Source organism: Streptomyces coerulescens (assembly GCF_042657965.1).
GTDB lineage: Bacteria > Actinomycetota > Actinomycetes > Streptomycetales > Streptomycetaceae > Streptomyces > Streptomyces coerulescens.
Genome location: NZ_JBHSKM010000019.1, coordinates 341,246 through 571,931, shown reverse-complemented (window position 1 = coordinate 571,931; position 230,686 = coordinate 341,246). Strand labels below are relative to the sequence as shown.

Sequence of the window (230,686 nt, the reverse complement as noted above, 5' to 3'; positions counted from 1 at the left end):
GCGCCGGCGGCCGCAAGCACGACCGCGCCTGGTGGCAGCAGTACTACTTCTTCGGCACGATCAAGAACAAGAGCTACACCTGGTCCGGTGCCGAGAACTTCCGCCGCCACATGACCAAGTACCGCAAGGCCCCGTCGGTGTCGAAGAAGAACGCCAGGCCCGGCGACATCGTGATGTTCAAGTGGAAGAAGGAGAGGGTGTACAACCACGCCGCGGTCGTGGTGGGCAACACCGGCCGCGATCTCCAGCTCCGCCAGCACGGAGGCGTCAGCAAGACCACCCTGAGCGCGGCCATCGCCCGCTACAAGCACAAGGCCAACTACATCGAGCGCGTGATCATCCTGCGCCCCAAGTCGAGGAGCTGACGATGATCCGCAGCCTCCACCGGTCGGCCGCCCTGGCCCTCGCCCTCGGCGTGTGTCTGACGGCATGCGGCGACGACGACGGCCCGGCCGAGTACCAGACCGCCTACACCAGCCACGAGCCCCTCCAGGTCACCGGCCACCCCTCCACCGGCAGCCTCGGCACGGTCCAGCAGATCGTCTGGCACCTCGCCGACGAGGACGCCGAGGCACTGGCCGCCCTGCACACCGAGGGCGGTGACGCGGGCGCCGAGGCACGTGCCTGGATCAAGGCCTACGGCGCCGACGCCCAGGGCAAGGTGACCGCGGACTTCCTCGACGAGGGGTCGGTACGCCAGGACGTGGTGCTGCACTTCGCCGAGTCCCGCCGCACTCAGGAACTCACCGTCCGCATCGGGGACGACGACACCTGGGGCGTGGTCCTCGACGACCCGCATCCGACGCCCGAGCCCCGCTAGAGCGGTCCGGTAGAAATTTCTCCGGAAAACCGTGCAACCCTCCCCCCACCTCGCGGGTCGTATTGGGCATCAGGACTCTTGGAGGGGGATCTGGGGGGATCGCGGGGGTTCTGATGGGGGAGGGGAAAACCCCGAGGGGCCCGGTCTGCGGACCGGGCCCCTCGAAATGTTCAGAAGAACACGCCGCAGCGCAGCAGCACATTCGCGTACGGCCGTGCCTCACCGGTCCGTACGATCAGCCGGGCCCCCGCCGACAACTGCTTGAGCCGCTCATGCGGGACCAGCTCCAGGCCGGGGAACTCGCCCGCCAGCAGCGCGGCCGCCGCCGGATTGGCGTCGTGGATCTCCTTGGCCGCCGTCGCGCCCTCGACCACCAGCTCGGCCAGCAGACCGTCCAGGACGACGGCGAACGACGGCACCCCGGCGCGGAACGCCAGGTCCACCACGCGGGGACCGTCGGGTATCGGCATCCCCGCGTCGCACACCAGCACACCGTCGCCGTGGCCCAGTTCGGCGAGGGCGCCGGAGAGATGGCGGTTCAGGATTCCGGCACGCTTCACTGGGCCCCACCTCGCGAGGTCACGCCGGGCGAGCTGTCCGACCCTCGGCCGGGGGTCCGGGGGTTGGCCCCCGGATCGGCACAGCACAGTGCCTCGACCTCCGCCGCGGTCGGGAAGGACACCTGCGCGCCCTCCCGTGTGACGGCCACCGCGCCGACCCGGGCCGCGTACGCCGCCGCCTCGGCCAGGGACGCACCCGTCCCGAGCCGCCACGCCAGCGCCGCCGTGAACGCGTCGCCCGCGCCCGTGGTGTCCACCGCGACCACCTTCACGGCCGCCACGCGCGTGACACCCTGCGCCGACGCCACCAGCGCGCCCTCGGCGCCGAGGGTCACGACCACCGAACGGGGGCCCTTGGCCAGCAGGATCCGCGCCCAGTCCTCGGGGGTCTCGCCCACCGCGGAGTCGCCGAGGATCACCTTCGCCTCGTGCTCGTTCACGATCAGCGGGTCGCAGGCCGTCAGCACCTCGGTGGGCAGCGGGCGCGGCGGCGAGGGGTTCAGGACGAACCGGCCGTCCTCCGCCAGGTTCCGGACCACCTCGACGACCGTCTCCAGCGGGATCTCCAGCTGGGCCGACACCACGCGTGACGCCTGGAAGAGGCTTGCGGCGGCGCGCACGTCACCCGGGGTGAGCCGGCCGTTCGCGCCCGGTGAGACCACGATGCTGTTGTCGCCGGACGGGTCCACCGTGATCAGCGCGACGCCGGTCGGCGCGCCGCCGACGAGGACGCCCACCGTGTCGACGCCGGAGGCCCGCTGCGAGTCGAGCAGCAGCCGGCCGTGCGCGTCGTCGCCGACCCGGGCCAGCAGGGCCGTGCGGGCGCCGAGCCGGGCGGCCGCGACCGCCTGGTTCGCGCCCTTGCCGCCCGGGTGGACGGCCAGATCGGAGCCGAGCACGGTCTCGCCGGCACCCGGCCGACGCTCGACACCGATCACCAGGTCGGCGTTGGCCGACCCTACGACCAGAAGGTCGTAGTCGTACATGAGATCGCTCCCCTGATAGTCCCCGTAGTGGCGGCCAGGCGGGCGGCCGCCACCTGGTTCATGCACCCAGGTCCATGCTCCTGCAACGACCGCCCGCCCGTGCGCCGTTCACCGATGTGGAGCCGGATGGCGCGGGCGTGCGTCAGCCGCTGAAGCCCGCCACGTTCTCCTTCGTGACCACCTTCACCGGCACCTTCACCGTCTGCTGGACCTTCTCGCCGTCCAGGGCCTTGAGGGCGTTGTCCACGGCGATCCGGCCGAGCTGGGTCGGCTGCTGGGCGACGGACGCGTACAGCGAGCCGCCCTCGACCGCCTTCAGGCCGTCCGGTGTGCCGTCGAAGCCGACCACCGAGACCGACGTGCCGGCCTTGGAGCCCAGCGCCTTGATCGCACCGAGCGCCATCTCGTCGTTGGCGGCGATGACGCCCTGCACGTCCGGGTGCGCCTGGAGCAGGTTCGACATCACGTCCAGGCCCTTGGTGCGGTCGAAGTCGGCGGGCTGCTGGGCCACGACCTGGATGCCGGGGAACGCCTCGAGGCCGTTCGCGAAGCCCTGGGCGCGCTCACGGGCGGCGGAGGTGCCTGCCTGGCCCTGGAGGATCACGATCTTGCCCTTGCCGCCGAGCTTCTCGGCGATCGATTTGGCGGCGAGCTCACCGCCGGCGACGTTGTCGGAAGCCACCAGGGCGTCCGTCTTCGCGTTGTTGACGCCGCGGTCGACGGCGATCACCGGGATGTCCGCCTTGTCGGCGGCCTTCACGGAGTTGCTCGCCGCGTCCGAGTCCACCGGGTTGACGATGATCGCGCCGACGCCGGAACTGGTGAAGTTCTGCAGCTGGTTGGCCTGCTGCGAGGCGTCGTTCTGCGCGTCGGTGACGGTCAGGTCCACGCCCCGCTTCTTCGCCTCGGCCTGGGCGCCCGCCCGGATCTGCACGAAGAAGGGGTTGTTGAGGGTCGACAGCGACAGGCCCATCTTCCGGTCGGCCGGCGAGGAGGAGCCGCTGTGCAGGAAGGAGGTCGCGCCGACGATCGCCACGGTGACGACCGCCGCGAGCGCGTACGTCCCCGCCTGCTTGCCCTTGCCTCCCGGAGAAGCGCCGGCCGCCGCCGGGGTCGCGCCGGCCTTGCGGCGCAGCGTGTCGAAGAGCACGGCCAGCGCGATCACGACGCCGATGACGACCTGCTGCCAGAAGGCGGACACGTTCAGCAGGTTCAGGCCGTTGCGCAGCACCGCCAGGATCAGAGCGCCGATGAGGGTGCCGGACGCCTTGCCGGTGCCGCCGGCCAGGGACGCTCCCCCGATGACGACCGCGGCGATCGCGTCCAGCTCGTAGCCGTCGGCGGCCTGGGGCTGCGCGGAGGACAGCCGGGAGGCGAGCACGATGCCCGCGACGGCGGCGAACACACCGGACAGCGCGTAGATGGCGAGCTTCTGCTTCTTCACCCGCAGGCCGGAAAGCCGCGCGGCCTCCTCGTTGCCGCCGATCGCGTACATCGAGCGGCCGATGTAGGTCCGGCCGAGTACGAAGGCGGCGATCAGACCCATCACGATCATCACCAGGACCGGCACCGGCAGCCAGCCGCCGAGCGTGTCACCGAGGTGTGAGACGGAGTCGGGGAAGGGGATCGGGGAGCCCTCGGAGATCACCAGCGACAGACCGCGCGCCACCGAGAGCATGGCGAGCGTCGCGATGAACGGCGGGAGTTTGCCGTAGGCGATGAGGAAGCCGTTGACGAGTCCGGCCGCGATGCCGGTCGCGACGGCCAGCAGCACCGCTATGACGACCGGCACACCGTGCGAGGTGGCCGTCCAGGCGAGGACGGTGGCCGACAGGGCCGCCACCGAACCGACCGACAGGTCGATGCCCGCCGAGACGATGACGAAGGTGACACCGAAGGCGAGAACGGCGGTCACGGCCGCCTGGACGCCGACGTTGAGCAGGTTGTCGGTGGTCAGGAAGTCGCCCGACAGCGCCGACATGGCGATGACGAGGACGATCAGCGCGGTGAGCGCGCCGTTTTCGAGGAGCAGGCGGCGCAGACCGCTGGTGGCGCCGCCGGCGCCCGACGTGCTCTTGAGCGTGTCAGTGGCCACGAGCGGCCTCCTTGCCGGTCTTGAGGTCAGTGGTGGGGTTGCTGACGGCGAGTGCCATCACGGAGTCCTGGGTCGCCTCGTCGGCGGAGAGTTCGCCCGCGATACGGCCCTGGGCCATCACCAGGACGCGGTCGCTCATACCGAGCACCTCCGGCAGATCGCTGGAGATCATCAGTACGGCCGCGCCGGCGGCGGTGAGTTCATTGATCAGCTCGTAGATCTCGACCTTGGCGCCGACGTCGATGCCGCGCGTCGGCTCGTCGAGGATCAGCACCTTGGTGTCCGCGAGCAGCCACTTGCCGATGACGACCTTCTGCTGGTTGCCGCCGGACAGGGTGCGCACCTGCTGGCCGAGCCCGGCCATCCGCACGCCCAGCCGGTCCGCGATCCTCGCGGCTGCCTCCCGCTGTCCCCTGAGGTCGACGAGCCCCGCGCGCGTGGCGGCCCGCATGGTCACCAGGCCGAGGTTCTCCTCGACGGACTGGTCGAGCACCAGGCCCTGGCCCTTGCGGTCCTCCGGGATCAGTCCGATGCCGGCCGCCATGGCGGCGCCCACGTCATGCCCCTTCAGGGCCCCACCGGCGACCTTGACGGCGCCCTTGTCGTACGGGTCCGCCCCGAACACCGCGCGCACCACCTCGGTGCGTCCGGCGCCGACGAGCCCGGCGATGCCGACGACCTCACCGGCGTGCACCTCGAAGCCGACGTCGTGGAAGACGCCGTCGCGGGTGAGGCCCTCGACCGTGAGCAACGCGGCGCCCCTGTCCGCCCGTTCGCGCGGGTACTGCTGCTCGATCGAGCGGCCCACCATGAGCCGTACGAGCTCGTCCTCGGGCGTGGCGGCGGGCACCTGCCCGACGGACCGGCCGTCCCGGATGACCGTGACCCGGTCACCGAGGGCGGCGATCTCCTCCAGGTGGTGCGTGATGAAGACGATCCCGACGCCGTCCTCGCGCAGCGTGCGCACGATCGCGAAGAGCTTCTCCACCTCCTCGGAGGTGAGCACGGCGGTCGGCTCGTCCATGATCAGCACACGCGCGTTCAGACTGAGCGCCTTGGCGATCTCGACCATCTGCAGGCGCGCGATGCCGAGTTCACGCACACGCGCGCGTGGCGACACGTTCACGCCGACCCGCTTCAACAGGACCTCGGCGTCGGCCTCCATCCGCTTCCGGTCGATCATCCCGAAGCGGCGCGGCTGGCGGCCCAGGAAGATGTTCTCGGCGACCGTGAGGTCGGGGACGAGATTGAACTCCTGGTAGATGGTGGCGATCCCGAGGCGCTCGGAGTCCTGCGCACCGTGGATGCGCCGCTCCTCGCCGCCGACCAGGATCCGTCCGGCGTCGGGCGTATGGGCACCGGAGAGCATTTTGATGAGCGTGCTCTTGCCGGCGCCGTTCTCACCGAGGAGGACGTGCACCTCCCCGCGGCGCAGATCGAAGTCGACGCCGTCCAGCGCGACCACGCCCGGGAAGGTCTTCCGGATGCCCTCGATGCGCAGCAACTCGTCCGGGTTGCTCACGACGTGCTCCTTTGCACTGCAGTGGGGTTCGCGCCGCAGGAGCGGCGTACGACGAGACGGGCGGGCAGGGTGACGGACTCACCGGGCCGGCCCTCGATCCGGTCCACCAGGGCCCGTACGGCGGCCCGGCCGAGCTCGCCCGTCGGCTGGGCGATGGCGGTGATCGGCGGATCGGTGTGCACGAACCAGCGGATGTCGTCGAAGGCCGCCAGTGCGATGTCGTCGGGGATGCGCAGGCCACGCGCGCGTACCGCGTCCAGGGCGCCGAGCGCCATCAGGTTGTCGGCCGCGAAGACGACCTCGGGCGGCTCGGGCAGGTCGAGGAAGCCCTCGGTGACCCGTCGGCCGCTCTCGGCCTGGAAGTCGCCCTGCCCTATGTAGACGTCGGGGAGTTCGAGCCCGTAGGCGGCGAGCGCCTCCCGGAACGCCTGGACACGTTCCCGTCCGGTCGTGGTCGCCGCCGGTCCCGCGATGATCGCCAGCCGACGGTGCCCGAGCCCGTACAGATGCGCCACGAGGTCCTGGACGGCGGTCCGTCCGTCCGCCCGCACGACCGGCACGTCCACGCCCGGGATCCACCGGTCGACGAACACCATCGGCGTCCCCGCGCGGGCCGCGTCCAGCATCAGCGGGGAGCCGCCGTCGGTGGGGGAGACGAGGAGTCCGTCGATGCGCCGGTCCAGCAGGTTCCGTACGTGATGTTCCTGCAGGTCCGGCCGCTCGTCGGCGTTGCCGATGATGACGCTGTAGCCGAGCGCGCGGGCCTCCTCCTCGACGGAGCGGGCCAGTTCGGTGAAGTAGGGGTTCATCACGTCGCTGATGACCAGGCCGAGGGTGTGGGTCTGGTCGGTGCGCAGGGAGCGGGCGACGGCGTTCGGGCGGTAGCCCAGGGTCTGGACGGCGGCCAGCACGCGTGCGCGTGCCTCGGCACTGACCGACGGATGGTCGTTCAGGACCCGCGACACCGTGGCGACGGAAACCTCCGCCTCGGCAGCGACGTCCTTGATGCTCGCCATCGCCGCTCCACCTCCTCGTGGAACTCGTGGAAACGATTACATCGACCTGCACGAAGGATTGGAATCGATTACATTCCGATTAATCAAGCCCTCAACCAGATCTCGAGACCGGATCGTGATGTCGCGAGGTACTCCGGAGCGGTCCACGCTGAAGAGGCAGGGGTCGTCACCAGGGGCCCCTACGGGGCCCGGAGCGGAGGAGCCATGACGGCGATGACACGCGACGAGGTACCCGTCACCCTCGGCGGCGACGGCGTGGAGGTCCGATCCCGGACCATCGGCGGCGGTATGTCCGTCGGCTACATCAGCCTGCCGGAGGGCACGGACATGGGTCCCGCCCTCAAGGGCCTGGAGGGCGATGCCTGTCCCTGCCCGCACTGGGGCTATCTGCTGAAGGGCCGGCTGCGGATGCTGACGCCGCGGGGCGAGGAGTACTACGAAGCGGGCCAGGCCTACTACTGGGGTCCGGGCCATGTTCCGGTGGCCCTGGAGGACTGCGAGTTCGTGGAGTTCTCACCGTCCGACGACTTCCAGGCGGTGATCGACCACGTGAAGTCGCAGGCGGGGTGACGGCCGCCGGCACCGCCTTTCCCACAGGCCGCCCGCGTTGTCGGACCCGGGCGGTAGCGTCGGATCATGTCCAATCAGGCGGGGTCCACGGGCGAACGGCGACTCGCCGTGCTCGAAGGCGTCCTGGAGCGCATCACATACGCCAACGAGGAGAACGGCTACACGGTCGCCCGGGTCGACACCGGAAGAGGCGGCGGTGATCTGCTCACGGTCGTCGGTGCGCTGCTCGGGGCCCAGGTCGGTGAGTCCCTGCGGATGGAGGGGCGTTGGGGATCCCACCCGCAGTACGGCAAACAGTTCACCGTCGAGAACTACACGACCGTCCTGCCGGCCACCGTCCAGGGCATCCGGCGCTATCTCGGCTCCGGGCTGGTCAAGGGCATCGGCCCGGTCTTCGCCGACCGGATCACCCAGCACTTCGGGCTGGACACCCTGACGATCATCGAGGAGGAGCCCAAGCGGCTCATCGAGGTCCCCGGCCTCGGCCCCAAGCGCACGAAGAAGATCGCCGACGCCTGGGAGGAGCAGAAGGCGATCAAGGAGGTCATGCTCTTCCTCCAGACCGTCGAGGTGTCCACCTCCATCGCCGTACGGATCTACAAGAAGTACGGCGACGCCTCCATCTCCGTCGTGAAGAACCAGCCCTACCGGCTCGCCGCCGACGTCTGGGGCATCGGCTTCCTCACCGCCGACAAGATCGCCCAGTCCGTCGGCATCCCGCACGACAGCCCGGAGCGGGTGAAGGCGGGCCTCCAGTACGCCCTGTCGCAGGCCACCGACCAGGGCAACTGCTACCTCCCCGAGGAACAGCTGATCTCGGACGCGGTCAAGCTCCTCCAGGTCGACACCGGGCTCGTCATCGAGTGCCTCGCCGAGCTCGCCCAGGTCCCGGAAGACGGCTCCGACCCGGGGGTCGTACGGGAGAAGGTGCCCGGTGAACACGGCGAACCCGTCACCGCCGTCTATCTCGTCCCCTTCCACCGGGCCGAACTCTCCCTCTCCGCCCAGCTGTTGCGGCTGCTGCGCACCGGCGAGGACCGGATGCCGGGGTTCCGTGACGTCGCCTGGGACAAGGCGCTGGGCTGGCTGAAGGGCCGTACGGGCGCGGAGCTGGCCCCCGAGCAGGAGGCCGCCGTCAAGCTAGCCCTGACCGAGAAGGTCGCCGTGCTGACCGGCGGTCCCGGCTGCGGCAAGTCCTTCACGGTCCGGTCCATCGTGGAGCTGGCGCGGGCCAAGAAGGCGCGCGTCGTCCTCGCCGCCCCCACCGGCCGCGCAGCCAAGCGGCTCGCCGAACTGACCGGCGCCGAGGCCTCCACCGTCCACCGCCTGCTGGAGCTCAAGCCCGGCGGCGACGCGGCCTACGACAAGGACCGCCCGCTCCAGGCGGACCTGGTGGTGGTCGACGAGGCGTCCATGCTGGACCTGCTGCTCGCCAACAAGCTGGTGAAGGCGGTGCCGCCGGGCGCGCATCTGCTCTTCGTCGGGGACGTGGACCAGCTGCCGAGCGTCGGCGCGGGCGAGGTGCTCAGGGATCTCCTCGCCGACGGCGGCCCGATCCCCGCCGTGCGCCTCACGCGCGTGTTCCGGCAGGCCCAGCAGTCCGGCGTGGTGACCAACGCGCACCGGATCAACGCCGGACAGCACCCCGTCACCGACGGGATGAAGGACTTCTTCCTCTTCGTCGAGGACGACACGGAGGAGGCCGGCCGGCTCACCGTGGATGTGGCGGCCCGTCGGATTCCGGCCAAGTTCGGGCTCGACCCGCGCCGGGACGTCCAGGTGCTGGCCCCCATGCACCGCGGCCCGGCCGGCGCGGGCACGCTGAACGGCCTGCTCCAGCAGGCCATCACGCCCGGCCGCCCCGATCTGCCGGAGAAGCGGTTCGGCGGCCGGGTCTTCCGCGTCGGCGACAAGGTCACCCAGATTCGCAACAATTACGAGAAGGGGGAGAACGGTGTCTTCAACGGCACCGTGGGCGTGGTCACCTCGCTCGACCCGGTCGACCAGCGCCTGACGGTGCTGACGGACGAGGACGAGGAGGTTCCGTACGAATTCGACGAACTGGATGAACTGGCGCACGCGTACGCGGTGACGATCCACCGTTCACAGGGAAGTGAATATCCCGCGGTCGTGATCCCCGTCACGACCGGAGCATGGATGATGCTTCAGCGGAACCTGCTGTACACGGCGGTCACCCGGGCCAAGCGGCTGGTCGTGCTCGTCGGTTCGCGCAAGGCCATCGGCCAGGCGGTGCGCACGGTGTCGGCCGGGCGCCGCTGCACAGCGCTCGACTTCCGGCTCGCGGGCTCCTGAAACCCATTTTTCGGCCCCCGCCGGACCCCCTTCTGACCTGCCGGTTCGTGAGGCAGCGAAAAAAATGATCGATCAAACGAGTCGTGAAGGTCACAGACCACTTCCAGATGAGGAAAACAGGGGGCAGGATGGCAGGTTGGCGGCACTCAGTGCCGCCAATAGGCCCAATGGTCGACCCCGAGTGCACTCTCCTGAGCCGAATGGGGGAGGGTAGAGACAGTCAGGGCAACCTCGAAGATGAGGCACAACGTCGGTGAGGGAAGACGTGAGCGACAACTCTGTAGTACTGCGGTACGGCGACGGCGAGTACACCTACCCGGTGATTGACAGCACCGTCGGCGACAAGGGCTTTGACATCGGCAAACTCCGCGCCCAGACCGGTCTGGTGACGCTGGACAGCGGATATGGCAACACGGCCGCCTATAAATCCGCCATCACCTACCTCGACGGCGAGCAGGGGATCCTCCGGTACCGCGGCTACCCGATCGAGCAGCTGGCCGAGCGCTCCACCTTCCTGGAGGTGGCCTACCTGCTGATCAACGGTGAGCTGCCGACCGTCGACGAGCTCTCGACGTTCAAGAACGAGATCACCCAGCACACGCTGCTGCACGAGGACGTCAAGAACTTCTACAAGGGCTTCCCGCGCGACGCCCACCCGATGGCCATGCTGTCGTCGGTCGTCTCGGCGCTGTCCACGTTCTACCAGGACAGCCACAACCCGTTCGACGAGCGGCAGCGCAACCTCTCCACGATCCGCCTGCTCGCCAAGCTTCCGACGATCGCGGCGTACGCGTACAAGAAGTCGATCGGCCACCCGTTCGTCTACCCGCGCAACGACCTCGGTTACGTCGAGAACTTCCTGCGCATGACGTTCTCGGTTCCGGCGCAGGAGTTCGAGCTGGACCCGGTCGTGGTCTCCGCCCTCGACAAGCTGCTGATCCTGCACGCGGACCACGAGCAGAATTGTTCGACGTCGACGGTTCGCCTGGTGGGCTCGTCGCAGGCGAACATGTTCGCGTCGATCTCGGCCGGCATCTCCGCCCTCTGGGGCCCGCTGCACGGCGGCGCCAACCAGTCCGTCCTGGAGATGCTCGAGGGCATCCAGGCGGGCGGCGGCGATGTCGACTCCTTCATCCGCAAGGTGAAGAACAAGGAGGACGGCGTCCGCCTGATGGGCTTCGGCCACCGGGTGTACAAGTCCTTCGACCCGCGCGCGAAGATCATCAAGGCGGCGGCGCACGACGTCCTCTCCGCCCTCGGCAAGTCCGACGAGCTGCTGGACATCGCCCTGAAGCTGGAGGAGCACGCGCTCTCCGACGAGTACTTCGTCTCGCGCAACCTCTACCCGAACGTCGACTTCTACACGGGTCTGATCTACCGGGCCATGGGCTTCCCGACCGAGATGTTCACGGTCCTGTTCGCCCTCGGCCGGCTGCCGGGCTGGATCGCCCAGTGGCACGAGATGATCAAGGAGCCGGGTTCCCGCATCGGCCGCCCGCGCCAGATCTACATGGGTGTGGTGGAGCGCGACTTCATCCCGGTCGAACAGCGCTGATAGTTGCCGGTGGCTGGGCCGACCTGTTTTTTGAGGGGCGCGGGGAACTGCGCGAACGGCCCCCACCGGCCCGCAGCCGCCAATGACCCCTATTTTCCCGGCTGATCCGCGAAGCGAAAGGCGCCCTGGCGCCGGTCCCCCCACGGGCCGACGTCCAGGGCGCCTTCCCATGTCCCGGTGCGGATTCCCCCCACGGGATCCGGCCGGGCGTCTGAGAGAGCAGCGCCTGAATCGCTGTCTTTCGGTATTGCCATTGAGTGGAACGAGCAGAACTCGTCGTACTCATGTATGCGGTTGTGCTCTGTCTGCGATCTGCCGGGACAGCGCACGGTCGGGAGGGCCGCTCAAAGCTTCCCGACGTACGTGCCCCGGCAACGCAACTCTGAGGAAGTCCCCCAAGACATCCCCAGATGCCAGTAAGCGCCCCCCAAGACGCTGCCTGACATCGTCAACTTAGACCTTCGAACCCCTTCGATGGTTACGTTCACATCACTGTGATCTGCGTCTCTTGCATATGTCCGTTAGATACGCAAGAGCCCCGATATGGCGATCGAGACCCAAGCGTAAGGATGATGCGCGAGCCTTGTGAAGAGCTTATGTGAGCCGGGCGTCGGACTCCAGAGGGACCCAGCGGGGTTCTTACTACGAATTCACCGGAACGTCCGCAGTCGAAGGCTGTTCGACACCACGAACACCGAGGAGAACGCCATCGCGGCCCCCGCGATCATCGGGTTCAGCAACCCCATCGCGGCCAGCGGCAACGCGGCGACGTTGTATCCGAAGGCCCACACGAGGTTGCCCCTGATCGTGGCCAGCGTCCGCCGGGACAGCCGGATGGCGTCCGCCGCCACCCGCAGATCACCGCGCACCAGCGTCAGATCGCTCGCCTCGATCGCCGCGTCCGTCCCCGTGCCCAGGGCGAGACCCAGATCGGCGGTGGCGAGCGCGGCCGCGTCGTTGACGCCGTCACCCACCATGGCCACACAGCGCCCCTCGCGCCGCAGCCGCCGTACCGCCTCGACCTTCTCCTCGGGCAGGACCTCCGCGATCACCTGATCGATACCGACCGCGTCCGCCACCGCCTCGGCGACCGCCCGGTTGTCCCCGGTGAGCAGCACCGGGGTGAGTCCCAGCGCGCGCAGCTCGCGCACCGCCTCCGCGCTGGTCTCCTTCACCGCGTCCGCCACGGCGAGCACACCGCGCGCCGCTCCGTCCCACCCGACGACGACGGCCGTACGACCGTCCCTCTCGGCCTCTTCCCGGGCGCGGACCAGCTCGGTGGGCAGCGTGTCGAAAAGGCGCCCCACGGCCACGTCACGGGCCTCCACGCGGCCGCGCACGCCCCGCCCGGGGACGTTGCGGAACTCCTCGACCTGCGGCAGCCGTCCGACCCGCTCTTCCGCGCCGGTCGCGACCGCGCGGGCCACGGGATGCTCGGAGGCGTGCTCCACGGCCCCCGCGAGCCGCAGCAATTCCTGCTCGTCGGTGCCGTCGGCGACGTACACCTTCTGGAGGGTCATCCGGCCGGTGGTGACCGTGCCGGTCTTGTCCAGGACGACGGTGTCGACCCGGCGCGTGGACTCCAGCACCTCGGGGCCCTTGATCAGGATGCCGAGCTGCGCCCCGCGTCCGGTGCCCACCATGAGGGCCGTGGGGGTGGCCAGACCCAGCGCGCACGGACAGGCGATGATCAGGACCGCGACCGCCGCGGTGAAGGCGGCGACCGAGTCGTCGGTGAGCCCGAGCCAGGCCCCGAAGGCGGCGACCGCGAGGACGATCACCGCCGGCACGAACACCGCGGAGATCCGGTCGGCGAGCCGCTGCACCTCGGCCTTGCCGTTCTGCGCGTCCTCGACGAGTTTCGCCATCCGGGCGAGCTGGGTGTCCGCGCCGACCCGGGTCGCCGCCACGACGAGTCGCCCGCCGGCATTGACGGTCGCACCGGTGACGGCGTCCCCGACCGTCACGTCCACCGGCACCGACTCGCCGGTCAGCATGGCGGCGTCCACGGCGGAGGTGCCCTCGACCACCGTGCCGTCGGTGGCGATCTTCTCGCCGGGACGTACGACGAACCGGTCGCCGACGGCCAGTCGAGCGACGGGGACACGGTGCTCGCGGCCGTCCCTGAGTACGGCGACGTCCTTGGCGCCGAGCTCCAGCAGGGCACGCAGCGCCGCACCCGCGCGGCGTTTGGAACGGGCCTCCAGATAGCGGCCGAGGAGGATGAACGTGACGACGCCGGAGGCCACTTCGAGGTAGATCTGCGAGGCGCCGTCCACGCGCGCGACGGTGAACTCGAAGGTGTCGTGCATACCGGGCATGCCCGCGTCGCCGAGGAACAGCGCCCACAGCGACCAGCCGAACGCCGCCAGCGTGCCCATCGAGATCAGCGTGTCCATGGTCGCCGCGCCGTGCCGTGCGTTGGTGAACGCCGCCCGGTGGAAGGGCAGTCCGCCCCAGACGACGACCGGCGAGGCGAGGGTGAGCGCGAGCCACTGCCAGTTGTCGAACTGGAGGGCCGGGATCATCGACAGCGCGATGACCGGGACGGCGAGCAGGGCGGAGACGGTGAGGCGTTGGCGATAGGAGGCCAGTTCCGGGTCCTCCGGGGCCTGGGCCCGGGCCTGCTCCGGCGCGTCGGGCGGGGGAGCAGGCTCCTCGGCGGTGTACCCCGTCTTCTCCACCACCGCGATCAGGTCGGCGACCTCGATGCCCGCGGGGTAGCTGACCTTGGCCTTCTCCGTCGCGTAGTTCACCGTGGCGGTCACGCCGTCCATGCGGTTGAGCTTCTTCTCGACCCGCGCCGCACAGGAGGCGCAGGTCATCCCGCCGATGAGCAGCTCGACGTCCGAGGCGGCGGCGCGGACGGCCGTGTCGGTCGCGGGCGATGTCGCGGCCTGGCCGGTCGCAGGCGTCGTCCCGGCCGTGGCGGTCGTGCCGGCCGGCTCGGCTATCGGCGGTTCGTCGGTGGTGCGGGTCATGGCTGGACTCAGGCCTTGCCGACCAGTTCGAAGCCGGCCTCGTCGACGGCCGCGCGCACGGCCTCCTCCTCCAGAGCCGCCGCCGAGACGACGGTGACCTCGCCGGTCGAGGCGACAGCCTTCACCGAGCTGACGCCGGGGATCTCGGAGATCTCGCCGGAGACGGCCCCCTCGCAGTGTCCGCAGCTCATGCCGCTCACCTTGTAGACGGCGGTGACGGAGCCGGAGGTGTCGGTCTGGGCGGTCATGTGGTTCTCCTCGTCGAGGCATGTGGGGCTGCGGGGACCCACGGGGTCCCTATCCCTCCACGGTATACCCCTACGGGGTACTGCTCAAAGAGGGGTGGCCCCTGTCGGTACGGCACGCGTGTTCGGCGTGTACCGCGTTCTCGCTCCGGGATGCGGGTGGGTCCGGGGTGGGAGAGAGTGGGTCGCGGGGTCCCCCCGAATCCGGGAGCTGATCCATGCACACCTATCGGTACCGGCCCATCACGTCGCGGTACGGGCCTCCTCGGCATGACCGAGCCGGTCGCCCACCAGCGGGTCGAGGTAGCGGATCAGGGCGTGCTTCAGCTCCTGGACGTAGGCGTCGCGCTCGGCGCCCGTGTGGGCGAGCACCAGCTCCAGTCCTGCCTTGTACATGCCCAGGCACATATGGGCGGTGCGGGCGAGGTCGGCAGGGGCGGCGTCCGGCAGGAACGAGGAGAGCAGGCCCTCGATCCGGGACAGCAGGGTCGCGTGCAGGGCGTCGTGCTCCTCGGCCATGCGGCCGGGGATGTCGGGGCCGTGCATCAGCGCGAAGAACACCGGATGGGCGCAGTTGAAGGCGATGAACCGGTCGACGGCCGAGCCGACGGCCACCTCCAGCGGCGTGGCGGGATCGACCGGGGCCAGCGCCTCGCCGTACATCTCGCGCAACTCGTGCATCAGCCGGTCGCCGAGTTCGATGGCGATCGCTTCCTTGTTCGGGAAGAACTGGTACAGCGTGCCCGGTGAGACGCCGGCCTCGCGGGCGATGGCGTTGGTGCTGGCGGCCGTGTAACCGGTGGTGGTGAAGACGGTGGCCGCCGCTTCCAGCAGCTGGGCGATGCGGCGCTCGCCGCGGGCCTGACGGCGGCGCGGCTGCTCCTTCTCCTGGTGGACCTGGTCGTCCTTGTCCCGGTTGGCGGACACGCGTTATCCCCAGCTCTCCGAACGCGATTGACAAACGCGAGTGGTCGCTCGCATTCTTGAGAAACGCGAGCGATGTCTCGTGTTTGCCAGTCTATGGCAGTGACAGCTCCATGCTGCCTGCCGTGCACAGCATGGATCAGGGTGAAGGGGACACCGCACAATGACCGAAGTCAACAGGCCACCCCGAGTCGGAGGCTGGACCCGCTTCGTGACGGCACGGCCCCGGTTGTCGCTGCTCGTGGCCCTGGTGATCACCGCGCTCGCCGTGCTGGCCGGCAGCGGCGTCGCCGACCGGCTGGGCAGCGGCGGCTGGGAGGACCCGGACGCCGAGTCGACCTACGCGACCAAGGCGCTGGAGCGTGAGTTCCCCGCCTCCCAGCCCAACCTCCTGCTCCTCGTGGACGCGGGCGACGCCTCGGTGGACGACCCCGCGGTCGCCGCGCAGGCGCAGCGCCTCGTGACCCGCCTGAGCGGCGAGAAGGGCGTCATAGGCGTCGGCTCCTACTGGCAGACCAAGTCACCAGCCCTGCGCGCCGAGGACGGCCACGAGGCGCTGATCGCCGCCCGGATCACCGGCGAAGAGAAGCAGATGGGGGAGACCCTGGACCGCATCGCGCCCGAGTTCCGGGGCGCGCACGGCCCGGTGGAGGTGAGCGTCGGCGGCCCGGTCGCGGTGCGGCACGAGATGCAGACGACCATTCAGGAGGACCTGCTGCGCGCCGAGGTGATCGCCCTGCCGGTCACGCTGGTGCTGCTGGTGATGGTCTTCGGCAGCGCGGTCGCGGCCCTGCTGCCGCTCGGCATCGGCATCGTCGCCATCCTCGGCACGAACGCGGTGCTGCGCGGCCTGACCGAGTTCACCGATGTGTCGGTCTTCGCGATGAACCTCACCACGGCCCTCGGCCTGGGCCTCGCCGTCGACTACGCCCTGTTCATCGTCCGCCGCTTCCGCGAGGAACTCGCCAAGGGCGCCGAACCACTGGGAGCCGTCGGTACCGCCTTGCGCACCGCCGGACGCACGGTCCTCTTCTCGGCCCTCACGGTCGCGGTGTCCCTGGCGGCGATGCTGCTCTTCCCGCAGTACTTCCTGCGGTCCTTCGCCTACGCCGGCATCGCGGTGGTGCTGCTGGCCGCCGCGGCCGCTCTGATCCTGCTCCCGGCGGCACTGGTCCTGCTCGGCCACCGGGTCAACGCCCTGGACCTGCGCAAGGTGCTGCGGCGCGGGCGGGCGAAGGAATCCGATCAGGCGGCCGGAGCGTCCGAGGGCAAGGGCTGGGCCCGTACGGCGAACCTCGTCATGCGCCGCGCCCCCTTCTTCGCCCTCGGCACCACCGCCGTCCTGGTCCTGCTCGGACTGCCGTTCCTGGGCGTGAAGTTCGGCACCGCGGACGACCGCCAGCTGCCGGCGAGCGCCGAGTCCCATGTCGTGCAGCAGCACATCCGCGACGACTTCCCCGGCAGCCCCGGCGGCGGCCTGGAGGTGCTCGCAGAGGGGCGGGCGACCGAGGCGCAGTACGCCGACTACAAGGAGCGCATCGGCGCGCTCCCCGAGGTGCTGCGGGTCGACGGGCCGCTGGTGAAGGGCGAGTCGGCATACTTCACGGTGCTGCCGAAGGGCGAGGCGGTGGACGACCCGGCCCAGGGCCTGGTCCACGACCTGCGCGCCACCGAGGCGCCGTTCGACACCAAGGTGACCGGCGCGGCGGCGGTCCTGGTCGACTCCAAGGACGCGATAGGCGAACGCCTGCCGCTGGCAGCCGCCTTCATCGCGATCGTCACCCTGCTGCTGGTGTTCCTGCTGACGGGCAGCGTGCTGATCCCGATCCAGGCGGTGGTGCTCAACGCGCTCAGCCTGACGGCGATGTTCGGCGCCGTGGTCTGGGTCTTCCAGGACGGCCATCTGTCCGGCCTGCTCGGCTTCACCAGCCCCGGCTCGATCGAGACGACCCTTCCGGTGCTGATGTTCTGCGTCGCCTTCGGACTGTCGATGGACTACGGCGTGTTCCTGCTCTCCCGCATCAAGGAGGAGTACGACACGACGGGCGACCACGACGAGGCGGTGCGGCACGGTCTGCAACGCACCGGCGGTCTGATCACCGCGGCCGCCGTGATCCTCGCGGTGGTGATGGTCGCGATCGGCACCTCCCGGGTGACCAACACCAAGATGCTCGGCCTCGGCATCGCGCTGGCCGTGCTCATGGACGCGATGATCGTCCGCAGCCTGCTGGTCCCGGCGGTCATGCGACTGACGGGCCGGGCGACCTGGTGGGCGCCGGGACCGCTCAGGCGGCTCCACGACAGGTTCGGGCTGAGCGAGTCGGACGGGGAGCCCGAGCAGGCCGACGCCGAGGAGCGGGACAAGGTGGCGGTGCCCGGCTAGCGTTCCGCCGGACGGGGTGATCTCCGCGCCGGGCCGTTCGGGGAGTCGGTCCCAGACGGTGCGGGGGTCACCGGGCAGGGACGGAAGGCGAGGTGACGGGGATGCGTGCCGTGGTGTTCGAGCGGTTCGGGGAGCCGGCCGAGGTGCGGGACGTGGCCGTTCCGGAGCCGAAGGAGCACGGGGTCGTGGTCCGGGTCGAGGCGACGGGACTGTGCCGCAGCGACTGGCACGGCTGGCAGGGGCACGACCCGGACATCACACTGCCGCATGTGCCCGGTCATGAACTCGCCGGGGTCGTCGAGGCGGTGGGCGACCGGGTGACCGGCCGGCGGCCCGGCGACCGGGTCACCGTGCCCTTCGTGAGCGCCTGCGGCAGCTGCCCGGCATGTGCCGCGGGCGACCAGCAGGTGTGCGAGCGCCAGACCCAGCCGGGCTTCACCCACTGGGGTTCCTTCGCCCAGTACGTCGCGCTGGACCACGCCGACGTCAACCTCGTCGCGGTGCCGGAGGAGATGTCCTTCGCGACTGCAGCCTCGCTGGGCTGCCGTTTCGCCACCGCGTTCCGGGCGGTGGTGCAGCAGGGCCGGGTGGCCGCGGGGGAGTGGGTCGCGGTGCACGGCTGCGGCGGGGTGGGCCTGTCGGCGGTGATGATCGCGGCGGCCTCGGGCGCCCGGGTCGTCGCGGTGGATGTCTCACCGCCGGCCCTGGAGCTGGCGCGGAAGTTCGGGGCGGCCCATTGCGTGGACGCATCCGAGGTGCCCGACACGGCGGCGGCGATCCATGCCGTGACCGGTGGCGGCGCCCATCTCTCCCTGGACGCCCTCGGCTCGCCCGCCACCTGCGCCGCCTCCGTCAACGGCCTGCGTCGCCGGGGCCGGCACATCCAGGTCGGCCTGCTGCCCTCGGAGTCCGGCACCACCCCGGTGCCCATGGCCCGCGCGATCGCCCTGGAGCTGGAACTCATCGGCAGCCACGGCATGGCGGCGCACACCTACCCGCAAATGCTGGAGCTCGTCCGGGCCGGGGTGCTGCGGCCGGATCTGCTGGTGACGTCGACGATCCCGCTGGACGCGGTGCCGGCGGCGCTGGCGGCGATGGGGACGGCGCCGGGTGCGGGAGTGACCGTCATCGAGCCGTGGAGTTGAGGGCGGCGGTGAGGTCGGGGTGCCCGCGGTGGGCCGCCCACTCGCGGTCGAGGATCGCCATCATCACCCAGTCCCGCCACTCACCGTCCCGAAGATCGGCCTCCCGCCGGACACCCTCCACCACGAAGCCGACCTTCTCGTAGACGCGCAGGGCACGGGGGTTGTGGCCATAGGCCTCCAACTGGATGCGGTGCAGCCCGAGTTGCTCGAAACCATGGCCGACGATGAGCCGGGTGGCCTCGGTGCCGATACCCCGGCCGCGTCCCCGGGGGCCGACGAGCGTGCGGAACGTACAGCCGCGTGCCGTGGCATCCCACTCGTACAGGACGACCTCGCCGACGAGTTCGCCGGTGGCGCGGTCGGTGACGGCGAGGTCGAGGCGGTCGCTCTGCTCGGAGCGTGAGCCGTACCAGGAACGCAGCCGCTCCAGCGGGAACTCCTCGCCGGGATCGCCGGTGAAACGAAGGACCTCGGGGTCCTCGATGATCTCCGCCATGACAGCGGCGTCGTCCTCGGTGAAGGGGCGCAACACGGTCAGGTCGCCGGTCAGTACGGGCTTGACGGAGAAGTCGCTCATGGCCCCACTGTGCCCCACGCGCCGGGTGGGGCACAGGTGGTTTTCCGGGAGGTCAGTCAGGCCTTCGGCCGCGGTTGCCGGGGCGGGAGGCCACCCAGAGCCGCACGGTGTCCGCGTACCAGAAGGGCTTGCCGCCCTCCACATGGTCCGGCGGCGGCAGCAGCCCGTGCTTGCGGTAGGACCGTACGGTGTCCGGCTGCACCTTGATGTGCGCGGCGATCTCCTTGTACGACCAGAGCATTCGGTCGGTCATCAGTTGCACCTCCCCGCGCGCGCCGCGGTGGCGACCGGGGGCCGGTCGTCGGGGGGACCGTGCGCTGCGCTGGCGATCACAAAGCCTGTGTCCGGTCAACGACGCAGAGTGAGGACGGGACGGGGTCCGTGCGCGGGTGTGACGCAGGGTTCGCGTAGACGGGACATGTGTGACAGGAAAGGGTCCTTTGTGACACAGGTGACGCAAAGGAGCGTAGGCGCGGCGCATTGACAAGGAGGCCGGTGGCACCCGCTAAGGGGCGCGGGGAACTGCGCGACCAGCCCCCCGCCACCCGCACCCGCCCGCGCTCAGCACCCGGCACACACCTGGGCGCCCGCCCAACCCCCGGAGGGCCCTGGTTCGAATGTCTGGACAAAACATTGACAGGCCTCCCCGACCAGGGCTACAAAGCCGGAGAGACCCGACGCACCCGCGAGCGAGCGCGCGCGTCGGTGTCGGCACGCGTGCCGCGACACAGGGAGACCGAGGGAAGCCGATGGCGTACGACCTGATCACCATGGGGCGGATCGGAGTGGACCTCTACCCCTTGCAGACCGGCGTCCCGCTGCCGCAGGTCACCTCTTTCGGCAAGTTCCTCGGCGGCTCGGCGACGAACGTCGCGGTCGCCGCCGCCCGCCTCGGCCGCCGCACCGCGGTGATCACCCGCACCGGGGACGACCCCTTCGGCACCTATCTCCACGAGGCCCTGCGGGGCTTCGGCGTCGACGACCGCTGGGTCACCCCGGTACCCGGCCTGCCCACCCCGGTCACCTTCTGCGAGGTCTTCCCGCCGGACGACTTCCCGCTGTACTTCTACCGCCGGCCCAAGGCGCCCGACCTGGATATCGACGCCCACGAGCTCGACCTCGACGCCATCCGGGAGGCCCGTATCTTCTGGGTCACCGGCACCGGCCTGAGCGAGGAGCCCAGCCGGACGGCGACGCTCGCGGCCCTCGCCCACCGCGCGAAGGCCGGGGCGACGGTCTTCGACCTGGACTGGCGGCCCATGTTCTGGAGCGACCCGGCCGCCGCCCGCCCCTTCTACAAGGAGGCGCTGCGCCACACCACCGTCGCCGTCGGCAACCTCGACGAGGTCGAGGTCGCGACCGGCGTACGCGAACCGCACGCCGCCGCACGCGCCCTGCTGGACGCGGGCGTACAGATCGCGGTCGTCAAGCAGGGCCCCAAGGGCGTCCTCGCCGTCAACAGCAACGGCGACCGGGCCGAGGTCCCGCCGCTGCCCGTGAACGTCCTCAACGGCCTCGGCGCCGGCGACGCCTTCGGCGGCTCCCTCTGCCACGGCCTCCTCGAAGGCTGGGACCTGGAGAAGACCATGCGGCACGCCAACGCCGCCGGTGCCATCGTCGCCTCCCGCCTGGAGTGTTCCTCCGCGATGCCGACACGGGACGAGATCGAGACCGCGATCGCAGCGGGGGCCGTCAAGTGAACGTCGACATCTCCGAGCTGGTCCGGTTGCGCACCCGGCGGCCGGAAGCCGTCGCCGAGGCCGCCGCTCGGCGTACGCGTCGGCCGCTGCTCAGTGACAACGGCCGTCTGATGATCGTCGCCGCCGATCACCCGGCCCGCGGCGCCCTCGGTGTCGGCGACCGCAAGCTGGCCATGGCCAACCGTGCCGACCTGCTCGAACGCCTCTGCCTTGCGCTGGAGCGGCCCGGTGTCGACGGTGTGCTCGCCACCGCCGACATCCTGGACGACCTGCTGCTGCTCGGCGCCCTCGACGGCAAGGTCGTCATGGGGTCGATGAACCGCGGCGGCCTCCAGGGCGCGAGCTTCGAGCTGGACGACCGTTTCACCGGCCATCGCGCCGAGGACATCGAGCGGCTGCGCTTCGACGCCGGCAAGCTGCTGCTGCGCGTCGACTACGACGACCCCGGTTCCCTCACCACCCTGGAGTCCACCGCCCGCGCCATCGACGACATGGCCGCCCGCCGGCTCCCCGTCTTCGTCGAGCCGTTCCTCAGCAGCCGCACCCCCGAGGGCAAGGTCAGGAACGACCTGTCCGCCGAGGCCGTCACCAAGTCCATCGCCATCGCCTCCGGACTCGGCGGCACCTCCGCCTACACCTGGCTGAAGCTCCCGGTCACCGAGAACCCCGACGACATGGCCGAGGTCATGCAGACCTCCACCCTCCCGGCCGTCCTCCTCGGCGGTGAGGTCGGGGACGACCAGGACGGGGCATATGAGAAGTGGCGGGGTGCCCTCCAGCTGCCCACCGTGCGGGGTCTGGTGGTGGGACGGTCGTTGCTCTATCCGGTGGACGGGGATGTCGCCGCCGCCGTCGACACCGCCGTAGGACTGCTGTGAGGTTCCCATGACCATGAGCCGGACGTTCCGTCCCGGGGTGCAACGAGGCGCTGCCGTCTCGGGGTTCAGCGGTGCGGATGCGGCCGGCCCGGCACGATGCGCAGTTGCCCGTCGGCTCTCCCAGCGGAGCGCCGGCGCACAGATCGCCTCCGGCGCGGGAGACCGCTTTGCTTTGGCAGGAGCGAAGTGCGAGCGAAGACTCCCCGCCCGCTACGGCCCCGCGCCGGAGGTTCTCGTCGAGCAGCGAGGCAGCGGCGGCCGCCCGCGCCGGGAGGAGATCCACCACTTCGGGATCGACGGCCCGAACGGGTTCGGCCATCGGCGCGTATCTCCCTCGCGTGAGGGCGGATCGGACGCCCTCGCCGAGGTCCGCACCGGCGACGCCGTCACCGTCCCGCAGTGCCGGATCTGCTTCCATCCGGCACCTACGGAGGGTTACCGATGACCTCAACGACGAGGCTCACGGTCGCACAGGCGCTTGTCCGCTTCCTGTCCGCCCAGTACACCGAGCGCGACGGGGCGCGCCACCGCCTGATCGGCGCCACCTGGGGCATCTTCGGCCACGGCAACGTCGCCGGGATCGGCCAGGCGCTGATCGAGTACGGCGATGTCATGCCGTACCACCAGGGCCGCAACGAGCAGGCGATGGTGCACGCGGCCGTCGGCCACGCCCGGCAGTCGAACCGCCTCTCCACCCACGCCGTGACCACCTCCATCGGACCCGGCGCGACCAACCTCGTCACCGGCGCCGCCCTCGCCACCGTCAACCACCTCCCCGTCCTGCTCCTCCCCGGCGACATCTTCGCCACCCGCCCCGCCGACCCCGTCCTCCAGCAGCTCGAAGTCCCGTACGCGGGCGATGTGTCGGTCAATGACTGTCTGCGCCCGGTGTCCAGGTACTTCGACCGGATCACCCGCCCCGAAGCCCTGATTCCGTCCGCCCTCGCCGCCATGCGCGTCCTCACCGACCCCGTCGAGACCGGCGCCGTCACACTCGCGCTGCCGCAGGACGTGCAGGCCGAGGCGTACGACTGGCCGGACGAGTTCTTCGCCGAGCGCACCTGGGTGGTCCGCCGGCCGGGCGCCGACCCGACCGAACTCGCCGAGGCCGTACGCGCGATCCGCGCCGCCCGCCGCCCCCTCGTCGTCGCGGGCGGCGGCGTCCACCACAGCCGCGCCGAGGCGGCCCTCGCCGAGTTCGCCGCGGTCACCCGCATCCCCGTCGCCTCCACCCAGGCCGGCAAGGGCTCCCTGCGCTTCGACCACCCCCAGGACGTCGGCGGCGTCGGCCACACCGGTACCGCCACCGCCGACGAACTCGCCCGCACCGCCGACCTGGTGATCGGCGTGGGCACGAGGTACACCGACTTCACCACCGCCTCCGGCACCCTCTTCGCCCACCCGGAGGTCCGCTTCCTCAACCTCAACATCGCGCCCTACGACGGCCACAAGCTCGCCGGGATGCCGCTGGTCGCGGACGCCCGCAGCGGTCTGATGGAGCTGACCGCGGCCCTGGACATGCACGCCTACCGGGTCGCCGCCTCCTACATCGCCGAGTACACCGAGGACAAGGAGCGCTGGGAGCAGCGCGTCGACGCCTGCTACGAGGCCGACGAGCCCGACGTACGGCCGACGCAGCCGCAGGTGCTCGGCGTCCTGGACGCGCTCGTCGACGAGTCGGACGTGATCATCAACGCGGCCGGCTCCCTCCCCGGCGACCTGCACAAGCTGTGGCGGGCCCGCTCGCGGGACCAGTACCACCTGGAGTACGGCTACTCCTGCATGGGCTACGAGATCCCGGCCGCGATCGGCGTGAAGCTGGCCGCTCCCGAGCGTCACGTCTGGGCACTGGTCGGCGACGGCACGTATCTGATGATGCCGACGGAGATCGTGACCGCCGTGCAGGAGGGCGTCGCGATCAAGGTGTTGCTCGTGCAGAACCACGGGTACGCGTCCATCGGCGGGCTGTCGGAGGAGACGGGTGCGGAGCGCTTCGGCACGGCGTACCGCCATCGCGCGGACGACGGCACCTTCACGGGTGCCCCGCTCCCCGTCGACCTGGCCGCCAACGCCGCGAGCCTGGGCATGCGGGTATTGCGCGCGAAGACCGTCAGCGATCTCCGTGAGGCGCTCGCCGAGGCCCGCGACGCCGACACTCCCACATGTGTCTACGTCGAGACCCAAACGGCAGACACAGTGTCGGGCCCGCCGCCCGCACAGGCCTGGTGGGATGTTCCCGTGGCCGAGACCGCGACCCGACCGTCGGCGGTCAAGGCACGTGAGCTGTACGAACGGCACGTCTCCACCCGACGCCGCCACATGTGAAGGAGCAACTGGGCATGACGAAGATCGTCAACCACTGGATCGGCGGCAAGTCCGCCGAAGGCGCGTCGGGCAACTACGGGCCGGTCACCGACCCGGCCACCGGCGCGGTCACCACGAAGGTCGCCTTCGCCTCGGTCGACGAGGTCGACGCGGCGGTCGCGGCCGCCAAGGAGGCGTATCCGACCTGGGGCCAGTCCTCGCTGGCCCAGCGGACGTCCATCCTGTTCAAGTTCCGCGCGCTGCTGGACGCCAACCGGGACGCCATCGCCGAGCTGATCACCGCCGAGCACGGCAAGGTGCACTCCGACGCCCTCGGCGAGGTCGCGCGCGGCCTGGAGATCGTCGACCTCGCGTGCGGCATCAGCGTGCAGCTGAAGGGCGAGCTGTCCACGCAGGTCGCCAGCCGCGTCGACGTCTCCTCCATCCGGCAGCCGCTGGGTGTCGTCGCGGGCATCACGCCGTTCAACTTCCCGGCGATGGTGCCGATGTGGATGTTTCCGATCGCCATCGCGTGCGGCAACACCTTCGTGCTCAAGCCGAGCGAGAAGGACCCGTCGGCGTCCATCAAGATCGCCGAGCTGCTGGCCGAGGCCGGGCTGCCGGACGGCGTCTTCAACGTCGTGCACGGCGACAAGGTGGCCGTCGACCGCCTCCTGGAGCACCCCGACGTCAAGGCGGTGTCGTTCGTCGGCTCGACCCCGATCGCCCGCTACATCCACACCACCGCCTCCGCCAACCACAAGCGCGTGCAGGCGCTCGGCGGCGCCAAGAACCACATGCTGGTCCTGCCGGACGCCGACCTGGACGCGGCCGCCGACGCCGCAGTGTCGGCCGCCTACGGCTCCGCGGGCGAGCGCTGCATGGCCATCTCCGCGGTCGTCGCGGTCGGTTCGATCGGCGACGAACTGGTGGAGAAGATCCGCGAGCGCGCCGAGAAGATCAAGATCGGCCCCGGCGACGACCCGACGAGCGAGATGGGCCCGCTGATCACGGCCGTACACCGCGACAAGGTGGCGTCGTACGTGGCGGGCGCGGCGGCCGAGGGCTGCGAGGTCGTCCTCGACGGCACCGGCTACACCGTCGACGGCTACGAGGACGGCCACTGGATCGGGATCTCCCTCCTCGACAAGGTGCCCACGTCCGCGAAGGCGTACCAGGACGAGATCTTCGGCCCGGTCCTGTGCGTGCTGCGTGCGGAGACGTACGAGGAGGGCGTGGCCCTCATCAACGCCTCGCCGTTCGGCAACGGCACCGCGATCTTCACCCGGGACGGCGGCGCCGCCCGCCGCTTCCAGCTGGAGATCGAGGCCGGCATGGTCGGCGTGAACGTCCCGATCCCGGTCCCCGTCGGCTACCACAGCTTCGGCGGCTGGAAGGACTCCCTCTTCGGCGACCACCACATCTACGGCAACGACGGCACGCACTTCTACACCCGCGGCAAGGTCGTCACCACCCGCTGGCCCGACCCGGCCGACGCCCCCACCGGTGTCGACCTGGGCTTCCCGCGCAACCACTGACACCCGGTGTCAGGGGCCGTCCGCATCGCGGACGGCCCCTTTTTTCTGTGCCCCCGCGCTGCGGTTCCCGCACCCGTCGAAGCTGCCCTGTATGCGGCCTTGACGCGACGTTAACGCGTGAAAGTCGGTCTCTTGGCAACGGATTCCGTAGGTGAGCACCCATTGACGCGATGGTTTCCGTCGATGTTGCATCCCCCTCGTGACCGACACCCTCACCCCCGTCGAGGGCGCCGCAGTCGAGGCGTCAAACGGCCCCCAGCAGCTCAAGCGCTCCATCGGCGTGGTCGGCGGCACCCTGCTCACGCTCTCCTGCGTGACCCCCGCCTCCACCCTCTTCGTGGTCGTCCCCGACCTGTTCGGCTCGCTCGGCACCGCCACCGCCCTGACGATCGCCATCGGCTCCCTCCTCTGCGTCGCCGTGGCGTTCTGCTACTCGGAGCTGGGCACCCTCATCCCCAGCGCGGGCGGCGAGTACGCGATGGTCTCCACGCTGGCCGGACGGCTCGCGGGCTGGCTCGTGTTCGTGCTGTCGCTGCTGGTCGTGATGGTCGTCCCGCCGGTGATCGCGATGGGCACCGCCGACTACCTCGCCCCGATCGTCCACCTCGACCCCGCCATGACCGGCGCCGGCGTCATGCTGCTCGCCACCCTCGCCGGCCTGCTGGACCTGCGCGCCAACGCCTGGATCACCGGCGTCTTCCTGGTCCTGGAGGTCATCGCCGCGGCCGTCGTGGCGGTGCTGGGCTTCGCCCACGCCGAGCGCGGCCCCGCCGACCTGGTCTCGATGAAGGTGGCCGGCGCGGACGGCGGCACGGACACCGTGACGGCGCTGCTGGTCGTCTCCGGGCTCGCCATCGCGCTCTTCGTCACCCAGGGCTTCTCCACCGCCGTCTACCTCTCCGAGGAGCTGGAGAACCCGCGCCGCAACGTCGCCCGCACGGTGCTCGCCACCCTCGGTATCTCCGCCGTGATCATCCTGGTCCCGGTCGTCGCCATCACCCTCGGCGCCTCCGACCTCCAGGAGCTGACCGGCGGCGACCTCTCCGCCATGGTCACCGCCTGGTCCAACACTGCGGTCGGCACCTTCGTCAGCCTCTGCGTGGCCCTCGCGATCATCAACGCCGGCATCGTCATGGTCATCCAGAACTCCCGCGTGCTGTTCGCCTCCGCCCGCGACAAGGCCTGGCCCCGGCCGGTCAACGACGTCCTCGCCAAGCTCGGCCGCTTCGGCTCCCCGTGGGTCGCCACCCTCGCCGTCGGCGTGCCCGGCGCGGCCCTGTGCTTCGTCAACCTCGACACCCTGTACGGCGTCACGGGCGTCTCGGTGACCGGCATGTACCTGCTCGTCGCGGTCGCCGCCCTGCTCGCCCGGCGCGGCGCGCACCGGCACACCCGCGCCTGGCGGATGCCGCTGTGGCCCGCGATGCCCGTCCTGCTGATCGCGGTCCTCGGCTACATCCTGACCCAGCAGGAGACCGCGCATCTGCTGTGGACCGGCGGCATCACGGCCGTCGCCACCCTCTACTGGGCCCTGTACCTGCGCCCGCGCCGTGAGAGCCGCTGGCTGGTGACGCTCCCGGAGGACGCGCGCACCTGACCGTCAGCGGAAGTCCCACGTGATGACCGAGCACGCCCCGTCGCCCTTGCCACCCGCACTCCGGTAGGTGGCGAGGGCGACCTCGTCCCCGGCCTCGATCAGCACCCACATCCCGTAGCACCCGAGCCCCCGGCCCAGCGCGTCGAGCCGCCGCACCAGCGCCCGCCCGATGCCCCGCCGCCGGTAGGGCTCGCCCACCCCCAGCTCGTACAGGAACATCTCGGCGCCCTTGTCGGGGTGCACGGTCTCGACGCCGCTGACGAAGCCCACCGGCTCGCCGTCGACATAGGCCACGAGGAGGTGGTGACCGGCGGTCCGCAGGAAACGCTCGGCCCACTCGGTGCGCACCGGATGATCGAAAAGGTGCTCTGCGGCGGCGACTTCTGCGGGGGTCGTGGCCCGGCGGATGTCCATGTGCCTTCGTACCACGGCTGGTGTACGCGGGAGGCGGCTCGTACTTCCGTGGGAGGGGCCGCGGTTCGCCCTCCGGTAGATAACTTGCCGACAGGTTCGCCCCGTACCGTTGAACCATGGATCTTCGATTGCCCGGGCTCCGCGCACTACGGGGGCCGCGGCGGCTGCTGGCCGCCGCGGCCGCTGTCGTCGTCATAGCCGGTGCCGGTACGTGGACTGTCGCGTCGGCCGACGACGACGCGCCCGCGGTGCGCCGCGCCGACCGGGTCATGGACATGGGCGACGGGGTGCGCGTCGACACCTCGTACTTCACGGCCGCCGAGGGCGGCCGCCGCCCCGCCGTCCTCCTGGCGCACGGCTTCGGCGGCAGCAAGGACGACGTACGGCAGCAGGCCCAGGACCTCGCCCGGGACGGGTACGCGGTGCTGACCTGGTCGGCCCGCGGCTTCGGGAAGTCCACCGGCGCGGTCGGGCTGAACGACCCGAAGGGCGAGGTCGCCGACGTCTCCCGGCTGCTGGACTGGCTGGCGAAGCAGCCCCAGGTCGAACTCGACAAGGCCGGCGACCCGCGCGTAGGCATGGCGGGCGGCTCCTACGGCGGCGCGATCTCCCTGCTGGCCGCCGGCCACGACGACCGCGTGGACGCCATCGCCCCGGCGATCACCTACTGGAACCTCGCCGACGCGCTCTTCCCGAACGGCGTCTTCAAGAAGCTCTGGGCGGGCATCTTCGTCAACTCGGCGGGCGGCTGCGAGAAGTTCGAGAAGCAGATCTGCGCGATGTACGACCGGGTCGCCGAGTCCGGCGTCCCGGACGCACAGGCGCGCGAGATGCTGGAGGAACGTTCGCCGTCGGCCGTGGGCGACCGCATCAAGGTCCCCACCCTCCTCATGCAGGGCCAGTCCGACTCCCTCTTCCCGCTCGGCCAGGCCGATCAGGCGGCCAAGGCGATCAAGGCAAACGGCGCCCCCGTCGACGTCGACTGGATCTCCGGCGGCCACGACGGCGGCGACATGGAGACGGGCCGTATCCAGGCCCGCGTGAAGTCCTGGTTCGATCGGTACCTCAGGGACGACAAGGGCGTCGACACCGGCCCCGCCTTCCGGGTCACCCGCACCGGAGGCGTCGACTCCACCGACGGCCAGGCCCTGCTGCGTGGCGCGAGCGCCGACTCCTACCCCGGCCTGGAGAGCGGCCCCGAGTCCTTCCGCCTCACCGGCGGCGAGCAGAGCTTCGCCAACCCGGCCGGCGCCAGCCCGCCCGCCGTCTCCGCCCTGCCCGGACTCGGCGGCTCCGGCGGCCTCTCCCAGTTGTCCTCGCTCGGCGTCGGGGTGTCCCTGGACTTCCCCGGCCAGTTCGCCGCCTTCGAGTCGGCGCCGGTCACCGGCGACCTGCGCATCACCGGCTCCCCGAAGGCGACCGTGCACGTGAAGTCGACCGGCGAGGACGCGGTGCTCTTCGCCAAGGTCTACGACGTCGGCCCCGACGGCAGGCAGCAGGTGCTGCCCTCGCAGCTCGTCACGCCCCTGCGCGTCGAGGACGCCAAGGCCGGCAAGGACGTGACGCTCACGCTCCCGGCCGTCGACCACGACATCGAGAGCGGCCACCGGCTGCGCCTGGTCGTCTCCTCCACGGACCTCGGCTACGCCTCACCGGTCGCCCCGGCGACGTACACCGTCGCCCTGAAGGGCGATCTGACGGTCCCGACGGCGCCCGGCGTGGGCACCGCCGCCGCCCCGCTCCCGGCCTGGGTGTGGTGGCTGCCGCTGGCCGGCGCGGGCGTCGCCCTGGCCCTGCTGCTGACGGCCCGCCGCCGCACCGCCACCTCGGCGCCCGACCCCGCGCTGGCCGAGGTGCCGCTCCAGATCACCGACCTGAGCAAGCGGTACGCGGGCTCGCAGGACCGGTACGCCGTACGGGACCTGTCGTACCGCGTGGAGAAGGGCCAGGTCCTCGGGCTGCTCGGGCCGAACGGCGCGGGCAAGACGACGACCCTGCGCATGCTGATGGGCCTGATCAAGCCGGACGCAGGTGAGATCCGGGTCTTCGGCCACGCCATCCGCCCCGGCGCGCCCGTCCTGTCCCGGGTCGGCGCCTTCGTCGAGGGCGCGGGCTTCCTGCCGCACCTGTCGGGCCGGGAGAACCTGGAACTGTACTGGCAGGCCACCGGCCGCCCGGCCGAGGACGCCCACCTGGAGGAGGCCCTGGAGATCGCCGGCCTCGGCGACGCACTGGCCCGCGCGGTACGCACGTACTCCCAGGGCATGCGCCAGCGTCTGGCCATCGCCCAGGCCATGCTCGGCCTGCCGGACCTGCTGATCCTGGACGAGCCGACCAACGGCCTCGACCCGCCGCAGATCCGCGAGATGCGCCAGGTGATGATCCGCTACGCGGCGGCCGGCCGTACGGTCATCGTCTCCAGCCATCTCCTGGCGGAGGTCGAGCAGTCCTGCACCCACCTCGTGGTGATGGACCGCGGCCGGCTCGTGCAGGCGGGCCCGGTCGGCGAGATCATCGGCTCCGGCGACACGCTGCTCGTGGGCACGGCCGAACCCGTCGAGGAGCCGGTCGTGGAGAAGGTGGCGGCGCTGCCCGGCATCGCCTCCGCGATCCGCACCGACGAGGGCCTGCTGGTCCGCCTGGCCGCCGACGGCCGTGCGACGCGCCTGGTCGCCGAACTCGTCCGCCTCGAAGTGCCCGTCCAGTCCGTCGGCCCGCACCGCCGGCTGGAAGACGCCTTCCTCACCCTGATCGGAGGCTCCGCATGAGCACGCTCACCGAGCGCACCGAGGTCGCCTCCGGCTACCGGGCGGGCCGCACGCTGCCGCTGCGGGTCGAGCTGATCCGGCAGCTGAAGCGGCGCCGCACGCTGGTCATGTTCGGCATCCTGGCCGTGCTGCCGTTCGTGCTGGTCGCCGCGTTCGCGATCGGCGGTGAGCCGGACGGCGGCGGCAACCGGATCACCCTGATGGACACGGCCACGGCGTCCGGCGCCAACTTCGCCGCCGTGAACCTGTTCGTCTCCGCGGGCTTCCTGCTGGTCATCCCCGTCGCGCTGTTCTGCGGGGACACGGTGGCCTCGGAGGCCGGCTGGTCCTCCCTGCGCTATCTGCTCGCGGCGCCCGTGCCCCGGGCCCGGCTGCTGTGGTCCAAGCTGGTGGTGGGCCTCGGGCTCAGCCTGGCGGCGATGATCCTGCTGCCCGTGGTCGCGCTGGCCGTCGGCACCGCGGCCTACGGCTGGGGACCCCTGCAGATCCCCACCGGCGGCTCGATCGGCACCGGCACCGCCGCGCAGCGCCTGGTGGTGATAGTGGCGTTCATCTTCGTGTCCCAACTGGTCACCGCGGGTCTCGCGTTCTGGCTGTCGACCAAGACGGACGCCGCGCTCGGCGCGGTCGGCGGCGCGGTCGGCCTGACCATCGTCGGCAACGTCCTGGACGCGGTGACCGCGCTCGGCGACTGGCGGCACTTCCTGCCCGCACACTGGCAGTTCGCCTGGGCGGACGCCGTACAGCCCACTCCCGAGTGGTCCGGCATGATCCAGGGCGCGGCGATTTCCATAACGTACGCCCTGGTCCTGTTCGCGCTGGCCTTCCGCGGTTTCGCCCGCAAGGACATCGTGTCCTAGGTCAACGGAAGATCACCCACCGGTCTCGACAGGCGCCTCCCGTGCCTCATTCGAGACTCATCCGCAACGCTTCGTAGCGCACGTTCCGGCCCCCTGGCCCGTCACAGTCACAGAAAGTCGACGTCAACGGACCAAGGGGGCACGGAAGATGGACCCACATCGCATACGAGGGGTGCTGGCGCTGACCGCGGCGGCCGGGCTGCTGCTCACCGGCTGCGGCGCGGGCGACAGCGGCAACTCGGCCGCGGACAACAGCAGCTACCCCACCGGCCGCCCGGCCCCCGCTCCCGGCTACGGCAACGGCGGCGGCACCGGTGGCACGGGCGAGCAGAAGAACGGCGACGACTCCGACTCCGAGTCCCGGGAGTTCGCGCCGGCCCCCGACTACCTCTCCACCTTCGCCCTGGACGTCGACACCGCCTCCTACGGCTACGCCCGTCGCACCCTCGCCGAGGGCCGGCTGCCCGACCCCTCGACGGTCCGCCCCGAGGAGTTCGTCAACAGCTTCCGCCAGGACTACGACCGTCCCGACGGCAACGGCTTCTCGGTGAGCGTCGACGGCGCCCGCACCGAGCGCGAGGACTGGTCCCTGGTCCGCGTGGGGCTCGCCACCCGGTCGGCCGCCGACACCGGTGAACGCCCGCCCGCCGCCCTGACCTTCGTCATCGACATCTCCGGCTCCATGGCCGAGCCCGGCCGCCTCGACCTCGCCAAGAAGTCCCTCGGCGTGATGACGGACCGGCTGCGCGACGACGACTCGGTCGCGATCGTCACCTTCAGCGACGAGGCGGAGCGGGTGCTGCCGATGACGCGCCTGGGCGACCACCGGGACGAGGTCCACGACGCGATCGACAGCCTGGAACCCACCGACTCCACCAACCTCGGCGCGGGCGTGGAGACGGGCTACGAGACGGCGGAGGACGGCCTGCGCGAAGGCGCCACCAACCGGGTCGTCCTGGTCTCCGACGCCCTGGCCAACACGGGCGACACCGACGCGGACACCATCCTCGAACGCATCGCGTCCGAACGCCGCGAACACGGCATCACCCTCTTCGGCGTGGGCGTCGGCAGCGACTACGGCGACGCCCTGATGGAACGCCTGGCGGACAAGGGCGACGGCCACACGGCCTACGTATCCACCGACGAAGAGGCCCGGGAGGTCTTCTGCGAGGACCTCCCGCGCAACATCGACCTCACCGCCCGCGACGCCAAGGCCCAGATCGCCTTCGACCCGGCGACGGTCTCCGAGTTCCGGCTCATCGGCTACGACGACCGGCAGGTCGCCGACGAGGACTTCCGCGACGACAGCGTCGACGGCGGCGAGGTCGGCCCCGGCCACACGGTGACGGCCCTGTACGCCGTGCGCACCAAGCCCGGCACCGAGGGGCACCTCGCCACGGCGAGCGTGCGCTGGCTGGACCCGAGGACGCGGGCTCCGCACGAGGAGTCCGGGCGGCTGGAGAGCGGATCCCTCCAGGACTCCGTCTGGAGTGCGAGCACCCGCTTCCAGGTCACGGCCACGGCCGCGTACTTCGCCGACGCGCTGCGGCTCGGGGACGATCGCTGGAGCGCACTGCCCGGCTCCTCGCACCTCGGCGAACTGGCCGAGCACGCGGACGAACTGGCGAGCACGACCGAGGACAAGGACGTGCGCGACCTGGCCGACGCCATCCACCGGGCCGGCGACCTCACGGGTCGGGACCGAGCGGTGTCATAAGCATTGACCTTCGACTACGCGTGAGTAAGTTGACTCCCCGGTAAGTCCGACTGGCACGGGAGCCGACATGGGCGTACGCAAGGATCTGAAGCGGGCGAAGCGGCGGAGCGATCTGATGGCGCGGGCCGGCGTCGAGATCGTCAAGGACGAGCAGGGGGTCGTCCGGGAGGCCCGGACACCGCCGCTCGCCCCGCCCTCGGCCTCCGGCACCACCGCCGATCTCCCGTACGTCAACGCCGCCGAGGCGCCCGATGCCGTGGTTCTGCGGCGCAGGCAGGGCGGTGACCCGACCTGGCACCCCGTCACCGCCACCGCCTTCGCCGGGGAGGTCACCGCCGTGGCCAAGGGACTGATCGCCGCCGGGCTCGAACCCGGCGGCCGGGTGGCCGTGATGTCACGCACCCGCTACGAGTGGACGGTCCTGGACTTCGCCATCTGGGCCGCCGGCGGCCAGACCGTCCCGATCTACGCCACCTCCTCCGCGGACCAGGTCGAGTGGATCGTCCGCGACTCGGGCGTACGCCATGTCGTCACGGAGACGAAGGAGAACACCGAGACGGTCGCGGCCGGCACGGCAGGGCACGGACAGCGGCCGAGGGTATGGCAGTTGGATGAGGAGGACGCCCTCGGCGCCCTCACCGCACTCGGCCGGCACCTGCCCGACGACGAGGTCACCAAGCGCCGTGGCGCCCTCACCCCGGACACCATCGCGACCGTCTGCTACACCTCCGGCACCACCGGCAGACCCAAGGGCTGCGTCCTCACCCACGCCAACCTCCACGCCGAGGCGGCCAACACGGTCGAGCTGCTCCACCCGATCTTCAAGGAGGTCACCCGGCAGACCGCCTCGACCCTCCTGTTCCTCCCCCTCGCCCACATCCTCGGCCGCAGCCTGCAGATCGCCTGTCTGATGGCCCGGATCGAGATCGGCCACTGCCCGAGCATCAAGCCCGACGAACTGCGCCCGGCGCTCAGGGAGTTCCGCCCCACCTTCCTCGTCGGCGTCCGTATCTCTTCGAGAAGATCCACGACACCGGTCGCGCCACCGCCGAGAAGATGGGCCGCGCCGCCTCCTTCGACCGCGCCGACCGCGTCGCCGTCCGCTTCGGCGAGGCGTACCTGCACAAGTTCCTCGGCACGGGCAAAGGCCCCGGACTCGGCCTCTACGCCGCCTGGGCCCTGTACGACCTGCTGGTCTACCGCCGCGTCCGCAAGGAACTCGGCGGCCGCATGAGCTACGCCATCAGCGGCGGCTCACCCCTGGACCGCAACCTCAACCTGTTCTTCTACGCCGCCGGCATCATCGTCTACGAGGGCTACGGCCTGACCGAGACGACGGCCGCCGCCACCATCGTCCCGCCGCTGAAGCCCCGCCCGGGCACGGTCGGCCGCCCCGTCCCCGGCACCGCCGTCCGCATCGCCGACGACGGCGAGGTCCTCATCAAGGGCGGCATCGTCTTCGGCTCGTACTGGAACAACCCGGCCGCCACCGACGCCGTCCTGCGGGACGACTGGTTCGCCACCGGCGACCTCGGCTCCCTCGACGAGGACGGCTACCTCACCATCACCGGCCGCAAGAAGGACATCCTCGTCACCTCCGGCGGCAAGAACGTCTCCCCGGCCGTCCTGGAGGACCGCCTGCGCAGCCGCTCACCGATCGGCCAGTGCCTGGTCGTCGGCGACAACCGCCCCTTCATCGGCGCCCTCATCACCCTCGACCCGGAGGCCGTGACCCACTGGCTCGCCGTACGCAAGCTGCCCGCCGACACGGCCCTGTCGGAGGTGATCCGCGACCCCCGGATGCGCGCCGACGTCCAGAAGGCCGTCGACTACGCCAACGAGGCCGTCTCCCGGGCCGAGTCGATCCGTGCGTTCGTCCTGGTCGAGGGCGAGTTCAGCGAGGACAACGGCATGCTCACCCCGTCCCTGAAGGTCAAGCGGCACGCGGTGACCAGGGTGTACGCCGACGAGATCGCGACGCTGTACGGCAGCTGACGGCCCGTTCGGCCGCACTGGGATGGTGCGGCCGGGGCGGATATGACTACCTATCACTAAGGGAGAGGAGCGCACCGGAGCGCACCACAGCGCCAAGGAGGACGTATGGCCCGTGACCGACGCAGGTCCGCCCCCGCAGGACCGGCGTTCCTCACCGCCGTCGTCGTCGCCTCGGCGGCCCTCGCGTCCGGCACGGCCCTCGCGGACGACATCACGTCCCGGCCCGATCCGCGTCGCCCCGCGCCGACCGCGTCCCCGCCACCTCCCGGCGGTGCCCACTCACCCCAGGGCGCGCCCGCGTTCGGCGCGTACCTGCACTACGGAGCCGCCGGGGTGCAGCGCATGCAGGAGCTCAGCCGCTGGCTGGGCGGCCAGGAGCCGCGCGTCGGGCACACCTATCTGCCGGGGGACCGGTGGGACAACATCGAGGGCGCGCACGGCTTCCTCGACAGCTGGGCCGAGTGGCGGCGCGCCAAGGCCGACCGGATGCTCGTGCTCAACGTGCCGATGATGGAACACAACGAGGAGAACGTCCCCGACCCGGCCGTGCGCGGACTGCTGCGGCACGCGGCGGCCGGCGCCTTCGACGAGCACTTCGCGGTGCTGGCCGAGCGGCTGGTCGATCTGGGGGTGCCGGACACGGTCATCGTGCTCGGCTGGGAGATGAACGGCACCACCTACACCCACCGCTGCGGCCCCGACCCGGACAGCTGGAAGCAGTACTGGCGGCGCATCGTCGAGGTCATGCGCTCGGTCGAGGGACAGCGGTTCAGGTTCGACTTCGCGCCGAGCCGGGGCACGGACGCGATTCCCTGGCCCGAGTGCTACCCCGGCGACGACGTCGTCGACATCATCGGCATGGACGCCTACGACCAGCCGCACGGGGTCGGGTTCGACGAGCAGGTCTCCGAGCCCTACGGCCTGCGGCACCACGTGGAGTTCGCGCGATGGCACGGCAAGCCGATCTCGTATCCCGAGTGGGGCCTGTTCCGCAACGGCGACAACGTCACGTACATGCTGCGCATGCTCGCCTGGATGGACGAGCACAAGCCGCTGTACAACACCATCACCGACTACTGCCCGCACGGCGTGTGGCTGTGCTCCGAGAACCCCCGGGCCTCCGCCCTGTACCGCGCGCTGCTGTCCACCCCCTACCTGCCGCGGCCGCAGCCGGGGCCGTCGGTGACCGCCCCGACCGCCCCGCCCGCCTCGACCACCTCGAACACGCCGACCGAGCCCTCCGCTCCCGCCGATCCGGAACCGGACCCGAAGCCGGCTACCCCGACCGCGATGCCCTCCGAGCTGCCGCAGTGCACGGCCGTGGACCTGGAGAAGGGGCCGGCGCACCCGGTCGGCGACTCGCTCACCTTGTGTCTTCAGCCGGCGCAGCACCATCGGTGACCGCGTCGGCGGAGTCCCGGCGCAACACCTTCTTGGCCCGGCGCCGGGCGGCGTCCTCGGCGGCGGCCGCCGCCAGCAGCGGCAGGGTGCGGCGCCGCGCCAGCAGAAAGCGCTGGTTGAAGACCGTCTCGGGACACCAGCGGTGCTTGTAGGGCTCGTCGCCGCGCAGCAGACTCAGCGCCCGGCGTCCGTCGGCGGCCGCGTGGTCGGCGCACGCCCGCAGCAGCATCGTCGCCACGTCCACCCGGCGACCCCGCAGCTGCGGATCGAAGCCGTACAGATACATCCCCGCCAACGCCCCGGACAGCAGCATGGTGTTGACCGCCACCACCGAGCCGTCGAGCCGGAACTCCGTCACCGCGGCCTCACCGGTCCGCGTCAACGAAGCCGCCGCCCGCACCAGATGCTCCTGGAACCGCGGCCGCAGATGCTCGGCCGACACCTGCCGGCCCGCCCACTGGAGCCCGTGCAGTTCGAGGAGCCGGTTCAGCGCGGCCCCGGTCTCCTCGTGCTCCACGAAACGCCACTCGACGCCGATCCGGCCGAGCAGGTTGATCTTGCTGCGGATCCGTCGGGCACGCGGCGTCGGCAACCGTCCGACCAGCTCCGCCATGGGCAGCGCGGGCAGCTCCAGGCACACGGAGTCACGCACCCGGCGCCGCGGACCGCGCCAGCACAGGTAGACCCGTTCCATGGCGCCGCCCGGCCGCACCTCACGGAAGTCGATCAGCGCCGTGCGGGCCAGCTCGCCCAGCGCGTCCGCGAGCGCACCGGCGGCCGGCGCGGCCACCGCGTCGTCGATGAGCACATCGCACAGGTCGGTGATGGTGCCGCCGATCGGCACCAGCGCCGGCAGCGGATGGTGCACCCGCATCATCGGGGCCGCCGCCACCAACTCGTCGCCCCTGCGCACCAGGACGAGCCGCAGCCGGCCCGGGACGCCGTACGACAGCCACCACGAGTGCAGCCAGGCGTGGCTCTGGAACGGCGTCGCCGACGGACACGCCCGGTACAGCCGCGCCCACTGGCCGGCCAGCTCCGCGAACGCGCGCTCCTCGGTGCACACCTCGACCGAGAGCGCCGGGCCGGGCGCCGTCACCCGAGCGTTCCGTGGGCGTCGGCGGCATTCGCCGGACTGGGGACCGACGCCCGGCCCGTGTCGTCGTCGTCCTGGATCCGCCGCGGCCGGGCCAGCAGGGAGAGACCGCCCAGCAGACCGCCGGCGCTCCCGCCCACGAGCGCGGCGAGCGCCGGGGACGCGGACGACGGCTCGGTGGGCCGCGCGGCACGGGACAGACGCTCCAGCTTGATGCCGGTGTCCGCCTTGGTGTGGTCCGCGTGCGTCAGCAGTGCGCGGGACACGGCGTTGGCGATGTCCACCGCCTGACCGGGATTCGCCGACGTCGCCGAGATCGCGACCATCGGCGCGTCCGGGGAGGTCGCGACGTCGACGCTCTCGCGCAGCTTGGAGGCGGGCACACCCGCCCACACCTGCGCGTCGCCGAGCACCGCGAGCTGCTTGGCCACCCGGCCGTACGCCTGCGCGAAACCGAGCGCGTCGGTGCAGTCCGCGTCGGTCCTGCCGTTGGGCACGGCGACGACGGAACTGGTCGCCGTGTACTGCGGGGGCCGCAGCTGGCCGTAGGCACCACCGGCCACGACTCCGATCAGCGCGCCGGCCGGCAGCCACCACCACGAGGGCAGACGCCTGGCCCGCGCACCGTCGAACAGCTGGTCACGCCCAGCGGGATTGTCTGTCATGAGGAACTCGCTTCCAGGTTCGAGCCGGACAGAGCGGCCGTGTACAGATCCATCAGCTGCCGTGCGGTGGCCGCGATGTCATAGCGGCGCACGGCGTCCGGGGCACTGCGCTCGCCGGGGCCCGCGGCCCGCAGCCGCAGCAGTTCGCGCGCGTACGCCCCGGCGCCGCCCGTGATCCGCCGGGCACCGGGCGCCGCACCCGGCGGCAGGTCCTCGACGGCCGGACAGCTCGCGTACAGCACGGGCAGCCCGGCCGCCAGCGCCTCCACCACGGCCAGCCCGAACGACTCCTCCGGGGAGGGCGAGCCGAGCACGTCCATCGCGGACAGCAGGTCGATGAGGTCGGGCGCATGGTCGTTGGGGTCCGGCAGACAGGGCCGCTCGCCCGTCAGCAGCACCCGGTTCGAGACGCCCAGATCGCGTGCGGTGCGCCGCAGCACGTCCTCCTCCGGCCCACCGCCCACCAGCAACAGCCATACGTCGCCGGGCAGCAGCGCCAGCGCCCGCACCAGCAGGTCGAAACGCTTGCCCGGCGTCATACGCCCCACCCCGCCGACGACGAACGCGTCCTCGGGCAGCCCGAGGAACGTCCGGGCCCGACTGCGGCGCGCGGCGTCGTAGCGGAAGCGCGGCGCGTCGATGCCGTTGGGGATGACGCGGATGCGCTGCCCGGGCACGCCCCAGTGCCGCAGCCGTTCGGCCACCGTCGGGGAGACGGCGACCGTGGTGTGGCCGAGGCGCTCACCGGCCAGATACAGCCCGCGCACGCCCGCGGTGCGCGGCCGGCCCTCCAGCCGGGTCGCGCCGATCGAGTGCTCGGTGGCGACGACGGCCCGGACCTTCGCGAGCCGCGCCGCGATCCGGCCGTAGAGACAGGCCCGGTACAGATGGGTGTGCACCAGGTCGTATCCGCCGTCGCGGATCAGCCGGGTCAGCCGGGGGAGGACCGCCACGTCGCGGTTGCCGGTCATGCCGAGGTGGGTGACGCTCACCCCGTCGGCGGTCAGGCCCTCGGCGACCGCGCCCGGGTTGGTCAGGGTCACCACGTCGCACTGCGTGGGCAGGTGCCGCAGCAGCAGCCGCAGTTGCTGCTCGGCTCCGCCGACGCCGAGGCCGGTGATGACGTGCAGGGCTTTCACACGGACTCCAGTGCGCGTCCGTAGACCCAGGCCAGCCGGCGCTTCAGCTCCAGCCGGATCGAGGAGTCCGCCTCGCCGATGTGGATGCGCGGCAGCGCGAAGTCGCCGGAGCCGGCTGGGCCGGGGGTGATCGCACAGCCGTAGCGGTACCCGGCGCTGCGTACGGCGTCGATGGCCCGCTCGTCGACATGACCGTACGGGTAGCAGAAGCCCTCGACGTCCTCGTCGGTGAGCTCGGCGAGCCGGTACCTGCTCTCGGCGACCTCGGCGTGCAGTTCGTCGTCGAGGGCCTTGGTCAGGTCGATGTGGGACAGCCCGTGGGAGCCGATCTCCATGCCCGCGTCCGCGGCGAAGCGGATGCCGTCCGTGTCGAGCAGGGCCTTGCGCGGGCCGCTCTGCTCCCAGGAGTTCTCGCCGCCGAGCAGCCCCGGCAGCACGAACACGGTCGCCGTGAAGCCCCAGCGTTGCAGCACGGGCAGGGCGGTGGTGACGAAGTCGGTGTACCCGTCGTCGAAGGTGAGCCCCACCAGGCCGCGCTCCAGGCCGAGGGCGCGCGCGTCGAGCAGCTCGCGCACGCTCACCCCGCGCAGGCCGCGGGCGGCCATCCAGGCGAACTGCCTCTCCAGCCGTCCGGGGGTGACGGTGATGTCGTACGGGTCCTCCGGGCAGTTCGAGACGGAGTGGTACATGGCCACCCAGGCGGAGGGCCGCCGCTTCGGGCGGCCCTCCGTGTCCGGGGCGGGGAGCGGTTCGGCCGCGGGGGGCGCGGCGGTGATGTCAGCGACCATGGCGAAGCCTTCGTGTGACGGAGCTACGGACGGATTGCGTGACAGGAAGCAGGAGGGAGCGGGCGCCGGCCGCGTCGAGGAACCGGGCCAGCAGCAGGAAGACGATGGTCACGCTCAGACAGCAGACGGCGACGGAGGCCGCGGGGGAGTCGAACTGCCGCGCGCACAGCAGCCCGGCGCCGGTGGCGCAGACGGCCGCGCGCACCGGCCGGGACAGTTCGGCGACGACCCGGCGGACGCTCACGGGCACGGCGCGCGGCCCCAGCCCGAGCAGCAGGAGCAGGGCGGTGAGGGTGATGCCGGCCGCGTTGGCCGCGGCGATGCCGCGCGCGCCCCAGGGGTCCACGGCCCACAGACTGAGGCCGGCGGTCGCGAGCGCGCCCGCGCCCATCGCGCCCAGCGGGAACCAGGTGGTGCGGCCCGTGGAGAAGTACGACCGCACGAGCGCCCCCACCAGCGTCTGCCCGAGCAGCCCGAGCGCGTACACCCGCATCACAGCGGCGGTGGCCGCGGTGTCCTCGGCGGTGAACGCCCCGCGCTCGAACAGCAGTCGGACGATCTGCGGCGCCCCGGCGACCACCACGGCGGCACCGACCAGCACCAGACAGGCCATCAGCGCCAGATCCCGCTCGACCCGCTCCGTCGCCCGCCGGGTGTCGCCCTCGGCGATGGCCCGCGCCACCACCGGGAAGGTGACGACGCACACCATCATCGACAGCGACATCGGCAACTGCGCGACCTTCTGGGCGTAGTTGAGATGCGAGATCGACCCGGCGGGCAGCCCGGAGGCGAAGTACCGCTCGATGAGGACCTGCGACTGCCGGCACAGCGCGAACAGCAGCACCGCGCAGACCAGCCCGAACGCCACGGTCCTGCCACCGTCCCCCTCGTCGTGCGGGGGTGCCTGGACCTGCGCCGACCGGCCGGGGTGCCGGGCGATGCGCCGCCACAGCGGCGGTGCCTGGACCACGGCCATGAGACATCCGCCGAGCGCGACCCCGAACGCGGCGGCCTGTACGCCCCAGCGCGCGCCGAGGGCGAACATCGCGGTGATGATCGCGAGGTTGTACGCGATGTAGATGGCGCCCGGCGCGAGATAGGTGCGGTGAGCGCGCAGGGCCGCGCTGAAGTAGCCGGCCAGGCCGAAGCTCAGTACGCAGGTCGCGGTGAGCCGGGTGCAGGAGACGGCCAGGGACGGGTCGGAGAGGCCGGGCGCGAGGAGCGAGACCAGCAGCGGCGCGCCCGCGGCGAGCAGGGCCGCGGTACCGGCGAGCGCGAGGCACAGTCGCGGCAGCGAGGCGGCGATCAGGGCCCGCACGGGGTCGGGGGAGTCGGGCTCCCGGGCCGCCCGACGCGCCAGCGCCACACTGAACGCCGGCACCAGCACGAACGCCATGCCGTCCTCGATCAGCAGCGTCGACGCCATCTCCGGCACCGTCCAGGCCACCAGGAAGGCATCACTCTCCGCCCCCGCCCCGAACAGCTGCGCCAGCGCCTGATCCCGCCCCAGCCCGAGCAGGGCACCCGCCATCGACAGCGCGGCGGACAGCAGGGTCGCCCGCGCGAGAAAGCGCCGGGTGGGGGCGCTGGGGCGGTGGGCGGCCGGAGGGTTCTGGGGGACGGCGGCCGACGCGGGGCGCACCCCGTACCCCGGGTCGGCCGCGCCACCCGGGGTGACCGCGGTGCCGGGGTCGGCTGCGTCACTCGGGGTGGCCGCGTCACCCGGGGCGACCGCGGTGCCGGGGTCGGCCGCGCCACCCGGGTCGGCCGCGTCACCCGGGTCGGCCGCGCCACCCGGGGTGACCGCGGTGCCGGGGGCGGCTGCGTCACTCGGGGTGGCCGCAGCGGGAGGCGCGGTCGGGTTGCTCGGGTTGCTCGGGTTGCTCGGGTTGCTCGGGTTGCTCGGGTTGCTCGGGGCGGAAGGCGCGGTTGGGGCGCTCGGGGTGGGAGGCGTGATCTGGGCGGTCTGGGCGGGAGGCGTGGTCCGGGTGGGCGCGTGCGCGTCCTCGGTCGTCGCCGGGCCGGGGCTCATCGCGCTCCCGACGTGGCGGTCGGCGCCGGTTCCGGGGCCGTGGCCGGGGCCCGCGTCGTGACCGGGGCCGGCGGCTCGTCGTGGGCCAGCCCCCACCAGGCGGCCAGGCCGAAGCAGATGGCCGTGAGGATCGTGGAGGGGCCGCCGATGTCGGCGTAGAGGAAGTTGACGAGCTGCCACAGCAGCAGTCCGCAGACCGGCAGCGCGCAGTCCCGGGCGCGTCCGCCGCGGCGCCGCAGCCGGCGCAGCACGCACACCAGCAGCGCCAGCCAGCTGCCCGCGAGCGTGACCAGGCCCAGCATGCCCTGCTCGCTGAGAACCAGCAGATACATGTTGTGCGGGGAGAGGAGCGGCTGGCGGCGGTAGGCCTGGCCCGGCCCTTCCGTGTCGCTGCCCGACGACAGCGCGAGCGAGGCATGGCCGTCCCGGTACGCCGGGAAGGCTTTCAGCCCCACGCCGCTCACCGGGTGCTCGCGCCACATCCCGGCCGCCGCCGCCCACATGGTGTAGCGGTCGATCACCGACTGGTCGGGCGCGTCGGTGACCTGTGTGATGCTGGTCAGCCGTTCCTGCAGCGCCGTCATACCCACGCCGAGCCCGCCGACCAGCAGCACCGAGACCGCGACGACCGCGGCGAGCACCTTCGCCGCCCGCCGCACCCCGGCCATCACCAGCTGCGCCCCGCAGGCCAGCGCCGTCGCGATCCAGGCGCCCCGGCTGAAGGACAGCGCGAGCGGCACCAGCAGGACCAGCGCACACCCGGCCGCCACGAGCTGCTGCCGCCACTCCCGCGCCGCGAGCGCGAGCCCGGTCGCGGCCACCATGCCGAGCGCGACGACGGTGGCCATGCCCATCACGTCGGACGGCCCGAACGTGCCCACCGCCCGGATGAAGGCACCCTGATACGACGCCCCGGTCCCGGTGAGGTACTGCTTCACCCCGATCGCCCCCTGCCACAGGGCGAGTCCGATCAGGGCCCACAACAGCAGCCGGGCCTGGCGCCGGTCGCGCACCAGCAGCATCACGGCGACCGGGACGATCACGAACACCTGGAGATACCGGCCCAGTCCGCTGACCGCGTCGGCGGCGGTGGCCGCACCCGCCGCGGCGACCGCGATACCCACCACCGGCAGCCCGAACACGACCGCGGCGGTCCGCGACAGCGGTCGCCGCGCCCGCAGCACGGTGTCCACGACGGCCCACAGCACGACCAGCGCGGAGGCCGCGTCGGCGGGAGTCACGGCGCCGCCCGGTGCCACCGGCAGCCCCAGCAGGACTACGACGGCCATGACGGGCAGCACGGACAGGACGGGCCGCAGCGAGCGGACCGCGCGCAGCGCGGGCGACGGCAGCGCGAGTGCGGGCCGGGCCGGGGCCGTCGTGGAAGTGCTCACCGGTGCTCAGCTCCCTGTCGGCCGTACGAACTGGGCCGCCGTGCGCAGCAGGATGCAGATGTCCTGCCACAGCGACCAGTTGTCGATGTAGGCGTTGTCGTAGCGGCACCGGTCCTCGATCGAGGTGTCACCGCGCAGCCCGTGGATCTGGGCCAGCCCGGTGATCCCGGTCCGCATCCGGTGCCGGGCCGGGTAGCCGGGGTGGGCCTGGCTGAACTCGGCGACGAAGAAGGGCCGTTCGGGCCGGGGGCCGACCAGGCTCATGTCGCCGCGGAAGACGTTCCACAGCTGCAGCAGCTCGTCCAGCGAGGTGCGGCGCAGGAAGTGGCAGAAGCGGCTCATGTCCTGCTCGTTCGCCACGCTCCAGCGGGTCGCCGCCTCGTGCGCGCTGGCGGGCCGGTGGGTACGCAGCTTCAGCATCGTGAACGGCCGCCCGTCCTTGCCGATCCGCTCCTGCCGGAACACCACGCCCGGCCCGTCCATGATCCGCAGCACCAGCGCACAGGTCAGCAGGACCGGCGCGGCCAGCACCAGCAGCGCGCCGGAGAGCAGTACGTCGAGCACCCGCTTGCCCCCGCTGCCGTGCCGCCGCCCGCCCTGCGGCCGCAGCAACCTGCGGGAGAACCCGGCCAGATGACCGGCCCCCGGACGGTGCCCGCTCGTGCCGTACGACGGCGTGTCCGCGTCCAGCTCCCACAGCGCGCAGCCGTGCGTGGCCAGCGCCCGCAGGACGGCCGCCTTCTCCACCCGGGTCGCGGCCCCCACCACGAGGACCGTGCGCACCCCGTCCCGGACGACCGCCCGCCGTGCCTCCAGCGCGGTGGTCAGCACCGGCAGCCCGAGCTCGTCGTCCCCCTCGCCGAGGACCTCCGGGTCGTCGGCGACCAGGCCCACCGGCCGTACCCCGCAGGCCGGTTGGCGCAGCAGCGCCGCCGACACCCGCCGGGTCGCCGCGAGCGGACCGACCACCAGGGCCCGACCGGGCCGGCGCCGCAACGCCCGGCGCCGCAGCCCGTGCACCGCCGCGCGCCCGGCGCAGGCCGCCGCGCAGTGCACGGCGACCACGGCGACCAGCACGGCCACCGGGACCGACCCCAGCGGGGACAGCGCCGCGACGGCGGCCCAGCCGACGGCGATCCGGCCGCAGACGGCGGGCAGTTCGTCGAGTACGCCGATCACGGCGGAGGTGTCGTAGAGGGCGGCCCTCCGGTTCAGCCACAGCACACCGAGCGCGAGCAGCGCGACGACCGGCGGATACCTGTGCGGCGCCGGCAGGGCCAGTGCCCCCAGCAGGGCCGCGCCGCCGTCGACGAGCCACAGCGAGGTCCTGAAGCTGCGGGCTGCCGGGCGCGGACGGCGGGCTCCCCGCCCGGCGCCGCCCCGGCGCCCCGCGACCTGGCCGCGCGGCGCGAGGACGGACACGGCGCCCCGAGGGGCCTGCGGCCCCGCAGGCGAGGCGACAGTACTTTCCGCGGTCATGTGGCGCTGCACTTTCTGCCCTCGTCGGAACCGGAGATCTGCGCGGTGGTGAGGCCGAGCAGCTCGCGGTACACGTCGGTCACCGCGTCCGTGGTCTGCCGCAGGTCGTGCGCGTGGAGTACATGCGCACGGCCCTGTGCGCCGAGCGCCGTGCGCAGCGGCTCGTCCCGCAGCAGTGCCGTGAGCGCCCGCGCGAGTGCCCCGGGGTCCTCCGCGGGCACCAGGCAGTCCGGCCGAAGGGCGGGCGGCAGGCTCTCGGCGGCCCCGTCCACGTCCGTGACGACGACCGGCCGGCCGCACGCCATGGCCTCCAGCGGGGCGAGCGCCATGCCCTCCCAGCGGGACGGCAGGACCACGACATCGGCGGCCCGGTACCAGACGGCGACGTCCGGTGTCCCGCCGGCGAACCGCACCGACGCGGGCGCCGACGCGCGCAGCCGCCCGTGGTCCGGCCCGTCACCGACGAGCACCAGCCGTGCCCCGGCCACCTGCCGCTCCACCTCGGGCCAGGCCCGCAGGAGCACGTCCTGGCCCTTCTGCCGGCACAGCCGTCCCACGCACACCACCAGCGGCCCCGGCCCGGACCGTGCGCTGTCCCCTTCCGGGCGGAACCGGTCGGTGTCGACACCGTTGGGGACCACATGCCAGCGGGCGGAGATGCCGGCCCGGTATCCGGTACGCCGTTCGGCCTCGCTCACACACAGCACCCGCTTCGCCCAGCGCGTCCCGAACCGCTCCCAGGCGAGCGCCAGCCGGGCGACGGATCCGTCGGCGGCCTCGAACGACCAGGCGTGCGGCTGGAAGACGGTGGGGAGGGTGCCGCGCACCGCGAGCCGGGCCGCGAGTCCGGCCTTCGCGCTGTGCGCGTGCACCAGGTCCGGCCGCACGTTGCGCACCAGCTGCGACAGCCGCCGTACTTCACCCGGGAGCCGGAACCCCGGCGAGCGGGTCGCGTCCCAGCGCACGACCCGGCAGCCCAGCGCGCGTACGTCGTACGCCAGCGTGCCGCCTCTCGGACAGGCCACGGTCACCCGCAGCCCCGCGGCGAGTTGTGCCGCGGCCAGATCCGTCACGACCCGCGCTACACCCCCCTCGACGGGCTGGGCGACATGCAGGATGTGCGGCGCGATGCGCATGACCGAAGCTGCCCTTCCGAAGAAATGAGTCCGAACCAGTAACACGATGTGTGGCTCGCGTTCCCGAGATAAGATCCCGCGCCTGTTCGAGAGGGTCTGCGCTTCAACCGGCTTCGTGGGTTCAGCAGATAAGCAGTACCAGCCACTTATCCATATTTATCTTCTATCCGGTCAACAGTGTTGGAGCGGCAGCGTTTCCCGGGTTGTTTCCCGCGAGGGACCACCCGTTCGGAGTCGCCGTCCGGTGTGGTTTTCAGAATGGTCCGTTCGGAGTGGTGAGCGGTTGCGGGCGAGCCGTGCCGGTTTAACGGTGATCGCACGATCCGAAAACTCGATCCGAGGGGAACTCCATGCCTTCAACGACCACCCGTCACCTCGCCACCTCCGTCCTGGGCGCGGCACTCCTGCTGGGCACGGCGGCCGCACCCGCGCTCGCCGCCGCGCCCGACGCCGGGCGCACCGCGATCGAGCACCGGGCCCAGGCCGGTCAGGGCACCGCAATGACCCCGGTGGCGCACCTGTTGGACAGAGCGCTCAAGGCCGACGACGACCCGCTCAGCGCGGAGGAGGCGAGGGAACTCGCCGACGCCGTCGCCGAGGCCAAGAAGGAGATCGAAGAAGTTCTGAAGGAGGCCGAGCAGGACCGCAAGGACGCCCTCGCCGAGACCCGGATGGAGATCGACGAGGCCCTGAAGGAGATCGAGACCGCCAGACAGGAGATCGAGGCGGCCAAGAAGGAGGCGCTCGCCGCCGCGGCGGTGACAAACGCTGAGGATGCGGCCGAGGACGCGGCCGAGACAACGGCCGAGACGACCGGGACGGAGGCAGCGGAGACCAAGCCGGCGTCCATCCTGCCGGTGAACCTCCTCGGGGACGCTCTCGGCACCCTCGGCGAGACGCTCGGTGCCCTGCTGACCGCGCTCACCTCCACCGTGTCCGCGGAGGAGGTGAACGCCACCGCGGACGACGTTCTCAAGTCCCTCGTGAACGTCGCGGTCGCCTCCCAGGCCGACAGCGGTCAGCCCGCCGCCTGACCGCCGCAGGCGAAGCCGTCGCCCGATCCTCCCGACCCGTTGTGCCGGCCCCGTTGCCGGCACAACGGGTCTTTTCGTATGAGTTCCTGGAACTTGACGGCCGCGGAGTTTCCCCGGTGGTCCCGTTCTCGTTGGTCCCGGAGAACGAAGACCGGATTTACCTGGAAGGAATACGATGAAGAACCTGAAGGCTGCTGCCGTTGTCGCCGGCTCGCTCGCCATCGCCGGCGCCGCTGTTCCCGCCTCCGCGGTGGACATGCCGGGGCGCGGCCTCGTGGAGAACGGTAAGACGGTCGCCCGTAGCCTTCCCAATGCCACCAAGGCGCCGACCGGATACGTGGGCAACAATGTCAAGCACACGGCGGACAAGGTGAAGAAGGGCGTCCAGGATCAGGGTGTTGTCAAGACCCCGGTCTTCGGCGGCACCCTGCCGAACCCCACGGACGGCCGGCTGCTCGGTGGGCTTCCGCTCAACAGGTGACTTCGTCGCCCATCGGCTCGACGACCGGGGCCGGCTCCGCATTCGAGGAGCCGGCCCCTCGGTTTGTGTGACCAAGTCTGATTTTCCACGCCGTTGGCCCGAACGGACGATTCGAGGTGACCGGGGACGCGCCGCCGCCGTTGATCCGTGTGAATGGGCGCTCTTTCCTCCGTGCTGGCGCTTCATGAAGCCGTGGGCCCTGTCCGCTCCCCGATGCGGACAGGGCCCACGGCTTTTGCGCGGGGGGCGTGGAAACACTGATGGCGGTCCACCGGGTATCCGGCGGACCGCCATCGGCGAAGTACGTTCAGGACACAATGCCGCCGAGGTACGTGCCGTCGTGCGACTGGTCGACCTTGTCGGCGGCGCAGGCGGAGTAGCGCGAGTTCGCCGGGATGGTGGCGGCGAGTACGGCTCCGTTGTGCCACGGCACGGCGCAGGGAGCGTAGATGAGGTTGCCGTTGATGTTGATGAGGCCGGGCGAGTCCTTCATGATGTGCGGACCCGTCGAGAAGTCCTTGCCGCCCTTGACGTTGATGGGGTCGTCGGCCGCGGCGGTGCCGCCGGTGGCGAGGACGATGCCCGCGGCGAGGGCAGAGAGGGCCGTAACCTTCTTGCGCATGAGTTGAGCCTTTCCGGGCTGCGTTTGGGGTTTGTCTGTTCCGAATCGCTCGGTGCGGAGATCAGAGCAGACCGCTGTAGTACCCGCCGTCGTGCGACTGGTCGACCTTGTCGGCGTTGCACGCGACATAGCGCGGGTTCTTCGCCAGGGTGAGGCCGAGGACGGCTCCGTTGTGCCACGGCACGGCGCAGGGAGCGTAAACGAGGTTGCCGTTCACGTTGACGAGGCCGGGCGAGTCCGTCATGACGTGCGGACCCGTCGAGAAGTCCTTGCCGCCCTTGGCCGTGATGGGGTCGTCGGCCGCGGCGGTGCCGCCGGTGGCGAGGACGAGGCCCGCGGCGAGGGCGGAGAGGGCCGTAACCTTCTTGCGCATGAGTTGAGCCTTTCCGGGCTGCGTTTGGGGTTTGTCTGTTCCGAATTGCTCGGTGCAGGGGTCAGAGCAGACCGCTGATGTACTCGCCGTCGTGCGACTGGTCGACCTTGTCGGCGTTGCACGCGACATAGCGCGGGTTCTTCGCGAGGACGCCCGCGATACCGGCGGCTCCGTTGGCCCACGGCAGGACACAGGCAGCGTCGACGACATTGCCGTTGACGTTGACGACTGCTGGCGAGTCCGTCATGACGTGCGGGCCCGACGAGAAGTCTTCACCACCCTTGACGGTCGTGGGGCTGCCGTTCCCGCCGTTGCCGCCGCCGTTACCGCCGGCGGAGGCGATGCCGGCTCCGGCGACGACGGTGCTGAGGGCGAGGGCTGTGATGACCGCGAACTTCTTGGGCAACTCGGTTCCTTCCTGAATTCACGGTTGCGCACGCTTACGAAAAGGAAACCCGTATATGCAGGCATAAGTCACGGTGCGGACATTCAAACGCGGGCAGGTTCCATCGGATGGCGCAATCAAATTGATTCCGGACGGCTGGACGACGACATGCGTCTGGCCCACCGGCGAGGGGAGGGCCGGTGGGCCAGACGATGGTTCACGGGGTCGGTGTGCTCGTACGGCTGCCGTGTGCGGAGCTGGAACTGCGGGTCTGGATCCAGCGTCCGGGCCTGCCGACGGTATCCGGCCGTCGAGAACCGGATCAGAGTCTCAAAATTCCATGACCGGCTTTCACCGGTACGGCCGACTCGTAAGGCTGCCAGGTCGTCACTTGTTGGGGAGCATGGTGCCGAGTCCGGCGGCGGTCGGCGCCTTCAGCGGGCGGACCTGTACGGAGCCGGTGCCGACCGGGTTCTCCACCGGAATCGTGGGCTTCCGGGCGGCGCTCGGGTCCATGCCGTCCAGGTAGACGCCGGACATCAGCTCTCCCGGCTTCCGCTTTTCGAATCCGCTGCCATTGGCGAGCCGTCCGTCTCGGGCCAGCCCCGTCACCACATCCGCAGCCGGGCCGACCGCCGGGCTCACCTTGGCCGGCGACACGAGGCCGAGCGGGCTGGTGGAGATCCCCGAACCCTCCGTCGCGGCCGACGCCGCAGCCGCTGACCCACCCACAAGACCCGCACCGATCGCCAACGCCGCAGTGGTGAAAACTGCCTTCTTCATGCTTCACCTCGCTTGAAAGTACCTCTGATCCAACGGTTGGAGAACATAGCAGTAAATCGGCACTGTAAAAGCGACGCGCTACTCCATACGCATGAAAGTCGCAGGGGTGAAGAATGCAATGCGCAGAGGCATTCGGAGGGATTGGCAGCTGGTCCGGATGATGGGAAATATGAAATTCAGTTCCCTCATCGACAGGCTCACGGCCGGTGCCGCGCCGCCCCCGCCCCCCGCCGGATCACCGGTCTGGGCGGAGGAGTTCGACGCGCCCCTCGCCTGGGGCGCCCGCTGGGTCGGCGACCGCACCAGCGCCTTCCGCTACGGCGACCACAACCCGGACGACAACAAGCTCGACCGGCTCGACCCCGGCTGTGTGACCGTCTCGGACGGCGTGGCCACCTTCACCGCCACCCCCGACGGACGCACCCTGGAGAACGGCCGGCCGGCCTGGCGCACCGGGCTGCTCACCACCGAGTACTCCGACGAGGGCTTCCGGGTGCGGACCGGCGACCTCGTCGAGACCCGCGTCCGGCTGCCCTCGGGAACGGGGGCCTGGCCGGCGCTGTGGACCTGGAAGGACGGCGCGAACGAGGTCGACAGCTTCGAGTACCACCCGGACAACCCGCACCTGCTGGAGCTGTCCAACCACGTCAACCGTGCGGCGACCTGCTTCACCGACGCGGGCGCGGTCGCCCCGGGCCGCTGGGTGACCATCGGCACCCGCTACGGCGCCCGGTGCGTGGAGTGGTTCGTCAACGGCGAGCGCGTCTTCGCCGACGGCACCGGCGTGGGTGAGGACTGGTCGGCGTATCTGATCCTGAACCTGTCGCTGAGCGCGGGTGAGCACCACCCGGCGCCCTGCGGCCCGGACCCGATCACCTTCGACGTCGAGCATCTGCGCGTCTACCGCTGAGAGCGCCGTCCGGATCCTCCGTTCGGGCGGAGGGTCCGTGAGCCGTCGGCCGGTCGGGTGAGCGCTGGCCGGAGCGAGCTTCGGGCCGCCGATAAGGTCGCGCGGTGGTCCCTAACTCACGTGCCGGTGGCAGCCGGGCGTTCGCCCTGCTCCTGGTGGTCTGCGGGGCGGCCGGACTGGTGGCCTCCTGGGTCATCACCCTCGACAAGTTCAAGCTCCTCGAGGACCCCGACTTCACCCCGGGCTGCAGTCTGAACCCGGTGGTGTCCTGCGGCAGCGTGATGGAGAGCGACCAGGCCGAGGCCTTCGGGTTCCCCAACCCGATGCTCGGCCTGGTGGCCTACGGCATCGTGATCTGCGTCGGGGTGAGCCTGCTGACCGGGGTCACCTTCCCGCGCTGGTACTGGCTGACGTTCGCGGCCGGCTGTCTGTTCGGGGTCGGGTTCGTCTCCTGGCTCCAGTTCGAGTCGCTGTACCGGATCAACGCGCTGTGCCTGTGGTGCTGTCTGGCCTGGCTCGGCACGATCCCGCTGTTCTGGTACGTGACGTCCCTCGTCGTACGGGCCGGCTTCCTGCCCGCGCCGCGTCCGGTGCGGTCCTTCTTCGACGAGTTCACCTGGGTGCTGCCGGTGCTGCACATCGGCATCGTCGGCATGCTGATCCTGACCCGCTGGTGGGACTTCTGGACAAGCTGACCATTGCTGCACCCGGGGCGACACGGCCGTACGGATGGCTCGGTGCTGACGGCTCGGCGCCTTGAACTGCTACTCGTACGAACACCGAACCGTACGAGGAGTGAGCGATGGCCGTCAGCGCAGGTGGGGTCTCGGTGGGCGGGGTCCCGGGCCCGGACGCCCCCGCGGGCAGCGGGTCACGGGCGTGGACGCGGCGGGAGGCGGCGCGGCTGATCCTGGGTTCGACCGCTCTGGCGATCGCCCCCGTGATCACCGCGTCCCGGCCCTCGCGGTCCGCCGACCGGCCGCCCGGCGGAAGCGGCGGAAGCGGCGGTCCCTTCGACGAGACCTATCGCGGCCGCCGTATCCAGGGCACTCCGGTCTCCCACAGCGGCCTCAGCGCCCTCGACGTCGCCTGGCACGTCACCGTGGACGGCCGGCCGCTGCATCTGATGCGCCGGGCCGACGGCACCTGGCTGAGCATGGTCGACCACTACAGCTGGTACGGGACTCCGCTGGAGGCGACCCGTGCGGCCGTCGACGAACTAGGGCCTCGCGAGCGGCTGCGCCGACTGGCTCCCGGGCCGTTCGGCGGCGGACATCCGCACGAGGAGGCACAGCATGGTGTACGTGCGTAAGAACGTGAGCAGGCTGACGCGCACCGAGCGTCGGCGGTTCATCGACGCACTGCTCGTGATCAAACGGCGGGGCGAGTACGACGAGTTCGTACGGCTGCACATCGCGCACTTCGTCGGGGACGGCGACCGGGGCCTGCGCGCCGCCCATATGACGCCCTCTTTCCTGCCCTGGCACCGCAGGTTCCTGCTGGACCTGGAGGAGGCGCTGCGCCGCGTCGACGACTCGGTGACGGTGCCGTACTGGGACTGGACTACGGATCGCGGGACCAACTCGACGCCGTGGACCGGCGATCTGCTCGGCGGCAACGGGCGGCCCGGCGACCGGCGGGTGATGACCGGGCCGTTCGCCCACGCGACGGGCAACTGGACCATCAGGGCGGGCGTCACCGCGGGCGACTTCCTCACCCGGGACCTGGGCCGCTCGCGCAGACCGATCGGCCTGCCGACCAAGGCCGATCTGGAACAGGCGCTGGACGACCCCGTGTACGACGTCGCGCCCTGGAACTCCACGGTCGGCAAGGGCTTCCGCAACAAGCTGGAGGGGTGGGGCCGCGGCCCGGAGTCCTGGCGCAACCACAACCGGGTGCACCGCTGGGTCGGGGGCGCCATGCTCGGCGGCGCCTCCGTCAACGACCCCGTCTTCTGGCTGCACCACGCTTTCGTGGACATGCAGTGGACCCAGTGGCAGCGACGCCATCGCGACCACCGCTATCTGCCGGCCATGCCGCCCGGCCGCGGCAGCGGCCAGTACCGGCGGATCGTCGCCCGGCACGAGCGGCTGCCGCCGTGGACCGTGACACCGGACGACCTGGAGGACGTGTCCCACATCTACCGGTACGCGTAGGAAAAAATCGTTCCGCGACTGCCCCGAGGTCGACTAGCCTCCGCGCATGGCAACCGATCCCACGGAACAACTGGTCCGACTGTTCGCCGAGGAGAGCCGGGTGCGCGCCTTCGCCGCGGTGGCCCTCGGCGCGGGCAGCGCGGACGACGTCGCCCGGGCGGCGGGGCTGTCCCCGAAGGAGACGGCACTGGCGTTGCTGCGGCTGCGCGAGCAGGGCGTGGTGAGCGCGGGGGACGACGGGGAACTGGGCGTCGCCTACGACCTGTTCAGGCAGTACGCACGGCGCGAGGCCGACTCCCGTCCCGCCGACGGCCCGGACTCGGGGGACCCGCGGACGGACATCGTGCTGCGTACCTTCGTCCGGGACGGGCGACTGGTCCGGCTCCCGGCGCGGTGGACCCGTAAGAAGCTGGTCCTCAGGTACATCGCCGAGCAGACCTTCGAGCCGGGCGTCGAGTATCCCGAGCGCACCGTCGACGAGCGGCTGCGCGGCTGGTGCGAGGACAGCGACGAGATCGACCATGTGACGCTCCGGCGCTACCTGGTGGACCTGCACCATCTGAGCCGGAGCGAGGGCATCTACCGTCGGCCGGCCGGCTCCGCGCGGACCGAGAGCGCCTGACCGGGGCGTCAGGGCAGCCGGCGTACCGGTGAACCCGCCAGATAGGCCCGGATGTCCTCCACCGCGTGGCCGTAGTACGTCGCGTAGTTGGCCTGCGAGACATAGCCCAGGTGGGGGGTGGCCAGCAGGCGGGGGGCCGTGCGCATCGGGTGGTCGGCGGGCAGCGGCTCGACGTCGAAGACGTCCACGCCGGCGCCCGCGATCCGGCCCTCGTGCAGGGCCGCCAGCAGCGCGTCCTGGTCGACGATCGCCGCGCGTGAGGTGTTGATCAGATACGCCGTCGGCTTGAGCAGGGCCAGTTCGGGTGCGCCGAGCAGGCCGCGGGTGCGGTCGCTCAGGGCGAGGTGGACGGAGACGAAGTCGCTGTCGGTGAGCAACTCCTCCTTGGAGGCGGCCAGATGGACGCCCACCTCGTCGGCGTACTCCTTGGTGAGGTTCTGGCTCCAGGCGCTGACGTGCATGCCGAAGGCCAGGCCGACGTGCGCGACACGGCTGCCGATCTTGCCGAGGCCCAGCAGGCCGAGGCGGCGGCCGTGCAGGTCGGCGCCGACCGTGCTCTGCCAGGGTCCGCCCGAGCGCAGCGCGTCGTTCTCCTGGACGAGGCCGCGGGCCAGGCCCAGCAGCAGGGCCCAGGTGAGTTCGACGGGCGGTGTGGAGGAGCTGGCCGTGCCGCAGACCGTGACGCCGTGCGCCTCGGCGGCGGCGTAGTCGATGACCGAGTTGCGCATGCCGGAGGCGATCAGCAGCCGCAGCTTGGGGAGCCGGGCGATCAGCGAGGCGGGGAAGGGGACGCGTTCGCGCAGGGTGACGACGATGTCGAAGTCGGCGAGGGCGGCGGCCAGGGCGTCCTCGTCGGGGAAGTGAGTGGCGAAGGGGACGACCTCCACGTCGTCCGCGAGCGGTGACCAGTCGGCGGACCGGGTCGCCGCGTTCTGGAAGTCGTCGAGCACAGCACAGCGCAGCCGCACGGTGGGTTCCTTTCGTGGCCGGGGCGGACGACCGAACCGATCGGTCTGGTTACCGGGAGGCGACTGCTAACGCTGCGTCACGGGTGTGGCGGGCGCGGCGGGTTCCGGGGAGTTCGCCTCGTACTCCTCGAAGACGCGCTCGCCCCGGTCCGGCGAGAGGTCGAGGGCGGCCAGCAGTGCCGGTGTGGAGATGCTCGGCAGGACGTGCCGGAGCAGGACGGAGACACGGCGGCCGAGGTCGGCGCGGTTGCAGCTGGCCTGGCTCATCGCCTGGACGCCGGCGAAGGCGCCGGTGAGGAACTCGGCGGTGTCGGTCACATCGATGTGCGGCAGGAGTTCGCCCTGCGCCCGCGCCTCGATGAGGATCTGCTCCAGCTGATCGGTCCAGGCACGGAAGGCGGCGTCGCGGTCGAGCTCGCGTGCGCCCTGGTCAAGGGCGAGGGAGACACCGGCCTGCACCAGCGGATCGTGCCGCAACCGGTAGGCCATGACCATGCCGTGGTCGACGAGCTTCTGGAGCTTGCTGGACCGCTCGGGAAGCCGGTCGAGAGGCAGTTGGGCCTCCAGCACGCCGAGAGCGACCTCCTCCTTGGAGGAGAAGTGGAAGTACAGGGCGCCCCTGGTGACCCCGGCGCGGTTGAGGATCTCCTCCACCGTGGCCGAGGCGTAGCCGCGCTCGCCGAACACCCTCGCGGCCGCTTCGAGGATCGAACGCCGCGTCCTGATCGCGCGGTCCTGCTGGGCCATCTGGGTCCCCTCCACGGTGTGCATGCAGCACATGACGACGCGCATTGAAAAGAAAACCGAATCGCACGTAGGTTACTCGGCGGGCGGGGGTGCCTCGCTCTGGCGAATGACTCGGGGGGAGCCATGGACCGGGTGCGATCTCTCGACGCGGCCGCACGGGACGAGCACACCACTCAGGCCGTGGGACCCGTCCCCGCAACGGTCGCATGGCACACCGAGGTCAGTGGCGAGCAGGTGCACCGGCCGGACCCGCGGGACGCCTTCCCCGTGGCCTGGCGCCGCCTGGACGACACGCACTTCCAGGTCAGGGCCCGCTGGCCGCGCCGGCACCGGTTCTTCACCGAGGTGGCCGGCCGCTTCCAGGACCCGCTGCTGATACCGGAGACCCTGCGGCAGGGCTCGATGCTGCTGGCCCACGCCGCGTTCGCCGTGCCCGTCGAGGACCGGTTCGTGATGCAGCGCGTCAGATACTCGACGTCGCCGGCCAGAATACGGCTCGACCACGCCTCCGAGGACGTCATAGCCGACATCACCTGCGGTGACGTACGGCGTCGGGGCCGGCGGCTGGCGGGCATGCGGTGCGCCATGGTGCTGCGCAGGCGGGGCCGGGTCGTCGCCACCGCCGACGGGCGGCTCGACTGTGTGTCGGACCGGGTCTATCGCCGACTGCGCGGTGAGCGGGTGTCCCTGACCGGCCGTCCGGTGCCGCTGCTGCCCGGGCTGCCGCCCCAGGCCGTCGGCCGGACCGACGCCGCGGCCGTCGTCCTGGCACCGTCCCCGCGCCCCGGATCCTGGCAGCTACGGGTCAACACCGCGCACCCCACGCTGTTCCGGCGGCAGGACGACCATGTGCCGGGCTTCGTGCTGCTGGAGGCGGCCCGGCAGGCCGCGACGGCGTTCTCGCTCTTCCCCGGCCTGATGGTCGTCACCGACATGGACATGGTCTTCACCCGGTACGCCGAACTCGACAGGCCCTGCTGGATCGAGGCCGACCCCCTGACGCAGGGCGACCCCGACCCGGGCACGGTCCGGGTGCGCGGCATCCAGGACGACGCCGAGGTCTTCCGCTGCACGGTGACGGTCGCGGCGTCGGAGCCCACCGCACCGCCGCTCGCCCCCGACGGCCCCCGCAACGGGCCCGGTACCGAGCGCTGACCGTGACGCACGGCAAGTCGGCCGAGAGGGAGGACCCCACCTTGTCATCACGCATCCTCGTCACCGGGGGAAGCGGCTTCATCGGCGGTCATGTCCTGGCCGCCCTGCGGGAGTCGGGGGATGTCGCACCGTCCCGGGTCCGGCTGCTGCTGCGCGATCCCGCGCGCCTGCCGGCCGGCGCCGCCCCGGAGGCGGACGTCGTGCGAGGAGACCTCGCCGACCCGGAGTCGCTGCGCGGGCTCTGCGACGGCGTCGACGTCGTCCTGCACTGCGCCTCCCACATCGGCGACGACGAGCGACGCAACGAGACCGTCAACGACCACGGCACCCGGGCCCTGGCCGAGGAGGCGACGCGCGCCGGCGTGGGGCGGGTCGTGTACGTCAGTACGGCCGCGGTGTACGGCCGCGGCCCCTTCGTCGCCGCGCTGCCGGGGGAGTTGCCGCTCGCGCCGGGCTCGCCGACCAGCCGTTCCCGGGCCGCCGCCGAGCGGCATGTGCTGGCGGCGGGCGGTGTCGTGCTGCGCCCGCACCTCGTGCTCGGGACCGGCGACCGCTGGGTGGTGCCCGGGCTCGCCGCGCTGCTGGGCGTGCTGTCGGCGGGTCTGAAGGGGTGCGCGGCCCGGCATTCCGTGGTCGACGTACGGGATTTGGGGCGCGCGGTGGTCGCCGCGGGGCTGTCGGACCGGGACCTCGCGGGCATTCATCACGTCAACCACCCACGTCCGGTGGACTGTTCGGACCTCCTCGACACGGTGGCCGACCGGCTGGGCCTGCAACTGCCCGGTGCCGCCCTGGACATCGACGAGGCGCGGGACCGGCTCGCCGGACAGCCGCGCGCACTGCACCACCTCGGCATGCTCGCCGTGGACCACTGGTTCGCGGACGACGGCTTCTGGGCCGGTGTCGGCGTCGATCCCGGAGCGGGGTTCGCGGAGAGCCTGGCCGAACACGCCGCGTGGTACCGGGAGTTCCTCTCAGGCTGACCTTCCCTTCCCGCTCCCTTTTCCGTCCCTTCCTCGACACACAAGGTCCTCGTGAACACCAAACGCGCATTGACGGACAAGATCGCACTGGTCACCGGAGCCGGCCGGGGGATCGGCAGAGGCATCGCCGAGCGGCTCGCGGACGACGGGGCGCTGGTCGGTGTCCACTACGGACGTAGCGAGGCCGCCGCACTGGAGGTGGTCGCGGGCATACGCGACCGAGGCGGCCGGGCCTTCCCGGTCGGGGCGGAGCTCGGGGTCCCCGGCGACGTGGACGCCGTCCTCGCCGCCTTCGACGCCGGGGTGCGGGAGCAGACGCGGGCGGCGGACGACGTCGAGAGCCCGCTGGACATTCTCGTGAACAACGCGGGCGTGAGCGGTTCGGGGCCGATCGGGAAGGCGGATCCGGAGGTCTTCGACCGCATGATCGCCGTGAACGCCAAGGCGCCCTTCTTCCTCGTGCAGGGGGCGCTCGCGCGGATGCGGGACGGCGGACGGGTCGTCAACATCTCCTCGCTCGCCTCGCGGCGCGCCTTCCCGGAGTCCGTCGCGTACGCCATGTCCAAGGCGGCGCTGGACACGATGACCCTGTGCCTGGCGAAGGAACTGGCCGGGCGCGGCATCACCGTGAACACCGTCGCACCCGGGTTCATCGAGACGGACATGAACGCCCGGCGCCGGACGACCCCCGAGGCGCGGGCCGCCCTGGCCGCGCGCTCCGTCTTCGACCGGATCGGCAGCCCTTCCGATGTGGCGGACGTGGTCGCGTTCCTGGCCTCCGACGACTCCCGGTGGATCACCGGTCAGTACCTGGACGTCAGCGGCGGCACCGATCTGTGACGGTGACCCATGGCTCGCTCGGGTCGGGGGTGCGGACGGGTGTCCTCAGGCCTCAGTCGCCGTCCCGGGGGAGGTAGCCGTACAGAAAGGCGTGGACGCCGGTCGTCGCGATGTCGTGCGTCTCGGCGTCGGTCAGCGCTTCCATGCCCGCCTGGCCGCGTCCCCAGGTGTTGCTGACGAGCACGACGAAGTGCTGGGCGGCGAGTTCGGAGTCCCGCACATGCAGCAGGCCGCTCTCGGCGAGCCGGGCCATCCGGGCGGCGAGCGTGCGCTGTACCCGTAGCGGGCCGGCCTTCTGCCAGGCGTCGTGCAGGTCGCCGGGGAAGTTCTCGCCCTCGGCGTTGATCCGGGCGACGATCGCGAAGTGGTCGGTGAACTCCGGGCGCGGCCGCACCCAGTCCATGGCGAGGGACACCAGATCGGCCTCCAGGCCGGCCGCGTCCGCCGTACGGCCCAGACATCGCTCGATCATCGCCTCGTGGGCGGCGGCGACCTGCTCCGAGCTCTCGATGAGCACCGTGGAGAACAGCTGTTCCTTGTTCTCGAAGTGGTTGTAGATCGTGCGGGTCGACACCGATGCCTCGGTGGCGATCATGTCGATGCTGGCGCCCAGGTAGCCGACCCGGCCGAACACCTTCCGTGAGGCGTCCAGGATCGCCCGTCGCTTCTCCGGGAACCCTTTGCGCGGCCTGCTCCGCCCGCCGTCCGCACTGGTCACATGGCACCTCCTGGTCGATTACAACGACCACTTTACACAGTGCAATGCACGTTGTACTTTACCGTCGCGGGCGCAACGCCGAGTCGTCTCCTACGGCGCCCGGGCGGCGGCCTGCGCCAAGTCCCGCTCCACTCCACTCCGCTCACCACTCCACTCCCCGGAGAAGTCATGTTCATCGCATACGTCGTGCTCGCCGTGATCGTGTCGTTCCTGCTGGTGTTCTCCGGCCGCAGCATGCTGGTCAAGGACAAGGACATCGTGGAGACGCTGACCCGGCTCGGTGTGCCGAGCGGTTGGTACACGATGCTGGCGCTGTTGAAGTTCGCCGGGGCCGCGGGCCTGCTGATCGGCATCTTCTACCGGCCGTTGGGCATCGCCGCCGCCCTCGGCGTCGTGCTCTTCTTCATCGGCGCGGTCGTCTCGCACCTGCGGGTGAAGGACGTCAAGGGCGTTCCGGTGCCCTTCGTCCTGGTGCTGGTGTCGGCCGCCCCGCTGGTGCTGGGCCTCGCCACGCTGTGACGGCGCGCGGTCGTACGCCCGCCCGCTCCTCGGCCCGCGCTACCTCACGCTGAACCGGGCACCGGCGGCGTCCCCTGCGGGTCGGCCTGCTCGTCGTCCTCCAGTTCGCCGTGCAGGGCGGCGATCACGAAGCCCGTCATGCAGGCGAGGAGGATCAGCGCGATCGGGCCCCAGATCGCCGGTAGCGCCCAGATCGGCCAGTGGTTCGCCGACTGCGCCCAGAGCGTGAGCATGGCGGTGACACCGATGGCGATGCCATGCCACCGCACCACGGCCGCCGCCGTGGTGTGACGCCGGCTGCCGCGTGCGAGAAACCCCCAGAGCCCGCCGGAGACGGCGGTCAGGCCGAGTGGGACCAGGGCGAGCGCGCCGCCCAGCCGGTCCGCGGGCCACCCCACCGGGCCGACGGAGGTCTGCTGCCGGCGCCCGTCGGCGTCCCGTATCTCGACGACCTGCCCGTGCCAGATCACCCCGACGACCCTTTCGCCCCGCTCCATCTCGGAGAGCACCGGACCGGTCCGCCGGAACGTCACGTCCCAGGGCTCGCCGACGGACGGCACCAGCACGGCTTCCGGCGACCTGTTCCGGTGCCGGCGGTTCGTCTCGGCGCTCCGGACGGTGAATTCCTGCTCCCACAGGCACCCCGACGCCTTCACGGGGACGGACGCGCACGCCGGCGCCGCGCGGAATTCCCGCTCCCGCTCCAGCGCCCCGTCGACCTGAAAGCCCATGGCCACCCCGGCGACGAGAGCCACGACACCGACCAGCAGCCACATCGAGAGCCGCACCGCCTTGCGGCCCGGGGCCTCCGCCATCCCGCACTCCCTCTCCGGCCCGATGTGCTCATGTGTGTGACCACACCCGCCCCGAACAGCAAAAACGCCCTCCCGAAGGAGGGCGGAGACTGGGCGCCCCCGGCAGGACTCGAACCTGCGGCCAAGCGCTTAGAAGGCGCCTGCTCTATCCACTGAGCTACGGGGGCCGGTTGTGGTGGCCGCGTTCGTGGTGCCCGGGTGTGGGCCGATCCCTGACGTTGCCGGGGACAAGGATAGGGCTCCCGCGTCCGTGTCCCAGTTGCTTCGCCTCCATCGCTCGATGTGGAGGTTCGGTGAAGCGGTCCTGATAATCGCAGGCAGGTGCGAATCGTGCACCGCTTTTGGCCTCTCGCGCACCGGGTGTTGTGCACTCGTTATGCCTGGACTGTGCCTGTGTCCCAGTCGTCCCTTCCGTCCCTTGTGTCCTATCGGCGCGCAGACATGCTCATATGCTTCAGAATTCCCCTAAAATTGGGCATTCTTCGCATGTGGTGACCTTGGACGTACGGCCTCAGCTGCTCGACGCACTTTCCGCCCTGCGCGACCGTGTCGCGGCCGCACGCTTCCCGCTGCCCCTCGCGGGAGCGCCACGCGCGCGTGCCAACCGCGACGAACTGCTCGCGCAGCTCGACGACTATTTGGTGCCCCGCCTGAAGGAGCCCGAAGCACCCTTGCTGGCCGTGGTGGGCGGATCCACCGGCGCCGGCAAGTCGACGCTCGTCAACTCCCTCGTGGGCAGGCGCGTGACCGAGGCGGGCGTACTGCGCCCGACGACACGGAATCCGGTGCTGGTCTGCCATCCGGAGGACCATCACTGGTTCAGCGGGATGCGCGTACTGCCCGACCTCACACGCGTGTGGGTGCCCGAACCCGACCCGGCCGAGGAGCTGATGCTGCCCGGCGAGGACAGCGAACGCGTACTGCGGATCGAGACCGCAGACACGCTGCCGACCGGCCTCGCCCTCCTCGACGCGCCCGACATCGACTCCCTCATCGCCGACAACCGTGCCCTCGCCGCCGAACTGATCTGCGCCGCCGACATCTGGGTGATGGTCACCACGGCGGCCCGGTACGCCGACGCCGTCCCCTGGCATCTGCTGCGCACCGCCAAGGAGTACGACGCCACCCTCGTGACCGTCCTCGACCGGGTGCCCCACCAGGTCGTCTCCGAGGTCTCGCGGCAGTACGGCGCACTCCTCACCAAGGCCGGCCTCGGCGAGGTGCCCCGCTTCACCGTGCCCGAGCTGCCCGAGTCGGCCTGGGGCGGCGGGCTGCTGCCGGCCACGGCGGTGGCGGGGCTGCGCACCTGGCTCGTCCACCAGGCCCAGGACCCGGCCTCACGCGATCACGTCATGGCCCGCACCGCCTACGGCCTCCTCGACTCCCTCAAGTCCCGCATGCCCGAGCTCGCCAGCGCGGCCGCCGCCCAGTACTCGGCGGCACTGCGCCTCACCGCCGCCGTGGACAGCGCCTACGACACCGAGTACGCACGCGTGCGTGGCCGCCTCCAGGCCGGCGCCGTGCTCGCCGGGGACGCCCTGAAACGCTGGCGCGCCTTCCCGCTCGACTGCACGGCCGGAGAGCTCCTCGACTCGCTGGTGGAGAGCCTCAGCACGCTCCTGCTGTGCGCGGTCACCGCCGCCGACGAGCGCGTCGACGACGTCTGGCGGCGCGAACCGGCGGCCGCCGCGCCCGAGCTGACGGACCGTGACCCGAAGCCGACGAGCGTCGAGCACCGCATCGGCATGGCGGTACGGCGCTGGCGGCGCGAGCTGGAGGAGTACGCCGAGGACGAGGTGAGCTATCTCGACCGCAGTGTCGCCCCGGACTCCGAGGTGGTCACCGCGCTCGTCGCCACCGCCCTGCTGGGCGGCCGGCGGGCGCGGTCCGCGGGGGAGGGGCTCGCCGAGCGGATCGGGGCGCACGGGGCGCTGCGGCTGCGCGACCGCGCCGGGCGGCTGCTCACCGAGCATCTGGACCGTGTCATGCACAACGAACGCGAGCGACGGCTCGCGCCGCTCGACTCCCTGGAGGTCCACCCGGATCCCCAGGCCGAACTCATCGCTGCGCTGTCCGTACTGCAGAAGGAGAGGTGACCGGTGACCGCCGTCACTGACCATGACCACACGGAACACGCCGATCAGCAGGGGGACGGCTTCACCAAGGACGACGAGCGCGTGAACGAGATCCCCATGGAAGGCGCCGCCGAGAACCTCCTCCCCGTGCGGGGCCCCCGCACGGAGGCGGAGCAGCCTGTCGAGAGCGAGGGCTCCGTGGCCGCCGACGAGCAGGACGAACGAAAGCCCTGGAGAAAGCCCGCGAAGCGGGAGGACATGCCGAACGACGCCCACGCACGCGTGGAGGCCGACGACTCGCCCGCGCGTGAGGACGCCCCCGAGTCGGGTGACGGCCGTAAGAGCGAAGCCGACGCCGCCGCGCGCCGGGCCGTGCCCGAGCCCGGCGGCTCCAGGTCCGACAGCTCCAGGTCCGACAGCCCCGGGTCCGACAACCCCAGGTCCGACGGCGCCACACCCGCGCGCGGGGCCGTCGCCGACCCTGGCGGCCGCAAGGAGGCCCGCAAAGGGGCCCGTGAGGCCCGCGAAGAGGCCCGTGGGGCTCGCGAACAGGCCCGTGGGGTTCGCGAAGAGACCCGTAAGGAGGCTCGTAAGGAGGCCGGGCCCTCCCGCCGTACGGAACCGCCGTCTCGTACGGAACGTGCCCCTCGTAGGGCATCCACGTCCCAGCCGGATGCGTCCGCCGACGCCGAGTCCTCGACACCCTGGGACGACGGTCTGATCGCTCGACGGGTCAACGAGGGCCCTCCACCGGAGCAGCCTCCCGTCGTGGAGGCGCGGTCCTCCACCGGGCCGCAGCAGTCCGTGACACCGCTCGCCTACGACGGGGCACTGCGGTCGCGGCTCGACGCGCTGCGCGAACTCGTCGGGCTCTCGCGCACCCGGCTCGACAACAAGACGCTCGCCGAGGCGGGCCGGGTGCTCGACGAGGCCGCCGCGCGGCGCAGGCTCTCCGGGCAGCACACGGTCGTCGCCATCGCCGGCGCCACCGGCAGCGGCAAGTCGCAGCTGTTCAACGCCCTCGCCGGGGTGACCATCTCGGAGACGGGCGTACGGCGGCCCACGACCTCCTCGCCCCTCGCGTGCAGCTGGAGCGACGGCGCGGCAGGCCTCATCGACCGGCTCGGCATCCCGCCCCGCCTGCGGCGGCGCCCCGCGCAGAACGCGTCCTCGGACGGACAGCTGCGCGGGCTCGTCCTGGTCGACCTGCCCGACCACGACTCGGCGGCCGTGCAGCACCGCGAGCAGGTCGACCGCGTCCTGGCGCTCGTCGACGCGATCATCTGGGTCGTCGATCCCGAGAAGTACGCCGACGCCGTCCTGCACGAGCGCTATCTACGGCCGATGGCCGGGCACGCCGAGATCATGTTCATCGTCCTCAACCAGACCGACCGGCTCCCCGGCGAGGCCACCGACCAGGTCCTCGACGACCTGCGGCGGCTCCTCGACGAGGACGGCATCGCGCTCGGCGAGCACGGCGAACCGGGCGCCGTCGTGCTCGCGCTGTCCGCGCTGACCGGTGACGGCGTCGGCGATCTGCGGGAGGCGCTCAGCGAGTTCGTGGCCGAACGCGGGGCCGCCGCCCGCCGGATCTCGGCCGATGTGGACTCCGCCGGGCTGGGACTGCGGCCCGTCTACGCCGCACGGCGCCGGACCGGGCTCAGCGAGGAGGCCAGGGACGAGTTCTCGGCCCGGCTCGCGGACGCGATCGGCGCCACCGCCGCGGGCGAGGCCGCCGAGCGGGCGTGGCTGCGCAACGCCAACCGCGCGTGCGGGACGCCCTGGCTGCGGCTGTACCGCTGGTATCAGGACCGGAGCGAACCGCCGACGGGACGGCTCTCCCTGCGGACCCAGACGGACGAGGAGGCCACCGCGCGCCAGCGCGTCGAACAGGCCGTGCGCACGGTCGCCGACCGGGCGTCCGCCGGGCTGCCCGCGCCGTGGGCGCAGGCGGTGCGCGAGGCGGCCGTGCGGGGAGCACAGGGGCTGCCCGAGGCGCTGGACGAGCTGGCCGCGCGGGCCGGACTGCCGCCGGGGCGGCCGCCGCGGCCGGGCTGGTGGCCGGCGGCCGTCCTGGTGCAGGCCTCGATGACGATTCTTCAGATCGTCGGCGGCCTCTGGCTGCTGGCGCAGATCGTCGGGGTCATGGAACCCAACCTGGGCCTGCCGGTGCTGCTGATGGTGGCCGGCATCGTCGGCGGTCCCTTCGTCGAGTGGGGCTGCCGGATGGCGGCACGAGGACCGGCGCGACGGTACGGCACCGATGCGGAACGACGGCTCAGAGAGGCGGCGGCCGGGTGCGGGCGGGCCCGGGTGCTGGATCCGGTGGCGGCCGAACTGCTGCGGTACCGGGAGGTCAGGGAGCAGTACGGACGGGTCATGGGGGTGGGAGCCACGGGGAGGTGAGCGGGGGCACCGCCGGGCGTGGCTGTGTGTGCCGGCACCCGTGTGGGTGACGGAGATATCCACAGCCGGGCGGTGATCCACAGGCTTCAGCGGGCTCGGCCCGGCGGAGGCAGTCTGGCTTCGCGGCGATCGTGACGGACACGGACGACCGCGGCGACGGCGGCGCACCTGGAGGTACCGGTGCGCGGCCGTCAGGTCGGAGGCAGCCGTACGGGACGGGCCCGTCGGCGTATCCGCCCGGCGGTGGCGCCGGGTGAGGGAGGGGATCGGGATGAACGAGACGATCATCTGCGCGGTGGGGAACGTGGCGACACAGCCGGTGTACCGGGAACTGGCGACGGGACCGTCCGCCCGCTTCCGGCTCGCGGTGACCTCGCGTTACCTGGACCGCGGGAAGAACGAGTGGACCGACGGGCACACGAACTTCTTCACGGTGTGGGCCAATCGCCAGCTCGCCACGAACACCGCCGCCTCGCTGAACGTGGGCGATCCCGTGGTGGTGCAGGGCAGGCTGAAGGTGCGCTCGGAGGTGCGCGAGGGGCAGAGCTGGACCTCGGCGGACATCGACGCGCTGGCGATCGGCCACGACCTCGCCCGTGGCACCTCGGCTTTCCGGCGCGCATCGAGGCCGGAGACGGCAGCCGCCGCGGGGCCCGCGCGGCCCGAGCCCGACTGGGAGACACCGGCCCCGGCCGACACCGGTCCCCAACAGGGCATGGAACCAGCGGTGGTGACGTGACGTCAGTCACTACAGAGGCCTGACCGAACTGCGGCTTATCGATGAATGCGCACCGAACGGCCCCGGTGGATTTGTCGATAAGCCCTGCTCGCAAGGGATCTTGGCGATAACGATTCCGAGTCGGATCGGCCCGGCGGCGGGATCCCCGGGAAGCGTGGTGCGCGGCGTACCTAGGATGCCGGGCATGGCTCTCGGGGCTTATGAGTCTGCTGGTGGGACCGTCCCCCACATCAACGGGTCCTGCTCGAAGGGGAATTCTGTGTTTGCTGCGTTCTCAGCGCTGTCGGCGCGCGGACGAGGTGCGGCACGTCTCGCCGCCGCGACCGCGGCGTCCGGGCTCGTCGCCGCCACGGTGCTGGCCGGCACCGCCGCGGCCGCGCCCGCCGCCGACGCGCCGGCGCCGAGTCAGGGCGGGGCGACCGCCACCATAGGCGGCCTGAAGACGTACGGCGCCGCGGTCGTCCACACCGACGCCGGCGACCAGGAGATCTCGGCGGGCCTGTTCGAGATGTCCGTCGACGGCGGCGGCATGCTCCAGACGTACTGCGTCGACATCCACAACCCCACCCAGCGCGACGCCAAGTACCACGAGACACCGTGGAGCGGCACTTCGCTGGGCGCCAACAAGGACGCGGGCAGGATCCGTTGGATCCTGCAGAACTCCTACCCGCAGGTGAACGACCTCGCCGAGCTCGCCGCCAAGGCCGGCTTCCGGGACACCCTCACCGAACAGGACGCGGCAGCCGGCACCCAGGTGGCGATCTGGCGCTACTCGGACGGGGTGAAGGTCGACGCCGTCGACCCGCAGGCCGAGAAGCTCGCGGACTACCTGGAGAAGAGCGCGCGGAGCGTGGCCGAGCCCGAGGCGTCGCTGACGCTGGACCCGCCCGCGGTCTCCGGCCACGCCGGTGAGCGGCTCGGCCCGGTGACGGTGCACACCAACGCGGACGGCGTGACGCTCACCCCGCCCGCCGACGCCGCCACCAGCGGGGTGCGGATCGTCGACAAGGACGGCAAGGTCGTCACCACCGCCGGGAACGGCGCCCAGGTGTTCTTCGACGTGCCCGAGGACACCGCGGACGGCCAGGCGGAACTGACCGTGCAGGCCTCCACGACCGTGCCGGTGGGGCGTGCCTTCGCCGCCGAGAGCCGCAGCCAGACCCAGATCCTGGCCGGCTCCAGCGAGTCGACCGTCTCGGCCACGGCGAGCGCGAGCTGGGCGGAGACCGGCGCGATACCGGCCCTGTCCGCGGTGGAGAACTGCGACAAGGGCGGCGTCGACATCACCGCCGCCAACAAGGGCGACGCACCCTTCACCTTCGAACTGCTCGGCATCGAGTACAGCATCGGGGCGGGCGAGTCGCGCACGGTGACGGTCCCGCTCCAGGAGGACCAGGCGTACGACTTCACCATCGAGGGGCCGGGCGGCTTCGAGAAGCGGTTCACCGGCGTGCTGGACTGCATGACGCAGGCGAACGAGGCCGATGCGGCCGGCACCGTCACCCAGACCCTCGACGAGCCGAGCCCCGCCACGGTCGGCACGACACCCGACGACACCAACCTCGCCGCGACCGGCGGCTCCACGATGACCCCCCTGATCGCGGGCATCGCGATCGGCTTCGTCGTCCTCGGCGGGGCAGCGCTGCTCGTCGTGCGGAAGCGGGAGGCGTCGGCCCAGGACTGAGTCCGGGGGCGGTCGTCAGAGACACGGCCAGGGGCCCGATCCGTTCAACGGATCGGGCCCCTGGCCGCTTTTCCGGGGCGCCTGGGCCCCGGTGCACCGTCGTCGGCGGAACAGCCCATGGGCCGACTGTCGCGGCCCGTACTCCACCGTGAGGTCGCGCCTGGTGCACCGGACCACACCCGTCCACGCCGCATGCCGAGTTCGGCACGGCATGAGGCGTGGTCAGAGGCCCCGTACCAAGGCGTGACTCAGAAGGCGCTGTTGTCGCAGCCCATCGTCGAGCCGATGTGGGTGTCCTGCGCGCCGGTGTCACCCTCGCCGTTGAGCGCGTTGCCCAGAGCGCCGTTGAGGATGCCGACCTGGCCGAGGACGTCGACGTTCAGGTCGTGCGACTTGCAGTTGGAGCTCTGCAGGACGCTGACCTTGTCCCCGCCCTTGCCGCCGTGCCCGTCGAGGCCCTGGGCGGTGGCAGTGCCGGTGCTCAGCAGGCCGACGCTGCCAAGGGCGACGACCACGACGGCAGCCTTCTGAAGCTTGTGCATGTCATCTCCGATGGAGTGAGGTGGGTGCGATCCGTAAGAGATCGACTCCGTACAGTTACGAGAGGGTAATGTGAAGAATTCCGATATGTCCGGACGACGCGCCGGGATCCACCCTGTTGCCGTGTCAGGGCAGGGCAACCGACAGTGACGGACGACTCCTCGCAACGGCACAGAAGCCCCAGGTGAGGGGCCTTCCGGTATACGGGTTTCCGTCGCGGGCCAGCTGTCCGGCAAGATGGGGTGTATCTGCCCACTGCCTGATTTCAAGCTGCCGGACGGTTTCTCTTGGCTGAGTACATCTACACCATGCGCAAGACGCGCAAGGCAATCGGCGACAAGGTCATCCTTGACGACGTCTCGCTGAACTTCCTGCCCGGCGCGAAGATCGGTGTGGTCGGCCCGAACGGTGCCGGTAAGTCGACCATCCTGAAGATCATGGCGGGCCTTGAGCAGCCGTCGAACGGTGATGCCTTCCTGTCGCCGGGGTACACCGTCGGCATCCTGCTGCAGGAGCCGCCGCTGAGCGAGGACAAGACCGTCCTGGAGAACGTCCAGGAGGGTGTCGCCGAGGTCAAGGGCAAGCTCGACCGGTTCAACGAGATCGCCGAGCTGATGGCGACCGACTACTCCGACGCGCTGCTCGACGAGATGGGCAAGCTCCAGGAGGAGCTCGACCACGCGAACGCCTGGGACCTCGACGCCCAGCTCGAGCAGGCCATGGACGCCCTCGGGTGCCCCCCGGGCGACTGGGCCGTCACCAACCTCTCCGGTGGTGAGAAGCGGCGTGTGGCACTGTGCAAGCTGCTGCTGGAGGCCCCCGACCTGCTGCTCCTCGACGAGCCCACCAACCACCTCGACGCCGAGTCGGTGAACTGGCTGGAGCAGCACCTCGCCAAGTACGAGGGCACCATCGTGGCCGTGACCCACGACCGGTACTTCCTCGACAACGTCGCCGGCTGGATCTGCGAGGTCGACCGCGGCCGCCTGCACGGCTACGAGGGCAACTACTCCAAGTACCTCGAGACCAAGCAGACCCGTCTCAAGGTCGAGGGGCAGAAGGACGCCAAGCGGGCGAAGAGGCTCAAGGAAGAGCTTGAGTGGGTTCGCTCCAACGCCAAGGGGCGGCAGGCCAAGTCCAAGGCCCGTCTGGCCCGCTACGAGGAGATGGCGGCCGAGGCCGACAAGATGCGGAAGCTGGACTTCGAGGAGATCCAGATCCCGCCGGGCCCGCGGCTCGGCAACATCGTCGTCGAGGTCTCCAACCTCACCAAGGGCTTCGGCGACAAGGTCCTGATCGACGATCTGAGCTTCACGCTGCCGCGCAACGGCATCGTCGGTGTCATCGGCCCGAACGGCGCCGGCAAGACCACCCTGTTCAAGATGATCCAGGGTCTGGAGACCCCGGACTCCGGCGCCATCAAGGTCGGCGAGACCGTCAAGATCTCGTACGTCGACCAGAGCCGCGCCAACATCGACCCGAAGAAGACCCTGTGGGCGGTCGTCTCCGACGAGCTCGACTACATCAACGTGGGTCAGGTCGAGATGCCGAGCCGGGCCTATGTCTCCGCCTTCGGCTTCAAGGGCCCGGACCAGCAGAAGCCGGCCGGTGTCCTCTCCGGCGGTGAGCGCAACCGCCTCAACCTCGCGCTCACCCTCAAGCAGGGCGGCAACCTGCTGCTCCTCGACGAGCCGACGAACGACCTCGACGTCGAGACGCTGTCCTCCCTGGAGAACGCGCTGCTGGAGTTCCCCGGTGCGGCCGTGGTCGTCTCCCACGACCGTTGGTTCCTGGACCGAGTGGCCACGCACATCCTCGCCTACGAGGGTGACTCCAAGTGGTTCTGGTTCGAGGGCAACTTCGAGTCGTACGAGAAGAACAAGATCGAGCGCCTCGGTCCGGACGCCGCCCGTCCGCACCGCGCCACCTACAAGAAGCTGACCCGGGGCTGATCGGTCTTGCGCCACATCTACCGCTGCCCCCTGCGCTGGTCCGACATGGACGCGTACGGACACGTCAACAACGCGGTCTTCGTGCGCTACCTGGAGGAAGCCCGTATCGACTTCCTGTTCCGTCCGGAGAAGGACTTCCGGCAGGGGTCGGTGGTGGCGCGCCACGAGATCGACTACAAGCGGCAGCTCGTCCACCGGCACCACCCGGTCGACATAGAGCTGTGGATCACCGAGATCAGGGCCGCGTCCTTCACCATCACCTGTGAGGTGAAGGACGACGACGTCGTCTATGTCCGCGCCTCGACGGTGGTCGTCCCCTTCGACTTCGAGGCTGAGCGGCCGCGCCGCATCACCGCGGAGGAGAGGGAGTTCCTCAGCGAGTACATGGACGACGAACCCGGCAAAGCCGGCGGGAGTGAAGAGGAGGAGGCCGTCGCCGCATGACGGTCCTCCACCTTGCCGACGAGGGGGAGGCGGCGGATCTCGCGGCCTTCCTCTCCCGGCTGCTCCACTACGACCGCGGCGCCGCCGTGCGCCTCCAGGCGGCCGGCACCGCGCTCGCCGTCTTCGGCCGCCCGCCGTCCTTCGAGGTGCTGGCGATCCGTGCGGTGCGCCTGGCGAAGCCGTACGAGAACGGACTCGACGTCACCCTGGACGTGACCGTCTCCGCCGGCGAGCTCCTGGAGTCCGTCGACGAGTCGGCGGCCACCGCCGTCGTGCCGGACGCCGTGACCGGGCCGCCGTGGGCCGGAGTGCTCCCGCCGCGCGGCGGATGGCGGCCGGTGCCGGGGCTGCCCGCGCCCGACGCCCTGCGGACGATGATCGGCGCGGGCGTCGCGGAATTCCGGTCGCGTACGCAGGAGCTGGCCGAGGAGCGGCGTACCCGCGCCGAACTGGACCGGATCGGGCGGGAGATCTGGTCCCGGACCGTCGGCGACACCCATCTGCCGGTGCGGGCGGTGCACGCGGCCCAGTCGCTCGGATTCCTGCGCGCCTCCGGCGAGTTGGCGCTGCTCTCGTCGGGTGCGTGGCTACGGCTGCGGACGCCGTACGGGTCGATCGCCGTGCGGCGGGCGGGTCTGGGCGCGCTGGACGTCACCGTCCGCTGACCGCCGAGATCACTCCGGCCGGCTCGCCCCGCCGTGTTCACGCCATCCGGCTCAGCCGCCGTGTTCACTTCGGCCGCTCAACCCGCCGAGATCACTCCGGCCGGCTCGCCCCGTCGTGTTCACGCCGTCCGGCTCAGCCGCCGTGTTCACTTGGGCCGGCTCAGCCCGCCGTGTTCACCATCGACGCCGCCGCGTACGTCAGGTAGTTCCACAGCGTCCGCTCGTGCTCCTCGGAGAGGCCGAGCTCGTCGACGGCGTCCCGCATGTGCTTCAGCCAGGCGTCGTGCGCCGCGCGGTCGACGGTGAAGGGGGCGTGGCGCATACGGAGGCGGGGGTGGCCGCGGTTCTCGCTGTACGTCGTCGGGCCGCCCCAGTACTGGATCAGGAACAGGGTCAGGCGCTCCTCGGCCGGGCCCAGGTCCTCCTCGGGGTACATGGGCCGCAGCAGCGGGTCCTCGGCGACACCCTCGTAGAAGCGGTGGACGAGGCGGCGGAAGGTCTCCTCCCCGCCGACCTGCTCGTAGAAGGTCTGCTCCTGCAGCGTGCCGCGCCGAATCTCATTCACATCGTCCATGGTCTCAGACGCGGGGACCGAGGACTCAAGGCTTAGGACCGGCCTCCTTCAGCCAGAGCGACTCGTTCCGGATCGTCCGGTCAGGTGCTCGCCTCGCACCCGCTCCCGCAGGACAGTGGACGTATGAGCGCGCACGCTCTCGACAGGGACCTGGAGGACCTCGCCACCTCGGCGCGGGCCGCGCTGGTGCGTGAGATCGACGCGAGCGGGGCCTGGGCCGCCGATCCCGTGTGGCGGGAGGTCTTCGGCGCCGTGCCACGGCATCTCTTCGTGCCTTACTACTACGTCGGCGTCGTCGGCGGCTACGAGCGGCGCTGGGGTCAGGACCCGGCCCCCGCCGCCCGCGAGCGCTGGGTGCGCGGCGCCTACGACGACACCCCGCTGGCCACCAGACTGCGCGACGGCGAGCTGCTCTCCTCCAGCAGCCAGCCGTCCCTGATGGCGATGATGCTGGTCGCACTGGGGGTGGAAGACGGCGACCGGGTCCTGGAGATCGGTGCGGGCACCGGATACAACGCCGCCCTGCTCGCCCGCCGGCTCGGCGACGACGACCTCGTCACCACCATCGACCTGGAGCCGGAGATCACCGAGTCGGCGCGACGGCATCTGGCGGCCGCCGGATACCGCCCCGCCGTCGTGACCGGCGACGGCGCCCGCGGTGTGCCCGAGCGCGCCCCCTTCGACCGCATCATCGCGACGTGCACCCTGCCGTCGATCCCGCGCGCCTGGCTCGCCCAGTGCCGCCCGGACGCCCGGATCCTGACCCCGCTCGCCACCGGACTGGTCACCCTGACCGTCGCGGACGCCGAGCACGCCGAGGGGCGCTTTCTGCACACTCCCGCCTACTTCGTGCCGCTGCGCGGCGGCAGCCGGAGCGAACCGGAGCTCCCGCACGTGGCCGGGCTGCCGCGCCGGGCCAGGGAGCACGAGCTGTTCCGCTTCCTGCTCGCCCTCACCCGCGGCAGCCTCGATCCTCAGGAGGCGTACACGCTGTGGGAGCACGAGGGGCAGCCGCAGCGGGAGCGGTACGGGATCACGGTGCGCGGCGAGCACGAGTGGGCGTGGCTGGACGACCCCGAGGGCCCGTACGCGTGGCCGCTGCCCGGCTGAAACGCCGGGAGGGGCCGGTCGTACGGGCTTCCACCGCCGTACGACCGACCCCTCCCGGGCCGTCGCGTACTAGCCGCGCCGGATCGTGATCGTCGTCCAGGCGCCCACGTGCACCCGGTCGCCGTCCTGGAGCGGCACCGGCACGAAGGGCTGGATGGGCTCCTCGGAGCCGTTCACCGTCGTGCCGTTCGTCGAGTTCTGGTCGACGACCGCCCAGGTGCCGTCCGGCTGCTGGACCAGGACCGCGTGCTGGTGCGAGACGCCCGGGTCCTCCGGCGGCACCGACAGGTCGATGTCGGGGGATTCGCCCGTGGAGTGGCGACGGCGGCCGATGGTGACCTGGTTGCCGGTGAGCGTGCGCTGCTGCTCGGGCGAGTACGCGGGCAGGTTCAGACCCGCGGCCTCGGGGCCGGAGCGCTGCATCATCGCCATGAAGTAGTCACGGTCCGGGCCGATGGTGGCCAGCCAGGCCGTCGGCTGCTGGTGGTAGCCGGGGCCGGGCGGCGGGGCCTGGGTCGCGCCGGGCTGCGGATAGCCGTAGCCGCCCTGCGGGGGCGCGCCGGGGGCACCCGGGCCGCCGGGGCCGGACGACGGAGGGGAGATCACCCAGTCGTCGTCACCGCCGCCGAAGGACGGGCCGCCCTGCGGCGGACGGTTCGGGTCCTGCCCGAATCCGGGTGGGGCCGGCGGGGCGGAGGGGCCGGGGCCGGCCGGCTGGAACGCCTGAGGTGCGCCGCCGGTCGCACCGGGACCGCCGGGCGGCGGCGGAACCGGCCGCGAGGGGTCGCCGCCGAAGGCGGAGGGGGCGTTCATACCGGGACCACCGGGGCCGCCGGGACCACCCGGGCCGCCGGGAGCACCGGGACCGCCGCCCGGACCGCCAGGGCCCTGACCCGGGAAACCCGGGCCGCCGGGAGCACCGGGGCCACCCGGACCACCAGGTGCGCCGTGGTTGGGACCGCCGGGACCACCGGGGCCACCGAAGGCACCGGGACCACCAGGCCCGCCTGCAGCCCCCGGGCCACCGGGCGCCCCCTGACCGCCAGGGCCACCCGGAGCGTGCGGGTCGCCGCCGAACGGCGGGATCGGTTCCGCCGGCCGGTTCACCTGGGACGGGCGCGAGCCCTGGTACTCGTACGAGTCACCGCCGCCGAACGACGGCGGGGGACCCGACTGCTGCTGGAAGTGGGACGGCAGACCGGGTCCTCCGGGCGCCGACGGGCGCGGGGCCGCGGGCGTGTACGACGTCGCCGTGTTGGTCAGGAAGTTCCACCGGCACTCCTCGCAGAACGGCGCACCGCCCTCACGGGGCGTACGGCACTGCGGGCAGAGCTCCGGCTCGCGTCCGCCGGGCATGGGCGGCGGGCCGCCCTGCTGACCGATGTTCGGGCCACCGGGGGCACCGGGTCCAGGACCACCGGGACCGCCGGGCGGCGGGAAGCCGTAGCCGGCGCCGGGCGGGGGCGGCGGCGGAGGGGGCGGAGGTACGGCACCGGCCATGCGGTGACCGCAGACCTCGCACCAGTCGTCGGAACCCGACTGGTGTCCGTTCGGGCAGGTCGGCATGTCGGCGCTTCCCCCTCTCCTTTTCCGGTCGCTCTCGACCGGATTTCTCCGACCCCGAGGGGTCAGGCTCGTTCTTTTCCGGGTCCTGCTAGGTCACTTCTTTACACGAACAGTCTTTGTGGACCGTGTCTCGAGAGTCATCTCATCGGCCTCCGCGACCTTCGCCTTCAGTCGCACAGTACCCGCCGCGGCGTCGACCACGTCCACCACCTTCGCAAGGAGTTTCGCCGTATCCGCATTTCCGGAGGCGCTGGCGAGCTGAACGGCGCGGCCCAGTTTGGCCGTTGCTCCATCCATATCGCCCGCTTTGCGAAGGTCGAGACCTTGTTGAATGGCTTGTGCCAGTTCGGCCTGGCCGGTGTAGTGGGCGACCTGCGGGTTGATCGACGTCGAGGCGACCATGTCGTCGGTCCATACGGCCCGTACCAGTCCCTGCGCGCCCAAGTTGTGCGCGCTCCCTCCCCCACTCTCGGCTCCGCTCGAGCGGGCGGTGCCCCCAGCTTGCGGGACGACCAGCGAGACCCGGGCGGCGAGCATCTCCTGGCCCAGGCCGGCGGCCGGGACCTCGACACAGACGTGGTAGTCACGGGACTCGTCGCCCCAGGAACCGGTGGGGTAGTCCCCGGCGCGCGGGCCGGCCTCGACGCGGCGGTCGGTCAACTCCTCGACCGTGGGCGCGACCTGCTTGACGAACTTGATGGTCGTGCCGACCGGCGTCCACAGCCGCAGGGCGACGTCCGCGACCTCCTTGCCCATCGCCGTCTCCATCATCTGTGTGAAGTCGGCGGCGAGCCCGGCCGGATCGGCGACGATGTCGGCGCTGCCGAGCAGGGCTGAGGCGATCGCTGTGACTTCTTTCACTTCCCAGTCCGTACCCACGCCGCGGGCGTCACAGGTGAACCGTCCGGCGCAGGAGTCGAGCGCCGCCTTGAGGTCCTCCGGCGACTCGTGTTCGTTACGGCCGTCGGTGAGCAGGATGCCGTGCCGGATGGCGACGTCGTCCGAGGACAGCAGCCGGTCGGCGAGCCGCAGCCAGGTGCCGATCGCCGTGCCGCCGCCCGCGCCGAGCCGGCGCAGCGCCTGCTTGGCCTGGTCGCGGGTGGTGGCGTCGGCCACGGCGAGGCGTCCGCCGCCCGGATACACCTCCTTGGCCACGTGCGTCCCGCCGATCACGGCGAAGTGCACCCCGTCGCGCAGGGTGTCGATCGCGGCGGCCGTGGCGTCGCGGGCGTTGCGCATCTTGGTCGGCGGGTAGTCCATCGACCCCGAGCAGTCCACCATGATCGCCACGGCCGCGGACGGGCCCTGCCCCGGTGAATAGAGATGGGGCGCGGCGACCGCGCTGCCGACCGTGCCGCCGCCGGTCGCGGTCACCGTGACGATCGCGTTGACGTCCCGGCCGCCCTCCGGCAGATACTCGTTCTGATACACGTCCACCGAGAACTGCGGCACGTTCGATTTCGAGAAATTGGCCATACGTTCTCAAATCCCCCTAAAGAACCCCGTGATGGGGCCGTGGCTGCCGACGGACCGGTCCCCTCCGGTCCGATGAGGCCGTCCCCCGCGGCAGGGCCTCAGGCCGATCCTGCCCCCATCGGGGGTGCCGGGAACGGCAGGACGGCCACTGTTACGTTGTCGTGGCCCCCACCGTCGAGCGCGTGACCGACGAGCACCTGGGCGCTGTGCAGGGGGCGGGCGGCGGCGTCGAGGGGTACGACGTCGGCCATGTCCTCGGCTGCCTCCGCGTAGTTCCACAGACCGTCCGTGCACACCACCACCACACCCGGCCGGTCCGGCTTGAAGGACGCGGTGTGCGGCTCCAGTTCGTAGGCGTCCGCGCCGAGCCAGCCGGTGATCGCGTGGGCGCGCTCGTCTGCGTACGCCTCGGCCTCGTTCATCAGGCCCGCGGCGACCATCTGCGCGGCCCAGGAGTCGTCCTCGGTGAGCCGGGCCGGGGGAGTGCTGCGGTCCACCGGGATCCAGTAGGCGCGGCTGTCGCCGACCCAGCCGACGATCAGCAGCTCGGGCGTCACCACGGAGCCGACGAATGTGCAGGCGGGCGCGTTCTGGTGCGGGGCCTGCTCACGGGCCGTGGCGGGTTCGGCGGCCAGCGCGTTGACCGCGTTCGAGGCGGCGATGATCGCGTCGTGCATGGCCTGCTGCGGGTGGGTGCCGCGCGGCAGGGCGGCCAGCACCGACTCGCTCGCGGCCCGGGACGCGGCCATCGAGGCGTCGTCCGGGCGGGTCGCCGAGGACACGCCGTCGCAGACGATCGCGACGACCGCGGGCCGGCCGTCGGGCAGCGCGGTGCAGCCGACGGCGAAGGCGTCCTCGTTGCGGTGGTGGCGCAGACCCCGGTCGCTGACGGCGGCGACGGGGCCCGCGTCCTGCTCCATGTGGTCGCGCTCGCGCGGCTGCGCGTGCCCGCAGTTCTCGCAGTAGCCGTCGTGGTCGACACGGCCCGCGCGGCACGCCACGCACACCTTGGTGCCCTCCGGCGGGGTCGGCAGGTCGGCCGAGACCCGCGGGTCGGGCGCCTGCAACGGGTAGTCGTCGGGCTCCGGCGGACGGTCGAACCGCACACCGGAGGCCGGGGACACGGGGGAGCCGGTCGGGGCGGGAGCGGCGGCGGGGGCAGCCGCGGGGGCGGCCGCCGGTGGCGGCGGGGGGCCGACCGGTCCGGCCGGGGCCGGGATACCGGGGTGCCCCGGCGGCACCTCGGGAGCGCTCGCCACCGGCGGCGCCGGTCGGGGCGGCGGCGGAGCCTGCGGGGGCGGGGGAGTGCCCGGGGGCAGTTCGGGGCCGCCCGGGGCAGTGCCCGTCGGTTCCGCCGGCAGATGCGCGGGCGCCGGGACGACGGGGCCCTCCGGTGCGGCGGCCACGGGCCAGTCCGCGCCGGGCGCACCCGGCGCCGAGCCGTTCAGGGCGATGGTGGGGTGGTCGTCCGGCCGTACGGGCACGGTGGACAGGTCGTATCCACACGCACCGCAGAAACGGTCACCCGACTCGAGCGGCCATTCGCAGCTCGGGCAGGCGGACAACTGGGGCATCTGCGACATCAACTACACCCACGTCCGGGGGCGGTAACGGTTGGCACGTTCCACCAGGTCGATCCTCTCCTCGCCGCCCCGCGCGAGACGGGCCAGCATGCGGTACGAACGCTCCAGACCGAAACGCAGTCCCCGCTCGTCCAGGCCGCTGCCGAGCAGCGTCCGTCCTCCGGCGGCGCCAGGGGCGGAACCCTGGCCCCCGGAGAGTATCCAGTCCAGGGCGCAGCCGAGGACTTCCGTCGACAACTGCTCCCGGCGCGCCGGGTCAAGGCCGTACGCGTCGAGCGCCTCGACCTGCCCCGCGGCGGCGGTCAGGTCGTCCAGGAACGGTACGTCGGAGGCGACCGCCGTGCGTTGACGCAGCCGGGCGCGGACGGACGCCACGCGTGCGGCGGTGTAGTGGATGGAGCTCTCCGGCACCGACTCCAGGGTCCGCACGGCGCTGCGCCGGTCACCGGTCGCCAGCTGGACACGGGCGAGACCGAAGGCGGCGCTGACATAGCTGGGGTCGGTCGACCACACTAGGCGGTAGTACTCGGCGGCGTTGTCCAGCTGACCCAGCACCTCCGCGCACAGGCCGAGGGCCAGCTTGGGGGCGGGCTCGCCGGGGAAGGCGTCGTAGATCGCGTCGAAGGCGAGCGCGGCGCCCTCGTGGTCGCCGGTGACGAGCGCGGCCACCCCGCGGTACCAGACCACCCGCCAGTCGTCGGGCCGTTCGTCCTCCAGCTTCAGCAGCGTCTCGTGCGCCGTGCCGGTGTCGCCGTTCTCCAGCCAGGCCCGCACCTGCCGCAGCCGGGTCTCGGTCGACGGCGCGGGCGCTGCGGCGAGGGCGCCCAGCAGCTCGGCCGCCGCGGTCGTCATCAGACCCGCGAGGAAACCGGCGTTGGGATCGGACGGGTCGACCCGCGGGACGGGCAGGGCGAGCGCCGCGACGGAGGCGCTGACGGGCTTGACGATGCCGGGGGAACCGGCGGCACCGCCGGGCTGCCCGTTGCCCGCCGTGAGCTCCTTGCCAGCGGGCGCCACGCGTGCCCCCAGCCGCGAGACCTCACCGTCCAGCTTCGGGAACAACTCCGTGTCCGTGACCCGCACTTCGGGCCCGAACAGCGTCGACAGCGACGGCCTCGCGCGCCCCGTCTGCAGGGACACGACCTCGCGCAGCACGCCCGTCAGCTGCTCCGTCATCTCCTGCGCGGAGGCGAAGCGGCGGGCCGGGTCGGGGTCGGTGGCGCGGACCAGGAGGCGGTAGAAGGACTCGTACTGGCGGAAGACCTCGATGTGGTCGGGGTCGGGCAGCGAGTCGACGTAGACGTTCGTGTAGCCCTGGAAGTCGAAGGACAGCACGGCCAGGGTGCGCGCGACCGTGTACAGGTCGGAGGCGACCGACGGGCCGACCTCCGCCACCTCCGGCGCCTGGTAGCCCACCGTGCCGTAGATGGCCGACTCGTCGTCGTCCATCCTGCGCACCGCGCCCATGTCGATCAGCTTCAGCTGATCCTCGGTCTGGATGGCGTTGTCGACCTTGAAGTCGCAGTACAGCAGGTTGCGGGTGTGCAGATGGCCGAGCGCCTCCAGGGCCTCGATGCCGTACGCGCACGCCTGCTCCACGGGCAGCGGATCGCGCCGGCCCGTCTCCGTGCGGCGGGCGTTGGCGATCTCCTTCAGGGACTTGCCGCCGACGTACTCCATGACGATGTAGCCGTCCAGGGAGCCGGTGCGCTGGTCGAGGTGCTCGACGAAGTTGTAGATCCGCACGATGTTGGCGTGCTCGATCTCCGCCAGGAAACGCCGCTCGGAGATCGCCGCCGCCATCGCGTCCTGGTCGCCGGTGTCCAGCAGACCCTTGAGCACCACCCAGCGGTCGGAGACCGCGCGGTCCACGGCGAGATATATCCAGCCGAGACCGCCGTGCGCCAGACAGCCCACGACCTCGTACTGGCCGTGCACGATGTCGCCCGACTTCAGCTTCGGCACGAACGAATACGGGTGCCCGCACTTCGTGCAGAAGCCCTCCGTGCGCCCCGGGCGCTCCCCGCGGGCCCGGCCGACGGGCGCGCCGCAGTCCGAACGCGAGCAGAACCGCTTGCGCTCGGGCACCTCCGGGTTCTCAAGCACCATCGCGCGCGGATCGGGCCGCGGCACGTCCGGGACCTGGACCAGACCGACGCCGAGCCGGCCGCGCCCGCTGGAGCCGGTGGACGAACCCGAGCTGCGCACCGACACCGAGCGGCCCGTGGAACGGCCCGACAGCGCGCGCGACAGCCGTCCCGACACCGAGCGCCGGGACTTCGACGACTGCGACGACGTACGGGAGCTGCCGCGGCCGGTGGAGCGGGAGCTGCCGCTGCCCGCCGAGCCGCGCGCGCCCTTGCCGCCGGTCATCCCGGTGGCCGGCGAACCGACCATGCCGGACGCCGACACGACCGGGGCGAGGCCGCAGGTGTCGCAGTACAGCTCGCCGCCGCCCACGTCCTCGTACGTCCCGCCGCAGTCCGGCCGCTGACAGCTGCGCTGTGCCTGACTCATGACGACGACTCCCCCCTGTCTCTCATGATCCCCCGCGATCCTCCGGCCCGCGCGGCCCCGGTACCCGGCCGCCGCCGAGCAGGTCGGCCGCCGCGTGCTGGTAGCGCAGCACCGCCTGTTCGGCGACCCGCAGGTCGCAGGGGGCGCTCCACAGCATGCGGCGGGCCGCGTCGTAGCGCTCGATGAGGAACGGGTCCTCCGCGAGGCCGTGCCGGGCGACCTTCGCCTTGTACGCGTCGAGGCGGCCGCGCAGCTCCGCGCGGACCGCCAGGGGCGCGGTGACCGCGGTCAACGACTCCCGGGCGCGCAGCAGTTCGTCCTCCGCCTTCTGCTCCAGGGACTCAAGGAGCGGGGACAGGCGGTGCCACTGGGCCTGTCTGCGGTACTCCGCGGCCGTCGCCAGCTGCTCCTGGAGCACGGTCGGCGGGCCGCTGACGACCGGCACCTCGGTGGCGGCGATCTTCGCCAACACCTCGCCGCGCGCGGTGCGGGCCTCGGCGAGCGTACGGTCCGCGCGCGAGAGCACGTCCCGCAGCTTGACCAGCCGCTGCTCGGCATCCTGACGGACCGTCAGTACAGCGTCGATCTCACGCCGTACGTCCTCCAGGGCGCGCGCCTCACGGTCGTAGACCGTGGTGTCCGGCCTGCCGCCGCCCGGTGCCGAACTCCCCTGCGCCCGGATCCAGTACGCGAGCGGGTCGGACACCACCTGTGCGCGCAGGTTGGTGAGGGTGCGCGTGATGCGCTCCAGGTCGTCGCCCGCCGGGTGCTCGCCGGGGCGTACCCCCACGGAGTGGGCGAGCCGGCGGGTGCGCTGGAGCTCCGCGGCGAGTAAATCGATACGGGCCGGCAGCGCCGACCACACCGCGTCCGCGGCGACCACCATGTCCAGCGAGGTCGCGTACAGCTCGTTCATCCGGTCCACCAGCGTGACCAGCGAGAACTGCTCGCTGAGCTTGCTCGCGGAGCCATGCAGCGTCGGGGCGGCCGCGGTCGCCGCCGCCGAACCCGCGACGGTCACCGACTCACCTCGCAGCAACTCCGTCAGCTCCACCAGGTCGTCCCTGCTGGACCAGCGGCGCCGGGAGCGGATGTCGCGGGCCGAGCGCAACGCGTCCGTGTACGCGTCGAAGTACGCCCACAGCAGTGTGATCGAGGCCTCCGCGGCGCTCCAGCGTTCCTCGGTGACGCCTGTGAGTTCGGCGCCTTCGAGAAGTCTGCGGCCCGCGTGGTCCTGAAGGGCGAGCAGCGAGGTCTCGATCGCCTCGTGCTCCGCGCCGAGCCGCGCCAGCGCACGGTCCACCTCGTCCCGGTCCATCACCGGCCCGGCGGGGTCCGTGACGCCCATCGATCACCTCTCGCTGCGTTGTGTTCCGTCAGTCGTCCGTCAGTTGACGGCCGGCTACTTGTAGTCGGCATCGGGAGGGGTCGCCGACGCCGACTTCTTGTCGCCCTGATCCATGGTCGGGTGGAGCCACTTCTCGTACGACGCCTCCCAGCCACCGTCCTTGACGTAGTTCTCCAGGGTCCGGTTGACCTGGCGTACCAGATCGTCCGAGCCCAGTTTCATCGCCACGCCGTAGTACTCGTCCGTGAACAGGCTGCCCTTGAGTTCCACGGTCGGATCCTGTGCCGCCTGACTCGCCGCGAGCGCGCCGTCCGTCACGACCGCGTCGACGTCTCCGAGCTGCAACTTCACCAGGCAGTCGAGCTGGTTGGGGACGGTGGTGCTGATGTCGGTGGAGGCCGGAAGGTCGCCGTTCTTCCTGCCCGCTTCGAGGTTGTCGTACGCGGTGGAGCCCTCCGCGGAGCACACCTTGCGGTCGGCCAGCGTCTTGTCGAACCCGGTGATCGCCGAGGTCTTGGGGGCAAGCACCTGCTGGCCGGTGACGAAGTACGGGGCGGAGAAAGCGACTTGGCCGATACGGTCGCAGTTGATCGTCATGGTGCGCACCACCATGTCGACCTCGCCCTTCTGGATGGCCTCGATACGGCGGCTGGTCGGGATCGCCTTGAACTGCACGGCGTCACGATCGCCGAGGATGTCCTCGGCGATCCGGTGGACCAGGTCGATGTCGAAGCCCTCCAGTTCGCCGGAGGGGTTGTTCGGGTCGAGGTAGCCCCAGCGGTAGCTGTTGGTGTCGACGCCGACGATCAGCCGCCGGTCCTTGCGGTCCTTGATGGCGTCGAGGACCGGGGACCTGCCGTCGCCGCCGGACGGCGACAGGGACTGGTCCTCGGGGTTCTCGCACTCCTCGGCCGCCTTCACCTGGCTGCCGTGGGCGACGCCCCGGCCTGCGCCGGCCGGGTCCGGTCCGCCCTGCTGGGACAGCGGCAGCAGCAGGGCGAAGGCCAGCGCCAGGGCGCAGACGACGGCCATCGCGCCGACTCCGCCCCAGCCGCGCACGCCGGCCCGCAGACGGCGCCATGCGCCGGCCGCGCCCCGGAGGCGGACCGAGGTGTCGCCTGCGGTCTTCGTGCCGCGTGCGTTCATCGTCGTGCCCCCTCTCACCGGTACTCCGACAGCCTGCGGCCGATGCCGAGGACCGCGCCGGCCGCGCCCAGGACCGCGAGGACCGCGGCACCGGTCGGCAGGCCCGTCAGCGAGTCACGGCCGTCGCTCGCGGCCTGCCTGAACTCGTTCTGCTCGTGGGTGAGCGCCGTCGCCAGGGCCTTGTCGACATTGTCGAAGCACACGCTCGTCGGCTCCTTCGCGGCGCCGATGACGCGGTCGCGGGCGGCCTGGTAGTTGCCCGACTCATTGTCGTCGCGGGCCAGGCCGTGGCGGTCCTTCCAGATCTTCATGAAGCCGTTCGCGTCCTGGACCGGCTTCCTGCCCGCTGTGTCGTCGGCGAGGTCCTCGGCCCGGACGAGTGCCTTGCCGAGTGCGTCGATCTCCTGGTCGTAGCCCCACTCGTAGGCGTCGACGACCTTGTCGTCGGCGAGCGTCCTGGTGTCCGCGCCGCGGCGGACCAGCGTGAGGTTCTCGTCGCTGCGGGCCGTGAGGGAGGCGATACGGGCCTCGTGCAGCACGTTCAGCGAGCGGACGCCGTGGTCGTAGGAGTCGTTGAGGCCCGAGCGTGCGATGACATGTCCTACGGCGAGCCACAGCAGGACGATCGTGGAGGCGGCCGTGGCGGTGACCAGGCCGTGGTTCAGGACCCTGTTCGTGCGGCGGTAGTTGCGGCGCTGGGCCCAGATGAGGGCGGCCAGCGCGAGGACGCCGAGACCGGCCGCCGCCCAGGGGAACGACTTCGCGTCCGCGTAGTCGTCGCGCAGGCGCTGGTTCTCCGTCTCGTGCAGCTTCTGGGCCGCCGGGAGCATCCGCTGCTGCATCATCTCGTTCGCGGCGCGCAGGTAGGCGCCGCCGACGGGGAAGCCCTGGCGGTTGTTGGCCCGTGCCGTCTCCACCAGGCCCTTGTACTCCGGGAGGAGTCTGCTGAGCTCGGCGATCGTCTTCGCGGAGGTGGAGCCCGACTCGGAGTTGGCGGCCGCGGTGACGAGTTTGGCGGCTGCCGTGCGGATGTCCCGTTCGTAGCCCTCGCGCATGGCCGGCTTCTCCTGGAGGCCGGCGAGGTAGCCGCTGGCCGCTGCGGTGTTGGCGTCCGCCAGGGAGCGGTAGATGTCGGCCGCGTCGGAGGTGAGGGGCTGGCTGCGGTTGAGGACGTCGTCGGCGGCGGCCGCGCGCTCGGTCATCTGCCAGGCGGCGATGGAGCCGAAGGCCACGACGAGGAGGGCCAGCAGGGCGCCGATGATGCGCAGGCGGCCCGGTTCGGTGGTGGCGGCGGTGCGGAGTTGGTCGAAGCCCTCGGCGAAGGCGGTGCGACGGGGTGCTGTGGGCGATGTCGGGGGTGGTGTTGTGGGTGTGGGGGAGTGTGGGGTGGGGTGGGGCGCTTGCGGGGGGATGGACGGCATGGTGGGCGCGCCTTGCGCCGGGGCGGTGCCCGGTGGTGGTGCGCTGCTCTTCGGCGTCTGTGTCACTGCTGACCTCCCCCGTGGTCATCCGTCGCGGCAAGTATCGCTGCCGGGACTGACATCCGCACCGGCCTTCGCTGGATCTTGATCGGATCGCAGCGCGGGCGCCGGGCCCCGGCACCCCGAAACATGCCCCGCACCACCCCCTGCCCATGAATACGTCGTGGGAATCTGTTCGGTTCCAGGTTCGGGGTTCGGGGGTGTGCCTCGTGCCCGCGAGTGCGTTGGGGGTGCCCTCGGCGGCTGACTCGTGGCGCCGGGCGACTGCCACCCCCTGGGGGTGCGGGGAACTGCGCGACCGGCCCCCACGGACCCGCAGCCGCCGTCCGTAGAGCCCCTTACGGCTCGAAGTGGCGGCGGAGGTGGGTATGGACCTCCTCGGGGGCCGCTACGGCGTCGAGACCCAGCAGGGCCGCCCCCAGCACCGGGCTCGCCGTGACCACGCTGGGGGCCGCCTTTGGGGCGCGGGACGCCAGCAAGTCGCGGATCGCGTCGATCAGTTGGGGGTGGCGTGCGGCCAGGACACTGCCGCCGAGCAGGACCGGGGTCTCCTCCTCCAGAAGGTCGAGGCGGGCCAGCGCGACCGTGGCCATCGCGACCACCTCGTCGGCCAGGCGGTCCACCAGGGAGCGGGCGACGGGGTCGCCGGACGCGGCCGTGGCGAAGAGGACCGGGGTCAGCTCGTGGCGGCGGATGTCCTCGATGCGCTCCAGGTGCAGGGACTCGATCAGGGCGTACATGGTGGGGAGGCCGAAGTGCGCGGGCAAGGTGTGCGCGAGGTCCGTGGGCGCCCCGCGGCCGTCCTCCGCCCGGGCCGCGTGCCACAGGGCCTCCTCCGCCAGGCCCCAGCCGCCGCCCCAGTCACCGGAGATACGGCCCAGCGCGGGGAAGCGGGCCGTACGGCCGTCGGGGCGCATGCCGACGCAGTTGATGCCGGCGCCGCAGACGACGGCCACCCCGCGGGGTTCGGTGACGCCCGCCCGCAGGATGGCGAAGGTGTCGTTGCGGACCTCGACCGTCGTGCCCCACGCGCGTGCGTGCAGCGCGGCCGCCAGGGTCTCCTCCTCCACCGGGAAGTCGGCGTTCGCCAGGCAGGCCGAGACATGGTCGGCGGCCGTCACACCCGCGGCGGAGAACGCCTCCTCCACTGCCTCGGCGAGCGTGTCCATCGCCTGCTCCACGCCCACGGCCGGGGGTCGGAAGCCGCCCGCGCGGGCGGTGGCGAGGACGCTTCCGTCGGCCGCCACCACCGCCACGTCGGTCTTGCTGTTGCCCGCGTCGACGGCGAGGACACGTGCGGTCATGCCCACGCGAGGTGCTCCCGGTTGTGTGCGATGAGTTGGTCGGTCAGCTTCTCCGCGTACTCGTACTGGCCGATGAGCGGGTGGGAGAGAAGAGCCTTGAAGACTCGGTCGCGGCCGCCGCGCAGGGCCGTCTCCAGGGCCAGGTCCTCGTACTCCGTCACCTGGGCCATCAGACCCGCGTACAGGGGGTCCGGGCGCGGGACCGCGAGAGGGACGGCGCCCTTGCGTCCCACCGCCGCCTGCACCTCGATCACCGCGTCGTCCGGGAGGAACGGGAGTGTGCCCCTGTTGTACGTGTTCACCACCTGGTACGGGCTGCCCGCACCGTTCAGCAGCGCCGCCGCCAGGTCGACCGCCGCCTCGGAGTAGTACGCGCCGCCTCGCTCGGCCAGCAGCTCCGGCTTCTCGTCCAGGGCCGGGTCGGCGTAGAGCTCCAGCAGCTTTCTTTCCATTTCGGCCACTTCGGCGGCGCGGGACGGCTTGGTGCGCAGTTCGCGGACCACCTCGTCGTGTGCGTAGTAGTAACGCAGGTAGTACGACGGGACGACGCCCAGGCGGTCCAGCAGTACGCGCGGCAGCCGCAGGTCCGCGGCGATCGGGTCGCCGTGGTCGGCCAGCAGCTTCGGCAGGACGTTCTCGCCCTCGGGGCCGCCCAGGCGCACCCCCGTCTCCCAGGTGAGGTGGTTGAGGCCCACGTGGTCGAGGTGGATGTCGGCGGGGGCCACGCCCAGCATGGCGGCGAACTTCCGCTGGAAACCGATCGCCACGTTGCACAGGCCGACCGCCTTGTGGCCCTCCTGGAGCAGGGCCCGGGTCACGATGCCGACCGGGTTGGTGAAGTCGATGATCCAGGCGGTGGGGTTGGCGCGGCGGACGCGGTCGGCGATGTCGAGGACGATCGGGACCGTGCGCAGGGCCTTCGCCAGGCCGCCGGCGCCCGTCGTCTCCTGGCCGACGCAGCCGCACTCCAGGGGCCAGGTCTCGTCCTGTTCACGGGCCGCCTGGCCGCCGACGCGGAGTTGGAGGAGGACCGCGTCGGCGCCCTCCACCGCCGCGTCCAGGTCCGTGGTCGTGGTGATCCTGCCGTTGTGGGCCTGGCGTGTGAAGATACGGCGGGCCAGGCCGCCGACCAGTTCGAGGCGGTCCGTCGCCGGGTCCATCAGGACCAGTTCCTCGATGGGGAGGGTGTCCCGCAGACGGGCGAAGCCGTCGATGAGTTCGGGGGTGTAGGTCGAACCTCCGCCGACCACGGTGAGTTTCATACGTGTATCAACCCTTTACTCCGGTGAGCGTGACGCCCTCTACGAACGCCTTCTGGGCGAAGAAGAAAACGAGGATCACGGGGGCCATGACCAGTACGGTCGCGGCCATCGTGAGGTTCCAGTCGGTGTGGTGGGCGCCCTTGAACGACTCCAGGCCGTAGGACAGGGTCCATGCGCCCGGGTTCTCGGACGCGTAGATCTGGGGGCCGAAGTAGTCGTTCCACGCGTAGAAGAACTGGAAGAGGGCCACCGCGGCTATGCCCGGCTTCGCCATGGGGAGGACGACCCGAAGGAGCGTGCGCAGTTCGCCGCAGCCGTCCACCTTCGCCGCGTCCAGGTACTCGTTCGGGATCGTGGTGAGGAACTGGCGCAGGAGGAAGATCGAGAACGCGTCTCCGAACGCCATGGGGATGATCAGCGGCCAGAGGGTGCCCGAGAGGTCCAGTTGCTTCGCCCAGAACAGATACATCGGGATGATGATCACCTGCGGCGGCAGCATCATCATCGAGATGACCAGCATCAGGGACAGGTTCCGGCCACGGAAGCGGAACTTGGCGAGCGCGTAGGCCACGGGGATGGAGGAGACGACCGTGAGGACCGTGCCCAGGCCCGCGTAGAGCAGCGTGTTCTTCCACCAGGTCAGGAAGCCGGGGGTGTCGAAGACCTTGGTGTAGTTGCTCCATTCCCAGGTGTCCGGGACCAGGTCGCGGGTGAGTGCCTGCTGGTCGCTCATCAGCGAGGTCAGGACGACGAACACGAAGGGCAGGGTGAAGAACAGCGCGGCCGCGATACCGAGGGAGTGGATCGCTATCCATTCCAGGAGTGCTTTGCGGCGCGCCGTGCGCTCGGCGACTGTCGGGTTTCCCAACTGAACCGGCTTGTCCAGTACTTGGGTCATGGTCAGTCACCTGCCTGGATCAGTCCGCCCCGGCGCCGCATCAGCAGCGCGGTGAACGCCATGGCGAGGGCGAACAACACGAGTGCGACCACACAGGCCGAGCCGTAGTCGAAGCGCTGGAAGCCGAGGTTGTAGACGAGCTGGGGGAGGGTGAGGGTCGACTTGTCGGGGTAGCCCGGCTCGAACTGCTGGCCGGAGCCGCCGATGATGCCGGAGGCGACCTTTCCGGCCACCAGGGGCTGGGTGTAGTACTGCATCGTCTGGATCACGCCCGTGACGACCGCGAACATCACGATCGGTGAGATGTTCGGCAGGGTGACGTAGCGGAACCGCTGCCAGGCCGACGTACCGTCCAGTTCCGCGGCCTCGTACTGCTCCTTCGGCACGTCGAGCAGCGCGGCCATGAAGATGACCATGAGGTCGCCCACGCCCCACAGCGCGAGCGCGGTGAGGGCCGGCTTGGACCAGGCGGGGTCCGTGAACCAGCCGGGGGTCGGCAGGCCCAGGCCGTCCAGGACCGAATTCACCGGGCCGGTGCCGGGGTTGAGGAGGAAGACGAAGGCCAGGGTCGCGGCGACCGGCGGGGCCAGGTAGGGGAGGTAGAACAGGGTGCGGAAGACGCCTGTGCCCGTCTTGATCTTCGTGATCAGCAGGCCGATGCCGAGGCCGAACACCACCCGGCAGGTCACCATCACCAGCACCAGCCAGAGCGTGTTGCGCAGCGCCGGCCAGAACATCGGGTAGTCGTTGAAGACGTAGGCCCAGTTGCCCAGGCCGCGGAAGGCCGGTGTGCCGAAGCCGTCGTACTTCATGAAGGAGAAGTACACGGTCGACACCAGCGGGTAGGCGAAGAAGACGCCGAATCCGATGAGCCACGGTGACAGGAAGGCCACCGTCCGAAGCGCCGACCTGCGGCGCTTCGCGCGGAGAGTGTGCGTGGACATCGCCGGCGCTACTTCGCCTGCTCGATGTCGGTGTCGATCTGCTTCGCGGTCTTCTCCAGGCCGGCCTTGAGGTCCTTCACCTTGCCGGACTCGTACTGGTAGCCGAAGTCCTGCAGCGTCGTCTGGTACGTGGAGCCGTTGACGGAGGCAGGCGGCGTGTTCGAGTGCGGGTTCTGGGCGATGTCCAGGAACGTCTTGAAACCGGGGTCCACCTTCAGGTCGGGGGACTTCAGCGCCTCGAACGTGGAGGGCACGTTGTGAATGGCGTTGGCGAAGGAGACGACGGCCTGCGTGTCGGTGGTCAGGTACTTCACCAACTCCCAGGCGGCGTTCTGCTTCTCGCTCTGCGGGGCGATGCCGATGATCGTGCCGGAGAGGAAGCCCTTGCCGTACTCGTCGGCCTCGTCGTCGGCGACGGGCATCGGGGCGGTGCCGATCTCGAAGTCGACGCCGGCGTCCTGCGCCATGCCTAGCCGCCACTCGCCGTCGAGCTGCATGGCCACCTGGCCGGTCTGGAACGGATGCTTGGCGCCCCACTCGTCACCGAAGGTGTTGCGGTACTTCTCCAGCTTCGCGAAGCCGCCGAGGTCGTCGATCAGCTTCTTCTGGTACGTGAACATCTCCGCGAAGGCCGGGTCCTTGGCGATGTTGGACTTACCGCTCTTGTCGAAGTAGGCGTGGTCCCACTGCGACATGTAGTGGTCCACGACCGTCTCGTAGCCGTGGTAGGTCGGCATGAAGCCGAGCTGCTGGTAACTGTCGCCCTTGCTGACGGTCAGCTTCTTGGCGACCTGCGCGAACTCCGACCAGGTCTTCGGCGGGGACTTGATGCCCGCCTTGTCGAAGGCGTCCTTGTTGTAGTAGAGGCCGTAGGCGTCGCCCAGCAGCGGCAGGGCGCAGCGGGTGCCCTCGAACTGGGTGTAGTCCAGCATCGGCTTCGGGACGATCTTGTCGAGGTCCAGTTTCGACTTCTCGATGAAGGGCTTCAGGTCGAGGAAGGAGCCGGAGGAACAGAACTTGCCGACGTTGGAGGTCGTGAACGACGACACCACGTCGGGACCGCTCGAACCGCCCGCGCGCAGCGCCTGGTTGAGCTTGTCGTCGTTGATGTTGCCGACGACCTTCACCGTGATGTTCGGGTGGGCCTTCTCGAACGCGTCGACGTTCGCCTGGATCGCCTTGACCTCGGCGGGCGCGCTCCAGCCGTGCCAGAAGGTGATCGTCGTCTTGGCGTTGGGGTCGTCGTCGGCACCGGACTCCGACGAGCCCGTACAGGCTGTGGCGAGCAGGGCCAGGGAGGCGGAGGCGGCGAGCGCGGCGGCGGTCTTGCGGGACGCCGACGGTATGACTTTCCAGGACTTTCCGGGCATGGCGAGGTCTCCCAGGGGCGGGACGGGGTGGGTGAAGGGAAGGCGTGGGGTGAGGCGAGAGGTGGGTTCGGGTGGTGAGCCGAAGTCGGGGTGGTGAGCCGAAGGGGGGTGGGTGCTCAGCGTGAGGTGTTGAAGACCTCGTCGCGTGTCGTCGCCAGCGCGCTCTCCAACGCGCCCCGCAGCACGGGGTGTTCACGTACGTCGCCGACGACGAGCCGGGGCCGGGACGCGGCCAGTTCCTCCAGCTCGGACTGGACCAGGGCGCGCAGCACCTCGCCGCCGGCGGTCAGGGAGGCGCCGCTGAGGACGACAAGTTCGGGGTCGAGGACGGAGACCAGGGAGGCCAAGCCGGTGGCCAGCCGGGTCGCGTAGGTCTGGAGCAGCAGCCGGTTGAGGACGGTGTCCTCGCCTGCGGCCCGCTCGACGAGGGTGGCGGCGGCCTCGGCGTACGGCGTCGACGGGATGGACGACATGCCGATCTCGCGTGCGAGCCGGGGGATGGCCTGGGAGCCGGCCAGCTCCTGGTAGCCACCACTGTTGGCTTTGGTCACCTGCCGGACCAGAGGTGTGCCGGGAACCGGCAGGAAACCCACCTCGCCCGCGCCGCCGGTCCAGCCGCGGTGCAGTCGGCCGCCGAGGACCAGGGCGGCACCGAGACCGCCCTCGTTCCACAGCAGCACGAAGTCCTCGTGGCCGCGGGCCGCGCCGAGCCGCTGCTCGGCCACCGCCACGAGGTTGACGTCGTTCTCGTACTCGACCGGCATCGGCAGGGCCGCGGCGAGTTCGTCCAGGAGCGCGGGGGTGTGCCAGCCGGGGAGGTGGGAGGCGTAGCGCAGCCGGCCCGTGTTGGGGTCGAAGGCGCCGGGTGTGCCGATGACGAGCCGGTGGACGTCGTCGCGGGCCAGTCCCGCCGCCTTCACCGCGCCGTCGAGCGCGTCGGTGACCAGCCGGACCACGGGCTGGGCCAGGCGCCTGCCGGGGGTGGGCAGTTCGTACGACCCGACGGTGCGGCCCGTGATGTCGGAGACGGCGGCGAGGATGCGTTCGGGGGTGACGTCGAGCCCGGCGGCGTACGCGGCGGTCGGGTTGACCTCGTACAACTGGGCGTTGGGGCCGGGGCGGCCCTCCGTCGTGCCGGTCGCCAGGACGAGGCCGGCGGCCTCCAGGCGGGCCAGCAGCTGGGAGGCGGTCGGCTTGGACAGGCCGGTGAGCTTGCCGATCCGTGTCCGGGACAGTGGCCCGTGCTCCAGGAGGAGATCCAGGGCGGCACGGTCGTTCATGGCGCGCAGCACGCGTGGGGTGCCCGGCGTACCGGCGGTTCCTGCCATGGTGTCGACACCTGCCTCTCGGCTGACCAGCTTCTCAGTGATCTACGACGGAAGTCCATCCAAGGTCACTGTTAGGAAAGTTTCCTATCCGCTGCGGAGGAACGTAAGCCCGGCGGGAAGTCGGCGTCAAGAGAGGAGGTCCGGCAGGCAACAGAGTCGTTATCTGAGGGCGCCGACCCGCCGTGCGTGCTCATGCCATGGGAGCAGAAGCGGTGTCGCCAGCAACAGGGCGCCGGCGAGAGCGATCGCCGTACGCGGGCCGGTCAGGGTGGCCAGCCATCCCCACAGCGCCGTTGTCGCCGCGGTCGCCGTCTTGGTGCTGATCGACCACGCGGCGAGAGTGCGGGTGACGCGGTCCGGTGGGGTCAGATCCAGGCGGGTGGTGGCGAGCACCGGGTTGAAGACGCCCGCGCAGGTGATCAGGCCGAACTCGACGGCCATGACGAGGACGAGACCGGGGGCGCCCGGGCCGACGAAGGCCAGACCGAGGGGCCAGCAGGCACGCAGGGTGCCGGCGGCGAGCAGGATCCGGTGCCGGCCATGGCGGACGGTCAGCCGCCGCGACAGCCGGGAGCCCAGCAGGCCGCCCAGACACGGCACGGCGAAGGCGAGGCCGTACTGCCAGGGGGCGAAGCCGAGCCGGCCGAGCATCAGGACGGCGAGCAGCGGGGCCGACGCCATGATCAGGGAGTTGACCAGGACGGTGTTGAGGAACAGTGGGCGCAGGGCGGGTTGGGTGAGGAGATGCCGCCAGCCAGCCCGCAGGTCGCGCGGCCGGGGGCCTGAGGGGGCGTCAGGGCGGGATTGTTGCTGTTCCTTACAGGGCACCTGGCTTTCCCCGCGGGATTGTTGCCCTTCCTTACCCCCGATCGCGCGGATGCCGAGTGCCGAGAGAAGGAAGCTGACCGCGTTCGCCAGCACCGTCGCCATCGGGCCGAGCATCCCGAAGGCCGCGCCGCCCAGCGGTGGGCCGAGCGCCGTGGCCGTCCACATCGTGGCCTCGAAGCGGCCGTTCGCCACGAGCAGGTCCTCCGCCGGCACGAGCGACTTCAGGTACGCCCCGCTCGCCGCGTTGAACGTGATGTCCGCCGCGGCCACCGCCACCGACACCAGCAGCAGCTGCCCGAGACCGAGCGCGTCCAGTGCGAACGCGACGGGCAGACTCAGCAGCGCCGCGCACCGGATCAGATCCGCCGCGACCAGCACCGGCCGCTTCGGCCGGAACTCCACCCACGCCCCGAGCGGCACCGCCAGCGCCGCCCCGACCGCGAGCCCCGAGGCGGCCAGCAGCGACACCTCGGTCGTTCCGGCGTGCAGCACGACGACCGCGATCAACGAGAACGCGTCGAACGCCAGCCACGTGCCCAGAGAACTGACCGCGTAGGCCGCCCACAGCCACGCGAACCGCCGCCCCAAGGACCGCCCGCCCGACACAGCCCACCACCCCGCTCACCCACGACCGCCCGCCGGTCCGGGTCATCCAAGCCAGCCGGACGCGCACGGATCAAACAACCGAGGGGCCGGGCCGTACAACCGGCGGATGTACGCCGCCGCGGAGGCGGGGACGGGGCTCGGCGCGCGCGGAAAGCGCGCCGAAAACGCGTAGAAAAGGGGGGCTCCCGGCGATGCCCGGAGCCCCTCTGCCGCGTCCCGCCTACTTCTACTTCGTCACGCTCGGCGGCGTCAGCGGGGTGGCCGCCTGGGACTGGGGCGAGGTGGTGCTGGCGTAGGCCGAGGGGGCCGCCATGCCCGCCGTCGGGTCCGCGGCGATGTCCTCCTCGACCATGAGCGGGGTACGGCCGACGATCGGGATGTCGGCGGCGTCGAAGGCGCGCTTGATACGCCAGCGCAGTTCGCGCTCCACCGTCAGGGCCTTGCCCGGCATGGTCTTCGCCGAGACGCGGACCACCATCGAGTCCAGCAGCACGCTGTCCAGGCCGAGCACCTCGATCGGGCCCCACAGCAGCTCGTTCCAGGGCTCTTCCTTGCTCATCCGCTCGCCGACCGCGCCGATGACCTCCCGGACCTTGTCCAGGTCCTCCGAGGAACGGACGGTGACGTCCACGCCCGCCGTCGACCAGCCCTGCGAGAGGTTGCCGATGCGCTTGACCTCGCCGTTGCGGACGTACCAGATCTCGCCGTTGTCGCCGCGCAGCTTCGTCACGCGCAGGCCGACCTCGATGACCTCGCCGGAGGCCACACCCGCGTCGATCGAGTCTCCGACGCCGTACTGGTCCTCCAGGATCATGAAGACGCCGGAGAGGAAGTCGGTGACCAGGTTGCGGGCGCCGAAACCGATCGCCACGCCCGCGACACCGGCGGACGCCAGCAGCGGGGCCAGGTTGATGTCGAAGGTGGAGAGGATCATCAGCGCAGCGGTGCCCATGATCAGGAAGCTGGCCACCGAACGCAGCACCGAGCCGATCGCCTGCGAGCGCTGGCGGCGCCGCTCGACATTGACCAGCAGGCCGCCCAGGGCCGTGCCGTCCACCGCCTGCGCGGTCCGGTTCATCCGGTCTATGAGCTTGGTGATCGCCCGCCGGATCGCCACTCTCAGCACCGCCGCGATCACCAGGATCAGCAGGACCTTCAGACCTATCGCGAGCCAGGTCGACCAGTTCTGCTCGACCCAGCTCGCGGCCTGGGTCGCGCTTTCGTGGGCGTCCTGGATCGAGGGGACCGCCGGGGTCGTCGACTCCGAGGGCGTCGGGGACGGCGACGAACCGGCGGCCAGGGGAACGGCGGACAAGGACACGGCAGGTACCTCCAGTGCAGCGGCCCGCCCCACCGGTCGGCGGTCAAGGTCGATCAAGGTCACGAAAAGGTCACCGGCGGGGCAGGCCCACCACACTATCGGGGCATCGTGTGTGGATCGTCGCCATGTTCGAGGGAGGAAACGTGCCCTCCCGGGGATGAACTGGTGGGATGAACCGTTCATCGTCCGGGGGATGAATGAGATGTGGTCGAAAACACTCCCAGCCCGTTACCGGGACATGGTGGCGCTTTCACCAGGCAAGAGGGGAGACTGACTACAGATCGTCCCGGCGCGAGCCACGCGCCGCCGACGCCCAAGGAGGCATCCGTGCCGCATGTCCTGGTCCTCAACGCGTCGTACGAGCCACTCGGCGTCGTACCGCTCCGCCGCGCGCTCGTCCTCGTCCTCGAGAACAAGGCCGTATGCCTCGAGGAGTCCGGCGCCTTTATGCACAGCGCAACCGTCACAGTCCCCGCACCCAGCGTGGTCCGGCTCAAGCGATTCGTCCGGGTTCCCTATCGGGGGCCCGTTCCTCTTACCCGCCGGGCGCTCTTCGCGCGCGACGGGGGCCGGTGCATGTACTGCGGTGGCGTCGCAACCAGCGTCGACCATGTCATTCCGCGCAGCCGCGGGGGCAAGCACGTCTGGGACAACGTGGTGGCGTCGTGCCGCCGCTGCAACCACGTGAAGGCCGACCGACACCTCTTCGAGATCGGCTGGCGGCTGCGCCACAAACCCGCTCCACCCACCGGCCTCGCCTGGCGCATCATCGGCACCGGGCATAGGGACCCGCGCTGGCTGCCGTACTTGCAGCCGTTCGGCGCGGACGACGCCATGGCCCGGATCGACGGCATTTCCGCCTGACGATCCGGGCCTTCGCATACCTGGACGGACGGCGCGTGTGCCACCGGCCCCGAGGGTCCCCCGTGCCCTCGGGGCCGGACGCCTGCCCGGGTGTGCCGTCACACCGAGGGCAGGCTGTACGGCGGCTCACACGTACCGCAGCTCCGCCGGCCGTACCGACCGCCGCAGCAACGGCAGTGACATGGCCGCGGCCAGCAGACAGGCGGCGTACACGGCCACCGGGACCAGGACCGGCAGCAGCGGTACGGATCCGACGGCGTCGTCGATCAGCTTGGTCCAGCCGACATAGATCGCCGTGCCGCCGGCGCCCGCGAGCAGCACCGCCGGGGCGAGCGGCAGCGCGCTCTCCAGCAGCAGCGCCCTCGCCAGCACGGCCCGGGGCACGCCGGCCGCGGCCTGCGCGGCCAGTCCCCGGCGCCTGGAGGCCAACGACTCGGCCGTGCCGACGGCCAGGGCCGACAGCGTCAGCGCCAGCGCGACCAGGATCGCTCCGCCGGACAGGTTGAGGCCGGTGGTGTAGTACGCGTTGTTCTCCGACAGGTGGGTGGGGCCGTTCACGATGTGCAGCAGTACCGCGCGGATGCCGGCGAACGCCGTACCGACGACCGTCAACAGCAGTACCGCGGCATGGGTACGGGCCGCCGCCCAGGGGTCCTCCCGCAGGCGCTCCGCCGCGATCAGCAGCGCGGGGCGCTGGGCGCGGGCGGCGAGAGCGGTGCCCAGGCGCCGCGACGACCAGCCCGCCAGCCAGATGGCCGCGACGCCGAGCAGCAGACACACGCCGAACACCGTCAGCGGGCCGATGGGGACGCCCGGCCGGCTGCCGCGGTAGGCGTTCAGACCGACGTAGGCGGCCGCCGTCACCACAAGCACCGTCAAGGCCCCGAACACCTTCCCCGGAGCCCGCGTCGGACGCACCCGCCGTACCCAGCCCAGAGGCGAGGCCACCACCCGCCGCAGCGACAGTGCGCTCACGGCCGCACCCAGCACCGGGACGGCCACGGCGACGAGGGCGATACCGACCCACGCCAGGGGCTCGGGGTGCTGCCACAGGTGCAGCAGGAGGGGGACGGCGGCCGCCGTGGCCAGGGCCGAGCCGGCCAGACAGGCCAGCCCGGCCTCCAGCGCCGCGATCCGCCGCACCTGTGTGGGCGTGGCGCCCGCGAGCCGCAGCGCGGCGAGACGCCGGTCGCGGTGCACGGCCCCCACGCGGGCGCACTGCCCGAGGAACCCGAGCACGGGCACCAGCAGCATCAGCAGCGTGATGAGCACGCCCTGGCGGTCACTGGGGTTGTCGAGGAGTCCGGAGCCGACCGACACCGTGTAACGGTCCCCCATCATCGAGGCGATCGTCGCGAAGGCGAGCCCGATGCCGGTCGCCAGCGCCGCCCCGACCGCGGTGAGTCCCACCCGCCACCACTCCCGCCGGTCCGATCCCCGGGTGAGCAGCCAGGCCAGCCGCAGATCGGCTCTCATACCCCCACCTCCAGCGGCAGCACCGCGCCGTCCGCCAGCCGGACCTCGCGGTCCGCGTACGCCGCCACCTGGGCGTCGTGGGTGATCAGCAGCACCGCCGTGCCCGACTCGCGGGCCGTGTGCGTGAGGGCCGACATCACCTGCTCGCTCGCCAGGGAGTCCAGCGCCCCGGTCGGCTCGTCCGCGAAGACGACCCTCGGACCGGTGACCAGGGCCCGGGCCAGGGCCACCCGCTGGGCCTGGCCGCCGCTCATCTCGCCGGGCCGCAACTCCTCCTGCCCGCGCACCCCGAACCGCTCCAGCCACTCACCGGCACTCGTCTGCGCCTCCTGCCGCCGGGCGCCGCCGAGCAGCAGCGGCAGCGCCACGTTGTCCAGCGCCGTCAGCTCCGGGATCAGCTGCCCGAACTGGAAGACCACCCCGAACTCGGTACGCCGCAGCTCGCTCAGCCGCCGCTCGGGCAGCCGGTCGAGCCGCTCGCCGCCGTATGCCACCGAGCCGGAGTCCGGGCGGACGATGCCGGCCAGGCAGTGCAGCAGCGTGGACTTACCGCTGCCGCTGGCGCCGGTGACGGCGAGGATCTCGCCGGGCCGCAGTTCGACCGTGGCGCCGCGCAGGGCCTCGGTCCTGCCGTGCGCCTTGACGAGGTCACGGGCCGCCAGAAGCGGCGCCGCGCCGTCCCCTTCGTTGCTCATGCTGAGTCGACCTCCGCGGTCAGGGTGGTGAGCCGGGCCGCCGTGGTCGTCATCCAACGGAGGTCGGCGTCGAGGTGGTTGAGGGCGTAGTCCGCCGAGAGCACCGACGCGAGGTCGGCGCCGGGCGCGGTCTTGAGCGCCGTGAGCTCCCGCATCCGTGTCATATGGGCGGCGCGCTGGGCCCGTAGATAGGCCTCCGGGTCGCCGCCGGACAGGATCGAGACGACGACCTTGGCGAAGATCTCGTTCGTCACGAACGGTGCCGGCGGTGCGATCTCGCCCGCCCACCGGGCCAGTTCGCGCGATCCGTCGTCCGTCGAGCGGTACGTCGTCCGCTCCGGCCCGCCGTCCGAGTCGGTGCCGTCGACCTCGGCGAGTCCGTCGCGGACCAGCCGCTGCAAGGTCGTGTAGACCTGCCCGTAGGCCAGTGGACGGGCCTGCGGGAAGCGTTCGTCGTGGCGTCGCTTGAGGTCGTAGCCATGGCTCCGCCCCGTGGCGAGCAGGCCCAGCAGGATGTGACGGGTGCTCATGCGGATCATTATGCACTGAGTACATGTACTGAGTGAATAGTGATCGGCGAAGTGGCCCGAGAGCGATGACCGCAGTGGCCCGGGAAGCCATCGGCGGCGGAACAGAATGTGACGAGAGGCACGTTGTTGCACTCTGTACGTCTGCCACTGCGCCTGCTGGGTAGGGCTGCGGTAACCCGTACGCCGCACTCGAAGAGGAGGCCCCCGTGGCCGCAGCATCGGCATACCTTCTGCTCCCGGCCCAGTCCAAACCTGAGGCGCCCATCGAGCCCGAGATGCACGACTGCGTCTTCAGCGCCGAGGGCGCCTGCGCCGAGACCCCCCTGACCAGCGAACCACCCCTCCCCGACGCCGAGCCGCTCACCAGCGAGCCCCCGCTCGCCGACGCCGCGCCGCTGACGAGTGAGGCGGCCACCTGGGACCTGGGTATGGACACCGGTATGGACCTGGACCCGGACTCCACGAGGCCGTAGATGACAGCACAGCGGTCCGCCGAAACCTGTGCTGAAGGGCCCGACAGCCCCGAGGACCCTCCCTCCGACGCCTTGACGCGGCTCGCCGGGCTGCACGGCGTGGCCGCCTCCTACGAGCCGTCCGCGGACCGCACGATCACGGCCACCGCGACCGCCCTCACCCTCGCCCTGGCCGCCCTCGACGTGGACGCGAGCACACCCGCCGCCGTCGGTGCCGCGCTCGCCGCGCGGGAGCACGAGCTGCGCGAACGGCTGCTGCCGCCGACGGTGGTCAGCTGGAGCGGGGCCGGACCCGAGGCGCTGGCCGCGCTGCCGTCCGGCACACGGCTGCACATCGAGACCGAGCAGGGCGAGACCCTGACCACCGCCGACCGGCTCCCGCCCGGCGTCCACCGGCTGACGGCGACCACACCGGACGGACGTACGACGACCAGCCATCTCGTCGTCGCCCCGCCCCGACTGCCCACCCCCACCGGACGTTCCTACGGCCTCCTCGTCCAGCTCTACTCCCTGCTCTCGCGCCGCTCCTGGGGCATGGGCGACCTCGGTGACCTCGCCGAACTGGCCGGCTGGGCCGGGCGGGCGCTCGGCGCCGGATTCGTCCAGGTCAACCCGCTGCACGCGGCCGTACCCGGAACCCCGACCGACCCCTCCCCCTACCGTCCGTCCTCCCGCCGCTTCCCCGACCCGGTGCATCTGCGGGTCGAGGACGTGCCCGAGTTCGCGTACATCGAGGACCACGCGCGGGTGCGGGCGCTGCTGGAGCGGGGCGGGCGGCTGCGCGAGGCGGTGCTGGAGAAGGGCGCGCTGATCGACCGGGACGCCGTCTGGGAGGCCAAGCGCGAGGCACTTGAGTTGGTACGCGAGGTGCCGCTCGGGCCCGGCCGACGGGCCGAGTACGTCGACTTCCTCGCCCGGGAGGGCGAAGCGCTGGAGGACCACGCCACGTGGTGCGCGCTCGCCGAGGTGCACGGCTCGGACTGGCATCGCTGGCCGGAGGGGTTGCGGGATCCGCGGTCGCCCGAAACGGCCCGCGCGCGGGGCGAGTTGATGGACCGGGTCGACTTCCACTGCCGTCTCGCCTGGCTCACGGACGGTCAGCTGACCGCCGCCCAGCGGGCCGCCCGGGAGGCGGGGATGCCGCTCGGGATCGTGCACGACCTCGCGGTCGGGGTGCACCCCGCAGGCGCGGACGCCTGGGCACAGCAGCGGTACTTCGCCACCGGTATGTCGGTGGGCGCGCCACCGGACGCCTTCAACGCGCGCGGCCAGGACTGGGGGCTGCCGCCCTGGCGCCCGGACCGGCTCGCCGAGTCCGGCTACGAGCCGTACCGCAAGCTGCTGCGGGCGCTGTGCCGGTATGCGGGCGCCCTGCGCATCGACCACGTCATGGGGCTGTTCCGGCTGTGGTGGGTGCCGCAGGGGCAGGCGCCGACGCAGGGGACGTACGTCCGCTACGACGCCGAGGCCATGCTCGCGATCCTGGTGCTGGAAGCCGCGCGGGCCGGGGCGGTGGTCATAGGGGAGGACCTCGGCACGGTCGAGCCGGGGGTGCGTGAGGCGCTGCGCTCGCGCGGTGTGCTCGGGACCTCCGTGCTCTGGTTCGAGCGGGACTGGGACGGTGACGGACGCCCGTTGCCGCCGGAGTCCTGGCGCGCCGACTGCCTCGCCACCGCCACCACCCACGACCTGCCCTCCACCGCGGCCCGCCTCACCGGTGAGCACGTCGAACTCCGCGACAGCCTGGGCCTGTTGACCCGGCCGTTGGAGCAGGAGCGGGCGGAGGCCGCGGCGGACACGGGGGAGTGGCTGGAGCTGCTGTCCCGGCTGGGTCTGCTGCGGGGGGCGCACGGCGCGCACTGCGCCTCGGAGGAGGAGGCCGAGATCCAGGCCGTCCACCGCTTCCTGCTGCGCACCCCGGCCCGGATGATCGGCGTCTGGCTGCCCGACGGCGTTGGCGATCGCCGGCCGCAGAATCTGCCGGGGACGTGGGACCAGTACCCGAACTGGCGCCTGCCGATCGCCGACGCGGACGGCAGGCCGGTGACGCTGGAGGAGCTCGCGGCGTCGGCCCGGGTGTGGGGCCTGGCCGAGGTGCTGCGGGGCGGGGTCGGGCGACAGGGGTGACCCGGCCGCCGGTGACCCGGCCGCCGGTGACCCGGCCGCCGGTGACCCGGCCACCGGTGCGCGCCGGCTCGCATCGGGCCGAGGTCGCCTCATACGGCACCCCGGGCGCGCGGGCCTTCCCGTCGTTCGATACTTTTGGCCCCGTGGACAAGAAGAACGCCCTGCGCGCCGGCGCCCTGGCTGCCGGTACGACGCTGATGATGCTGCTGATGTCGTCCCCCGCGCTCGCGCTCGCGCGTGACGACGGCGACGACCCCGGGCAGGGCCTGACCGTCATGGAGACGCTGGCCCAGTTCGTCATTGCCCCGACCGTGATCTTCTTGGTCATCGTGGGCCTCGTGATGGTCCTGGACCGCTCCACGGACCGTCAGCCGAAGGCCAAGGCCAAGGCGAAGGCCTGACCGAGCGAAGGCCCGGCAGAGCAAAGGCCCGGCAGGGTGAGGACCTGACCGAGTGACGGTCTGACAAGGCCGGGCGAAGGCTCGATCTGGGCGTTCTCGCCCGATCCCTGCTTCCGTCGAGGGCGTCGGCCCCGTCGTACGTACGCGCATCCGCCGTATGCACGACGAGGCCGGCGCCCTCGACGCGTTCCCCCGTCCGGCCGTCCTACGCGGGATGCGGCGCGGTCAGATACCGCTGCACCGTGGGTGCCAGCCAGGCCACGAGCTCCTCGGGGGCCAGCGCGACGGCCGGCGGAAAACGCAGCACGTAGCGCGTGAGGGCCAGCCCGAGCAGCTGGGACGACGCCAGCGCGGCCCGCGCCGGGGCCTGCTCGGGGTCGGGGCACACCCGGCGGGCGAGCGGCAGCAGCTGGTCCGCGAAGATGCCCTGCATGCGCTCGGCGCCGGCCTGGTTGGTCGCGCCCACCCGGAGCAGTGCCGTGAGCACCTCGTTCTCCTCCCACATGCCCAGGAAGTGCGTCACGAGCGCCCGGCCGACATCCTCCCGGCTCAGTGACCCCGGCTCCGGCAGCTTCAGGTCGATGGCCATGGCCGCCGCGAAGAGGCCCTCCTTGTTGCCGTAGTAGCGCATCACCATCGACGGATCGATGTGCGCGTGCTTGGCGATGGCGCGGATGGTGGCGCGCTCGTACCCGTCGGCCGCGAAGCGCTCGCGGGCCGCATCCAGGATCGCCGTGCGGGTGGCGTCGGAACGGCGAGGTGGGGCGGGGGGCGTGGAACTGCTCTGGTTCATGCCCACAACCGTAGGTCAACACATGTAGGCCAACAAGTGTTGACAGCATTGGCGTGCCCTCCTAATGTCGCCAACAAGCGTTGACCAACAAATGTTGGCAAACGACCGTTGGCAACGAACGTTGGCATTCTGGAGGCCACCATGACCGGCACCAGCTCCCCGCACCCCGTGATCGTCGTCGGCTCCGGCCCCACCGGCCTGCTCCTGGCCGGTGACCTCGCCGCCGCCGGAGTCCCCGTCACCCTCGTGGAGCGGCGCCCCCGCAAGATCAGCAACCTCTCCCGGGCCTTCGGCGTGCACGCCCGCACCCTGGAGCAGCTCGATGCTCGCGGCCTCGCCGACGAGCTGATCGCCACCGGCAGCACCATCACCGGGCTGCGTCTCTTCCGCCGGCTCTCGCTCGACCTGGGCACGCTGCCGTCCCGCTTCCCGTTCCTGCTCATCACCCCGCAGTACGAGGTGGAGCGGCTGCTGGAGCGGCGGGCGCGCGAGCTCGGCGTGGAGTTCCGGTACGAGAGCGAGGTCGTGGGGTTGCGGCAGGACGCCGACGGAGCCGACCTCGACGTCCGCGGCGCCGACGGCACGGTCGTCACCCACCGCGCGGCCTACGTCGTCGGCACGGACGGCCACCGCAGCGCCGTACGCGAGGCGCTCGGCCTGCCCTTCCCCGGCGTCGCGGTCATCAAGTCGCTGATCCTGGCGGACGTCCGGCTCGCCGAGCGGCCCGACAGCGTGCTCACCGTCAACGGCGCCGGCGACGCCTTCGCGATGATCGCCTCCTTCGGCGACGGCTGGTACCGCGTCATGGGCTGGAACCGCAGGAACGAGGTCCCCGACGACGCCCCGCTCGACCTCGACGAGGTCAGGGAGATCACCCGGCGCGCCCTGGGCACCGACTACGGCATGCACGACGCCCGCTGGCTGTCCCGCTTCCACAGCGACGAGCGCCAGGTGCCGCGGTACCGGGTCGGCCGGGTGCTCCTGGCCGGCGACGCCGCGCACATCCACTCCCCGGCCGGCGGCCAGGGCATGAACACCGGTCTCCAGGACGCGGCCAACCTCGGCTGGAAGCTCGCCGCGGTCGTGCAGGGCCGGGCGTCCGACGGCTTCCTGGACACCTACGAGGCCGAGCGGCACCCCGTGGGCAAGGCGGTGCTGCGCAGCAGCGGCGGGCTGGTCCGGCTGGCCCGCGCGCACCATCCGGCCCTGCGCGCGGTACGCGCCCTCGTCTCCGTGGTCGCGAACGCCGCCCGCCCCGTCCGGACGAAGGCCCTCGCCCAGATCTCGGGCATCGGCTACAAGTACCCCGCCCCGCGCGGCGCCCACCGCCTCGTCGGCACCCGCATCCCTGATGCGGCGCTGGAGAGCGGGCGCCTGTACGAAGCGCTGCGCGGCGGACGGTTCGTACTGATCACGCCGAAGACGCCGAAGACGCCATACGGCCGTGACCAGCAGGACTGGCTGACCGTGGAGCGCTGGGCGGACGACCGCCGTACGACCGTGCTGGTGCGCCCCGACGGATACGTGGCCTGGGCCGCGGACGAAGCGGAAGCCGGGGAAGTGGAAGCGGCACTGGCGCTGACCTTTCAGTGATCTTTCAGTTCTCCTGAAAGGAATACTCGAAAACTTTCGATGGACGTGACGGATGACGCGCTGCGACGGTGGACGCGTCATCGTCACCGTCCGTCGAAAGGACCTTCGTGCCCGTGCCCGCCCTCGGGATCGCCCTCGCTGCCGTCGCCACCGTCGTCTGGTCCGGCAGCTTCGTCACCTCCCGCGCCCTGGCCGACAGCGTGCCGCCGGTGCAGCACGCGTTCTGGAGGTGGCTGGTGGCCCTGGCCGTGGTGGCCCCGCTCGGTGCGCGGCAGGCGTGGCGGCAGCGGGCGGCGATCCGCCGGCACCTCGGTTTCGTCCTGCTCGCCTCGCTCCTCGGCGTCACCGGCTACAACACCCTGGTCAACCAGGCCGGTTCGACCACCCCGGCCGCCAACATGGGCATGATCATGGCTGCTTCGCCGGTGCTGATGGCCGGGTTCGAGCGGGCGGCGGGGGTACGACTGGGCGGGCGCCGGATCCTGGGGCTGCTGGTGGCCTGCGCGGGTGTCGTACTGCTGATCGGGGGCGGCGCGGGCGGGGCGCGGTTTGCGGCGGGGGACCTGTGGATGGTGGCGGCGGCGTGCTGCTTCGGGTCGTACAGCGGCCTGTTGCGGCGCAAGCCGGCCGAACTGGGCGGCACCGCCTTTCTGTTCACCACGTTCCTGTTCGGCACGGTCCTGCTGCTGCCCGCACAGGGCGTGAGCCTGGCGCTGCAGGGCGGCTTCGCCCCGACGCCCGGCACCGTCCTGCCGATCCTCTACGTCGGTGTCGCCTCCTCCGCCGTGGCCTTCTTCGCCTGGAACCGGGCGGTCGCGCTGGTCGGCCCGAGCCGTGCCGGAATCGTCTACTACCTCCAGCCCGTGTGCGTGGCCCTGCTGTCCTGGGCACTGCTCGGCGAGGCGACCGGCGCGGCCCAGGTGCTGTGCATGGGCCTGATCCTGGGCGGGGTCGTCCTGGGGGCGGCGGGGCGCCGGTGACGTAGGTTGCCGCCATGGTCGAGTGGGACATCCGGAAGCTGCAGATCCTGCGGACGCTGCGGGAGCGCGGCACCGTCACCGCGACCGCCGAGGCGCTGCGGATGACGCCGTCGGCGGTGTCACAGCAGCTGACGAATCTCGCCAAACAGATCGGGGTGCCGCTGCTGGAGGCGCAGGGGCGGCGAGTGCGGCTGACGGACGCGGCCCGGCTGGTGCTTCGGCATGCCGAGGCGGTGTTCGAGCAACTGGAGCGCGCGGACGCGGAGTTGGCCGCCCATCGGCACGGCGAGCTCGGCGAGGTGCGGGTGGGCGCCTTCTCCACGGCGGTGCCCGCGCTGGTCGTACCGGCCGTGCGGGCGCTGAGGGAGTCGGCGCCCGGGGTGGTCGTACGGGTGCGGGAGGCCGAGGCCGCGGAGGCGTACGAACTGCTGGCCGCGGGCGAGGTGGACCTCGCACTGTCCCTGGCCGCCCAGGCGCCGACGGTCGGGGACGCCCGCTTCACCCGTCTGGAGCTGCTCGCGGACCCCCTGGACGTCGCCCTCCCGGCCGGCCACGACTTGGCGCACGCCCGAGGGCTGCGGCTGGCCGACCTCGCCGGAGAGGAATGGATCTTCGGCGGCAGCGGCCCCTGGTCGGACATCACACGCGGGGCGTGCGAGGCGGCCGGCTTCAGCCCAAGTCAGGGGCATGCGGCGGCGGGGTGGACGGCGATCCTGGCGATGGTGGAGGCGGGCATGGGCGTGGCGCTGGTACCGCGGATGGCGGCGGTGACGCGGGACGGGGTCGTGATGCGGGAGCTGGGCGAGCAGCGGCCCGTCCGGCATGTGGTGGCGGCCGCACGCAAGGGCGGGGAGGACGCGCCCGCGGTGGGGCGGGTGCTGACGGCGCTGCGGGAAACGGCGTCGCGTACGCACGAGGGGCGCCCCATGCCGTAGCACCGGACGCCCCCTCACCTACGGCTTCTACTCCGCCGCCGCGTCCGCCTCCTGTGCCCGCAGCGCCCGTTCGACGCCCGCGCGGGACTCCGAGACCAGGCGGCGCAGGGCCGCGTTCGGCTCCGCCGACGACAGCCAGGCGTCCGTCTTGCGCAGGGTCTCCTCGGAGATCTGGAGCGCCGGGTACAGGCCGACGGCGATCTGCTGGGCGATCTCGTGCGAGCGGGAGTCCCAGACGCCCTTGACCACCTCGAAGTACTTGTCGGTGTAGGCGGCGAGCAGCTCACGCTGGTCGGTCTGGACGAAGCCGCCGATCACCGCCTCCTGGACGGCGTTCGGCAGCTTGTCGGACTCGATGACCGACGCCCACGCCTCGGCCTTGGCCTCGGCGGTCGGGCGGCCGGCCCGGGCCGTGGCCGCGTGCCGCTCACCGGCCGCGGTCTTGTCCCGCTCGTACTCGCCGGCGACCTCCGTCTCGTCGAAGCGGCCCACCGCCGCCAGACGCTGCACGAATGCCCAGCGCAGCTCCGTGTCGACGGCCAGGCCCTCGATCGCCTGGGAGCCGTCGAGCAGGCCCTCCAGCAGGTCGAGCTGCTCCGGCGTACGGGCCGCCGCGGCGAACGCGCGCGCCCACGCCAGCTGGTGGTCGCCGCCCGGCTCGGCCGCCCTCAGATGCGCCAGCGTGGCGTCGGTCCAGCGGGTCAGCAGGGCCTCGCGGGCGGCAGGGGCCGCGTACAGCTCGATCGCCAGCTTCACCTGCCGCTGGAGCGACTGCACGACACCGATGTCGGACTCCTTGCCGATGCCCGACAGCACCAGCGAGAGGTAGTCGCGGGTGGCGAGTTCGGCGTCCCGCGTCATGTCCCAGGACGACGCCCAGCACAGGGCCCGCGGCAGCGACGCCTCGAAGTCGCCCAGGTGCTCGGTGACGAACGCGAGGGACGCCTCGTCCAGGCGGACCTTCGCGTACGACAGGTCGTCGTCGTTGAGCAGGATGACGTCCGGGCGGCGGGTGCCCACCAGCTGCTGCACGGCGGTCAGTTCACCGTCGACGTCCAGCTCGACGCGCTCGTCGCGCAGCAGCTTGCCGGAGGTCTCGTCCAGGTTGTACAGGCCCACCGCGATGCGGTGCGGCCGCAGCGTCGGCTCGCCCTGGGCGCCCGCCGGCAGGGCCGGGGCCTCCTGGCGGATCGCGAAGGAGGTGACGACGCCGTCGGCGTCCGTCTCGATCTCGGGGCGCAGGATGTTGATGCCGGCCGTCTGCAGCCACAGCTTCGACCAGGTCTTCAGATCACGGCCGGAGGTCTCCTCCAGCGCGCCCAGCAGGTCGGTCAGGCGTGTGTTGCCGAACGCGTGCCGCTTGAAGTACGCCTGCACGCCCTTGAAGAACTCGTCCTGGCCGACGTACGCCACCAGCTGCTTGAGCACCGAGGCGCCCTTGGCGTAGGTGATGCCGTCGAAGTTGACGAGCACGTCGTCCAGGTCGCGGATCTCCGCCATGATCGGGTGCGTCGACGGCAGCTGGTCCTGGCGGTACGCCCACGTCTTCATCTGGTTCGCGAACGTGGTCCACGCCTGCGGCCAGCGCGTGCCCGGGGCGTGCGCCTGGCAGGCGATGGACGTGTACGTGGCGAACGACTCGTTCAGCCACAGGTCGTTCCACCACTCCATGGTGACCAGGTCGCCGAACCACATGTGGGCCAGCTCGTGCAGGATGGTCTCGGCGCGGCCCAGGTACGCCGCGTCCGTCACCTTCGAGCGGAACACGTACTGGTCGCGGATGGTCACCGCGCCCGCGTTCTCCATCGCGCCCGCGTTGAACTCCGGCACGAACAGCTGGTCGTACTTCTTGAACGGGTACGCGTAGTCGAACTTCTCCTGGAACCAGTCGAAGCCCTGCCGGGTCACCTCGAAGATGGCGTCCGAGTCCAGGAACTCGGCCAGCGACGGACGGCAGTAGATGCCCAGCGGGACGCTCTGGCCGTCCTTCTCGTACACGCTGTGTACGGAGTGGTACGGGCCGACGATGAGCGCGGTGATGTACGTCGAGATCCGTGGCGTCGGCTCGAAGGACCAGACGTTGTCCTTGGGCTCCGGAGTGGGCGAGTTGGAGATGACCGTCCAGCCCTCCGGCGCCTTCACGGTGAACTGGAAGGTGGCCTTCAGGTCGGGCTGCTCGAACGAGGCGAAGACGCGCCGGGCGTCGGGCACCTCGAACTGGGTGTACAGGTACGCCTGCTGGTCGACGGGGTCGACGAAGCGGTGCAGGCCCTCACCGGTGTTGGTATACGCGCAGTCGGCGACCACACGCAGGACGTTGCGGCCCGCCAGCAGGCCGGGCAGGGCGATCCGGGAGTCCTTGAAGACCTCGGCCGCATCCAGCGTGTCACCGTTGAGGGTCACCTCGTGGACGGTCGGAGCCACGAGGTCGATGAAGGAGTCGGCGCGGTTCTCCGCGACGTCGAAGCGCACCGTGGTCACGGACCGGTAGGTGCCGCCCTCCTGCGCGCCGGAGAGGTCGAGATCGACCTCGTACGAGTCAACGGTCAGCAGCTTCGCCCGCTGCTGCGCCTCTTCGCGAGTCAGGTTTGTGCCAGGCACGCGGTCATCTCCTCGATATGTGTCGGTTGCGTCATCCTTCCACGGGACCTCACCGGAACGCGATGTCCGTTGACCGCCGGTGAGCTCGGGCCGCGCGCGTGAGGCTGGGGGTATGACGAACCGCAGTGCACACCCCATCGATCCGACGGCCCTGAAGGAACTGCGCACCGCCGACGACGCGGGGCGCCGCACGGTTCCCATGACCGACGAGGAGGGCGGCGCGCCCCTGCGCTGCTGCCTTCGCCGCAGCGCCCCCGGCGAGCGCATCGCCCTCGTCTCGTACGCACCGCTGCGCCGCTGGGCGGCCGGGACGGGCGCCGATCCCGGGGCGTACGACGAGCAGGGGCCCGTGTTCATCCACGCCCAGGAGTGCGGGGGACCCGACGGGGACGGGCTGCCCTTCGCGAACGCCCACCGCACGGTGCGCCGCTACTCGGCCGACGGCCGCATCCTCGGCGGCCGGCTCGTGGAGCCGGGCGCTTTCGAGGAGGCGTTCACCGAGGCGTTCGCCGACTCGGCGGTGGCGCTGGTGCATGTACGGGCCGTGGAGTACGGGTGCTTCCTGTACGAGGTGCGCAGGGCCCGCTGAACACGACAGGGGCGCCCACCGGTGAGGTGGGCGCCCCTGTCGTGTGTGCGTGCGGGCGTCAGCCCTTCAGCTCGGCCGCCACCAGCTCCGCGATCTGCACCGCGTTCAGCGCGGCACCCTTGCGGAGGTTGTCGTTGGAGACGAACAGCGCGATGCCGTGCTCGACCGTCTCGTCGGTGCGGATACGGCCCACGTAGGACGGGTCCTGGCCGGCCGCCTGGAGCGGGGTCGGGACGTCGCTGAGGGCCACGCCGGGGGCGCCGGCCAGCAGTTCCTTGGCGCGCTCCACGCTGAGTGGGCGGGCGAAGCGGGCGTTGACCTGGAGGGAGTGGCCGGAGAAGACCGGGACCCGGACACAGGTGCCGGAGACCTTCAGACCGGGGATCTCCAGGATCTTGCGGGACTCGTGGCGGAGCTTCTGCTCCTCGTCGGTCTCGTTCAGGCCGTCGTCGACGATCGAGCCGGCCATCGGCAGCACGTTGTACGCGATCGGGGCGACGTACTTGTTCGGGGCGGGGAACTCCGCGGCCGAGCCGTCGTGGGTCAGCTTGGGCGCGTCGTCGCCGACCTTCTTGACCTGCTCGAACAGCTCGTCCACACCCGCGAGACCGGAGCCCGACACCGCCTGGTAGGTGGCGACGACCAGCGCTTCGAGGCCGGCCTCGGCGTGCAGCGGCTTCAGCACCGGCATCGCGGCCATCGTGGTGCAGTTCGGGTTGGCGATGATGCCCTTGGGTCGGTCGGCGATCGCGTGCGGGTTCACCTCGGAGACGACCAGCGGGACCTCGGGGTCGCGGCGCCACGCGGAGGAGTTGTCGATCACCACGGGGCCCTGGGCGGCCACCTTCGGCGCCAGCGCCTTCGACGTCGAGCCGCCCGCGGAGAACAGCACGATGTCGAGGCCGGAGTAGTCGGCGGTCGCCGCGTCCTCCACCGTCACGCCGTCAAGGACCGTGCCCGCCGAACGGGCCGAGGCGAACAGGCGCAGCTCGGTGACCGGGAAGTCGCGCTCCTTGAGGATCCTGCGCATGACCGTGCCGACCTGACCGGTGGCTCCGACGATTCCGACCCTCACGGTGACTCCTTCTGGGCGTTCTTGCATGTCTGCGGCCTTTCCATCATGCGGCCGACCCAGGTCCGCCTGTCCAATTCTTTGCGCTTCATACCCCCGGACAGGGACACCCCGACCGGCCGGATGGTTCCGGAACTCCCGTCCGCACCCCTGCTGAGCTGCATAAATTCGCCCCATGGAGCGCTCGTGCCGCAAGCTGTGCTGCGCTCGCGCGGCGGTGTGACGTACGCCTCGGAAAAACTCCCGGCGGTCGCGCCGAACGTTTCCGTGCGCTGCGGCGTCGTAGAGGAAACGCGGTGAGGGGGTGGCTTGTGCTGCGCAGAAAGGCCCGCCGTGCCCAGGAGGACGATCACACCGATCCCCTGGACGCGGCCCAGGAGCGTCGGGTGCGAGCGGTGCTCGCGCTCGGCGGGGTGCCGCAGGCGGACCTGCCGGACGGGGTACAGCAGGTACGCCTGCGGCTGCTCGAACGGGCCGCGAGCGGACGCGAGGCGCCGCGGGACGTCTCGGCGTGGGCGGCGGTCGTCGCCTCCAACCTCGCCATGGACTGGCACCGGGCCAAGAAACGCCAGGAACGCCTCGGCGAACGGCTCGCCTCCCTGCGCCAGACCGAGCACCCCTCAGGCGAGGACACCAGCCTGCTCTCCCTCGCCGTGGCCCAGGGCCTGGACGGGCTTCCCGACACCCAGCGTCAGGTCCTCGTCCTGCGGTTCTACGGCGACCTCCCGGTACGCGACATCGCCGCGGAGCTCGGCATCCCGGAAGGCACGGTCAAGAGCCGGCTGCACACGGCGGTACGGGCCCTGCGCGCCCGCCTGCACGAGGACGAGGTGGTGTGACATGACCGCCGAGAACCAGGGCCGCGGCGCCGACGCGCTGATGGCCGCGATCACCGGTGAACCCCTGTCCGACGAGGACCGGGCGGACGCCGCCTTCATGGCCGAGCACGGCTCCGCCGCGGCCGACGTGGCGCTGCTGCGCGAGCAGCTCGGCATCATCGGGCACGCGCTCGCCGAGCCACCGCCACCGGTGCCCGAGCCCGCTCCCGTACGACAGCCCTCCCGGGCCCGGCGCCGGATCTTCTCCGTCGCCCTCGGCTCGCTGGCCGTGGCGGCCGCCGCGTCCGTGCTCGCGGGCATGGGCTGGCTGCTGACCCAGACCGGGTCCGGCGCCCATTCCGACGCGGGGGCGAGCGCCGCGGACAAGGCCGCGTCGCCCTCACAGCAGTCCGGCGGCACCGACTTCGGCAGCCCGCGCTACCTCGCGTGCTCCCGGCTGGTGGCCGAGGGACGGGTCACCGCCGTCGAGCAGATCCCGGGAACGCGGTCGTCGCGCGTCACCCTGCACATGACCCGCTACTACAAGCCGGACAAGGGCGGCGCGCCGGAGCTGACGTTCGAGGTCGACGAGAACGTCGTCCCCGGTCTCCGCACGGACGACCCGGTGCTCATCGGCATCCCGCGGGGCGCCGGCGAGCCCGACTTCTGGGCCGTCGGCGAGCAGGACATCGCCCCCGAACGGGCCTGGATCACCGCCGCGCTGCCCGAGGCGGGGGAGACCGGCTGCTGAACGGCGAGGGGCGGGCGCCCGCACGGACGCCCGCCCCCGATGGCCGTACTCCGGACTACTGACTACGGAACGACCTTCTCGATCTTCACGTTGCCGACGCCCGCGACCGTGCCGCGCGCGTTCAGCAGCCGGACCTGGCCGAAGAACTCACGGCCCTCCGGAGCGGCCGCCTGAGCGGTGACGCTGCCGGCGATGGTGGCCGACTGGCCCGTGCCGAGCTTCACCGGCGCGTCGGACACCGTGACGGTGCCGAGCGCGGCGGAGAAGAACACGTCCAGGTAGTCGTAGGCCGTCGAGCCGGCCGGCACCGAGTAGCCGGTCACCTCGACGCTGTACTTACCGGCGGCCGGGTTCGCGACCGAGACCGACTCCTCCGAGTCACCGTCGGCGGAGCTGCCCACCTCGGTGCCGGCCGCGTCGTAGACGACCAGGTCGAGGTCGGCGGCCGCGTCGGAGACGTTGCCGATGGACACGTCCAGCGACGTGGCGCCCTCGGGCACGTCGACCGTGGTGGTCTGCGTGACGCCCTCGGTGATGTCCGGGCGCGCCGTCTTCGACGAGCCGAGCGGGCCGCCGGCCGCCTTGCCGTCGATGGCCGCGTAGGCGTTGGTCACCTTCCAGGAGGCGGCGGCCGGCGTGCCGACCTTGGCCTCGGGGACGGTCACGGTCTCCGGGTCGAAGGCCGCGCCGAGGACGGTGACGTCCAGCTTGTAGGGGTTGTCGAGCAGCGGCGACGTACGGCGCGACTCGACCTCGATCTCCCAGACGCCCGGCTGCGGGTCGGCGTAGGCACGCACGTCCGGCTTGCAGCCGTTGCCGTCGAGGTAGTTGTTGTAGCAGAACGGCGTGCCGGTGTTGTCGGACGGGACGCCGTAGGGGTGGATGGCGACGAACCGGGTCTGGCTCTTGTCCTTCAGCCCGCCGATCGCGACCTCCAGCGACTTCGCGCCCTCGGGCACGGTCACGAAGTACGACTTGGTGCTGTTGCGCTGGACCGAACCGGACGCGGAGGACGTGTACTTCAGCGGCTGCGACACCACGACCGTGTTGAGGACCTGCTTGTCGATGCCCTCGGTACGCGGGTCGTCGATCTCCAGGATCGCGCTCTTGATGCCCGCCGAGCCCGGTTTCGCGGCGACCTTGACGGTGACCGGCTTGTTCAGGCCGAGGCTGATCTCGTCGGAGCCGACGATACGGAACGTGTCACCCGCGTTGTTCTCCAGGTGCAGCTCGTGCCGGATCGCCCGGTCCGCGCCGGACGTACGCGTGATCGTGACGTCGTACGTCTTCTTCTGCCCTGTCTTCAGGCCGCCCTCGCGGTCGTAGACGCCCGTGCCGAAGCCCGGCGTCTTCAGGAACTGGTCGATCGCGGTGTCGACCGGCGCCTTCACCGTGTACTCGTGGGCGGTGGCGCCGTCACGGATGGAGTCCCAGGCGTCCTCGATGTTGATGAGGCCGGCACCCTCCTCGTACGCCTGCACACCCTTGATGTGGTCGGCGGTCGAGGTCAGCGCGGTGCGCAGCTTCGCCGGGGTCAGGTCGATGCCCTTGGCCTTGGCGGCGCTCAGCAGCAGCGCGGACGCGCCCGCCGCCTGCGGGGACGCCATCGAGGTGCCCTGGAGCATGCCGTAGCCGGCCGGCAGCGAGTAGCCCGCCTCGGCGACCGGGGCGCCCGGCAGCCAGGTCTGGATGGTGTTGATCGCGGCGCCCGGCGCGGAGAGCGTCGGGGTGAAGCCGCCGTCCTCACGCGGGCCGCGCGAGGAGAACGGCATCATCGCGTACGGCTTGGAGACCACCGAGCCGTAGTTGGCGGCCCAGGTCTCCCTGGAGACGGTCGCGCCGACCGAGATGACCTTGCTCGCCAGGCCGGGGTCGCCGATGGTGTTGGCACCGGGGCCGGAGTTGCCGGCGGAGATCACCAGCTGGACGCCGTAGGTGTCGATGAGGCGCGTGTACAGCTCGGCGCGGGCGTTGTTGCCGTCGTTCAGCGCCGGGAGACCGCCGATCGACATGTTGACGATGTCGACGCCACGGTTGACGACGAGGTCGATCATGCCCTCGGTGAGCGCGACGTTGGTGCAGCCGCCGGTCCACGTGCAGGCGCGGGAGGCGACGAGCTTCGCGCCGGGTGCCGCGCCGTTCATCTTCCCGCCGAACAGGCCGTTCGCCGCGGTGATGCCGGCGACGTGCGTGCCGTGCTCGGACTCGATGACGCCGATGTTGACGAAGTCGCGCTTCTGGCCGACCCAGTCGCCGCCCAGCGGGTCCATCGGGACGTCCTTGCGGATCTCCACGACGAACGGCTGGCGCTCGGCGACATCGGTCGCCGGGTCGTCGGTGCCGAAGTACCCGATCTGGTAGCCGTCCTTGTACGGCTTCATAGGGGTGTCGTCACCGAAGTCGAAGTTGTTGTTGAGGTCGACCCGGACGGTGCCGTTCGCGGCGTCGTACAGGACGCCCCAGGAGTCGGTCTTGTCGCCGTCGCGGTTGGCGTCGCCCGCCGCGTCGCCCCCCGTGGTGTACGACTCCAGGAAGGTGCTCACCTGGTAGGTGCCGGCGGGCGCGGTCCAGGTCTTGCCGCCGTAGGTGAAGGTGGGCCCGGAGACGGAGGTCACCATCGGGCGCCAGGTGCGGTCGCTGTCGATCAGCGGGTCGGTGGCGGTGACCCAGTCGACTATCTTCCGCTCGCCCGTCGTGGTCTTCTGCAGCGCCGGGTGGCCGAGGTCGATGCCGGAGTCGAGGATGCCGATGGTGATGCCGCGGCCGTCCGCCTTCGGGTTGTCCTCGACGAAGTCGACGGCGCCCGTCTCGAAGGACGGGTTGTACGGGTTCTCGGCGGGGGTCCTCTTGCCGGGGGCGGGGTAGGAGGCCGCGCCGCCCGTGGACCTCTTCGTGTCCACCGCCGGATCGTCCAGGGGTATCTCCTCGCGCAGGTCGATGCCGTGCACCGAGGAGAGCTTCGCCGCGGCGGCGATGGCCTGGTCGGCCTTGCCGGTGGGGACCGTGGCCCGGACGTAGCCGAGCTTGTCGTAGGTGCGGCCCACAGAGCCGACCGCGTCCAGCTCCTCGGAGACCTGCTCGGTCCGGCCGGGCGCCGTCGCGACCATCATCGTGACGTTCTTGTCGCCGTCGGCCTTGGCCTCGGCGAGCAGGTCGGCGTCGTCCGAACCGAGCTTGTCGTGCGCGGACTTCACGCTCGGGTCGGTCGTGGCCGCGGTCGCGGGGTCGTCTGCCATGGCCATGGGTATCGGCCCGGCTGCGGACAGCGCGGCGACGAGACCGACGGCCACGGCTATGCGGGCCGAGCGTCTCGCGCCCGGCTTCGGATCGCGCTGGGGGGTGAGCGTCATGGGCATCCCTTGCAGATGAAGGAGCTTGAGGCGTCCGGTATGTGAACCCGGACGACCGCACAGCCTGACGCAAGGGAAGGATGTTTGGGAAGAGTTGACCCAATCGAAATGGAGGGGTGGGGAAAACCCCCTGGCCGCATTGCGGAAATCCGCCGCATACGGGGCATAGGTGTGCTCTAGCGTCGCTGTGTGCGGAAGAACTTGAGGGTGGCGGCCTACGCCATATGCGTGCGTGACGGACAACTCCTCCTCGCCCGTTCCCCGGCCCCCGGCGGCGGCTTCGAATGGGTGCTGCCCGGCGGTGGCATGGAACACGGCGAGGATCCCTACGACACGGTCGTGCGGGAGGTGGAGGAGGAGACCGGCTACCTCGTCGAGCCGACCGGGCTGCTGGGCGTGGACTCCGTCCGGCACACTCTCCCGGGCCGCTACGGCCGAGAGGTCGACCACCACGGCGTACGGCTCGTCTACGAGGCGCGGATCACCGGCGGCGAGCTGCGGTACGAGGCGAACGGGTCGACGGACATGGCGGCCTGGCATCCCATGGACCGGGTGCCGGAGCTGAGGTGTGTCCGCATGGTCGGCAAGGGACTGTCGCTGTGGCGCGAGCGGCCCGCCGCGGGGCGGATCCGAGCCGCCGGGAACTAGGTTCCGTACCCCGAAAGATGAACACCGAGTGACCGCGTCCCGGCCGTTCGAGGAGCGGTCGTGGACGCGGAAGGTAGTCCAAGATCGACGTACGGTGATCGGCGCTGCGCGTTGCAGTCATGTTCATGCGCAGGTCATTCCCGGTGCCAACGATCCACAGTGAGCGGGATGTTCGCATCCGCGACCGCCCCGCGACCACTGCCGACGCGTTCGCACTCGGGGAGATCGCGCCATGTCGCGCATACGCTCTGTCGCCAGCTCCGCGCTGGGGGTCCACCGCCGTACCCTGCTCGCCGCCACCGGAGCGGTGACCCTCTCCGCGGGCGTCGGCTACGCCCTGCGGCCCACGGACAGTGAGGCCGCCACGACCGCCCACGCCCCGGCCGACGCCGCCGCCGCGGAGGCCCCCGTCGGCGCCTCCCGCAGGGTGCCGGTCGCCCTCGCGCCGTACACCCGCGGCACCACCGTCGCGAACGTCGCCACGCCGCAGGGCAGCGGCGGCTACCGCCGGCTCGTCGACGGGCCCGGCTGGAAGCGGGTCGTCCGTGAGAACGTGGCCGCCGCGAAGTCCGGCCGCGAGAGGCGCCGTACGGCGCTCGCCGCCTTCGTGCAGCTCACCGACCTGCACCTGATCGACGCCCAGCACCCGCTCCGCCTGGAATACCTGCGCTCCACCGACGTGCACGCCTGGCGCCCGCAGGAGGCGCTGACCGTGCCCGGTGCCGTCGCGCTCGTCGAGCGGATCAACGCGCTGCGGGGCGCCCCCGTCACCGGCGCCCCGCTCCACTTCGCCATGACCACCGGCGACAACACGGACAACAACTGCAAGTCCGAGCTGGAGTGGTTCCTGACGGTGATGAGCGGTGGCCGCGTCACCCCCAACACCGGTGACCCGCGGCACTACGAGGGCGTCCAGAACAGCGGCCTCAAGCAGTACTGGCAAGCCGACGACAGCGTCCGCGACGCCGACAAGCAGCTCGGCTTCCCGCACATCGAGGGCTACCTCGCGGCCGCGATCAGCCAGATGCGCAGCCCCGGCCTGAACATCCCCTGGTACTCGACCGTCGGCAACCACGACGCGATGCCGCTCGGCACCTACGCCTCGCACGCCGACTCCTACCTCACCGACCTCGCCGTCGGCGGCAGGAAGCTCATGAACGTCTCGGCCGCGGACGCCAAGAAGCTCCAGGACTCCCTCAAGCAGGACAAGGACCCCAGGGGCACCGTCTTCAAGGACTTCCTCAAGGCCCACGCCCGCTCCATGCGCTCGGTCACCCCGGACGAGCGCCGCGCGCCGTTCACGCCGAAGGAGTACATCCAGGCCCACCTGGACCCGGCCGTGCGCGGCCACGGCCCGGTCGGCCACGGCTACTCGACGGCCAACCTCGCCGCCGGCACCCAGTACTACAGCTTCCGCATCGCCGACGACGTCATCGGCATCAGCCTGGACACCACCGACCCGGGCGGCCACTACGAAGGGTCCATCGGGGCGGCCCAGTTCAAGTGGCTGGACAAGACGCTGCGCGACAACAAGGACTCGTACGCGATCGTCTTCAGCCATCACACCAGCGAGACGATGGACAACCTGCGCCGGGACCCGGCCCGCCCCGGCGAGCGGCGCGTCGGCGGTGCCGAGCTGCTCAAGCTCCTCGGCAGCCACCGGTCCGTCCTGGCCTGGGTGAACGGCCACATCCACAAGAACGTCATCACCCCGCACACCGGCACCGGCGGCCACTCCTTCTGGGAGATCTCCACCGCCTCCCACGTCGACTTCCCCCAACTCGCCCGCATCATCGAGGTGGTGGACAACAAGGACGGCACGCTCTCCCTGTTCACCACCCTCATCGAGTCCTCGGCCCCGCACCGCACGAGCTTCACCGACCTCTCCCAGACGGGCCTGGCCGCCCTCTACCGCGAGCTGTCCCTCAACGCCCCCGGCGCGAGCACGAAGCTGGCCGGCGAACGCAAGGACCGCAACACGGAGCTCGTCCTGAAGAAGGGCTGAATCACGCTCAACTGTCCCGTCACGCCTCAACCTTCGCAACCGACGCCCGGTCTCTCCCCGCGACCACGCTCGACGAGAGCGCGCAGCGAACAGGGGGAGAGACATGAGCGTACGTACCACTCGCACGGTTCTCGTGGCGGTGACGGCGGTGGCGCTGTCGGCGGCTCTCGCGGCGCCTGCCCTGGCCGCGGGAGCGGGAGGGGGAGCGGGAGCGGGCCATGGTGCGACCCGCAAGGCCATGGAGGCCGCGGTCGCCGACGGGGTGCCCGGGGTGACGCTGACCGCGAAGGACGGCCACGGCACCTGGTCGGCGACGGCGGGTGTCGGCGATCTCAGGACGGGGAAGCCGCGTTCCGGCGACGATCGCTACCGGGTCGGCAGTATCACCAAGACCTTCGTCGCCACCGTGCTGCTGCAGTTGGAGGCCGAGGGCCGGCTGTCGCTCGACGACAGTGTGGAGAAATGGCTGCCGGGTCTGGTGCGGGGCAACGGCCACGACGGCAGCAAGGTCTCGCTGCGCCGGCTCCTGAACCACACCAGCGGCATCTTCAACTACACCGCCGACGAGGACTTCGGCAACACCTACTTCCTCAAGGAAGGCTTCTTCGAGCACCGCTACGACACCAAGAAGCCCGAGGAACTGGTCGCCGTCGCCATGACCCACAAGCCCGAGTTCGAGCCGGGGGCGTCCTGGAGCTACTCCAACACCAACTACGTCCTGGCCGGCATGGTGATCGAGAAGGCCACGGGCCGCCCCTACGGTGCCGAGGTCCGCGACCGTGTCATCAAGCCCCTGCACCTGACCGGCACCTCCGTGCCGGGCACGCGCGTGACGGTGCCGCGCCCGAGCAGCCGGGCCTACTCCAAGCTCGCCGAGACGGCGACGGGTCCGACGTACGACGTCACGGAGCTCAACCCGTCGATCGCCCACTCGGCCGGCGAGATGATCTCCGACTCCCGTGACCTGGGCCGCTTCTACACCGCCCTCCTGCGCGGCAAGCTCCTCCCGCGCGAGCAGCTGGCCGAGATGACCACGACCGTCCCGGTCGACGAGCGCAACGGCTACGGCCTCGGCCTGATGAAGTCCGAGCTGTCCTGCGGCGTCACCGTCTGGGGCCACGGCGGCGGCATCCACGGCTCGATATCGGAGGCGGTCACCACCAAGGACGGCCGTCACTCCCTCGCCTTCAACCTCAACGGCGACTGGTCGGGGGACACGGCCGCGGTGATCGAGGCGGAGTTCTGCGGCACGGACAAGGCGGCCGCGCGCACGGCCCCGCACGGCCCGGACCTCACCTGACACACGAGGAGGGGCCGCCGGCACCAGGCCCCGGCGGCCCCTCCTCTCCCCTCCTGATGCTGCCTTCGCGGTCCGTCACTACCTCGGCAGCACCACGACGTACGCGGCGGGATCACGGTCGGCCGCCGCCATCAGGGCCGTACGGACCACCGCGGCCTGCTGCTCCAGCCCGTCCCGGAGCTTCTTCGGGGTGATGTGGACGACCGTGATGCCGAGGCGCTCCAACGTCTCGCGCTTGCGGGCGTACTCGGACCACAGGTCGTCGTCCTCCTCGCGCTTGCCCTGGCGGGGCGCGCGGGTGTCCAGTTCCACCGCGACCGCCTGCTCCGGCCAGTAGGCGTCGAGGCCGCCGAGGTGGGGGCCGCCGGGCAGGCGCAGGTCCACGTTCCAGACCGGGTCGGGCAGGCCGTGCTCGTGGACCATGGCGTACAGCCGGTCCTCGGCGATGGCGCGGCCCTCGGCGAGCAGGGAGTCCACCGCGTCCACCACATGCGGACGGCTGAGCAGCTTCGCCTGGTTCAACTCCCGTACCACAGAGGCCGGTTCGCAGTGGCCGGCGCGCACGGCCTCGGTGAGCAGCCGGCGTACGGCGCTCGCGTCCGTCAGTTCCGCGACCGCGTCGGCCAGGGCGCGCGGGACCGGCGCCACCGGCAGGCCGGTGATCTGCCGGGGCGTGGGCAGCGCCGGGGCGCGCAGGATGCGGGCGCAGCCCGTGGAGCGCAGCCGGCGCATCCGGGGGACCAGGACGTCGATGGTGTCCAGGGCGGTGAGCGGGGGAGTCGCCGAGAAGCCGTGCAGGGTCAGCGCGGCGAGGCCCGTGATCATCACTTCGGCGTAGGCGGGGGCGGCGTGTCCGTCGCCGCCCGCGTCCGGCTGGGCCGGCACACCCGGCGAGCGCTCCCGCGACGCGTACATCAGCACCGCGTGCAGCCGCTCCTCGCTGGTGGGCGGGCCGGGGTGGAGCAGGACGACACCGGGGAGGAGCTGCTGCCAGGGGCCGCCGGGGCGGCACTGCTCGCCGATCTCGGCGGGCGCGACGCCGTGCGACTTCAGCTGAGCGGCCGTCATGACCCGGCGGTGGATCTCGGAGAGGTGACGCAGGGGGCGGGGGGACAGAGGGGTGTTGTGGTTCATGACCCGGAGGTTCCCGTGCCTGATCGGCCCGCTAACCGCTGTTACAGGGCCGTCGACAAAAACGGACAACCCAGCACTAAAGGACGGGTGTTCGGATGCCGAGTACACACCGAAAACCCCTGGTCCAATCGGGTGGGACCAGGGGTTACGGCTGCTATTGCCTGAATTCCGTAACGGTCACGCAGGCCATGACCGTTGGCCAAAGGTCTCGGATGGTTGACGCCGCCGCGTCACACGCCTGCCCCCGCGTCACACGCCTGCCCCCGCAGCGCCCGCGCCAGATCGTCCCGCGCCTCAAGCACCAGCCGGCGCAGCGCCGGAGCCGCGTCCTCGTGCGCCGAGAGCCAGGCGTCCGTCGCGTCCAGGGTGGCCTGCGACTGCTGGAGCCCGGGGAACAGGCCCCGGACCACGTCCATGCCGATCTGGATGGACCGCTCGGCCCACACCCGCTCGATCACGGCGAAGTACTTCTCGGCGTACGGCGCCAGCAGCTCCCGCTGGGACGGCCGGACGAAGCCCGCGATGGTCGCCTCCACCAGCGCGTTGGACAGCGCGTCCGACTCGACGACCTGCGCCCACGCCTGCGCCTTGACCGCCTCGGACGGCCGCGCGGCCAGGCAGCGCACCTGGTGCCGTCTGCCGGACGCCGTGTCGTCCCGGGCCAGTTCGGCCGCCAGCTCCTTCTCGCCTGCGACGCCGTACGTGGCCAGGGTGTCCAGCAGCACCCAGCGCAGCTCCTGGTCCACGTCGAGCCCGTCGACCGTCGCCGTACCGTCGAGCAGACCCGTCAGCAGCTCGAAGCCGGGCTCGTCCGTCACCCGGGCGAAGAACCGCGCCATCGCCAACTGGTGCTCGCTGCCGTGCTCGGCGGCGTACAGCTGGACCACCGTGCCCTCTCGCAGCAGCTCGGCGCCCTTCTTCCGCCACTCGGGCGCCGCGTAGTGCGTCAGCGCCGACTCGGCCCAGGCGTGCAGCATCTGCAGGACGCCGATGTCGGACTCCCGGTACGCGAACTTCAGCACCAGGCCGATGAACTCCCGCGCCGGCAGCAGCGCGTCCCGTGTCATGTTCCACAGCGCCGACCAGCACAGGGCGCGCGCCAGCGGGTCGGTCATGTCGCCGAGCGCGGCCCGCAGCGTCGCCAGCGAGGTGGCGTCGAACCGGGTCTTGCAGAACGTCAGGTCGTCGTCGTTGACCAGCACCAGCTCCGGCGCCTCGGCGCCCGCCAGCTCCGTCACGATCGTGCGCGGCCCGTCCACGTCCACCTCGGCCCGCGCGTACCGCTCCAGCGCCCCGTCCGCGCCCCGCCGGTACAGGCCCACCGCCACCCGGTGCGGACGCAGCTCCGGGTGCGACTCGGCGGCCTCCTGCACCACCGCCAGCTCGCTCACCCGGCCCTCGCCGTCCAGCAGCACCTGCGGGGTCAGCGAGTTCACACCCGCCGTCTGCAGCCAGGAGCGCGCCCACGCGCCCATGTCCCGGCCGCTGGTCTCCTCCAGCACCGACAGCAGGTCCCCCAGCTGGGTATTGCCGTACGCGTGCCGCTTGAAGTAGCGCCGCGCGCCCTCCAGGAACGCGTCCTGGCCGACGTACGCCACCAGCTGCTTGAGGACCGAGGCGCCCTTGGCGTACGTGATGCCGTCGAAGTTGAGCTTGGCGTCCTGCAGATCGCGGATGTCGGCCGTGATCGGGTGCGTCGAGGGCAGCTGGTCGGCCCGGTACGCCCAGGCCTTGCGGCGGTTGGCGAAGGTGATCCAGGCGTTCTTGAACCGGGTCGCGCCGACGCCTGCGAACGTGCCCATGAAGTCCGCGAAGGACTCCTTCAGCCACAGGTCGTCCCACCACACCATGGTGACCAGGTCGCCGAACCACATGTGCGCCATCTCGTGCAGGATGACGTTCGCCCGGCCCTCGTACGACGCCTGCGTCACCTTGCCGCGGAAGATGTACTCCTCCCGGAAGGTCACCATCCCCGGGTTCTCCATCGCGCCCAGGTTGTACTCGGGCACGAACGCCTGGTCGTACTTGCCGAAGGGGTACGGATAGTCGAAGTGGTCGTGGAAGAAGTCCAGACCCTGCTTGGTGACCAGGAAGACGTCGTCGGCGTCGAAGTGCGGCGCGAGGCCCTTGCGGCACATCGCGCCGAGCGGGATCCGCAGCGTGGATCCGTCGGCGAGGGCGCGCTCGTAGGAGTCCGTGACGTAGTGGTACGGGCCCGCCACGACACAGGTGATGTACGTCGAGATCGGCTTCGTCTCCGCGAACTTCCAGAGCCCGTCGGCGAGTTCGCCGCTGCCGTTGCTCCACACCGTCCAGCCCTCCGGCGCCCGCACCTCGAAGCGGAACGGCGCCTTGAGGTCGGGCTGTTCGAAGTTGGCGAAGACCCGGCGGGAGTCGGCCGGCTCGTACTGCGTGTAGAGGTAGACCTCGCCGTCCTCGGGGTCGACGAAGCGGTGCAGGCCCTCGCCCGTGCGGGAGTAGGCACACTGGGCGTCGACGACGAGCTCGTTGTCGGCGGCCAGGTCCTCCAGGGTGATCCGCGAGCCGTCGAAGACCTCGCTCGGGTCGAGGTCCTTGCCGTTCAGGGAGACGGCCGTCACGCTCGGCGCGATCAGGTCCGCGAAGGTCGTCGCGCCGGGCTCGTTGCAGCGGAAGCGGAGGGTGGTCACCGAGCGGAAGGTGCGCGGCCCGCCCTTGTCGGAGTCCCCGCCGTTGTCGGAGTCCCCGTCGCCGAGCGCGGAACGGACGTCGAGGGACACGTCGTACCCGTCGACGGACAGCAGGGCGGCCCGCTCCCGGGCCTCGTCGCGGGACAGATTCTCTCCGGGCACGGGTGGCACTCCCTGGGGTGGCGTTCAGTATGCGGACAGCCCGATCCTGCCATGTGCCCCTGTCCGGCGGCACCGGGGAATGGCCGGGCGAGCAGCGGTGTTCCCCAGAGGTTCAGCCGAGACCTGCTTGCCCCCGAGGAGAGACATGTCGGACAAGACCCCCGTCGACTTCTGGTTCGACCCGGTGTGCCCCTGGGCCTGGATGACCTCACGCTGGGTCCTCGAGGTGGAGAAGGTCCGCGACATCGAGGTCCGTTGGCATGTGATGAGCCTCGCGGTGCTCAATGAGGACAAACTGGATGATCTGCCGGAGGATTACGCCGCGAACATGCGGCCCGGCGGGAAGACCTGGGGCCCGGTCCGGGTGGCCATCGCGGCCCAGCAGCTCCACGGCGACGAGGTCGTCGGCCGGCTCTACACGGCGCTCGGCACCCGTTTCCACAACCAGGGCCTCGGCGTGAACCGCGACAGTATCGCCGCGGCCCTCGCCGACGCGGACCTGCCCGCCGACCTGATCGAATACGCCGACAAGGACACCTACGACACGGAGCTGCGCATCTCCCACAAGGAGGGCATCGACAAGGTCGGCCAGGAGGTCGGCACCCCGGTCATCGCCGTCCCCGGCGACAACGGCGAGCAGATCGCCTTCTTCGGCCCCGTCGTCACACCGGCACCCAAGGGCGAGGACGCCGCCAAGCTCTGGGACGGCACCCTCGCCGTGGCCTCCGTGCCGGGCTTCTACGAGATCAAGCGGACGCGCACCAAGGGCCCGGACTTCAGCAACCTGTAGGGCTCACTCGTCGGCCGCCGCCTCCTGCGCGAGGAACTTCTCGGGGAGGCGGCCGTAGCCGGCCTTGTTGAACTGCGCGTAGTACGTCAGACAGCCCTTGCCGGTGCACCGCCACAGGTTGTCCACGAAGAAGTCCGGCCCCTCCTTCTCCCGTACCGCCGCCTTCTCCTCCTTGTGGAGGAACCGGAAGCTCTGCATGGTGCCGCAGGTCGGGCAGTCCAGTGTGCGGGTCCTCATCAACCCCTCCTCGCCATCACCGCCAGATCGGGGAAGTCGGTCACCACGGCGTCGACCCCCAGCCCGTAGTACAGCGCGTACTCCGCGAACGCGTCCCCGAAATCGTTCGGTCCGGTTCCCCGCCGCAGGTCCGCCGGCAGGAACTGGTTCTCCGCGCGGAAGGTGTACGGTCCCACCCGCAGCCCCGCCGCATGCGCGTCCGCGAGGAGGGACGTGCCGATGAGCGAGGACTTGTCCGGACCGATCCACCGCGCGTACGCCGCGATCCGCTCCAGCCCCGCCGGGGTCATCATGTCCTTGTACGTCGTCGGATCACCGGACGAGACGAGGTCGTAGGGTCCGCCGGTCGTCCCCAGCGCCTGCCACAGCGGCAGGGACAGGTCCGTCATGCGCTGCAGGCTCGTCGGCTCGAAGGACTGCACGACACATTCGCGCGGGCCGAGCCGGTTGCGGCGGATCGTGGACGCCAGCTTCGGCTCCAGAGGCAGGCCGAGCGAGCGGAAGTACGTCGGATGCTTGGTCTCCGGGAAGACGGCGATCGTCCGGCCGTGCGCCTTGGAGAGCCGGCGCGCCAGGTCGACGACCTCCTGGAAGGTGAGCACCTCCTCCCGGCCGTCGAAGACGGTGTTGCGGTTGCGGACGAGCGGCAGCCGCTCCACCGCCCGCAGCGTCTTCAGCTCCGCCAGCGTGAAGTCCTCGGTGAACCAGCCGGTCACCGCCCGCCCGTCCACGGTCTTCGTCGTCCGGCGGCCCGCGAACTCGGGGTGCGAGGCCACGTCGGTGGTCTGCGAGATCTCGTTCTCGTGCCGGACCACCAGCACATGGTCCTTCGTCGGCACCAGGTCCGGTTCGATCCAGTCGGCGCCGGTCTGCACGGCGTATGTGTACGAGGCCGCCGTGTGCTCGGGACGCCAGCCGGCCGCGCCGCGATGACCGATGACGACCGGCCGCCCCCGTGGACGGGAGCCGGCCGACGGCAGCGCCTGGGCGGCGGTCGCCGAAACGGGGACGGCCGCGGCCGCGAGCAGCAGGGATCTACGTCTCGGATGCATGCAACTCCCTTTCGTCGCAGGGCTGTTCAGGCGCAGGGCTGTTCAGGCGCGGGCCCGGGCGCGCGCCGCGGTCAGGCGGGTCAGGTGTTCCTCGTACCCCTCCGCGTAGTACGCGGCCCGTGCCGCGTCCGGCTCGACGACCGCCGTCGGCCGCGTCCACGCCTCGGCGTCCAGCGGCTCGCCGTACCGCTCGGCCGCCGCGAGCACCGCGCCGCGCGCGCCGACCTCGCCCTCGACGACCCTGAGCGGCCGGCCCAGGACGTCGGCGAGCAGCCGCATCCAGGCCGGACTGCGGGTCCCGCCGCCGCAGACGGCGAGCGTCCCCGTCAGCCCGGCCGCCGCGAGGCAGTGCCGGGCCGCGTAGCCGATGCCCTCGCAGGTCGCCCGGACCAGGTCGGCACGGGTCGACTCCAGCGAGACACCGGTCAGTTCGGCGCGCAGCCGGGGCTCCACGAAGGGCGCGCGCTCACCCGACGGCGCGAAGTACGGCAGCACCCGCACCCCGTGCGCCCCCGGCGGGGTGTCGGCCAGCAGCCCGTCGACCTCCTCGTGCCGCACGCCCGTCGTCGACAGCACCCAGTCCAGCGCCGCCGTACCGACCATCGCGGGCATCGCGCGCAACCAGTGCCCGGGCCGGTCGGTGCTGATGTACAGGCCGGCCGGCTCACCCGTCAGATCCAGATCGGTGGTGGCGACGAGGCTGGCCAGACAGGTGCCGACGATGAGGAGCCCGTCGCCGGGCGAGGTCACGCCCGCACCCAGCGCGCAGGCCGGCAGGTCGTACGGCCCGTTCGCGAGCCGCGTCCCGGCCGCGAGGCCCTCGCCGAGCGCCGGTGCCGTGGCGACCGGATCGCTGACCGGCGCGAGCAGCCCGCGCCGGTGGGTGAGGCCGAGCAGCTCCACGACCCGGTTGTCGTAGCTCCGCGTCCGCGGGTCCAGGAACGGCATCGAGGCGTCCGACACATCCGTCGTCGGCCCCGCCCCCGTCAGCCGGTGGAACACCATGTCCTTGCAGTACAGCGCGGCCGCCGCGGCATCCAGCGCCTTCGGCTCATGGCTCTCCAGCCACGCCAGCAGCGGGCCCGGACAGCCCGGGAACATCGCGCTGCCGGTGCGCCGGAACACCGTCTCGAACGTGCCGTCCGCCAGCCACCGGTCGACCAGCTCGTGCGCCCGCCCGTCCATCCAGGACGCCGCCGCCCGCACGGGCCGCCCCTGCGCGTCGACCAGCCACACCCCGTCGCCCTGCCCGGTCAGCCCGGCCAGCTCGACGGGTTCCGGCACCTGGGCGGTCAGCGAGTCAAGTACGTCGACGACGGCCGCGTACACCTCCTCCATGTCCTGCTCGACGACCCCGCCGTGCAGGGTGAGCCCCACCGACCTTGATTCGATGGCGAGTTCACGACCGGTGCTGTCGAACGCGGCAGCCTTCACCATGGACGTACCTACGTCGATCCCGACGTACATAACGGGTCTCCTCTACGGTCCGGTAGCGCCCCTCAGGGGCGCGGGGAACTGCGCGACCAGCCACAACGACGCCGCAGACGACCGACGACAAATCGCGGCACTCAGGTCAGCGCATGCGCCAACGGCTCCCCCCGCACCCAGCGCCCCACCTCCGCCGCCGCGATCGCCGCCGCCTTCTCCGCCACCGCCCGCGACGCGCCTCCCAGGTGCGGGGTCAGCACGACGCGGTCCGCCAGGGCGTGCAGCCGCGAGTGCGGGGGCAGCGGCTCCTGTACGTAGGTGTCGAGGGCCGCCGCCGAGAGGTGGCCGTCCTCCAGGGCGGCGCACAGCGCTTCCTCGTCGAGGAGTGGGCCGCGGGCCACGTTCACGACGACCGCGCCCCGCGGCAGCAGGGCCAGCTCCCGGGCGCCGATCAGCCCGCGGGTCTCCGCGGTGAGCCGGGCGTGCAGGGTGACGACCCGGGAGCGGCGCAGGAGTTCGTCGAGGGAGGTCAGGCGCAGGCCGTGGATCTCGCCGCGGGCGTAGGGGTCGTAGACCATCACCTGCGCCCCGAACGCGCACAGCGCCCGCGCGACCCTGCTGCCGACGGCGCCGTAGCCGACGAGCCCGACGGCCAGGTCCTCCAGTTCCAGGCCGCTGTGGTCGTAGGTGTAGTACGTCGAGCCGTCCCAGCTGCCCCGCAGCGCCAGCAGATGGTGGGCCTGCGGGATACGGCGCAGCGCGGCCAGCAGCATGCCGACGGTGAACTCGGCGGTGGCGGCGGCGTTGCGGCCGGGTGCGTAACAGACCCGCACGTCGTGCCGCTTGGCCGCGTCCAGGTTGACGTTCACCGGACCGCCCCGGCACACGACCACCAGCCGCAACTGCGGGCAGGCGTCCAGGACGCGCTCCGTCACCGGGCCCATCTGGGTCACCAGCACCTGCGCCCCGGCGAGCGCGGCGATCAACTCGTCCTCGGCGTCACTCGCCTCCGCCACCTCGGCCACCGTCCCGAACGGCTCCAGCGGCCAGCCGAGCGTCAGCTCGCCCACATCACAGCTGAGTTCATGGGCGAGCGCGTCCTTGATGAGCGACGGCAGGATGAAGTGGTCGCCGGCGGCCACCACGCGCACGCGGTTCCCGTTGGTCATCGCAGGGAGTCTCCCGTCTCGGCGTCGAAGACATGGGTGAGGTCAGGGTCGGCGGTGACGTGGACGCGGTCGTCGTGGGCGAGGCGGACCTCGGCGTCGGTGACGACGACCAGGGGATGTGCGACGCCGTCGAGGGTGAGGGTGGCGATGCCCGACTCCAGCAGGGGTTCGTGGGCCACGACGCGGGCGGCGAGGCCGTCCCCGCCGGTCAGCGTGAGGTCCTCCGGGCGGATCCCGACCACCACCTCGCGGCCCGCCGACACCGGCACCGGCAGCGCGATCCGTGCCGTGTCGGAGAGACGGGCGTGGCCGTCGTCCGTCGCCACGCCCGGCAGCAGGTTGATCGCCGGTTCACCGACGAAGTCCGCGACGAAGAGGTTGGCGGGGCTGTCGTAGATCTCGTACGGGGTGCCGAGCTGCTGGATCACGCCGTCCTTCATCACGGCGATCCGGTCGGCGAGGGAGAGGGCCTCCTCCTGGTCGTGGGTGACCAGGATGGTCGTATGCCCCAAGTCGCGCTGGATGCGCTTCAGTTCGCGGCGTGTGGTGTCGCGCTGGGCCGCGTCGAGGTGGGACAGCGGCTCGTCGAGGAGGAGCACGTCGGGTTCGCGGATCAGCGCGCGGGCCAGGGAGACACGCTGCTTCTGGCCGCTGGACAGGCCCGCGGGGCGGGCGTCGAGGATGCCGGTGAGGTCGACCCGCTCGGCGATCTCCTTGACCTTGCGGGCCACGTCTCCCCGGTCGGCCCGTCTGCGCGCCTTGAGGCCGAAGGCGAGGTTCTCCGCCACCGTCAGCGGCGGGTACAGGGCGTAGTTCTCGAAGGCGACTCCGATGTTGCGCCGCTGGGCGGGCCGGGAGATCACCGACGAGCCGCCGACCAGCACGTCTCCGCCGGTCACCGTCTCCAGACCGGCGATCATCCGCAGTGTCGTGGACTTCCCGCAGCCCGACGGGCCGAGCAGTCCGAGCAGCTCGCCGGAGCGCAGGGTCAGGTCGATGCCGCGTACGGCGTCCACCGGCGGGCGACCCCGCGCCGTATAGGTCTTGCGCAGATCACGTAGCTCCAGCTCGGTCATCGCCGCCCCTCGTCATCGCACAGACCTCGTAGGTGACCTTGTGCTCGTCCAGGTCCCGCAGCGCCTCGGCCGACGCCCCGTCGTCCACGAGGAGCAGGTCGAAACGGGACAGGGGGACCACCCGGTGCAGGGCGACCCGGGCGAGCTTGGTGTGGTCGATCAGCAGGACGTTGCGGGCGGCCGCATCCAGCATGGCCCGCTTCACCGACACGATGTGCTGCTCCTGGTGGTAGGCGTACCCCCCGTGCACGGCGGACGTCGACGCGAAGCAGACGTCCACCCGCAACTGCCCGATCGCCTCCACGCAGGACACGCCGAGGAACGAGGAGTGGAGCGGGTCGTAGTCCCCGCCGAGCGCCATGAGGTGGATGCCGCGCTGGTCGGAGAGCATGTTGATCGCCTGAAGGAAGTTGGTGACGACCGTCAGCGGGGTCACCTCCCCGAGCCGCAGCCTGCGGGCTATCTCCAGGGTGGAGGTGGAGTCGTCCAGCATGATCGCCATGCCGGGCTCGACCATCCTCAGGGCGCGTTCGGCGACGGCGGCCTTCTCCGCGCGCATGGTCTTCAGCCGGTACTGCACGTTCGACTCGAAGACCCCGGACGGCTGTGCGGTCACCCCGCCCCTGAACTTCCGTACGATCCCCTGCCGTTCGAGCTCGTCGAGGTCCCGGTGGATGGTCATCAGGCTCACCCCGAACCGCTCGGCCAGCTCGGCGGCGGTGGCGGAGCCGTCGGCGAGGACCTGCTCGGCCATCGCGGACTGGCGGGCGGCGGGGCCCTGCTGGGCGTGGTTCATGGTCCGATCCTTCGTCCTGGACGCTCCGGCCGGTCGGCCTCGAACAGCAGCAGGTTCTCAGGCCGGACCGACAGTCGTACCGGATCGTCGGGCCGAAGGGCGGACGCCTCGCCGCGCGGGGCGACCAGGGACAGATTCTGCGCGCCGAGCCGGACGGTGACCTCCACGGACCGGCCGAGCACCTCGGTGACGTAGACGGTGCCGGTGAGCTCGTGCCCGGGGCCCTCGCCGAGGGTGAGATCGCGGGGCCGGACGCCGATCAGTACGTCCGTGCCGGCGGCGCCGGCCCGGACCGGCAGCTCGACCTTGCCGTCGGCGGAACGGAAGCCGCCGTCGGCGGTGACCGACCCCGGCAGCAGATTGATCCGGGGCCGCCCGAATGCCCGCGCGACCTCCGTGTCGTGGGGCCGGTACCAGATCTCCTCCCGCGTCCCCGTCTGCACGATCCGCCCGTCCCGGATCACCCCGATCCGGTCGCCCAGCGCCAGCGCCTCCACGGAGTCATGGGTGACGTAGAGGGTGGTCGTGCGCCGCACCGCCCCGATCGCCTTCAGCTCCGCCCGCATCTGCTGGCGCAGTTTGGCGTCCAGATGGGAGAGCGGTTCGTCGAGGAGGAAGGCACGCGCGGGGCGGACCAGGACCCGGCCGAGGGCGACGCGCTGCCGCTGGCCGTTGGAGAGCCGGCCGACCGGGCGGTCCAGCAGGGGCGAGATGCCGAGGAGTTCGGCGACCTCGCCGATCCGCTCCCGGGCCTCGGCCGCGGGGAGGCGGTGCCGTGGGGAGCGCAGCGGCGAGGCCAGATTGTCGTAGGCCGACTTGTGCGGGTAGAGGGCGTAGCTCTCGAAGCACATCGCGACGCCGCGGTCGTACGGCTCGACGCCGCGCATGTCCCTGCCGTCGAGCTCGACGGTGCCGGCGTCGGGGGTCTCCAGGCCGGCGACGGTCTTCAGGGTCGTGGTCTTGCCCGCGCCGGAGGGCCCGAGGAGGCAGAAGAACTCGCCCTCGCGGACATCCAGTTCGAGGTCGTCGAGCGCGGTGACCTTGCCGTAGGTCTTGCGTACACCGTGCAGCCGGATCATGACTTCACCGCCCCGAACGACAGGCCCCGCACCAGATACCGCTGGATGGTGAGGGCCAGCAGCAGGGGCGGGACCACGGAGACCAGTGCGGCGGCGGCCGTGAGGTTGTACTTGGGCCGGTCGCCGCCGAGGAAGGACAGGGCGCCCACCGTCACGGTCTGTGCCTCGTTGGAAGTGAGGATCAGCGGGAAGACGAAGTTGTTCCAGGCGAAGATGAAGGCGAGCAGGGACACGGCCGCCACCCCCGGCTTCACCAGCGGCAGCGCCACCCGCAGGAACGCCTGTTTGCGGGTGTAGCCGTCCAGCAGCGCCGCCTGTTCCAGCTCGGGTGTGAGGTCGGCGAAGTAGGACCGCATGATCCACACGATCAGCGGCAGGGTGACCAGCTGGAGCACCCACACCATGCCGACGTAGGTGTCGAACAGGCCGAGCTTCTGGTACAGCACGAACAGCGGGATGATCACGGTGAGTTCGGGCGCGAACCGGAACGACAGCAGCGTGAACATCAGGTTCTCGGAGCCCTTGAAGCGCCAGCGCGCCGAGGCGTACGCCGCCGGGAGTCCCACCAGCAGCGACAGGACCACCGCGCCCACCGACACGACCAGGCTGTTGACGAAGAACCGCACGAACGGGATGCCCTCGCTGTCGCCGAGGACCGTGCGGTAGCCGTCGAGGGTGGGGGAGAAGGAGAAGTAGGTGGAGAAGAGCTGGTTCGTCGGCTTCAGCGACAGGATCACCATCCAGGCGATCGGGAACAGCGCGAAGACGAAGTAGAGGATGAGGGCCGCGTCGGCCAGCCATCCCAACAGGCGTTTGCGTACGGTCATTTCGCCTCGGCCGCCTTCCGCTGGATCTTTCCGAGATGCTTCACGAGCACCATCGCGGCGAGATACACCACGGCCCACAGCACGATCGTGTAGCTGATGCCGAAGGAGTAGCGCTGGAAGCGGATCGCTTCCAGATAGGCCCGGATCTGCAGGACGACGGTCGAGTCACCGGGGCCGCCCTCGGTCAGGGCGTAGATGATGTCGAACACCTTCAGCGAGTCCATGAACCGGAAGATCACCGCCACCAGGACGTACGGCCACAGCATCGGCAGCGTCAGCCGCCGGAAGGTGTACCACCAGCCCGCCCCGTCGACGGCCGCCGCCTCGAAGGGGGAGGTGGGCAGGGAGCGCAGCCCGGCGAGCGCGAGGATCGCGACGAACGGTGTGTACACCCACACGTCCACGGCGATGGACGACAGCAGCGCCCCGGTCGGGGTGTCCGTCCACTGCACTCCGCCAAGACCGAAGGGTCTGAGCAGATGGTTCACGACGCCGACCGACGGCTGCAGCATCAGCTTCCAGATGATCGCCGCGATCACCGGCGCGATCATCAGCGGCAGGATGAGGATCTTCTCCAGCACCCGACCGACGATCGTCGAGCGGTGCAGCAGCAGGGCGACGGCGACCCCCAGCACCGTCTCCACGGCGGCCGCCCCCACCGCGTACAGCACCGTCACCCACGCCGAGTTCCAGAACGCCTCCTGGGTGAAGACGGTCTGGTAGTTCTCGAACCGCACCATGTCCGGCTGTGGCTTGCTCGCCGAGAAGTCGAACAGCGTGTAGTAGAGGCCGAGCCCGAAGGGGTAGAGGATTCCGCAGGTCAGCAGCAGGGCGGGGACGATCAGGACGTACGGGCGAAGGGCCAGCCGCCATCCCATCGCGCTAGCCCACCTTGTCGGCGAGGTCGCCCGCCAGCCTGCCGAGGACCGACTCGGCGCCCTTGCCGCCGTAGATCTCCTGAAGGGCGGCGGCCCAGCTGGTGGTGGCGTCGAAGAACTGGGCCTGCGGGGTGAACTGGATCTTCGTCTGGTCGACGACGGTCTCGAAGGTCTCGATGAAGCCGGGCAGGTGCTTCATCTTGTTCTTGTAGGCGGCGTCGTCGGCGATCGACTTGCGGACCGGGTCGATGTGGTTGTGCGTGAGCGCGCTCTTGCGCAGATGCTCCTTGCCGGTCGCCCACTGCAGGAACAGCCAACTGGCGCTCTTCCTCTTGCTCTTGGCGTTCATGCCGAGCGACCAGATCCACATGTTGGTGGCCAGCGACCCGTCCGGTCCCTTGGGTCCGGGATGGAAGGCGATCTTCCCGGAGGCCGGGCTCGCCCCCTGAACGGCCTGGAAGTAGGCGGCCGTGTCCGCGTCGAACAGCATCCCGGCCTTCTTCGCGCCGAGGTCGCTGGAGCACTGGTACCAGGTGTACGACGTCCAGGACGGCGGCCCGCCCTGCTTGACCATGCCGGCCCAGTCCTCGGTGAACGCGACGGCTTCCGGGCTGTTCATGGCGGGTGTGAGCTTCCCGTCCCGGACCGTGAAGTCCTTCAGCCCGTTGCGGGCGTACATCGTCATGAAGCCCGGGTGGATGGTCGCCCAGCTGCGGGAGCCCCGTACGGCGATCCCGTACATGCCGTCGAACCCGGCGCCCGGCGCCTTGCGCTTGATGACGCCGGCGAGGTCGCGCAGCTCGTCGAAGGTCTCGGCGGGCTTGAGGCCGAGCTTCTTGAAGACGTCCGTGTTGTAGGCGACGACGTTGGTCTCCCAGCCCCACGGCAGCGCGTACTGCCCGCCCTGTCCGAGCGGCGCGCCCGCCTTCAGCGACCACTGGTCGGCCTGGAGGAGGTTGGGGAAGAAGTCGGCCTGGTCCCATTCGGCGCCGGTCGCCGAGGAGTTGCGCATCCAGGGACCGAGGTCCTCCAGCCAGCCCGGCGGGCCGTACTGCCAGACCATGTACGCGCCCAGCATGAACACGTCGTAGGAGGCGCGTCCGCTGGACAGGTCGACGGTGAGCTTGTCGAAGTAGTTGTCCTCGGGGAAGACGTCGTACTCGACCTTGATGCCGGTCTTCTCGGTGAAGGACTTCAGGTCGGCTATCAGCGCGTCCGTGTACGGGTGCTTGTTGAGCAGCGCCTTGACGGTGGTGCCCTTCTCCCGCTTCCAGTCGAAGGAACCGGTGACGTCGTCCGCCGCCGAGCCGTCGCTCTTGCTGTCGTCGCCGCCGAATCCGGCACCGCAGGCGGTCAGCAGGGGCGTGGCGGCCAGGGCGCCGCCCAGCGCCAGGAACCGTCGGCGGTCGTGCACGTGCGTGTCCATCCGTGACCTCCACGTGGGGCTCGGTCAATTGCGCGGGTGCTGCGTCTTCCCGGGGCTGTGACATCAGCGGCTCCGCCGCGGGCCCCCGGACCCCCAGCAGAAAAGCAACGTCGGCCGGGAGGACCGGCGCGAAGATCGCGCGGCAGATTCGGTTAACACGGCGAGTCGACTCGTTAACAGAGGGTGGAACGGCGGAAGTTGGGCGTCAATCCCTCGCGCACGGGAAAATATCGGTGCAGAGTGAGAAGTTAACGGATCCAGATGTGCGGGAGGCCGGATGACTGACGAGCACGAGGCCTGGCTGGGGATCGACCTGGGCACCCAGAGCGTGCGGGTTCTGCTGGTCACCGGGGACGGCACGGTCCTCGGCAGCGGCTCGGCGCCCCTCGCCGGGCGGCGGGACGGGGTGCGGCACGAGCAGGATCCGGGGGCGTGGTGGGAGGGCGTGTGCGCCGCCTCCCGCGCCGCGCTGCGGGAGCACCCCCGGGCGAGGACGCGGGTCGGCGCGCTCGCGGTGTGCGGGACGTCCGGGACCGTGCTGCTGACGGACGGCGCGGGGCGGCCGATGAGCCCCGCCCTGATGTACGACGACGGACGGGCGAGCGTGCAGGCGGCGCGGGCGCGGATGGCCGGGCTGGTGGTGCAGGACACCTGGGCGCTGCCGAAGGCGGTATGGCTGACCGAGACGTACGGCCCCGGCCGGATCACCCACCAGCCGGACCTGGTCGTCTCCCTCCTCACCGGCGAAGTGCCGTCGGCCGACTCCAGCCACGCCCTGAAGACCGGCTACGACCTGGAACACGACGCCTGGCCGGGCATGCTGCCCCGCCTCGGTCTGCCGGAGACCGCGCTCCCCGAGGTCGTCCGGCCCGGCAGCCCGCTCGGCGAGGTCTGTGCGAGCGCCGCCGACGCCACCGGCATCCCCGCCGGCACCCCCGTCGTCGCCGGGATGACCGACGGCTGCGCGGCCCAGATCGCCTCCGCCGCACTGCGCCCCGGCTCCTGGAACTCGGTGCTGGGCACCACGCTGGTGCTCAAGGGCGCGTCCTCGACGCCGGTCCGCGACCCGACCGGCGTGGTCTACAACCACCGTGCCCCCGACGGCAGTTGGCTGCCCGGCGGGGCCTCCAGCGTGGGCGGGGGCGTGCTCGCGGCGGCGTTCGCGGGCGCCGATCCGGCGGCCATGGACACGCTGGCCGCCGCGTACGAGCCGTCCGGCGCGATCGCCTACCCCCTGGTGTCACCCGGCGAGCGCTTCCCGTTCCACGCGCCGGAGGCCACCGCGCTGGTCCTGGGCGAACCGGAGTCGGACGCCGACCTGTGGGCCGCGCTGCTCCAGGGCGTCGCCTTCACCGAACGCCTCTGCCTGGACTACCTGCACCACCTGGGCGCCCCCCTCGACGGCCCCCTCACCTTCACCGGCGGCGCCGCCCGCAGCCCCTACTGGAACCAGCTGCGCGCCGACGTCCTGGGCCGCCCCGCCCGGGTGCCCGAGGAGACGGAACCCGCCCTGGGGATGGCCGCGCTGGCCGCGTACGGCACGGGCTCGGCACCCGGACTCGCCGAGGCCGCGGAGGCCATGGTCCGCATCGGCACGACCGTCGCACCGCGCCCCGACCGCACCGCCCGTTTCGCCGAGCCGTACGCCCGCCTGGTCGACGAGCTGACCGCGCGGGGCTGGCTCCCGCCCCCGGTCGCGGCGCACGCGCACGCCCGCCTGGACGGGGATACTGCGGACTCATGAGCACGAGCACCCACGCGACGCTGCTGCTGGCCCGGCACGGACAGACGGTCTGGCACGCCGAGAACCGCTACGCCGGGGTCAGCGACGTGTCCCTGACCGACACGGGCCGCGCCCAGGCCGACGCCCTCGGCCGCTGGGCCGCCGCCCACCCGGTCGACGCGATCTGGACCTCGCCCCTCTCCCGTGCGGTGATCACCGCCGATCCGGCCTGCCGGGCCCTCGGCCTCACCCCGCAGCGCGAACCCGGCCTGCGCGAATGCGACTTCGGTGTGCTGGAGGGCCGTACGCTCGCGGAGTTCGCGGCCGAGGACCCGGCCGCGGCGGAGGCGTTCCGCACCGACCCGGTGGCCCACCCGTTCCCGCGGGCGGAGGACCCGTCGGCCGCCGCCGAGCGCGGCGCCGCCGCCCTGCGCCGGATCGCCGCCGCCCACCCGGGCGAGCGGGTCCTCGTGGTCGCGCACAACACGCTCCTGCGGCTGGTGCTGTGCACGCTGCTGTCGATCCCGGCCGGGGAGTACCGCAGAGTGTTCCCCCGGCTGCGCAACGCCGCGGTCAGCGAACTCCTCGTGAGAACCGACGGATCCGCCGCGCTCGTCTCCCTCAATGTGCCCTGCGACCCCGACCTGCCGTAGCACCATGGGCACATGACGGAGATCGACACCTCGGTACCGCACTCGGCCCGGATCTGGAACTACTGGCTGGGCGGCAAGGACAACTACCCCGTGGACGAGGCGGCGGGCGACGCGTACACCGCGGTCTTCCCCGGCATCGTCACCATCGCGCGCAGCAGCCGCGCCTTCCTGGGCCGCAGCATCCGGTATCTGGTGACGGAGGCCGGCGTACGCCAGTTCCTCGACGTCGGCACCGGCCTGCCCACCGTCGACAACACCCACGAGGTCGCCCAGCGCCTCGCCCCCGAGTCGAAGATCGTCTACGTCGACAACGACCCGCTGGTCCTGGCCCACGCCCGCGCCCTGCTCACCTCCACCCCCGAGGGCAGCACGTCGTACGAGGACATGAGCCTGTACGAACCGGAGAAGATCCTTCAGGCCGCCTCCCGGACCCTCGACCTCTCCCGCCCCACGGCCCTGATCCTCAGCGGCATCCTGGGTCACGTCGCCGACTACGACCGGGCCCGCGACCTGGTCCGCCGGCTGCTGGCCGGCCTGCCCTCCGGCAGCTACCTCTGCGTCAACGACGGCTCCCGGGGGACCGACCCGGACTACGAGAACGCCCAGGACGCCTACAACGAGACCGGCGCCGTTCCTTACTTCCTGCGCCCCGTCGACAAGATCGAGGGGTTCTTCGAGGGCCTGGAACTCGTCGAGCCGGGCATCGTCTCCGTCCCGCTGTGGCGCCCCGAGCCTTCCGACGAGGAGCGCCGGCCGATCGGCCAGCACGGCGGGGTGGGCCGCAAGCCCTGACGCCCCTCGGCACATGGGAAGCCCCCGCGAGTCACGTCCTCGCGGGGGCTTCCGTCATTCCGCCTGCCGGGTGAAGGTTGAGAAGACGATCACGAGGCAGGACGACTTGTGCGGCCCGGCGCCGTCAGGGCGCGAGCAGCAGGACGTCCGTACGGGACTTGGCGGCGGCGTAACGCCGGGCCACGTCCTGCCAGTTGACGACCTGCCACATGGCCTCGATGAAGTCGACCTTCTGGTTCTTGTACTGCAGGTAGAAGGCGTGCTCCCAGGCGTCGAACACGAGGATCGGCGTGGCGCCCTGGCCGACATTGCCCTGGTGGTCGTAGACCTGCTCGACGATCAGCCGCCCGCTCAGCGGCTCGTACGCCAGCACGCCCCAGCCCGAACCCTGCGTGGTCGCGGCGGCCTTGGACAGCTGCGCCTTGAAGCCGGCGAAGGACCCGAAGGCCTCGGTGATCGCGTCCGCCAGCTCGCCCACCCCGTCCGCGGCGAGCGGCTCGCCACCGCCGTCACCGGTCATGTTCTGCCAGTAGATGCTGTGCAGGATGTGCCCGGACAGATGGAAGGCCAGGTTCTTCTCCAGGCCGTTGACCGACCCCCACGACTCCTTGTCCCGCGCCTCGGCCAGCTGCTCCAACGTGTCGTTGGCGCCTTTCACGTAGGCCGCGTGGTGCTTGTCGTGGTGCAGCTCGATGATCTCGGGGCTGATCACCGGCGCGAGCGCGGAGTAGTCGTAGGGCAGTTCCGGGAGTGTGTAGACGGGCATGAAGGGTCCCCTCAGAGCTCTTATTGCAAGTAGCTTGCAACAACAAGCTAACAGCAAAAAGCCCCCGTGTGGATCACACGGGGGCTCTGTCGCGGCTCGGGCGGGTCAGACCTGGGCGCGCCTGCGCTGCCAGACGTACCCGACGATCGCCAGGAGCACCGTCATCCCGCCCGTCGAGTACAGCTGCACCCGCGTGTCCGGCTCCCGGGCCATCAGGACGAAGATCGCCGCCATGCCGGCCATCGCGACCCAGGTCAGCACCGGGAAGGCCCACATGCGGACGACCAGCTTCTCCGGGGCCTCGCGCTCCAGTTGGCGGCGCAGCCGCAGCTGGGAGACGGCGATCAGGATCCAGACCACCAGGATGACCGCGCCGATCATGTTCAGCAGCCAGGGGAAGACGTCGTCCGGTCGCCAGTAGGACAGGACGACGCACACGAAGCCGAAGACGCAGGAGGCGAGGACCGCGATCCGCGGGACGCCGCCCGACACCCGGCCCAGCCACGCGGGGCCCTGACCGCGCTGCACCAGGGAGTACGCGATGCGCGAGGAGCCGTAGATATTGGCGTTCATGGCGCTCATCAGGGCGATCAGGACCACCACGTTCATCAGCTGACCGGCGCCGGGGATGCCCAGGTGGTCGAGGGTGGCGACGTACGGGCCCTTCTCGACGACCTCCTTGGAGTCCCAGGGGACCAGCGTGACCACGACCGCCATCGAGCCGATGTAGAAGAGGGCGATGCGCCACATGGCCGTGCGCACCGCGCGCGCGACACCGCTGACCGGGTTCTCCGACTCGGCCGCCGCGATGGTGACCGTCTCCATGCCGCCGTAGGCGAAGACCGAGGCCAACAGGCCGATCATCAGCCCCTCGCTGCCGTTGGGGAGGAAACCGCCCTCACCGGTGAGGTTCGCGGTGCCCGGCGCGTCCGTACCGGGCAGGACACCGGCGATGGCCAGCCCGCCCAGCACCAGGAACAGCGCGATCGCGCCGACCTTCAGCGCGGCGAACCAGAACTCGAACTCGCCGAAGTTCTTCACGGCGGCCAGGTTCGCGCCGCAGAAGACGACCATGAACAGGGCCACCCAGGCCCACTCCGGTGTCCCGGGCAGCCAGCCCGTCACGATCTTCGCGGCGCCGATGCCCTCCAGACCGACGGCCGTGCACAGCAGCACCCAGAACGACCAGCCGGCCGTGAAGCCCGCCCAGGGACCGATGGCCCGTTCGGCGTGCGCGGAGAAGGAACCGGAGGAGGGATACGCGGCCGACATCTCGCCGAGCATCCGCATCACCAGCATCACGAGGAGGCCGGAGATGACATAGGCGATGACGATCGAGGGTCCGGCGGCGGCGATACCGGCCCCGGAACCGACGAACAGGCCCGCGCCGATGACACCACCGAGGGCGATCATCGACAGGTGACGCTGCTTGAGACCGTGGGAGAGGGAGACGTCGTCCGCCTGCGCGGGCGTCTCCGTGGTGGTGCTGTCCTGCATGGGCGCGGCTCGTCCAATGCGTGAGAGGGCAAAAAAACGCCCACAGTGTGGTCATCCCCTCCGCTCAGAAGGAGAGGATGACCACTATGCGGACACTCACCGCACTGTAGGTGATGTGTACATCACGCAGCGACGGGGGTGTAGTGCGAGGCGTCCCCCTCGATCGAGTGGCTCGCCTTGCCCTCGATGCCGACCGGGACGTCACCGGCGACGGTCACCCGGTGCAGCCGGCGCGGCTGCCCGTCGTAGTTGTCGACCGCGTAGTGCTGGGTGATGCGGTTGTCGAAGACGACCAGCTGGTTCTCGGACCAGCGGTGCCGCAGGATGTTCTCCGGCCGGGTGACGTACGCCTGGAGCAGGTCGAGGACCTTGCGGGACTCGCCCGGCGACAGACCCACGATCCGCTGCGCGAACCCGCCGATGAACAGGCCACGCTCCCCGGTCAGCGGGTGGACGCGGACCACCGGGTGAACCGTGCGGTACTTGATCGACGTGAACTGGGCGCGCTGGGCGGCCTGCTGCTCGTCGACCTCCTCGTCCGCCACGGCGTAGTCGTAGTCGTTGGTGTGCTCGGCCCACAGGGTGTCGGCCAGCTTCCGCAGCGGCTCGGGCAGCTGCCGGTAGGCCGCCGCCGAGCTGGCGATCAGGGTCTCGCCGCCGTACGGCGGGATCGTGATCGAGCGCAGGGTGGTGGCCTGCGGCGGGTTGAGGACGAACGTGACGTCGGTGTGCCAGTGGTTGGCGGCGCGTCCGCGCTCGCTGTCGACGGGCAGCACATTGGGGGTGCCGGCGACGGAGGAGACCGTCGGGTGGGCCGTGGTGACGTCGCCGAAGTGCCGGACGAAGGACTGCTGGGTGGCGTCGTCCAGGTTCACGTCGTCGAAGACGAGCGCCTTGTGGACGTTGAGGGCCTCCCGCAGGGCGGCGACCGTGTCGGAGCCGAGCGGACGGCTGATGTCGACGCCGGACACGCGGGCGCCGATGTGCGCGGTGACCTTCTGGATTTCGATGCCTGACATGGGGGCGGTCCTTTCAGACGAGGGCGTTCTCGCGGGCGGTGTACTGGTTGGCGGGGCGCGGCAGGCCGTAGCGCTCGCGCAGGGTGCGGCGCGGGCCGTACTCCTCCCGGAGCAGTCCGCGGGCGCGCAGGATCGGCACGACGTGGTCGACGAAGGCGTCGAGGCCGGAGGGGAGCACCGGCGGCATGATGTTGAATCCGTCGGCGGCGCCCTGGGTGAACCAGGTCTCGATGGCGTCGGCGACCTGTTCGGGCGTACCGGCGAAGGTGAGGTGACCGCGCCCGCCGCCGAGCCGGCCGATCAGCTGCCGCACGGTCAGCCGCTCGCGCCGGGCCAGCTCCACCACCAGCGTGTACCGGCTCTTGGCACCCTCGATGGCGTCCTCGGGCGGCAGGTCGTCGGGCAGCTGGGCGTCCAACTCCAGGACACCGGGCTCCAGTTGCAGCAGGCTCTCCAACCGGCCCACCCCGTGCGTGTACACGATGTGGTCCTCCAGGACCTGCTCGGCCGCCCGCGCCTCGGCCTCCGTCGAGCCGATCACCGGGACGATGCCGGGCAGCACCTTGATGTGGTCGGGGTCGCGACCGGCCGCAGCCGTACGCGCCTTGAGGTCGGCGTAGAAGGCCCGCGCGTCCTCGATCGTCTGCTGCGCGGTGAACACCGCCTCCGCGTACCGGGCGGCGAAGCCCTTGCCGTCCTCGCTCGACCCCGCCTGCACCAGCAGCGGATAGCCCTGCGGCGTACGCGGCACATTGAGCGCACCGTCGACACTGAAGTACGTCCCCCGGTGCCGGGGCGCATGGATCTTGGCGTCGTCGCCCCACACCCCGGCCGCCTTGTCGGCGACGATCGCGTCGTCCTCCCAGCTGTCCCAGAGCTTCAGGGCGACGTCCAGGAACTCGGCGGCCCGGGCGTACCGCTCGGCGTGCGCGGGCTCCGCGTCCAGACCGAAGTTACGGGCGGCCTCCGCGCCCGCCGTGGTGACGATGTTCCAGCCCGCCCGGCCGCCGCTGATGATGTCGAGCGAGGCGAACTTGCGGGCCAGGTTGTAGGGGGAGTTGTAGGAGGTCGACGCCGTAGCGATCAGCCCGATGTGCTCGGTGGCCGTCGCCAGCGCGGTGAGCAGCGTCAGCGGCTCCAGCGCGCCGGCGGGCCGCTGCGCGAGGTTGTTCCACAGCTGCGGGCCGTCGGCGAGGAAGAGGGAGTCGAAGGTGCCGCGCTCGGCGGCACGGGCCAGACGGACGTAGTGGGCCAGGTCGACATGCGCGTACGGGTCGCTCTCGGGCAGCCGCCAAGAGGCCTCGTGGTGGCCGGTGTTCATCAGGAAGGCGTTGAGGTGGAGCTCTCTGGTCATCAGTGGTCCTCTGTTACGCCCAGCGCCGCGAGCAGTCGTTCGCGGTACTCGCCGAGCAGCGGATCCCGGTACGTCCGTGGATGCGGGCGGTCGATGGTCAGGTCGAGGCCGATACGGCCCCGGTCGAGCACGAGCACCCGGTCGGCGAGCACGATCGCCTCGTCGACGTCGTGGGTGACGAGCAGTACGGAGGGGCGGTGGCGTTCCCACAGCTCCCGCAGCAGGTTGTGCATCTTGATCCGGGTGAGGGCGTCCAGCGCCCCGAACGGCTCGTCGGCCAGCAGGAGTTCCGGCTCGCGGACCAGGGAGCGGGCCAGCGCGGCCCGCTGCTGCTCGCCGCCGGACAGCTCGCTCGGCCAGGCCCGCTCGCGGCCCGCAAGCCCGACCTCGGCGAGGGCGTCACGGCCCTTCTTCTCCGCCTCCCTGCCGTCGAGCCCGAGAAGGACGTTGGCGAGGACTCGGCGCCAGGGCAGCAGCCGGGAATCCTGGAAGACGACCGACACCCGTTCCGGGGCCGTGAGCAGTCCGCTGCCGGTGACCTCGTGATCGAGCCCGGCGACCGCCCGCAGCAGGGTGCTCTTGCCGGAGCCGCTGTGCCCCAGCAGGGCGACGAACTGGCCGGCGGGGATGTCCAGGTCGATGCCGTCGAGTACGACACGTTCGTCGAACGAGCGGGTCAGCGAGCGGAACTGGACGGCGGGACGGGTCAGCTGCTCAGTGTGCGGCGCCACGACAGCACCCTCCGTTCGATGAGACGGACCGTGCTGTCGGAGACCAGGCCGAAGATGCCGTACACCACCAGGCCGACGAGGATGACGTCCGACTGTCCGTAGTTCGTGGCCTGGAACATCATGTAGCCGAGACCGCTTGTGGCGTTGATCTGCTCCAGGACCACCAGGCCCAGCCAGGAGCCGGTCACACCGAGCCGGAGTCCCACGAAGAACCCGGGCAGCGCGCCGGGGATGACGATCTCCCGGATGAAGCGCAGCTTCGACAGGCCCTGCACCTCGGCGAGCTCGACGAACCGGTTGTCGATGCCGGACAGGGCGGCATGGGTGTTGAGGTAGATCGGTATGTAGACGACGATCGCGATGATCGCGATCTTGAAGGTCTCGCCGATGCCCAGCCAGAGGATGAACAGCGGGATCAGACCGAGGGTCGGGATGGCCCGGTTGAGGTTGACCGTGCCGTCGATCAGCGCCTCTCCGGTCCGGGTGAGCCCCGAGGCCAGCGCCAGTACGACACCGGCGGTCAGGCCGATCGCGAAACCGGACGCGGCCCGCTCTAGCGAGGTGAGGATGTCGGTGATCAGAGTCCCGTCGGTCCACAGCTGGGCGCCGGTCTCCACCACCGTCCAGGGCGCCGGGATCGCGGCGGGGTCGAGCGCCTCGGCGGCGGACGCCGCGGCCCACAGGGCGAGCACCAGCAGGGGCCCGGCGAGCCGGGCGGCGGGCAGGCGCTTGCCGGGGGCGAGCCCGCGGCGGCGCCTGCGGGGCCGCTCGTCGACGTCGACGACGACGTCGGCCTTGTCCAGGGTGGTCGTGGTCATGGCGGTCACTTCCGGTACTCGGCCGGTACGGACTTCGCGGCGATGCCCTCGAAGCGGTGGTCGAAGAGCTCGCCGACGTCGAACTTCTTCACGAACCCGCCCTCGGCGAGCAGATCCGCGGTCTCCTGCTCCCACTCGATGGCCTCGTCCCAGCTCGGCGGGAACAGCGGCTTGTTGGCGAGCTCGGTGATCGCCTCGGCCTGGGGGAGGGTCAGGTTCTGCGTCTTGACGTAGAACTCCCGGTTCCAGACGTCGGGGTGCTCGTACGTCCACACCTGGCCCTTCGCCCAGTACGGGATGTACGCGGCGATCGCGGCGGCCTTCGCCGAGTCGTTCAGTACCGAGGTCGGCGCCCACAGCAGGTTGAGCAGGTCGACCACGTCGGTGGTGATGACACGGGCGCCCTTGCCCTCGTACTGCTTCAGATAGGCGGGCGCCTGACTGTTGCCGAGCGGGGCGATGTCGACCTGCCCGGACTGCAGCGCCGTGAGGAACTGGTTGCTGGTGAGCGGGACCAGCTCCGCGTCGGCGTACTTCAGCCCGGCCTTCCTCAGCGCGCGGAGCAGGACGACGCCCTGCGCCTGGCCCTGGGAGAAGGCGAGCCGCTTGCCCTTGAAGTCCTCGACCGACCGGATGTCGCTGCCGGGCCTGGTGGCGAAGAGATAGTTGGGCTTACGGGTGATGTTGATCGCCACGATCCTCGCGTCGAAGCCCTGGTAGTACGCCTGGATCGGCGGGATGCCCGCGTTGTTGGCGAGGTCGAGGGACTTGGCCCGGAAGGCGTTGATGACATCGGGCCCGGCGCCGATGTTCAGCCAGTTGCTGATCGTGAAGGGCGGATCGCCCAACTTGGCCAGTTTGAACTGGAGTTGCTGGGTGTTCTGGAAGGAGGCGATCTTCAGGCTCGTACCGGCGGGGACCTTGGTGGCCAACGGGGCGTTCGAGACGCCCTCGCCGTCGGCCGCCGCGCTGCTCCCGGCGCAGCCGCTGAGTCCGGCGACGCCGGCCGCCGCGCCGAGCAGGGAGGTGAGGAAGAGCCGTCGGTCGACACCGGACACGGATGATGAAGGCATGGGAGAGCTCCGCGAGTTCAGGGAGGAAAACGTGCGTTCAGCAGGAAAGAAGGCATGCGGAATTCCGGGCCGATGAAGCCGGGAAAAAAGAATTTACGCAGGAGGAAATGAGCGCTTCACACGCGGCGACGTGTCAGCAACAGTGGGTGCGACAGCTCACGAACAGGCTCATGAGCAGTAGGTTCCCGGCCATCGGTGTTCCTTGTCAACATTCCGAGTTTCTGAATTAAATAGCCTCAGGTGACGCGCTCAGCGGATCCCGGTAGAGCATGTCCAGTGCCACCGATCCGCCCGCCACGGCCAGGACGGAATCCGCGAAACTCGTCGGCACCACGGCCGCCGCCCGCTCGTTCCCCACCGCGTTCCGCAGCGCCGCGAGACAGTCCTGTCGGCTCAGCACACCGAGCTCGGTGACGACGACGGTCTCCGGGTTGAGCACGTCGAGCAGCAGCCCCACCGCCCGCCCGGTCATCCGCGCCCGCTCGGTCAGCAGCCGCACGGCCACCGGATCGCCGTCCCGCGCGGCACGCACGACATGCCGCGGATTCGTCCCCTCGATGACCCCGGCCGCCCGCGCCCGACGGCACAACGTCCGCTCGCTCAGCTCGACCTGAAGGCAGCCGACGCGACCGCAGACGCAGGGCTCCGTGCCGCCCGGCACCGGCAGATGGGCGATGGCGCCGGCCTGGGAGCGGGGGCCGTGGTGCACCTCGGCGCCCGTCGCGAACGCCGCGTCGACGACGTTGCCGACGAACAGATGCAGCACACTGCCACTGCCGCGCGCCCGCCCGAACAGCCGCTCCGCGTTCACCAACGCCCGTGCGTGCCCGTCCACATGGACCGGCAGCCCGGTGCGGGCGCCGAGCACCTCCCGCGCCGGCACCTCGCGCCAGCCCAGCAGCGGATGCTCGACGACGACTCCCGAGTCCCGGTCCACCCAGCCCCCGGCCGCGAAGCCGACACCGAGCGGCCGGCTGCCCGGCGCCGCGGCCAGCAGCGCGGCCAGCCCGTCGGCGGCCCGGTCCAGGACGTCGTACGGATCCATGTCGCCCGAGTGCCTCAACTCCCGCTCGGCGACGACGCGTCCCCGCAAGTCGAGCAGCGCCACCGTGGTGTACGGCACCGCCACATGCACCCCGCCCACCACGAACCGCGAGCCGTCCAGGTCGACCGGCACATGCGGGCGCCCGACCCCGCCCGACTGCCGAGGCGCGGCGGCCTCCTGGATCAGTCCGAGCCGGGTGAGACGGGCACAGTGGTCGGTCACCGACGCCGGTGACAGCCCGGTCAGCCGGGCGATGGTGCTGCGGGCGACCGGGCCGTGCTCCAGCACGGACCGCAGGACGACGCTGGCACTGGTCCGGCGCCGGTCACGGTCGGCGACACGGGGGATCGGGGACGAACGGGTGGGTGCCGCGGTACGGGGCATGGGGTACTTCCTCGGGAGCCGGTCCGACACTGCGCCTGCTGGTGCGGGCGAGCCGGACCGGAGCCACCTCGGACCGACTCACCCCGGTCGGCGACAGGCGGCCGCGCCCACGCGTCGCAGGTCGACATGGCGACGCGACGTGAAGTTCCGGGACTGGGCGACCATGCGCTCGAAGCTAGCAAAGCCGACCACCGCTGCCCAGACGGCGACCGACGGGCGAGACGGCTCTTCACATCCGGGCAATCTCTTCACGCGCGAGCAACATGATTGGCGCATTCCCACAGTCGGCCCGAACGCCCGCGCTGTGAGCCGTACGTCCCTGCCTCAGTGACCGGCATCACCCCGTACCGGGTGTAACCCCCACCCTTTGTCCGGAGCCAACGAACCCCGTGATCCGGCCTTTGTCGACCACTGACGGTGAGGGACGGAAACCCCCTGGGATAGCGTCACAACGTCCCGTACCGCCCCCACCCTCGCCCGGAGTCACCATGAGCACGGCAGCCGCCGCCCCAGTCCGCCCCGGTCAGGTCCTCGCAGACCTGCTCCCGGCCTCCCGCGTCCGCGACATCGCGCTCGTCGCCGGCGGCGCCGCGTTCACCGGACTCGCGGCCCAGATCTCCGTGCCCGTGCCGGGTTCCCCGGTGCCGGTGACCGGCCAGACGCTCGCGGTGCTGCTGGTCGGTACGGCCCTCGGCGCCGGGCGCGGCTTCCTCGCGCTCGCGCTGTACGCGGTGGCGGGCATCGCGGGCGTGCCGTGGTTCGCGGACGGTACGTCCGGCGCCGCCGCCCCCTCCTTCGGCTACATCCTCGGCATGATCCTCGCCTCGGCCGTCGTCGGTGCCCTGGCCCGCCGCGGCGCCGACCGCACCGCACTGCGCACGGCCGGCGCGATGCTGCTCGGCGAGGCGATCATCTACGCCGTCGGTGTCCCCTACCTGGCCCTGGCCACCGGCATGTCGGCGTCCGCCGCGATCGCGGCCGGCCTCACGCCGTTCCTGATCGGCGACGCCCTCAAGGCCGCCCTGGCGATGGGCGCGCTGCCCACCGCCTGGAAGCTGATCAACCGCTGACGCGACAGCTCCTGAGCTCCTGAGCTCCTGAGCTCCTGAGCTCCTGAGCTCCCGAGCTCCCGAGCTCCCGAGCAAGAGGCTCGCCGGGTCCACGACTTGGACCCGACGAGCCTCTTTCATATTCCGATGCCTCCGGGGCTCAGTCCGCGTGCCGCCCCGGCCGTCGCAGCTGCGACCACCACAGGCCGGCCGCGCCCGCCGCGATCAGCGCCGCGCCGGCCGCGCCCAGCGGCAGGACGTCACGACCGAGGCCGGTCTTGGGCAGTTCGTCCGGGCCGGGAGCCGCCGGCTTGTTGTTGGTGCCGAGCAGCAGCGGAGTGGCCGGGGCGTCGGGCGACGGATTCGTCGTACCGAACGGCACCGGACCCTGCTGCCAGTACGTCTTCTTGCCGTCACCGGTCTGGACGGGGAGACAGATCTTGCCCTCCTTGTCGAGGTCGTATGTCGCGGCTACGGCGTACGACTTCGACTCACCGGCGGGGAGATTGTCGAGAGGGCAGGCGAAACCGCTGTTCGAGCCCTCGGGGAGATTGTTCTTCTCGATCGCCGAACAGCCTTCGACATTCTTGACCGTGAGGCCGTCGAACCCGACGACCAAAAGCTGGATCTTTCCGCTCTCCTCGGTCCCTTCGTTCTTCACCGTGGCGGTGATCTCGGTTTCTTGCGAACTGTTGTTCACCGAGATTTTCTCCGGCAGTTCGGTGGTGAGCTTCACCCCCGACGGTGCCGCGTCGATGACCTTTCCCCCCTTGCTGCTGCCGGGTCCCTGGTCGTCCGCACTGGCAGTGAAGGAAAGGATCATCACTGCCGAAAAAGATGTCGCGACCAGCGATCCCGCGATGGCCGTCGTGCGACGAGAACTCATGTTCGCCCCCCTTGCCTGCGCCTGAATTCGCAGTACTTGAAGAGCTACCACAAGATTTCTCCGCACTATGCTGGTACGGCACGAAGTGTGACCATTGTGTTTCAATGGCGGATGTCCGATGCGGCATCGAGGGGGTGCAGTGGATTGCCGGGGAATACAAGGAGTGGCGGGGTTCCAGGTGTACTGGTGACGGGGCGCTATCGATTGGTCGAGAGTATCGGCCAGGGGGGAATGGGGCGCGTGTGGCGAGCGGTCGACGAAATTCTCGATCGACTGGTCGCCGTCAAGGAAATGCGCATCGACGGCCTGGACCCGGAGGACACCCGCACACGCCGTGAACGCACCCTGCGCGAGGCGCGGGCGACGGCACGGATCGACCACCCCAACGTCGTACGGGTCTACGACGTGGTCGACGAGGGCGAACGCCTGTGGATCGTCATGGAGTTGGTGGCCGGCCGCTCCCTGGAACGCATCATGGCGGAGGAGGGCCCGCTGAGCCCCGGCGAGGCCGCCCGGATCGGCCTGGGTCTGGTGGCGGCGCTGCGGCAGGTGCACGACCGTGGAGTGCTCCATCGGGACATCAAGCCGGGCAATGTGCTGGTGGAGACGGAGGTGCGGCGCGGGCGGGGCCGGGTGGTCCTGACGGACTTCGGCATCGCCGCGATCCAGGACGCGAAGGCGCTCACCATGGTCGGCATGCTGGTCGGATCCCCCGACTACATGGCCCCCGAGCGCATCTCCGGCCGTCCTCAGGGCCCGCCGTCCGACATCTGGTCCCTCGGCGCCACGTTGAGCGCGGCCCTGGCCGGCCGCTCGCCCTTCTCCCGCGACACGACGTTGGCGACCCTGCACGCGGTCCTGTACGAGGAGCCCGAACTCCCGCGCACAGCGGGCCCGTTGCGTAACATCCTCACCACCCTCCTGGCCAAGGACCCAACCCGACGCCCCGGCCTGGACACCCTGGAAACGGCCCTCCACCCGGTGGCCCATCCGACCCCTACGCCGACTGTGCCGGTTGTCGGGGGAGTGGGTGGAGTGGGTGGAGTGGGTGGAGTGGGTGGATCGGGTGGCGTGGTGGACGGTTGGAGCGGTCGGGGGGACGGGCCGGCGGTGGCGGCGGGAGGTGATGAGTCCGGGCCTGTGCCCAGGGGAGTCGGGCCTGCGGTGGCGCCGGGAGGCGGTGGATCGGGGGCCGTGCTGGGGGAGGAGGGGGCTGCGGCCGTTCCGGGGGGTGGCGAGTCTGGGGCCGTCCTGGGGGAGGACGGGGCTGCGGTCGTGCCGGGAGGTGGCGGGGCTGCGACTGTCCCGGGAGGTGGCGGGTCTGCGGCCGTCCCGGGGGGTGGCGAGTCCGGGGCTGCCCCGGGGATGGCCGGGGCGGTGGTGGTGCCGGGTGGCGGCAGGTCTGCGGTGGTGCCGGGAAGCGGCGGATCTGCTCTGGTGCCGGGAGACGGTCCATCTGCCCTGGTGCCGGGAGGCGGCGGATCTGCCGTGGGCCCGAGGGGCGCCGAGTCTGCGTCGGTGCTGGGCGGAGACGAATCCGCGACAGTGCCGGGTGAGGGAGGAGCGCCACCCGAGGCCGAGACCGGTCCTGTGCGTCGGAACGCCGGGGCCGGGGCAGGAGTTTCGCCGCCGGGCCCCGAGCACGACTCCGATCAGGCGAAGCCGGCGGAGGGGCATGGACAGCGGCAAGCGCCCGGCGCAGAACAGCTGTTGACGCCGGGCCAGGTCCATGAACCCGGCGCGGGGCGGCAGTTGGTCTCGGGCCAGGCCCAGCGCCAGAGCGAGGGGCCGGGTGCGGGGCAACAGCCGGCGCCGCAGCCGCGGGATGCGCTCATACCCGGCACGACTGCCCCGTCGGAGCACGGCCCGGCCCCGGAGTCTGCCTCTGCGGCTGACCTCATGCCCGGCGCCGGCTCACGCCCCGAGTCCTCATCGGTTCCGGCGCCCGGCTCGGCCTCTGCGGCTGCGTTGATGCCTGGCCCCGGTTCACGGCCCGAGTCCGCGTCGGCCCCGACCCCGGAGTCGGGTCCTGCGGCTGACCTCATGTCCGGCGCCGGTTCACGGCCTGAGTCCTCATCGGTTCCGGCGCCCGGTCCGGCCTCTGCCCCGGAGTTGATACCCGAGCCTGGTCCACCGCCCGAGTCGCCACCGGCCCCCGCACCGGACCTTGAGCGCAACCAGGCCCCGGACTCGGCGTCCAACCCGACCCCGACCCCGACCCCGAACCCGAGCCCGCCCCCGACCCCGCCCCCGGCTCCGGCCCCGACGCCCAGCCGACCCCCGGACCCTGTGGCAGCCACCACGGCCCCCACGGAGTCCCCCACCCCCGCCCTCCTGGACCCCTCCCGCGTCCTGCTCCCGCCCGACCCCCGGCAGCCGCCGGACGACATCCAGGACGCGATACCGACACGACACCGCCTGGCCCCGGCCAAAGAGGCCCGAACCGAGGCTCCACAAACCGAAGTTGCGCACCCGGAGACTCCACACAGCGAGGCCGCACACACCGAGGCTCCGCACACCGAGATTCCACCCGCCGAGCGCACCCACCAGGCCACCCCCGCCCCGGCCACCCCCACCCCGACCACATCCACCCCAACTCACCCCACGCCACCCACGCAGCCCCCACCCCCACAGCCCCCCCGAGCCCCCAACGCCTCCACAGAACTCGCCCCCGAGTCCCGCACGGAGGTGCACTCGGCCGCCCCGGTCGGCAATTCCGGCGGACCGACGCCCCGCCGCGCCGGCGTCTCCCTGGAGCGGTCGGAAGCGGTGACCGAGCGGCGGCCCGCTCCCGGGGTGGGGGCCCCGCAGAGCGGTTCCAGGTCCCAGGGCGCCATGCCGCCCGGCGAGTTCCCCGGCCCGGCCCTTCCGGCGCGCACCCGACGCCGCCCAGGGCATCGCCGTACGGGAATCGTCGCCGCCGTCGGCATCGCCGCGGCCGGGGCGGTCGTAGCCGTGGTCCTGGCGTCCGACTTCGGGTCGCCGAAGGACGACGGGGCGGGCGGCTCACCGTCGCCGTCGACGGCCGTGTCCTCCCCGTCGTCCACGGTCGAGGGCACATCCAGGCCGCAGAGCCTGCCGCCGGGCTCACGTCGTGAGGCGGGCGGGTTCGCGTGGGTGCCGCCCGAGGGCTGGCGACGGGACGTACAGACCGGATCGGAGGTGCACTACACATCACCCGACGCCAGACAGGAACTCGCCGCCAAGTCCTCGCTGGCCCGCGACGACCTGATGGACTCCTGGCAGAAGTCGGAACAGAACGCCCAACAGGGCAAGGACTACAGCAAGATCCGCCTGGAGCGCACGACCTTCCGCGGACACCCGGCGGTCGTCTGGGAGTACACCTTCACCCTCCAGGGCGAGCCCTGGCACGCCCGGCTGCTCGGCTTCACCGTGGGCGGGAAGTCGTACCAGATCAACACCTGGTACCGCCCGGACATCGCGGCACAGGCCCTGAAGACCTACGAGAAGGTGAGGGACACCTTCACGGTGCTGTGACCAAGACGAGAGGGGCGATGGGGTGGCACCTGGCACCCCATCGCCCCTCAGGCGGTTCACGGCCACACGGCCGGCCGACGACTCAGCCGGTCTTGACCTCGTCGCGCGGCGCCTCCGAGGCGACGGCCCCGACGCCCGCCGGGCGCCCGCCGCCGACCTTCTCCTTCACGAAGGCGATGGCCAGCACGACCGCGGCGACCAGCAGGGACAGCAGCACGGTCTTGCGCCCGTCGTGCTCGGTGTCGGTCAGCATGTAGCCGAGCACGAACACGATCAGCGCGGCCGTCGCCCAGGTCAGATACGGGTACAGCCACATCTTCACGACGAGCTTCTCCGGCGACTCGCGCTGGATGATCTTGCGCATGCGCAGCTGCGAGAAGCAGATGACCAGCCAGACGAACAGCGCGACCGCACCGGAGGAGTTGACCAGGAAGAGGAAGACGGAGTCCGGGAACTTGTAGTTGAAGAACACGGCCACGAAGCCGAAGGCGACGGACACGAGGATCGCGGTCCGCGGCACGCCGTTGCCGGTCGTGCGGGCGAAGCCCTTCGGCGCGTCCCCGCGCTGGCCGAGCGAGAAGGCCATGCGGGAGGCGGTGTAGAGGCCGGAGTTGAGACAGGACAGCACCGAGGTCAGCACGATGAAGTTCATGATCTGACCGGCGTGCGCGATGCCGAGGGAGTCGAGCGCGGCGACGTAGGAGCCCTTGTCGGCGATGGCCTTGCTGTCCCAGGGAAGCAGGGAGACCACGACGAGGATCGAGCCGAGGTAGAACACGGCGACACGCCAGATGATGCTGTTGGTGGCCTTGGTGACGGCCTGCTGCGGGTTCTCGGACTCACCGGCGGCGAGGGTGGCGATCTCGCTTCCCATGAAGGAGAAGACGACGAGCAGCACACCGGTGAGGATCGCGCCCGGTCCGTGCGGCAGGAATCCGCCGTGGTCGGTGAGGTTGCTCAGTCCGGCCTGGTCGCTGTCGACGCCCGGCAGCAGCCCGAAGATGGCGAGACCGCCGATGACGATGAACGCGGCGATCGCGACGACCTTGATCCCGGCGAACCAGAACTCGAACTCGCCGTACGAGCCGACGGAGACCAGGTTGGTGGCGGTCAGCACCACCATGACGATCAGGGCCCAGCCCCACTGCGGGACGGCCGGGATCCAGCCCTCCAGGATCACCGCACCGGCGGTCGCCTCGACCGCCAGCACGACGACCCAGAAGAACCAGTACAGCCAGCCGATGGAGAACCCGGCCCAGCGGCCGAGCGCCCGGTCGGCGTGGGCGGAGAACGACCCGGAGGTCGGGTTGGCCGCGGACATCTCACCGAGCATCCGCATCACCAGCACCACGAGCGTGCCGACGAGTGCGTAGGAAAGGAGGATGCCGGGTCCTGCGGTGGCGATACCGGAGCTGGACCCGACGAACAGGCCGGCGCCGATGACGCCGCCGATCGCGATCATGGACAGATGGCGGTTCTTGAGCCCGGCCTGTAGGCCATGGCCCCCGGGAGCCGGTTCGGCCGTCTTCTTTGTCGGCTGCGAAGTCATGGAACGGATTTCCTTTGCGCCGTGGGGAGCGGTCCTCGCACAAGCGGATTGCGTGTGGCGTACGAGTCGGACCAGTGAATCGGAGGAGAACGGATTCGGGAACCTTTGATTCGGGATTGTTACTTGAGGTTTCCTTGAGCTTCCATGGTTCAGGTCACAATTGACGCGATCGACACCCGGCGCTGCTGCCCGGATACAGCCGTGTCACACTCGTCCCATGCGCGTGTATCTCGGCTCGGACCATGCGGGCTACGAACTCAAGAACCACCTCGTCGACTGGCTGAAGGCGGCCGGTCACGACCCCGTCGACTGCGGCCCCCACATCTACGACGCCCAGGACGACTACCCGCCCTTCTGCCTCCGTGCGGCGGAGCGGACGGCCGCGGACCCCGACGCCCTCGGCATCGTGATCGGCGGCTCGGGCAACGGCGAGCAGATCGCCGCGAACAAGGTGAAGGGCGTTCGCGCGGCCCTGGCCTGGAGCGAGGAGACGGCGTCGCTCGGCCGTCAGCACAACAACGCCAACGTCGTCGCGGTGGGCGCGCGCATGCACACCACGGATGAGGCGACGAAGTTCGTCGAGACCTTCCTGGGCACCCCGTACTCCGGTGACGAGCGTCACACCCGCCGCATCGACATGCTCACGTCCTACGAGACGACGGGTGACCTCCCTCCGATCCCGCCGCACCACCCGCAGCAGTAGGCGGTACCTGCGAGCGCCGGGTCGGCCCTTCCAGCCCGTCCGGGGGTGCCCCCTCTGGGGGAGTTTGAGGACGAGGCCCGTTCAGGGCCGAAGCGGGGTCTGGGGCGGCAGCCCCAGCGGGGTCGAAGGGGCGGGCAGCCCCTTCACATACAGAGGGAGTCACCGTGCCTGAGGGGCACACCATCCACCGGCTGGCGCAGGACTACGCCGCCGCGTTCCTCGGCACGGCCCCCCGGGTCACCAGCCCCCAGGGCAAGTTCTCCGACGCGGCGGCCCTCCTCGACCGCGCCGAACTCACCCGCACCGAGGCCCACGGCAAGCACCTCTTCCTCGGCTTCCGCGACGCCGACTGGATCCACATCCACCTCGGCCTCTTCGGCAAGGTCGGCTTCGGCGACGCCCCCGCACCCCCGCCCACGGACACCGTCCGGCTCCGCCTCGCGAACGCCACCGCGTACGTCGACCTCCGCGGCCCCACCACCTGCGCCCTGATCGCCGACACCGAGAAGCAGGCGATACACGACCGACTCGGCCCGGACCCCCTGCGCGACGACGCCGACCCGGACCGGGCGTACCGGCGGATCTCCCGCAGCCGTACGACGATCGCCGCCCTGCTCATGGACCAGAAGGTCATCGCCGGCGTCGGCAACGTCTATCGCGCCGAGGTCCTCTTCCGGCACGGCATCGACCCCTACCGCGCGGGCAGGGACATCACCCCGGCCCAGTGGGACGCGATCTGGGCCGACCTCGTCGAGCTCATGCACGAGGGCGTCCGCAACAACCGCATCGACACCGTCCGTCCCGAGCACACCCCGGAGGCGATGGGCCGCCCGCCCAGGGTCGACGACCACGGCGGCGAGGTCTACGTCTACCGCCGCGCCACCCTGCCCTGCCACATCTGCGACGGCGAGATCCGCACCGCCGGCCTCGCCGCCCGCAACCTCTTCTGGTGCCCGAACTGCCAACGCCCGTAAGGCGGTCAGGAGCGCCTCAGAAGCCGTGCGGCAGCCACGGGGCCACCGTGGACGCGAAGCCCACCGACGCCTCCGCCAACGCCCCCCGCCGCAGCTCCCGCACCCGCCCGGCCGCGCCCAGCGCCGCGAGGCTCACCCCACCGAGGTAGGCCGCCCCCAACTCCCGTACGGACAGGGCGAGATCGGCCGCGTCCGTCGTACGCTCGCACGACGCGCCCTTGGCGTCACCGCTCAGCCGCCAACGCCCGGTGTTCCAGGGGCAGAAGTCGTCCTCCACCTCGAACACCACGTCCACCGGCGCCTGATACGTCCGCGCCTCCAGCGCGGCCCCGACGTCCACAAGGCGTACGTGCAGGGCGTCCTTCACCCGCACCACGCACCGCCGGATGTCCGAGACCTGGTGCTGCCACGCCTCGTCCATCGGCCGTGACCACGCCTTCACCGTGGACGTCAGGTCGATGCCGAACAGGAACCGCCACAGCGCGGCCTCCGCCGCCGGATCCAGGGCCTGTACGTCCCGCAGCAGCACCGCACCGCTGGGGCCGTTGCCGTCCCACTCCGGCTTCACGCGGAAGCGCGCGTACCCGACGACCTCACTGTCCCGCTCCGCCAGCACGCACTGGATCGGCGACGCGCCCTCCCGGTCGCTCTCCGGGTCGAGCAGCCCGAGCCGCTCCCAGCCGGGCAGCCGCGCGATCATCCCCGGCCGCGCGGACACCCTGCGTGCGTACACGGCCTCGCACGCGTCCAGGACGTCGGCCGGTACGGCGTAGCGCAGACGTACGTCATCGGTGCCGGGCGGCACGGACAGCGACACGCGTGCGGTGTCGATCTCGGCGCTCACCTGGTGGGTGCCGATGCCGTAGCCGAAGCGGCCGTAGATCGCCGGCTCGGAGGCCGTCAGCACCGCCAGCGGCCAGCCCCACTCGCGCACATCGTCCAACTGCCGGCGCATCATCGACGTCAGGACGCCGCGCCTGCGATGCGTGGCGGCCACGCTGACCATCGTGACGCCGGCGGCGGACACGGCCGCACCGCCGGGCACGGTGAGCCGGAAGCTGAACGCCCCGGCCGTACCCACGCACGCGTCCCCGTCCCAGACCCCCAGGGACCGGTCGGTCTCGGTGAGCGAGTTCCACAACTCCCGCTCCTCGGCCGCCTCCGCGACACCACCGAAGGCGCGGATGAGCGTCTCGTACCAGATGTCCCACTCGTCCTGACGCAGCGCCCGCAGCTCCAGGCGGTCGGCCTCGCTCACACTGTCTTTCGCCATGAACCATGCCTACCAGCGCAATGCGGGACGAGCGAGGGAATTTCTCCTTGGCGGCGACGGGACGTCTTCCTGTGAAGTTCACTGTGAAGTTGAACCTCGGACGGGGGACAAGTAGGACCTCCCGTGCCAAGCGGCTGGTCCGATGGATAGGGTCCCGAACTAATGGCAGCAGGACGAGAGCGGCGCACGGCGGCCGAGACGTTCATGGCCCGGTTGAGGATGCACTGGCACCGGGCCCGCGTCGGCCTGCGCAGAAGTGCCGTGGACTACTTCCGCGGTGACGGCTCGGACTGGGTGGCGCTGGCCGGCCTGCTGCTGACGGTGCCGCTGATCTGCGCGCTGACGATGGCCAACCCGGTGTGGTTCTCACCGGCCGCGCTGGTCCTGCCGATCGTGGCCGGTGGGCTGCTGCTGCGCCCGGCGAGCCTGCTGGGCCTGTACGCGGCGGCGGCGACGGGACTGATCGTGGAGTCGGTTCAGCTCGGGCCGTACACGGAGGGTCCCTCCCGCGTCACGCCGGGCGTCGTCCTGGTCGTGGCGGCATGCGGTTTCTTCGGCCTCCTCATCGCCCAGTTCCGCAGCCGGGTCGGTGTGCCCTGGCGACGCGGCGGCACCATGCTCTTCGACCTGCGCGAGCGCATCCGCGTGCAGAGCAAGCTGCCGCAGCTGCCGCACGGCTGGCACCGCGAGATGGCGCTGCGCCCGGCGGGCGGTCAGTCCTTCTCCGGCGACTTCGTGGTGGCGGCCCGCACGAACGGCGGCCGGACCCTGGAGGCCGTCCTGACGGACGTGTCCGGCAAGGGCATGGACGCCGGCTCCCGCGCGCTGCTGCTCTCCGGAGCCTTCGGCGGCCTCCTCGGCAGCCTGCCCCCGCACGCCTTCCTGCCCGCCGCCAACGGCTACCTCCTGCGCCAGGACTGGGACGAGGGCTTCGCCACCTCGATCCACCTCGTCCTCGACCTCGACTCCGGCGACTACGAGCTGTACTCGGCGGGCCATCCGCCGGGCCTGCAACTCAGCGCGGGCAGCGGCCGCTGGGAGGAGAAGGCGGCCGAGGGACCCCTCCTCGGCGTGTACGACGGCGCCCAGTTCGACCCCGTGAAGGGCTCGTTGCGCCCCGGCGACGTCCTGATGCTGTTCACGGACGGCCTGGTCGAGACGTCCGACCGCGACATCGTCGAGGGCATGGACCGCCTCACCGGCGAGGCCGACCGCTATGTCGCCGGCGGCTTCCACGGCGCGGCCTGGCACCTCATCGAGGCGGTCGCGAAGGACGTCAACGACGACCGGGCGCTGCTGCTGATCTGCCGCGAGGGTCCGACGACGACGGCGGCCCGCTGAGCCGGACGGGCGACACTGGGTGGGTGACCGAGACACCGCAGCCGCAGAGCACCCCGTCCGGGACGCTGTCCCTCGCCGACGTGGAGGCCGTCGCCCGCGCCGCCCACGCGCACCAGAGCGACAAGGCCGGGCGGCCGTACACCGAGCATCTGAGCGCCGTCGCCGAGGGCGTACGCGCGCGTGGCGGCGACGAGGACCAGATCGCGGCGGCCTGGCTGCACGACTCCGTCGAGGACGACGCGCTGTCCGAACAGTGGCTGGAGGAAGCCGCGCTGAGCCGCCGTACGAAGGACGTGGTGCGCGCGGTCACCAAGCGGGCCGGAGAGCCGCCCGAGGCCTACGCGGCACGGATCCTGGCCACTCCGGGCGCGCTGCTGGTGAAGGAGGCGGACCTGGCACACAACGCGGACCCGGCACGCCTCGCGGTCCTGGACGAGGCGACCCGCAAAAGACTGACCGAGAAGTACGCACGGATGCGCGCACTTCTCGGCCTGTCCGGAGACTGACTCTCCTCGATGGGAACCGGAGACTGACTCTCCTCGTTGTGAAGGAACGGCGCAGGGTCAGGCGTTGACCTTCTCGCGGGCCGTCGCGCCCTCGCGCTTCTCCCGCTCCCGTGCCAGCTCGGCGGCGTCCCGCTTGAACGCCCACTCCATCTTCGGCTCCATCGCGAACCGGAAGACCCGCTGCACCGGCGCGGTGCACAGCAGCGTGACACCGGCGGCCGCGACCACGCTGACGAAGATCTCGCCGAGCGGACGCTGCAGCCAGGCGTGCTCGAACCAGCCCTGGTAGTCACCGGCCTTCACGACGAAGCCGTGCAGCAGGTAGCCGTACAGGGTGCCCGCGCCCAGTGCCGTGAACCACATGTGGCGGCGCGGCACCCAGGCGAAGAAGCAGGCCGTCAGCACCAGCGAGCAGCCGAACATCGCGAGCACCATGACCGGCCCGGTCCACCACGGGGCGTGCAGCTCCTGGGCGGCGTCCCGGTGGTAGAACCACGCGGTGTTCATCCGCGGCACCGCCCACCAGCCGAAGGCCAGCGCGAGGGTGAACACCGGCACGGACAGGATCCGCACCGTGCGGGTGCGCACCATGTGGAAGTGCTCGGGCTTCATGATCAGGCCCAGCACGAAGTACGGCAGGAACTGAAGGACCCGCTGGAGGTCGAGGTCGTCGCCGATCTCCGGGGTGACCGTCGCCGCCATGGCGAGGCCGAGCGCGATCGGCAGCGGCCAGCGGACCATCTTCCAGATCGGCGTCGTCATCCGCCAGATGAACAGCGCGCACAGGAACCACGTCAGGTACCACGGGTCCAGGAGGCTGATGTCCTGGCTCGGGTCCTCGTCGATCCACCGCTTGAAGAGCGGATAGGCCGTCTCGAACACGACGTACGGCACCGCGACACCGGTGATCAGGCGCTTCAGCCGGTTCGGGCTCGCGTCGAAACTGCGGGAGAAGAAGCCGGAGATGATGATGAACGCCGGCATGTGGAAGGTGTACACGACGGTGTACACGCCCTCCAGGATCCGGCTGTCGCCCTTGATCGGCTCCCAGGCGTGGCCTATGGCGACGAGCACGATCGCCAGGTACTTGGCGTTGTCGAAGAACGCGTCGCGCTGCTTGGCACCGCTGGACGCGGCTCTGGCGTCGCCCTGAGCCTTCCTGCCCTGCGGTGAGCGCGGACTCGGCACTCCGTCCGCCGACTGCTGTGTCGGGGGGAGTGGCGCTCTGTTGTGGCCGTGCGGTCGCAGCGAGTCCGTCACAGACCCTCCCGTCGGAAGCCCGGGTAGCGGATCCAGGACCTCGCTGCGTATGCGGGGGACGAGGCAGCGTGGAACATCTGAGGCACCCTAGCGTTGTCTGTGGGATTTCGTAAAACCCCCGAGGTCATTAGCGGTTATTGCGAGCGACTTCACGTGTACAGCGAACATGCACCTGGGAGACACCTGTTGGTCACCCCTCTTGTCCGGATTCATCCTGACTAAGTAGTGCATATGGCAAGGAGGTGACGCCGATGAAATGATCACCGTCCCGCGAATTCGAAATACCGGCGAACATGTTGTGTGGCGATGGAAACGATCCCGTCGAATTCTCTGTGCGGATGTCTCGCCGAAATGTCGTACGCGGGTGAGGCGAGAGGTCGGTGCGTCCGAGGACCGTCACAGATCCGGCACAGGTGTGGCGAACGAAACGTCACGTGCCGCATAGCGGGGCCCGGTTGGTGGCACGATGGTTCTGGCGGGGGTGCGCGGGGTCGCGTCCCCGGGCCGGGAGAGCGGACCGACCGAGGGTGTGATCTGTTGTGGCCATTTCGCTGTCAGTGGTGCTGCTGTTGGCGATCATCTTGGTGGTGCTGATCCGTGGCGGATCCCTGAAGGCCGGCCCCGCCGTCGTCGCCGTGCTGTTCGGCTTCTTCCTCGCCTCGACCGGCATGGCCGACGACATCCAGCGGTTCCTCAACTCGATAGCCGAGACCATCAACTCCATCCAGTTCTAGGGTCCCTGGGGCCGCCCGAAAGGGTACGGATACCCTCGTTCGTGATCGTCGAACGTTACGGAACGACGGTGCGGACGGGGGGACGTAAGGGATGGCGCTGCGCGAAACGGACCCGACTGAGGTCGGGGGCTATCGGATCGAGGACCGCCTCGGCTCCGGTGGCATGGGCGTGGTCTACCTGGCCCGCTCCGCCTCCGGCCGCCGCCTCGCCCTCAAGATCGTGCACGCGCAGTACGCCGACGACGACGAATTCCGCACCCGCTTCCGCCGCGAGGTGGCCGCCGCCCGCCAGGTCAGCGGTGCCTTCACGGCCCCCGTCGTGGACGCGGACGCCGACGCGTCGCGCCCCTGGATGGCCACCCTCTACATCCCCGGCGAGGACCTCGGCACCCATGTCCGCCGGCACGGGCCCCTGCCGCTGCCGCGGTTGCGTGAACTCGCCGCCGGGCTCGCGGAGGCCATCCGGGACATCCACCGCGCCGGGATGGTCCACCGGGACCTCAAACCGGCCAATGTGATGCTGGCCGAGGACGGCCCCCGGGTCATCGACTTCGGTATCTCCCGCGCCACCGAGTTCGCGGCGTCCGACGTGCTCACCCAGACCGGACGCGTGATGGGCACCCCGCCCTTCATGTCCCCCGAGCAGTTCTCCTCCCCGCAGGACGTGGGCCCCGCCGCCGACGTCTTCTCCCTCGGCTCGGTCGTCGCCTACGCCGCCACCGGCCGCGGTCCCTTCGACAGTCCGAGCCCCTACGAGACCGCCGTACGGGTCGTCGACGGCGACGCGGAACTCGACGGAGTGCCGTCCGAGTTGCTCCCGTTCGTCCAGTTCTGCCTGGAAAAGCATCCCAAGTCCCGCCCGTCGCCGGACGAGTTGCTCCACCTTCTGCGCAACGGCGAACTCCCCGACCCGCGCCCTGCCCCCGAGACCGCCCCCGCCACGGACACCCCCACGCCTCGGCGCCCCCGGCGGCGCAAACGCCTCCTCCTGGCCGCCGCCCTGGGCGCACTCCTGCTGACCGGCGCGGGTGCTCTCACCGTCCTCGCGGTCAATTCCGAGCCGGCCCCGATCGCACGCGACCTGCCCCCCGGCTGGCAGGAGTGGCACAAGAAGTCCAAGGACCCCGGCGTCGAGGACGACCCCATCGGCCCCGACGGCCCGTTCAGCCGCTGCGCGGCCACCGGCCGGTCCCTGGTGTGCGCCGGCGACGACGTCCTGGCGACCCGTTTCGCCCTCGCCGACGGCAGCAACACCTGGGCTCGTCCGATCGACGACACCCCCGACGACGTCGTCGGCGGCGACCAGGGCACCGTCATCGCCGCCCGCGGCGGCCGCGTGTACGTCTACGGCGCCGACAACCGGACCGAGGGCGACTCCGACCACTCCCGCTACACGATCCAGGCGCTGGACGCCGACACCGGCAAGGTGATCTGGAAGACGATCACCGGCGACGGCCCGGAGTCCACGGAACCGAGCAGCGAGCAGGGCTTCTCCACCGCCGTCCCCGAGGGCGTCATCGCCGTCCACGGACCCAAGGGACAGCAGTACGCCCTGTTCGACGCCGAGAACGGCAAGGTCCGCTGGAAGCGCCCCCTGCCGGACCCGGACACACAGATGTGTCTGCTGCGCAGCGCCGCCCGCAACGCCTACCTGGTGTGCCGGGACTGGACCGAGGACGCCGTCAGCGGTACGAGCATCGCGCAGCTCGACCCCGCCACCGGACGCCCCCGCTGGACCGTGACCGTGGACAAGGACCAGGACATCGTCGGACAGGCCGACGGACGCCTGGTCGCCCTCCACACGACCGGAACCCGCCGCACCCTGACCCTGATCAACGCCGACTCGCACATCGTGACGACCGTACGGCTGTCCGAGCCCCAGCCCGAGAGCGCGACGCCCACCCTCCTGAACGGCACGCTCTACGTCACCTTCCCCAGCGGCAGCGTCCGCGCCGTCGCCCCGGACACCGGGCGCCGGCTGTGGGACAGCAACTCCACCGTGGAGTCCCCGGGCCCGCCGACCGCCTCCCGGACCCACCTCTACCTGGCGTCCCCCAGCGGCCGCCTGGCCGCCCTGAACCTGCGCACCGGCACGGTCGAGGCCACCCTCCAGGGCCGCGACGACGGCGGCACCGCCGACTCCACCGGCCTCGGCGCCCCACTGACCCTCGTCGGCGACGCCCTCTACGTCCCGTACGGCATCCGCTCCGTCTACACGGTGGACGTGCACACCCTGAGAACCTGACCGCAGAACGACCGGCACCGCATGATCGGACCGATCGCGGGTAGTCGGACCTCGACGATCCGTCGTCCGGGACTGGCTCTGTGTAAAAAGGTGCGGCGCTATGACTGAGATCCCGGCAGAGGTCTTCGAATCGGTGGCGCGGAAGGCTCTGCAAGACCTGTCCACCTCGGTGGACCTACCGGCGCTGGAAGCGCTGGCCGGCTGTGACGTGCTGATCCCCGCGATCGGCGGAATCCGGTACACACGTGACCACAGTGAACTTGTGCGGCTTGTGCTGCCGGTGATCGAAAGCGCTCATGACGCCTCCGCGGTCATGGTCTTCACATCGGAGGAACGGCTGTTCAGAGCCTTTCCCCAGGTGCCCTGCTACCGGCCCGTCACCCTGCGGGACCTGGCCTCTCGCTGGCCGAGCAATGACGTGTTGCTGGTGATCGACGCCGGGGACGAGGACGAGCTGACCCTGTCGGCGCACAGGGCGCGCTGGCTGCTCGGCCGCTGCCTTGTATGATCGCCCCGGGCCCGTACGGTCCGCCCGGAGGAACACGGAAGGCCCAGGGAGAGAGGAAAACCACCTCTCACCTGGGCCTTCGGCGTACAGAGCGGGCGACGGGAATCGAACCCGCGTAGCTAGTTTGGAAGACTAGGGCTCTACCATTGAGCTACGCCCGCACAGGACGAGCCGCAGGTCAGCTGACCGCGGCACAGGAAGCATCGTAGCGGGTCGGCCCCCCTCGTCGCACACCCCGTAAATGCGGCGGCCCCACTGCCTGCGGGCATGTACCCTACGTGTCGCACCAGCACGGGGTGTGGCGCAGCTTGGTAGCGCGTCCGCTTTGGGAGCGGAAGGCCGTGGGTTCAAATCCCGCCACCCCGACCAGGACCGGTGAAGACCGGCCATATGCGCGACGACCTCGTGTGATCGCCTTCCGTGATCGCCTTTGGGGGCGTGTCCCCGCTGCCGTTACTATGCAAGCTGCACGCCCGTGTGTCTCTCCGTACTCAAGTCACGAAGTTCTCGGGCGGCGAATCCGCCGGACCAGTCTGGCTCCGGCAGAAACCAAGAAGTCAGCCACAAGGAGACCGAACCGTGAAGAGCGCCGTGGAGACCCTGAACCCGACCCGGGTTCGGCTCACTGTCGAGGTGCCCTTCGAGGAGCTCAAGGACAGCCTCGACGCGGCGTACAAGAAGATCAACCAGCAGGTCACGGTGAAGGGCTTCCGCAAGGGCAAGATCCCCGCCCGCGTCATCGACCAGCGGTTCGGCCGCGGTGCGGTCCTGGAGGAGGCGGTCAACGACGCGCTTCCGAAGTTCTACACCGAGGCGGTCAACGAGGCCGAGCTCAACGTCCTGGGCCAGCCCGAGGTCGACATCACCGAGCTGAAGGACGGCGAGACGCTGAACTTCACCGCCGAGGTCGACGTCCGCCCCGCCATCGAGATCCCGGACTACTCCGGCATCGAGGTCGAGGTCGACGCCGTCGAGGTCAGCGAGGAGGACGTCGAAAAGGCCGTCTCCGACCTGCGTGAGCGCTTCGCGTCCACCTCCCCGGTCGAGCGCGCCGCCGAGGACGGCGACGTCGTCACCATCGACCTGGAGGCCAAGGTCGACGGCGAGGTCCTGGAGGACGGCGTCGCGTCCGGCGTCTCCTACACCATCGGCTCCGGCGAGCTGCTGGACGGCATCGACGACGCCGTGAAGGGCGTTCAGGCCGGTGGCGAGGCCACCTTCACCTCCGAGCTCAAGGGCGGCTCCGCGGCCGGCAAGGAGGCCGAGGTCACCGTCAAGGTCACCCAGGTCGCCGCCCGCGAACTCCCCGAGCTGGACGACGAGTTCGCGCAGCTCGCCTCCGAGTTCGACACCCTGGAGGAGCTGAAGGCCGACAGCCGCAAGCGCCTCGAGAACATGAAGCAGTACGACCAGGCCACGCAGGCCCAGGAGCGCGTCCTGGAGAAGCTGCTTGAGCTGGTCGAGGTGCCCGTCCCGGAGAAGCTGCTCGAGGACGAGATCAACACCCGTAAGCACAACCTCGAGCACCACCAGCTCGGCCAGATGGGTCTCGACCTCGCGAAGTACCTGGAGATCCAGGGCAAGACCGAGGAAGAGTTCGACGCCGAGACCAAGGAAGCCGCGGTCAAGGGCATCAAGACGCAGTTCGTCCTCGACGAGCTCGTCAAGCAGGAGAAGCTGAACGTCAACCAGGAGGAGCTCACCGAGCACCTCATGCGTCGCGCCGCCTCCTCCGGCATGTCGCCCGACCAGTTCGCCCAGGCCGTCGTCGAGGGCGGCCAGGTTCCGCTCCTGGTCGGCGAGGTCGCCCGTGGCAAGGCCCTGGCCGTCGTGGTCGAGAAGGCCGTCGTCAAGGACACCAACGGCGAGGTCGTCGACCTGGACGACGAGGACGAGGTCGAGCAGGCCACCGAGACCGTCGAGGTCGCCGAGGGCACCGCTGACGAGGCCGCCGAGGAGAAGACCGAGGGCTGAGCCCACGGCACCACGTAGCTCGTAGGAAGGGCCCCGGGGATCCGAGATCCCCGGGGCCCTTCTTCACGCGCGGCCGTGCAGCGCCCCGGTAGGGGCGCGGGGAACTGCGCGAACAACCACCGGACCCGCACCCGCACACGCACCCGCACAGTCACGGCGAGTAGGCGGCGGCCGCTCGCCAACCGCTCTACGCCCCCGGCGAACACTCACGGAACCGGGATGGCACCGCACAGCCTGCGCGTTAGGGTCCATGAGTACGGGGCAAGGGGACCGGCGTCCCCGGCCAAACCCCCGGACGGGAACACGTGAGACGGCCCGGCGCCGTCGTAAGACGAGCAGGTGGATACGTGACGAATCTGATGCCCTCCGCCGCCGGCGAGCCCTCCATCGGCGGTGGCCTCGGCGACCATGTCTACAACCGGCTGCTCAACGAGCGGATCATCTTCCTCGGCCAGCCGGTCGACGACGACATTGCGAACAAGATCACCGCACAGCTGTTGCTCCTTGCCGCGGACCCGGACAAGGACATCTACATGTACATCAACAGCCCGGGCGGTTCGATCACGGCCGGCATGGCGATCTACGACACCATGCAGTACATCAAGAACGACGTGGTGACCATCGCCATGGGTCTCGCAGCCTCCATGGGCCAGTTCCTGCTCAGCGCGGGCACCCCCGGCAAGCGCTTCGCGCTGCCGAACGCCGAGATCCTGATCCACCAGCCCTCCGCGGGCCTGGCGGGCTCGGCCTCCGATATCAAGATCCACGCCGAGCGGCTGCTGCACACCAAGAAGCGCATGGCCGAGCTCACCTCCCAGCACACCGGCCAGTCGGTCGAGCAGATCACCCGCGACTCGGACCGCGACCGCTGGTTCGACGCCTTCGAGGCCAAGGAGTACGGCCTCATCGACGACGTCATCCCGACGGCCGCCGGGATGCCGGGCGGCGGCGGCACCGGGGCGGCCTGAGGCCCCCTGCAAGCCCCCAGCCGACCGCCACAGCCCCTAGGAGACAGACAGTGAACGACTTCCCCGGCAGCGGCCTCTACGCCCGCACCGAGGCCGAGTACACCGGCCCGCGCGCCGAGTCCCGTTACGTGATCCCCCGCTTCGTCGAGCGCACCTCGCAGGGCATCCGCGAGTACGACCCGTACGCGAAGCTGTTCGAGGAGCGCGTGATCTTCCTCGGCGTGCAGATCGACGACGCCTCCGCCAACGACGTCATGGCGCAGCTGCTGTGCTTGGAGTCGATGGACCCCGACCGGGACATCTCGGTCTACATCAACAGCCCGGGCGGCTCCTTCACCGCGCTCACGGCCATCTACGACACGATGCAGTTCGTGAAGCCGGACATCCAGACGGTCTGCATGGGCCAGGCGGCCTCCGCCGCGGCCGTGCTGCTGGCCGCCGGTACGCCCGGCAAGCGCATGGCGCTGCCGAACGCCCGTGTGCTGATCCACCAGCCGTACAGCGAGACCGGCCGCGGGCAGGTCTCCGACCTGGAGATCGCCGCCAACGAGATCCTCCGGATGCGTTCGCAGCTGGAGGAGATGCTGGCCAAGCACTCCACCACGGCGATCGAGAAGATCCGCGAGGACATCGAGCGCGACAAGATCCTCACCGCCGAGGACGCGCTGTCGTACGGGCTGATCGACCAGATCATCTCCACCCGGAAGATGAACAACGCCGACGTTCGCTGACGCGGACCCGGTATTGTCTGCTGCCCCTTGGCACGGTTTGGGACGGTGCACGTCAAAGTGAACCGCGCCAAGGGGGGCCCGAACGGGGGGCCAGGCAAGGTACCGTCGACATAAGGCAGCACCAGGAGCCGCTGGATTCGAAAACGTCCAGGCGTCTCCCAGGCGAAGGGGAAGCACACCGTGGCACGCATCGGTGACGGCGGCGATCTGCTCAAGTGCTCGTTCTGCGGCAAGAGCCAGAAGCAGGTCAAGAAGCTCATCGCAGGCCCTGGTGTGTACATCTGCGACGAGTGCATCGATCTCTGCAACGAGATCATCGAGGAAGAGCTCGCGGAGACCAGCGAGGTGCGCTGGGAGGAACTCCCCAAGCCCCGCGAGATCTACGAGTTCCTCGAGGGGTACGTGGTCGGCCAGGAAGCGGCCAAGAAGGCGCTCTCCGTCGCCGTCTACAACCACTACAAGCGCGTTCAGGCCGGCGAGAACGGCGGCGCCCAAGGCCGTGACGACGCCATCGAGTTGGCGAAGTCCAACATCCTGCTGCTGGGCCCCACGGGCTCCGGCAAGACGCTGCTGGCGCAGACGCTGGCGCGCATGCTGAACGTCCCGTTCGCCATCGCCGACGCCACCGCGCTGACGGAGGCCGGCTACGTCGGCGAGGACGTCGAGAACATCCTGCTGAAGCTGATCCAGGCGGCCGACTACGACGTCAAGAAGGCCGAGACCGGGATCATCTACATCGACGAGATCGACAAGGTCGCCCGGAAGAGCGAAAACCCCTCGATCACCCGCGATGTGTCCGGCGAGGGCGTCCAGCAGGCCCTGCTGAAGATCCTCGAGGGCACGACGGCCTCGGTGCCGCCGCAGGGCGGACGCAAGCACCCGCACCAGGAGTTCATCCAGATCGACACGACGAACGTCCTGTTCATCGTGGGCGGCGCGTTCGCCGGCCTGGAGAAGATCATCGAGTCGCGGGCCGGCGCCAAGGGCATCGGCTTCGGCGCGACGATCCGCTCCAAGCGCGAGCTGGAGGCCAAGGACCAGTTCGAGGACGTCATGCCGGAGGACCTGGTCAAGTTCGGCATGATCCCCGAGTTCATCGGCCGCCTCCCCGTCATCACCTCGGTCCACAACCTGGACCGCGAGGCGCTCCTGCAGATCCTGGTCGAGCCCCGCAACGCACTGGTGAAGCAGTACCAGCGCCTCTTCGAACTCGACGGTGTGGAGCTGGACTTCGAGCGCGAGGCCCTGGAGGCCATCGCCGACCAGGCCATCCTCCGCCAGACCGGCGCCCGCGGCCTGCGCGCCATCATGGAGGAAGTCCTCCAGGGCGTGATGTACGAGATCCCGTCCCGCAAGGACGTGGCCCGCGTCGTCATCACGGCCGACGTCGTCCACTCGAATGTGAACCCGACGCTGATTCCGCGGGATGCGCGGGGACGCGGGAGCGGCGAGCAGAAGACGGCGTAGCCGCGCCCCGACGGACTGCCGGCTCCTGGGCTGACAATGGCTGCCCAGGAGACAGACCGGATTCGGTCAGACCTTGATGTGACCTGAGTGGTCTCAAGCCATTCCGTCGGCATCCCGTGGACACTCCCACCGAGCAGATGATCTTCTTGATCGTCGCGAGACCGACCAACTTGCGGCTGCTCAAGGGGAGATACGAGCATGAAGCTCAGGCGTGCGATGACGGCACTTTGTGTGACTGCGGCGGCGGGAGCCCTGCCCCTGGTCATAGCCACACCGGCCAGCGCGTATGGACCTTCGTACTGTGAAAGCTACATAGGGTCGAAGGGCTACGCCGTAGGTCCCAAGGTCAAGGGGTCCTGTAAGTACGCAGGCTCTCCCGGGACGGCGCCCATCTGTTCCGCGGGACTGATCAACGCAGGTGTGCGGGACAACCACGCTTACCAGGCATGTCGAGCCGTTTGAGATCGGAGAGCAACGCGAAGGGCGCTCGCCGAGCACGGCGGGCGCCCTTCATGATGCCGAGTTCATGCTCAGGCCTTGACGCGGATCTCCGCGCGGACCTTCGTGGTGATGTCCACGGCGATGTCCTTGGAGATGCCCTGGGTGGCGTCTCCCGGCGACACCATGGCGATGGTGCTGTAGTCCGCCCACGCGCAGAACCAGTCCGTCTTCTCCTTCTTGGTGGCCAGGTCGGTGCCCTTGGCGGCCTGGCACTTCATGACCGCGCCGTCGAGGTCGACCGACTCGGCCTCGCCGACCAGTTCGGTCTTGCCCGCCCCGGAGGAGCCGGAGGAGGAGTCCTCCTCGGCCGACTTCTTGAAGTCGGTGAAGAACTTGTCCAGCGCCGCCTCGGGGTCGGCGACCTCGCCGTAGGCCCCGAAGTAGGTGATGCCCTTGGCGGTCGCGAGCTCGGACAGGTCCGGCGTCGTGCTCGGGTCCTTGGGGTCGTAACCGCTCAGGTCCGCCGTCGAGTAGACGCCGACGACGCTCTCGCCGTTCTTGACGCCGCTCTTCTCCAGGTCGTCGGCGGTGTCGTTGGACCCCCCGACGCTCTGGCCGAGCTTGCTGGCCCGGGTGTACTCGCTGAGCAGCTTCTCCGGCGTCGCCAGCTTGTGCGCCCCGTCGTCCTCAAGGCTGCCCGCGCCGCCCCTGCTGCCGCCCAGCGCGAAGTACGCGCCGACGCCGATCGCGACCACCACGGCCACCGCGCCGATGATCAGGCCCGTCTTCTTGCCGCCGCCGCCCGGCGCCGGCGGCTGCGGCATCCCGTACGGCTGCTGGCCGTAGGGCGGCTGCTGACCGTACGGGGGCTGCTGGGGCGGAACGCCCTGCTGCGGGTAGCCGTACCCGGGCTGGGCCGGCGCAGCCTGCTGGGGGTAGCCGTAGCCGGGCTGGGGCGCCTGCGGCTGCTGGCCGTAGGGACCGGGCTGCTGAGGCTGCCCGCCGTACGGACCGGGCTGCTGGGGCTGCCCGCCGTACGGGCCCGGCTGGTTGTAGCTCATTTCTGGGTTCCCCTCCAGATGCTTATGTGTTCCTGACATCCTGGCGCAGACACAGGCAACGCACGGCATCGGGGTGCCCACCGTTACAGAACAAAGGCGTTTCGGGACACCCCCGAGACACCCCTAAACTGAGCCCGTGACCGAGAACGCTCAGCAGCAGCCACCAGCGCCCGACACCGAACTGCCGACCCAGTACGCGCCGGCCGATGTAGAGGGGCCGCTGTACGAGCGCTGGGTAGAGCGGGGTTACTTCGAGGCGGACGCGAAGAGTGACAAGCCGCCGTACACCGTCGTCATCCCGCCGCCCAACGTCACCGGCAGCCTGCACCTCGGGCACGCCTTCGAGCACACCCTCATCGACGCCCTGACGCGCCGTAAGCGCATGCAGGGCTTCGAGACGCTGTGGCAGCCCGGCATGGACCACGCCGGCATCGCCACCCAGAACGTCGTGGAGCGCGAGCTCGGCAAGGAGGGCAAGTCCCGCCACGACCTGGGCCGCGAGGCGTTCGTCGAGCGCGTCTGGCAGTGGAAGGGCGAGTCCGGCGGGCAGATCAGCGGCCAGATGCGCCGCCTCGGCGACGGGGTCGCCTGGTCGCGCGAGCGCTTCACCATGGACGAGGGCCTGTCCCAGGCCGTCCAGACCATCTTCAAGCGGCTCTACGACGACGAGCTGATCTACCGCGCCGAGCGCATCATCAACTGGTGCCCGCGGTGTCTCACCGCCATCTCGGACATCGAGGTCGAGTACCAGGACGACGACGGCGAGCTCGTCTCCATGAAGTACGGCGACGGGGACGACACCATCGTCGTCGCCACGACCCGTGCCGAGACGATGCTCGGTGACACCGCCGTCGCCGTCCACCCGGACGACGAGCGCTACCGGCACCTGATCGGCAAGCTCATCAAGCTGCCGCTGACCGACCGCTCGATCCCGGTCGTCGCCGACACCCACGTCGACCCCGAGTTCGGCACGGGTGCGGTCAAGGTGACCCCGGCCCACGACCCGAACGACTTCGAGATCGGCCAGCGGCACGACCTGCCGGCCATCACGATCATGGACGAGCACGCGGTCATCACCGCTCACGGCCCCTTCCAGGGCCTGGACCGGCTCGAAGCGCGATCGGCGATCGTCGCGGCCCTGCGCGCCGAGGGGCGGATCGTCGCCGAGAAGCGGCCCTACGTCCACTCCGTCGGCCACTGCTCGCGCTGCAAGACCACCATCGAGCCGCGCCTGTCCATGCAGTGGTGGGTCAAGGTCGGCCCCTTGGCGAAGGCCGCCGGTGACGCCGTCCGCGACGGACGCGTCAAGATCCATCCGCAGGAGATGGAGAAGCGGTACTTCGACTGGGTCGACAATCTCCACGACTGGTGCATCTCGCGGCAGTTGTGGTGGGGGCACCGGATTCCGGTCTGGTACGGCCCGAACGGCGAGGTCGTCTGCGTCGGCCCCGACGACGAGATCCCGACCGGCGAGGGCTGGCACCAGGACACCGACGTCCTCGACACCTGGTTCTCCTCCGGCCTGTGGCCCTTCTCGACCCTCGGCTGGCCCGAACAGACCGAGTCGCTCGCGAAGTTCTACCCGAACTCCGTCCTGGTCACCGGCTACGACATCCTCTTCTTCTGGGTCGCCCGGATGATGATGTTCGGCCTGTACGCGATGGACGGCACCCCGCCGTTCCACACCATCGCCCTGCACGGCATGGTCCGCGACCAGTTCGGCAAGAAGATGTCGAAGTCCTTCGGGAACGCGGTCAACCCGCTGGACTGGATGGACAAGTACGGCTCCGACGCGCTGCGCTTCACCCTCGCGCGCGGCGCCAACCCCGGTGTCGACGTCCCGATCGGCGAGGACTGGGTCCAGGGCTCCCGCAACTTCGCCAACAAGATCTGGAACGCGACCCGCTTCGCGCTGATGAACGGCGCGACGGTGGACGGCCCGCTGCCGGACGCGTCGAAGATGTCGTCGACGGACCGCTGGATCCTGTCCCGCCTGAACTCCGTCGTCGCCGAAGTCGACGCGTTCTACGAGGACTTCCAGTTCGCCAAGCTGTCCGACGCCCTCTTCCACTTCGCGTGGGACGAGGTCTTCGACTGGTACGTCGAGCTGTCCAAGACGACGTTCCAGGCGGGCGGCGAGCCGGCCGAGGTCTCCAAGCGCGTCCTCGGCGAGGTCCTCGACGTGACGCTGAAGCTGCTGCACCCGGTGGTCCCGTTCGTCACGGAGACCCTGTGGACCACGCTGACCGGCGGCGAGTCGATCGTGATCGCCGAGTGGCCGGCCGACAGCGGCTTCCGCGACAAGGGCGCCGAGCAGGAGATCGAGTCGCTCCAGTCGGTCATCACCGAGGTCCGCCGCTTCCGCGCCGACCAGGGCCTCCAGCCGGGCCAGCGCGTCCCGGCCCGGCTGACCCTGGAAGGCACGGCGCTCGCCCCGCACGAGGCGGCGATCCGTCAGCTGCTGCGGTTGCAGCCGGAGGGCGAGTCCTTCACGGCCACGGCGACGCTGCCGGTCGCGGGCGCGCAGGTCGCCCTCGACCTCTCCGGCACGATCGACGTGGCGGCGGAGCGCAAGCGCCTCGCGAAGGACCTGGCGGCCGCCGAGAAGGAGAAGGCCCAGGCCACCGCCAAGCTCGGCAACGAGGCGTTCCTGGCGAAGGCGCCGGACCAGGTGGTGGAGAAGATCCGGGGGCGGCTGGCGAAGGCGGACGAGGACATCGCGCGGATCAAGGCCCAACTGGAGAGGCTGCCGGAAGCGTAAGTCGTTTTACGCGAGTAAAGGCCCCCGGAGCTGTTCAGCACCGGGGGCCTATGCCTACCCAGGGGCGCGGGGAACTGCGCGACCAGCCACAACGCACCCGCACCCGCCCGACAACCCCCACCACCCCACTCCCTGGGCGCACTGTCAGTCCCCCTCCGTAGACTGACCCCGTGAGTGAGAGCGACGACGACTTCGACGAGATCATCGCGGCGGAAACGGACCGCGACCCCGACCTCGCCGTCATCGAGGCCGGCAGCCGAACCCTGCGCACCCAGGGCGGCCAGCCGCAGGCAGACGTGCCCACGCGCCCCGAGGACCCCGAGGTCGACAAGGCCCTGCGCGAGGTCGAGGCGGAGCTGGCGACCCGTTGGGGCGAGACCAAGCTGGAGCCCTCGGTCAGCCGTATCGCCGCGCTCATGGACGTCCTGGGCGAGCCCCAGCGGTCGTACCCCTCGATCCACATCACCGGCACCAACGGCAAGACGTCGACCGCCCGCATGATCGAGGCCCTCCTCGGCGCCTTCGAGCTGCGCACCGGCCGCTACACCTCACCGCACGTCCAGTCGATCACCGAGCGCATCAGCCTCGACGGCGCCCCGATCTCGGCCGAGCGCTTCATCGAGACGTACAACGACATCAAGCCGTACGTCGAGATGGTCGACGCCTCGCAGGAGTACCGCCTGTCGTTCTTCGAGGTGCTCACGGGCATGGCGTACGCGGCCTTCGCGGACGCGCCCGTCGACGTCGCCGTCGTGGAAGTGGGCATGGGCGGCTCCTGGGACGCCACCAACGTCATCGACGGCGACGTCGCCGTCGTGACGCCGATAGACCTCGACCACACCGACCGGCTGGGCGCCACCCCGGGCGAGATCGCCGTCGAGAAGGCCGGCATCATCAAGCAGGACGCCACCGTGATCATGGCCCAGCAGCCGGTCGACGCCGCGCAGGTGCTGCTGAAGAAGGCCGTGGAGGTCGACGCCACCGTCGCCCGCGAGGGCCTGGAGTTCGGCGTCGTCGCACGTCAGGTCGCCGTCGGCGGACAGCTGGTCACCCTGCGCGGACTCGGCGGCGAGTACCCCGAGGTGTATCTGCCGCTGCACGGAGCGCACCAGGCGCACAACGCCGCCGTGGCCCTGGCCGCCGTGGAGGCGTTCTTCGGCGTGGGCGCCGCCCGGGCCGAGCCGCTGGACATCGACACGGTCCGCAAGGCGTTCGCGGCCGTCGCCTCGCCGGGCCGGATGGAGGTCGTACGGCGCTCTCCGACGGTCGTGCTGGACGCCGCCCACAACCCGGCGGGCGCGCGGGCGGTCGCCGAGGCGATCGGGGAGGCGTTCGACTTCAGCCGGCTCATCGGCGTCGTCGGCGCGAGCGGCGACAAGAACGTGCGCGAGCTGCTGGAGGCCTTCGAGCCGATCTTCGCCGAGGTCGTCGTCACCCAGAACTCCTCGCACCGCGCCATGGACGCCGACGAGCTCGCGGCCATCGCCGTCGAGGTGTTCGGCGACGAGCGCGTGCAGGTCGAGCCGCGGCTGCCGGACGCCCTGGAGGCCGCGATCACGCTGGCCGAGGAGGAGGGCGAGTTCACGGGCGGCGGTGTGCTGGTCACCGGGTCCGTCATCACGGTCGGCGAGGCCCGGCTGCTGCTGGGGAAGGGCTGAGTCCGAAGATGCGTATCCTCTGTTCCTCGACCCTGATCGGCGAGTTCTTCGTCATCGGCTTCGCCGGTCTGGTCGCCATGAAGGACCCGGATCTGGCCATGTCGACGGTGTGGACGGTCAGCGGCGTCGCGATGTTCCTGTGCGTGCTGCTGTGCGGCCTGGTGACCCGCCCCGGCGGTGTCGCGCTCGGCTGGGCCCTCCAGGTGGCGCTCATCGCCTCCGGCTTCATTGTTCCCACGATGTTCTTCCTGGGCGCGGTCTTCGCGGCACTTTGGTGGGCTTCCGTGCACTACGGCAAGAAGGTCGACGAGGCCAAGGCGAGATTCGCCGCGCAGGCGGACTCCTCCACACCTGACGCTGCGTAACAGGCGCCTGGACACGCCCTGTAACCTCATCCCACCGTCCACCGGCATCACCGCACACCGGTTGTAAGAAGGAGCCTCCCTGTGACCCAGCGCACCCTCGTCCTGCTCAAGCCCGACGCAGTTCGCCGCGGCCTGACCGGCGAGATCATCAGCCGTATCGAGCGCAAGGCCGGCTGGCAGATCACCGCGCTGGAGCTGCGGACCCTGGATCAGGAGACCCTGGAGCAGCACTACGGCGAGCACAAGGGCAAGCCCTTCTACGAGCCGCTGGTTCAGTTCATGGCCTCCGGCCCGGTCGTCGCCCTGATCGTCGAGGGCGAGAGGGTCATCGAGGGGCTGCGCGCCCTCGCCGGTCCGACCGACCCGATCGCCGCCGCGCCCGGCTCCATCCGCGGTGATTTCGGCGTGATCGTCCGCGAGAACCTCATCCACGCCTCCGACTCCGAGGAGTCCGCCGAGCGCGAGGTGAAGATCTTCTTCCCGGGGCGCGCGTAACGCCTTCGTAGTTGAACGGAGAGGGTGTGGAGATTGAATCTCCGCACCTGAGTGCATACCAAATGCATATGCGTGGCGATCGAGGGAACGAGTGCCCCCGATGGCCCGTCTCCACAAGCGAGGCGACTCGCCATCTGCTGACAATGGCGAAGACCCTCCCGCAGTGTTCGTGCAGGCGCGTCTACGATGGAAGCCTTCACGTCACAGCACCCACTTCGCCGACCTGACAAGCCATCAAAAGCTCCCGGGAAGGCCAGACGAATCCTGATGGGGAACTCAATGTCGTTCATCGGCCGTGACATGGCTGTCGACCTCGGGACCGCCAACACGCTGGTGTACGTCAGGGGTCGCGGGATCGTACTCAACGAACCGTCCGTCGTCGCGATCAACACGAACACCGGCGGCATCCTCGCCGTCGGCGCCGAGGCGAAGAAGATGATCGGGCGCACGCCCGGCAACATCGTTGCCGTGCGTCCGCTGAAGGACGGCGTGATCGCCGACTTCGAGATCACCGAGCGCATGCTCCGTTACTTCATCCTGAAGATCCACAAGCGGCGTTATCTGGCCCGTCCGCGGGTCGTCGTCTGTGTGCCGTCCGGCATCACCGGCGTCGAGCGTCGCGCCGTCATCGAGGCGTCGTCCCAGGCCGGCGCCCGCCAGGTGCACATCATCGAGGAGCCCATGGCCGCGGCCATCGGCTCCGGCCTGCCGGTCCACGAGGCCACGGGCAACATGGTGGTCGACATCGGCGGCGGCACCACGGAGGTCGCGGTCATCTCCCTCGGCGGCATCGTCACCGCCCAGTCGATCCGTGTCGCGGGCGACGAGCTGGACAACGCGATCATCCAGCACATCAAGAAGGAGTACTCCCTTCTGCTGGGTGAGCGGACGGCCGAACAGATCAAGATCACGATCGGTTCGGCGTACGACCTCGACGCCGACGAACACACCGAGATCCGTGGCCGGGATCTCGTCTCCGGACTGCCGAAGACCGTCGTCATCTCCGCGGCCGAGGTGCGCAAGGCCATCGAGGAACCGGTCAACGCCATCGTGGACGCCGTGAAGACGACCCTCGACAAGTGCCCGCCGGAGCTGTCCGGCGACATCATGGACCGAGGAATCGTTCTGACCGGCGGCGGTGCCCTGCTGCGTGGCCTCGACGAGCGGCTGCGGCGCGAGACCGGCATGCCGATCCACATCGCCGAGGACCCGCTGGACAGCGTGGCGCTCGGCTCCGGCAAGTGTGTCGAGGAGTTCGAGGCGTTGCAGCAGGTGCTCGACGCCCAGCCGCGCAGATGACGTAACTCTTCGGTTCCGCCGTACGGGATGATCTCCTCTCGTACGGCGGATCGTTGATATAGAGGCATAAGCTCACCCATACGTTTCTGCGCCTCCGAAACATCTGAAGACCAACACCTCTGCACATTTGAAGACCAAAAACCTCTGCACATTCCGATGAGGAAGGGCACGGCCGCCGCACGTGAGGGACACACGAGAGAGCCGGCTGCTCCTGGTGCTGCTGATCGCCATCGCGTTCGCACTGATCACGGTGGATATCCGCGGTGGTGAGGACTCCCCGGTCGACGGTGCCCGCCAGGCCGCTGCCACGGTCTTCGGCCCGATCGAGGACGGTGTGTCGGCCGCGGTGAACCCGGTCGGCAACGCGGTCGCCGCGATCCGTGACTCCGGCGAGCGCCACGACCGGCTCGCCCAGCTGGAGCAGGAGAACGCCGCCCTCAAGGCGAAGCTCGGCAGCGAGGACCGGGACAGCAGCCGGCTGAAGCAGCTGGACAAGATGCTGAAGGTCGCGGGCGCGGGCCAGTACGGCATCAAGGGTGCCGAGGTCATCGCCATAGGGGCGGCCCAGGGCTTCTCCTGGACCATCACCATCGATGTCGGCGCCAACGACGGCATCCAGCGCGACATGACCGTCCTGAACGGCGACGGGCTGGTCGGGCGGGTCACCACCGTCGGCCCGAACACCGCCACCGTGCTGCTCGCCAACGACCCCGACTTCACCGTCGGCACACGCATGGAGTCCACCGACGAGCTCGGCTTCGCCTCCGGCCAGGGGGACCGTCCGCTGCGCGTCGAACTCCTCAACGGCAAGGCCGAGGTGAAGAAGGGCGACCGGCTCGTCACCTTCGGCTCGCAGGCCGACAAGCCCTTCGTGCCGGGCGTCCCCGTCGGTGTCGTCTCCCGCGTCGACCCGTCCGGCGGCGACCTGACCCGCACCCTCTACGTCACGCCGTACGTCGGCTTCTCCAAGCTCGACATCGTCGGCGTCGTCGTGCAGGCGCCCACGAAGGACCCGCGCGACACGGTGCTCCCCGCCAAGCCCAAGCCGACTCCCACGCCTACCGTGACGGTCACGGTCACGCCGGGCGCCGAGCCCTCGGCCGACGGCGAGGACCAGCCGCAGGCGGACGGCCAGGACCAGCCGCTGGCCGACGGGCTGTACCAGCCCCGGGCCGACGGTCAGTATCAGCCTCCGGGCGACGGACAGAGCCAGAACGAGCAAGAGCAGTAGGAGCTGAAGCCCGATGCGCGTCAACCGAATCCTGCTCTCCTCCGCTCTGGTCGTCGTCGCCCTGGTGGTGCAGGTGAGCGTCCTGGCCCGGCTGCATCTGCCGGGCGCCGTCCCCGATCTGCTGCTGCTCACCGTGCTGGGCCTCGCCATGGTCTACGGCCATGTCGGCGGCGCCCTCGTCGGCTTCGGCGCCGGTCTGCTCGCCGACCTCGCGCCGCCCGCCGACCATGCCGCCGGCCGCTATGCGCTGGTGCTGTGCGTGATCGGCTACCTCGCCGGGCTCGTCAAGCCGGACAACGGCCGACTGAAGTCGGCCACCGGGCCGATGGTCGTCGTGGTCGTCGCCGCTATCGGCACCACCCTGCTGTACGCGGGGGTCGGCGCCCTGGTCGGGGACACCGCCGCCCGCCATGTCGGCCTCGGCAGCCTGCTGTTCACAGCGGCCCTGTACGACCTGCTGCTCGCACCGTTCGTCGTCCCCGGGATCATGGCGCTGGCCCGGCGCGCGGAGAACGACCCGCTCGCCGACACCAGCTCCCAGGCCAAGAAGGCCGACATCTCCTCCGGCTGGCTCTCCGGCGGCACCGGCCTGCGCATCGGCGGCCAGCGCGGCGGACTGGGCGGCCTGAAGGTGAAGGCGAGTCGGGCGCGCACGGCGCGCGCCGGGCGCATCAAGGGGGTCAAGCGGCTGTGAGGACAGGGGAGTTCACCCGGACGGGTGAGGCCGGTAGGAACCGGGCCGTGTGGGCCGGACGTTCATCACTCGTACACGCACAGTCGCATCCGCGCTCGCGTTCGGCATCGCAGCCGTATCCGCGCCGGCACTCGCACTGAGAGGGGGAGGCAGCGCAGTGACCAACATCCCGGAGACCGGCCGGACGCCACGCGTCCAGATCCGGCTCATCGTCATCCAGATCCTCGTCCTCTCGCTCCTCGGCACTCTCGGCGGGCGCCTGTGGTACCTCCAGATCCGCGAGGGCGACGCCTACGCCAAGGAGGCGTCCGGCAACCACGTCCAGCAGGTCGTCCAGCCCGCCGTGCGCGGCTCGATCCTGGACGCGCGCGGAGTGCCCCTCGCCGACAACGAGACCCGGCTGGTCGTCTCCGCCTCCCGCACAGACCTGCTGAAGATGCCGGACGACGGCAAGGCCGTCCTGACCAAGCTCGCCGGCGTGCTGGGCATGAAACCCAGCGAAGTGAAGGAGAAGGTCCGGCTGTGCGACGCCGAAACGCCGCAGCCGTGCTGGAACGGCTCGCCGTACCAGCCGATCCCCATCACCGACGAGGCCACCGCCAAGCAGGCCCTGCAGATCCGTGAGCGCGCCGAGGACTTCCCCGGCATCACCGCCGAGCCCCAGGCCGTGCGCCGCTACCCGGCCCCGGGCAAGTCCAACACCGCCCAGGTCCTCGGCTACCTCTCCCCGGTCACCGACGAGGAGCTCCAGCAGGCCCAGGACACCGACTCGCCCTACCTGCGCTCCGACCAGGTCGGCCGCTCCGGCCTGGAGCGCCAGTACGACAAGGAGCTGCGCGGCAAGGCCGGCGTCACCCGCTACGAGGTCGACAACCTGGGCCGCGTCATCGGCCAGGCCAAGGCCGACGCCGCGCAGCCCGGCTCCAACCTCGTCACCAGCATCGACGCCCGCGTGCAGCGCATCGCCGAGTACGAGCTGAACGACGCCATGAAGAAGGCCCGCCAGGAGTGGGACCGCAACACCAACGAGCCGTACAAGGCCGACTCGGGCGCCGTGGTCGTGATGGAGGCCAAGACCGGCCGCATCGTCGCCATGGCGTCCAACCCGACCTATGACCCCAACGCCTGGGTCGGCGGCATCTCCGCCAAGGACTACAAGACGCTCACGGGCAAGGCATCCAACTACCCGCTGCTCAACCGCGCCATCCAGGGCCAGTCGGCGCCCGGCTCGATCTTCAAGGTCGTCCCGACGGCCGCCGCGGTCAACGCCGGCTACTCCTTCGACGGCCCCTACGAATGCTCCAGCTCGTACTCGATCGGCGGCCAGGTCTTCAAGAACTTCGAGTCCAAGGGATACGGCCCGATCAGCCTCGGCCGCGCCCTGGAGGTCTCCTGCGACACCGTCTTCTACCGGCTCTCCCACGAGGAGTGGAAGCGCGACGGCGGCACCAAGCCGAAGAAGAACCCGGGCGACTGGTTCTACAAGACGGCCCACCAGTTCGGCCTCGGCGCGGAGACCGGTATCGACCTGCCCAACGAGGTCACCGGCCGCGTCCCCGACCGCCAGTGGAAGCAGGACTACTGGAAGGCCAACAAGGACGCCTGGTGCAAGTACGGCAAGAAGGACGGCTCGTACGCCGAGAAGATCGCCTACGAGAACTGCCTCGAAGGCAACCGCATGCGCGCCGGTGACTCCGTCAACTACTCCATCGGCCAGGGCGACACCCTCGTCACCCCGATCCAGATGGCCACGATCTACTCGGCCATCTCCAACGGCGGCACCCTCTACGACCCGACCGTCGGCAAGGCCGTCGTCAGCGCCGACGGCAAGTCCGTAGCGGAGATCGAGCCCAAGTCGCACGGCAAGCTGCCGATAAGCCGCAAGACGCTGGCCGCGATGGACGACGCCCTCGCCGGTGTCGCCACCCGCGGTACCGCGGCCTGGCGGTTCGCCGACGTCGGCTGGCCGCAGGACAAGATCCCGATGCACGCCAAGACCGGTACCGCGGAGGTCTACGGCAAGCAGACGACCTCGTGGTTCGCCACGTACACCAAGGACTACTCGGTCGTCATGACGATCTCCCAGGGTGGTACGGGTTCCGGTGCCTCGGGTCCGGCCGTGCGCAACATCTACGACGCGCTGTACGGCGTCTCCGACGACGGCACGATCAACAAGAAGAACGCGCTGCTGCCCACGCCGCAGAAGAACCTGCCGAAGGTCCGCACGGACGGCACCATGGCCTCGCCGAAGGTCTCCAAGGACCCGGCGAAGGAGCAGCGGGTCAGCCAGGAGGGCGAGGACTCCACGGACGAGCAGCAGCTCGCCGGGACCGTGGCGACGCCGACGGCCGAGAACCGGGACACCCGGCGCAGGCGACGCGGCGGCCGCAGGCGGGGAAGCCGGAGGATGCTGACATGACCGGCGCCAACAGTTTCCAGGTCTCCGGGTACGGACCGGAACGGGCGGGCTGGACCCGCCTGTTCGCCCGCGATTCGATGGCCCGCCGGCTGGACTGGCCGATACTGCTGTCGGCGACGGCCCTGTCGCTGATGGGTGCGCTCCTGGTGTACTCGGCGACCCGCAACCGCACCGAGCTCAACCAGGGCGACCAGTACTACTTCCTGATCCGGCACGTCCTGAACACCGGCATCGGGCTCGCGCTGATGATAGGGACCGTCTGGCTGGGCCACCGCGCGCTGCGCACGGCCGTGCCGATCCTGTACGGCCTGTCGGTCTTCCTGATCCTGCTGGTGCTCACACCGCTCGGCTCCACGATCAACGGCGCCCACTCCTGGATCAAGCTGCCCGGCGGCTTCTCGCTGCAGCCCTCGGAGTTCGTGAAGGTCACGATCATCCTGGGCATGGCGATGCTGCTGGCGGCGAGAGTGGACGCGGGCGACAAGCCCTACCCGGACCACCGCACGGTGATGCAGGCGCTTGGTCTGGCCACGGTGCCGATGCTGATCGTGCTGCTCATGCCCGACCTCGGGTCGGTCATGGTCATGGTGGTGATTGTGCTGGGTGTGCTGCTCGCGTCCGGTGCCTCCAACCGCTGGGTCTTCGGACTGATCGGGGCGGGGACCATCGGCGCGATCGCGGTCTGGCAGCTCGGCGTCCTGGACGACTACCAGATCGCCCGTTTCGCGGCCTTCGCCAACCCCGAACTCGACCCGGCGGGCGTCGGCTACAACACCAACCAGGCGCGTATCGCGATCGGTTCGGGCGGGCTCGCGGGAGCGGGGCTGTTCCACGGTTCGCAGACCACCGGCCAGTTCGTGCCGGAGCAGCAGACCGACTTCGTCTTCACGGTGGCGGGGGAGGAGCTGGGCTTCCTCGGCGGCGGGCTGATCATCGTACTGCTCGGTGTGATCCTCTGGCGGGCCTGCCGGATCGCCCGTGAGACGACCGAGCTGTACGGGACCATCGTCGCGGCCGGGATCGTGGCGTGGCTCGCCTTCCAGTCGTTCGAGAACGTCGGGATGACGCTGGGGATCATGCCGGTGACGGGTCTGCCGTTGCCGTTCGTCTCCTATGGCGGATCGTCGATGTTCGCGGTGTGGGTGGCCGTGGGACTGCTCCAGTCGATCCGGGTGCAACGTCCGATGTCGGCCTGAACTCCGCGTTCGCTGGAGGCGGGCGGTGTCCGGCGGCACGGAGTCTCCGCGCCGCCCGGACCGTGAGCGGAATCGGCCGGTCCCCCTGTCTTCACCGCCCGTACGCCTGTGGTTCATGGCTGGTAAGCCCTGTCATCCGGTCGGGACTCCGATTAGATTCGGTTCATGGCGGACACGAAGCGCGAAATCGAGCGGAAGTATGAATCCGACGACAGCGGCCTGCCCGACCTGACCGGCGTCGCCGGGGTCGCGTCCGTCGTCGACAAGGGTGTCGCGCATCTGGACGCCACCTACTACGACACCCCGGATCAGCGCCTCGCGACGGCGTCGATCACGCTGCGCCGCAGAACGGGCGGGTCCGACGCCGGCTGGCATCTGAAGTTCCCCGTCGCCCCGGGAGTGCGGGACGAGATCCAGGCACCGCTGTCCGACGACCTGCCCGACGCGCTCGCCGGGCTCGTCCGCTCCCGGGTTCGGCACGCCGAACTGGTGCCGGTGGTCCGGCTACGTTCCGACCGGGATGTGCGCGACCTCGTGGACGCCGACGGGCGGGTGCTGGCCGAGGTCAGTGTGGACGCCGTACACGCGCAGCGGCTCGCCGGCGGGGACGGCAGCGCGCAGTGGAGCGAGATCGAGGTGGAGCTGTCCGACGACGTCGATCCGGGCTTCCTCGACATGGTGGAGAAGCGCCTGCGCAAGGCGGGCGTACGGCCGTCGAAGTCGGCGTCGAAGCTGGCGCGGGCGCTGGCCGAGACCGCTCCGAAGAAGCTCGCCCCCGGGCCCGCCGCGGACCTCGTGACCGCCGGTGACCATGTGCTCGCCTATGTGCGGGCCCAGCGGGACGCGATCGTCGAGCTGGATCCGGCCGTACGCCAGGACGCCGAGGACTCCGTCCACAGCATGCGCGTCGCGACCCGCCGGATGCGCAGCACCTTCAAGTCCTTCGGCAAGGTCCTGGACCGGGCGGTCACCGCACCCATCGCCGACGAGCTGAAGTGGCTCGCCGGTGAGCTGGGCGTGGACCGGGACCGCGAGGTCCTCAACGAACGCCTGAGCGCGGCACTGGAGGAGGTGCCCGAGCCGCTGGTGTCCGGGCCGGTCGCCGAGCGGATGAGCCACTGGGCCGGCGAGCGGCCCGGCGGGGCGAGCGCCCGGCTGATCGGGGTCCTCGACTCCGGCCGTTACCTGGCCCTCCTCGACACCTTGGACGCGCTGCTGGCCGATCCGCCGCTGTCGAAGTCCGCCGGTGGCAAGCCCGGCAAGGTGCTGCCCAAGGCCGTCAAGAAGGATTTCGGGAAGGTCACCGCGCTGGTCGAGCAGGCGGTGCGGCTGGACCCCGGCACCGACCGGGACGTGGCCATCCACGAGGCCCGCAAGAAGACCAAGCGCACCCGCTACGCGGCGGAGGCGGCCACCCCGGCGCTCGGTAAGCCGGCAAAGGACCTGGCCAAGACGATGAAGTCGCTGCAGAGCCTGCTCGGCGAGCACCAGGACAGCGTCATGGCCCGCCTCACCCTGCGCGAGCTGGCCGCGGTGGCGCACGCGGCCGGGGAGAGCGCTTTCACCTACGGGCTGCTCTACGGGCGCGAGGAGCGGCGCGCAGCGGCCGTGGAGGCCGAGCTGCCCGGATTCTGGGACGGGATCAAGGACGGGACGGACGTCCTGTGAGCCTTCGGACGTACGGGGGGTGCCCGCGGTCGCGTTAGGCTAGATGGTCACCCCTGTCAGTTCAGTCCAGCCCCGAAGGTTCGCGAGATGCCTGCCGAAGCCGCTGCGGTCACCGAGTCCGTGTTCCCGCAGCTCGAAGCTCTGCTCCCGCATGTGCAGAAGCCGATCCAGTACGTCGGCGGAGAACTCAATTCCACGGTCAAGCCGTGGGAGTCCTGCGACGTCCGCTGGGCGCTCATGTACCCGGACGCCTATGAGGTCGGGCTGCCCAACCAGGGCGTCATGATCCTCTACGAGGTCCTGAACGAGCAGGAGGGCGTCCTCGCCGAGCGCACGTACAGCGTGTGGCCGGACCTGGAGGCGCTGATGCGGGAGCACGGCGTCCCGCAGTTCACGGTCGACAGCCACCGCCCGGTGAAGGCCTTCGACGTGTTCGGGCTCAGCTTCTCCACGGAGCTGGGCTACACCAACATGCTCACGGCCCTGGACCTGGCCGGCATCCCCCTGGAGTCCAAGGACCGCGGGCTGGACGACCCGATCGTCCTGGCCGGCGGCCACGCGGCCTTCAACCCCGAGCCGATCGCCGACTTCATCGACGCGGCGATCATCGGCGACGGCGAGCAGGCCGTCCTCGACATGACGAAGATCATCCGTGAGTGGAAGGCGGAGGGCTGCCCCGGCGGCCGCGAAGAGGTCCTCTTCCGCCTCGCGAAGACGGGCTCGGTGTACATCCCCGCGTTCTACGACGTCGAGTACCTCCCGGACGGCCGTATCGCCCGTGTCGTACCCAACAAGTCGGGCGTCCCGTGGCGGGTGTCGAAGCACACGGTGATGGACCTCGACGAGTGGCCGTACCCCAAGCAGCCTCTCGTCCCCCTGGCCGAGACGGTCCACGAGCGCATGTCGGTGGAGATCTTCCGCGGCTGCACCCGCGGCTGCCGCTTCTGCCAGGCCGGCATGATCACCCGCCCCGTCCGCGAGCGCTCGATCACCGGCATCGGCGAGATGGTCGACAAGGGCCTGAAGGCGACGGGCTTCGAGGAGGTCGGCCTGCTGTCCCTGTCGTCGGCGGACCACTCCGAGATCGGCGACATCGCGAAGGGCCTCGCGGACCGCTACGAGGAGGACAAGATCGGTCTGTCGCTCCCGTCGACCCGCGTGGACGCGTTCAACGTGGACCTGGCGAACGAGCTGACGCGCAACGGCCGCCGCTCCGGCCTGACCTTCGCCCCCGAGGGCGGCAGCGAGCGCATGCGCAAGGTCATCAACAAGATGGTGTCCGAGGAGGACCTCATCCGCACCGTCGCGACGGCCTACGGCAACGGCTGGCGCCAGGTGAAGCTGTACTTCATGTGCGGTCTGCCGACGGAGACCGACGACGACGTCCTGCAGATCGCCGACATGGCGATGAACGTGATCGCCAAGGGCCGCGAGGTGTCACGCTCGAACGACATCCGCTGCACGGTCTCGATCGGCGGCTTCGTCCCCAAGCCCCACACCCCCTTCCAGTGGGCCCCGCAGCTCTCGGCGGAGGAGACGGACGCCCGCCTGGAGAAGCTCCGCGACAAGATCCGCGGCGACAAGAAGTACGGCCGCTCGATCGGCTTCCGCTACCACGACGGCAAGCCCGGCATCGTCGAGGGCCTGCTGTCCCGCGGCGACCGCCGTATCGGCGCCGTCATCCGCGCGGTCTACGACGACGGCGGCCGCTTCGACGGCTGGCGCGAGCACTTCTCGTACGACCGCTGGATGAGCTGCGCCGACAAGGCGCTGGCCCCCTTCGGCGTCGACGTCGACTGGTACACCACCCGCGAGCGCACCTACGAGGAGGTCCTCCCCTGGGACCACCTCGACTCCGGCCTCGACAAGGACTGGCTCTGGGAGGACTGGCAGGACGCCCTCGACGAGACCGAGGTCGAGGACTGCCGGTGGACGCCTTGCTTCGACTGCGGGGTGTGTCCGCAGATGGACACGTCCATCCAAATCGGGCCGACTGGGAAGAAGTTGCTGCCTCTGACCGTCAAGAACGCGGCGCCGGCGTCTGGCGGGCACTCTCACTGAGGTGGGCGGGGCACTCGATCGGGTGATGGAGGCGCTGGCAGGGGCGAGCGAGGACGAGGCGGCGACTGCGTTGTTCGCGGCTGGCGCTTCGACCGCTCGTCCACCAGTGCCGTCAGTGCCCCTCTGGACACCGCTGCCGGGCCCTGAGGCTTCGCTGCACATCGTTTCCGAGTTGGAGTGGGTCTGAGGTCTGCATCGGCCTGCACGTGACTGCGTAGCCGCGAGCCCCCTTCCCGAACCCCGAAGGGGGCTTGTCGGCGTTCGTCGGTGGGTGAATGCGCGCGACCGAGCTTCTTGCCGGAAGCTGTCCTTGTGGTGGGCCTTACTGGTCTGCCTTGTAGGTTTCCCGGTCCTTGAGAAGGCCCCACGCCTTGATGTTCCAGTTCTGCGGCTCCACCAAGATCGTCTTCCATGCCGTGCTGGTCGTGGTGATCTCTATCCGGTGGTGCGGAAAGTTCCGATCGATCTTGACGATCTCCACAGGTGGGAACTGATGAGACCCGCCGCTCTCCGCGAAGAAGTGGAAGCCACCCGTATGGATGGGAACGGCCGTCCCGACGACATGCGGCTCACCGATCTTGGCGTCCAGGCAGCCGCGGGAGTCGGAGCGCCACTTATGCCGATGGCGCCATCCGCCACAAAACGACGGTTCCAAGCAAACGCCACACGGATCCGTGCCTGAGCCTCCCCGACCCATTCGGCCACAAGCAGCACAGCGAACACCCCCCACGAGTAGTTGTGCGTCACATCGGCCAGCCCCCACGCAAAGAACCCGAAGAAGACTGCCGCGCCAACGATCTGGCTGGTCTCTGCACCAGCCACCTGCTGGTTATGCGCGATGCTGCCTCTGCGACTTCTGCGATCTGTTGCCACTGCTGCTCCTTGAGGCGCCTGCTGACTGCGGTGACAGCGATGCTGATACGTACCAGGTTCGCGGCCGCGTGGTTCGGGAACCCCGTCAACGAACGGTTCAGGAAACCCTGCTCGCATGAGGCGAAGATCTGACCCAAGATCGCACGCAGCTACTTACCTCGGCGCGGCTGGTGGGCAGCCTGTCTGGCTGTGGATGCCGTACTTGGTGCCACGCGTCACTCGTCTCCAGGGTCCGGGATCGAGTCGAGAAGTGCGTAAGCATCTTCCTCAACTTCCGCCCTGCCCATGCCCACGTCCATCTTGACGGCCTGCAACTCGGACAGCTTGAGCCACTCCAACTGCTCCAGTGTGTACGGTCCGTCGGTCTCACCAAAGGCCGTGAGCAGCCTGGCAGAGAAGCGTTCTGCCTCGACCTCGGCCCCACGCTTCTCACACATTGCTCGCGCCATTTGCTGGATGACCGACACGTCTTCCTCGCGAACATCCCGCAGCACTGCGAGGGGAGACCGCAGATGCTCGGGCACCGTGTCGTCCGGCCGCACTCCGCACCACTGCTCGGCGACCATTTCCGCGACCCGGCGCACGGGCACCTCGAGGGATCTGGCCAAATACGGGTAGAGGCTAGGCTTGGGCGGATCCTCGATCTCGTCCCACCGCACCTTGTTCCACCAGGTCACCGATCGCTTGAAGTCACAGTCAGCAGCCATCTCCTGGTAAGTCTTGCCAGCCCTGCTGTTGAGGTGGGTAACCCGCTCACTGAATACGTTTCCCATGACGGGAGCGTCATCTGAAAAATAGAAACTGTCAATTCTCGTTGATTTGAATCCGTGTATCTGGTAGAGCCGTTGACCCGCTCATGGGCTACTCAGGGAGCTGCTGGGCCTGGGCCCGCGACCATCGGCCGTTTATTCGACTGCTTTCACGGGGCTGTGCTGCCAGAATCCGTGGCATGAGCTACACCGCCGAGCTGCCGTGGCCTGTACCCGACGAGCGATTCCGCCACTGGGCCGGCCAGTTCGCTGACATGCACGACCTGGTGCGTGACCTCGTGATCCCGTCTGGCTTGCCCCAGGCTGCGGAAAGCGTCCTGACCACGGCACGCGAGCTGATCCGCATGAGCTATTACCGCTACGAGTTCATGATGATCGGCGCTGCGACCTCCGTGATCGCCATCGAGACCGCGCTCACCGACCGCTATGGCAAGGGCACCCTAGCTAGCCACCTCAGGAAGGCCCGCGTTGACGGACTCCTCACCGAGGAGCAGTACGACCTCCTCGATAGCTGCGGACGGCCGATCCGGAACAGTTATGCGCACGGGGATCTCACTCATGCCGCGCTAGCTCCACCCCTGGCCATCGGGATGGTCCGTACGTCGATCACGATCCTCGCCAAGTTGCACGTCTCGCCCCGTCCCGGGACCGCGGTCGCAAGCGGATGAGTGTTTCAGCGAGGCCGCAGATGAATATGCCCATCCAGATCGGGCCGACCGGGAAGAAGCTGCTTCCTCTGACCGTCAAGAACGCTGCGCAGGCGCCCGCGTCGAGGGGTCACGCGCACTGAGGATGGGCAGGCGATCTATCAGGGGTCTGAGTCCTGTACAGGCGAGCAGGCCGACCCTGCACCTCTTGTCGACGGCGGTGGATGTAGGCCATTGAGTTCACGCTAGGGGGTCTCTGAGGTGGATCGACCGGGGTCCGGCGGGCGGGCCAGTGTGAGGGGTAGGAGGTCCGCGGGTATTTCGGAAGAGGTGTTGCGGGCGGCGGTGAGCAGGGCGTCGAGTCGGTGGGCGATCTCAGGGACGCTTGTTGCCAGGCCGGTCTCGTGCAGCAGTCTGATCGCCTGCCAGTTCGGGGCCGCGGGGTGCCGGCCGAGTTCGTCCAGGAGCCCCTGTGCCGCGGTCCTGGCGATCTGTCGGGTCGGGTCGGTCAGCAGTCGGCGTACCGCCGGGTCGTTTGCCGGGTCCTTGAACAGGTGGCCCAGGTTGCGGGCGAGCCGGAATCGGACCCAGTCGTCCCAGGTATCCAGCAGCCGTCCGAGAATGCGTCCCCGCCATGGCTCGGCCACGGGGGCGATCAGCATCAGTCGCAGCAGATAGCGTTCGTTCCAAGTCGCCTCGACGTATTCGAGCAGTGGGATCCGCGCGGACGCGGGCACCTTGCCGAAGTCGGAAATCAGTCGGTTGCGTGCTGCCTGGCGGGTCGCCACGTCGGGAGCGTCCAGGAATTCACGGAAGACGCGCTGGCCCCAGGGAGCGGTCCACATGATGTCGGCGTGCCGGAGGAATCCGTGCAGGGCGGCACTGCGCACGCCGACCTCGCTGCTGTCCGCCATCCGCCGAGCCAGTCTGCGTACCACCTCGGTGAGCTGCGGATCGGCGCGGACGCAGCGGTCGAGCCCCTCCTCGATGCTCGGATGCCGCAGCGCGTGGTAGCCGCCTGTCAGGGTGCCGTGCCACAGGACGTAGTCGTGCAACGAGCCGAGGGCGATGTCGAAGGACGTGATGCCCACATGACCGAAGTCTCCGCCTCGGACCGCGGCGTCGAAAAGTCGGCGGACCGTGTCCTGATCGATGTGCTCCGAGGACAGGGTCGCGACGAGATACAGGAAGCCCTGTTCCACGAGAGTCAGAAGCCGGACCTGGCGGCCGAACTCCGAGGAGATGTCTCGGTATCCGGGCAGTCGGGTCAGTGCTTCTTCGACGTCCGGGATGTCCCTGGTGTTGCGGATGAACAGTTCCACGTTGTGCGGTACGGGCAGGGCGTTGGTGATGCATGTGATGACGTACGGCGGTACGGGAGTCCATCGCGGGCAGTAGCAGGCGACATACCGTTCCGCGATCTCGTCCAGTTGAGCGGTGGTGTAGGCGGTCTCCACGGTCAGTCGCTGGCTCAGCGTGATCGTGTACTCGGCGAACGAGTCGATGATGACTTTGTCGAAGACGGCGGAGCGTGACGTGACGATGACCCGGCATCTCCTGGCGGCCACAAGGTCCAGGAACCGCCGTAGGTTCGTGACGAACTCCGGCATGTCCACAGGCACCGTCGATCCGAAAGGATCCTCCAGATAGATGGCCTGGTCGTTCGGGAAGAGCTTGGCAAGCCGGTCCTCGAACCTGCCCGGCGATGTGCTCAGCGTCAGGCTGAGCTGCTGGGAGTTCACCCAGTTGGGAGAGAATCCGGACCGAGAGTAGAGCTTCCACAGCAGTTCGACGGCGGTGAACGTCTTTCCCACGTGGGGATCGCCGACGATGAACACGACGTGGTGCCGCTCGAGGGTGGCGACGATGTCGTCGTACTGCTGGGGAGGCACGAACACAGAGGTGAGCTGTGTGTACGGGCTGGCCTCCGCGTGGCGATCCAGGCCGAGTTCGTCGAGGAAGTCGTCCAGCGTCCGATCCTCGGACGTGTCCGAGGCGGCGATGGCCGTGATCTCCTGTGCCAGTGCAAGTAGTTCGCCGTCGAGAGGGGAGCCGACGAACTCGACCGCGGCGCGCAGGATCGATACCAGCGGGGGTTCCGTGCCGGGTGCGTGGTGGTGGCGTGCGCAACGGTCCACGACCACGGCACAGAAATCGATCGTGGAGCCGTCCACGGGAATGCTGTCCAGAAGGTCCGCGTCGAACGCAGCGTCCTGGAGCAGCGCTTGGCGCAGACCAGATCTGTCGATTCCCGGGACCCGGCGCAGCAGACGCTGCGCCTGCTGGCGTATTCGGCCCGGTACGGCTCGGTGGTGCGGGTCGGTCATCTCAGCGCAGGAATTCCTGAGGGTCGGTCTTCTGCTGTCGGGCGAGGTCGACCAGCCGGCGCTGATCCGGGTTGTTCCCGGCTTCCGCGATGACGCGGTCGTACCAGCGTGCGGCCGCCTCCGGCTCACCGACTCTCCGGTACTGCTCGCCGATCAAGTACTTGATGGTCTGGGCATGCTCGCCGACGACGAAGTTCTCCTCGATCGCCCTCTCGAAGTGTTCGATCACTTGTCGGCGCAGGTAATCCTGGCCTTCGGTGCTCTCCACCTCCGGTTCGTTACCCCAGGCCCAAGCGGCCCGTAGATACAGGCTTCCGATCTCCTCGGCGTCACTGCCTCGCCACTTGGCGATCCACGCGGCGTACTCGAACCGGCGGGAGGCCGAGGAATGCTCGTCGCGCACCAAGGGCGTGATGCGTTCGGCGATGAGCCGGGACACCTTCTTGTCCACACGGCCGTTGAAGGCGCCACTGTTGCCGGTGAATCCGCAGTTGTCGCAGGTGTGGATGAATCCCCTGTCCGGCTGGGATCCGCCCGCGATCTCCTGGAAGTCGGTGGTGACGCCACCCATGTTGTTGGTGCTGCCGGTGACGTAGGACTTGAATGTCGTACCGCAGTTGGGGCAGTTGAAGTCACGCGGGAAGATGGTCGTCATCGGAGCCTCCTTCGATGAAGCTCGGAACGCTGGTCTGCCCACGCAGCTCGTCGGGAAGATGGGCGAGCACGCTTGAGAGCAGGATGCCCTCGTTGCGGTAGAAGAACCGGCCCGTTGTCGGCTCGGGAATCCTGCCCCCGCTGTGGTGGATCGCCACCACCTGCCACTGGTCGTCCAGTACGGGGGAGCCGGAGGAGCCGGGGAGTGTGGAGGTCAGATACTGAACAACGTCCCCTCCTTGGTAAGCGATCCGGTTGTGCTGCAGGGCGATCTGCTTGGGCAGTCCGGCCGGATGCTGCACGATATTGACGCGGTCTCCGGTCCGTGGGGGCGCCTTCGACGCGCTCAGCCACCCCCACTTACGGCCGGGCTGCCCGTCGATCGCGATGAGGGAGTAGTCCAGCTCGTCGCCCGGGCTCGTGTGCAGGAGCCCGCCCTCAGTCGCCCGGTACTCACTGACCGGTCGGGCGCGGCCCTCGGCGTCGTCCTCGAAGCCGAAGCGGAAAACCGATCCGCGTAACTGCTCTTCAGTACCGATTACATGATGGTTCGTCAGTAGTAGTCCAGGGGCGATGAGGAAGCCCGTGCCCGACCAGCTGCGGTGCCCCACCCTGGTCTCGACGTATGCGACGGCGGCCGCGGCGCGCAGGCCTTCGGCGAGGAAGGAGACGGGCCGCAGTGTGTTCTCGCCGATGATCTTTTCCTGGAACCGGGCGACGTCCCGGTCGCTCAGAGCCCCCCTTGGCTCGGGTTGTGTCGCCACCGGAACCATGAGGCCGTAGCGATCGAGGATGCCGGTGAGGAGTGTGCGCTGTTCGATCCCCACGAGCAGGGTCAGTTCGTTGACGATTCGCCCGAGCGCCTCGTGTTCCGGAGAGACGCGCCCATACGCGAGGGCGTGGGTCACCAGCCTGCTCGCCGCCACGTAGGGCGATCCGCTCAGGTCGACGTGGGTGGCCAGCCGCGCCAGCCCCGCATTTCGCACGAACTCGCCCCGATCGGCCTCGCGTGCGAATTCCGGTAGTTCCTTGAGCACGGCGATGAGCGCCGCCCTGTCGTCCGGCGACAATTCGACCACCTGACAGTCCCCCTTCGGGCCGTCCGCACGACCCATCAACCATCGTCACAGCGGCTCGGCGTCCACGGTATCCGTGTCCGGGTGCCATGCGCTGCCTCTTGGTCAGAGGCCGTAGAAGCTGCTGCCGCTGCCCCTCAGAACGCGGAGCCGGCGCCCGGCGGGCACGTTCGCTTAGGTGGGTATGTGAGTGGGGGCCCTCGCCCGGTGCAGGGTCGGCTGTCCCGGCCGCCGCTCCGAGGTTTTCAGGGGCGCCGTCGGATTACCGGTCCTTCTACTGGTCCTCGGTGACCCGGATGATCGCCTTGCCCGGAGTGCGCTTGGCCGGGGCGAATGCGTCGGCGGCTTCGGTGAGCGGCCACACTGAGCCGATGATCGGCCGGAGGCGACCGGTGCGGACACGCGTGGCGAGCTCGGCGAGGCGCGTGCGGTCGGGTTCGACGACGAAGAAGATCGCACGCCCGTCCTCGGGGTGGACCGTGACAGGGCGGGCGATGGTGACGAGCGTGCCACCGGGGCGGACCAGTGCGGTGGACCGGTCGAGAATGTCTCCGCCGATCACGTCGAAGACCACGTCGACCTCACCGATGCCTTCGAGGCGCTCCGCCTGGAGGTCGACAAAGGTGTGCACGCCCAGGTCGAGGGCGGTGTCGCGGTCACCGGCTCGGCCCGTACCGAGGACGCGGGCGCCGGCCTCCCGAGCCAGCTGGACCGCGAGGGAGCCCACGCCGCCCGCCACGCCGTGGATGAGCACCGTCTGACCGGTGGTGAGGCGGGCGTGGTCGAACAGGGCCTGCCACGCGGTGAGTCCGGAAATGGGCAGAGCCGCAGCCGTGACGTGGTCGATGTCGGCCGGGAGCGGGGCAAGGTTGCGGGCCTCGACCGCCACGTACTCGGCGAGCGTGCCATTGCGCGCCCAGTCGGCAAGACCGAAGACCCGTTGGCCGACGCTCAGCCCGGTGGTGCCGTAGCCCAGTTCCGTGACCACACCGGACAGCTCATGACCGGGCACGCTCGGGGTGCGGTCATGTCCGGCCCGGTCGGTCCAGGTGCCGGGCCAGTCCAGCTCGCCCGGGGTGAATCCAGCGGCATGAACACGCACGACGACGTCGTTCTCGGCGGCGTGCGGATGGGGAAGGTCGGTAAGGGTGAGACCTCGAACGCCTGCTTCGCGGTCGCGGACAGTGATGGCCTGCATCGTTTGCATGGCTTGTCTGGCTTGCATGAAAGGTTCCTCGCGTTGATGGGTGGCCGACGAGGTGAGCGGTACCCCGTAGAGCACACTCGTTTCGTTGCATTTGCGAGCGTAGACGGCAGGTGGCCCATCGGCCTGGGCCATTTCGTGTACGTTCGGATGGGCCATTGCTGTCGCGGTCAATGACGGTCCCTTACCGGCGTGACTCGCGTGGCGAACTGACGGGCCCGCCGGAGCCGAGTGGGCGTGCCTGCTCCTGTGCGCCGAGTGGGCGCGCCCGGTTTCCTGTGCGCCGAGTGGCTGAACTCTGCGGCGGGGCAACGTTCCGGGCCCGGGCGGCGGCAATGCTTGGCCCATGACGTCCGGGGCAGGCACGGCAAAGGGTGCGGCAAGGGCGCGGCTCGTCCTGTGGACACTCGCGGCCGGTCAGTTCCTGATGGCGCTCGACAGCTCCGTCATGAACGTCTCCATCGCATCGGTCGCCGACGACGTGGGCACGACGGTGACCGGGATTCAGGGCGCCATCACGGCTTACACGCTCGTGATGGCGATGTTCATGATCCCGGGCGGCAAGGTCGGGGTGCTGATCGGCCGCAGACGCGCTTTCATGATCGGCTGCTGCATCTACGGATGCGGTTCCTTCGTCACGGCGCTCGCGCCGAACCTGCCGGTGCTGCTGCTCGGCTGGTCCTTTCTGGAGGGCATCGGGGCGGCACTCATCCTGCCCGCGATCGTGGCGTTGGTGGCCGGCAACTTCCCGGCCGAGCGACGTCCCGCCGCCTACGGACTCGTCGCGGCGGCAGGTGCCGTGGCGATCGCGCTGGGGCCGCTGATCGGCGGTCTGGCCACGACGTATCTGTCGTGGCGCTGGGTGTTCGCCGGCGAGGTCCTGGTGGTGCTCGGCATTCTGGTGCTCGCCCGCCGCATCTCCGACGCCGCGAGCGGCGAGCGCCCGCGCATCGACCTCGTCGGCGCCGCACTGTGCGCCCTCGGGCTCGGCGTCTTCGTCTACGGCGTCCTCCGCTCCGACGAGTGGGGGTGGTTCCGTCCGAAGCCCGACGCGCCCACGTGGCTCGGGATCTCGCCGGTCGTATGGCTGATGCTGGCCGGTGTGCTGCTGATCTGGCTCTTCCTCCACTGGGAGGCCCGCCTCGTGGAGCGGCACCGGGATCCGCTCATCGAGCCGGCGCTGCTGCACACCAGACAGCTCACCGGTGGCCTGACCATGTTCTTCTTCCAGTACCTCGTCCTGATGGGCGTGTTCTTCGTCGTACCCCTCTATCTCTCGATCGCGCTGGGTCTGTCCGCGCTGGAGACCGGTGCCCGCCTTCTGCCGCTCTCCCTGACCCTGCTGGCGGCCGCGACCCTGATCCCCCGTTTCCTCCCGGACGTCTCGCCCAGACGGGTGGTCAGGCTGGGGATCCTCGCCCTGCTCGCCGGTGCGGTGGTCCTGATGGCCGCGCTGGACGCGGACGCCGGCGCGGAGATCGTGACGATTCCGTTCCTGCTGATCGGGCTGGGCACGGGTGCGCTGGCGTCCCAACTGGGGTCGGTCACCGTCTCGGCGGTGCCGGACGAGCAGAGCGCGGAGGTCGGCGGCATCCAGAACGCCGTCACCAACCTCGGTTCCTCGATCGGTACGGCACTCGCCGGATCGATCCTGATCGCCGCGCTCGCCTCTTCCTTCCTGACCAACCTCGAACAGAATCCGGCGATCCCGGCGGAGGTCAAGGAGCAGGCGGCCGTAGAGCTCCAGAACGGTGTGACGTTCCTGTCGGACGCGCAGTTGAAGTCCGCTCTGGACGAAGCGGGTGTCGACGAAGAGGTGGCTCGGGCCGCGCTGGACGCCAACGCCGACGCCCGGCTGGACGGTCTGCGTGCCGCGCTCGCGATCCTCGCGTTCGCGTGCGCCCTGGCGCTGTTCTTCACGTCGAGGATCCCGACGACCCAGCCCGCCTCCACGTAGGCGCGGCCCGCCCGGCTCGACGCGCGCGGCAGAGGGACGGCGCCTACGCTTGAGGGGCAACCGCCGGACGCCAAGGGGCGATTCCCGCGTCGAGCGGGTGAGTGCGGTTCCACTCCCGGTTCCATTCCTGGTTTCACTCCCGGTGAACGGCTCGCGCGTTCCCGGTTGCACTCCCGGGTCCACTCCCTACAGCACCGGAAGGCGGGCCGCGTCATGGCCACTGCATCCGAGACTCCCGTACTGGACACGATCGCCGCGATGACGATCGACTCCCTCGAGCACTGCAACATGGACGAGCGGACGCTCATCCTGTCCCGTATCGCCGCGCTCGTGGCCATGGACGCACCGGCGATCTCCTACCTGGCCCACATCAACCCCGCGATCAAGGCCGAGTTCACCGTCGAGCACCTGCAGGACCTGCTCGTCGCGATCGCCCCCGTCGTGGGGACCGCGCGCGTGATGTCGGCCGCGGGCCACATCGCCGAGGCGTTCGGGGTCACGCTGGCGATGGCCGAGAGCGAGGCCGAAGCCATCGCCCAGGCGGAGGCACAGAGCCGCAGCGGGTCCTGAGCCCGGGGTTCTGAGCCCGCGTCCCCAGCCCACTCTGGACGCCGGTCCTGAGCCTGGGTCCTCAGCCACTCAGGACCGCAGGTCGGCAGGCTTGTCGGCCACGACGTTGCCCCGCATGAGCCACGTCGGACCTTCGGCGTAGGCGCCTGCCTCGGCGCAGAACGCGGCGAAGTAAGGGCCGCCCGCGTGCGCGTTGAAGGCGTCGACGCCCCGAGCCGCCCGGCTGCCGAACGGGGGAGCCCCGGGTGCGCGAGGGTGGGGTGCGTTTGAGCCTGGTGACATGAGCATTCGCCCCTGGGTCGTCGTCGAGGCGCCGGACAGCCGTGGGCTTCGCCGGGTGACCAGGGGCAGCGAGACGGTGGGCAGTGCCTGGTCGTCGGGCGATCTGCGCCGAATACTGCGCCATCTCGACTTCCCGGACGACATCGATCTGGACGACCCTGCGTTCATCAGCTGGCGCGGAGGAGACAGCGACACGTGGCCGGACCGGCCGTGGCGAAGACGCGCGACCCTCGCCCTGATGACGGCCGGACTGCTGGCCTCCCTGGTGCTCAGCGCGCTGGTCGGCTGGCCGGACGCCGCCGGGGCGCTCACCTTCGCGCAACGGATGACCGGGGTCCTTTTCGTGCTGTCGGGCCTGGTGCAGGGCTTGGCCGCGGCGGCGGCGCTCGACTACTGGGGTAGTCGGCGGTTCAGGGGATCCGGGGCGGTCGTCCTGCTCGGGGTGCTCATCGCGCTGGCCACGGACAGCCTGCTGCTGTTCATGTGGCTCGAAGAGATGGAGCCCACCCCGTATCTGCTGATGTTCCTGCCGCTGTGGTGCTGGTCCGTCTGGGCGCTCGTCGTGCTGGTGCGGGACGACTGCTGGCAAGGAGTGCCACGGCCCAAGCGGTTCGCGGCCGGCGTGGTCGTCACCGCACTCCTGACCGGTGTCAGCCTCGCGTACTCGACCATGTACCAGCCCGCCGCGGCCCCCATGCACCTCTCCTTGAAGGCGAAGTTCGGGACGGCGCGGTCGGATCGTGGGGCGCCCTTCGTCCATGTACCGCTCTCGCTCCACATGAAGAACACCGGCGGCATCCCCGTCTACATCACCAACGACATCTACACGGTCCGCGGCAAAGGCGCCACGTACTCCGAAATCCATGGCAACCAGGACATGTTGCGGGAATGGAGGCGCAGCGCGGGGCGGGGGAATGCGCTCGGGGACGTGGAGCGCTACGCCGATCGCCTCACCAGGACCGTCATCAGCAGCAGTCATGTCTACGGACCGGGAAAGTGGCTCGAAGTCGGGCAGGAGTACACCGTAGAGCGCGTGTTTCAGATTCCCAGGGACGCGCCCTTCGGCACCGTCGCCGTCACCATGCAGGTTTCCTATATGAGGAAGGACCGGGGAAAGCTGGACGTGGACCAGTTCAAAAATCCCCACTACACATGGCGGACGAACGAGGAGGGGTATTACTGCCCCTGGCAATCATGCGGGCAGCAACTCGTCTACGGCGGGCGCGTTCGGCACAACAACAACCTCATCAACGTGACGCGCAAGCCCCGCTTCGTGTGGGCGACCTGGTCACCGGGTCGTCAGCCGTACGCCTCCGTCTCGTCCCTCGCTCACTGGAACAAGACGGTTTCCGAGCAGGAAGTGAAGAGGGAACTGGACCGGTACGGCGCGGCGAGCATTCGGGCCGAAGCGGAGGTCCCCGTCGCGGAACTGCTGAGCTCCGCCGGTCTGTGACGACACCCCCGAAACGACACCTCCGCCGCCGCCCTAATAGTCGTCACTCACCACCCAGTCGCCTGCCGTGACCCCCTGATCCTCCAGGTACGCGGCGGACTGCTTGCAGTGGGCCGTCGAAATTCCCCCGACGTCCGAGGTCAGCTCATCCACTCCCACGACCTCGGCAAGGCTGCTGATGAGCTTCGCGACCGGGAAGGGGGCGTGCGTGTTCTCGTTGTTGCGCAAGAAGGCGCGGACGTCGAGCACGTCATCTCCCTCGGCCCTGGCCTTCCAGAAGTCCTTGACTCCAGCGCTGTCCCAGCTCTGCGGAGTCAGGCCCTCCAGCCCGTCCGAGAGTTTCCGCTCCGAGACGGAATCGAATATCGCGTTGGCGCAGACTTCGGCGGCCTTGCCGAGAGAGGCATCCGGCGATTCCTGATCGGAGGCCGCCTTCCGCTGCTCTTCCTTCATACGGGCCGTCTGCTCCCGCATCTCACGCCGGGCCTCGGACTGCTCCTCCTGCGAGGAATCGGGGTCGCTCGCCAGCCTCATCTGCCGGCCGGCCCGCTCGGACCTGTCCGTGAGTTCCTGTCGATTCCCGACGTCGTCCCCCTGCGTCTCGGCCGGGCTCGAACCGACGAGGCCCTGCGAGGGGTCCGAGCCGATGAGATAGCCGATCGACGAACTCACGGGCACTGCTGTGTCACCCGTCTCGCCCCCGCCGTTGGTCTGCTCCATGGCGTGGTTCACGTCTTCGACGATCGTCGCGAGCTGCTCCCGCCACTTCTGCGGTTGCCCGGTGTCGGCGATCGTGTCCAGGGCGGAAGTCGTCCGATTCGCCACCAGGAAGACCCTCGACCCGTCCTCGTCCGCCACCTCCGGCTCCTGGCCCGCCTCCAGCGTGGCGGTCACCTGCTTCACGAGCCCGCTCAGCCGGTCCCGCAGCTCGCCGGGTGTGCCGTCGTCGCTGATGACACCGAGCGTCGAGGCCAGCGCCCGGGCGCTCCCGGTGACCGCGCCCCGGTCCTGGGGTGTCGTCTCCGGGTCGGTCACTGCCCGCAGCGTGGCGGTGAGGGAGTCGACGGTCGATCTGAGGTCCTCGGGCACGTCGTCGCGCCTGTCGTTCAGAGTCGCCGTCACCTCTGCGAGGGCCTGCTTCTGCTCCTGCGGGGGCTCGGCGGTCGTCTCGCCCTCGGTGTCGGGCGGGCCCGACGGCCGGTCAGTGGGGGGCGTGTCGTCCGGAGTTGCCTCGTCGGCCGGTGCGGAGCCGGTCGGCGTGTCCGTCGGCGTGGAGGTCCGGTCGGGCGTGGAAGGCTCCGCTGTCGGAGTCGGGGGCGCGGTGGGCACGGGGGACGTGGGCGACGGTGGTGGTGTCGTCTGCGCGGGCGCGTGGGCCATCGCACTCGTCAGCCCCACCGGCACGGCGAGCGCCGCGGCGAGGAGGGATGCGTGGACCCTGTGGAAGGCGTACCGCCGAGTGGTTCTGGCCATGTTGGTTCCAGATGCGCTGGGCGCTGTACCGCATCAACTCTGTGCCGACCCGGGCCTGTGCAATCCACTGTTCACCCGCTGCGCGCATCCCGCAATGCGAACGCCCGGCCTCGGGCCGGGTGTTGTCTCCAGGGCCTCCAGGGCTGACGGGTCCGAGGATCCGCACATAGTTGTGGCCTGCAATTGGATCCGGACAGGTGCCTGCGGCGTCTACACGGACATGGACCTTGAGAAGCCACCGGCTCGGCAGCAGGACCAGGCGCCCGAGGGGTGTCTTGTCGTCGCGATCCGGCTGCCCGTGCGGATCGTCGTGCTCGTACTCGTCGTGCCGGTGCGGATGGCCTGGGACGCGCTCGTCGTCGCCGGGCGCTTCCTGAACGACACGGTGCTCCGACCGGTGGGCCGGGCGCTGCTGTGGCTCGGCCGGGCGGTGTTCGTGTGGCCGTTCGTGGCCCTGTGGCGGTACGTCGTGGTTCCGGTCGCCCACGGCCTCGCCTGGCTCGGGAACGTGCTCTTCGTCATACCCCTCGTGTGGCTGTACCGGTACGTACTCACTCCCGTCGGGCACGCGTGCGCGTGGGTGGCGCGGGGGATCGGGGCAGGGCTCGCGTGGCTGTACGCGCGCGTGCTCACCCCCATCGGGCACGCCGTGCTGTGGGTCCTCAAGGGGCTCGGCGCGGTGCTCGCCGCCATCGGGCTGGGTGTGTTCGCAGCCATGGCCTGGCTGGCGCGATACCTGCTCGTCGTACCGGCCCGGTGGCTGTACGAGTGGGTCCTCACCCCGGTCGGTCATGCCATCGCCTGGTGTGCGAAGGGCGTGGTGTGGCTCGTGAGCACCGTCGTCACCGGCATCGGGATCGCGCTGTACTGGATCGTGCGCGTGCTGTGCGTGCTGCCCGCGCTGGCCCTGTACCGGTGGGTTCTCGCCCCGGTCGGCCGGGCGCTCGCCGTCGTCGGCAGGGAGATCCGGGACGCCCTTGGGCACGCCTGGCGGATCGCCGGCCACATCTCGCTCGCCGTCGGCCGGTTCCTCGCGAACCTGTTCCGATGGACCTTCGTCGAGCCGGCGCGCTGGGTGTACCGCACCGTGCTCACGCCCGTCGGACATGTTCTCCGGGACGCGGTGCTGCGGCCCGTCGCCGAGGCCGCCCGCAGCGTGGGCCGGGCCACCCGGCAGGCCATCGCGTCCGCCCGGGAGTCCGTACGACAGGCGCGCGCCGACTTCCGGCGGATGCTGTTCGGGGACTCCCGGGAGCGTGAAGCCGTGCCCGGGCGGGAACCTCGGGGCCGCGAGACACGTACTCTTGGTAGCAGTACGACCGCTCTCACGAAGGACTGAACGACACTGGGCAAGCGACAGCCCGAAGGCCCGCCGCCCGCACCCGCGGTGCAGCGCATCCGACTGCGCTACACCAAGCGCGGCCGCCTCCGGTTCACCAGCCACCGTGACTTCCAGCGCGCCTTCGAGCGTGCGCTGCGCCGTGCCGAGGTGCCGATGGCGTACTCGGCGGGGTTCACGCCGCATCCGAAGGTGTCGTACGCCAATGCCGCACCCACCGGCACGGGCAGTGAGGCGGAGTATCTGGAGATCGCCCTCACCGAGGCGCGTGATCCGGAGCAGCTGAGAGTGCTCCTCGACGCGTCGCTGCCCACCGGGCTCGACGTCGTGGACGCGGTCGAGGCCCGGGTCTCCGGGCTCGCCGACCGGCTCACGGCGTCCGTCTGGGAGCTGCGGCTCGACGGTGTGGACCCGGCCGACGCCGCGCGAGCGGTCGCCGCCTTCGACGCCGCCGAGTCCGTCGAGGTACAGCGCATGACCAAGAACGGCGTGCGCACCTTCGACGCCCGCCCCGCGGTCGTCCGACTGGAAAGCTCCGGCGCGACAGACACGGCAGACAGGACAGACGCGTCAGAAACGCACAGTTCCCAGGCTGATAGGCCGACCGACCAGCCCTGTGCGATACTGCGGCTGGTTGTTCGGCACGTGACGCCTGCCGTACGACCCGACGACGTCCTGTCCGGTCTCCGCGCCGTGGCCGACCTGGCGCCGCCGGTCCCCGCAGCGGTGACCAGGCTGGCGCAGGGGCTGTTCGATGAAGAGACCGGCACGGTGACCGACCCGCTCGCGCCCGACCGCGAGGCAGCGACGGCCCCAACCAAGGCCGAGCCCGCTGCCGCCGCGACGGCGCCGGCGTAAGGAAGGTTCCGCGTAGGGACGCACGTCGAAAGCGCCGCCCTCGTACTCGGGAGCCACCTGGGTCGGGCAGCGCACCGACCAGAAGACTTTCGCCAGGCCGTACGCATGAGGCGTACGGAACCGGCGAGACAGGACACAGAGAGCTCCCGTGCGGCGCCCGCGCCCCGGACGGCGGCAGTCGCGCACCGCGCGAGCCGCGGACGTCACCGGCATGCCGCCGGACCAGGCGCGGCGCCCGGGAGCCTGACGGGAGAAACGCCCGCATGCTCGAACCGACCGAACCCACCGAGGGTTCCGAACCGAACACTCCCAGCGACACCCTGCCGCCGCGCCGTCGGCGTCGTGCCGCGTCCCGCCCGGCGGGACCGCCCGTGGCCGCCGAGGCGCAGCCCGCGGAGGTTGTCGAGCCGGCCATACCGGTCGCGGATGCCGCGGATGTCGCGGCTGTGACCGAGGCCGAGAAGGCCGAGGAGAACGCCGAGGCCGTCGAGGCCGAGGTGACTCCCGAGGCCACTGAGGACGAAGAGGCCGAGGAGACGACGGAGGCCGTGGCGGCCGCCGAGGAGGCCGCGCCCACCGGTCGTCCGCGGCGCCGTGCGGTGCGCCGCGCGTCCGCGCCCGCCGGGGCGCCCGAGGCCGCCGAGACCGCCGAGACCGTCGTTCCCGTGACGGCCGCCGCGCCGGTCGCCGAGGAAGCGACCCCGGCCGCCGCCACGGAGAGCACCGAGGCCGCCGCCGAGCCGGCCGCGCCCCGTACGCGTCGCCGTGCCGTGCGCCGCGCGTCGGCACCCGCCGGTGCCCCCGCGCCCGTCGAGGCGGCCGAGTCCGCTACCGAGACCACGGCCGCGGCAGACACCACTGCCGCCGCCGGGACCGCTGCCGCTGTCGAGACCCCTGCCGCCGTCGAAACGGAAACGGCTGAGCCGGCCGAGCCCGCCGAAGAGGCCGCCCCGCGTCGTGCGCGTCGTCGTGCCACGCGTCGGGTGTCCGCGCCCTCCGGGACGCCGGACGCCGCCGAGGCCGCCGCCGAGACGGAGGCGCCCGCCGCTGTCGCGCCCGCGGAGCCCGCCGAGGAGGCCGCGCCGCGTCGTACGCGTCGCCGTGCCACGCGGCGTGGAGCCGAGGCCGCTGCCGCCGAGGCACCCGCCGAGACGACCGGCACGCCTGAGTCCACCGAGCCGTCGGTGACGGCCGAGACCCCCGGGACCCCGGTGTCCGCCGGTGTCGAGACCGAGACCGAGACCGGTGAGGAAGCCGGGCCCCGGCGCCGTCGCCGGGTCGTCCGTCGGGCCGCCGCCGGGTTCGCCGAGCCCGCTCGGGCCGCCGCCTCCGAGGAGGCCGAGGACGCACCGCGTCCGGCGCGGCCCGCCGTGGCCGTGTTCCAGGCGCCCGTGTTCACCGAGCCCCAGTTCCAGACGCCCGAGCGCGCCGCCGCCGCGGCCGCCGCCGAGGCGGAGACCGAGGACGTCGAGGAGCTCCCGGAGGAGCAGGCCGGCGCGTCCAGGCGCCGTCGCCGCCGCCGCGGACACGTCGAGGAGACCGAGACCCGGGTCGCCGGGACCGCCGCCGAGGACGAGACCGAGGAAGCCGAGGAGGGCGCCGAGGACATCGCCGACGGCGAGGAGTCCGAGGAGACCGAGGAGACCGGGTCGCGTCGTCGCCGTCGGCGTGGTGGCCGGCGTCGTCGTCGCGGTGAGGCCGCGGACGCCGACGGTGGTGACACCGACGGCGACGAGACCGCCGCCGCGCAGGCCGAGCAGGACGCCGAGGACACCGCCGAGCAGGAGGAAGAGGACGAGGAGGACGCGCGCGCCGAGGACGGCGGAGGGTCCAGCTCCTCCAGCCGTCGCCGTCGTCGCCGCAGGCGTCGCGCCGGTGACTCCTCCGTGGACACCGAGCCCGGCGACGGCGACCCCGAGCGCACCGTCGTCAAGGTCCGCGAGCCCCGTCCGAAGGCCGAGCCGTCCGACGAGGTGCAGTCGATCAAGGGCTCCACCCGTCTGGAGGCCAAGAAGCAGCGCCGCCGCGAAGGCCGTGAGCAGGGCCGCCGTCGTGTCCCGATCATCACCGAGGCCGAGTTCCTGGCCCGCCGTGAGGCCGTCGAGCGCGTGATGGTGGTCCGTCAGCACGGCGACCGCACCCAGATCGGCGTCCTCGAGGACAACGTGCTCGTGGAGCACTACGTCAACAAGGAGCAGTCGACCTCGTACGTCGGGAATGTGTATCTGGGCAAGGTCCAGAACGTTCTTCCCTCGATGGAGGCCGCCTTCATCGACATCGGCAAGGGACGCAACGCCGTCCTGTACGCCGGTGAGGTCAACTTCGAGGCGCTCGGCATGGCCAACGGGCCGCGGCGTATCGAGTCCGCCCTGAAGTCCGGCCAGTCCGTGCTCGTCCAGGTGACGAAGGACCCGATCGGCCACAAGGGCGCCAGGCTCACCAGCCAGGTCTCCCTCCCCGGGCGCTACCTCGTGTACGTCCCCGAGGGCTCCATGACCGGCATCAGCCGCAAGCTGCCCGACACCGAGCGGGCCCGGCTGAAGACGATCCTCAAGAAGATCGTCCCCGAGGACGCGGGCGTCATCGTGCGCACCGCCGCCGAGGGCGCGAGCGAGGACGAGCTGCGCCGCGACGTCGAGCGGCTCCAGGCGCAGTGGGAAGAGATCCAGAAGAAGGCCAAGAACGGCAACGCCCCGACGCTGCTGTACGGCGAGCCGGACATGACCGTCCGGGTCGTCCGCGACATCTTCAACGAGGACTTCTCCAAGGTCGTCGTCAGCGGTGACGACGCCTGGCAGACCGTCCACGGGTATGTCTCGCACGTGGCGCCGGACCTGGCCGAGCGGCTGCAGAAGTGGACGTCCGAGGTCGACGTCTTCGCCACGTACCGGATCGACGAGCAGCTCGCCAAGGCGCTGGACCGCAAGGTCTGGCTGCCCAGCGGCGGTTCGCTGGTGATCGACCGGACCGAGGCGATGGTCGTCGTCGACGTCAACACCGGCAAGTTCACCGGCCAGGGCGGCAACCTGGAGGAGACGGTCACCAGGAACAACCTGGAGGCGGCCGAGGAGATCGTGCGCCAGCTGCGGCTGCGCGACCTCGGCGGCATCATTGTGATCGACTTCATCGACATGGTGCTGGAGTCCAACCGGGACCTGGTGCTGCGGCGCCTGCTCGAGTGCCTGGGCCGGGACCGTACGAAGCACCAGGTCGCCGAGGTGACCTCGCTGGGGCTCGTCCAGATGACCCGCAAGCGGGTCGGCCAGGGCCTGCTGGAGTCCTTCTCCGAGACCTGCGTGCACTGCAACGGCCGCGGTGTCATCGTGCACATGGAGCAGCCGACGTCCACCGGCGGTGGCGGCAAGCGCAAGAAGCGCGCGCGGGCCGGTGCCGGTCCCGAGCACGTCCACGAGGCGTCCGTCGCCACCGAGCCGGCCGAGACGGCCGAGGAGGAGGCGGAGACCGAGGCCGAGGTCGCCGCGGAGGTCGCCGAGCCGGCCGCGCTCGCCGAGCCCGCCTTCGCGCCCGACGAGGAGCTGTACAGCAGCGTCGCCGAGGCGGAGGCCGCCGTACGCGGTGGTCGTTCACGGCGCCGTGGGGGCCGGCGCGTGTCGGCTCCGGCTGGTGCGCCGAAGAAGGCCGAGGCGGTGCCCACCGCTCAGGACGTGACCGTCGCCGAGGAGATCGAGCGCCCGGTCCAGCCCGAGCCGGCCGCGGAGGTCAGGGCCGAGCCGGCGGCAGTCGAGGACGCGGTCGTGCAGACCGAGGCCCCGGCCGCCGAGGAGGCCGCGCCCAAGGGCCGTACCCGGCGTCGCGCCACCCGTAAGGTGTCCGCGCCCGCCGGGTCGCCCGCGGAGGCCGAGACCACCCTGGTGACGGCCGCCGCGACGCCCGAGCCGGTCGCCGAGACCCCGGCCGAGGAGGCTCCCGCCGAGCCGGCCGCGGAGAGCGCCGCCCCGGCCCGTCCGCGCCGCCGTGCCGTGCGCAAGGCCACCGCGCCGAGCGCGTCCGACGAGGCGGCCGTCCTGGTCGTCCCGGCGGGCGAGACGCAGGCCGAGCCCGCCGCGGAGGAGGGCGAGGGCGTCGAGGAGGCCGCTCCGGCCAAGAAGACGGCCCGTAAGACGGCCAAGAAGGCGACGGCGAAGAAGGCCGCCACCAAGAAGACCGCGGCCAAGAAGACGGCCGCCAAGAAGGCGACGGTCAAGAAGGCGGCGAAGACCGCCAAGACGGCCGCGGCCAAGGCGACGGCGAAGAAGACCACGGTCAGCGCCGCCACCGACGAGTGACACTCACCCACCAGTGAGCTGCGGCCGGTCCCTGTGACCGGCCGCACTCCCGTGGGGCCCGGCCCGGTTTGACCCCTTCGGCCAGCGCCCCGTAACCTTGACCGTCGGCGTGTCCGTGGATATAGGCACGCCACATCCCCGTAAACCTCTTCCTCCGGAGCACTGGGTGTCCTGGAGAGGCTGTCCGCATGCCGGGCGGCTGGACTGCGGGGGTGCCGTTCCCGAGCGAGAGAGTGAGATCCGCGTGTACGCCATCGTGCGCAGCGGTGGTCGCCAGCACAAGGTTGCTGTCGGCGACATCGTTGAGGTTGACAAGATTTCCACTGCCAAGGTTGGCGACACGGTCGAGCTCTCGACCCTGCTCGTTGTCGACGGCGACGCTGTGACCAGCGACCCGTGGGTCCTGGCCGGCATCAAGGTCCAGGCCGAGGTCGTGGACCACCACAAGGGCGTCAAGATCGACATCCTTCGCTACAAGAACAAGACCGGCTACCGCCGTCGTCAGGGCCACCGCCAGCAGTACACGGCGATCAAGGTCACTGAGATCCCCGCGGCTGCGAAGTAAGGGACTGAGGAGAGATGGCACACAAGAAGGGCGCATCGTCCACCCGTAACGGTCGTGACTCCAACGCTCAGCGCCTCGGCGTGAAGCGTTTCGGCGGTCAGGTCGTCAACGCGGGCGAGATCCTGGTCCGTCAGCGCGGCACCCACTTCCACCCGGGCGCGGGCGTCGGCCGTGGCGGCGACGACACGCTGTTCGCGCTTCAGGCCGGTGCGGTGGAGTTCGGCACCAGCCGTGGCCGCAAGGTCGTGAACATCGTTCCGGTCGCCTGAGTCTTCTGACTCAACGGCTCTGACCGAGCGTTTCGCGAGGCGGACCTCACTTCCCGTGCGGGAAGGCGGGTCCGCCTTTCGCGTGTTAAAGCAGAGACATATACGTACGTTTTCGCAGTGCTGGAGGCACCTACCATGACCACCTTCGTGGACCGCGTCGAGCTGCACGTCGCCGCGGGTAACGGAGGCCACGGCTGTGCCTCCGTCCACCGTGAGAAGTTCAAGCCGCTCGGCGGACCCGACGGCGGCAACGGCGGACGTGGCGGTGACGTCATCCTGACCGTCGACCAGTCGATCACCACGCTGCTCGACTACCACCACTCCCCGCACCGCAAGGCCACCAACGGCAAGCCCGGTGAGGGCGGCAACCGCTCCGGCAAGGACGGCCAGGACCTGGTGCTGCCGGTGCCGGACGGCACGGTGGTGCTGGACAAGGCGGGCAATGTCCTCGCCGACCTGGTGGGGCACGGCACGTCGTACGTCGCCGCGCAGGGCGGCCGGGGCGGTCTCGGCAACGCCGCGCTGGCCTCGGCCCGGCGCAAGGCGCCCGGATTCGCGCTGCTCGGCGAGCCGGGGGACCTCCAGGACATCGTCCTCGAGCTGAAGACGGTCGCCGACGTCGCCCTGGTCGGGTACCCGAGCGCGGGCAAGTCCTCGCTGATCTCGGTGCTGAGCGCCGCCAAGCCGAAGATCGCCGACTACCCCTTCACGACGCTCGTGCCGAACCTCGGTGTGGTGACGGCCGGTTCGACCGTGTACACCATCGCCGACGTCCCGGGGCTCATCCCGGGCGCCAGCCAGGGCAAGGGCCTGGGCCTTGAGTTCCTGCGGCACGTCGAGCGGTGCAGCGTGCTGGTGCACGTCCTGGACACCGCGACGCTGGAGTCCGACCGTGACCCCGTCTCCGACCTGGACATCATCGAGGCGGAGCTGCGGGAGTACGGCGGCCTGGACAACCGGCCGCGGATCGTCGTCATGAACAAGATCGACGTACCGGACGGCAAGGACCTCGCCGAGATGGTGCGGCCCGACCTGGAGGCCCGTGGTTACCGGGTCTTCGAGGTGTCGGCGGTGGCGCACATGGGTCTGAAGGAGCTGTCGTTCGCGCTGGCCGAGCTGGTGGCCGCGGCGCGGGCCGCGAAGCCGAAGGAAGAGGCGACGCGGATCGTGATCCGGCCCAAGGCCGTCGACGACGCCGGGTTCACCGTGACGCCCGAGGAAGCCGGCGGGGAGCCGCTGTTCCGGGTGCGGGGCGAGAAGCCCGAGCGCTGGGTGCGGCAGACCGACTTCAACAACGACGAGGCGGTGGGCTATCTCGCCGACCGGCTCAACCGCCTCGGTGTCGAGGAGGAGCTGATGAAGGCGGGTGCCCGCGCCGGGGACGGCGTCGCCATCGGCCCCGAGGACAACGCCGTCGTCTTCGACTGGGAGCCGACGATGATGTCCGGTGCCGAGATGCTCGGGCGCCGCGGCGAGGACCACCGCTTCGAGGCACCGCGGCCCGCCGCCCAGCGCAGGCGTGACAAGGAGGCCGAACGGGACGAGGCGGCGCGGGAGTTCGACGACTTCGAGCCGTTCTAGACAGCCGCTTTTGACGACGCCGGGGTGCCGAGAGGCGCCCCGGCGTCGTCGTGTCCGGACCCGGGCACCGGCCGCATCAGCCGGGCACTGGCCGAATCGGTGAACGGCGGGAAAACTCCCGGCGTATCCGAGGGCAACCCCCTGGCATTCCGGTGAGTCGTACTGGGCGGTGCGGATGAGGATCTTGGTCCTTGTCGCGCGCTCCAACCGCCGTTCCGACTGCCGGAGTTGCCGTGCCCTCGCGTTCCCGCCGCACCGTCCTGTCCCGCCGCAGACGCCTGGGACTCGCCACCGGCGTCGCGCTCGTCGCCGGCGCACTGGCGGTCCCCGCCGTCAACGCCGCGACGGAGGCGACCACCGCGGCGCCGAGCAGCAAGCGGCTGCACGACGACTTCAACGGTGACGGGTATCCGGACGTGGCGATCGGCGCGCCGGGCACCGCGCTCGGCAAGCAGCCGAAGGCCGGCGCCGTCAGCGTGCTGTACGGCTCGGCGAGCGGACTGTCGACCTCGCGCAAGCAGGTGCTGACCTGGTCGAGCCGGACGGGAGTCGCACCGGCGCGGACCGAGTACGGCTCCGGGCTGCAGAGCGCCGACCTCGACCGGGACGGCTACGCCGACCTGCTGTCAAGCATGAGGTCGAGCCCGGTGAGCGGCTACGAGGGACGCTTCGTCGTCGTCAACTGGGGCGGGCCCAAGGGGCTCTCGGCCGAGCCGACCGTTCTTCAGGGCATCCCGGCCACCAGCCTCGGAGCCTTCGCCGTGGCCGACGTCGACGGGGACAAGAACCCCGATGTGACGATGATGGGCGACCCGTACGGCGACGACCTCTCCGAGGGCGACGGCAGTGTGCTGCGCGGCCCGTTCACCCGCGGCGGCGACTCGGCGGGCAGCAGGCGTTTCACCGTCGACCCGGACGACATGAGCTTCTTCAGGCTGATCGCGGCCGGTGACGTGACCGGAGACGGCATCGCCGACCTGGCCGTCGGCAGCACCTCCACCGAGGAGTCCGACTCACGCGTGGTGTCGCTGCTCGTCGGCGGGCCCGGCGGCTTCACCGACAAGGGCGTGCTGAAGGACGGCCAGGGCCGCATCATCGGCGGCGAGGACATCGAGATCGGCGACCTGAACAAGGACGGCTACGGAGACATCGTCGTCGGCCACTCCGGCGACAGCTACGACAGCGATGTCGAACTGCCCACCAAGGGCGGCGCGTTGATCGTCGTGTACGGCGGCCCCGGCGGTGTCTCCACCACCCGCAAGCCGGTGTGGATCAACCAGGACAGCCCTGGCGTGCCGGGGGCCGGTGAGTACCACGACGGCATGGGCTCGGGTCTGTCGATCGGCGACACGAACGGCGACGGCTACCTCGACGTGGCGACCGGGCTGCCCGGCGAGGACTTCGACGGCCTCACCGACGCGGGCACCGTGCTGGTGCTGCGCGGCAGTGCGAGCGGGCTCACCGCGAGCGGCCACAAGTCTTTCGGCCAGAACACCGCCGGGGTGCCGGGCACCGCCGAGAAGGCCGACCGTTTCGGCGCGGAGACCGCCCTCGTCGACGGCAACGGCGACAAGAAGGACGGCCTGGTCGTCGGCGACGCGGCCGAGAACGCGGGCAACGGCTCCGCCTGGGTCTTCTCCGCCACCTCCACCGGCGTCACGGCGAGCGGCTCCTTCTCGTTCGGCCCGGCCACCATGGGCCTGCCCGCGACCGGGGCCCTGTTCGGAGCCTCGACGGCCGACTGACGGCGACCACATACCCGTACGAACGCGACACAGGAGAAAGCGACATGAACAAGCACCGCGGCATGCTCCGCACGGGCCTCGCGGTCGTCATGGCCGTCACCGGGGCCGTTGTTCTCCCGGCATCGCAGGCGGCGGCCGGTCCGGCGCCGGCCGCCGCCGAGCGGCACGACGACTTCAACGGCGACGGCTACTCCGACCTCGCGGTGGCGGCGCCCGAGGCGACCGTCGGCGGGAAGACGAAGGCCGGATACGTCGCCGTCGTGTACGGCTCGGCGACCGGGCTCAAGACCTCGTCCAAGCAGGTCATCAGCCAGAACACCCCCGGCGTCACCGACTCCGCCGAGACCGACGACCGGTTCGGCAGCGCGGTGAGCGGCGCGGACCTCGACCAGGACGGCTACGACGACCTCGTGGTCGGCGTCACCGGCGAGGACAGCGTGGAAGGGGGCGCCGAGACCGGGCTCGTGCAGGTCGTCTGGGGCGGCCCGAACGGGCTGTCCGGCGGGGCCGCGCTGGCGTACGGGCACGACACCTATGACCGGCTCAGCGACCACGGACGGCTCACCCTCGGCGATGTGGACGGCGACGGGGCGACGGACCTCGTGGTCGTGGAAGGCACGTACAAACTGCGCGTCGTCAAGGGGCCGTTCGGCCGGGACGGCTCGGCGAGCGGTGGCGAGCAGACCGTCGCGGACGACTCCGACCCCAGGTTCCTGGATCTGGCCACCGGCGATGTCGACGGCGACGGCATCGACGATGTCGTCGGCACGATGAACGACGGTGACGAGTACGACGCCCGCCGCATCACGTACTGGCGGGGCACCGCCGACGGGCTCGCAGCCGAGGGCGTCGTGCTCCGGGACAGCAGGGACTGGCGGGTGCAGGGCGGCGAGTCCGTCGGCGTCGGTGACGTGAACCGGGACGGGTACGCGGACATCGTCGTGGGCCGCCCGGTCGACGGCTACGACAGCGACCTCGACACCCCGATCCCCAAGGGCGGCCGGGTCGCCTTCATCCCCGGCTCCGCGAACGGCCCGCTCGGCACGAAGGCGACGTACGTCAACCAGGACAGCGCCGGAGTCCCGGGCGCCGCCGAGCGCGGCGACGGCTTCGGCACCGACATCTCGGTCGCCGACGTCGACGGCGACGGGTACGCCGATGTCGCGACCGGCGTACCCGGCGAGGACTTCGACGGCCTCAGCGACGCCGGCGGCACCGTCGTCCTGCGCGGCGGCGCGAACGGCCTGACCGGCGCGGGCGCCAAGGGCGTCAACCAGAACACCGCCGGTGTGCCGGGCGTGGCGGAGACCAAGGACGTCTTCGGCACCGCCACCCACCTCGTCGACGGCGACGGCGACGGCCGTGCCGAACTCGCCGTCGGCGCACCGGGGGAGAACGCCGACGCCGGCTCGGTGTGGGTGTTCAGGTCCACCTCGGCCGGGATCACCCCGACCGGCTCGTTCACCTTCGGTGCCGGGACCCTCGGCACGGTCGCGGCGAAGGCCCGGCTCGGCGCGGGGTTCACCTACTGATCCACTCGGCGCCGGGTTCACCCACTGATCCACCGGCGGACCCGTCGCGGTCGGGGCACGTTCGTGTGCTCCTGCGACGGGTCTTCTGTTGTCTCCCTGTTTGTCATGCACGCGAAGTATGCCGTTCAACGGGCGGACCGCCCTGAGGCATGAGCATCCGAAGTGTCCAAGAGGCCAGCGAGGCAAGGGAGTTCGCCGATGACCGGAGAGACCGGATCCGTGTCGACCGACAGACGCCGTTTCCTGACCGCCGGAGCCGCTGTGCTCGGCGCCGCCGCCTCCGCCCAGCTGTGGCTGCCGACCGCGGCCCGGGCCGCCGAAACCCCGCTGCCCGACGGCGTGTTCAGCCTCGGCGTGGCGTCCGGCGACCCGCTGCCGGACGGCATCGTGCTGTGGACGCGGCTCGCCCCCGACCCCTTGGGCGGCGGCGGCATGCCCGACGCGGTCGTCTCGGTCGAGTGGGAGCTCGCGGAGGACGAGCGGTTCCGCAAGCCGGTGCGCCGCGGCGTCGCCCAGGCCCGGCCCGAGCTGGGACACAGCGTGCATGTCGACGTACGGCGGCTCCGCCCGGGCCGTACGTACTGGTACCGCTTCCGCGCCGGCGGCCAGCTGTCGCCCACCGGCCGCACCCGCACCGCGCCCCACCCGCACAGCTCCGGCGGCCGGCTCCGCATGGCGCTGGCGTCCTGCCAGAACTGGCAGCACGGCTACTTCACGCCGTACGCCGACATGCTCGACCAGGACCCCGACTTCGTGCTGTTCGTCGGCGACTACATCTACGAGTCCACGCCGTCGTCGACGGGCGTGCGCCGGCACGAGGGCACGGGTGAGCCGTACAGCCTGACGCAGTACCGCAACCGGTACGCCCAGTACCGCACCGACCCGGACCTCGCGGCGATGCACGCCAACGCGCCCTTCGTGGTGACCTTCGACGATCACGAGATCGACAACGACTTCGCCGGCGAGATCCCGCAGGACCCGGACAAGCAGTCGCACGACGCCTTCGTGGCCCGGCTGACCGCCGGCTACCAGGCGTTCTACGAGCACATGCCGGTCAGGGCGAGCGCCATCCCGAACGGCCCGCACATCCAGATGTACCGCCGCCTGGAGTTCGGCCGGCTGGCCCGCCTGAGCGTGCTGGACACCCGGCAGTACCGCAGCGACCAGGTCAAGAGCCAGGAGGCGGCCCAGGACCCCGCGCTCACCATGCTGGGCGCGGAGCAGAAGCAGTGGCTGATCAACGGGCTGCGGCACTCGCCGGCCCGCTGGAACATGATCGGCTCGCAGATCATGATGGCCGAGACCGACCTCCAGGTCGGCCCGGGCAAGCTCTGGTTCTACGACGCCTGGGACGGCTACCAGGTGGAGCGCAACGCCCTGATGGAGGAGCTGAAGCACGTCCGCAACCCGGTCGTGTTCACCGGCGACCGCCATCTGACGATGATCAGCGACCTCAAGGAGGACTACGCCGACCCGGACTCCGCGGTCGTCGGCGCCGAGTTCGTCGGTACGTCCATCTCCAGCAACGGCGACCAGGACCAGGACGCCTTCCACCGCGAATGGGACCCGCGCGTGGCGGACAACCCGCACTGGAAGCTGCTCGACGCCCACCGCGGCTACCACCTCTTCGACATCCGCCGCGACGGGATCGACGCACAGGTGCGGATCGTGGACACGGTCCGGCAGCAGACGGCGACGCCGAGCACGCTCGCGCGGCTGCGGGTGGAGTCGGGCCGGCCGGGCGTCGAGGTCGTGTAACCGCCGTAACGGCTGGTGGGGACCTGGGACTCATCCGTGTCCCAGGTCACTCTCAGCACGGTCTCAGGAACCTCTCTTACCGTCCTCTGACCATGGAGACGGACTGTACGAGAGATGAACTCCGGGGCAACCCCGCCGCGATCGCCCCGCTTCCCGCCGGGACCCGGCTGCTGCACATCGGCCCGCACAAGACCGGCACCACCTCGATCCAGGGGGCGCTGTTCGCGGCGAAGGACGAGATGGCCCGGCACGGCGTCGAGTGGCCGGCCGGCACCCGGCACCCCATGGAGGCGGTCCTGGCCGCCTGCGCCCGCACCGGCATGCTGGGCGACACCCCGCCCACCGAGCGGCACTGGCAGCGGCTGCTGGAGCAGGTCCGCGCCACGGGCCGGCGCACCTCGGTGCTGAGCAGCGAGTTCTTCGCCGACGCCCCCGACGACGGGACGATCGGGCGGATCGTCGAGCAGCTCGACGGCGACCGCGGCCGGGTACATGTCCTGGTCACCCTGCGCCCGCTCGCACGGATCATGCCCTCGCAGTGGCAGCAGTACGTGCAGAACGGCCTGCGCATGGGCTACGAGGACTGGCTCACGCACCTGCTGAGGAAGCCGCCGTACGAGAAGCCCAACCCCAGCTTCTGGCACCGGCACCGGCACGACCGGCTCGTCGAGCGCTGGGCGCGGGTGGCCGGCGCCGAGCGCGTCACCGTCGTCGTGGTGGACGACACCGACCGCGAGGGGCTGATGCGCACCTTCGAGGCGCTACTCGGGCTGCCGAAAGGTCTGTTGAGTCCCGTTCCGGACACGGCGAATCGCTCACTCACCCTCGCCGAGACCGAAATGCTGCGGAATCTTAATAAGGAATTCCGGGCCAATGAACTGCCACCGGAGCTGTATTCACGGCTCGTCCGGAACGGCGCCGTGATGCATATGAAGAACACGTGCACTCCCGGTCCCGGCGATGTGAAGATCGGCACCCCGCGGTGGGCCGTCGAGGCCGCCGCCGGGATCGGCGCGGAGATGGCGGAGCGTATCGGGGGCATGGGGGTGCGGGTCCTCGGTGACATGCGCCTTCTTTCGGCCGGGCCCGAGCCCGCGACCGGGACGGAGGCCGGGCCGCGCATCGCCCCCGAGGTCGCCGCCCGGGCGCTCTACGGGGCCCTCGCCGCGGCCGCTGCGGTGCCGGTCGGTCAGGTCAGGGCGCGCACCGTCCACCAGGCCTCTTCGGGTGAACTCGTGCGGGTACTCGGCCATCGCTGCCTCAAGCGGCTGCGGCTTCGCTGAGCCCGCGTCGCCCCCTGTGCGGTTACTCACAGCAATGATCAGGAACCTCCGGAGGGCCTCTCGCCATTGACCATGCGTACAAGGTGAATGACAGGTTGCGCGCACATATGCGGCCGGGGACGCTCACCTTGCACTGCGGTAACCACAAGTGGGACCATTTCCGGGTTCCCAGTCGCCACAAGGTAGGTCACCTGTGTCCCAGCACATAGCCAAGCCCCGTACCACCGCAGTGATCCTGGCCGGTGGCACCGGTCAGCGGGTGGGTCTGTCGATCCCCAAGCAGCTGCTGAAGATCGCCGGCAAGGCAGTCATCGAGCACACCCTGACCACCTTCGAGAAGGCCGACTCGATCGACGACGTCATCGTGCTGATGGCGCCCGGCTACGTGCCGGACATCGAGAAGATCGTCGCCAAGGCCGGGTTCACCAAGGTCAAGAAGATCATTGAAGGCGGCTCCACGCGAAACGAGACCACCGAGCGCGCCATCGAGGCCCTCGGTGAGGGCCTGGCCGAGGGCGAGGACCTGAACGTCCTCTTCCACGACGCCGTACGCCCGCTGCTGTCACAGCGCGTGATCGACGACTGTGTCGTGGCCCTCGAGCGCTTCCAGGCCGTCGACGTCGCCATCCCGTCCGCGGACACCATCATCGTCACGCGCACGCACGGCGAGGACGGCGAGTTCATCACCGAGATCCCGGACCGCTCCCGGCTGCGCCGCGGCCAGACGCCGCAGGCGTTCAAGCTGTCCACGATCAAGCGGGCCTACGAGGTCGCCGCGGGTGACCCCAACTTCCAGGCCACGGACGACTGCTCCGTCGTGCTCAAGTACCTGCCGGACGTGCCGATCCACGTCGTCGCGGGCGACGAGTACAACATGAAGGTCACCCAGCCGGTCGACGTCTTCATCGCCGACAAGCTCTTCCAGCTGGCCTCCACCGCCGCTCCCGAGCAGGTGAGCGAGGAGGCCTACCGCGAGCTGCTGACCGGCAAGACCGTCGTCGTCTTCGGCGGCAGCTACGGCATCGGCAAGGACATCGCCGAACTCGCCGAGTCCTACGGCTCCACGGTGTACGCGCTGGGCCGCTCCACCACCGGCACGCACGTGGAGAACCCGGAGGAGGTCGACGACGCGCTGTCCAAGGCGTACGCGGAGACCGGCCGGATCGACTACGTCGTCAACACCGCCGGTGTGCTGCGCATCGGCAAGCTGGCCGAGACCGACAACGCCACCATCGAGGAGGCGCTGAAGGTCAACTACCTGGCCCCGGTGCAGATCGCGCGCTCCTCGTACAAGTACCTCTCCGAGACCAAGGGCCAGTTGCTGCTGTACACCTCCAGCAGCTACACCCGCGGTCGCGCCGAGTACAGCCTGTACTCCTCGACCAAGGCCGCCATGGTGAACCTCACCCAGGCCCTGTCCGACGAGTGGGCCGGCGACGGCATCCGGGTGAACTGCATCAACCCCGAGCGCACCGCCACGCCGATGCGTACCAAGGCTTTCGGCCAGGAGCCCGCGGGCAGCCTGCTGTCCTCCGAGGCGGTCGCCCGGACCTCCCTCGACGTGCTGCTCTCCGAGCTGACCGGCCATGTCATCGACGTCCGCCAGCAGGACCCGACGGCGGCCGCCGGCCAGGCCTCCGGCTTCGAGCAGGCGCTGGCCAGCGTCCTCGACCGGCAGGACGGCATGGCATAATCAAGATTTAATAGCCTTATGGAATTCAGGCCTCTGCGAATCTTCGTTCACGAAGAATTCACAGGGGCCTGAGTCCTTCCCCCTTCAGACCGGCCCCTCTCCTGAGCAGGTTCTACGTGATATCCACTGCTATTCGCGTCGCCCGGGTGGGCAGCGCGGCCGAGCTGGCCGCGGCGGCCCTCATGATGCTGGGCTTCCCGGCACTCATGCTGGCCGCGCTCGTCCCGAGCGTCCCCGCCTTCGCCGCCGCGGCCGCCGTGACGTACCTGGCGGACCACTATCTGCACCGCAAGGGCAGCTATCTGGTCAACCGCCTGAGCAAGGTCCGGGCCGGTCTGTCGATCCGCTTCCTGATCCGGCAGCTGCTGCTGATCCTGCTGCTCGCCCGGCTCGGTCTCGCGGACGACCTGATCTACTACGGTGCGATCGCCTGCTTCATCGCCTTCTACGGCCTCCAGGCCCCGCACGGCGCGCTGGTCACCCTGATCCGCAACCGCCGCCGGATGCCGGTCGCCACCCGCAACGTCGATCTGGCCTCGCGCATCCGCATCCCGGACGCCCCGCCGCGCGTACTGCTGCACCGCTCCGCCGAGAAGATGCTGCACCTCGACCTCGCGGCCGTCGCCGGCATCCTCGTCTCGGCCGCTCTGGAGTCCGCCGTCGCCGGTTTCATCGGCATCGGCGTCACCGTGGGCCTGGGCTGCCTGTACGTCCTCGGGCTCGTGCCGTACGTCCGCGGCGCGAAGATCCCGCCGAACGCCGAGAAGGTGCTGGCCGCCGTCGACGACTGGCTGGCCGAGTACCGGCCCGAGACGGTGCTGTACTTCTCCGGCTCCAAGGACTCCGCCTACCAGGTCAACATGTGGCTGGAGACCATGGAGCAGCTGGACTCCAAGCCGCTGATCATCCTGCGTGAGCGGGTCATCCTGAACAACCTGGCGCCCACCACGGTCCCCGTGATCTGCGTGCCCGGCGGCGTCCACCTGATGAACCTGGACCTGACCAACGTGCGCGTCGCCCTGTACGCCGCGAACGTGGGCAAGAACATCCACCTGCTGCGCGTGCCCACCATGAAGCACGTCTTCATCGGCCACGGCGACAGCGACAAGCTGGCCAGCGTCAACCCGTACAGCAAGGTCTACGACGAGGTGTGGACCGCCGGCCGGGCGGGCCGCGACCGCTACGCCATAGCGGACGTCGGCGTCCGCGACGATGACATCGTCGAGGTCGGCCGTCCTCAGCTGGCGCCGATCCAGAGCTTCAGCGGTGTCCCCGGGGGGCGGATCCCGACGGTGCTGTACGCGCCCACCTGGGAGGGCTGGGACGGCAACCCCGGCAACACCTCGATCGTGCTGGCCGGCGAGAACATCGTCGAGAAGCTGGTGAAGGCCGACCCGCCGGTCCGTGTGCTGTACAAGCCGCACCCGTTCACCGGCACCGTCAGCAAGGAGGCCGGCGCCGCGCACCGCCGGATCACCGCCCTGGTCGAGCAGGCCGCCGTCGAGCGCGCGGGCGACGCGCGCTTCACCGCCGACGCCGCCGAGCGCGCCGCCGCCAAGGCCGAGCTGGCCCGGATCGAGACCCGGCTCGCCGAGCTGTCCGGCAAGGGCAACGGCAACGCCAAGGGCGACGAGGCCGAGGCCACCCGCGACGGCATGGTCGACCTCGCCCGGTACGAGGAGGCCGCCCGGCTGCGCGCCGAGTGGAACGCCGCGTACTGGCGCTCCTTCGGCAGCCACGAGCACCGCGTCATCACGGGCGCCGAGCCGCGTCTGTACGACTGCTTCAACGTCTCCGACGCGATGGTCTCCGACATCTCCAGCGTGGTGTCCGACTTCATCGCCAGCGGCAAGCCGTACGCCGTCACCGACTCGGCCGAGCTCGGCGTGGAGGAGTTCAAGCGGCAGAACACGGCCGTGCGTGCCGCGGTGATCCTGTCGAACGCCGCCACCGAGCTGGACGGCCTGCTGGACGCCGTACGCGACCCGGCGGCCGACTCGCTGGCCGAGGACCGCGCCGACCTCAAGCGGTACCTGCTGGGACCGGACGAGCCGACGTCCATCGAGCAGTTCAACACCGCCGTGGCGAACCTCGCGATCAAGGCCGACGCCCGCAACGTCGGCCAGGAGTCACGGGCGGCGGCCGGAGCCGCCGAGCCGGAGCCGGCGCCCGTGCCGGCGCAGCGGCTGACGGCGGCCGGGGACGACCTGAACGGCTGACCCCCGCACCCCACCAACGGCGCGGCCCCCGAGGAGCATTCCTCGGGGGCCGCGCCGTTCTCGTCGGCCTCTTACGTTTCCCGAATAGCGTGACTCCATGTCAGTTCCCCATGTGATCTGACTCACCAAAGCACGTCCATGAGGCAACCGCTTCCCGGACCCACCCGTCTACCAGGTAGCGAATGAGCTGATACAGGGGGAAATATCCCATTGACAAGGGGGAAACGTGACCGTCACGCAGCCTGATGTGACTGTGATCATCGGGGCGTACGAAGCGATGCCGTACCTCGTCGAGTGCCTGGCGTCAGTCGAGGCACAGACCATCGACCCGGGGCGCATCGAGGTCATCGCCGTCGACGACGGTTCGACGGACGGCACGGGGGAGTGCCTGGAGGAGTTCGCGGGCCGGGTGCCCATGCAGGTGACCGTGATCAGGCAGGACAACTCCGGCGGGCCGAGCGGCCCGCGCAACGTGGGGCTGGGCAAGGCGACCGGGCGCTACGTCTTCTTCCTGGACGCCGACGACCGGCTGGGCCCCGAGGCCCTGGAGCGCATGGTCGCGATGGCCGACACGAACGGCACGGACGTGGTGCTCGGCCGGATCGAGGGCGTCAACCGCACCGCGCCCAAGTCGATGTGGGGTAAGACGCTGGAGCGGACGGACGTCTTCTCCTCCAACATCAAGTTCACCCTGAGCGCGCAGAAGCTGTTCCGCCGTGAGCTGCTGACCCGGCACAACATGCGCTTCGACGAGTCGCTGTGGACCGGCGAGGACGCGCTGTTCACGATGGAGGCCTACCTGCGGGCCGACGGCGTCTCCGTGATCGCCGACTACACCTGCTACTACCTGGTGGGCCGCGACGACGGCAAGCACGTCACCAAGAGCGGCGGCTACAGCCTGCGCTTCGACTCCGCGCGCGCCCTGATGAACCTGATAGCCGAGCACATACCCGCGGGGGACCGCCGCGACCTGCTCATGCTCCGGCCCTTCCTCATCACCCTGCTGCCGCAGTTCGGGCCCAAGTACGCCAAGGACAGCGACAAGGTCCGCCGGCACAAGCTGGAACTGGCGAAACCCCTCATGGAGGCCTTCTGGACGCCGGGCATCGCCCGCCGCCTCAAGGTCGACGAACGGCTGCGGCTGCACCTGGTCGCCGAGCAGCGCCCCGAACTCCTGCTGCCCGTCGTGGAGTTCGTCAAGGCCAAGAAGCAGCCGGCGGCCCTCCTGGAGAAGAAGGGCCGCCGTGTCTATCTCGCCTACCCGCACTTCCGGGACGCGGCGGCGGGCATCCCCGACGCGGTCTACCTCGCCGAACCGCGCCAGGCCCGCGCCTACCCCGGCTACCGGGAGGGCGGCGCGGACTCGTTCCTGCGGCGTGCGGTGCGCAAGGCGCGCCGGGTGCTGAGGTCCTCCGGCGGGGCTACGCCGGGTGGGCGGGCTGCGGCGGCGTAGGCGACCGGCGCTGGTCGGGGATCTCCGTGGCGGCCTCCGCCGCGAGCCGCTCCGCCATCCGCGCCCGGTGCTCCCGGGCCGCCGAGCACAGCGCCTGTACGGCCCCGTCGAAGCGCACCTGTGACGCCGGCTCGTCCGGCCCCAGCAGATGGCGCTTCAACTCGGCCCGTGCCTCGACGAGTTCGTCCTTCTCGGGGTGCCGCACCGTCTCCAGCAGGTCCGGCACCCCGGCCGCGTCCGGCGTCAGCACGATCGCCGCACGCACCGTCGGGAAGGCCTTGCGGAACACGTCCTCCGCGAGGCCGCTGGTGTTCGCCACGGCGTACGGCTTCCCGCTCGCCAGGAAGTCGCTGATCACGCTCGACACATCGCTGATCAGCAGGTCCGCCCGGTCGAAGCAGGAGTACAGCGCGGGCCGCGCCTCGGTGAAGACCTGGTGCTCCCCCTCGGGTAGCGAGGCCCAGTACGCCTCTTCCCAGGCCGCGGTGGCCGCCGCCACCGCGGCCGCCCGCCCCGGCTCCGGCGCCGACTGGAGCAGCATCCGCTCGACCTGATCGGCGCCCGCCCGCACCGCGGTCGTGGTCAGCCGGTCCAACTCCTGCGTCCTGAGGGCGAGTTCCGCGTTGTCGCCCGGCCGCTCGCCCGACCGCTCCCGGCCCGCCGCCCGGATCAGCTCACGGATCCGCAGATCGGCCGCGCCCGCCCGCGGATCGACCGACCCCGTCAGCGGATGCGGCTTGTACAGCAGCCGCACGCCCGGGTCCGCGAGCAGCGCCCGTACGAGGTTCTCGCCGGCCTCGATCACCGAGCTGTTGCCCGGGTTGCCGTCCCAGCCCTCCCAGGTCGGCGCGTACAGGACCGTCGTCAGCCCACCGGCCTGCGCCGCCTCCCGCGGCCGTACCGCGTCCAGCTGCGGGCGGCCGATCTCCACGACGTCCTTGTCCTCGACGCCGACCTCGGCCAGCGCGTACCGCTCCCGCGCCGCCGGACCGGCCACCCACACCTCGTCGTACGCCTTCGCGTACGGGTTGCAGGACGACAGCTTGTCGCTCTCCCCGTGGTTGACGAAGGCGTGCTTGAGCGTGGGGATCCGCAGGACCTGGGAGGTCTTGCCGGAGTTCGAGGGGTGGATGAGGACCTCCAGCGAGGAGTCCTCCAGACGCATCAGCGTGGACACCTTCGGCAGACACAGGATCGGCACGTCGGTCGGGCCGATCTTCTGCACCATGAACCGCTCACGCAGCACGATCACCGGGCGGCCCTGAATCCGGGCGAGCGGCTCCAGCCACATGTTCGCCTGGTACGCCGAGGAGGCGCCGCCGGAGAAGTACAGCCCGGCCGTCGGCCGGTACTCCGCCAGCCAGGCGTCCAGCCACTCCAGCACCTCCCGCTCGCCCGCCGGGCGCCGGCCCGGCAGCAGCCGTACGAGAAGGTCGTACAGGCCCAGCAGGCCGAGCCCCAGGGACAGCGCGATGCCCAGGGCCGCGCAGCGCGGGTCGTCGGTGGCCGCCGTGGCCAGCAGGCCCGCGGTGGCCGGGAGGCCGAAGACCAGCAGCCGGTGGCCGGGGCGGCGCAGCAGGACCGGCGGGGCGGGGGACAGGCGCAGCGCGGAGGCGTCGATGTTGCGGGTGACCACCGGCAGGGTGCGGGTGCGGCGGACCAGCACCGAGACCGCCTGGATCGCGCAGTGCAGCGCGTAGAAGGCGAGCAGACCCGCGACGGCCGGCGTGTACAGCGTCTCCCGGTGCTGCTCGCCGAGCCGCAGCAGGGCGACGACCAGCAGCAGGTCCCGCAGCACATGGCGCACGGTGATGTCCGCGTGCGACTTGGCGAACACCGACAGCAGGCCGCGGTGCCAGCGGTACAGCACGCCCTCGACGGCCAGGGACACGACCGTCGAGGCGAGCAGCAGCGGGACGTGCGGGCGCAGCGCGGCCACGGCCTGGGCACAGAAGGCCGTGGCCAGGAGTGCCGCGACCAGGGCTCTGGCCGGGATGCGGGACAGGGGTGTGGGCAACTGCGGTCACTCCAAGGTCGGCGCGGGGTGGTTTGCGCCTGGGTTAACGCGCGGCGGCCGTTCGACGACACGCACGTGACGCTCCGCCAGGGAGAGCCGTGATGGGTCGTTCGTCGTCTGCGGGTCTGTTGTGGCTGGTCGCGCCCACGCGACGGAGTCGCATATCGACACAGCCCCGCGCCCCCTTCGGGGCGCTCTAGTCCCGTCCTGATTGCAGTGCTCGGCGGATCGGGCCTCCCACCGCGCGGCGTGCCCGGCGGTAGACGGACGCCGCAGGGAGTATCGCGCCCGCCTTGGTGGCGCGGGCCAGTTCGCGCCTCAACCGGTCGTTGTCCGTGGCGAGTTCACTGACCTGGCTCTGCAGCCAGCCGAACCGGCTGGTGAGCGACGCGAGGTCGGCGTCGTTCCACGGGCGGATGCCCGGCGGGAAGGACAGTGACCGCATGCGTGCGTCGAAGGCGGCGCCGCCGTCGCCGTGCGTGAACGTGTTCTCCAGGCCGTTGCGGTCCAGGAACGCCGTGAACCGCTCGAACCGCTCCTGGTGACCGTCCGTCAGGGGGCCGAAGTCGGCCTCCTCGTACAGCGACGCCGGGTCCAGGTCCTCGGGCAGCTTGTCGATCCGGCGGTGCGGGATACCGAAGTAGCGGCACAGCTCAAGGGTGCGCGAGTCGCCGCACAGCACCGTGGCCGGGGTGCCCGCGAGCAGCGCGGCGATGTTGCCGTGGATGCGGGAGCCGAAGGAGAAGTCGAACGCCCGCAGGTCGTCGATCCAGGTGACCGGGTCGATGTGGACGCGGACCTTGTCCTCCCGGTACATCGGGTGGTCGGGGTGCGTCGGCATGGCGGTGACCAGGCTGTTCGGGTCGGACATGTCCCGCCAGTGCAACTGCCGTGCGTCGCTGAGGTTCTGGCCGATGAAGCGCAGGCCGGGGTAGCGGGCGTGGGCGCGGGTGATGACCCGGTCCAGGCCCTGGGACTTCACCGCGCTGTGCGAGCCGTTGACCGCGATCCGGGAACCGGGGTGGAGGGCCGGCTCCCGCTTGGTGACGGTCAGTTCCTTGCCCCACAGGAAGAGCGAGGGGCAGCCGATGACCTCGACGTCCCGGAACCCGAGGTCGTTGAGGTACTTCTCGGTGAACTCGCCCCGGACCCCGATCGAGGCGCTGCGGTCGAGCACGGCGGAGACGAAGTCGCGCACGGCCGGCTCGATGCCCTTCAGCCGCGCCGCGTTGTAGCCGAGGCCGGTCTGCGCGCCGACGCCCACCACGATCACCGGGATCCGCAGCTTGCCGATCAGCCGGGTGAGCCGCTTCAGCTGGGCCTCGAACGAAGGGCGGAAGGCGTTGGCGAGCGGGACGACGAAGGCGTCGTACTCCTCGTTGATCCGGCCCGCGGCCGAGACATCGGTGCGGATGCCGTTCGAGACGACCTCGGTGCGCGGGGTCTCGAGGATCTTGTGCGTGGCGTCGCTGAAGATCAGGTTGCCGGAGTTGGTGGCGATGACATCCCGATGGAGGGCCTCTTCCACGGAGACGACGTCGTAAGGGCTCTTGCCCGAGCGGAGGAGGATGCGCTTCCCGCGCTGACCGTCGTGAGCAATGTGTGACACAGCGTTCAACTTAGATTTGCCGAGTCTTTGATTTCTACAGGCAACCAACGCAACCTTTTTGCCGTATGCGACGCGTGAGCGAACCGTTACCGCCCGCCTGTCCGGAGGCTGGAATCCCCGCGCGCCGCACGATCCGCTTCGCGTAGATTGCCGAGCAGGGAACCGGACGCACGCGAGGGGAAAGAGCACAGGTGGCAGGGGCAAGGCAGGGTGTGCGGGAGGCCCGCAGGGTCGTCGTCAAGGTGGGCTCCTCGTCGCTGACCACCGCGTCCGGCGGTCTGGACGCGGACCGTGTCGACGCGCTCGTCGACGTCCTCGCCAAGGGCCGCAGCGGCGGAGAGCGGGAGATCGTCCTGGTGTCCTCCGGCGCCATCGCCGCCGGGCTCGCCCCACTGGGGCTGCGCCGCCGCCCCAAGGACCTCGCGCGCCAGCAGGCCGCCGCCAGCGTCGGCCAGGGCCTGCTGGTCGCCCGCTACACCGCCTCCTTCGCGCGCTATGCCGTCCGCGTCGGCCAAGTGCTGCTGACCAGCGACGACATGAGCCGCCGGGCCCACCACCGCAACGCCTCGCGCACCCTCGACAAGCTCCTGGCGATGGGCGCGTTCCCGATCGTCAACGAGAACGACACCGTCGCCACGGACGAGATCCGCTTCGGCGACAACGACCGCCTCGCCGCCCTGGTCGCCCACCTGGTCCGCGCCGACCTGCTGGTGCTGCTGTCCGACGTGGACGGCGTGTACGACGGCGACCCCGGCAGGCCGGGAACCTCGCGGATAGCGGAGGTGCGGGGGCCGGAGGATCTGGCGCACGTCGAGATCGGCAGCGCGGGCAAGGCGGGCGTCGGTACCGGCGGCATGGTCACCAAGGTCGAGGCGGCCCGGATCGCGGCCGCCGCCGGCATCCCGGTCGTGCTGACCAGCGCGATCCACGCGGCCGATGCCCTGTCGGGCGGCGACACCGGCACCTACTTCCACGCCACCGGCAAGCGCTCCGCCGACCGTCTGCTGTGGCTCCAGCACGCCTCCACGCCCCAGGGGTCGCTGACGCTGGACGACGGCGCGGTACGGGCGGTCGTGGAGCGCCGTATGTCCCTGCTCCCGGCCGGGATCGCGGCCGTCGAGGGCGAGTTCAGCGCGGGCGACCCGGTCGAGCTGCGCGACGGCTCCGGGCGCGCGGTCGCACGCGGACTCGTCAACTTCGACGCCAAGGAGATCCCCCAATTGCTCGGGCGGTCCACGCGCGAGCTCGCGCGGGAGCTGGGTGCGGAGTACGAGCGGGAGGTCGTGCACCGCGACGACCTGGTGCTCCTGGAGCCGTAGCCGGCCGAAAACGGGGGGAACGCCCTGTTTCAAACGTCGCCCTGAGGTGGACGTTCCGCAAAACCGCCCCACGAGCCCTTGCGGCCTGCTCAACTTTGTCTCAGGGACACATTCCACACTGCTCGACCGTTGCGTGAAGGAGGCCGCCGTGAGACGAGTGCGCCCTGGGGCGACGGCGTCCCGAGCGGCCGGCGAGGAGCGTGCCTTGACGAGCGTGGCGGCAGGCGACCGGTACGAGCAGCCCGAGGACCTGCCCCGCCTGTGGCACGTGACCCTCTCCGTCTCCGGTCGGGAGGCCCCGCTGAAGGAGGTGCGGCGCGCCCTCGAACAGCTCGCCCACGACCACCCCTTTCTGCTGACCAGCCGGTACGCGGGCGATCACGCGGAGATCCGCTACTGGGAAGAGGCCCGCGATCTGCACGACGCGGCCGCCGTCGCCCTGCGCCTGTGGGGCGAGCACCGGCAGAGCGCGGGGCTGCCGCCCTGGGAGATCGTCGGCCTGGAGGTCATCGACCGCGAGACCTATCACCAGCGCGTCGCCGAGGGCTACGGACCGCCACCGGCGACCCCGGTGGGTGTCCATCCCTATTGAGCGGCCCTGGGCGTCTTGTCTCGCGGTTCGGAATGCGCGAGGGGACGGCCGCGCAACCGCACTACCCTTCTTTCATGACCACGCTCTCGCCGTACGACTCCATGTCCCCGGTCAACCGGGCCGCCTACCGCGCCAAGGCCGCCGCCGCCGACCTCGCTCCGCTGCCGCGGGCCGAGAAGGACGACGCGCTGCTCGCCATCGCGGACGCCCTGGAGGTGCGGACCAGCGAGATCGTCGAGGCCAACGCCAAGGACATCGCCAAGGCCCGTGAGGCCGGCACCAGCGAGGCGATCATCGACCGGCTGACGCTGACGCCGGAGCGGGTGCGGGCCATCGCCGCTGACGTACGGGACGTCGTCGCGCTGCCCGACCCGGTCGGCGAGGTCGTGCGCGGCTCGACCCTCCCGAACGGCATCGACCTGCGCCAGGTCCGTGTCCCGCTGGGCGTCGTCGGGATCATCTACGAGGCCCGCCCGAACGTCACCGTGGACGCCGCCGCCCTCTGCCTGAAGTCCGGCAACGCCGTGCTGCTGCGCGGCTCGGCCTCGGCGTACGAGTCGAACACCGCTCTCGTCCGGGTGATCAGGGACGCCGTGGGCGGGGCGGGGCTGCCCGCCGACGCCGTGCAGCTGGTGCCCGGCGAGAGCCGTGAGAGCGTGCGCGAGCTGATGCGGGCCCGCGGCCTGGTCGACGTGCTGATCCCGCGCGGCGGCGCCTCGCTGATCCAGACGGTCGTCTCGGAGTCGATCGTCCCCGTCATCGAGACCGGAACCGGCAATTGCCATGTCTACGTCGACGCCAACGCCGACCTCGACATGGCGATCGAGATCCTGATCAACTCCAAGGCCCAGCGCGTCAGCGTCTGCAACGCCACCGAGACCCTCCTGGTCCACCAGGACATCGCCCCCGCGTTCCTGCCGCGCGTCCTGGATGCCCTCGCGGAGGCCGGCGTGACCGTGCACGCGGACGAAAGGGTGATGGGGTACGCCAAGGACTCCAAGGTGACCGCCGTCGAGGCCACGACCGAGGACTGGGAGACCGAGTACCTGTCGTACGACATCGCCGCCGCGGTCGTGGACTCCCTCGACAAGGCCGTCGAGCACATCCGGCTGTGGACGTCCGGCCACACCGAGGCGATCGTCACCACTTCGCAGCAGGCCGCACGCCGTTTCACCCAGCTGGTCGATTCCACGACGGTCGCGGTGAACGCCTCCACCCGCTTCACGGACGGCGGTCAGTTCGGCTTCGGCGCCGAGATCGGCATCTCCACGCAGAAGCTGCACGCCCGCGGCCCGATGGGGCTGCCGGAGCTGACCAGCACCAAGTACATCGTCACCGGGGACGGGCACGTACGGCGCTGAAACAAGCCGTCCTCGGGCCCGTGGGGCGCGGCGGCGGACCGCGGGGCGCAAGGGGCGCGGCCTGGGCATATGCGTCCGACACGCGCCCCCGGAATGCCTCCGTGCCGCAGGACGGGTGTCTCACAAGCCGGATGAATTTCCATACCGTCTGCCCAAATTGACCCCCCGGGACTACTCTGGATCCCGTGCCGGAGGACGTGGGGGGCACGCCGTTCCCTGACGGCTGGGAGCCCGACGACGACCACGACCGCGGGGTGTCGGACGAAGAGTTCGCCTCCGTGGTCTTCGACGAGGCCTTCGTACAGGCGGCCGCGGTGCATGAGCCGACCGCCGTCGAGCGCCTCCTGGCCGCCGCCCAGGCCAGAGCCGAGGCCTCCGAGGCGGAAGCCCGCCGGGCCCACGGCCGGGGCGAGCGCTACGACGACGGGTACGGCCCCGAGGGCCGCACCGGATTCGGCCATGATCCCGAGCTGGACGATCTGGATGACACGGACATCCTGGAAGGCCCCTACGGCGCCCCGGGGACGTACGGCAAGCAGGTCCGCTGGCACCGTCCCGTCGCCTGGATGCTCGCCCTCGTGATGGGCATCGGCATGGTCGCGCTGGCCTTCACGGCGGTCTATCGCGGCGCCTCCTCGGGCAGCAGGGACCAGGTCCCGCCCCCGGCCTCCACCGGCCTGGAGCAAGGCAGCGGAGCGGCCCCCTCCGCCTCCGCGGACTACTCGCCTCCGGCCGTCCCGGCGACCCCGCGCACGCCCTGACACGGAGTCGACCGAGGGCCTGAGCGCTACGGAGAGCTGCCGGGCGATTCTGGTGAGAACCTGTCAGAACTTGTCGCGCAGCGGGGCGTTTACCCGAGCTCTCAGCGACCTACCCTGAAGATATGGGAGGGCCAGGAGACCCACCTGAGGGGACACCCGAAGGCGGCCCCGGAGGTGGCGAGGAAGAGTACCGATCCGTCGTCTTCGACGAGTCGTTCGTCCGCGCTGCCCGCCTCCAGGAGTTCTCCGCGCAGGAGCGGATGGCCGACCACGCCCCCGCCGTGCGCCGCCGTCCTCCCATGCGCCGAGGGCTGTCCCGGCAGGCCCTCGTCCTGGTCCTGCTGATCGCCGTCGCCTTCGGCACGGCGATCTACATGGGTGTACGGCACCCCTACCAGGGCCCCGCCGAGTCCGGACCGCCCGCCGAGCCCCTGCGGATGACCGTCATCCCACTCGCCCCCGAGGGCGAGGTGCCCGGGACCCGCGACACCGACCACCTGTACGTGAGCAGCCCGGCCGCACAGTTCCGGATCGGCGCCGAGGGCATCCCGCTGCCGGCCGCCCGGCGCACCGCCCACTTCTCGGACGGCCAGGTCACCAACGCGCTGAGCATCGCCAAGGACTACATCGTGCGGTCCTCGCTGTACCCCGAGGTGCTGACCGGCGACCAGATCCGGCCGGTGCGGGTGCTGCTGGACCCCGACCAACTGGACCAGTTCGACCAGAGCTTCGGGCACCCGGCCGCGGACGGTAGGCATGCGCCGACCGGGTGGCTGGTCCGCTTCGACTCCTCGCAGGCGGAGCTGGCCGACCGCAGCATCCGGGTGCAGGGCACGCTCCAGGCCGCCGAGACCGACTCCTCGACGCTGGAGGTCACCGCCGACCACACCTTCGTCTACGCGCTGCGGGCGGCGACCGGCGAGAAGACGGCCGAGGCGTCGCTGTTCACCGTGCGCCGGGAGCTGCACTTCCGCTTCGACCGCGAGGACCTGCGGCTGCACCAGGCCCAGCTGGTCGTCTCCTACGTCCAGGCGGGCCCCCTGTCCTGCGCCGAGGACTCCACGAACCGGCTGCATCCGCTGCTCGCGGGCCAGACGGCGAAGGAGGGCGGCCCCGCGGGCACCGACCCGTACGCCACGGGCGGCGCGACGGCCCTGTGCGGCTCGCTGGCCGCTGGGGCCCAGCCGAAGGTGTGAGCGTCGGTCTGTGCGCTGAGTTGCCCGGACCTGCGCTGAAGGTGACCTCAGTTCTCCGTCCCGGCGTCGTCCGTGCCGTCCCGCCCCGGCTCGTCCCTCGGCGGGGCGCTCGTGAAGCCGCCGAAGCCCCGGCGGACCCGGCCGCCCAGGTCGCCCGCGCCGCCGGCGATGTCCGTGACCAGCTTCATCAGGGGGTCCTTGGAGGACTTCACGTGGGTGGCGTAGTGGGACGCCGACTCACGGAAGGAGTCGGTGACCGAGGTGTCCTTGTCCTCGCTGCGCCGCGGGTAGTGGCCGTCCATGAGCCGCTGGTAGTCGCGGGACTCGGCCCACTTCTTCAGCTCGGCCGCGCGGACCGTGGTGAACGGGTGCGAGCGGGGCAGCACGTTCAGGATCTTCAGCACCGAGTCGCGCAGGTCACCGCCCGCCTCGTACTCCTCGGCCTGCTTCAGGAAGGCGTCCACGTTCATCTCGTGGAGGTGATTGCCGCCCGCGATCTTCATCAGGCCGCGCATCGAGGCCTGCAGGTCCTGGCCGACCAGCAGGCCCGCCCGGTCCGCCGACAGCTCCGACTTGCGGAACCACTCCCGCAGCGCCGTCACGATCGCCATGATCGCGAGGTTGCCGAGCGGGATCCACGCGACCCGGACGGCGAGGCTGGTCAGGAACAGCAGTATCGTCCGGTACACCGCGTGACCGGAGAGGGCGTGGCCCACCTCGTGGCCGATGACCGCCCGCATCTCCTCCTCGTCGAGCAGCTCGACCAGACCCGTCGTGACGACGATGATCGGCTCGTCCAGACCGATGCACATCGCGTTCGGCACCGGGTCCTGGTTGACGTACATCGGCGGGACCTTCTCCAGGTCCAGGATGTAGCAGGCGTCCCGCAGCATGTCGTTGAGGTGCGTGAACTGCTGGTCCGACACCCGCACCGAGTCGGACAGGAACAGCAGCCGCAGGCTGCGCTCGGGCAGCAGCCCGCTGAGCGCCTTGAAGACCGTGTCGAAGCCGCTGAGCTTGCGCAGGGCCACCAGGGCCGAGCGGTCCGCCGGGTGTTCGTACGCACGCGAGGAGATCCCCGGGAAACGCCTGCGCTGCCTGCTGGGCACGTTCTCGTGCCCGCCTTGCTCGTGGCCGTCGGACATGTCGTCTTCCCCCATGTGCGTGTGGATGGGTTTCTCCGGCCCTTTGCGGAGCCTTGTTCCGCCCTTTGCGCCCCCCGAAGCAGAGCCCAGCCTAGGCGGAGTTACCTTGGACGGGCACTACAGCGAAGGAGTTCCGCGTCATGGAGCACAACCCCTCGGCCACCTGGCTCACCGAGGCCGCGCGGGCCGCCGAGCAGCAGGGGGCGGGAAATCTGCTCCGGGTCGTACTGATCGTGATGGTCGTGGGCTGTGTGCTGACCGCGTGGTTCCTGTTGCGGGGCTACAGGCAGAAGGACGACTGAACCGCCGGGAAGGTTGCCCGCCGGTCGCCCGGGGCGCCCCAACGGTGGAGTCGGCGTGATCGCCGTCATGGCGCCCGCTTACGATGGGCCGACATCTTTATCCCGCCCACACCGATAGGTCACGCCGAAGATGAGCTTCCACAGCGCAGCTGCCCAGTTGGTCACCCTCGCCGCCGAGGGCGAGGAGCACGGCGGCAGCCACGACAGCATCAGCCCGCTGGCCACCGGTGGCGGCGCGTTCATCATCCTCATGCTGCTGCTGTGGATCACCACCCGCTTCAACCGCGACCGCTGAGTCCCGGCCAGGCCCCCGCTCCGCCCGCGCGACTGCCGGCCGGAGCTCTCAGACGGGGCCGGTAGGGTCTGCACGCATGGGAGAGCAGGACATGCCTACCGGCCCCGGAAACGGCCCGTCGAATCCCGGCAAGCGCCGGCTCGGCGTCATGGGCGGAACCTTCGACCCGATCCACCACGGGCACCTCGTCGCGGCCAGTGAGGTCGCCGCGCAGTTCCACCTGGACGAGGTCGTGTTCGTGCCGACCGGCCAGCCCTGGCAGAAGAGCCACCGGCATGTCTCCCCGGCCGAGGACCGCTACCTGATGACGGTCATCGCCACCGCCGAGAACCCGCAGTTCTCCGTCAGCCGCATCGACATCGACCGCGGCGGTCCGACGTACACGGTGGACACCCTGCGCGATCTACGCGCGCTCAACCCGGACACGGACCTGTTCTTCATCACCGGCGCCGACGCCCTCGGCCAGATCCTGACCTGGCGGGATTCGGAGGAGCTGTTCTCCCTGGCGCACTTCATCGGGGTCACCCGGCCCGGCCATCACCTCGACGACGACGGACTCCCGGAGGGCGGCGTGTCGTTGGTCGAGGTTCCCGCGCTGGCCATCTCGTCCACCGATTGCCGCGCGAGAGTCGCAAAGGGAGATCCCATCTGGTATCTGGTGCCGGACGGAGTCGTGCGCTACATCGACAAACGTGAGCTGTACCGCGGCGAGTGAGGCAGTGAGCCGAGAGGGGCTACCGGTGAACGACCGATACGACGCGGGGGCGGCAGGACACGGCGCCGACCAGTACGAACTCGTCGGCTACGACGAGTACGGACGGCCGGTGTACCGACAGGTCCCGCCACAGCAGCAGCCACAGCAGCCGTACGACACCTACGCACAGCAGGGATACGGCTACGACCCGTACGCGACGGGCGGGCAGCAGCAGCCGGCCCAGCCGTACGACCCCTACGGCGGCGGTGACACCGGCCGGCAGCCGCCCTCGCCGTCCTACGACCCGTACGGCACCGGAACGCACCAGCAGCACCCCGGCGGCCACTCGGCGCCGTACGACCCCTACGGCCGTACCGCCACCAGCGGCCAGCAGCCGCGGGCCGCCGAGCAGACCGCCTACATCCCGCACCAGGCCGGGCCGGTCGAGGAACCGGTGACCCAGGAGCGGGGCGAGCGGGACTACCGCACCGAGCAGTTCGCCTTCGTCGAGGAGCCCGACCAGGACTCCGAGGACGTCATCGACTGGCTGAAGTTCACCGAGAACCGCACCGAGCGCCGTGAGGAGGCCAAGCGACGGGCACGCGCGCGTGTGGTCGCTCTCGTGGTCGTCCTGGCGCTCGCCGCGGCCGGCGGCGTCGGCTACCTCTGGTACGCCGGGAAGCTGCCCGGCCTCACCTCGTCGGACGACAAGAAGGACACCGCGACACCCGTCGGCGCCCAGAAGCGCGACGTGATCGTCGTCCATCTGCACAACACCAAGAAGGGCGGCACCTCCACGGCGCTGCTCGTCGACAACACCACCACCAAGCAGGGCACCACCGTCCTGCTGCCCAACTCCCTCGCGCTCTCCGGCGACGACGGCAGCACGACCACCCTGGCCAAGTCGGTCGACGACGACGGCTCCTCCGGCACCCGCGACGAGATCGACACCGTCCTGGGCACCGAGATCCAGGGCACCTGGCGGCTGGACACCCCCTACCTCCAGAACCTCGTCGACCTGGTCGGCAACATCGAGGTCGACACCAACACGAACATCCCCGACCCGGACGCCAAGAAGGGCACCGCGCCCCTGGTGCGCAAGGGCAAGGCCCAGACCCTCAGCGGCAAGTCGGCCGTCGCCTACGCCACCTACCAGGCCTCGGGGGAGGCGCAGAACGCCCAGCTGGAGCGGTTCGGGCAGGTCATGCAGGCCGTGCTGCGCAAGCTGACCTCGGACGCCCAGGGCGCGACCACCACCGTGCAGACGCTGGGCATGATCATCGAGCCGCCGCTGACCGACAAGGACCTCGGCGCCTTCCTCGCCCGTCTCGCCGACCTAGCCAAGGGCGGCGACTACAAGACGGCCCTGCTGCCGGTCCAGACCGACGGCACGCTGAGCGCCCAGGCGAGCGCGAGCGTCGTCAAGGACGTCCTCGGCGGCACCGCGAAGAGCCCCGACAAGGACGCCGCGATCCGGGTGTCCGTCCGCAACGCGAGCGGCGTCAAGGACAACACCGGCAAGGCCCGCGTGGTGCTGCTCAACGGCGGCTTCACGTTCCTGGAGGGCGGCACCGCGTCCGCCGAGGCCACCTCGAAGGTCGTCTACACCGACGCCGCCGACAAGGACGACGCCACCGAGGTCGCCAAGACCCTGGGCCTGTCCGCCGACGCGGTCACCAAGGGCGATGTCTCCGCGAACGCCGACGTCTCCGTGGTCCTGGGCCAGGACTACGAACCGTCGTCCTCGTAGCCGCGAGCCGTACATCACCGCAGGCCACCCCACGTGAAGCGATAATCACGTGGGGTGCCGTCACCGGTCCGTGAGACCCTTGATGTCGAGTGAAGTCAAGTGTCCGCCGATCGAAAGCCTTGTAGTGACCGCTACCGACCGTTCCCTCGAGCTCGTCAACACCGCCGCCCAGGCCGCAGCCGACAAGCTCGCGCACGACATCATCGCCTACGACGTCAGTGACGTCCTGTCGATCACGGACGCCTTCCTGCTGGCCTCCGCGCCCAACGACCGCCAGGTCAAGTCGATCGTCGACGAGATCGAGGAGCGGCTG

The 230,686-nt window shown here is 70.7% G+C and carries 190 protein-coding genes, 3 tRNA genes and 3 pseudogenes (2 of these 196 cut by a window edge); 107 read left to right on the top strand and 89 right to left on the bottom strand.

What is annotated here, in order from left to right; translation table 11 throughout:
* On the top strand, positions 1-365 hold the final stretch of the coding sequence (locus tag ACFPQ9_RS25590) for an amidase domain-containing protein (protein WP_380858668.1). 1,783 nt of this gene lie to the left of the window's left edge; 365 of the gene's 2,148 nt are visible here — the last part of the coding sequence; the start codon falls outside the window, past its left edge; it ends in the stop codon at positions 363-365.
* A gap of 2 nt (positions 366-367) precedes the next feature.
* Positions 368-820, top strand: coding sequence for a hypothetical protein (locus tag ACFPQ9_RS25585; RefSeq protein WP_380857641.1), 453 nt, complete (start codon positions 368-370; stop codon positions 818-820).
* Between the two features lie 170 nt (positions 821-990).
* Here ACFPQ9_RS25585 and rbsD read toward each other — a convergent pair whose 3' ends face one another.
* The 5 genes from rbsD to ACFPQ9_RS25560 form a co-directional block, all read right to left on the bottom strand.
* Complete coding sequence (rbsD, locus tag ACFPQ9_RS25580) at positions 991-1,380, bottom strand: D-ribose pyranase (RefSeq protein ID WP_380857638.1); 390 nt, start codon at positions 1,378-1,380, stop codon at positions 991-993.
* Complete coding sequence (locus tag ACFPQ9_RS25575; RefSeq protein ID WP_380857635.1) at positions 1,377-2,366, bottom strand: ribokinase; 990 nt, start codon at positions 2,364-2,366, stop codon at positions 1,377-1,379. Before ACFPQ9_RS25575 ends, rbsD begins: the two co-directional genes overlap by 4 nt.
* Before the next feature lie 142 nt (positions 2,367-2,508).
* Positions 2,509-4,461: an ABC transporter permease/substrate-binding protein gene (locus ACFPQ9_RS25570; protein ID WP_380857632.1), complete on the bottom strand. Its 1,953-nt coding sequence runs from the start codon at positions 4,459-4,461 to the stop codon at positions 2,509-2,511.
* Positions 4,451-5,983, bottom strand: a complete 1,533-nt coding sequence (locus tag ACFPQ9_RS25565) for a sugar ABC transporter ATP-binding protein (RefSeq protein ID WP_380857629.1) — start codon at positions 5,981-5,983, stop codon at positions 4,451-4,453. The genes ACFPQ9_RS25570 and ACFPQ9_RS25565 overlap by 11 nt, the downstream gene beginning before the upstream one ends.
* The gene (locus ACFPQ9_RS25560; protein WP_380857626.1) at positions 5,980-6,999 is read right to left on the bottom strand and encodes a LacI family DNA-binding transcriptional regulator; all 1,020 of its coding nucleotides are present in this window, start codon (positions 6,997-6,999) and stop codon (positions 5,980-5,982) included. The genes ACFPQ9_RS25565 and ACFPQ9_RS25560 overlap by 4 nt, the downstream gene beginning before the upstream one ends.
* A 204-nt stretch (positions 7,000-7,203) precedes the next feature.
* Between ACFPQ9_RS25560 and ACFPQ9_RS25555 the strand changes: the two genes are divergently transcribed.
* The 3 genes from ACFPQ9_RS25555 to ACFPQ9_RS25545 all read left to right on the top strand — a co-directional run bounded on the left by ACFPQ9_RS25555 (position 7,204) and on the right by ACFPQ9_RS25545 (position 11,437).
* Positions 7,204-7,569 (top strand): cupin domain-containing protein, encoded by a 366-nt coding sequence (locus ACFPQ9_RS25555; protein ID WP_380857623.1) that lies wholly within the window; start codon positions 7,204-7,206, stop codon positions 7,567-7,569.
* Positions 7,570-7,635: 66 nt separating this feature from the next.
* On the top strand, positions 7,636-9,882 hold the full coding sequence (gene recD2 / locus ACFPQ9_RS25550) for an SF1B family DNA helicase RecD2 (RefSeq protein WP_380857620.1): 2,247 nt from the start codon (positions 7,636-7,638) through the stop codon (positions 9,880-9,882).
* Between the two features lie 265 nt (positions 9,883-10,147).
* Positions 10,148-11,437: a citrate synthase gene (locus ACFPQ9_RS25545; protein ID WP_380857617.1), complete on the top strand. Its 1,290-nt coding sequence runs from the start codon at positions 10,148-10,150 to the stop codon at positions 11,435-11,437.
* Between the two features lie 650 nt (positions 11,438-12,087).
* Here ACFPQ9_RS25545 and ACFPQ9_RS25540 read toward each other — a convergent pair.
* The 3 genes from ACFPQ9_RS25540 to ACFPQ9_RS25530 all read right to left on the bottom strand — a co-directional run bounded on the left by ACFPQ9_RS25540 (position 12,088) and on the right by ACFPQ9_RS25530 (position 15,590).
* A complete protein-coding gene (locus ACFPQ9_RS25540; protein ID WP_380857614.1) occupies positions 12,088-14,418 on the bottom strand; it encodes a heavy metal translocating P-type ATPase in 2,331 nt (776 codons plus the stop codon).
* An 8-nt stretch (positions 14,419-14,426) separates the two neighbouring features.
* On the bottom strand, positions 14,427-14,666 hold the full coding sequence (locus ACFPQ9_RS25535) for a heavy-metal-associated domain-containing protein (RefSeq protein ID WP_380857611.1): 240 nt from the start codon (positions 14,664-14,666) through the stop codon (positions 14,427-14,429).
* 240 nt (positions 14,667-14,906) lie between these two features.
* Positions 14,907-15,590, bottom strand: a complete 684-nt coding sequence (locus ACFPQ9_RS25530; RefSeq protein ID WP_380857608.1) for a TetR/AcrR family transcriptional regulator — start codon at positions 15,588-15,590, stop codon at positions 14,907-14,909.
* 160 nt (positions 15,591-15,750) lie between these two features.
* On the opposite strand from ACFPQ9_RS25530, the gene ACFPQ9_RS25525 reads away from it, so the two are divergent.
* Both ACFPQ9_RS25525 and ACFPQ9_RS25520 read left to right on the top strand, forming a co-directional pair.
* Complete coding sequence (locus ACFPQ9_RS25525; RefSeq protein WP_380857605.1) at positions 15,751-17,970, top strand: MMPL family transporter; 2,220 nt, start codon at positions 15,751-15,753, stop codon at positions 17,968-17,970.
* 101 nt (positions 17,971-18,071) lie between these two features.
* Positions 18,072-19,115 (top strand): zinc-dependent alcohol dehydrogenase family protein, encoded by a 1,044-nt coding sequence (locus ACFPQ9_RS25520; RefSeq protein WP_380857602.1) that lies wholly within the window; start codon positions 18,072-18,074, stop codon positions 19,113-19,115.
* Here the strand turns inward: ACFPQ9_RS25520 and ACFPQ9_RS25515 are convergent.
* Complete coding sequence (locus ACFPQ9_RS25515) at positions 19,096-19,692, bottom strand: GNAT family N-acetyltransferase (RefSeq protein ID WP_380857599.1); 597 nt, start codon at positions 19,690-19,692, stop codon at positions 19,096-19,098. The genes ACFPQ9_RS25520 and ACFPQ9_RS25515 overlap by 20 nt on opposite strands.
* A gap of 52 nt (positions 19,693-19,744) precedes the next feature.
* Positions 19,745-19,945: a helix-turn-helix transcriptional regulator gene (locus tag ACFPQ9_RS25510; RefSeq protein WP_380857596.1), complete on the bottom strand. Its 201-nt coding sequence runs from the start codon at positions 19,943-19,945 to the stop codon at positions 19,745-19,747.
* A gap of 496 nt (positions 19,946-20,441) precedes the next feature.
* Here ACFPQ9_RS25510 and iolC point away from each other — a divergent pair, with 496 nt between their 5' ends.
* The 6 genes and pseudogenes from iolC to ACFPQ9_RS25480 all read left to right on the top strand — a co-directional run bounded on the left by iolC (position 20,442) and on the right by ACFPQ9_RS25480 (position 27,709).
* Positions 20,442-21,392 carry a 5-dehydro-2-deoxygluconokinase gene (gene iolC, locus ACFPQ9_RS25505; protein ID WP_380857593.1) on the top strand — a complete coding sequence of 317 codons (951 nt, stop codon included), beginning with the start codon at positions 20,442-20,444 and terminating at the stop codon, positions 21,390-21,392.
* The gene (locus tag ACFPQ9_RS25500; protein WP_380857590.1) at positions 21,389-22,270 is read left to right on the top strand and encodes a Cgl0159 family (beta/alpha)8-fold protein; all 882 of its coding nucleotides are present in this window, start codon (positions 21,389-21,391) and stop codon (positions 22,268-22,270) included. Before iolC ends, ACFPQ9_RS25500 begins: the two co-directional genes overlap by 4 nt.
* A gap of 124 nt (positions 22,271-22,394) precedes the next feature.
* Positions 22,395-22,715, top strand: a pseudogene (locus ACFPQ9_RS25495) (5-deoxy-glucuronate isomerase); the annotation flags it as partial.
* A complete protein-coding gene (iolD, locus tag ACFPQ9_RS25490) occupies positions 22,712-24,595 on the top strand; it encodes a 3D-(3,5/4)-trihydroxycyclohexane-1,2-dione acylhydrolase (decyclizing) (RefSeq protein ID WP_380857587.1) in 1,884 nt (627 codons plus the stop codon). The pseudogene ACFPQ9_RS25495 and the gene iolD, both read left to right, overlap by 4 nt.
* 14 nt (positions 24,596-24,609) lie before the next feature.
* On the top strand, positions 24,610-26,112 hold the full coding sequence (gene mmsA / locus ACFPQ9_RS25485) for a CoA-acylating methylmalonate-semialdehyde dehydrogenase (protein ID WP_380857584.1): 1,503 nt from the start codon (positions 24,610-24,612) through the stop codon (positions 26,110-26,112).
* 199 nt (positions 26,113-26,311) lie between these two features.
* Entirely contained in the window at positions 26,312-27,709 is a 1,398-nt protein-coding gene (locus ACFPQ9_RS25480; protein WP_380857581.1) for an APC family permease, read from the top strand.
* A 3-nt stretch (positions 27,710-27,712) separates the two neighbouring features.
* Here the strand turns inward: ACFPQ9_RS25480 and ACFPQ9_RS25475 are convergent, their stop codons facing one another.
* Positions 27,713-28,204, bottom strand: coding sequence for a GNAT family N-acetyltransferase (locus tag ACFPQ9_RS25475; RefSeq protein ID WP_380858665.1), 492 nt, complete (start codon positions 28,202-28,204; stop codon positions 27,713-27,715).
* A 35-nt stretch (positions 28,205-28,239) separates the two neighbouring features.
* Between ACFPQ9_RS25475 and ACFPQ9_RS25470 the strand changes: the two genes are divergently transcribed.
* The 5 genes and pseudogenes from ACFPQ9_RS25470 to ACFPQ9_RS25450 all read left to right on the top strand — a co-directional run bounded on the left by ACFPQ9_RS25470 (position 28,240) and on the right by ACFPQ9_RS25450 (position 36,864).
* Positions 28,240-30,891 carry a CocE/NonD family hydrolase gene (locus ACFPQ9_RS25470; protein WP_380857578.1) on the top strand — a complete coding sequence of 884 codons (2,652 nt, stop codon included), beginning with the start codon at positions 28,240-28,242 and terminating at the stop codon, positions 30,889-30,891.
* The gene (locus ACFPQ9_RS25465) at positions 30,888-31,751 is read left to right on the top strand and encodes an ABC transporter permease (protein ID WP_380857575.1); all 864 of its coding nucleotides are present in this window, start codon (positions 30,888-30,890) and stop codon (positions 31,749-31,751) included. The genes ACFPQ9_RS25470 and ACFPQ9_RS25465 overlap by 4 nt, the downstream gene beginning before the upstream one ends.
* 148 nt (positions 31,752-31,899) lie before the next feature.
* On the top strand, positions 31,900-33,468 hold the full coding sequence (locus tag ACFPQ9_RS25460; protein WP_380857572.1) for a vWA domain-containing protein: 1,569 nt from the start codon (positions 31,900-31,902) through the stop codon (positions 33,466-33,468).
* 67 nt (positions 33,469-33,535) lie between these two features.
* Positions 33,536-35,463 (top strand): annotated as a pseudogene (locus ACFPQ9_RS25455) (AMP-dependent synthetase/ligase).
* Positions 35,464-35,568: 105 nt separating this feature from the next.
* Positions 35,569-36,864, top strand: coding sequence for a glycoside hydrolase family 26 protein (locus tag ACFPQ9_RS25450; protein WP_380857569.1), 1,296 nt, complete (start codon positions 35,569-35,571; stop codon positions 36,862-36,864).
* On the opposite strand, the gene ACFPQ9_RS25445 is transcribed toward ACFPQ9_RS25450, so the two are convergent.
* The 8 genes from ACFPQ9_RS25445 to ACFPQ9_RS25410 are packed head-to-tail and all read right to left on the bottom strand — an operon-like array spanning position 36,827 to position 46,593.
* Positions 36,827-37,963, bottom strand: coding sequence for a GNAT family N-acetyltransferase (locus ACFPQ9_RS25445; protein WP_380857566.1), 1,137 nt, complete (start codon positions 37,961-37,963; stop codon positions 36,827-36,829). The genes ACFPQ9_RS25450 and ACFPQ9_RS25445 overlap by 38 nt on opposite strands.
* A complete protein-coding gene (locus ACFPQ9_RS25440; protein ID WP_380857564.1) occupies positions 37,960-38,625 on the bottom strand; it encodes a YveK family protein in 666 nt (221 codons plus the stop codon). The genes ACFPQ9_RS25445 and ACFPQ9_RS25440 overlap by 4 nt, the downstream gene beginning before the upstream one ends.
* Positions 38,622-39,764, bottom strand: a complete 1,143-nt coding sequence (locus ACFPQ9_RS25435) for a glycosyltransferase (RefSeq protein ID WP_380857562.1) — start codon at positions 39,762-39,764, stop codon at positions 38,622-38,624. The genes ACFPQ9_RS25440 and ACFPQ9_RS25435 overlap by 4 nt, the downstream gene beginning before the upstream one ends.
* A complete protein-coding gene (locus tag ACFPQ9_RS25430; protein ID WP_380857560.1) occupies positions 39,761-40,552 on the bottom strand; it encodes a polysaccharide deacetylase family protein in 792 nt (263 codons plus the stop codon). The genes ACFPQ9_RS25435 and ACFPQ9_RS25430 overlap by 4 nt, the downstream gene beginning before the upstream one ends.
* Positions 40,542-42,584, bottom strand: a complete 2,043-nt coding sequence (locus ACFPQ9_RS25425; protein ID WP_380857557.1) for a lipid II flippase MurJ — start codon at positions 42,582-42,584, stop codon at positions 40,542-40,544. Before ACFPQ9_RS25425 ends, ACFPQ9_RS25430 begins: the two co-directional genes overlap by 11 nt.
* On the bottom strand, positions 42,581-43,978 hold the full coding sequence (locus ACFPQ9_RS25420; RefSeq protein ID WP_380857554.1) for an O-antigen ligase family protein: 1,398 nt from the start codon (positions 43,976-43,978) through the stop codon (positions 42,581-42,583). Before ACFPQ9_RS25420 ends, ACFPQ9_RS25425 begins: the two co-directional genes overlap by 4 nt.
* A 6-nt stretch (positions 43,979-43,984) precedes the next feature.
* Entirely contained in the window at positions 43,985-45,457 is a 1,473-nt protein-coding gene (locus ACFPQ9_RS25415) for an exopolysaccharide biosynthesis polyprenyl glycosylphosphotransferase (protein WP_380857551.1), read from the bottom strand.
* Positions 45,454-46,593 carry a glycosyltransferase gene (locus ACFPQ9_RS25410; protein WP_380857548.1) on the bottom strand — a complete coding sequence of 380 codons (1,140 nt, stop codon included), beginning with the start codon at positions 46,591-46,593 and terminating at the stop codon, positions 45,454-45,456. The genes ACFPQ9_RS25415 and ACFPQ9_RS25410 overlap by 4 nt, the downstream gene beginning before the upstream one ends.
* A 350-nt stretch (positions 46,594-46,943) precedes the next feature.
* Between ACFPQ9_RS25410 and ACFPQ9_RS25405 the strand changes: the two genes are divergently transcribed.
* Positions 46,944-47,627: a hypothetical protein gene (locus ACFPQ9_RS25405; RefSeq protein ID WP_380857545.1), complete on the top strand. Its 684-nt coding sequence runs from the start codon at positions 46,944-46,946 to the stop codon at positions 47,625-47,627.
* A 175-nt stretch (positions 47,628-47,802) separates the two neighbouring features.
* On the top strand, positions 47,803-48,108 hold the full coding sequence (locus tag ACFPQ9_RS25400; RefSeq protein WP_380857542.1) for a hypothetical protein: 306 nt from the start codon (positions 47,803-47,805) through the stop codon (positions 48,106-48,108).
* 307 nt (positions 48,109-48,415) lie between these two features.
* On the opposite strand, the gene ACFPQ9_RS25395 is transcribed toward ACFPQ9_RS25400, so the two are convergent.
* From ACFPQ9_RS25395 to ACFPQ9_RS25380, 4 genes are all read right to left on the bottom strand, one after another.
* Positions 48,416-48,730 (bottom strand): hypothetical protein, encoded by a 315-nt coding sequence (locus tag ACFPQ9_RS25395; RefSeq protein ID WP_380857540.1) that lies wholly within the window; start codon positions 48,728-48,730, stop codon positions 48,416-48,418.
* Between the two features lie 61 nt (positions 48,731-48,791).
* Positions 48,792-49,103, bottom strand: coding sequence for a hypothetical protein (locus ACFPQ9_RS25390; RefSeq protein ID WP_380857537.1), 312 nt, complete (start codon positions 49,101-49,103; stop codon positions 48,792-48,794).
* Positions 49,104-49,164: 61 nt separating this feature from the next.
* Complete coding sequence (locus ACFPQ9_RS25385; protein ID WP_380857534.1) at positions 49,165-49,509, bottom strand: hypothetical protein; 345 nt, start codon at positions 49,507-49,509, stop codon at positions 49,165-49,167.
* 366 nt (positions 49,510-49,875) lie between these two features.
* Positions 49,876-50,271, bottom strand: coding sequence for a hypothetical protein (locus ACFPQ9_RS25380; RefSeq protein WP_380857531.1), 396 nt, complete (start codon positions 50,269-50,271; stop codon positions 49,876-49,878).
* A 169-nt stretch (positions 50,272-50,440) separates the two neighbouring features.
* Between ACFPQ9_RS25380 and ACFPQ9_RS25375 the strand changes: the two genes are divergently transcribed.
* From ACFPQ9_RS25375 to ACFPQ9_RS25355, 5 genes are all read left to right on the top strand, one after another.
* On the top strand, positions 50,441-51,181 hold the full coding sequence (locus tag ACFPQ9_RS25375) for a beta-glucanase (RefSeq protein WP_380857528.1): 741 nt from the start codon (positions 50,441-50,443) through the stop codon (positions 51,179-51,181).
* A gap of 104 nt (positions 51,182-51,285) precedes the next feature.
* The gene (locus ACFPQ9_RS25370; RefSeq protein WP_380857525.1) at positions 51,286-51,876 is read left to right on the top strand and encodes a vitamin K epoxide reductase family protein; all 591 of its coding nucleotides are present in this window, start codon (positions 51,286-51,288) and stop codon (positions 51,874-51,876) included.
* Positions 51,877-51,983: 107 nt separating this feature from the next.
* Entirely contained in the window at positions 51,984-52,493 is a 510-nt protein-coding gene (locus ACFPQ9_RS25365; protein ID WP_380857522.1) for a tyrosinase family oxidase copper chaperone, read from the top strand.
* A complete protein-coding gene (locus ACFPQ9_RS25360) occupies positions 52,477-53,337 on the top strand; it encodes a tyrosinase family protein (RefSeq protein WP_380857519.1) in 861 nt (286 codons plus the stop codon). Before ACFPQ9_RS25365 ends, ACFPQ9_RS25360 begins: the two co-directional genes overlap by 17 nt.
* Before the next feature lie 46 nt (positions 53,338-53,383).
* Positions 53,384-53,959: a DUF2087 domain-containing protein gene (locus ACFPQ9_RS25355; protein WP_380857516.1), complete on the top strand. Its 576-nt coding sequence runs from the start codon at positions 53,384-53,386 to the stop codon at positions 53,957-53,959.
* Positions 53,960-53,967: 8 nt separating this feature from the next.
* Here ACFPQ9_RS25355 and ACFPQ9_RS25350 read toward each other — a convergent pair whose 3' ends face one another.
* Positions 53,968-54,927: a D-2-hydroxyacid dehydrogenase family protein gene (locus ACFPQ9_RS25350; protein ID WP_380857513.1), complete on the bottom strand. Its 960-nt coding sequence runs from the start codon at positions 54,925-54,927 to the stop codon at positions 53,968-53,970.
* A gap of 66 nt (positions 54,928-54,993) precedes the next feature.
* Positions 54,994-55,698, bottom strand: coding sequence for a ScbR family autoregulator-binding transcription factor (locus ACFPQ9_RS25345; protein ID WP_380857510.1), 705 nt, complete (start codon positions 55,696-55,698; stop codon positions 54,994-54,996).
* Positions 55,699-55,806: 108 nt separating this feature from the next.
* Here ACFPQ9_RS25345 and ACFPQ9_RS25340 point away from each other — a divergent pair, with 108 nt between their 5' ends.
* From ACFPQ9_RS25340 to ACFPQ9_RS25330, 3 genes are read left to right on the top strand one after another with little or no spacing between them, the layout of a single operon-like run.
* The gene (locus ACFPQ9_RS25340) at positions 55,807-56,829 is read left to right on the top strand and encodes a ScbA/BarX family gamma-butyrolactone biosynthesis protein (protein WP_380857507.1); all 1,023 of its coding nucleotides are present in this window, start codon (positions 55,807-55,809) and stop codon (positions 56,827-56,829) included.
* A gap of 41 nt (positions 56,830-56,870) precedes the next feature.
* Positions 56,871-57,812, top strand: coding sequence for an NAD-dependent epimerase/dehydratase family protein (locus tag ACFPQ9_RS25335; RefSeq protein ID WP_380857505.1), 942 nt, complete (start codon positions 56,871-56,873; stop codon positions 57,810-57,812).
* Positions 57,813-57,863: 51 nt separating this feature from the next.
* Positions 57,864-58,652, top strand: coding sequence for an SDR family oxidoreductase (locus ACFPQ9_RS25330; RefSeq protein ID WP_380857503.1), 789 nt, complete (start codon positions 57,864-57,866; stop codon positions 58,650-58,652).
* A 52-nt stretch (positions 58,653-58,704) separates the two neighbouring features.
* On the opposite strand, the gene ACFPQ9_RS25325 is transcribed toward ACFPQ9_RS25330, so the two are convergent.
* Positions 58,705-59,370: a TetR/AcrR family transcriptional regulator gene (locus tag ACFPQ9_RS25325; protein WP_380857501.1), complete on the bottom strand. Its 666-nt coding sequence runs from the start codon at positions 59,368-59,370 to the stop codon at positions 58,705-58,707.
* A gap of 168 nt (positions 59,371-59,538) precedes the next feature.
* Here ACFPQ9_RS25325 and ACFPQ9_RS25320 point away from each other — a divergent pair, with 168 nt between their 5' ends.
* The gene (locus tag ACFPQ9_RS25320; RefSeq protein WP_380857498.1) at positions 59,539-59,889 is read left to right on the top strand and encodes a DoxX family protein; all 351 of its coding nucleotides are present in this window, start codon (positions 59,539-59,541) and stop codon (positions 59,887-59,889) included.
* 44 nt (positions 59,890-59,933) lie between these two features.
* On the opposite strand, the gene ACFPQ9_RS25315 is transcribed toward ACFPQ9_RS25320, so the two are convergent.
* Both ACFPQ9_RS25315 and ACFPQ9_RS25310 read right to left on the bottom strand, forming a co-directional pair.
* Entirely contained in the window at positions 59,934-60,704 is a 771-nt protein-coding gene (locus ACFPQ9_RS25315; RefSeq protein WP_380857495.1) for a hypothetical protein, read from the bottom strand.
* A 94-nt stretch (positions 60,705-60,798) separates the two neighbouring features.
* Positions 60,799-60,871, bottom strand: a tRNA-Arg gene (locus ACFPQ9_RS25310).
* Positions 60,872-61,192: 321 nt separating this feature from the next.
* Between ACFPQ9_RS25310 and ACFPQ9_RS25305 the strand changes: the two genes are divergently transcribed.
* The 4 genes from ACFPQ9_RS25305 (at position 61,193) to ACFPQ9_RS25290 (ending at position 67,608) form a co-directional block, all read left to right on the top strand.
* Positions 61,193-62,800, top strand: coding sequence for a dynamin family protein (locus ACFPQ9_RS25305; protein WP_380857492.1), 1,608 nt, complete (start codon positions 61,193-61,195; stop codon positions 62,798-62,800).
* A 237-nt stretch (positions 62,801-63,037) separates the two neighbouring features.
* Positions 63,038-65,185: a GTPase gene (locus ACFPQ9_RS25300; RefSeq protein ID WP_380858662.1), complete on the top strand. Its 2,148-nt coding sequence runs from the start codon at positions 63,038-63,040 to the stop codon at positions 65,183-65,185.
* Between the two features lie 271 nt (positions 65,186-65,456).
* Complete coding sequence (locus tag ACFPQ9_RS25295; RefSeq protein WP_380857489.1) at positions 65,457-65,924, top strand: single-stranded DNA-binding protein; 468 nt, start codon at positions 65,457-65,459, stop codon at positions 65,922-65,924.
* A 259-nt stretch (positions 65,925-66,183) separates the two neighbouring features.
* The gene (locus ACFPQ9_RS25290; RefSeq protein ID WP_380857486.1) at positions 66,184-67,608 is read left to right on the top strand and encodes a Cys-Gln thioester bond-forming surface protein; all 1,425 of its coding nucleotides are present in this window, start codon (positions 66,184-66,186) and stop codon (positions 67,606-67,608) included.
* A gap of 248 nt (positions 67,609-67,856) precedes the next feature.
* Here ACFPQ9_RS25290 and ACFPQ9_RS25285 read toward each other — a convergent pair whose 3' ends face one another.
* Entirely contained in the window at positions 67,857-68,150 is a 294-nt protein-coding gene (locus ACFPQ9_RS25285) for a hypothetical protein (RefSeq protein ID WP_380857483.1), read from the bottom strand.
* Between the two features lie 285 nt (positions 68,151-68,435).
* Here ACFPQ9_RS25285 and ettA point away from each other — a divergent pair, with 285 nt between their 5' ends.
* The 3 genes from ettA to ACFPQ9_RS25270 are packed head-to-tail and all read left to right on the top strand — an operon-like array spanning position 68,436 to position 71,209.
* A complete protein-coding gene (gene ettA, locus ACFPQ9_RS25280) occupies positions 68,436-70,100 on the top strand; it encodes an energy-dependent translational throttle protein EttA (protein ID WP_380857480.1) in 1,665 nt (554 codons plus the stop codon).
* A gap of 6 nt (positions 70,101-70,106) precedes the next feature.
* On the top strand, positions 70,107-70,544 hold the full coding sequence (locus ACFPQ9_RS25275) for an acyl-CoA thioesterase (protein WP_380857477.1): 438 nt from the start codon (positions 70,107-70,109) through the stop codon (positions 70,542-70,544).
* Entirely contained in the window at positions 70,541-71,209 is a 669-nt protein-coding gene (locus ACFPQ9_RS25270; protein ID WP_380857474.1) for a DUF8185 domain-containing protein, read from the top strand. Before ACFPQ9_RS25275 ends, ACFPQ9_RS25270 begins: the two co-directional genes overlap by 4 nt.
* Before the next feature lie 160 nt (positions 71,210-71,369).
* On the opposite strand, the gene ACFPQ9_RS25265 is transcribed toward ACFPQ9_RS25270, so the two are convergent.
* Positions 71,370-71,783: a globin gene (locus ACFPQ9_RS25265; protein ID WP_380857471.1), complete on the bottom strand. Its 414-nt coding sequence runs from the start codon at positions 71,781-71,783 to the stop codon at positions 71,370-71,372.
* Between the two features lie 123 nt (positions 71,784-71,906).
* On the opposite strand from ACFPQ9_RS25265, the gene ACFPQ9_RS25260 reads away from it, so the two are divergent.
* Positions 71,907-72,893, top strand: a complete 987-nt coding sequence (locus tag ACFPQ9_RS25260; protein WP_380857468.1) for a methyltransferase domain-containing protein — start codon at positions 71,907-71,909, stop codon at positions 72,891-72,893.
* Positions 72,894-72,962: 69 nt separating this feature from the next.
* Here ACFPQ9_RS25260 and ACFPQ9_RS25255 read toward each other — a convergent pair whose 3' ends face one another.
* The 15 genes from ACFPQ9_RS25255 to ACFPQ9_RS25185 all read right to left on the bottom strand — a co-directional run bounded on the left by ACFPQ9_RS25255 (position 72,963) and on the right by ACFPQ9_RS25185 (position 93,871).
* Positions 72,963-74,459, bottom strand: coding sequence for an FHA domain-containing protein (locus tag ACFPQ9_RS25255; protein WP_380857465.1), 1,497 nt, complete (start codon positions 74,457-74,459; stop codon positions 72,963-72,965).
* A gap of 93 nt (positions 74,460-74,552) precedes the next feature.
* A complete protein-coding gene (locus ACFPQ9_RS25250) occupies positions 74,553-75,935 on the bottom strand; it encodes a vWA domain-containing protein (RefSeq protein ID WP_380857462.1) in 1,383 nt (460 codons plus the stop codon).
* Between the two features lie 98 nt (positions 75,936-76,033).
* Positions 76,034-77,518, bottom strand: a complete 1,485-nt coding sequence (locus ACFPQ9_RS25245) for a PP2C family protein-serine/threonine phosphatase (RefSeq protein WP_380857459.1) — start codon at positions 77,516-77,518, stop codon at positions 76,034-76,036.
* Positions 77,519-77,521: 3 nt separating this feature from the next.
* On the bottom strand, positions 77,522-80,035 hold the full coding sequence (locus tag ACFPQ9_RS25240) for a serine/threonine-protein kinase (RefSeq protein WP_380857456.1): 2,514 nt from the start codon (positions 80,033-80,035) through the stop codon (positions 77,522-77,524).
* A gap of 22 nt (positions 80,036-80,057) precedes the next feature.
* The gene (locus ACFPQ9_RS25235) at positions 80,058-81,383 is read right to left on the bottom strand and encodes a coiled-coil domain-containing protein (RefSeq protein ID WP_380857453.1); all 1,326 of its coding nucleotides are present in this window, start codon (positions 81,381-81,383) and stop codon (positions 80,058-80,060) included.
* Positions 81,384-81,437: 54 nt separating this feature from the next.
* Entirely contained in the window at positions 81,438-82,529 is a 1,092-nt protein-coding gene (locus ACFPQ9_RS25230) for a glutamate ABC transporter substrate-binding protein (RefSeq protein WP_380857450.1), read from the bottom strand.
* Between the two features lie 14 nt (positions 82,530-82,543).
* A complete protein-coding gene (locus tag ACFPQ9_RS25225) occupies positions 82,544-84,016 on the bottom strand; it encodes a hypothetical protein (RefSeq protein ID WP_380857447.1) in 1,473 nt (490 codons plus the stop codon).
* A gap of 332 nt (positions 84,017-84,348) precedes the next feature.
* Positions 84,349-85,320, bottom strand: coding sequence for an N-acetylglucosamine kinase (locus tag ACFPQ9_RS25220; RefSeq protein WP_380857444.1), 972 nt, complete (start codon positions 85,318-85,320; stop codon positions 84,349-84,351).
* Positions 85,311-86,576, bottom strand: coding sequence for a 6-phospho-beta-glucosidase (locus ACFPQ9_RS25215; RefSeq protein ID WP_380857441.1), 1,266 nt, complete (start codon positions 86,574-86,576; stop codon positions 85,311-85,313). Before ACFPQ9_RS25215 ends, ACFPQ9_RS25220 begins: the two co-directional genes overlap by 10 nt.
* 7 nt (positions 86,577-86,583) lie before the next feature.
* Positions 86,584-87,474 carry a carbohydrate ABC transporter permease gene (locus tag ACFPQ9_RS25210; protein ID WP_380857438.1) on the bottom strand — a complete coding sequence of 297 codons (891 nt, stop codon included), beginning with the start codon at positions 87,472-87,474 and terminating at the stop codon, positions 86,584-86,586.
* Positions 87,475-87,476: 2 nt separating this feature from the next.
* Positions 87,477-88,418, bottom strand: coding sequence for a carbohydrate ABC transporter permease (locus ACFPQ9_RS25205; RefSeq protein ID WP_380857435.1), 942 nt, complete (start codon positions 88,416-88,418; stop codon positions 87,477-87,479).
* An 8-nt stretch (positions 88,419-88,426) separates the two neighbouring features.
* Entirely contained in the window at positions 88,427-89,788 is a 1,362-nt protein-coding gene (locus ACFPQ9_RS25200; RefSeq protein WP_380857432.1) for an ABC transporter substrate-binding protein, read from the bottom strand.
* A 116-nt stretch (positions 89,789-89,904) separates the two neighbouring features.
* Positions 89,905-91,116, bottom strand: a complete 1,212-nt coding sequence (locus ACFPQ9_RS25195; RefSeq protein WP_380857429.1) for an ROK family transcriptional regulator — start codon at positions 91,114-91,116, stop codon at positions 89,905-89,907.
* 159 nt (positions 91,117-91,275) lie between these two features.
* Positions 91,276-92,550 carry an MFS transporter gene (locus ACFPQ9_RS25190; RefSeq protein ID WP_380857426.1) on the bottom strand — a complete coding sequence of 425 codons (1,275 nt, stop codon included), beginning with the start codon at positions 92,548-92,550 and terminating at the stop codon, positions 91,276-91,278.
* Between the two features lie 226 nt (positions 92,551-92,776).
* Positions 92,777-93,871 carry a mechanosensitive ion channel family protein gene (locus ACFPQ9_RS25185; RefSeq protein ID WP_380857423.1) on the bottom strand — a complete coding sequence of 365 codons (1,095 nt, stop codon included), beginning with the start codon at positions 93,869-93,871 and terminating at the stop codon, positions 92,777-92,779.
* Between the two features lie 327 nt (positions 93,872-94,198).
* Here ACFPQ9_RS25185 and ACFPQ9_RS25180 point away from each other — a divergent pair, with 327 nt between their 5' ends.
* On the top strand, positions 94,199-94,735 hold the full coding sequence (locus tag ACFPQ9_RS25180) for an HNH endonuclease (RefSeq protein WP_016435120.1): 537 nt from the start codon (positions 94,199-94,201) through the stop codon (positions 94,733-94,735).
* A 126-nt stretch (positions 94,736-94,861) separates the two neighbouring features.
* Here ACFPQ9_RS25180 and ACFPQ9_RS25175 read toward each other — a convergent pair whose 3' ends face one another.
* From ACFPQ9_RS25175 to ACFPQ9_RS25165, 3 genes are read right to left on the bottom strand one after another with little or no spacing between them, the layout of a single operon-like run.
* Positions 94,862-96,211: an FtsX-like permease family protein gene (locus ACFPQ9_RS25175; protein ID WP_380857419.1), complete on the bottom strand. Its 1,350-nt coding sequence runs from the start codon at positions 96,209-96,211 to the stop codon at positions 94,862-94,864.
* Positions 96,208-96,906: an ABC transporter ATP-binding protein gene (locus ACFPQ9_RS25170; RefSeq protein ID WP_380857416.1), complete on the bottom strand. Its 699-nt coding sequence runs from the start codon at positions 96,904-96,906 to the stop codon at positions 96,208-96,210. Before ACFPQ9_RS25170 ends, ACFPQ9_RS25175 begins: the two co-directional genes overlap by 4 nt.
* Entirely contained in the window at positions 96,903-97,436 is a 534-nt protein-coding gene (locus ACFPQ9_RS25165; protein ID WP_380857413.1) for a PadR family transcriptional regulator, read from the bottom strand. Before ACFPQ9_RS25165 ends, ACFPQ9_RS25170 begins: the two co-directional genes overlap by 4 nt.
* Positions 97,437-97,642: 206 nt before the next feature.
* Between ACFPQ9_RS25165 and ACFPQ9_RS25160 the strand changes: the two genes are divergently transcribed.
* The 3 genes from ACFPQ9_RS25160 (at position 97,643) to ACFPQ9_RS25150 (ending at position 100,437) form a co-directional block, all read left to right on the top strand.
* Positions 97,643-97,909 (top strand): hypothetical protein, encoded by a 267-nt coding sequence (locus ACFPQ9_RS25160; protein WP_380857410.1) that lies wholly within the window; start codon positions 97,643-97,645, stop codon positions 97,907-97,909.
* Entirely contained in the window at positions 97,910-100,036 is a 2,127-nt protein-coding gene (gene malQ, locus ACFPQ9_RS25155; RefSeq protein ID WP_380857407.1) for a 4-alpha-glucanotransferase, read from the top strand. It begins immediately after the preceding gene.
* Between the two features lie 143 nt (positions 100,037-100,179).
* Positions 100,180-100,437, top strand: a complete 258-nt coding sequence (locus ACFPQ9_RS25150; RefSeq protein WP_380857404.1) for a hypothetical protein — start codon at positions 100,180-100,182, stop codon at positions 100,435-100,437.
* A 205-nt stretch (positions 100,438-100,642) separates the two neighbouring features.
* Here ACFPQ9_RS25150 and ACFPQ9_RS25145 read toward each other — a convergent pair whose 3' ends face one another.
* The gene (locus tag ACFPQ9_RS25145; protein WP_380857401.1) at positions 100,643-101,230 is read right to left on the bottom strand and encodes a TetR/AcrR family transcriptional regulator; all 588 of its coding nucleotides are present in this window, start codon (positions 101,228-101,230) and stop codon (positions 100,643-100,645) included.
* A 141-nt stretch (positions 101,231-101,371) separates the two neighbouring features.
* On the opposite strand from ACFPQ9_RS25145, the gene ACFPQ9_RS25140 reads away from it, so the two are divergent.
* The 3 genes from ACFPQ9_RS25140 (at position 101,372) to ACFPQ9_RS25130 (ending at position 104,738) form a co-directional block, all read left to right on the top strand.
* A complete protein-coding gene (locus ACFPQ9_RS25140) occupies positions 101,372-102,823 on the top strand; it encodes an FAD-dependent monooxygenase (RefSeq protein WP_380857398.1) in 1,452 nt (483 codons plus the stop codon).
* 68 nt (positions 102,824-102,891) lie between these two features.
* Positions 102,892-103,803 (top strand): DMT family transporter, encoded by a 912-nt coding sequence (locus ACFPQ9_RS25135; RefSeq protein ID WP_380857395.1) that lies wholly within the window; start codon positions 102,892-102,894, stop codon positions 103,801-103,803.
* Positions 103,804-103,817: 14 nt separating this feature from the next.
* On the top strand, positions 103,818-104,738 hold the full coding sequence (locus ACFPQ9_RS25130) for a LysR substrate-binding domain-containing protein (protein ID WP_380857392.1): 921 nt from the start codon (positions 103,818-103,820) through the stop codon (positions 104,736-104,738).
* 27 nt (positions 104,739-104,765) lie between these two features.
* On the opposite strand, the gene pepN (ACFPQ9_RS25125) is transcribed toward ACFPQ9_RS25130, so the two are convergent.
* A complete protein-coding gene (gene pepN, locus ACFPQ9_RS25125) occupies positions 104,766-107,339 on the bottom strand; it encodes an aminopeptidase N (protein WP_380857389.1) in 2,574 nt (857 codons plus the stop codon).
* Between the two features lie 112 nt (positions 107,340-107,451).
* Between pepN (ACFPQ9_RS25125) and ACFPQ9_RS25120 the strand changes: the two genes are divergently transcribed.
* Positions 107,452-107,928 (top strand): DUF1203 domain-containing protein, encoded by a 477-nt coding sequence (locus ACFPQ9_RS25120; RefSeq protein ID WP_380857386.1) that lies wholly within the window; start codon positions 107,452-107,454, stop codon positions 107,926-107,928.
* Positions 107,929-107,986: 58 nt separating this feature from the next.
* On the opposite strand, the gene ACFPQ9_RS25115 is transcribed toward ACFPQ9_RS25120, so the two are convergent.
* Positions 107,987-109,003 (bottom strand): aspartate-semialdehyde dehydrogenase, encoded by a 1,017-nt coding sequence (locus ACFPQ9_RS25115; RefSeq protein WP_380857383.1) that lies wholly within the window; start codon positions 109,001-109,003, stop codon positions 107,987-107,989.
* A gap of 308 nt (positions 109,004-109,311) precedes the next feature.
* Between ACFPQ9_RS25115 and ACFPQ9_RS25110 the strand changes: the two genes are divergently transcribed.
* Positions 109,312-109,839 (top strand): RNA polymerase sigma factor, encoded by a 528-nt coding sequence (locus ACFPQ9_RS25110; RefSeq protein WP_380858659.1) that lies wholly within the window; start codon positions 109,312-109,314, stop codon positions 109,837-109,839.
* A 1-nt stretch (position 109,840) separates the two neighbouring features.
* Complete coding sequence (locus tag ACFPQ9_RS25105) at positions 109,841-110,569, top strand: hypothetical protein (protein WP_380857380.1); 729 nt, start codon at positions 109,841-109,843, stop codon at positions 110,567-110,569.
* Between the two features lie 62 nt (positions 110,570-110,631).
* Here ACFPQ9_RS25105 and ACFPQ9_RS25100 read toward each other — a convergent pair whose 3' ends face one another.
* Positions 110,632-113,919: a S8 family serine peptidase gene (locus ACFPQ9_RS25100; protein ID WP_380857377.1), complete on the bottom strand. Its 3,288-nt coding sequence runs from the start codon at positions 113,917-113,919 to the stop codon at positions 110,632-110,634.
* Positions 113,920-114,108: 189 nt separating this feature from the next.
* Between ACFPQ9_RS25100 and ACFPQ9_RS25095 the strand changes: the two genes are divergently transcribed.
* The 3 genes from ACFPQ9_RS25095 (at position 114,109) to ACFPQ9_RS25085 (ending at position 117,872) form a co-directional block, all read left to right on the top strand.
* Entirely contained in the window at positions 114,109-114,567 is a 459-nt protein-coding gene (locus ACFPQ9_RS25095) for an NUDIX hydrolase (RefSeq protein ID WP_380857374.1), read from the top strand.
* A 232-nt stretch (positions 114,568-114,799) separates the two neighbouring features.
* Complete coding sequence (locus ACFPQ9_RS25090; protein WP_380857371.1) at positions 114,800-116,572, top strand: TIGR03767 family metallophosphoesterase; 1,773 nt, start codon at positions 114,800-114,802, stop codon at positions 116,570-116,572.
* A 103-nt stretch (positions 116,573-116,675) separates the two neighbouring features.
* On the top strand, positions 116,676-117,872 hold the full coding sequence (locus tag ACFPQ9_RS25085; protein WP_380857368.1) for a serine hydrolase domain-containing protein: 1,197 nt from the start codon (positions 116,676-116,678) through the stop codon (positions 117,870-117,872).
* A 78-nt stretch (positions 117,873-117,950) separates the two neighbouring features.
* Here the strand turns inward: ACFPQ9_RS25085 and ACFPQ9_RS25080 are convergent, their stop codons facing one another.
* Positions 117,951-119,006, bottom strand: coding sequence for a hypothetical protein (locus ACFPQ9_RS25080; protein WP_380857365.1), 1,056 nt, complete (start codon positions 119,004-119,006; stop codon positions 117,951-117,953).
* 230 nt (positions 119,007-119,236) lie between these two features.
* The gene (gene pepN / locus ACFPQ9_RS25075) at positions 119,237-121,837 is read right to left on the bottom strand and encodes an aminopeptidase N (RefSeq protein WP_380857363.1); all 2,601 of its coding nucleotides are present in this window, start codon (positions 121,835-121,837) and stop codon (positions 119,237-119,239) included.
* Between the two features lie 145 nt (positions 121,838-121,982).
* Between pepN (ACFPQ9_RS25075) and ACFPQ9_RS25070 the strand changes: the two genes are divergently transcribed.
* A complete protein-coding gene (locus ACFPQ9_RS25070) occupies positions 121,983-122,627 on the top strand; it encodes a mycothiol-dependent nitroreductase Rv2466c family protein (RefSeq protein WP_380857360.1) in 645 nt (214 codons plus the stop codon).
* A gap of 3 nt (positions 122,628-122,630) precedes the next feature.
* Here the strand turns inward: ACFPQ9_RS25070 and ACFPQ9_RS25065 are convergent, their stop codons facing one another.
* From ACFPQ9_RS25065 to ACFPQ9_RS25020, 10 genes are all read right to left on the bottom strand, one after another.
* Positions 122,631-122,864 (bottom strand): hypothetical protein, encoded by a 234-nt coding sequence (locus tag ACFPQ9_RS25065; protein ID WP_380857357.1) that lies wholly within the window; start codon positions 122,862-122,864, stop codon positions 122,631-122,633.
* A complete protein-coding gene (locus tag ACFPQ9_RS25060; RefSeq protein WP_380857354.1) occupies positions 122,864-123,916 on the bottom strand; it encodes a glycerophosphodiester phosphodiesterase family protein in 1,053 nt (350 codons plus the stop codon). The genes ACFPQ9_RS25065 and ACFPQ9_RS25060 overlap by 1 nt, the downstream gene beginning before the upstream one ends.
* A gap of 42 nt (positions 123,917-123,958) precedes the next feature.
* Positions 123,959-125,383: an FGGY family carbohydrate kinase gene (locus ACFPQ9_RS25055; RefSeq protein WP_380857351.1), complete on the bottom strand. Its 1,425-nt coding sequence runs from the start codon at positions 125,381-125,383 to the stop codon at positions 123,959-123,961.
* A 101-nt stretch (positions 125,384-125,484) separates the two neighbouring features.
* Positions 125,485-126,513, bottom strand: coding sequence for a 2-hydroxyacid dehydrogenase (locus tag ACFPQ9_RS25050; protein WP_380857348.1), 1,029 nt, complete (start codon positions 126,511-126,513; stop codon positions 125,485-125,487).
* Complete coding sequence (locus ACFPQ9_RS25045) at positions 126,510-127,589, bottom strand: ABC transporter ATP-binding protein (RefSeq protein ID WP_380857345.1); 1,080 nt, start codon at positions 127,587-127,589, stop codon at positions 126,510-126,512. The genes ACFPQ9_RS25050 and ACFPQ9_RS25045 overlap by 4 nt, the downstream gene beginning before the upstream one ends.
* The gene (locus ACFPQ9_RS25040) at positions 127,567-128,385 is read right to left on the bottom strand and encodes a DeoR/GlpR family DNA-binding transcription regulator (protein ID WP_380857341.1); all 819 of its coding nucleotides are present in this window, start codon (positions 128,383-128,385) and stop codon (positions 127,567-127,569) included. The genes ACFPQ9_RS25045 and ACFPQ9_RS25040 overlap by 23 nt, the downstream gene beginning before the upstream one ends.
* A complete protein-coding gene (locus ACFPQ9_RS25035) occupies positions 128,382-129,464 on the bottom strand; it encodes an ABC transporter ATP-binding protein (protein ID WP_380857338.1) in 1,083 nt (360 codons plus the stop codon). Before ACFPQ9_RS25035 ends, ACFPQ9_RS25040 begins: the two co-directional genes overlap by 4 nt.
* Entirely contained in the window at positions 129,461-130,291 is an 831-nt protein-coding gene (locus ACFPQ9_RS25030) for a carbohydrate ABC transporter permease (protein WP_351191621.1), read from the bottom strand. Before ACFPQ9_RS25030 ends, ACFPQ9_RS25035 begins: the two co-directional genes overlap by 4 nt.
* Positions 130,288-131,169 (bottom strand): carbohydrate ABC transporter permease, encoded by an 882-nt coding sequence (locus ACFPQ9_RS25025; protein ID WP_126899300.1) that lies wholly within the window; start codon positions 131,167-131,169, stop codon positions 130,288-130,290. The genes ACFPQ9_RS25030 and ACFPQ9_RS25025 overlap by 4 nt, the downstream gene beginning before the upstream one ends.
* A 4-nt stretch (positions 131,170-131,173) precedes the next feature.
* The gene (locus tag ACFPQ9_RS25020; protein ID WP_380857333.1) at positions 131,174-132,595 is read right to left on the bottom strand and encodes an ABC transporter substrate-binding protein; all 1,422 of its coding nucleotides are present in this window, start codon (positions 132,593-132,595) and stop codon (positions 131,174-131,176) included.
* 277 nt (positions 132,596-132,872) lie between these two features.
* Between ACFPQ9_RS25020 and ACFPQ9_RS25015 the strand changes: the two genes are divergently transcribed.
* Genes ACFPQ9_RS25015 through ACFPQ9_RS25005 form a run of 3 tightly spaced genes read left to right on the top strand, consistent with a single transcriptional unit; the run spans position 132,873 to position 135,763 of the window.
* Positions 132,873-134,339, top strand: a complete 1,467-nt coding sequence (locus ACFPQ9_RS25015; RefSeq protein ID WP_380857330.1) for an FGGY-family carbohydrate kinase — start codon at positions 132,873-132,875, stop codon at positions 134,337-134,339.
* Complete coding sequence (locus ACFPQ9_RS25010) at positions 134,336-134,971, top strand: histidine phosphatase family protein (RefSeq protein WP_380857327.1); 636 nt, start codon at positions 134,336-134,338, stop codon at positions 134,969-134,971. The genes ACFPQ9_RS25015 and ACFPQ9_RS25010 overlap by 4 nt, the downstream gene beginning before the upstream one ends.
* A 12-nt stretch (positions 134,972-134,983) precedes the next feature.
* Positions 134,984-135,763 carry an SAM-dependent methyltransferase gene (locus ACFPQ9_RS25005; RefSeq protein ID WP_380857324.1) on the top strand — a complete coding sequence of 260 codons (780 nt, stop codon included), beginning with the start codon at positions 134,984-134,986 and terminating at the stop codon, positions 135,761-135,763.
* Positions 135,764-135,887: 124 nt separating this feature from the next.
* Here ACFPQ9_RS25005 and ACFPQ9_RS25000 read toward each other — a convergent pair whose 3' ends face one another.
* The 8 genes from ACFPQ9_RS25000 to ACFPQ9_RS24965 all read right to left on the bottom strand — a co-directional run bounded on the left by ACFPQ9_RS25000 (position 135,888) and on the right by ACFPQ9_RS24965 (position 144,450).
* Positions 135,888-136,529, bottom strand: coding sequence for a superoxide dismutase (locus ACFPQ9_RS25000; protein WP_380857321.1), 642 nt, complete (start codon positions 136,527-136,529; stop codon positions 135,888-135,890).
* 105 nt (positions 136,530-136,634) lie between these two features.
* Positions 136,635-138,026 (bottom strand): amino acid permease, encoded by a 1,392-nt coding sequence (locus ACFPQ9_RS24995; protein ID WP_380857318.1) that lies wholly within the window; start codon positions 138,024-138,026, stop codon positions 136,635-136,637.
* A gap of 122 nt (positions 138,027-138,148) precedes the next feature.
* Positions 138,149-139,045, bottom strand: a complete 897-nt coding sequence (locus ACFPQ9_RS24990; RefSeq protein WP_380857315.1) for a TauD/TfdA dioxygenase family protein — start codon at positions 139,043-139,045, stop codon at positions 138,149-138,151.
* A 13-nt stretch (positions 139,046-139,058) separates the two neighbouring features.
* Positions 139,059-140,399 carry an LLM class flavin-dependent oxidoreductase gene (locus ACFPQ9_RS24985; protein WP_380857312.1) on the bottom strand — a complete coding sequence of 447 codons (1,341 nt, stop codon included), beginning with the start codon at positions 140,397-140,399 and terminating at the stop codon, positions 139,059-139,061.
* Complete coding sequence (locus tag ACFPQ9_RS24980) at positions 140,399-141,130, bottom strand: ABC transporter ATP-binding protein (RefSeq protein ID WP_380857308.1); 732 nt, start codon at positions 141,128-141,130, stop codon at positions 140,399-140,401. Before ACFPQ9_RS24980 ends, ACFPQ9_RS24985 begins: the two co-directional genes overlap by 1 nt.
* Positions 141,106-141,948, bottom strand: coding sequence for an ABC transporter permease (locus tag ACFPQ9_RS24975; protein ID WP_380857305.1), 843 nt, complete (start codon positions 141,946-141,948; stop codon positions 141,106-141,108). Before ACFPQ9_RS24975 ends, ACFPQ9_RS24980 begins: the two co-directional genes overlap by 25 nt.
* A gap of 5 nt (positions 141,949-141,953) precedes the next feature.
* Entirely contained in the window at positions 141,954-143,021 is a 1,068-nt protein-coding gene (locus ACFPQ9_RS24970; protein ID WP_380857302.1) for an ABC transporter substrate-binding protein, read from the bottom strand.
* Between the two features lie 226 nt (positions 143,022-143,247).
* Complete coding sequence (locus ACFPQ9_RS24965) at positions 143,248-144,450, bottom strand: ROK family transcriptional regulator (protein ID WP_380857299.1); 1,203 nt, start codon at positions 144,448-144,450, stop codon at positions 143,248-143,250.
* A 488-nt stretch (positions 144,451-144,938) separates the two neighbouring features.
* Here ACFPQ9_RS24965 and ACFPQ9_RS24960 point away from each other — a divergent pair, with 488 nt between their 5' ends.
* The gene (locus ACFPQ9_RS24960) at positions 144,939-145,520 is read left to right on the top strand and encodes a biotin transporter BioY (RefSeq protein ID WP_380857296.1); all 582 of its coding nucleotides are present in this window, start codon (positions 144,939-144,941) and stop codon (positions 145,518-145,520) included.
* A gap of 139 nt (positions 145,521-145,659) precedes the next feature.
* Here the strand turns inward: ACFPQ9_RS24960 and ACFPQ9_RS24955 are convergent, their stop codons facing one another.
* Entirely contained in the window at positions 145,660-146,385 is a 726-nt protein-coding gene (locus ACFPQ9_RS24955) for a hypothetical protein (protein WP_380857293.1), read from the bottom strand.
* A 231-nt stretch (positions 146,386-146,616) separates the two neighbouring features.
* Between ACFPQ9_RS24955 and ACFPQ9_RS24950 the strand changes: the two are divergent.
* A pseudogene (locus ACFPQ9_RS24950) lies at positions 146,617-147,390 on the top strand (serine/threonine-protein kinase); the annotation flags it as partial.
* 1,284 nt (positions 147,391-148,674) lie between these two features.
* Entirely contained in the window at positions 148,675-149,883 is a 1,209-nt protein-coding gene (locus ACFPQ9_RS24945) for a hypothetical protein (RefSeq protein ID WP_380858721.1), read from the top strand.
* 82 nt (positions 149,884-149,965) lie between these two features.
* Here ACFPQ9_RS24945 and ACFPQ9_RS24940 read toward each other — a convergent pair whose 3' ends face one another.
* Positions 149,966-151,432: an amino acid permease gene (locus ACFPQ9_RS24940; RefSeq protein WP_380857290.1), complete on the bottom strand. Its 1,467-nt coding sequence runs from the start codon at positions 151,430-151,432 to the stop codon at positions 149,966-149,968.
* Between the two features lie 217 nt (positions 151,433-151,649).
* Between ACFPQ9_RS24940 and ACFPQ9_RS24935 the strand changes: the two genes are divergently transcribed.
* Entirely contained in the window at positions 151,650-152,135 is a 486-nt protein-coding gene (locus ACFPQ9_RS24935; protein ID WP_380857287.1) for a ribose-5-phosphate isomerase, read from the top strand.
* A 164-nt stretch (positions 152,136-152,299) separates the two neighbouring features.
* The gene (locus ACFPQ9_RS24930; RefSeq protein WP_380857284.1) at positions 152,300-153,109 is read left to right on the top strand and encodes an Fpg/Nei family DNA glycosylase; all 810 of its coding nucleotides are present in this window, start codon (positions 152,300-152,302) and stop codon (positions 153,107-153,109) included.
* A 16-nt stretch (positions 153,110-153,125) separates the two neighbouring features.
* Here ACFPQ9_RS24930 and ACFPQ9_RS24925 read toward each other — a convergent pair whose 3' ends face one another.
* Complete coding sequence (locus ACFPQ9_RS24925; RefSeq protein ID WP_380857281.1) at positions 153,126-154,382, bottom strand: GNAT family N-acetyltransferase; 1,257 nt, start codon at positions 154,380-154,382, stop codon at positions 153,126-153,128.
* A 162-nt stretch (positions 154,383-154,544) separates the two neighbouring features.
* Between ACFPQ9_RS24925 and ACFPQ9_RS24920 the strand changes: the two genes are divergently transcribed.
* Both ACFPQ9_RS24920 and ACFPQ9_RS24915 read left to right on the top strand, forming a co-directional pair.
* A complete protein-coding gene (locus ACFPQ9_RS24920; RefSeq protein ID WP_380857278.1) occupies positions 154,545-155,723 on the top strand; it encodes a PP2C family protein-serine/threonine phosphatase in 1,179 nt (392 codons plus the stop codon).
* A gap of 23 nt (positions 155,724-155,746) precedes the next feature.
* On the top strand, positions 155,747-156,229 hold the full coding sequence (locus tag ACFPQ9_RS24915) for an HD domain-containing protein (RefSeq protein WP_380857275.1): 483 nt from the start codon (positions 155,747-155,749) through the stop codon (positions 156,227-156,229).
* A gap of 57 nt (positions 156,230-156,286) precedes the next feature.
* Here the strand turns inward: ACFPQ9_RS24915 and ACFPQ9_RS24910 are convergent, their stop codons facing one another.
* Positions 156,287-157,489 carry an acyltransferase family protein gene (locus tag ACFPQ9_RS24910; protein ID WP_380857272.1) on the bottom strand — a complete coding sequence of 401 codons (1,203 nt, stop codon included), beginning with the start codon at positions 157,487-157,489 and terminating at the stop codon, positions 156,287-156,289.
* Between the two features lie 539 nt (positions 157,490-158,028).
* On the opposite strand from ACFPQ9_RS24910, the gene ACFPQ9_RS24905 reads away from it, so the two are divergent.
* From ACFPQ9_RS24905 to ACFPQ9_RS24895, 3 genes are all read left to right on the top strand, one after another.
* On the top strand, positions 158,029-158,223 hold the full coding sequence (locus tag ACFPQ9_RS24905; RefSeq protein ID WP_030044846.1) for a hypothetical protein: 195 nt from the start codon (positions 158,029-158,031) through the stop codon (positions 158,221-158,223).
* A 91-nt stretch (positions 158,224-158,314) separates the two neighbouring features.
* Positions 158,315-160,468 carry a protein kinase domain-containing protein gene (locus ACFPQ9_RS24900; RefSeq protein ID WP_380857269.1) on the top strand — a complete coding sequence of 718 codons (2,154 nt, stop codon included), beginning with the start codon at positions 158,315-158,317 and terminating at the stop codon, positions 160,466-160,468.
* A gap of 100 nt (positions 160,469-160,568) precedes the next feature.
* Positions 160,569-160,976 (top strand): SseB family protein, encoded by a 408-nt coding sequence (locus tag ACFPQ9_RS24895; RefSeq protein WP_380857266.1) that lies wholly within the window; start codon positions 160,569-160,571, stop codon positions 160,974-160,976.
* A 90-nt stretch (positions 160,977-161,066) separates the two neighbouring features.
* On the opposite strand, the gene ACFPQ9_RS24890 is transcribed toward ACFPQ9_RS24895, so the two are convergent.
* Positions 161,067-161,137: transfer RNA gene (locus tag ACFPQ9_RS24890), tRNA-Gly, on the bottom strand.
* A 131-nt stretch (positions 161,138-161,268) separates the two neighbouring features.
* Here ACFPQ9_RS24890 and ACFPQ9_RS24885 point away from each other — a divergent pair.
* The 5 genes from ACFPQ9_RS24885 to clpX all read left to right on the top strand — a co-directional run bounded on the left by ACFPQ9_RS24885 (position 161,269) and on the right by clpX (position 166,116).
* Positions 161,269-161,345, top strand: a tRNA-Pro gene (locus ACFPQ9_RS24885).
* A gap of 210 nt (positions 161,346-161,555) precedes the next feature.
* Complete coding sequence (gene tig / locus ACFPQ9_RS24880) at positions 161,556-162,950, top strand: trigger factor (protein ID WP_380857263.1); 1,395 nt, start codon at positions 161,556-161,558, stop codon at positions 162,948-162,950.
* A 359-nt stretch (positions 162,951-163,309) separates the two neighbouring features.
* The gene (locus tag ACFPQ9_RS24875) at positions 163,310-163,918 is read left to right on the top strand and encodes an ATP-dependent Clp protease proteolytic subunit (RefSeq protein WP_380858657.1); all 609 of its coding nucleotides are present in this window, start codon (positions 163,310-163,312) and stop codon (positions 163,916-163,918) included.
* A gap of 50 nt (positions 163,919-163,968) precedes the next feature.
* Positions 163,969-164,649: an ATP-dependent Clp protease proteolytic subunit gene (locus tag ACFPQ9_RS24870; RefSeq protein ID WP_380857260.1), complete on the top strand. Its 681-nt coding sequence runs from the start codon at positions 163,969-163,971 to the stop codon at positions 164,647-164,649.
* Positions 164,650-164,829: 180 nt separating this feature from the next.
* A complete protein-coding gene (gene clpX, locus ACFPQ9_RS24865) occupies positions 164,830-166,116 on the top strand; it encodes an ATP-dependent Clp protease ATP-binding subunit ClpX (protein WP_062720622.1) in 1,287 nt (428 codons plus the stop codon).
* 530 nt (positions 166,117-166,646) lie between these two features.
* Here the strand turns inward: clpX and ACFPQ9_RS24860 are convergent.
* The gene (locus ACFPQ9_RS24860; protein ID WP_380857257.1) at positions 166,647-167,618 is read right to left on the bottom strand and encodes a hypothetical protein; all 972 of its coding nucleotides are present in this window, start codon (positions 167,616-167,618) and stop codon (positions 166,647-166,649) included.
* Between the two features lie 136 nt (positions 167,619-167,754).
* Here ACFPQ9_RS24860 and ACFPQ9_RS24855 point away from each other — a divergent pair, with 136 nt between their 5' ends.
* The 11 genes from ACFPQ9_RS24855 (at position 167,755) to ACFPQ9_RS24805 (ending at position 183,465) form a co-directional block, all read left to right on the top strand.
* Positions 167,755-170,379 (top strand): valine--tRNA ligase, encoded by a 2,625-nt coding sequence (locus ACFPQ9_RS24855; RefSeq protein ID WP_380857254.1) that lies wholly within the window; start codon positions 167,755-167,757, stop codon positions 170,377-170,379.
* A 170-nt stretch (positions 170,380-170,549) separates the two neighbouring features.
* Positions 170,550-172,037, top strand: coding sequence for a bifunctional tetrahydrofolate synthase/dihydrofolate synthase (gene folC / locus ACFPQ9_RS24850; RefSeq protein WP_380857251.1), 1,488 nt, complete (start codon positions 170,550-170,552; stop codon positions 172,035-172,037).
* An 8-nt stretch (positions 172,038-172,045) separates the two neighbouring features.
* Positions 172,046-172,402, top strand: a complete 357-nt coding sequence (locus ACFPQ9_RS24845; protein ID WP_380857248.1) for a DUF4233 domain-containing protein — start codon at positions 172,046-172,048, stop codon at positions 172,400-172,402.
* 81 nt (positions 172,403-172,483) lie between these two features.
* Positions 172,484-172,897, top strand: a complete 414-nt coding sequence (gene ndk, locus ACFPQ9_RS24840; protein ID WP_380857245.1) for a nucleoside-diphosphate kinase — start codon at positions 172,484-172,486, stop codon at positions 172,895-172,897.
* A 279-nt stretch (positions 172,898-173,176) separates the two neighbouring features.
* On the top strand, positions 173,177-174,196 hold the full coding sequence (locus ACFPQ9_RS24835) for a rod shape-determining protein (protein WP_004931372.1): 1,020 nt from the start codon (positions 173,177-173,179) through the stop codon (positions 174,194-174,196).
* 181 nt (positions 174,197-174,377) lie between these two features.
* A complete protein-coding gene (mreC, locus tag ACFPQ9_RS24830) occupies positions 174,378-175,427 on the top strand; it encodes a rod shape-determining protein MreC (RefSeq protein WP_380857239.1) in 1,050 nt (349 codons plus the stop codon).
* A 13-nt stretch (positions 175,428-175,440) separates the two neighbouring features.
* On the top strand, positions 175,441-176,121 hold the full coding sequence (gene mreD, locus ACFPQ9_RS24825; protein WP_380857236.1) for a rod shape-determining protein MreD: 681 nt from the start codon (positions 175,441-175,443) through the stop codon (positions 176,119-176,121).
* A 157-nt stretch (positions 176,122-176,278) separates the two neighbouring features.
* Entirely contained in the window at positions 176,279-178,540 is a 2,262-nt protein-coding gene (gene mrdA / locus ACFPQ9_RS24820; RefSeq protein WP_380857233.1) for a penicillin-binding protein 2, read from the top strand.
* Complete coding sequence (rodA, locus tag ACFPQ9_RS24815; protein ID WP_380857230.1) at positions 178,537-179,736, top strand: rod shape-determining protein RodA; 1,200 nt, start codon at positions 178,537-178,539, stop codon at positions 179,734-179,736. The genes mrdA and rodA overlap by 4 nt, the downstream gene beginning before the upstream one ends.
* Positions 179,737-179,901: 165 nt before the next feature.
* Positions 179,902-181,404 carry a CYTH and CHAD domain-containing protein gene (locus ACFPQ9_RS24810; RefSeq protein WP_380857227.1) on the top strand — a complete coding sequence of 501 codons (1,503 nt, stop codon included), beginning with the start codon at positions 179,902-179,904 and terminating at the stop codon, positions 181,402-181,404.
* An 87-nt stretch (positions 181,405-181,491) separates the two neighbouring features.
* The gene (locus ACFPQ9_RS24805; RefSeq protein ID WP_380857224.1) at positions 181,492-183,465 is read left to right on the top strand and encodes a TIGR03960 family B12-binding radical SAM protein; all 1,974 of its coding nucleotides are present in this window, start codon (positions 181,492-181,494) and stop codon (positions 183,463-183,465) included.
* Positions 183,466-183,787: 322 nt separating this feature from the next.
* On the opposite strand, the gene ACFPQ9_RS24800 is transcribed toward ACFPQ9_RS24805, so the two are convergent.
* Both ACFPQ9_RS24800 and ACFPQ9_RS24795 read right to left on the bottom strand, forming a co-directional pair.
* Entirely contained in the window at positions 183,788-183,946 is a 159-nt protein-coding gene (locus ACFPQ9_RS24800) for a hypothetical protein (RefSeq protein ID WP_380857221.1), read from the bottom strand.
* A gap of 607 nt (positions 183,947-184,553) precedes the next feature.
* On the bottom strand, positions 184,554-185,111 hold the full coding sequence (locus tag ACFPQ9_RS24795; RefSeq protein WP_380857218.1) for a hypothetical protein: 558 nt from the start codon (positions 185,109-185,111) through the stop codon (positions 184,554-184,556).
* Positions 185,112-185,287: 176 nt separating this feature from the next.
* Here ACFPQ9_RS24795 and ACFPQ9_RS24790 point away from each other — a divergent pair, with 176 nt between their 5' ends.
* Positions 185,288-185,776 carry a hypothetical protein gene (locus tag ACFPQ9_RS24790; protein WP_380857215.1) on the top strand — a complete coding sequence of 163 codons (489 nt, stop codon included), beginning with the start codon at positions 185,288-185,290 and terminating at the stop codon, positions 185,774-185,776.
* Positions 185,777-186,000: 224 nt separating this feature from the next.
* Here ACFPQ9_RS24790 and ACFPQ9_RS24785 read toward each other — a convergent pair whose 3' ends face one another.
* The 4 genes from ACFPQ9_RS24785 to ACFPQ9_RS24770 all read right to left on the bottom strand — a co-directional run bounded on the left by ACFPQ9_RS24785 (position 186,001) and on the right by ACFPQ9_RS24770 (position 191,010).
* Positions 186,001-188,082, bottom strand: a complete 2,082-nt coding sequence (locus ACFPQ9_RS24785; RefSeq protein ID WP_380857212.1) for an nSTAND3 domain-containing NTPase — start codon at positions 188,080-188,082, stop codon at positions 186,001-186,003.
* 1 nt (position 188,083) lies between these two features.
* Positions 188,084-188,737, bottom strand: coding sequence for a DUF2225 domain-containing protein (locus ACFPQ9_RS24780; protein ID WP_380857207.1), 654 nt, complete (start codon positions 188,735-188,737; stop codon positions 188,084-188,086).
* Positions 188,715-189,815 carry a trypsin-like peptidase domain-containing protein gene (locus tag ACFPQ9_RS24775; RefSeq protein WP_380857204.1) on the bottom strand — a complete coding sequence of 367 codons (1,101 nt, stop codon included), beginning with the start codon at positions 189,813-189,815 and terminating at the stop codon, positions 188,715-188,717. The genes ACFPQ9_RS24780 and ACFPQ9_RS24775 overlap by 23 nt, the downstream gene beginning before the upstream one ends.
* Before the next feature lie 271 nt (positions 189,816-190,086).
* Positions 190,087-191,010 carry an NADP-dependent oxidoreductase gene (locus ACFPQ9_RS24770; protein WP_380858655.1) on the bottom strand — a complete coding sequence of 308 codons (924 nt, stop codon included), beginning with the start codon at positions 191,008-191,010 and terminating at the stop codon, positions 190,087-190,089.
* Positions 191,011-191,362: 352 nt separating this feature from the next.
* Here ACFPQ9_RS24770 and ACFPQ9_RS24765 point away from each other — a divergent pair, with 352 nt between their 5' ends.
* Together ACFPQ9_RS24765 and ACFPQ9_RS24760 are read left to right on the top strand one after the other, a co-directional pair.
* The gene (locus ACFPQ9_RS24765) at positions 191,363-192,973 is read left to right on the top strand and encodes an MFS transporter (RefSeq protein WP_380857201.1); all 1,611 of its coding nucleotides are present in this window, start codon (positions 191,363-191,365) and stop codon (positions 192,971-192,973) included.
* Positions 192,974-193,186: 213 nt separating this feature from the next.
* Positions 193,187-193,543 (top strand): carboxymuconolactone decarboxylase, encoded by a 357-nt coding sequence (locus tag ACFPQ9_RS24760; RefSeq protein ID WP_380857198.1) that lies wholly within the window; start codon positions 193,187-193,189, stop codon positions 193,541-193,543.
* Between the two features lie 69 nt (positions 193,544-193,612).
* Here the strand turns inward: ACFPQ9_RS24760 and ACFPQ9_RS24755 are convergent, their stop codons facing one another.
* Positions 193,613-193,825, bottom strand: coding sequence for a hypothetical protein (locus ACFPQ9_RS24755; RefSeq protein WP_380857195.1), 213 nt, complete (start codon positions 193,823-193,825; stop codon positions 193,613-193,615).
* Between ACFPQ9_RS24755 and ACFPQ9_RS24750 the strand changes: the two genes are divergently transcribed.
* Positions 193,824-195,278 carry a hypothetical protein gene (locus ACFPQ9_RS24750; RefSeq protein WP_380857192.1) on the top strand — a complete coding sequence of 485 codons (1,455 nt, stop codon included), beginning with the start codon at positions 193,824-193,826 and terminating at the stop codon, positions 195,276-195,278. The two genes, ACFPQ9_RS24755 and ACFPQ9_RS24750, sit on opposite strands and share 2 nt — an antisense overlap.
* A 33-nt stretch (positions 195,279-195,311) precedes the next feature.
* Here ACFPQ9_RS24750 and ACFPQ9_RS24745 read toward each other — a convergent pair whose 3' ends face one another.
* Positions 195,312-196,751 carry a hypothetical protein gene (locus ACFPQ9_RS24745; RefSeq protein WP_380857189.1) on the bottom strand — a complete coding sequence of 480 codons (1,440 nt, stop codon included), beginning with the start codon at positions 196,749-196,751 and terminating at the stop codon, positions 195,312-195,314.
* A 220-nt stretch (positions 196,752-196,971) separates the two neighbouring features.
* Here ACFPQ9_RS24745 and ACFPQ9_RS24740 point away from each other — a divergent pair, with 220 nt between their 5' ends.
* The 13 genes from ACFPQ9_RS24740 to ACFPQ9_RS24680 all read left to right on the top strand — a co-directional run bounded on the left by ACFPQ9_RS24740 (position 196,972) and on the right by ACFPQ9_RS24680 (position 217,332).
* Positions 196,972-198,090, top strand: a complete 1,119-nt coding sequence (locus tag ACFPQ9_RS24740; RefSeq protein WP_380857186.1) for a hypothetical protein — start codon at positions 196,972-196,974, stop codon at positions 198,088-198,090.
* A 48-nt stretch (positions 198,091-198,138) separates the two neighbouring features.
* Positions 198,139-198,948 (top strand): TIGR03936 family radical SAM-associated protein, encoded by an 810-nt coding sequence (locus ACFPQ9_RS24735; RefSeq protein WP_380857183.1) that lies wholly within the window; start codon positions 198,139-198,141, stop codon positions 198,946-198,948.
* 263 nt (positions 198,949-199,211) lie between these two features.
* Positions 199,212-203,234, top strand: coding sequence for an Rne/Rng family ribonuclease (locus ACFPQ9_RS24730; protein WP_380857180.1), 4,023 nt, complete (start codon positions 199,212-199,214; stop codon positions 203,232-203,234).
* A gap of 244 nt (positions 203,235-203,478) precedes the next feature.
* The gene (gene rplU, locus ACFPQ9_RS24725; RefSeq protein ID WP_007381993.1) at positions 203,479-203,799 is read left to right on the top strand and encodes a 50S ribosomal protein L21; all 321 of its coding nucleotides are present in this window, start codon (positions 203,479-203,481) and stop codon (positions 203,797-203,799) included.
* 14 nt (positions 203,800-203,813) lie between these two features.
* Complete coding sequence (gene rpmA / locus ACFPQ9_RS24720) at positions 203,814-204,068, top strand: 50S ribosomal protein L27 (RefSeq protein ID WP_030051735.1); 255 nt, start codon at positions 203,814-203,816, stop codon at positions 204,066-204,068.
* 135 nt (positions 204,069-204,203) lie between these two features.
* The gene (gene obgE, locus ACFPQ9_RS24715) at positions 204,204-205,649 is read left to right on the top strand and encodes a GTPase ObgE (protein ID WP_380857174.1); all 1,446 of its coding nucleotides are present in this window, start codon (positions 204,204-204,206) and stop codon (positions 205,647-205,649) included.
* A 233-nt stretch (positions 205,650-205,882) separates the two neighbouring features.
* Positions 205,883-207,394: an integrin alpha gene (locus ACFPQ9_RS24710; RefSeq protein WP_380857171.1), complete on the top strand. Its 1,512-nt coding sequence runs from the start codon at positions 205,883-205,885 to the stop codon at positions 207,392-207,394.
* 44 nt (positions 207,395-207,438) lie between these two features.
* Positions 207,439-208,926: a VCBS repeat-containing protein gene (locus tag ACFPQ9_RS24705; protein WP_380857168.1), complete on the top strand. Its 1,488-nt coding sequence runs from the start codon at positions 207,439-207,441 to the stop codon at positions 208,924-208,926.
* A 198-nt stretch (positions 208,927-209,124) separates the two neighbouring features.
* On the top strand, positions 209,125-210,684 hold the full coding sequence (locus ACFPQ9_RS24700; protein ID WP_380857165.1) for an alkaline phosphatase D family protein: 1,560 nt from the start codon (positions 209,125-209,127) through the stop codon (positions 210,682-210,684).
* Positions 210,685-210,776: 92 nt separating this feature from the next.
* Positions 210,777-211,967 (top strand): hypothetical protein, encoded by a 1,191-nt coding sequence (locus tag ACFPQ9_RS24695; RefSeq protein ID WP_380857162.1) that lies wholly within the window; start codon positions 210,777-210,779, stop codon positions 211,965-211,967.
* 193 nt (positions 211,968-212,160) lie between these two features.
* A complete protein-coding gene (locus ACFPQ9_RS24690; protein WP_380857159.1) occupies positions 212,161-213,660 on the top strand; it encodes a D-ribitol-5-phosphate cytidylyltransferase in 1,500 nt (499 codons plus the stop codon).
* Between the two features lie 146 nt (positions 213,661-213,806).
* Positions 213,807-215,879 carry a hypothetical protein gene (locus ACFPQ9_RS24685; RefSeq protein ID WP_380858653.1) on the top strand — a complete coding sequence of 691 codons (2,073 nt, stop codon included), beginning with the start codon at positions 213,807-213,809 and terminating at the stop codon, positions 215,877-215,879.
* A gap of 226 nt (positions 215,880-216,105) precedes the next feature.
* Positions 216,106-217,332 (top strand): glycosyltransferase family 2 protein, encoded by a 1,227-nt coding sequence (locus ACFPQ9_RS24680; protein WP_380857156.1) that lies wholly within the window; start codon positions 216,106-216,108, stop codon positions 217,330-217,332.
* Here ACFPQ9_RS24680 and ACFPQ9_RS24675 read toward each other — a convergent pair.
* Positions 217,301-219,349, bottom strand: coding sequence for a hypothetical protein (locus ACFPQ9_RS24675; protein WP_380857153.1), 2,049 nt, complete (start codon positions 219,347-219,349; stop codon positions 217,301-217,303). The two genes, ACFPQ9_RS24680 and ACFPQ9_RS24675, sit on opposite strands and share 32 nt — an antisense overlap.
* Before the next feature lie 196 nt (positions 219,350-219,545).
* Positions 219,546-220,949, bottom strand: a complete 1,404-nt coding sequence (locus ACFPQ9_RS24670; RefSeq protein ID WP_380858650.1) for a polysaccharide pyruvyl transferase family protein — start codon at positions 220,947-220,949, stop codon at positions 219,546-219,548.
* 200 nt (positions 220,950-221,149) lie between these two features.
* Here ACFPQ9_RS24670 and proB point away from each other — a divergent pair, with 200 nt between their 5' ends.
* From proB to ACFPQ9_RS24645, 5 genes are all read left to right on the top strand, one after another.
* A complete protein-coding gene (gene proB, locus ACFPQ9_RS24665; RefSeq protein ID WP_380857150.1) occupies positions 221,150-222,277 on the top strand; it encodes a glutamate 5-kinase in 1,128 nt (375 codons plus the stop codon).
* Positions 222,278-222,425: 148 nt separating this feature from the next.
* A complete protein-coding gene (locus ACFPQ9_RS24660; RefSeq protein WP_380857147.1) occupies positions 222,426-222,869 on the top strand; it encodes a hypothetical protein in 444 nt (147 codons plus the stop codon).
* A gap of 74 nt (positions 222,870-222,943) precedes the next feature.
* On the top strand, positions 222,944-224,230 hold the full coding sequence (locus tag ACFPQ9_RS24655) for a glutamate-5-semialdehyde dehydrogenase (protein ID WP_380857144.1): 1,287 nt from the start codon (positions 222,944-222,946) through the stop codon (positions 224,228-224,230).
* 185 nt (positions 224,231-224,415) lie between these two features.
* Positions 224,416-224,991 (top strand): SCO2584 family spore wall biosynthesis protein, encoded by a 576-nt coding sequence (locus tag ACFPQ9_RS24650; RefSeq protein WP_380857141.1) that lies wholly within the window; start codon positions 224,416-224,418, stop codon positions 224,989-224,991.
* 122 nt (positions 224,992-225,113) lie between these two features.
* Positions 225,114-226,187, top strand: coding sequence for an SCO2583 family membrane protein (locus ACFPQ9_RS24645; protein WP_380857138.1), 1,074 nt, complete (start codon positions 225,114-225,116; stop codon positions 226,185-226,187).
* Between the two features lie 47 nt (positions 226,188-226,234).
* On the opposite strand, the gene ACFPQ9_RS24640 is transcribed toward ACFPQ9_RS24645, so the two are convergent.
* Positions 226,235-227,347 (bottom strand): M48 family metallopeptidase, encoded by a 1,113-nt coding sequence (locus tag ACFPQ9_RS24640; RefSeq protein WP_380857135.1) that lies wholly within the window; start codon positions 227,345-227,347, stop codon positions 226,235-226,237.
* A gap of 125 nt (positions 227,348-227,472) precedes the next feature.
* Here ACFPQ9_RS24640 and ACFPQ9_RS24635 point away from each other — a divergent pair, with 125 nt between their 5' ends.
* The 5 genes from ACFPQ9_RS24635 to rsfS all read left to right on the top strand — a co-directional run.
* On the top strand, positions 227,473-227,634 hold the full coding sequence (locus ACFPQ9_RS24635) for a hypothetical protein (protein WP_380857132.1): 162 nt from the start codon (positions 227,473-227,475) through the stop codon (positions 227,632-227,634).
* A gap of 130 nt (positions 227,635-227,764) precedes the next feature.
* On the top strand, positions 227,765-227,929 hold the full coding sequence (locus tag ACFPQ9_RS24630; RefSeq protein WP_380857129.1) for a hypothetical protein: 165 nt from the start codon (positions 227,765-227,767) through the stop codon (positions 227,927-227,929).
* A 76-nt stretch (positions 227,930-228,005) separates the two neighbouring features.
* Positions 228,006-228,644, top strand: a complete 639-nt coding sequence (gene nadD, locus ACFPQ9_RS24625) for a nicotinate-nucleotide adenylyltransferase (protein WP_380857126.1) — start codon at positions 228,006-228,008, stop codon at positions 228,642-228,644.
* Between the two features lie 25 nt (positions 228,645-228,669).
* Positions 228,670-230,373, top strand: a complete 1,704-nt coding sequence (locus ACFPQ9_RS24620; RefSeq protein ID WP_380857123.1) for an LCP family protein — start codon at positions 228,670-228,672, stop codon at positions 230,371-230,373.
* Positions 230,374-230,497: 124 nt separating this feature from the next.
* Positions 230,498-230,686, top strand: the 5' end (the start) of a protein-coding gene (gene rsfS / locus ACFPQ9_RS24615) for a ribosome silencing factor (protein WP_380857120.1). It continues 258 nt past the right edge of the window; the window shows 189 of its 447 coding nt (coding positions 1-189); it begins with the start codon at positions 230,498-230,500; its stop codon lies off the right edge, out of view.

What these genes read in the sequence shown, in the direction of transcription:
- ACFPQ9_RS25585 (WP_380857641.1), top strand. Translation starts at nt 368, where the DNA reads ATGATCCGCAGCCTCCACCGGTCGGCCGCCCTGGCCCTCGCCCTCGGC.
- ACFPQ9_RS25575 (WP_380857635.1), bottom strand. Translation starts at nt 2,366, where the DNA reads ATGTACGACTACGACCTTCTGGTCGTAGGGTCGGCCAACGCCGACCTG.
- ACFPQ9_RS25560 (WP_380857626.1), bottom strand. Translation starts at nt 6,999, where the DNA reads ATGGCGAGCATCAAGGACGTCGCTGCCGAGGCGGAGGTTTCCGTCGCC.
- ACFPQ9_RS25555 (WP_380857623.1), top strand. Translation starts at nt 7,204, where the DNA reads ATGACGGCGATGACACGCGACGAGGTACCCGTCACCCTCGGCGGCGAC.
- recD2 (WP_380857620.1), top strand. Translation starts at nt 7,636, where the DNA reads ATGTCCAATCAGGCGGGGTCCACGGGCGAACGGCGACTCGCCGTGCTC.
- ACFPQ9_RS25540 (WP_380857614.1), bottom strand. Translation starts at nt 14,418, where the DNA reads ATGACCCGCACCACCGACGAACCGCCGATAGCCGAGCCGGCCGGCACG.
- ACFPQ9_RS25535 (WP_380857611.1), bottom strand. Translation starts at nt 14,666, where the DNA reads ATGACCGCCCAGACCGACACCTCCGGCTCCGTCACCGCCGTCTACAAG.
- ACFPQ9_RS25525 (WP_380857605.1), top strand. Translation starts at nt 15,751, where the DNA reads ATGACCGAAGTCAACAGGCCACCCCGAGTCGGAGGCTGGACCCGCTTC.
- ACFPQ9_RS25520 (WP_380857602.1), top strand. Translation starts at nt 18,072, where the DNA reads ATGCGTGCCGTGGTGTTCGAGCGGTTCGGGGAGCCGGCCGAGGTGCGG.
- ACFPQ9_RS25515 (WP_380857599.1), bottom strand. Translation starts at nt 19,692, where the DNA reads ATGAGCGACTTCTCCGTCAAGCCCGTACTGACCGGCGACCTGACCGTG.
- ACFPQ9_RS25510 (WP_380857596.1), bottom strand. Translation starts at nt 19,945, where the DNA reads ATGACCGACCGAATGCTCTGGTCGTACAAGGAGATCGCCGCGCACATC.
- iolC (WP_380857593.1), top strand. Translation starts at nt 20,442, where the DNA reads ATGGCGTACGACCTGATCACCATGGGGCGGATCGGAGTGGACCTCTAC.
- iolD (WP_380857587.1), top strand. Translation starts at nt 22,712, where the DNA reads ATGACCTCAACGACGAGGCTCACGGTCGCACAGGCGCTTGTCCGCTTC.
- mmsA (WP_380857584.1), top strand. Translation starts at nt 24,610, where the DNA reads ATGACGAAGATCGTCAACCACTGGATCGGCGGCAAGTCCGCCGAAGGC.
- ACFPQ9_RS25470 (WP_380857578.1), top strand. Translation starts at nt 28,240, where the DNA reads ATGGATCTTCGATTGCCCGGGCTCCGCGCACTACGGGGGCCGCGGCGG.
- ACFPQ9_RS25465 (WP_380857575.1), top strand. Translation starts at nt 30,888, where the DNA reads ATGAGCACGCTCACCGAGCGCACCGAGGTCGCCTCCGGCTACCGGGCG.
- ACFPQ9_RS25460 (WP_380857572.1), top strand. Translation starts at nt 31,900, where the DNA reads ATGGACCCACATCGCATACGAGGGGTGCTGGCGCTGACCGCGGCGGCC.
- ACFPQ9_RS25450 (WP_380857569.1), top strand. Translation starts at nt 35,569, where the DNA reads ATGGCCCGTGACCGACGCAGGTCCGCCCCCGCAGGACCGGCGTTCCTC.
- ACFPQ9_RS25440 (WP_380857564.1), bottom strand. Translation starts at nt 38,625, where the DNA reads ATGACAGACAATCCCGCTGGGCGTGACCAGCTGTTCGACGGTGCGCGG.
- ACFPQ9_RS25430 (WP_380857560.1), bottom strand. Translation starts at nt 40,552, where the DNA reads ATGGTCGCTGACATCACCGCCGCGCCCCCCGCGGCCGAACCGCTCCCC.
- ACFPQ9_RS25425 (WP_380857557.1), bottom strand. Translation starts at nt 42,584, where the DNA reads ATGAGCCCCGGCCCGGCGACGACCGAGGACGCGCACGCGCCCACCCGG.
- ACFPQ9_RS25415 (WP_380857551.1), bottom strand. Translation starts at nt 45,457, where the DNA reads ATGACCGCGGAAAGTACTGTCGCCTCGCCTGCGGGGCCGCAGGCCCCT.
- ACFPQ9_RS25410 (WP_380857548.1), bottom strand. Translation starts at nt 46,593, where the DNA reads ATGCGCATCGCGCCGCACATCCTGCATGTCGCCCAGCCCGTCGAGGGG.
- ACFPQ9_RS25405 (WP_380857545.1), top strand. Translation starts at nt 46,944, where the DNA reads ATGCCTTCAACGACCACCCGTCACCTCGCCACCTCCGTCCTGGGCGCG.
- ACFPQ9_RS25400 (WP_380857542.1), top strand. Translation starts at nt 47,803, where the DNA reads ATGAAGAACCTGAAGGCTGCTGCCGTTGTCGCCGGCTCGCTCGCCATC.
- ACFPQ9_RS25395 (WP_380857540.1), bottom strand. Translation starts at nt 48,730, where the DNA reads ATGCGCAAGAAGGTTACGGCCCTCTCTGCCCTCGCCGCGGGCATCGTC.
- ACFPQ9_RS25390 (WP_380857537.1), bottom strand. Translation starts at nt 49,103, where the DNA reads ATGCGCAAGAAGGTTACGGCCCTCTCCGCCCTCGCCGCGGGCCTCGTC.
- ACFPQ9_RS25380 (WP_380857531.1), bottom strand. Translation starts at nt 50,271, where the DNA reads ATGAAGAAGGCAGTTTTCACCACTGCGGCGTTGGCGATCGGTGCGGGT.
- ACFPQ9_RS25375 (WP_380857528.1), top strand. Translation starts at nt 50,441, where the DNA reads ATGAAATTCAGTTCCCTCATCGACAGGCTCACGGCCGGTGCCGCGCCG.
- ACFPQ9_RS25365 (WP_380857522.1), top strand. Translation starts at nt 51,984, where the DNA reads ATGGCCGTCAGCGCAGGTGGGGTCTCGGTGGGCGGGGTCCCGGGCCCG.
- ACFPQ9_RS25360 (WP_380857519.1), top strand. Translation starts at nt 52,477, where the DNA reads ATGGTGTACGTGCGTAAGAACGTGAGCAGGCTGACGCGCACCGAGCGT.
- ACFPQ9_RS25355 (WP_380857516.1), top strand. Translation starts at nt 53,384, where the DNA reads ATGGCAACCGATCCCACGGAACAACTGGTCCGACTGTTCGCCGAGGAG.
- ACFPQ9_RS25345 (WP_380857510.1), bottom strand. Translation starts at nt 55,698, where the DNA reads ATGCACACCGTGGAGGGGACCCAGATGGCCCAGCAGGACCGCGCGATC.
- ACFPQ9_RS25320 (WP_380857498.1), top strand. Translation starts at nt 59,539, where the DNA reads ATGTTCATCGCATACGTCGTGCTCGCCGTGATCGTGTCGTTCCTGCTG.
- ACFPQ9_RS25315 (WP_380857495.1), bottom strand. Translation starts at nt 60,704, where the DNA reads ATGGCGGAGGCCCCGGGCCGCAAGGCGGTGCGGCTCTCGATGTGGCTG.
- ACFPQ9_RS25300 (WP_380858662.1), top strand. Translation starts at nt 63,038, where the DNA reads ATGCCGAACGACGCCCACGCACGCGTGGAGGCCGACGACTCGCCCGCG.
- ACFPQ9_RS25295 (WP_380857489.1), top strand. Translation starts at nt 65,457, where the DNA reads ATGAACGAGACGATCATCTGCGCGGTGGGGAACGTGGCGACACAGCCG.
- ACFPQ9_RS25285 (WP_380857483.1), bottom strand. Translation starts at nt 68,150, where the DNA reads ATGCACAAGCTTCAGAAGGCTGCCGTCGTGGTCGTCGCCCTTGGCAGC.
- ACFPQ9_RS25270 (WP_380857474.1), top strand. Translation starts at nt 70,541, where the DNA reads ATGACGGTCCTCCACCTTGCCGACGAGGGGGAGGCGGCGGATCTCGCG.
- ACFPQ9_RS25265 (WP_380857471.1), bottom strand. Translation starts at nt 71,783, where the DNA reads ATGGACGATGTGAATGAGATTCGGCGCGGCACGCTGCAGGAGCAGACC.
- ACFPQ9_RS25260 (WP_380857468.1), top strand. Translation starts at nt 71,907, where the DNA reads ATGAGCGCGCACGCTCTCGACAGGGACCTGGAGGACCTCGCCACCTCG.
- ACFPQ9_RS25255 (WP_380857465.1), bottom strand. Translation starts at nt 74,459, where the DNA reads ATGCCGACCTGCCCGAACGGACACCAGTCGGGTTCCGACGACTGGTGC.
- ACFPQ9_RS25250 (WP_380857462.1), bottom strand. Translation starts at nt 75,935, where the DNA reads ATGGCCAATTTCTCGAAATCGAACGTGCCGCAGTTCTCGGTGGACGTG.
- ACFPQ9_RS25245 (WP_380857459.1), bottom strand. Translation starts at nt 77,518, where the DNA reads ATGTCGCAGATGCCCCAGTTGTCCGCCTGCCCGAGCTGCGAATGGCCG.
- ACFPQ9_RS25240 (WP_380857456.1), bottom strand. Translation starts at nt 80,035, where the DNA reads ATGAGTCAGGCACAGCGCAGCTGTCAGCGGCCGGACTGCGGCGGGACG.
- ACFPQ9_RS25235 (WP_380857453.1), bottom strand. Translation starts at nt 81,383, where the DNA reads ATGGGCGTCACGGACCCCGCCGGGCCGGTGATGGACCGGGACGAGGTG.
- ACFPQ9_RS25230 (WP_380857450.1), bottom strand. Translation starts at nt 82,529, where the DNA reads ATGAACGCACGCGGCACGAAGACCGCAGGCGACACCTCGGTCCGCCTC.
- ACFPQ9_RS25215 (WP_380857441.1), bottom strand. Translation starts at nt 86,576, where the DNA reads ATGAAACTCACCGTGGTCGGCGGAGGTTCGACCTACACCCCCGAACTC.
- ACFPQ9_RS25210 (WP_380857438.1), bottom strand. Translation starts at nt 87,474, where the DNA reads ATGACCCAAGTACTGGACAAGCCGGTTCAGTTGGGAAACCCGACAGTC.
- ACFPQ9_RS25205 (WP_380857435.1), bottom strand. Translation starts at nt 88,418, where the DNA reads ATGTCCACGCACACTCTCCGCGCGAAGCGCCGCAGGTCGGCGCTTCGG.
- ACFPQ9_RS25200 (WP_380857432.1), bottom strand. Translation starts at nt 89,788, where the DNA reads ATGCCCGGAAAGTCCTGGAAAGTCATACCGTCGGCGTCCCGCAAGACC.
- ACFPQ9_RS25195 (WP_380857429.1), bottom strand. Translation starts at nt 91,116, where the DNA reads ATGGCAGGAACCGCCGGTACGCCGGGCACCCCACGCGTGCTGCGCGCC.
- ACFPQ9_RS25175 (WP_380857419.1), bottom strand. Translation starts at nt 96,211, where the DNA reads ATGAGAGCCGATCTGCGGCTGGCCTGGCTGCTCACCCGGGGATCGGAC.
- ACFPQ9_RS25170 (WP_380857416.1), bottom strand. Translation starts at nt 96,906, where the DNA reads ATGAGCAACGAAGGGGACGGCGCGGCGCCGCTTCTGGCGGCCCGTGAC.
- ACFPQ9_RS25165 (WP_380857413.1), bottom strand. Translation starts at nt 97,436, where the DNA reads ATGAGCACCCGTCACATCCTGCTGGGCCTGCTCGCCACGGGGCGGAGC.
- malQ (WP_380857407.1), top strand. Translation starts at nt 97,910, where the DNA reads ATGACAGCACAGCGGTCCGCCGAAACCTGTGCTGAAGGGCCCGACAGC.
- ACFPQ9_RS25145 (WP_380857401.1), bottom strand. Translation starts at nt 101,230, where the DNA reads ATGAACCAGAGCAGTTCCACGCCCCCCGCCCCACCTCGCCGTTCCGAC.
- ACFPQ9_RS25140 (WP_380857398.1), top strand. Translation starts at nt 101,372, where the DNA reads ATGACCGGCACCAGCTCCCCGCACCCCGTGATCGTCGTCGGCTCCGGC.
- ACFPQ9_RS25130 (WP_380857392.1), top strand. Translation starts at nt 103,818, where the DNA reads ATGGTCGAGTGGGACATCCGGAAGCTGCAGATCCTGCGGACGCTGCGG.
- ACFPQ9_RS25120 (WP_380857386.1), top strand. Translation starts at nt 107,452, where the DNA reads ATGACGAACCGCAGTGCACACCCCATCGATCCGACGGCCCTGAAGGAA.
- ACFPQ9_RS25105 (WP_380857380.1), top strand. Translation starts at nt 109,841, where the DNA reads ATGACCGCCGAGAACCAGGGCCGCGGCGCCGACGCGCTGATGGCCGCG.
- ACFPQ9_RS25100 (WP_380857377.1), bottom strand. Translation starts at nt 113,919, where the DNA reads ATGACGCTCACCCCCCAGCGCGATCCGAAGCCGGGCGCGAGACGCTCG.
- ACFPQ9_RS25090 (WP_380857371.1), top strand. Translation starts at nt 114,800, where the DNA reads ATGTCGCGCATACGCTCTGTCGCCAGCTCCGCGCTGGGGGTCCACCGC.
- ACFPQ9_RS25085 (WP_380857368.1), top strand. Translation starts at nt 116,676, where the DNA reads ATGAGCGTACGTACCACTCGCACGGTTCTCGTGGCGGTGACGGCGGTG.
- ACFPQ9_RS25080 (WP_380857365.1), bottom strand. Translation starts at nt 119,006, where the DNA reads ATGAACCACAACACCCCTCTGTCCCCCCGCCCCCTGCGTCACCTCTCC.
- ACFPQ9_RS25070 (WP_380857360.1), top strand. Translation starts at nt 121,983, where the DNA reads ATGTCGGACAAGACCCCCGTCGACTTCTGGTTCGACCCGGTGTGCCCC.
- ACFPQ9_RS25065 (WP_380857357.1), bottom strand. Translation starts at nt 122,864, where the DNA reads ATGAGGACCCGCACACTGGACTGCCCGACCTGCGGCACCATGCAGAGC.
- ACFPQ9_RS25060 (WP_380857354.1), bottom strand. Translation starts at nt 123,916, where the DNA reads ATGCATCCGAGACGTAGATCCCTGCTGCTCGCGGCCGCGGCCGTCCCC.
- ACFPQ9_RS25055 (WP_380857351.1), bottom strand. Translation starts at nt 125,383, where the DNA reads ATGTACGTCGGGATCGACGTAGGTACGTCCATGGTGAAGGCTGCCGCG.
- ACFPQ9_RS25050 (WP_380857348.1), bottom strand. Translation starts at nt 126,513, where the DNA reads ATGACCAACGGGAACCGCGTGCGCGTGGTGGCCGCCGGCGACCACTTC.
- ACFPQ9_RS25045 (WP_380857345.1), bottom strand. Translation starts at nt 127,589, where the DNA reads ATGACCGAGCTGGAGCTACGTGATCTGCGCAAGACCTATACGGCGCGG.
- ACFPQ9_RS25040 (WP_380857341.1), bottom strand. Translation starts at nt 128,385, where the DNA reads ATGAACCACGCCCAGCAGGGCCCCGCCGCCCGCCAGTCCGCGATGGCC.
- ACFPQ9_RS25035 (WP_380857338.1), bottom strand. Translation starts at nt 129,464, where the DNA reads ATGATCCGGCTGCACGGTGTACGCAAGACCTACGGCAAGGTCACCGCG.
- ACFPQ9_RS25030 (WP_351191621.1), bottom strand. Translation starts at nt 130,291, where the DNA reads ATGACCGTACGCAAACGCCTGTTGGGATGGCTGGCCGACGCGGCCCTC.
- ACFPQ9_RS25025 (WP_126899300.1), bottom strand. Translation starts at nt 131,169, where the DNA reads ATGGGATGGCGGCTGGCCCTTCGCCCGTACGTCCTGATCGTCCCCGCC.
- ACFPQ9_RS25020 (WP_380857333.1), bottom strand. Translation starts at nt 132,595, where the DNA reads ATGGACACGCACGTGCACGACCGCCGACGGTTCCTGGCGCTGGGCGGC.
- ACFPQ9_RS25015 (WP_380857330.1), top strand. Translation starts at nt 132,873, where the DNA reads ATGACTGACGAGCACGAGGCCTGGCTGGGGATCGACCTGGGCACCCAG.
- ACFPQ9_RS25010 (WP_380857327.1), top strand. Translation starts at nt 134,336, where the DNA reads ATGAGCACGAGCACCCACGCGACGCTGCTGCTGGCCCGGCACGGACAG.
- ACFPQ9_RS25005 (WP_380857324.1), top strand. Translation starts at nt 134,984, where the DNA reads ATGACGGAGATCGACACCTCGGTACCGCACTCGGCCCGGATCTGGAAC.
- ACFPQ9_RS25000 (WP_380857321.1), bottom strand. Translation starts at nt 136,529, where the DNA reads ATGCCCGTCTACACACTCCCGGAACTGCCCTACGACTACTCCGCGCTC.
- ACFPQ9_RS24995 (WP_380857318.1), bottom strand. Translation starts at nt 138,026, where the DNA reads ATGCAGGACAGCACCACCACGGAGACGCCCGCGCAGGCGGACGACGTC.
- ACFPQ9_RS24990 (WP_380857315.1), bottom strand. Translation starts at nt 139,045, where the DNA reads ATGTCAGGCATCGAAATCCAGAAGGTCACCGCGCACATCGGCGCCCGC.
- ACFPQ9_RS24985 (WP_380857312.1), bottom strand. Translation starts at nt 140,399, where the DNA reads ATGACCAGAGAGCTCCACCTCAACGCCTTCCTGATGAACACCGGCCAC.
- ACFPQ9_RS24975 (WP_380857305.1), bottom strand. Translation starts at nt 141,948, where the DNA reads ATGACCACGACCACCCTGGACAAGGCCGACGTCGTCGTCGACGTCGAC.
- ACFPQ9_RS24970 (WP_380857302.1), bottom strand. Translation starts at nt 143,021, where the DNA reads ATGCCTTCATCATCCGTGTCCGGTGTCGACCGACGGCTCTTCCTCACC.
- ACFPQ9_RS24965 (WP_380857299.1), bottom strand. Translation starts at nt 144,450, where the DNA reads ATGCCCCGTACCGCGGCACCCACCCGTTCGTCCCCGATCCCCCGTGTC.
- ACFPQ9_RS24960 (WP_380857296.1), top strand. Translation starts at nt 144,939, where the DNA reads ATGAGCACGGCAGCCGCCGCCCCAGTCCGCCCCGGTCAGGTCCTCGCA.
- ACFPQ9_RS24955 (WP_380857293.1), bottom strand. Translation starts at nt 146,385, where the DNA reads ATGAGTTCTCGTCGCACGACGGCCATCGCGGGATCGCTGGTCGCGACA.
- ACFPQ9_RS24940 (WP_380857290.1), bottom strand. Translation starts at nt 151,432, where the DNA reads ATGACTTCGCAGCCGACAAAGAAGACGGCCGAACCGGCTCCCGGGGGC.
- ACFPQ9_RS24935 (WP_380857287.1), top strand. Translation starts at nt 151,650, where the DNA reads ATGCGCGTGTATCTCGGCTCGGACCATGCGGGCTACGAACTCAAGAAC.
- ACFPQ9_RS24925 (WP_380857281.1), bottom strand. Translation starts at nt 154,382, where the DNA reads ATGGCGAAAGACAGTGTGAGCGAGGCCGACCGCCTGGAGCTGCGGGCG.
- ACFPQ9_RS24920 (WP_380857278.1), top strand. Translation starts at nt 154,545, where the DNA reads ATGGCAGCAGGACGAGAGCGGCGCACGGCGGCCGAGACGTTCATGGCC.
- ACFPQ9_RS24900 (WP_380857269.1), top strand. Translation starts at nt 158,315, where the DNA reads ATGGCGCTGCGCGAAACGGACCCGACTGAGGTCGGGGGCTATCGGATC.
- ACFPQ9_RS24895 (WP_380857266.1), top strand. Translation starts at nt 160,569, where the DNA reads ATGACTGAGATCCCGGCAGAGGTCTTCGAATCGGTGGCGCGGAAGGCT.
- ACFPQ9_RS24875 (WP_380858657.1), top strand. Translation starts at nt 163,310, where the DNA reads ATGCCCTCCGCCGCCGGCGAGCCCTCCATCGGCGGTGGCCTCGGCGAC.
- ACFPQ9_RS24860 (WP_380857257.1), bottom strand. Translation starts at nt 167,618, where the DNA reads ATGAGCTACAACCAGCCGGGCCCGTACGGCGGGCAGCCCCAGCAGCCC.
- ACFPQ9_RS24845 (WP_380857248.1), top strand. Translation starts at nt 172,046, where the DNA reads ATGCGTATCCTCTGTTCCTCGACCCTGATCGGCGAGTTCTTCGTCATC.
- ACFPQ9_RS24835 (WP_004931372.1), top strand. Translation starts at nt 173,177, where the DNA reads ATGTCGTTCATCGGCCGTGACATGGCTGTCGACCTCGGGACCGCCAAC.
- mreD (WP_380857236.1), top strand. Translation starts at nt 175,441, where the DNA reads ATGCGCGTCAACCGAATCCTGCTCTCCTCCGCTCTGGTCGTCGTCGCC.
- rodA (WP_380857230.1), top strand. Translation starts at nt 178,537, where the DNA reads ATGACCGGCGCCAACAGTTTCCAGGTCTCCGGGTACGGACCGGAACGG.
- ACFPQ9_RS24810 (WP_380857227.1), top strand. Translation starts at nt 179,902, where the DNA reads ATGGCGGACACGAAGCGCGAAATCGAGCGGAAGTATGAATCCGACGAC.
- ACFPQ9_RS24805 (WP_380857224.1), top strand. Translation starts at nt 181,492, where the DNA reads ATGCCTGCCGAAGCCGCTGCGGTCACCGAGTCCGTGTTCCCGCAGCTC.
- ACFPQ9_RS24795 (WP_380857218.1), bottom strand. Translation starts at nt 185,111, where the DNA reads ATGGGAAACGTATTCAGTGAGCGGGTTACCCACCTCAACAGCAGGGCT.
- ACFPQ9_RS24790 (WP_380857215.1), top strand. Translation starts at nt 185,288, where the DNA reads ATGAGCTACACCGCCGAGCTGCCGTGGCCTGTACCCGACGAGCGATTC.
- ACFPQ9_RS24785 (WP_380857212.1), bottom strand. Translation starts at nt 188,082, where the DNA reads ATGACCGACCCGCACCACCGAGCCGTACCGGGCCGAATACGCCAGCAG.
- ACFPQ9_RS24780 (WP_380857207.1), bottom strand. Translation starts at nt 188,737, where the DNA reads ATGACGACCATCTTCCCGCGTGACTTCAACTGCCCCAACTGCGGTACG.
- ACFPQ9_RS24770 (WP_380858655.1), bottom strand. Translation starts at nt 191,010, where the DNA reads ATGCAGGCCATCACTGTCCGCGACCGCGAAGCAGGCGTTCGAGGTCTC.
- ACFPQ9_RS24765 (WP_380857201.1), top strand. Translation starts at nt 191,363, where the DNA reads ATGACGTCCGGGGCAGGCACGGCAAAGGGTGCGGCAAGGGCGCGGCTC.
- ACFPQ9_RS24760 (WP_380857198.1), top strand. Translation starts at nt 193,187, where the DNA reads ATGGCCACTGCATCCGAGACTCCCGTACTGGACACGATCGCCGCGATG.
- ACFPQ9_RS24750 (WP_380857192.1), top strand. Translation starts at nt 193,824, where the DNA reads ATGAGCATTCGCCCCTGGGTCGTCGTCGAGGCGCCGGACAGCCGTGGG.
- ACFPQ9_RS24755 (WP_380857195.1), bottom strand. Translation starts at nt 193,825, where the DNA reads ATGTCACCAGGCTCAAACGCACCCCACCCTCGCGCACCCGGGGCTCCC.
- ACFPQ9_RS24745 (WP_380857189.1), bottom strand. Translation starts at nt 196,751, where the DNA reads ATGGCCAGAACCACTCGGCGGTACGCCTTCCACAGGGTCCACGCATCC.
- ACFPQ9_RS24740 (WP_380857186.1), top strand. Translation starts at nt 196,972, where the DNA reads ATGGACCTTGAGAAGCCACCGGCTCGGCAGCAGGACCAGGCGCCCGAG.
- ACFPQ9_RS24730 (WP_380857180.1), top strand. Translation starts at nt 199,212, where the DNA reads ATGCTCGAACCGACCGAACCCACCGAGGGTTCCGAACCGAACACTCCC.
- rpmA (WP_030051735.1), top strand. Translation starts at nt 203,814, where the DNA reads ATGGCACACAAGAAGGGCGCATCGTCCACCCGTAACGGTCGTGACTCC.
- obgE (WP_380857174.1), top strand. Translation starts at nt 204,204, where the DNA reads ATGACCACCTTCGTGGACCGCGTCGAGCTGCACGTCGCCGCGGGTAAC.
- ACFPQ9_RS24705 (WP_380857168.1), top strand. Translation starts at nt 207,439, where the DNA reads ATGAACAAGCACCGCGGCATGCTCCGCACGGGCCTCGCGGTCGTCATG.
- ACFPQ9_RS24700 (WP_380857165.1), top strand. Translation starts at nt 209,125, where the DNA reads ATGACCGGAGAGACCGGATCCGTGTCGACCGACAGACGCCGTTTCCTG.
- ACFPQ9_RS24695 (WP_380857162.1), top strand. Translation starts at nt 210,777, where the DNA reads ATGGAGACGGACTGTACGAGAGATGAACTCCGGGGCAACCCCGCCGCG.
- ACFPQ9_RS24655 (WP_380857144.1), top strand. Translation starts at nt 222,944, where the DNA reads ATGACCACGCTCTCGCCGTACGACTCCATGTCCCCGGTCAACCGGGCC.
- ACFPQ9_RS24645 (WP_380857138.1), top strand. Translation starts at nt 225,114, where the DNA reads ATGGGAGGGCCAGGAGACCCACCTGAGGGGACACCCGAAGGCGGCCCC.
- ACFPQ9_RS24640 (WP_380857135.1), bottom strand. Translation starts at nt 227,347, where the DNA reads ATGGGGGAAGACGACATGTCCGACGGCCACGAGCAAGGCGGGCACGAG.
- ACFPQ9_RS24635 (WP_380857132.1), top strand. Translation starts at nt 227,473, where the DNA reads ATGGAGCACAACCCCTCGGCCACCTGGCTCACCGAGGCCGCGCGGGCC.
- ACFPQ9_RS24630 (WP_380857129.1), top strand. Translation starts at nt 227,765, where the DNA reads ATGAGCTTCCACAGCGCAGCTGCCCAGTTGGTCACCCTCGCCGCCGAG.
- nadD (WP_380857126.1), top strand. Translation starts at nt 228,006, where the DNA reads ATGGGAGAGCAGGACATGCCTACCGGCCCCGGAAACGGCCCGTCGAAT.